Here is a 180,517-nt window from a genome sequence, read left to right as displayed (position 1 = left end):
ATCTGTTTGAACTGCTCTGTGTACTTCGTCATATCACCCCAAAAAGTTGTGTCTAACTTTTTGGGGTCACTTCACCCGTGCCCACGCGGTTACGTGCTCATCCTTGCACCGCGAGCCGAAGCGCAGCGCTCGATACATCGAGCTTGGACACACACTGTTTTGTCGCTAACGGTTTTTGCACGCAGCCCGGGCGATACTTCGCCGCTGCGGACGGAGGAGACGTGCGTACCGCGTGGGCACAGGGTGCCCACCCTACGTCAGCGTTGGTAGCCATGCCAAGTGCGGCAATATGCCGGCAATAAAAAAGCCGCGCGGCATGTGCGGCGCGGCTTTGGTCAACGGCAAAAGCGAATCAGAACTCTTCCCACTCTCCCGCACCCACCGTGGCAGGCTTGGGCTGGCGCCGCACCGCCGGGCCGACTGCCACGGCCGGCGCAGCCAGTCGCACCGGCTTGGCGCGCGCCACTGGCGCTTCCTTCGCCACCAGTACATCGCCATCGAGCTTGAACACGCCCACCACCTCGTTCAGCGCCGCGGTCTGCTCGCGCAGCGCCTGCGCGGCGGCGGCGGCTTCCTCGACCAGCGCCGCATTCTGCTGGGTCGTGGTGTCCATCTCGGTCACGGCGATGTTGATCTGCTCGATGCCCGCGCCCTGCTCCACGCTGGCGGCGCTGATCTCGGCCATGATGTCCATCACCCGCTTCACGCTGGCGACGATCTCGGTCATGGTAGTGCCGGTCTCGTTGACCAGCACGCTGCCCGCTTCCACGCGCTCGACCGAATCGCCGATCAGCGCCTTGATCTCCTTGGCGGCCGTGGCCGAACGCTGGGCCAGGTTGCGCACTTCCGAGGCGACGACGGCAAAGCCGCGCCCCTGCTCGCCCGCGCGCGCCGCTTCGACGGCGGCGTTCAGGGCCAGGATGTTGGTCTGGAAGGCGATGCCGTCGATGACGCCGATGATGTCGACGATCTGCTTCGACGATTCGCTGATCGAGGCCATGGTCGTGACCGCGCGCTCGACCACGTCGCCGCCCTTCAGCGCCACGTCGCAGGCGCTGATCGCCAATTGGCTGGCCTGGCGCGCGTTGTCGGCGTTCTGCTTCACGGTCGAGGTCAGTTCCTCCATCGAGGACGCGGTTTCTTCCAGCGCGCCGGCCTGCTGCTCGGTGCGCGAGGACAGGTCCATGTTGCCGGTGGCGATTTCATCCGAGGCCACGCTGATGGTCTCGGCGCCGCTGCGCACCTTGCTGACGATCTGCTTCAGGCTGGCGTTCATGTCCTTCAGCGCCCGCAGCAGCTGGCCGGTTTCGTCGTTCGACGTCACCTCGATCCGGGTGCGCAGGTCGCCGGCAGCCACAGTCTGCGCGACTTCCACGGCGCGGCCGAGCGGACGCACGATCGAACGCGAGACCAGGACACCCGCCACGATGGCCGCGCCGGAGCCCAGTACCATGGCGATCAGGCTCAGCAGCGTAGCGCGCTTGCTGCTCGCTTCGGCGGCGGCCACGCTCTCATGGGTCGCGGCGACGATCTGCTCGTTAAGTTCGGCCAGCAGTTCCGATGGTGCGCGGTCCTTGCCCTTCACCGCCAGGTCGCCCACGCTCGCCTCGAAACCGGCAGCCACGAACTGTTCGTAACCCCTGCGGAAATCCTGGCCCATCTGGGCGTGGGCGCGGCCGAATTGCTCGATCAGATCGCGCTGCTTGCCCGTGGGGAGATCGGCGCCCAGCTTGGCCACCTGCTGCGCCACCTGGCGCTCGCTGTCCTGGAAGGCTTGCCAGTACTTGGCGCGCTCGGCTTCGTCCTTGCCTCGCAGGAGCGTGTTCTTCCACTCCTGGATCTGGGTCTTGAAGGCCGACAGCAGCGTCTGGACCGCATCGGCCTGGCCATAGGTGGTCACGGCGTGGCCGTAGGTATCGATCGAGCGGTTCAGCGCGGACAAGCCGAACAGGCCGGCGCAGGCCACGACCAGCGCGACGGCGGCAAAGCAGAGAGGAAGTTTGCGACTCAGTTTCATGGTGGTCCTGGTTATCGTCAATACGAGAATATCCAGGCGAGTCTACGGGAGGTTATATCCGTGCGGCAACTAAAAAGCAGACGCTGGAAGGCTTATGCGTGCGGAATGTCCGCTCGCCACAACACAGTTATGTGAATGATACGAGGAAAGTTATCGAGGTTGCTATGAATGGGCGGGAACGGCCAATGAGGAATCCGCGTGGGCTCGAGAGCCCACCCTACGAAACACGTTGCGTATCCGGGTTTCGCGTGATCTTGTTGTTGGCTGTGACTGTAGGTGGGCTCTTGAGCCCACGCGGATTCAACATACCAATAACGCGACAGGCAACAGCCCCACCTGCGCCGAGGCTGGAAGTGCGGCTAGGCGCAGGCCAGCATGCTGGTCGCGCCCGTGGCAAACGACGCCCGCGCAATGCGCCCGTCAACCACCTCGTACACGCACAGCATCTCGACCGTGCCGCGCCCTTCCGGGAAGTTGCGGTACACCAGTTCCAGGTCGGTGACGAAGTTGCCGGCCACGCTGCGGGTGAGCAGCTGGGCACGCAGGTCGGGCTCGGCGAAACGGGTCTCGTAGCGCGGGCGAATCTGGTCGTGGCCTTCGGCCAGCAGTGCGCCGTGCAGGGCGAACTGCCGGGCATCCGGCGCGTAGGTCGCCATCAGGGCGTCGAGGTCCTTGGCGTTGTAGGCATCCAGCTGGGCCTGGACCACGGCGGCGGGGGAAACGGTCATGCGAGATTCCATCACAGTAAAACCAGGTTATCGCGGTGCACCAGCTCCGGGCCTTCGATGTAGCCGAGGATGGCTTCGATCTCGTGCGAGGAATGGCGCATGATGCGGCGCACTTCGCTGCTGGTATAGCTGGTGAGTCCGCGCGCGATCGGCGTGCCGTCTTCGCGCACGCAGGTGATCACCTGGCCGCGCCCGAACTCGCCGCGCACCGCGATCACGCCGATCGGCAGCAGCGATTTGCCCTCTTGCGTCAGCTTCTGCACGGCGCCGGCGTCGAGCACCACCTCGCCGGCCGTGTGCAAATGGTCGACCATCCACTGACGGCGCGCGGTCAGGCGCGTGGTCGGCGCGTTCAGTTGCGAGCCGATCGCTTCGCCGCTGGCCAGGCGCGTGAGCACATCCGGTTCGCGGCCCCAGGCGATCACCGTGTGGGCGCCGGAACGGGCGGCGCGGCGCGCGGCTAGCACCTTGGTCAGCATGCCGCCCCGGCCGATGCTGCTGCCGGCGCCGCCGGCCATCGCTTCCAGCGCCGGGTCGCCCGCTTCGGCCTGGGCGATCAGGCGCGCTGCCGGGTCCTTGCGCGGATCGGCGGAGAACAGGCCGCGCTGGTCGGTCAGGATCACCAGCGCGTCGGCCTCGATCAAATTCGCGACCAGGGCGCCCAGGGTGTCGTTGTCGCCGAACTTGATCTCGTCGGTGACCACCGTGTCGTTCTCGTTGATGATCGGGACCACGCCCAGGCGCAGCAGGGTCGTGAGGGTGGCGCGCGCGTTCAGGTAGCGCTCGCGGTCGGCCAGGTCGGCGTGGGTCAGCAGCACCTGCGCCGTCTTCACGCCGTGGGTGGCGAAGCTCGATTCGTAGATTTGCGCAAGGCCCATCTGGCCGACGGCGGCGCAGGCCTGCAGTTCGTGGATGTCGTGCGGACGGTTGGTGAAGCCAAGGCGCAGCATGCCTTCGGCGATGGCGCCGGAGCTGACCAGCACGACTTCCTTGCCGAGGCCGCGCAGCGCGGCGATCTGGGTAGCCCAGCGCGCGATGGCCTCGTGGTCGAGGCCACGGCCTTCATTGGTGACGAGCGAAGAGCCGACCTTGACGATGATGCGGGCGGCTTGGTGGAGACAGGAGAAATGCGCGGAGTTCATGGCGAGAGAGGTGTGGCGCGCGGGCGCAAGGCCAGCAGGGCCAGGCCTGCCAGCAACTCGATCCCGCTGACGATCAACAGGGACCCATGCGGCAGGCCGATCGCGCATGCCGCGACCAGGCGCCCGGCCGGCTGGGCCAGCAAGAACAATGCAACAAGATCGCCGAGGATGGGCTGGTCGCCCCGCCTTGCCGCCAGCACAGCCAGCCCCGCGATCGCGAGACGGACTCCGACATAGATGGCATAGAACTGGCTGTAGCCATTCACGCCAACGAGAAACAGGCCCATGACCGCGGCGACCCGGTCGGGGTCGAGCACGGCGATGAGCGCCGCCAGCGAACTGGCGGTGGCCACCAGCTGCAGCAGCTGGCCGCGCGCCCAGTCACGCGTGAACGTGAACGCCGGGCGCTTGGTGATGACGCGGTCCTCAGTCTTCAAGGATCTTGAAGCGAGGATCGTCAGGATCGATCGAGTTGATGCCGCGTGCTTCCTCGGTCATCTGCGTCGTTTCGTCCACGCGCACGTCGAGCGCGCGCTTTTCTTCCAGGTGCAGGTAGATCGCGTTGATCAGGTCCTGGCAGCCTTCGCGGCTCAGGGCCGAGATTTCGAAGACCGGGCCCTTCCAGGCCATCTTCTTGAGGAAGTCCTTGACCTTCTTCTTGCGCTCTTCCTCGGGGATCATGTCGAGCTTGTTCAGCACGAGCCAGCGCGGCTTGTTCAGCAGGTCTTCGTCGTACTTTTCCAGCTCCTTGATCAGGGCCTTGGCTTCTTTCACCGGATCGACGGTCGCCTCGAACGGCGCCAGGTCGACGATGTGCAGCAGCAGGCCGGTACGCGCCAGGTGGCGCAGGAACTGGTGGCCGAGGCCCGCGCCTTCGGCCGCGCCTTCGATCAGGCCCGGGATGTCCGCAATGACGAAGCTCTTCGCGTGCGAGACGCGCACCACGCCGAGGTTCGGATGCAGGGTCGTGAACGGATAGTCGGCGATCTTCGGCTTGGCGTTCGAGACGGCCGTAATAAAAGTAGACTTGCCGGCGTTCGGCATGCCCAGCAGGCCCACGTCGGCCAGCACCTTCAGTTCGAGGCGCAGCTGGCGGCGTTCGCCCGGCTTGCCGTCGGTCTTCTGGCGCGGTGCGCGATTGGTCGAGGTCTTGAAGTGGATGTTGCCCCAGCCGCCCTCGCCGCCCTTGGCCAGCATTTCGGTCTGGCCGTGCTCGGTCAGGTCGGCGATGATTTCGCCGTTGACGTTATCGATGATCAGGGTACCGACCGGCATGCGCAGGACCACGTCGTCCGCGCCCTTGCCGTAGCAGTCCGACCCGCGCCCGGCTTCGCCGTTGCGCGCGGTATGGACTTTCGAATAGCGGAAATCCACCAGGGTATTGATGTTGCGGTCAGCAACCGCCCAGATCGAGCCGCCCTTGCCGCCGTCGCCGCCGTCCGGCCCGCCAAAGGGACGGAACTTCTCGCGCAGGAACGATGCGCAGCCGTTGCCGCCGTCGCCCGCGATGACTTCAATTCTTGCTTCGTCGATAAACTTCATGATGACCGCCAAAAAACTAAAAAGGCTCTACCGTGGGCAGAGCCTTTCGATGGAAGGCTTGCGCCTTGCAAGGATGCGCCGCTCTGGGCGGCGCTATACGTCAATTAAGCAGCGACTGCTTCAGCTGCAACGACGGTCACGTACTGCTTCGAACCGACGCCTTGCTTGACGAACTTGACCGTACCGTTCACCAGGGCGAACAGGGTGTGGTCTTTGCCGAGGCCGACGTTGACGCCTGGACGAACCTGGGTGCCACGCTGACGCACGATGATGCCGCCGGCGTTGATCGCCTGGCCGCCGTACACTTTCACGCCGAGGCGTTTGCTTTCTGAGTCGCGGCCGTTACGGGTAGTGCCGCCGCCTTTTTTGTGTGCCATTTAAGTACTCCTGGATGACTGTTTAAAAATAGACCGGGGCAATTAGCCGTTGATCGAAACGACTTCGATCTCGGTGAAGTTCTGGCGGTGGCCCTGACGCTTCTGGTAGTGCTTACGACGGCGCATCTTGAAGATACGAACCTTGTCGTGGCGACCGTGGGAAACGACCTTCACCAGAACCGTCGCGCCTTCGACCAGAGGAGCACCAAACTTGATGCTTTCGCCCGCGCCAACGGCGAGGACCTGATCGATGGAGAGTTCGGAACCAATGTCTGCCGGTATCTGTTCTACTTTGAGTTTTTCGCCAGCGACAACTTTGTATTGCTTGCCACCGGTTTTTATGACCGCGTACATGATTGAAACCTCATCAAATGTTTAAAGAATTCCCGCCGGCGCCGTCGCGCTGAGCTGGTCTGAAGCCGGGGAACAGAGGATTATACATAGTTCGCCGCATTGCGTCAAAAGGCGGCATCTGCCGTCAACAGCGTGGCATCTCAGCAACGACGTGCACGAACGGCGAAAAGCAGTGGCTAATTCCTTACAGTTGGGCAAATGGCACGGCTCATGCTTGCTTGTCGTATAATCGCCGCACTTGAAGATCAACGTCTATCGCAGGTTCGCCTTGTCCGCCGCTACCCAACACGCTCAACAGAACAACATTACCCAGACGATCGCCGACGACATGGCGGCGGTGAACACGGTGATCCGCCAGCGCCTGCACTCCGACGTCCCTCTGGTGAACCAGATTTCCGAGTACATCATCAGCGCCGGCGGCAAGCGTATCCGCCCCGTCCTGGTGCTGCTGCTGGCGAACGCGCACGGTTACCGGGGCACCGCGCACCACGAACTGGCGGCGGTGGTCGAGTTCATCCACACCGCCACCCTGCTGCACGACGACGTGGTCGACGAATCCTCGATGCGCCGCGGCCGCGAAACGGCGAACGCCCTGTTCGGGAATGCGGCCTCGGTGCTGGTCGGCGACTTCCTGTACTCGCGCTCGTTCCAGATGATGGTCAGCCTGGAAAGCATGCGCGTGATGCAGATCCTGTCCGACGCCACCAACGTGATCGCCGAAGGCGAAGTGCTGCAGCTGCTGAACATGCACAATCCGGACGTGACCCACGAGAGCTACCTCACCGTGATCCGTTCGAAGACCGCCAAGCTGTTCGAGGCCGCCGCCGAGCTGGGCGCCCTGGTCGCCGGCGCGAATAACGAGCAGATCGCGGCAGCGGGTGAATACGGCCGCTCGCTGGGCACCGCGTTCCAGCTGATCGACGACGTGCTGGACTACGCCGGCGACGCCGCCGAGATCGGCAAGAACGTCGGCGACGACCTGCGCGAAGGCAAGCCTACCCTGCCACTGATCTACCTGATGGAACACGGCACGCCGCAGCAGCGCGAACTGGTGCGCACCTGCATCGAACAGGGCGACGAGCAGCATTTCGATGCGGTGCTGGCAGCGGTCACGTCGAGCGGCGCCCTGGATTACACGCGTCGTGAGGCGGAAGCGGCGGCCCACCGCGCTGCCGAGTCGATCGCCGGCTTGCCGGACAGCGTGTACAAGGACAGCCTGCTCCAGCTCTGCAGCTTCGCAGTTGACAGAAACCACTAAGAATATTTATAGTTATGCCATCCCGAGGTGCTGCTTCCCGGCACCTCAAACCAGTCGGGGTGTAGCTTAGCCCGGTAGAGCGCTACGTTCGGGACGTAGAGGCCGGAGGTTCGAATCCTCTCACCCCGACCACAGAATTCAAAAGCCAGACCAGGCGCATGCCGGTTTGGCTTTTTTCATATCGGCGGCCATGAATGCGTGACATTGCCAGGCGTACGGCATCCCTCTTCCTGTTGATCGTCGTACTGGTGCTGGCCGGCGCCATCGCCGTCACCGCCGACGGCTTGCGCGACAATGCCCGGGCCAGCGATGTCGGCGTGGTCCTTGGTTCGAAGGTCATGCCCGACGGTACGCCCTCCGACCGCTTGCGCGCACGACTCGACAAGGCGGCCGACCTCTACCGGCAGGGCATGTTCGGGCACATCATCGTCAGCGGAGGAACCGGGGTCGAGGGATTCAGCGAAGCCCGGGTCATGGCGGATTACCTGGCCGAGCGGCAGGCGATTCCGCGCACCGTCCTCCTCCTCGACGAGGGAGGCAATACGACCGAGGCGACGGCCCGCAACAGCGCCGCCATCATGCGGGCACAGGGCTTCAGGAGCGCGGTAGTCGTCACGCAGTTCTTCCACCTGACCCGCAGCCGCTATGCACTGCGGCGCGCCGGCATCGACACGGTTTATACGGCGCATGCCAATTACTTCGAGGCGCGCGATGCGTATTCGCTGGCGCGCGAGCTTGCCGCGCTGCCCGTCTACTGGTTCGAGGCTCGCTAACCAGGCCCCGCGGAATGCAAAAAAGGCAGATCGACTCGATCTGCCTTTTTCGTTTTTACATGCCTGGGTCGGCGATGGAACCTGGGTCGCCAGGATATCTTGATGCTTACGCCAGCTCGGTAACGAACTGCGACAACGGACGACGCACTTTCTTCAGGTTGACGAGCCAGTCACCCTCTTCCGCACGATAACCAATCGGCAAGAGAATCACCGAGCGCAAGCCACGTTCGCGCAGCTTCAGGATCTCGTCGACCTTGGCCGGATCGAAGCCTTCCATCGGCGTGGCATCGACCTTTTCCTCGGCGGCGGCGATCAGCGCGCTGCCCAGGCCGATGTAGGCCTGGCGTGCGGCGTGCTCGAAATTGGTCTGGGCGTCGCGCTGCGGATAGGTCGACAGCAATTGCTGGCGGTAGGCTTCCCAGCCTTCATTCTTGAAGCCGCGCTCGTCGTTTACCAGGTCGAACATGGCATTGATGCGCTCGGGCGTATAGTTATCCCATGCGGCGAATACCAGCAGGTGCGAGGCGTCGGTCACCTGCGCCTTGATCTGTTCACGCAGGCCAGGGTTGGTCACCACGAACATTTCGTACTGTTGCAAGCCACTGGAGCTGGCTGTCAGGCGCACCGCCTCGAGAATGCGGTCGATTTTCTCTTTGGCGACCTTCTTGGCAGGGTCCATTTTTTTGGTGGCGTAACGCCACTGCAAGGTTTGCAGGAGATCGGACATGCGGATTTCTTTCCATGTGAAGTGAAGAACGCGTCATGATGCCCGACTCGGCAAATTCTTGCCGAGCAGGGCCTTATTTTGCCTTCGACACTCGCGTGTTACCGCGCTGCCGGCCGGCGCAGGCCGTACCACCCGCCCACCGCCACCACCGCACCCAGCGACACGGCGAACACCGCATCCCACACGCCGTCGCCCAGCAAAGCGCTGACGAGGCCGATCACGGTCAGCACGCCGAGCAGGATCGGCGCGGTCCAGACGGGGCCGAAGACGCGCATCATACGGCTGCCTCCTCGGCACGCACTTCCGCCGGCTTGGCAGCCGCCGCCTTGCCGCGCTTGAGCCATAGGTAAAGGCCGGTGATCAGCACCACGATGGTGGCGATGTCCAGCAAGGCCCACAGCAGTTTCAGGGCCTGGCCGCCGTAGTCGCCGAAGTGCAGCGGCTGCGACACGCGCAGCGCGACCATGTACCACGGCAGGTCGACGCTGGCGACCACCTGGTCGGTCTGGGCATCGACCAGGACCGGCTTTTGCAGGCGCGAAGTCAGGGGTGTGGTGCCCTGCATGAAGACGATGTAATGGTGCGGCGTGGCGAACTTGGTGCCCGGGAAGGCGACGTAGCGCACCCGCATGCCGGGCTCGGTTTTCTCGGCGGCGGCGATCACCTGGGTCATCGATCCCAGCCTGGTCACCGGGGGCAGGCCGGCGTACGGCGCCGTCATCGCGGCCAGTTCGGTCTTTTGCCAGACCTTCAGCAGCAGGTCCGCCCAGGTATTGATGACGCCGGTCGTGCCCACTACCAGCAGCCACACCAGCGTGACGATGCCGAGCAGGTTGTGCAGGTCGAGCCAGCGCACCCGGCGGCTGCGCTCGTGCCGCACCGTGCCGAAGGCCAGCTTGCGCGTGAAGGGCGCATACAGCACCACGCCCGACACCACCGCGACGATCAGCAGCAAGCCCATGAAGCCGAGGAAGAGCTTGCCCCACAGGCCCGCGTACAAATCGACGTGCAGGTGGAACATCATCGACATGAAGGGACCGCCTTCGACCGGCGGTTCGGGCAGCAGCTGGGCCGAACGCGCATCCACCAGCAGGGGCTTGTAGTTCTTGTCGCGCGGCGTGTCGCCCAGGGTCATCGCCCACATATCGGGCTCGTCCTGGTCCTGGGACAGGTACATCATGACCTTGCCGGGATACGCGGCCATGCCGGCGGCGACCACGCGGTCGATGTCGGCGCGCGGTGTGTTGGCCGGCATCGCGGGCGCCTCGACCTCGTTGCCGAGGGCATGGATGATCTCGTGGTGGTAGATCAGCGGCAGGCCGGTGAGGCACAGCAGCAGCATGAACACCGTGCTGACGAGACTGCTCCACTTGTGGATCCAGGACCAGCGGCGCACGTTCTTCGGTGTCATGGGGAGAATGGATAGGTAGGAAAGGCCAAGATAATAATAGTTCTCATTTACCTCAGCAACCCATTCAACATATAATGCGAACCGTTCTCATTTGCAACTAGCTCGCCTATCCAATGACGCCTGTCCATTTTTCGCTGACTCCCCTCGCCCTTGCCGCCCTGTTGATGACCGCAGGCAGCGCCATGGCGCAAAGCGCCGACGCACCCGCTGACACCGAACCGATGGCCACCGTCGTGGTCACTGCATCGGCCGATGCCTCCGCCCAGGGCTTGCCGTCGGCGTATGCGGGCGGACAGGTGGCACGCGGCGGGCGCATCGGTTTGCTCGGTAACGTGGACATGATGGATACGCCGTTCAACACCACCAACTACACGCTGGGCGTGATCCAGGACCAGCAGGCGCGCAGCGTGGCCGACGTCGTGCAGAACGACCCGTCGGTGCGCGTGGCGCGCGGCTCGGGCAACTTCCAGGAGCTGTACGTGATCCGCGGCTTCGCCGTCAACTCGGACGACCTGGCCTACAACGGCCTGTTCGGCCTGCTGCCGCGCCAGTTCGTTGCGGCCGAGCTGCTGGAGCGCGTGGAAGTCTTCCGTGGCGCCAGCGCTTTTGTCAACGGCGCGGCGCCGGGCGGCGGCGGGATCGGCGGCACCATCAATTTGCTGCCGAAGCGCGCGGCCAGCCGGCCGCTGACGCAAGTCACCGTAGGCGTCGAATCGGGCGGCCAGGCCTACGTGGCGGCTGACGTGTCGCGCCGCTTCGGCGAAGAAGAACGCCTGGGCCTGCGCGTGAACGCCGCCCACCGCGAGGGCGACACCGCCGTCGACCGCGAATCGCGCAAGCTGGACGTGATCGCGGTCGGCATGGACTATCGCGGCGATGGCTACCGGCTGTCGGCCGACATCGGCTACCAGGACCACTCGCTGAACAGCCCGCGCCCGAACGTGACCTTGCTCGCCGCAGTGCCGATGATCGCGCCGCCTTCGCCGACCAGCAATTTCGCCCAGCCCTGGACGGTCTCCAGCGAACACGACACCTTCGGCACGGTGCGCGGCGAAGTCGACCTGGCGCAGGACGTCGTGGCCTGGGCCGCCTTTGGCGCGCGCAGCGGGGACGAGTACAACGAACTGGCGTCGCCTCGGGTCAGCAATGCCGACGGCACGACCAGCATGTCCCGCTTCGACAACGTTCGCCACGATAAGGTGCGCACCGGCGAAGTCGGCGTGCGCGGCATGCTGCGTACCGGCGGCGTCAAGCACACGGTCAGCGCGACCGCTTCGGCCTTCTCGCTCGATTCGCGCAACGGCTACGCCACCGGCCCGGCCCAGATCACGAATATCTACCGCCCGGTCGACTATCCGTCCGTAAAGCCGACGCCGACGGTGGGCGGCAGCATGACCGATCCCCTGCTCACCGCCACCAGCGACCTGGCCAGCTACGCAATCGCAGACACGCTGGCGATGCTGGACGACAGCGTGCTGCTGACGGTCGGCGTGCGCCACCAGCGCATCCGCTCGGGCAGCTTCAGCTACACCACCGGCGCACGCATCGGGCGCTACGACGAAACGGCGAGCACCCCAGTGGCCGGCCTGGTCTACAAGCCGGTCAAGGGCGTGTCGCTGTATGCCAATTACATCGAGGCGCTGCAGCCTGGCCCCGTTGCGGCGGGGACGGATATCGACAACGTGGGCGAGGCGTTCGCGCCTTACCGCTCCAGGCAGAAGGAAGTTGGCGTCAAATACGACGCCGGCAAGCTCGGCATGAGCGCGGCGCTGTTCACGGTCGCGCAGCCGTCGGCCTATGTCGTGAATCGCCACTTCGGCGTATTTGGCGAGCAGCGCAACCGCGGCCTGGAACTGTCGGTATTCGGCGTGCCGACGCGCGGCGTGCGCGTGCTGGGCGGCTTGACGCTGCTCGATACCGAGCAGGTCAGCACCTTGAATGGCGTCAACCAGGGCAAGGATGCGATCGGCGTGCCGAAGACCCAGCTGAACCTCGGGAGCGAATGGGATGTGCCCTATGTCGATGGCCTGACCCTGGATGCGCGTGCGGTGTACACGGCGTCCCAGTTCGCCGACGGCGCGAATACGAAAGAGGTGCCGTCGTGGTCCCGCTTCGACCTGGGCGCCAGTTACGCGATGCGCGTCATGGAGCGTGCGGTCACGCTGCGTGCGCGCGTGAACAACGTGGCGGACCGCAGCTACTGGGCGTCGGCCGGCGGCTTCCCGGGGAGCGGCTACCTGGTGGTCGGTGCGCCGCGTACCTTTACCCTGTCGGGAACCGTAAACTTCTGATCACGATCGATCAGAACGCATGGCGAATGCCGACGTTATACGCCTTGTCGCCTGTACCCGCGTTCGAGTTATTGCCGACAGTGTAGCCGGCGCCGTTCTTGTTGACGATCCTGCCGTACGAGGTATAGATACCGGTACGCTTGGACAGTGAATACAGGTAGCCCACCGCGTACTGGGCTGCATCCTGGTTGAACGCCGTCCTGTCATCCTTGCGGATATACGAGGTCATGATCGCGCCCGCCGCGCCGACGGGAATCGTGGCGCCGACCAGCATGTCCCGGCCTTTCAGGCTGGGCAGGAAGTCGCGGCCGTAGGGGCGCGGCGTCGAATTGTTCAGCGGTGCGCTGTTCGGTCCTTTGTCGTCGGAATAGGCGACGTGGATCTTCGCGACCCGGAAATCGTAGTTGGCCACGAACATGATGTTGCGTCCACTCGGATTCGTCACACTCGCCGTGTCATTGTTGCGGTTATTGTAGGTCAGGCGGGCCTGCAGCGGTCCGCCCGCGTAGTTGATGCCCAGGTTGATCTGGCGGCCCGCCTTGCTGTCGCCCTGCACTTCGCCGAGCGCATACATGACATTCGCGTTGAAGCCGTTCCAGGCCGGGCTGGTATACAAAATCGAATTATCGGCGCGCAGGTTGCCGCCCGCGACCGGGAACAGGTTCTTCGCGCTGCCCGAGTAGCCGCTGCCGAAGGGGTCGCCCACCTGTCCCAGGGCGTTATAGGTGGGCGTGTACTGGCGGCCGACGGTGATCGAACCGAGCTGCTTGCTCTCCAGGCCGACGAAGACCTGGCGGTTGAAGGCCTTGCCGGCCGCATCCTGGGCGCCAGTATCGATCAGGATCCCGGCTTCGAGCGTGAACACGGCCGACAGGCCGCCGCCCAGGTCTTCCTTGCCCTTGAAGCCCAGGCGCGAGGCGGTGCCTACGCCGCTGCTCAATTTGGTCGAACTGCCGGCGGCGCCGCCGCTTTCGCGCACGATGCCGGCATCGGTCAGGCCATACAGCGTGACGTTCGATTGCGCCAGGGCGCCGTTCGCGAGCGTGCCGAGGACCAGAGTGGAAGCGAATAGAGATGTCTTCATGGTGTCTCCTTGTTGTTATGGGAAAAGCGGCCGGCGCGACGCCTGGCGGGAGCGCGCGGCCATGCGGCGGCCCGCCCGGGGTGGGCAAGCGCCGAATGCGGTGGGATGGAAAGCCGGACTTAGCCGATTTCCATGTCGAGCAGGGCGGAACTCAGGGATTTGCCATGGGCGTCCAGGGCCAGCGAGCGGGTTACGCCGCCGCCGAGGGCGCTGTGCATGACGAAGTTCATCGCGCCCAGCTGCGGCAGCAGGAAGCGCTGCACGTCGCCGTGTACCACGCCCTTGAAGTGGGCCTGCACACGCTCGGCCGTCACCTGTTTTTCCAGCAGCGGGTAATCATCGAGGCGGTAGGCGATCAGCGACAGGTTCGAGATGTCGCCCTTGTCGCCGGCGCGGGAGTGGGCAATGTCACGTAGCTTCATGTTCAGATCTCCTCGAAATGGATCGCAGGCTGCACCTGCACCGCATCCAGCAGGGTGGAGCGGATCGCCACCACCTCGCGGCTAGCCTTCGTGACCCCGCCTCCGCCGGCCGGGCCGCAGGTGTACAGGGTCTCGACTTCGTTGCCGACCCGGACAGCCTCGCGCATGCTGTCGGCGCGGCCGGCAACCCGCAGTCGCACTTCGTACGGTTCCGCCGACTGCGCGGCCAGCCCGGCGCCATGGATGGCGTTCACGCCGATCAGTTCGGAGCGCACTTCGGTCAGCGCAGCGCCGATGATCTCCAGGCGCTCGGCGACGATCTCCTGCGCCAGCCGGGCACGCGCAAGGGCGCCGGAGCCGGCATACGAAATCTGGCCTTCGCCGACGTAACTGTCGATGTAGCCGACCGATACCTTCAGCATGCCGCTGGGCGGATGCCCGGTGGCGCCGCTGACGGCAACGCGGTCCGGGCCGACCTGGGTCATCGTGACCTGCGAAAAATCGGCCACGACGTCCGGCGTCAGGTAGGCAGCCGGGTCGTGGATCTCGTAGAGCAGCTGTTCGGTGCAGGTGGCGGTGGTAATGCTGCCGCCGGAACCGGCCACCTTGGTGATCTCGATGCTGCCGTCCTCGCCGACCACGGCGATCGGAAAGCCCAGGCGCGCCAGCCCGGCCACGTCCTTGCAGCCGGGGTCGGCGAAGTAGCCGCCCGACACCTGCCCCGCGCATTCCAGCAGGTGACCGGCCAGGGTGCCCTGCCCCAGCCGCTCCCAGTCGTCCATGGCCCAGCCAAACGTGTGGATCAGGGGTGCCAGCACCAGGGCCGGGTCGGCCACGCGGCCGGTGACGACCACGTCCGCGCCGGCGGCCAGCGCATCGACCAGCGGCTGGGCGCCAAGATAGGCATTCGCCGACAGCAGCCGGGCGCCCAGTTCAGCCACCGGTTTGCCGGTGTCGTCGCGGTAGTCGCCGGCTTGCAGCTGCGCGAGCACGTCGTCGCCGACTACGGCCGCGACCTTCAGCTTGCGCAGGCCGAGCGAGACGGCGATCTCGCGGATCTTCGCCGCCGCCGCGAGCGGATTCGAGGCGCCCATGTTGGTGACGATGCGGATGCCTTTCTCGGCGCAGGTCTTCAGCACCGCCAGCATGCGCGCTTCCAGCAGCGGATCGTAGCCGAGCGCCGGGTCCTTCATCTTCGCCTGCTGGGCCAGGGCGATGGTGCGCTCTGCCAGGCACTCGAAGATCAGGTAGTCGATCTCGCCGTGCTCGGCCAATTCGACCGCCGGCTCGATGCGGTCGCCCGAGTAGCCGGCGCCGCCGCCGATGCGCAGGGTTTTCATGCAGGTACTCCTTGAAGTCGTCACAGGGGGAACAGTCCGAACAGCACGCTCACGCAGGTCATGAAGACCGAGGCGGCGAACAGGAAAGGAATCGTGAAGCGCTGATGCTCGGCGAGGTCGATGCCGACCAGGCCAACCAGCAGGAAGGTGGCGGGCGTCAGTGGGCTGACCGGGAAGCCGGTGGTCATCTGGCCCATCAGCGCCGCCTGCCCCATCTGCACCGCCGGCACGCCGAGCGCGGTGCCGGCTTCGGCCAGCACCGGCAGCACGCCGAAGTAGAAGGAATCCGGGTCGAACAGCAGACTCAGTGGCATCGACACCAGGCCGGTGACGAAAGGCAGATGGGTCGCCAGGCCGGCCGGGATGCTGGCCGCGACCAGCTTGGCCATGGCGGCCAGCATGCCGGTGCCTTTCATGATGCCGGTAAAGGCGCCGGCCGCGAACAGGATACTGGCCATCATCAGCGCCGCCTTGGCATGGGCGTCGACGCGGGCGCGCTGCTCGGCGACGTTCGGATAGTTCAGCACCAGGGCAAGCACGGTGCCGAGCATGAAGCAGACCACCGGGTCGAGCACGTTCGAGATCATGGTGCCGAGCACCAGCAGCACCAGCAGCACGTTCGGGATGAAACGTCCCGGGCGGCGCAGTTTCAGTTCTTCTTCGCCGAGTTCGCGCACGTGGTGGGTGTCTGCACCGGCGCCGGCTGCAACGGCGTTGGCGAGGCCGAGGCGGCGCTGCTCGCGGCGGCCCAGCATCCAGGCGCAGCCGAACACGAACAGCATGCCGCAGATCTGCACCGGCACCATCGGCAGGTACAGCTCGGAGATGGGAATGTGCAGCGCCGCCGAGGCGCGCAAGGTCGGGCCGCCCCAGGGCAAGGCATTCGCCACGCCGGCCGCCATCGCGACGATGCAGGCCAGGATGCGCTTGTCCATGTTCAGCTTGATGTACAGGGGCAGCAAGGCCGGCACCGTCACCAGGAAGGTCACCGCGCCGGAACCGTCGAGATGGACGATGGCCGCCAGCATGGCGGTGCCGAGGGTGATCCGCACCGGGTTGGTGCCGACGACCTTCAGGATGCGGTTGACGATCGGGTCGAGCATGCCGGCATCGGTGAGGATGCCGAAGAAGAGGATGGCGAACAGCAGCATGCCGGCGATCGGGGCGATCGCCTTGATGCCGGTGGTAATGAAGCCGCCGATTTCGGCGCCGAATCCTGCGAGCAGCGCAGTCAGCACCGGAATCGCGATCAGGGCGACCAGTGCGGACATTTTCTTGCCGAGGATGACGACGAGCAGCGCAAAAATGGTAATGAAGCCGAGTAAGGCCAGCATAAAGTCTCCAGATGTTGTTGTATGTGCTGATCGATGCAGCACTTGCAACTATTCTGGAGCGCGAAAATTCTCTTGTAAAATGGATTCTTGCGATTGATTATGCTGTTTTCCAGATAAATCGAAACGCGCGATGCTGCCGAACATCTCCACCAAACAGCTGCAAGCCTTCCTGGCGCTGGACGAATGCCGCCATTTCACCCATGCCGCCGAACGCTGCCACCTGTCGCAATCGGCCTTCAGCGCGGTGATCCAGAAACTGGAAGCGGCGGTCGGTGCAAAGCTGGTCAAGCGCGACACGCGCAACGTGACGCTGACAACCGAAGGCGAGCTGTTCGTGGAAGTGGCGCGCGCCCTGCTCGCCGACCTGGACGCCGCCTTTACCGACATGGGCGACTTCATCGCGCGGCGCAAGGGCCGGGTCGCGCTGGCCGTGCTGCCCTCGCTGGCGGCGAATGGCCTGCCCGCCGTGATCGCGGAATACCGGGAAACCTATCCGGGCATCGTCGTGAGCCTGTTCGACGCCCTCTCGGACCAGTGCCTGCACATGCTCAGGCAGGGCAAGGTCGACCTGGCGCTGACCGCGCCGGGTGCGAACCTGTCCGAATTTCATACCAGTACCCTGTGCAGCGATCCCTTTTATCTCGTCTGCCGGCGCGACCATCCACTCGCGAAGGAGCGCAAGATCCGGGTGGCCGACCTGGCCGGCTGCGAATTGATCCACCTGGCGCCGTCGACCAGCGTGCGCCAGCACGTCGACCAGCTCACGCGCGACCTGCCGGTGCGCCATTCGGGCCTGGAAGTCGAACACCTGGCCACCGTGGCTGGCCTGATCGAACATGGCCTGGGCGTGAGCCTGGTGCCGGAACTAACGCTGTTCCAGTTCCGCAGCGCCGGCCTGGTGGCGATCCCGCTCGAGACCGACGCCGTGACGCGGCCCATCTTCATCGTGCAGCACAAGGAAAGGGCCCTGTCTATTGCCGCACAGGGCATGCTGGAACTGATCGAGGCGCGCCTCGGCGGCGCGCGCCGTCGGTAAGCTTCAAGCCTTGCGCTTGTCGTCATCCACCAGCTCGAACCACATCGCGTTCAATACCGCGAAAGCGGCCGCCAGCGGCAGGCCGAGAATCCAGGCGAAATACCACATGATCAGACTCCTTTTCTATTCCAATGATTAGTAAGCGTGGCCCTTGCCATCGCGGATGCCGTCGGCATTGACCTTGCCCCACAAGACCTTGTAGACCCAGCTGGTGTAGCCGATGATGATCGGCAGGAAGATGCAGCTGCCGATCAGCATGATGAACAGCGTCAGCTGGCTCGACGACGAATCCCACACGGTCAGGCTGGCCGCGCCCTGGATCGACGACGGCAAGATGAACGGGAACATCGAGGCGCCCACGCTGAGGATGATGCCGGCGATCGACAGGCTGCTGAATACCATGGTCAAGCCTTCCCAGCGGCGCGCCAGGCCGAGCAGCGCCAGCAGCGCGCCAACAAAACCCAGCACCGGCGCCGCCATCGTCCACGGATGGGCGGCATAGTTGGCGAACCAGGCGCCGCCCTCCCCCGCCACCGTCTTGAACAGCGGATTCGAGGCGCCGGTGGTCACGATCTCGCTGGTGATGCGGTAGCCATCGACAAAGGTCCACAGCGCCCACCCGGCCAGCGCGTACAGCACCACCACGGCCACGGCCGCACCCATGCCCCAGCTGCGGGCGCGCGATGCCACGGCGCCCTCGGTCTTCAGCGCCAGCCAGCTGGCGCCGTGCATCACCAGCATCGCCACCGACACCAGGCCGCACAGCACCGCGAACGGGTTGAGCAGGCTGAAGAAGCTGCCGTCGTAGAAGATCTGCATATCAGGCGCGAAGCGGAACGGCACGCCCTGCAGCACGTTACCGAGGGCCACGCCGAAGATCAGCGAAGGCACGAAGCCGCCCACGAACAGCAGCCAGTCCCAGGTCGCGCGCCAGCGCGCGCCTTCGCGCTTGCTGCGGTACTTGAAACCGACCGGACGCAGGATCAGTGCGAACAGCACCGCGAACATGGCCAGATAAAAGCCCGAGAACGAGACCGCGTACAGCTGCGGCCAGGCGGCGAAGATGGCGCCTCCGCCCAGCACCAGCCAGACCTGGTTGCCTTCCCAGACCGGGCCGATGGAATTGATGACGACCCGCCGTTCCAGGTCGTTCTTCGCGACGAAGGGCAGCAAGGTGCCGGTGCCGAGGTCGAAGCCGTCGGTGATGGCGAATGCCACCAGCAGCACGCCCAGCAAAATCCACCAGATGACGCGCAATACGTCGTAGTCGAGCAGTGTATGAAGAATCATGGTTGTGTACTCCGGAATGTCAGGAAGGCTTCAGGCTGGCGTTGCGTGGGGCTGCGACGCGGACTGCGCCGGCGAGCGGCATGTCCGGCGCATCGTCGGCGTCGGGGCCTTTGCGGATGGCCTTGAGCATCAGCTTCATCTCCACCACCAGCAGGATCGTGTACAACACCACGAAGCCGAGCAGCGTGCCGAGCACGGTGCCGATGCCGAGGTTCGACACCGCCACCGCCGTCGGCAGCACGCCTTCGATGGCCCAGGGCTGGCGGCCCAGTTCGGCCACGATCCAGCCGGCTTCGGCGGCGATCCAGGGCAGCGGCAGCGACCAGACGGCGAGCTTCAGCAGCCATGGGTAGGCGTCGAGCTGGCGGCGCGCCGACAGCACGAAGAACACGCCGGTAAACACGATGAAGTAGATGCCCAGGCCGACCATCACGCGGAAGGACCAGAACAGCGGCGCGACCTGCGGCACGGTGTCGCCGGCGGCCTGCGCGATCTGCGCATCGGTGGCCTGGCGCGGATCGTCGACGTAGCGCTTCAGGAGCAGCGCATAGCCCAGGTGCGGGCCGTTCGCCTCGAAGGTCGCCTGCAGTTCGGCCGGGACCGTGCCCTTGCCGCCCAGCGCGCGGATCTGCTCCAGCGCGTCATAGGCAACGATGCCCTGGCGGATGCGCAGCTCGGCCAGTTGCACCAGGTCGTGGATGCCGGGGATCTGGCCATCCAGCGAACGCGTGCCGATCAGGCCCATCACCCAGGGGATGTGGATCGAATAATGGGTCTCGCGCGCGGCCTGGTCGGGGAAGCCGAAGGCGGTAAAGGCGGCCGGCGCCGGCTCGGTGTGCCACATGGCCTCGATCGCGGCCAGCTTCATCTTCTGGTGTTCGGTCGACAGGTAGCCGCTCTCGTCGCCCAGCACCACCACCGACAGCGAGGCGGCCAGGCCGAAGGAAGCCGCCACCGTCATCGAGCGCTTGGCCAGCTCGGCATGGCGTCCCTTGAGCAGGAACCAGGCCGAGATACCGAGCACGAAGAAGGCGGCGATCACATAGCCGGCAGAAACCGTGTGCACGAACTTGGCCTGGGCCACCGGGTTGGTCAGCACGGCGTAGAAGTCGGTGACTTCCATGCGCATGGTCTGCGGGTTGAGGGCGGCGCCGACCGGGTTCTGCATCCAGCCGTTGGCGATCAGGATCCACAGCGCCGAGAAGTTGGTGCCGATGGCGGTGAGCCAGGTCACGACCAGGTGGGCGCGCTTCGACAGCCTGTCCCAGCCGAAGAAGAACAGGCCGACAAAGGTCGCTTCGAGGAAGAAGGCCATCAGGCCTTCGAGCGCCAGCGGCGCGCCGAAGACGTCGCCCACGTAGTGGCTGTAGTAGCTCCAGTTCATCCCGAACTGGAACTCCATCACCAGGCCGGTGGAGACGCCGATGGCGAAGTTAATCCCGAACAGGACGCCCCAGAACTTGGTCATCTGGCGCCAGACCGGACGGTTGGTCATCACGTAGACCGTCTCCATGATGGCGACCAGCATCGACAAGCCCAGGGTCAGGGGTACGAACAAAAAGTGGTACAGCGCCGTGAGGGCGAACTGTAACCGGGAGAGCCCGACGACATCGAGATCCATGATGAAAGCCTTTCTTTGCTTTTGTTGAGGTGGTGTGGGTTCCGTGTTGGCGCAGGCTTGCCAGGGCCGCGTCGTATCCGGGCGTGCCGCGCCGGTGCTCGGCAACGATGCGGCCCGCCCGCATCACGAGCAGGCGCTCGGCCAGCGCGGCTTCGCGGCGCAGATGGGTGGCGATCAGCAGCGTGCGGCCTGCGGCATGGCGCTCCAGGCGCGCCAGCACATCGGCGGCGGTGGCGCCGTCCAGGCCCTCGGTCGGCTCGTCGAGCAGCCAGAACCGCGCGTCACGCAATAGCAGGCGCGCCAGCGCCAGGCGCCGCGACTGGCCGCCGGACAGGCCCAGGCCGCCCTCGCCCAGCGGCGTATCGAGGCCTTGTGCCAGGCGGCGCACGTCCCCGGCCAGGCCGGCGGCATGCAGCGCGTCCCACAGCTGGGCGTCAGCGGCTTGCGGGTCGGCCAGGCGCAGGTTGTCGCGCAGGCTGTCCTTGAAAAGTTCGGTGCGCTGGGTCAGCCAGGTGCAGGGTGCCGCCGCCACGCGGCCCGATTCCGGCGCGAGTTCGCCGGCGGCCAGTGCCAGCAGGGTCGACTTGCCGGCGCCGCTGGCGCCGATCACGGCGACGCGCTCGCCGGCTGCGATATGCAGATCGATCGCATGCAGCGCGGCCTGGCGGCGGCCGGCGTGGGTGACGCTGACGTCCTTCAGGCGCAAGGCATCATCGCCCTCGATATGTTCGACAGCCGGCGCCGGCATGGCCTCGTCTTGCAGGCGCGGCGCCAGGCGGCGTGCGGCCAATGCACTGCGCGCCGCCTCGATGGCGCCGCGACGCAGCGCCGCGAAGGGTTCCAGCGCAGCCAGTGCGGTCAGCAGCGCCAGCGCGGCCAGCGGCGCATCGAGCTTGCCCTGCCCGGCGAGCACGCCGGCCGTCAGCAGCACCAGGGCCACCGTCGCGTGGCCGGCCACGGCGTGCGACCAGGCGGCGCCGGTTTCGACGCGGTGCAGCGCGTCGTCGCCGCGCGCCAGGCGGGCGTCGGCTTGCGCCAGGGCCGCGCACTGGGCCGGCAGGCGCCCGGCCAGGGCCAGGTCAGTCTGGCCGGCGGTGAGATCGATGGCGCCGGCGCGCAGGCGCTCGGTCATGTGTACACGGCGCAGCGCCAGCGGACGGGCACGGCGCGCGGTCCAGGCGGCGACGCCCCAGCCGCACGCAAGCAGCCAGGCGAAGACCGCCACACCCAGGCGCCAGTCGAGGATGGCGAGCAGCAGCCCGGCCAGCAGCGCCGCGCCGAAGGTGGCGGCGAGCGGCACCAGCAGGCGCAGGTAGACCGACTCCAGCGCGTCGATGTCGTTTGTCAGGCGGAACAGCAGGCGGCCAGGACGCAGCAGCAGCGCCCGCGCGGCCTGCGGCTCGGCCCAGCCGCGGAACAGTGTCACGCGCAGGCTGGCCAGCACGCCCAGGGTGGCGTCGTGGGTCACGAGGCGCTCGGCATAGCGGCCGAAGGTGCGGCCAAGGGCCAGCAGGCGGATGCCGGCGCTCGGCACGAAGACGTTGAAGGCCAGGGCCGCGGTGGCCGACAGGCCGGCCAGTCCAGTCGCCGTGATGAACCAGCCCGAGGTGCCCAGCAGCGCGATCCCGGCCAGCACGGTCAGTGTGGACAGGCCCGCGCCCAGCAGCAGGCGGCGTGCATCGCTGCGCAGGAAGAGGCGCAGCACGGTGTTGAAGTCGTTGTCGTGTTTCATGCTGCTTCCTTCGCAACGCCGTGCTGGCCGATTTGTACGATGCGGCCGATGCGGGCGGCCAGGGCCAGGTCATGGGTGGCGACGACCAGGGTGCGGCCGCGCGCCAGGTCGAGCAGCGCGTCGACCACACCAGCCGCCGTTTCGCGGTCGAGGTGGGCGGTGGGTTCGTCGGCCAGCAGCAGGCTGGCCTGCGGCGCGACGGCGGCGCGCGCCAGGGCCAGGCGCACCAGTTCTCCGCCGGACAGGCCGGTGCCGCCCTCGCCCAGCGCTTCATGCGGCGCGGCGTGTTCGACATCGGCCAGGCCGGCGCGGCGCACCGCCGCCGTCACCGCCAGCGGCGTCACGCCCGGACGGCCCAGTGCGACGTTGCCGCGCACGGTGCCGGCGAACACGTGGGGCTTCTGGCCGACCCAGGCCATGCGCGTACGCAGGCCGGCGGCGCTGTTGTCGTCAAGACTGGCGCCGCCGATGCGGATGCTGCCGCCCTGCGCCTGGGCCAGGCCGGCCACCAGCGACAGCAGCGTGCTCTTGCCGCTGCCGCTGGCGCCGACCAGGGCGATGTGCTCGCCGGGCGCGACGTCGAGCGTGAAGCCGTCGAACAGCGGCGCTTCGCCAGGATGGGCAAAGCGCAGGCCGGCGATGGCCAGGCCCGGCGCGGCGATGCCGCTCGCCGCTTCCTGCGTGCCGTTCAGGGCGCCCGGCAGGCTGGGCGCCGCGTCCTGCAATCTGCTCAGCGCCTCGAACGCGGCTTCCCCTGCCGCCTTGTCGTGCCAGGCCGCGGCCAGGTCGCGCAGCGGCTCGAAGAAGGCCGGCGCCAGCATCAGGATGAACATGCCCTGCTCCAGGCTCAGGCGCACGCCCCAGCTGCCGCCGTCGATCTGGCCGAGCAGATGGAAGCCGACGTACACCGCCACCAGGGCAACGGCCAGGGCCGAGAAGAGTTCCAGCGCGGTGGACGACAGGAAGGCGATGCGCAGCACGCGCATGGTGCCTTGGCGCAGGGCCTGGGCAGTGTCGTGCAGGCGGCGCGCGGTGGCGTCGACGGCGCCGAGCGCGCGCAGGGTCGACAGGCCGCGCAGGCGGTCGAGCAGGAAGCCGTTCATGCCGCCCACCAGCTGCAGCTGCGCTTCGCTGGCGGCCTTGGCGCGCCAGCCGATGACGGCCATGAAGAGGGGGATCAGCGGCGCGGCCAGCACCAGGATCAGCGCCGCCGCCCAGGAAAAATAGCCGACCACGAGTGCGATCACCGGCGGCACCAGCATCACGCGCCAGCGCGCGCCCTGGTAGCGCAGCAGCCAGGGCAGCACGGCCTCGGCCTGCTCGGCCAGGATACTGGCGGCCTGGCCCGAGGCAGGGCGGGCCCGGTCCAGCGGTGAGCGGCGCGCCAGGGCGTCGGCGGCGCCAGCGCGCAGATCGCTCAGCCAAGTACGCGCGGCGGTGAACACGCGGCGCGCGCCCCAGGCATCGAGGCTGGCGCGAGCGACGCCCAGTAGCAGGAAGCCCGGCGCCGGGACGGTTACCGCATCCAGGCCGGCGCCATCGGCGAGCCGGCCGACGGCCAGCGCCAGCAGCGCAGCCTGGGCGATCCACAGCAGCGCGGCGGCGGCCTGCGCCAGCGCGCCGCGGCGGTTGCCGGCGGGCTGGGGTCGTGTCTTGCTGGCCTGGTCCTGCGCTGCAGGGGCGTGCGCGGCCGCGCCACGGCGTCTGTTCAAGAGCATGGTTCTTCTCCGGGGGATTCTGGAATGCGGCGCCTGGGTTACCGGGCGAGCCGCTGTTTCGGGTTACCGCTTCAGGGCGGCGGTGAGCGGCCGGCGTGGATGCACCAGGCCGCGTTGGCGAACTGTCTTCCCGGATCGGAAAAGGTGTCGGGGGCAGGCAGGGAATGGCCGCGCGGGACCGCCTGGGTGGCGGTTTGGAAAACGGTACAACGGGTACGATGCGAATCCATTCTCTCAGCTCTGCGGTGTTACCGGCCGGGATACATCCCCTCTGCCGCACAAGTTTCACAACTTGTAAAAACTTCTGAATTTTCAGAAAACAGTGAAAGTATGCAGCGGAAATGTTCACTTGTCACGAAAAGGCCAGCGTCTTAGTCGGGAATTGGTGCGCCGCAGCGATGGCTGTCCGCGTCTCTCCACCCGGTGCGTGAGATAATCGAACTTTCCAAATCTTCGAAAAGTTCTCAACGTGACGCCACTAGTCCAGAGTTTTGTCAGCCACTTCGGCGAAATGGGTAGCCGCTGGGGCATCAACCGCACCGTGGGGCAAATCTACGCCCTGCTCTTCGTGACCGAACAACAGTTGCATGCGGACGACATCGGCGAAAAGCTCGGCATCTCGCGCTCGAACGTCAGCATCGGCTTGAAGGAGTTGCAATCCTGGGGCCTGGTGCGCATGAGCCGCATTCCCGGCGACCGCCGCGAATACTTCACCTCGCTCGGCGACGTCTGGGAAATCTTCCGCGTGGTGGCGGCCGAGCGGCGCCGGCGCGAGGTGGCGCCGACCCTGTCGGTGCTGCGCGAATCGCTGCTGGTCAAGGCCAAGACGCCCGAGGACATGTTTGCCCAGCAGCGCATGGGCGAAATGCATGAGCTGGTCGACCTGGCGAACAACTGGTTCGACGACCTGCAGCGCCTGTCGCCGGAATCGCTGGCGCAGTTGATGAAGATGGGCGCCAAGGTGCAGCGTTTATTGACTGTCAAGGATCGCTTGCTGGGGAACGGCAAGGCAAAGGACGACGTGTAAACGGATGAGTTGCGGCACCGCAACATTATGCGGTTTCCGTATCGCTGGTATCACGAATCGAAAGTTTATTTATGGACTCAAGGAATTTATACTGCACCGCAACATCACAGTATATTTACGGAGTTCACTATGAACGCAGCAACGATCACCCAGGCTCAAGAGCCAACCCTGCGCCACGACATCGGCGCCCTGTTCATCGCAGCACGTAACTTCTGCGAAGAGCTGTTCACCGCACACGGCGGCTGGTTCGTTCGCCGCGACGACGCACTGGCAGGCCGCCGCGAAATGCTGGCACTGGCAGCCGAGTCGGAAGTGCACTCGCCGAACCTGGCGGCGGAACTGCGCTACTTCGCCAACCGTTAATCGGTAGTTGATAGGCAGTGAAGACGAAGCGCAGCCGAGGCTGCGCTTTTTTTTGCGATTGTCGGTTCAGCACACGCCTTCGCTTTTTGGCGTCGACAGCCGCGTTCGTACGGTGGGCACTCCGTGCCCACGCGGAACGATGATCATGGTTTGCGTACTTAACAACGCGAATGCCGCACAGCGTTAGCTGATTCAAAAGCGCCACGTTAGCGTCACCATCCACGGACACGCCGCAGAGCGAATCATCGCCGCCGCAGGCTCCGGACAAGCACGTAACCGCGTGGGCACGGAGTGCCTTGCGCGGCCCGGCCCACCCTACGGGGTGATCGTCAGCAGCTTGCCAATCTCCGGCAAACAGGACCCGCAATTCCCGCCCGCCTTCAAACAGGCCGTCACCTCCGATGCCGTGCGCAGCCCCTTCTCCCGGATCGCCGCACAAATCGTATTGCGCCCCACTCCGAAGCACGAGCACACGGTCGGCCCCGCGTCGGCGCTGGCCTCTGCGGGCCGCCCCGCCAGCAGCACCGCACGCTTACCCGCACCCAGGACCTCCTGCGCAAACAAGCTGCCGAGCCACTCGCGCGGCGGCAGCGCACCCGCCTTCGCCACCAGCACGCACGCCTGCAAGCGTCCATCCACCAGATACGCCGCCCGATACACGCCCGCGCTGCGGTCCTCGTACTCGATCCAGTCCGCGTCCTCGTCCACGCCCAACAAGGCAAGCGCCCATTCCCCGCCTACCTTGCCGCGCCCGCCCGCTTCGTAACGCAAGAAGCCCTCGCCCTGCACGCGCGTCCACCAGGTCAACGCGTCGAGCTGCGGCGCGGTGCGGCTCAGCACAAACGCCTGCCACTCCACCACGAAGGGCTCGACCTTCACCGGCGTGTGCTTGAACTCCGGCTCGCCCGACACCGGATCGACCACCGGATTGACGATCGCCCCGACACGCGCATCCGAGGCTGTCGGCCCGCTCCAGTGAATCGGCACGAAAGCGCCGCCGCGCGCGATGCCGCCGCTGTGCGTCACGCGCCCTACCATCGCGCCCCAGCGGCTGCTCACGCGCGCCAGTTCGCCTTCGCGTACGCCGCACAACAAGGCATCGTGCGGATGCAGGTCGATGAACGGTTCCGGTACGTGGCTGCCCAGGCGCGGCGACTTGCCGGTGCGGGTCATCGTGTGCCATTGGTCGCGTACGCGCCCGGTGTTCAGCGCAAGTGGGTACTCACCGTCCGGTGCGTTGACCGGTGCGCGCGGCATGGTGGCGATGAAGCGCGCCTTGCGATTCGGGTGGGCGAAGATACCGTCGCCGAACAGGCGGGTGCTGCCATGACTAGCGTGCGGCGTGACCGGCCATTGGACGGGTTCGAGCGCATCGTAGGCTGCGCGGCCGATGCCCGCGAGGCCGGACAGATCGAACAGGCGCGCATTCTCCCCCCCATTGCGCCAGCCCGACAGGCGCGCATGTTCGTCGAAGATCTCGTGCGCCGACGTGTAGTCGAAACCGCTGTAGCCCATGCGCCGGGCCACCGCACACAGCGCCTGCCAATCGGCGCGCGCTTCGCCCGGCGCCGGCAGAAAAGCGCGCTGGCGCGAGATGCGGCGTTCGGAATTGGTCACCGTGCCATCCTTTTCGCCCCAGGCCAGGGCGGGCAGCAGCACGTCGGCCCGGACATTCGTGTCGGTATCGAGCACGATGTCGCTGGCGATCACCAGTTCGCATTTGTCGAGCGCGCGGCGCACCCGGTCGGCATCAGGCAGGCTGACCAGCGGATTGGTCGCCATGATCCATACGGCTTTCACCGTTCCCTCTTCTATCGCGCGGAACAGGTCGACCGCCTTCAGGCCGGGTTTGGAGGCGATGCGCGGCGCGTTCCAGAAGCTGCGGACAAGCTCGCGGTGCTGCGCGTTGTCGAGCTCCATGTGCGCCGCCAGCATGTTGGCCAGGCCACCGACTTCGCGCCCGCCCATCGCATTCGGCTGTCCGGTGAGCGAGAACGGTCCCATGCCGGGCTGGCCGATGCGGCCGGTGAGCAGGTGGCAGTTGATAATGCTGTTGACCTTGTCGGTGCCGCTCGACGATTGATTCACGCCCTGCGAATACGCGGTGACCACCTTGCGCGTGGCGGCAAAGTTTTCATAGAAAGCACGCACGGCGCGCGGGTCGAGGCGGCAGGCACGCGCTACCTCCTCGATCTCGATCCGTGCGGCAGCCAGCGCCGCATCCAGTCCTTCGGTATGCGCCGCGACGAAGGCCTGGTCGGCTACGCCCTCGCGCGCCAGGTAGGCCAGCAACCCGTTGAACAGCCACACGTCCGTGCCCGGCTTGATCGGCAGGTGCAGGTCGGCCAATTCGCAGGTCGCCGTGCGGCGCGGATCGATGACGACGATCTGCAGCGACGGTTTCGCTTCCTTGGCGCGCAGGATGCGCTGGAACAGGGTCGGGTGACACCAGGCCGCGTTCGAGCCGGCCAGCACGACCATGTCGGCCAGCTCGAAGTCCTCGTAACAGCCGGGCACGATGTCTTCGCCGAATGCGCGCTTGTGCCCTGCCACCGACGACGACATGCACAGGCGCGAATTGGTGTCGATATTCGCGCTGCCGATATAGCCCTTCATGAACTTGTTGGCAACGTAGTAATCCTCGGTGAGGATCTGGCCCGATACGTAGAAGGCCACCGCATCCGGCCCATGCTCGGCGATGATGCCCGCCAGCCCGCCGGCCACGCGGCCGATCGCCTCGTCCCAGCCGGCGCGGCGCAGTTCGCCGTTCTCGCGCAGTTGCGGATACAGCAGGCGGCCGTCCAGGCCCAGGGTCTCGCCCAGCGCCGCACCCTTTACGCACAGGCGGCCGCGGTTGGCGGCGTGGTCCGCATCGCCTGAAATGATGGGAATCGTGCCGGGTTTCACGTTTGCTTTCACGCCGCAGCCGACGCCGCAATACGGGCAGGTGGTGCGCACCGTCGATACGGGCAGGCTCATATCCATGTGTGTCCTTTCAGGCGGCCTGCGCGCACAGGGCGCGGCCGAACAGCAACTGCTCGCGGAAGGCCGAGACGTCGGCGCCGCGCTGGATCAGGTCGAAATACCAGGGACCGTCGGCCACGTCGCCGACCAGCACGGCACCAAGCAGGCGCGTACCGTCGAGCACCAGGCGTTTATACACGCCGGCACGGCGGTCGCGCAGCACCAGTTCCTCGCTGCCCTCGCGTCCTGCGATGTCGCCGGCCGAATACAAATCGATGCCCGTCACCTTCAGCTTGGTGGCGGTGGCGGCCTGCACGTAGCGGCGGTGTCCGGCGCCGGCCAGGTGGGCGGCGCAGACGCGCGCCTGTTCCCACACCGGCGCCACCAGCCCGAAGGTGGCGCGGCGGTGCTGCACGCATTCGCCGACGGCATAGATGCGCGGGTCGTAGGTCTGCAAGGTGTCGTCGACCACGATGGCGCGTTCGCAATGCAGCCCGGCCGCACGCGCCAGCGCCACGTTCGGACGCACGCCGGCCGCCATCACCACCAGGTCCGCCGGCAGCTCGGCACCATCGGCGAAGCGCACCGCTTCCACCTTGCCCTTGCCGACGAGGGCCGTGGTCTGGGCGTCGAGCAGGATGCGCAGGCCGGCGCGCTCCAGCGACTCCTTGAGCAGCTTGCCCGCCTCGCCGTCGAGCTGCTGGTTCATCAGGCTGGATGCCACGTGCACCACGGTGACGTCCATGCCGCGCCGCTGCAGGGCATGCCCGGCCTCCAGCCCGAGCAGGCCGCCGCCGATCACCACCGCCCGTCCGCCGCGCCGGGCCGCGGCGAGCATGGTGTCGACGTCGTGCAGGTCGCGAAATCCGACCACGCTATCGAGTTCCGCACCCGGCACCGGCAGCATGAAGGGCGTCGAGCCGGTGGCCAGCAGCAACCGGTCGTACGGCGCTTCCAGGCTGGAAGCGGCCACCACCACGCGGCGTTTTCGGTCGATGCGCACCACCGGGTCGCCCGCATGCAGGGTGACGCCGTGCTCGTCGTACCAGGCGCGCGGATGGATCATGATCTCGTCCACCGCCTTGTCCCCGGCCAGCAGTGGAGACAGCAGCACGCGGTTGTAGTTCCCGTGCGGTTCGGCGCCGAAGACGGTGATGTCGTACAGGTCGGGCGCGAGCTTCAGCACTTCCTCGACCGTGCGCATGCCGGCCATGCCGTTGCCGACCACGACCAGGCGCGGCTTCATGCAGCCACCCACACGGTGCCGTTCTCGACCCGTACCGGATAGCTGGCCACAGAGTGCGCCGCCGACTCGATGCATTCGCCGGTCGCCAGGTCGAAATGCTGCTTGTAGATCGGCGAGGCGACGACGATGCGTTCGCCGATGCTGCCGACCAGTCCACGCGAGAGCACGGCAGCATGCGAGTGCGGGTCGTAGTTATCGATGGCGAACAGGCGCTCGGCGCCCACGCGGAACACGGCCACCTGGCGCCCTTTCAAGAGCGCGCAGACGCCGGTGTCCGGCACGATGTCGGTGATGGCGCAGACCGCGCTCCACTCCTGTAACTGGATATCCCGGTGCATGGCGTTCTCCTCAGGCCGACGCCACGATGGGAATCGTGCGGCGGCGTTCTTCAATGGTGGCCGGGCGGATCTGGCCGCGCTCGGGCATGAAGACGACGTTCGCATCCTGCGCGTCGCTGTTCACGAAGGTACGGAAGCGCTTGCGCACCTCCGGGTCCTCGACCGCGTTTTTCCATTCGCAGGCATAGGTGTCGACCACGTGCTGCATCTCGCTTTCCAACTCAAGACCGATGCCCAGGCTGTCCTGCACCACCACCCCTTTCAGGTAATCCAGCCCGCCTTCCAGGTTCTCGCGCCAGGTGCTGGTGCGCTGCAGGCGGTCGGCGGTGCGCACATAGAACATCAGGAAGCGGTCGACCAGCTTCACCACCGCCGCTTCATCCAGCCCGCTCGCCAGCAGCTCGGCGTGGCGCGGCTTCATGCCGCCATTGCCGCACACGTACAAATTCCAGCCCTTTTCGGTGGCGATCAGGCCAACGTCCTTGCCTTGCGCCTCGGCGCATTCGCGGGTGCAGCCAGAGACGCCGAACTTCACCTTGTGCGGCGTGCGCAGGCCCTTGTAGCGGTTCTCGAGTGCGATGGCAAAGCCTGCGCTGTCGCCCACGCCGAAGCGGCACCAGGTCGAGCCGACGCAGGATTTCACCGTGCGCAGCGACTTGCCGTAGGCGTGGCCGGACTCGAAGCCGGCCGCGATCAGCTCTTCCCAGATCGGCGGCAACTGCTCGACGCGCGCGCCGAACAGGTCGACGCGCTGGCCGCCGGTGATCTTGGTGTACAGGCCGTACTTCTTGGCGATCTGGCCCACCGCGATCAGGCCGTCGGCCGTCACCTCCCCGCCCGGCATGCGCGGCACCACCGAGTAGGTGCCGTCCTTCTGGATATTCCCGAGGAAGTAGTCGTTCGAATCCTGCAAGCTGGCGTGCTCGGGCTTGAGGACGAAGTCGTTCCAGGTCGAAGCCAGGATGTTCGCCGCCACCGGCTTGCAGACTTCGCAGCCCAGGCCGTTGCCGTGGCGCTCCAGCAGTTCGCCGAAGCTGCGGATGCGGCCGACGCGCACCAGGTGGTGCAGTTCCTGGCGCGAGTAGGCGAAGTGTTCGCACAATGCCCGGCTTACCGCCACGCCCCCCTTCGCCAGCTCGGCGTTCAGCACCTGCGTCACCAGCGGCACGCAGCCGCCGCAGGCGGTACCGGCGCCGGTGCATTTCTTCAGCGCGCCGATGCTGGCGGCGCCGTTCGCCACCGCCTCGCACAGCGTGCCTTTCGAGACATCGTTGCAGGAGCAGACCTGGGCGCTGGCCGGCAAGGCATCGACACCCAGGCCGCGCACCGGCGTGCCTTCAGCCTGGGGCAGGATCAGGAACTCGGGGGCCTCGGGCAGCGGCGTCCCGTTCAGGGCCATCTGCAGCAGCGTGCCGTACTGCGCCGCGTCGCCGACCAGCACCGCGCCCAGCAGGCGCTTGCCGCAATCCGAGACGACGATCTTCTTGTACGTCTGCTTGCGCTCGTCGAGGAACTGGTAGCTGCGGCTACCATTTGCCGCGCCGTGGGCGTCACCGATGCTGGCCACGTCCACGCCCATCAGTTTCAGCTTGGTGCTGAGGTCCGCGCCGGCAAAGCCGCCCGGCGCGCCGAGCACGTGGCGGGCGGCGGTGCGCGCCATGTCGTAGCCCGGCGCCACCAGGCCGAACACCTGGCCATTCCAGGCCGCGCATTCGCCGACGGCGTAGATGTCCGGGTCCGAGCTCAGGCAGTTGGCATCGATGGCGACGCCGCCGCGCGGGCCGAGCGCCAGGCCGGCGGCGCGCGCCAGTTCGTCGCGCGGGCGGATGCCGGCCGAGAACACGATCATGTCGGTTTCCAGCGCGCTGCCGTCGGCGAATTCCATGCGATGGGTGGCCGTCTCACCATCGACGATGGCGAGCGTGTTCTTGCCGGTGTGGACGCGCACGCCCAGTTCCTCGATACGGCCGCGCAGCACGCGCGCTCCGGGATCGTCCACCTGCACCGCCATCAGGCGCGGCGCGAATTCGACCACGTGGGCTTCCAGGCCGAGGTCGCGCAAGGCCTTGGCGCATTCCAGGCCGAGCAAGCCGCCGCCGACCACGACGCCGCTGCGCGAACGCGCACCGCATTCGCGCATCGCTTCCAGGTCTTCGATGGTGCGGTAGACGAAGCAGTCCGCACGGTCGCGCCCCGGCACCGGCGGCACGAAGGGAGACGAGCCGGTGGCCAGCACCAGCTTGTCGTAGGCCAGCGTCTCGCCATCGGCCAGTGTCACGATGTGCGCCGCGCGGTCGATGCCGGCCACCCTGGCGTTCAGCTTCAGCTCCAGGTTCGGGCGCTCGAAGAAGCCGAGCGCGACCAGCGACAGGTCGTCCGCCGTTTTCCCGGCAAAGAATTCGGACAGGTGCACGCGGTCGTAGGCCGGGCGCGGCTCCTCGCCGAGCACGGTGATCTGCAGGTGAGGCGCAGCGGCAGCCAGGGATTCGACGAACTTGTGGCCCACCATGCCGTGGCCGATGACGATGATCTTCATGTTCAACTCCTCAGGCGGCGCTGGCTGCGGGGGTGGCAACGGCTGCGCTACCGAAGCGGGCGCCGATCGCACACAGGCTCGACGCCACCACCAGCACGCCGAGGATGATGAGGGTCTGGCGCAGGTCGCCCGTGCCTTTCATCAGGAAGCCTGCCAGCACCGCGCCCACGTTGCCGCCGGCGCCGACGATGCCAGCCACGCCGCCCAGCGCGGTCGGCGCCACGAAGGGCACCAGCGCATAGGTGGCGCCGCAAGCCATGTGGGTGAACAGGCCGAAGCACAGCATCGCAACCAGGGCAAAGGCGACGCCGTCGGCATTCGCGAACCACAAGAGGCCAAGCCCCTCGCCGATCATCAGCAGGAACAACACCGTCACGCGGCTGTTCAAGTCGCCGCGTGCGGCAAAGCGGTCCGACATCCAGCCGCCGAATGCGCGGGCGAACAGCGCCAGCAGGCCGAAGCTGCCGGCGGCGAGACCCGCCGCCCCCAGCGACAAGCCGAAGTGCTCGACGTAGTACACGGCGGCGATGTTGTGGATGAAGATCTCGATGCCGAAGCAGGCGCCGTAGGTGACGAACAGCAGCCAGGCGCGGTGATTGCGGCAGGCGGCGCGGAAGCTCGCCCAGCCGCCCTTGCCGCCGGATTCGAAGGTGACGCCGGCCTTGCGCAGATTGCTGAAGTTACCCGCCGGGCAGTCCTGGGTATAGCGCCAGTAGACAAAGGCCATCACCAGCATCGCCATGCCCGGCACCACCAGCGCCACGCGCCAGCCCAGGGTTTCGCTCACGCCGGCCATGACGATGGCGCCCAGCAGCAGCGGCATCAGCGCCTGCGCCGCGCCGCCGCCGGCATTGCCCCAGCCGGCCGCGGTGGCGTTGGCGGTACCGACCACTTTCGGCGCGAACATCACCGAGGTGTGGTACTGGGTGATGACGAAGCTGGCGCCGACCGCACCGATCCCGAGGCGGAACAGGAGGAAGCTTTCGTAGCTCTGGGCCAGGGCCACGCCGATCACGGGGATGGCGCCCAGCAGCAGCAGGCCGGTATAGGTTTTACGCGGACCGTAGCGGTCGCACAGCGGACCGACCACCAGCCGCACCAGGATCGTGATGGCGACGGCGGCGATGTTGATGTTGGCGATCTGCGCCATCGACAGGCCGAACTCGCCCTTGATGACCGGCATCAGCGGCGCGCAGGCGAACCAGGCGAAGAAGCAGATGAAGAAGGCCACCCAGGTCAGGTGGAAGGCGCGCATCTGCGGCGTGTGGAAAGTGAAGAGCTGGATACTGCTTGCTTTGCTGGCCATGATCGTCCCTCGTTCTTGAACTGACAAACGAAAAAAAAGCGTCCGCATCCCAGGGTCGAGACCCTGGAGTGCGGACGCCGTTGTCCGGGTGCCAGCCCATCGGTGGGCTGGCTGGAATGTGAAGGGATCGCCGTTGATCCTGTCATCAGGGTTTGCAAGAGCCGTGCCAGCGAAGTGCCGGGGCATCGGCCCGAGTGCTGCGGCCGGGTGCGCCTCATTGCAGTGCACCATGCGCGAAAATGATGCGCCGCGGCGCACCGTGCTTGCCCTGCTTACCGCAAGTCGTGGATCGCGAACGAGCGCGCGTAAGCGGCCGGATCGCTGCCGTCCCAGACCCGGCCATCGATCAGCGTGGCGCTGCGCATCGCCTCATCGGGCACGGCAACGCCCGTCAGTTGCGCCGCCTCGCGGTACAAGTCGATCTGGTTGACCCGCGCCGCCACGCCCAGGTAATCCGGATCGTCGGGCAGCAAACCCCAGCGCCGCTGCTGGGTCAGGAACCACATGCCGTCGGACAGCCAGGGGAAGGTGGCCGCGCCGTCGCCGAAGAAGCGCAGCGCAGGCCAGTCCGCACGGCGCGGCAGCAGGCAGGCCCGCAGCACGTCCACGCCCGTGTTGATATACGCGGCGCTGGCAAGCACTTCGGCCGCCGCCTCGCGGTTCACCGGCGAAGCGTCGAGCCAGCGCGCCGTGTCGAGCAGGGCCGCCACCAGCGCGCGGCAGGCGTGCGGATGCGCCGCGACGAAATCGGCGCGCGCACCCAGCGCCTTGCCCGGATGGTCGGGCCAGACCTGGCTGCTGGGCGCGACCAGCGCACCGGCGCCGCACTGCAGCGCACGCCGGCTCCAGGGCTCGCCGGCGCAGAAGCCATCCATGTGGCCGGCCTCCAGGTTGGCCGCCATCTGCCCCGGCGGCACCGTCACCAGCTGCGCATCCTTCAGCGGATCGATGCCGGCGGCGGCCAGCCAGTAGCACAGCCACATGGCGTGGTTCCCGGTCGGGAAGGTATGGGCGAAGGAATACCGGCGCGGCGCGGCGCGCATCAGCGCGGCCAGGCCGGCGCCGTCGCGCGCGCCACGCTCGGCCAGCGCGCGCGACAGCACGATGGACTGGCCGTTCTGGTTCAGGTTCATGAGCACGGCCATGTCGCGCGGCGCCGAGCCGACGCCCATCTGCAGGCCGTACAGCAGGCCGTACAACGCCTGGGCCGCATCGAGTTCGCCGGTATGCAGGCGGTCGCGCATGGCCGACCAGGAATGCTGGCGTTCGAGCGCCAGGCGGATGCCGTACTTCTCGTCGAAGCCGAGCACCGATGCCATCACCAGCGGCGCGCAATCGGCCAGCGGCATGAAGCCGACTTTCAATACCGGCTTTTCCGGCCGATCCGATCCGCCCGCATGGACGCCCTGCCCCGGCAACGCTGTCATCTGGTTCCTCTCGTATGCCGGGCCTAGCCCAGCAGGTCCTCGACGTCGAGGATGCGCTGCGCGACCTCGGCCAGTCTCAGGTTCTTGTTCATCGCCAGGCTGCGCAGGCGGCCATAGGCTTCTTCTTCCTTCAGGCGGTAGCGCGCCATCAGCACGCCCTTGGCGCGCTCGACGACCTTGCGTTCGGCCAGCTTCTGGCGCGTGTCGGCCAGCTCGCCCAGCAGCTGCTGTTCGCGCCGGAAGCGCGCCAGCGCCACGTCGAGCACGGGCCGCACGCGTTCGGCCTGCAGGCCGGCCACGATATAGGCCGACACGCCGGCCGCCATCGCCGCTTCCATCGCGGGGGCGCTGTGGTCTTCGGTGAACAGGACGATGGGACGGCGTTCGTCGCGCGTGGCGATCACGATGTGTTCGAGAACGTCGCGCGCATCGGATTCGCTGTCGACGATGATCAGGTCGGGCTGCAGCTGGGCCACGCGCTCGGGCAGGAAGATATCCGGCGGCAGAGAAGCGACGATGTCGTAGCCCGATTCCAGCAGACCGATGCGCAGCGCCGTGTTGCGCTCGACCTGGGCGGCAAGCGCGGCGTCGTCATGGCCGGATGCGTCGGCGGTGACGACGACGATGCGCAGGCTGCGGGGCGGGTGGCTGGATTTCATGCATGCATCAATGCAAGAAGCGGGCCACGCCTTATACGGTTGAGTTGCAGTCGAGATATTTCATCTGTAAATATCACCCGCGTGGCAGGTCCATAAACTATAAGACCCGCTTATCGCGGACATCATGAACATAAAGTTTATTTATGAAAGCAGTCGTTCTATACTGCAACGCAACATCGCAGTATTTACCAACCCAACGCGCTTCGAGCGCAAGAAAGGTTTGACCATGATCGCTTTCGAATACCTGCCAGTTGGCCTCGCCGTTCTCGCCGTCGTCGCACGCATCGCCATGTTCCTGCCGCGCCAATCCAAAGGCCGGAACCAGGCTGCCTGAACCGGAGTAAATAGTTCGAACATCCGCGCGAATATCGCAATACATACAGCAATACGCACAGCAATACGCGGGTAAAAATTCTTGCGGATTAATCATCCGCGAAGTGCCCCGTCGCATGGTGGCTGAGCTAGAATGCTTTCGCAATTTCTAGCCAGAAAGCTATTTCGCTAACCAACCACCCATCACGATGCGACTTCCTGTACTGACGATTCTTGCCGCGTTCACCGCGCTGCCCGCGATGGCGGCGCCAACGCCCATCACCCTCGACCAGGCCATGGCCAACCCCGACTGGATCGGTAACCCCGCCGAACAGGCCTGGTTCAGCTGGGACGGCAAGCAGGTCTTCTACAAGCAGAAGCGCACCGGCTCGCCGCTGCGCGACACCTTCGAGGCCGTCCAGGGCGGCCAGCCGCGCAAGGTACAGGACGCCGAACTGGCAAAGCTCGACAGCCCGGCCGTGGTCTACAACCGCAACCACACGCGCGCCGTCCTGGTGCGCAACGGCGACCTGTTCGAGCGTGACCTGAAGAACGGCGCCCTGGTCCAGATCAGCCGCGGCGTGAAGGCCGAAGACCCGCAGTTCTCGAGCGACGAGCGCGCCGTGCAGTTCCGCGTCGGCCACGAGTGGTTCAGCTGGGACCGCAGCAGCCGCGTGCAAGGCCCGGTCGCCCTGCCCCGTGCCGCCAAGGACCCTGCCGCGAGCGACCCGGACGCCCTGCGCGACATGCAGCTGCGCCTGATCGCCACCCTGAAGCGGGCAAAGGACGACCGCGACGCCGGCCGCGCCCGCGCCGAGGAAGAACGCCGCGCCGACCCGACCCGCGCCCCGAGTCCGATCTACCTGGGCGACAAGCTCACCATCGAAGGCAGCGCCCTGTCCCCGGACGGCCGCTGGCTGGTGGTCGTCACCGCCGCGAAAGGCGGCGACAAGGGCCGCGTCGGCAAGATGCCGCGCTACGTCACCGAATCGGGCTACGAGGAAGCCGACGACGAGCGCACCCGCGTCGGCCGCAACAACCCGGCGCCGCACGCGCTGAAACTGATCGACCTGGCGACCAACAAGGTCCAGGACATCCCGTTCGACAGCCTGCCGGGCATCGCCACCGACCCGCTGGCCAAGCTGCGCGCCGACGCCAAGCTCGACCCGCTGAAGGGCAACCGCCCGCTGCGCATCGCCGACCGCGCCGACGCCGTGCGCTGGACCGCCGACGGCAAGCAGGCCGCCGTGATGCTGCGCGCGGTCGACAACAAGGACCGCTGGATCGCCACCATCGACCTCGGCGCCGCCAAACTGAAACCTGTGCATCGCCTCAGCGACGAGGCCTGGGTCAATTACGACAACAGCGACTTCGGCTGGCTACCGGACAACCGCACCCTGTGGTACCTGTCGGAAGAAAGCGGCTACTCGCACCTGTACACCTCGACCGCCGACGGCCAGGCGCGCGCCCTTACCAAGGGCAAGTGGGAAGCCGGCGACGTGCAGTGGAACTTCGACGGCAGCACCGCCTATATGCTTTGCAACCGCAAGAACCCGGGCACCTATGAAGTCTGCGCGGTGAATGCGAAAGATGGCGCGACGCGCGAAGTGACGGGCCTGGAAGGCGTGGAACGCTTCGCCCTGTCGCCGGACAACCGCAAGCTGCTGGTGCACTACTCGTCGAGCTACATGCCGATCCAGCTGGCGACGGTGCCGGTATCGGGCGGCGCGGCAGCGAAACTGACCGACACCCGCACCGCCGAGTACAAGGCGCGCGAGTGGATCCAGCCCGAATACGTGGCCGTGCCGTCGAGCGACGGCGGCGACCCGGTGTGGTCCAAGCTGTACCGCCCGGCCAAGCTGGAAGCCGGTAAAAAATACCCGATCGTGATGTTCGTGCACGGCGCCGGCTACCTGCAGAACACCCACAAACGCTATCCGACCTACTTCCGCGAGCAGATGTTCCACAACCTGCTGGTCGAACGCGGCTACATCGTGCTCGACATGGACTACCGCGCCTCGAAGGGCTATGGCCGCAACTGGCGCACCGCGATCTACCGCCAGATGGGCCACCCGGAACTGGTGGATTACCAGGACGGCGTGAAGTACCTGGTGCAGAACCTGCAGGGCGACGCCCAGAACGTGGGCATCTACGGCGGCAGCTACGGCGGCTTCATGACCTTCATGGCCCTGATGCGCGCGCCCGAGATGTTCAAGTCCGGCGCCGCGCTGCGCCCGGTGACCGACTGGACCAGCTACAACCACGAGTACACCGCCAACATCCTGAACACGCCGGACCTCGATCCGCAGGCGTATAAAATCTCGTCGCCGATCGAGTATGCCGAGAACCTGCGCGGCAACCTCCTGATCGGCCACGGCATGGTCGACGACAACGTGTTCTACCAGGACTCGGTGCGCATGGCCCAGCGCCTGATCGAGCTGCGCAAGGATAACTGGGAACTGGCCAGCTACCCGCTGGAACGCCACGCCTACACCCAGCCGGAAAGCTGGTTCGACCAGTACCGCCGCATCCTGAAGCTGTTCGAGCGCACGCTCAAGCAGTAAGGAAACAGGAAGTAAGCGAGCGCCCTGCGGGGCGCTTTTTGTTTTACTGTTGTGCGCTCACCTTGCTACTTGATCCGATGTCCATGACGCTTCTTCATTCTCCGCTCCGTTTCGCCGTCTGCCTCGTACTCGCCAGCGGCGCCGTCCATGCCCAGGATGGCTTTGTCGGCTTGCCGACCACCGGCAAGGTGGACGACAGCCGCGTCGTGTCGGCGCGCCACGGCACGGCCGCGCCGGAGCAGGCGAAGGCAGCGCCGGGCAAGCCCGCGGCTGCGGCGGCGCCGGCACGCAAGGCGGCCATTCCCGCCGGCGGGATTACCGGCGTGGTGGTCGAGAACACGGCGGGCGAACAGACCAAAGTGCCGCTCACCTTCGGCCAGGTATTCGCACCCGGCGACCTGCCGCGCGGCGCGGGCCTGTCGGGAAAACTGGCCGACGGCAGCACCCTGCCGCTGCAGGTCGACGTCAAGGCCACCCATCCGGACGGCTCGGTGCGCCACGCGGTCATCTCCGCCCTGCTGCCGCGCCTGGCGAAGGGACAGGGCGCCGGCATCGCCCTGGTCAAGGGCGGCGCCAGGAGCGACGATGCGCGCGCCAGGCCGGACCTCGACAGCGGCGCCAGCGTCGCCATCACGATCGACGGCGAACGCTACACGGCGTCCGCCGACCGCCTGCTGAAGGAGCAAAAGCCGCAGGTCTGGCTGAACGGCCCGGTCGTCACCGAACTGCAGGTGGCCGCGCCGCTGCGCAATGCGAAAGGCGAGGAACACCCGCACCTGGCGGCGCGCTTCGCGATCCGCAGCTACGCCGGCACCGGCAAGACCCGCGTCGACGTGGTGGTGGAGAATAACTGGGCCTACGAGGCGGCGCCCCGGAATTTCACCTACGACGTCGAGCTGAAGGTGGGCGACGACACGGTCTACGCAAAGAAAAACTTCACCCACCTGCACCACGCGCGCTGGCGCACCCTGACCTGGCGCGGCGCCGCGCCCGCCGTGCACCTGCGCCACGACACGGCCTACCTGATCGCGTCACGCGCGCTGCCGAACTACGACCGGTCGGTGGTGGTGTCGGATGCGGCGCTGGCCACGCTGATGGACAAGTTCGATGGTTCCAGCGCCGAGCCGATGGGGGTAGGCGCCGCCAGTCCGGCCATGCCCAACACCGGCGGGCGCAACGACATCGGCCTGCTGCCGGGTTGGGCCGCGATGTACCTGCTCAGCATGGACCCGCGCGCGAAGCAGGTCACGCTCGGCACCGCCGACCTGGCGGGCAGCTGGTCGGTGCACTACCGCGACAAGCGCACGGCCTTGCCGGTCAGCCTGATGGACTACCCCTACATGACCATCCTCGGCAATCCGGGCGACACCCGCAATCCGAAGACCGGCAAGCAGGAAGGCTTTCCGCGCTGCGCGCCCGACGCCTGCAAGACGCCCTATAAAGTCGACAGCGCGCACCAGCCGGCGTTCGCCTACCTGCCCTACCTTGTCACCGGCGACCATTACTACCTGGAAGAGCTGCAGTTCTGGGCCATGTGGAACGTGTTCTACTCGAATCCCGGCTACCGCAAGAACATCCGCGGGCTGGTGGAACCGCACCAGGTACGCGGCCAGGCCTGGAGCCTGCGCACGCTGGCCGAAGCGGCCTACGTCACGCCGGACAGCCACCCGCTCAAGCGCGACTTCCTGGCCATCCTGAAGAGCAATCTCGATTACTACAACGCGCTCTACAGCGACAACCCCGCCGCCAACCGCCTCGGCGTGGTCGACAACAAGCCGGCCGTGGTCTACAAGGGCAAGACGGCGGTGGCGCCCTGGCAGGACGACTTCTTCACTTCGGCGGTCGGGCACGTGGCCGAGCTGGGCTTCAAGGATGCCCAGCCGCTGCTGAAGTGGAAGGCAAAGTTCCCGATCGCGCGCATGGTCGGCGCAGGCGCCTGCTGGGTCGATGGCGCCAACTACACGATCACCGTGCGCGATGCGCCCGGCGCGCCGATCTACGACAGCATCGCCCAGGCCTACCGCAGCACCATGGGCGAGCTGGCCGGGCTGCCTTGCGCCGGGCCGGAACTGGCGGCCGCCACCAAGCGCCAGGTCGGCGACATGGGCGGCTATGCGGGCACGCCGATCGGGTTCCCGTCGAACATGCAGCCGGCGCTGGCGTATGCGGCCGACGTCGGCGGCGAGGCCGGCAGGAAGGCCTGGGCGCGCTTCATGTCGCGCAGCGTCAAGCCCGACTACGGCAAGGCGCCACAGTTCGCGATCGTGCCGCGTTCGCTCGATGCCGACGATGCCCGCTGAACCGATGCCGTCAGCATAAAGGATTACAGGTTGTAAGCGCCGTTGCAAATCCGGCATGGTTGTTGCACCTTATCGGCATAATAATCCGAAGGAGGTCCGATCATGAGATGTTCCCTGCGTACGCCCGCGCTCCTGGCGCTGGGCGCTGCCGTCCTGGCCGCTTGCAGTGTCTCGACGCCCGACCGGCAGGCGGCACGGGCGCCTGCCGTCGCCGAGGCGCCCGCCCCCGCTCCGCCCCCACCTCCTTCGGCATCCACCTACGCCCCGGCGGCCCCGCGCAGCGTGACCGTCACCGGCTCGTCGATCGCGGCGCCGCAGGCCATGCTGAAGCGCGCGCCCGCGCCGGGCTACCTGATCATCGCACCGCCCCAGGCCGACAAGTTCCCGGACAAGGAAGCGAACGCCACCCAACTGGTGGCCGAGCATCCGGTGTCCACCTTCAGCGCCGATGTCGACACCGCCTCCTACGCCTTCGTCCGGCGCCAGTTGACCGGCGGGCGCCTGCCGCCGCCGGGCGCCGTGCGCGTCGAGGAAATGGTGAACTACTTCCCCTACCGCTACGCCGCGCCGACGACGCGTAACGCGCCCTTCGCCGTAACGACCGAAGTCATGCCCAGCCCCTGGCGCGCCGGCAACCAGCTGCTGCACGTAGCCGTGCGCGGCTTCGACCTGGCACAGGCCGAGCGTCCGCCGCTGAACCTGGTGCTGCTGATCGACGTCTCCGGCTCGATGGGGGGACCGGACCGCCTGCCGCTGCTGCAGCAGGGCCTGCGCCTGTTCGCGGAAAGCCTGCGCGAGAACGACCGCGTGTCCATCGTCACCTACGCCAACGGCACCGAGGTCGCGCTCGAGCCGACCCTGGGCCGCGACAAGCAGAAGATCGTCGATGCGCTCGACGGCCTGCGCGCGGCGGGCGGCACCGCCGGCGGCGACGGTTTGCAGCGCGCCTATGCGCTGGCCGAGCGCCACCGCGACCCGAAGGCGGTGAACCGCGTGATCCTGGCCACCGACGGCGACTTCAACATCGGCATCACCGACCCGAAACAGCTGGAGCGCTTCATCGCCGACAAGCGCAAGAGCGGCGTCTACCTCTCGGTGTTCGGCGTCGGCACGGGCAACCTGAACGACGCCCTGATCCAGCGCCTGACCCAGTCCGGCAACGGCAACGCCGCCTACATCGACTCGCTGCTGGAAGCGCGCAAGGCGATGCAGGAAGAACTCGGATCGACCATGTTCCCGATCGCGAACGACGTCAAGATGCAGGTTGAATTCAATCCGAAACAGGTGGCCGCCTACCGCCTGATCGGCTACGAAACCCGCATGCTGGCGCGCCAGGATTTCAAGGACGACAAGGTCGATGCGGGCGACATGGGCGCCGGGCACACCGTCACCGCCATCTACGAGATCACGCCGGCCTCCGAGGCGGGCAAGCTGGTCGATCCGCTGCGCTATGGCGACGGCAAGAAGGCGGCGCCTGCCGCCAAGGGCGATGAGCTCTGTTTCGTGAAGGTGCGCTACAAGCTGCCGGGACAGGGCGCGAGCCGCGAGACCGCGCATGCGGTGCGTGCGGCCAGCGTGCGCAAGGCTTTCGATGCGGCGTCGGAAGACGCGCGCTTTGCGGTGGCGGTGGCGGCCTTCGGCCAGCGCCTGCGTGGCGAAGCGCCGGTGGCGGACTACAGTTATGCCGATATCGCCAGCCTGGCAAACGAGGCGCGCGGCAAGGATGCGGAGGGTTACCGCGCCGAGTTCGTGCGGCTGGTGCGGATGGCGGAGTCCTTGGGCAAGACGAATCCGGTTGGTCAGCCGTAGGGTGGGTTCTTGAACCCACCACGACGGTGCATGCAGACCGTCGCCCGGTGGGTGCTCGAACCAACATGACGCTGCATGGCGGTCTATTGTCCGGTGGGTTCGAGAACCCACCCTACAAACGCGGCAACGGTGTGCTGAGCCCCGGCGTGCCTGTTATAAGATTTCGACAGACACGCCCGGTTCTTCGGGCTCCCTTATCCCACTATTCCAGGAACCCCCATGCGCCTTCTCATTGCCCTGATCCTCCCCTGGCTCACCTTCTTCACCATCGGCCGCCCGATCGCCGGCATCATCTGCCTGATCCTGCAGGTGACCCTGATCGGCTGGCTGCCGGCCGCGATCTGGGCGGTCTATGCCCTGAGCCAGTACAAGACCGACCAGAAAATCGAACGTTCGATGCGGGGACGGTAACGCGGCTCAGGCCTCCGGCTTCTTGCGCTTGCCCCTGCCTTTTCCCTGACCGCGGTCGGCCAGCAACTGGTCGACCGACATGCCGGCTTCCTGCACGATCGCCAGCACCTGCTCGCGCGCCTTGCGCAGGTCTTGCTTCTGGCGCTCCTTGAGTTCCTTCTCGACGTCGAACTGCAAGCCTTTCAGTTCGCCGAGGTTGTAGTTCGACAGATCGATCTGTGCCATCGCTTGCCCTCTGTTCGGTTGGAACCCCTAGCCTATCACGGCTCAGGGTGCATGCAGCGTCATGCAGACAGCAAATCGACCAGCGTCAGCGCCACCACCTTCGTCGCCTTGCGCAGGTCGTCCAGCGCCAGCTTTTCGTCGGCCTTTTTCGCATTCGATTCCGGCACCGTGCGCGGGCCGGCGCCGTACATCACGGCCGGGATGCCGTGCTCGCCGTACAGGCGGGCGTCGGCATACAGCGGCGTGCCCACGGCCGGAATCTCCTCGCCCAGCACCGCGCGGCCATTGCGCTGCAGGCTCGCCACCAGTTGTTCGGAGCCCGGCAGCGGACGCAAGGCATGCGACAACAGCAGGCGCCGGATCTCGACGCGGATGCCGGGCAAGCCCCGCACCGCCTCCTCGATCAGGGCGCGCACCCCGGCTTCCACGGCAACCGGGTCTTCCTCGGGAATCATGCGCCGGTCCATTTTGAGGACCACCTTGCCCGGCACGACATTCGTGTTGGTGCCGCCGTCGATGCGGCCGACCAGCATGGTAGGCGAGTCGATCCCGGCCACGCCCGACTTGATCTTCTTCAGCTCGGGCAACTGGCCATAAATCGCATTCAGGATGCGCGCGGCCGCCTGCAATGCATCATGCGCCGTCTCGGGCATGGCGCCGTGACCGGCCTTGCCGTGTACCGTGACTTCCAGCTGCAGGCAGGCGTTGTGGGCGGTGATGACCTGGTAGCTGAACCCGGCCGCGATCACCAGGTCGGGTTTTGTCAGCTTCTGCTCGAGCAGCCAGCCCGGCCCGAGCAGGCCGCCGAACTCCTCGTCGTAGGTGAAGTGCAGCTCGACCCCGCCCTTCAGGGGCAGGCCCAGCGCCTCGATCGCGCGCACGGCGAAGATGTAGGTGGCGAAGTCGCTCTTCGAGACCGCGGCGGCGCGCCCGTACAAATAGCCGTCCTCGATCTCGGCGCCGTAGGGCGGCTTGGTCCAGCCTTCGCCCGGCGGCACCACGTCGCCGTGGGCGTTCAGCGCGATGGTCGGGCCCTCGCCATACGGGCGGCGCACGATCAGGTTGGTGATGGATTCCATGCCGTAGTCGGCGACAAGCTGTGCCGGCACCGCGTGGCGCTCGGCTTCCCATCCAAAGGCGCGCACCATCTCCGCCACGGCCTCGGCATGCGGCGCGTTGTTGCCCGGCGGGGTATCGGTGGGAATGCGCACCACGCCCTGCAGGAAGGCGACCTGCTCGTCGAAGTGGGCGTCGATCCAGTCGAGCAGCCCTTGTCTCGCTTGCGTATCCATCATTGGCTTCCTGTCTTGGCGCCGGCTTCGAACCAGGCGCCGACCTGCGCCCGTTCGGCATCGGTCATGTTGGTGAGGTTCGCCAGCGGCATGGCTTTCAGCTGCACGGTCTGCTGGTAGATGCGAGCCGCGTTCTGGCTGATGAGTTCAGGCGATTCGAGCATCACGCCGGCCGGCGCGGTGGCAAAGCCGGGTTGCGTCGGTTTCGCGGCGTGGCAGCTGACGCAGCGCTGGTCGACGATGTGCTTCACCTGGGTGAACTGGGCCGCCGTATCCACGCCAGGTGCCTGCACCACCGGCGCCTTCGGCGCAATCAATACCGCCAGCACGGCCAACAGCGCGACGCCGGCTGCCGGATACTTCCACTCGATACGGCCCTTGTGGCGCAAATTGAAGAAGTGGCGGATCAGGACGCCGGCCGCCATGATCACGCCCAGCACGGCCCAGGCATGCTCGTGGCGGTAGGTCATCGCATAGTGGTTGCTGATCATGAGGAACAGCACCGGCAGCGTGAAGTAGTTGTTGTGCACCGAGCGCTGCTTGGCCTTGATGCCGTAGCTCGGGTCGGGCTTCTGGCCGGCCATCATGGCGTTCACCATCTTGCGCTGCCCGGGAATGATCACGTGGGCGACATTCGCCACCATGATGGTGCCGATCATGGCGCCGATGTGCAGGTAGGCCGCGCGTCCGCTGAGCAAATGGGTGAGCACCCAGGCGCTGCCGACCAGGAAGGCGAAGATGACGACGCCGAAGGCCAGGTCGCGCTTGCCGAGCGGCGACTTGCACAGCAAATCATAAACGAGCCAGCCGACCACCAGGCTGCCCAGGCCGATGCCCACCGCCTGCCAGCTCGAGAGGTCGGCCACACTGCGGTCGACCATCATCGCCTGCGCGTTCAGGTAGTAGACGATGAAGAGCAGCGCAAAGCCGGACAGCCAGGTGGAATAGGCTTCCCACTTGAACCAGTGGAGTTCCTTCGGCAGCGTGGCCGGCGCCACCAGGTATTTTTGCGGGTTGTAGAAGCCGCCGCCGTGCACGGCCCAGAGTTCGCCAGCCACGCCTTTTTTCGCCAGGTCGGAATCCGGCGCGGGCGGCTTGATGGTGTTGTCGAGCCAGACGAAGTAGAAAGAAGCGCCAATCCAGGCGATGCCCGTGATGATGTGCAGCCAGCGCACCAGCAAATTCAGCCATTCGAGGCCGTAGGGAGCCAGGTATCCGAATACGTCCATGCAGGGGTACCTCATCTTATTCGTGGCGATATTTCAACGAAGATACGCCGTTTTCATTTTCTACAACATGAAATATGCCGTATATTCGACATAATCGAACCAATATACGTCCAACATTCCCCATGGCCAGCCTGCCCCAGCACCTCGACCTGCACCTGATCCGCATCCTCTACCTGCTGCTGGTAGAAAAAAACGTCTCGCGCGTGGCGCTGAAACTGAACCAGCCCCAGCCCTCGATCTCGGCCTCGCTGCGCAAGCTGCGCGAGCTGACCGGCGACCCGCTGCTGGTGCGCGGCGCACGCGGCATGGTGCCGACCCAGCACGGCGAAAGCCTGCTGAAACCGGCCAAGCGCATCCTCGACGAAACCGAGAGCCTGTTCGTCAAGAAGTCGCCCTTCGTGCCCGAGGCGGCAGCGCGCACCTTCCACATCGCCGCGCCCGACTACCTCGACACCCAGTTCCTGCCGAACGTGGTCGCCTCGATCCGGCGCGGCTCGCCGAACAGCCGCGTGGCCATCCACAGCCTGGGGCCGGGCACCGACTACCTGCGCATGCTGTCCGACGGCGAGATGGACCTGGTGATCGCCAACTGGGACGAGCCGCCCGCGCACCTGCACATCTCCAAGCTGTTCGAGGACCCGATCGTCTGCACCATGCGCGCCGAAAGCCCCTACGCCAAGCGCACCGAGGCCGACGCGATGACGATCGAAGACTACCTCAGTTTGCCCCACGTGGCGCCCTCGCAGATGCTGCCGGGCTACCACGGCGTGATCGACTCCTTCCTGGCGCGCTCTGGGCTGCACCGCAAGATCGCGGTCGAGTCGCCCTACTTCGGCTTGATTCCGTACATGCTGACCCAGACCGACCTGGTGCTGACCACCGGCCGCCAGTTCATGCGCTTCTATGAAAAGTCACTGCCGCTGAAGACCTTCACCATGCCGATCAAGTTTCCGCCGATGCGCTTCTACCAGCTGTGGCACCAGCGCGTGCACCAGTCGACGGAACACAAATGGCTGCGCGATCAGGTGAGCCAGGCGGCGCGGGCGCTGGTGCAGAAGTGACTATATCGGCGCCCGTATAGGCAGGGGCGCCCTCCGGCTTTATCATCGAAGGCTCGAACCATGCGAGGCCGATCATGACTACCCTCTCCAGCCTGAACACACTTGACGCCGCCGCTTTTGGCGCGGCCCTGAACGGCATCTACGAGCATTCGCCCTGGATTGCGCAGCGGACCGCGAGCGCGCGTCCCTTTGCCTCGCTGGCGGCGCTGAAACTGGCCTTGCAGGCGGTGGTCGATACGGCTTCGGAGGACGAGCGCCTGGGCCTGCTGCGCGCCCACCCCGAGCTGGCGGGCAAGGCGGCGATTGCCGGCGAGCTGACGGCCGAGTCGACGGGCGAACAGGCGGCCTCCGGCCTGAACCTCTGCAGCGCCGAGGAATACGCCACACTGCAGCGTTTGAATGCCGCGTACAACGACAAGTTCGGCTTCCCCTTCATCCTGGCCGTCAAAGGCCCGACCGGGCGCGGGCTGACGCGCACGGCGATCATCGACACCTTTGCGCGGCGCCTGAAGCATGCGCGCAGCGACGAGCTGGCGGAAGCCCTGCGCCAAGTGCACCGCATCGCCGAGATCCGCCTGAATGCCCTGCTCGGCGTCACGCCGTCGATCGGCGCGCAGGTGATGGACTGGGCCGAGATCCTCGGCGCCTGGAGCGATACCGACGCGGGCCTGACCTGCGCCTACCTGACGCCGGCGCACCGCCGCACTGCCGACCAGATCGAAGCCTGGATGCGTGAGGCCGGCATGCAAACGCATATCGATGCGGTCGGCAACGTGGTCGGCCGCTACGCCGCGCTGGATCCAAACGCCAAGACCCTGATGACCGGCTCGCACTACGACACCGTGCGCAACGGCGGCAAGTACGACGGGCGCCTGGGCATCCTGCTGCCGATTGCCATCGTGCGCGCGCTGCAGGCGCGTGGCGAGCGTTTGCCGTATCACCTCGAGGTGGTCGGCTTTGCGGAAGAAGAAGGCGTACGCTTTCGCAGTACCTTCCTGGGCAGCAGCGCGATCACCGGGCAGTTCGACCTGGACCGGCTCGACACCCAGGACGCGGACGGCGTGAGCATGCGCCAGGCGCTGCTCGAAAGCGGCCACCATCCCGCGGCGATCCCGTCGATTGCGCGGCGGGCGGAGGACCTGCTCGGCTTCGTCGAAGTGCACATCGAACAGGGTCCGGTGCTGCTGGAGCGCGGCTTGCCGGTGGGCGTGGTGACGGCGATTGCCGGCAGCTCGCGCTACCTGGTCGAACTGGAAGGCGTCGCCAGCCATGCGGGCACCACGCCGATGGGCATGCGGCGCGATGCCGCCGCGGCCGCCGCCGAGATCGTGCTGCTGGTCGAATCGCGCTGCAGCGGCGTCGCGTCGCTGGTCGGTACCGTCGGCCAGCTCGAAGTGCCGGCCGGCTCGGTGAACGTGATCCCCGGCGCCTGCAAGCTTTCGCTCGACATCCGCGCGGCCGATGACGCCGTGCGCCTGGCGGCGGTGGACGATATCCTGGCCGGCATCAGCGCCATTTGCGCGCGGCGCGGCATCGACGAAAAGCTGTGGAAGATCGTGGAAGCGGAAGCGGCGCCCTGCTCGCCGCGCCTGATGGATGCGCTGGGGGCAGCGGTCGAGCGTGCCGGCGTGCCGCGTTTTGACTTGCTGTCGGGCGCCGGGCACGATGCGATGCAGATGGCGCAGATCACGGAGGTCGCCATGCTGTTCACGCGCTGCGGCAACGGCGGCATCAGCCACAATCCGCTGGAGACCATGACGGCCGACGACGCCGAGCTGGCGGGGCAGGTGCTGCTGGATTTCCTGCGCAGCGTGTCGACGAGCGCATGATCGCCCTGCGGCCGGCGCGCGGTGACGAGGTCGCCGCCTTGTGGGCGCTGCGTACGCGCGCGGTTGCCCATGGCTGCGCCGGGCATTATGCGCAGGATGTGCTGGATGTCTGGCTGGCGTCTCCGGCGCCGGACAGCTTGTCACATTTGATTGCAGCGGGCGGCGCCACCGTCGCGGAGGAAGCCGGGCGCATGCTTGGGTATGCCGCAGTGGACGTGGTCAGCGGCGAAGTCGATGCGGTGTTTGTCGAGCCGGGCGAACATGGGCGCGGCATCGGACGCATGCTGCTGGCGGCCGCCGAAGACATGGCGCGTGCGGCCGGCTGCAGGCGACTGTTTCTTTCGGCCTCGCTGAACGCCGTGCCCTTTTACCAGCGCGCCGGGTTCATCGCCCTGCGCGAAGCGCTGTACCCGCACCGCTCGGGCATCGGCATTCCATCCGTGTACATGGAAAAGCAGACGACCCAGGCGTAGGGTGGACGGCTACGCCGCAGACGATGCGCATCCGCGGCGGGTGCGCCGCCCACGTGTTCGACTGTCTTCCGAACAGAGGTAAATGGATAGGCTGCGCCGACGCTGGCGTGCGTTGAACGCGTGGGCGGCGCACAAGCCAGGTATGCGCATCGTCTCCGGTGGAGCCGACCACCCTACGCTCTTGCCCGGCCCGCCAGCACGAGCGCAATCCCGCCGAGGATCGCCACCGAGGCCACTCCCAGCCGCAGGCTCAATGGCTCGGCCAGGAACAGCACCGCGCCGAAGGCCGTAATCACCGGCACCGACAGCTGCACTGTCGCCGCGCGCATCGCGCTGAGTTCGCGCAGCGCCGTGTACCAGAGCGCATAGCCGACACCCGAGGTGATGGCGCCCGATGCCACCGCGAGCAGGATGCCGCCCACGTCGGCATGCGCGCCGCCGACAAAGGGCAGCCACAACACCAGCGCCATCGGTGCGGCGCGCAGGAAGTTGCCGGCCGTGGCGCCAAGCGGATCGAGCGCGCCGCGTCCACGCAGCGAATACACGCCCCAGGCCACGCCGGCCAATGCCATCAGCACCGCGCCCACAATGGGCGGTGCGCTGACGCCCGGCAGGACAAGATAGACCAGGCCCAGCGCCGCCACGGCCAGGCCGGCACAAGCCAGCGGCGCAAAGCGCTCGCCGGCGCGCAGGGCGGCGCCGAACATGGTCAGCTGGACGGCGCCGAACAAAATCAGCGCGCCGCTACCGGCCGCCAGGCTCACATAGGCGAAGGAAAAGAAGGCGACATAGGCGAACAGCATCGCCGCCGACAGCCAGTCGCCACCGGCCTCCTCGGCGCCGCCCGCACGCCAGCGCACGATCAGCGCCAGCGCAATGGCGCCGGAAACGATGCGCACCGCGCCGAAGCTGGCCGGGTCGATCCCGCCTTGCAGCAGCGCCAGCCGGCACAGCAGCGAGTTGGCGGCAAAGGCCAGCATCGCCGCCGCCGTGAACGCCAGCGTCGACAAGCGCGGGCGGCTGGTGGCGAGGTCACGCATGGCTGGCCACCAGCAGTGCCGACCAGGCCAGCAGCGCCGCACCCAGCGGCTTGCCCACGAACTTGTCGAACTGGCGCCCCCAGGGTGCGTTCTTCTCGACGGCCATCACAACTGCCAGCACCAGCATCCAGCCCAGGCTGCCGGCGCCGACGGCGAACATCAGCAGCATCAGCGCCCAGCAACAGCCGACGCAATAGGCGCCATGGTGCAGGCCGAGCAGCAAGGCCTGGCGGCCGTGGTCGCGGCCGCGCCAGTGCGTCATGATGAAGCCGAGCGGCGAACGGCAGCGGTCGAGGCAAGCGTATTTCAGGCGGCTGAACTGGAAGGCGCCGGCGCCGGCGATCACCGCGGCGCCGACGATCCAGCCGTTCCAGGCCAGCTGCGGCGATTGGTTCATCAACGCCAGCAGGCCCGTGTGCAAACCGTGGGCGAGGATGCCGAAGGCGCCCCAGGCGGCCATGTAGCCGAGGCCGAGCAGCACCAGCAGGCGGCCATGGTCGGGCCGGCTGGCGGTCAGGCGGTCGAAGGCGTCGAACAGCGGCAATGTGGTGGGCAGCATCATCGCGGCGGTCATCAGGATCCAGGCCACAGCATACAACAGCAGCGGGACCACGATGTCGCCGGCCGGCAGCGCGCGGCACAGCGCGGCGGCCGGGCCGGAGGCGGTCCAGTCGCCGTGGTCGAGATAGCGCCCCCAGGGACTGCCGGCCCAGATCCACAGGGTCAGCCAGGCCAGCGCCGCCAGCGCCAGCAGCAGCGGCGCGAATACGCGGGTATGGCGCCGCACGCGCGGCGCGTTGGCCGCTGCGCTCATGCTTCGAACACGAAGGTGCTTTGCAGCGCGTTATGGTCGCGCAGGTTCAGGTGGATGCCGAGGGTGTCGTTGCGCGATCGGTAGACCGGCGCCTTGCCCACAAAAACCGGGGCGCCGGGCACGGTCGAGAAGATGGTTTCGGTCAGCGTGGTGGTGTTGCCGCTCGGGCCGCGATAGGGTTCGAGCTCGGCATAGTAATCGCTGCCGATGGCCAGTTCTCCCCTGCCCTCGTTCACCGTGAACGTGATCGGTGCGCGTTCGATCGAGACCACTTCGCCGATCAGCTTGGACAGTTCGGCCACCGCGCCGCCGGACTTGCCGCTGTAGACCTTCAGGAGCGCGTCCATTTGTTCATCGCTGGCGCCGTCGTCGACGAAGAAGGCGACGCGCCAGTTGCCCTTCAGGATGTTGCCGGGCAGATGGGACACGGCGGCCAGCGTGTGTCCGCCGACGTCGACGCCGTCGATGGCGCCCTTGTCGATGTGCCAGGCGACGATGGTGTCGCAGGTGCCGTGGTCGGGGTCTTCGCCGATCCAGCACGGGCACAGGACCTTGCAGTTGCAGACTTCCAATAGCCTGCCTTCGAGACGATAGCTCATGATGCTTCCCCTTTGTCGTGGCTGCCGGTTGCAGGGGCGCGGACCGGCTGCATCTTTACAAAGTAGGACGGCGGGAAGTCACAGACAAGCGCGGCGTGGCGCAGTTGATATGAGCCAGATCAAAAGCACAAGCTGCAGGAGTCCCTTATAAAAAAGTGCGACATGCGCCCGTTGTTTGAAAGCGTGGACGGCAAAGCCGTCGACCCTACTCGAGGTGTGCGAGGCCGCGCCGGGCCTGCTTGCGCGCGCGCAACCAGTCGCGTCCTCCGCGCTCCAGGGCTTTGGCGATCACATTTTCCGGCAGGCTGTAGACCGTGGCCCAGGTGGCGCGGCCGTCGGCGGCGTTCGCCGGGAAGCTGTGGGTTTCGATCGGCCAGTGATACTTGCGCTTCAGGGTGCGCACGATGGCGGCCAGGGTCACGCGGCCCTGCAGCGGTTCGGAACCGGTCTGGTCCTCGTTCGACAACAGCACCGCCAGCACGGCGCCGCGTGCGGTCAGCGGACCGGGAAAGGTAGGGAGTTTGCTCGGCATGCGGCCATTCTAGCCGCGTTTGCCGGCATGCAGCGGACGCGTCCCTGCCCTCACGCCATGATCGACTGCGCGACCTTACTCCACCACTTGTGCCCGCTCCAGCATCGCATGCAGCAGCACGTTGCAGCCGGCTTCCAGGTGCGCGGGCTTGGCGTCCTCGATCTCGTTGTGGCTGATACCGTCCTTGCAGGGCACGAAGATCATGCCGCTCGGGGCCACGCGGGCGGCGTAGATGGCGTCGTGGCCGGCCCCGGAGACCACGTCCATGACCGGGTAGCCCAGCTTGTCGGTGGCGGCGCGCACGGCGTTCACGCAGTCCGGGTGGAAGGGGCAAGGCGGATAGTAGGAGACGCGCTCGACTTCGATGCCGAGGCCGGTCTCGCTTCGCGTCTTCGCGACAAAGGCGAGCATCTCCTCGTGCATGGTGTTCAGCAACTCATCGTTCACATTGCGCAGGTCGATGCTGAACTTCACCTGGCCCGGGATCACGTTGCGGCTGTTCGGGAACACCTGCACCATGCCGACCGTGCCGCGTCCGTAAGGCGGATAACGGTTCGCGATGGCGACCACCTCCTGCATGATGGTAGTTGCCACCTGCAGCGCGTCGCGGCGCAATCCCATCGGCGTGGGACCGGCGTGCGCCTCCATGCCGCTGACCGTGCAGTCGTACCAGGACAGGCCCATCACGGCCGGCACCACGCCGATGACCTTGTCGGCGTCTTCCAGCACCGGGCCCTGCTCGATGTGGGTTTCGAAATAGGCGCCGATGGGGTGCTGGCCGGGTTCTTCCGTGCCCAGGTAGCCGATGCGTTCCAGTTCCTCGCGCACGCTTTTTCCGTCGACATCCCTGGCGGCGTAGGCGGCCTCCAGGCTGAAGGCACCGCAGAAGACGCCGGAGCCCATCATCACCGGCACGAAGCGCGAGCCTTCCTCGTTGGTCCAGAAGGCGACCTCGATGGGCGCTTCGGTGACGATGCCCCGGTCATTCAGGGTGCGCACGACTTCGAGGCCAGCCAGCACGCCGTAATTGCCGTCGAACTTGCCGCCGGTGGGCTGGGTGTCGACGTGGCTGCCGGTGACGATGGGGGCGAGATCGTTGTTGCGGCCTGCGCGGCGCATGAAGACGTTGCCGATCTTGTCGACGGTGACCGACATGCCGGCGTCACGGCCCCATTGCACGACCAGGTCGCGGCCCTGGCGATCGAGGTCGGTCAGGGCCAGGCGCTTGACGCCGCCCTTCTCGGTGGCGCCGATCTTGGCGAGTTCCATCAGGGAGTGCCAGAGGCGTTGGCCGTTGATGCGCAGGGTGTCGGGCATGATTTTCTCCGGGTGGGAACGCGGCGGCTTTCGGTTACAGGGTGGCAGGCCACCGCCTGTTGAACGCGTGGACGGCAGAGCCGTCCACCCTACGGTTTTCGCATGCGCCCCGGGGTGTGCGGAACGGGGCGCCGTTTGCGGTATCGATCAGGCGAATGCGGGACGGTCGATGTGGCGGCCGGCGCCTTCTTCGGCGCGCAGGTCGCCGCGCTCGAAGACCAGCTTGCCGGCGGCGACCGTGTGCGTCGGGATGCCGCGCACGGTGCGGCCTTCGAAGACGTTGAAACCGCCTTTCGAGAACTGGGTTTGCGCGGAGATGGTGCGCGTGCCGTTCGGGTCCCAGATCACGAGATCGGCGTCGGCCCCGACCGCGATGACGCCCTTGCGCGGGTACATGTTGAAGATCTGGGCGGCGTTGGTGGACGTGACGCGCACGAATTCGGAAGGCGTCAGGCGGCCGCTGTTGACGCCGGCGTCCCAGACCACCGCCATGCGCTCCTCGACGCCGCCGCAGCCGTTCGGGATGCGCGTGAAATCGTTCGCGCCCATCGCCTTTTGCTCGGCGCAGAAGGTGCAGTGATCGGTGGCAGTGGTGTGCAGGTTGCCGCCGGTGAGGCCGTGCCAGAGCGCATCCTGGTGGTGGCGGCTGCGGAACGGCGGGCTCATGACGTGGCCGCGCGCGAAGTCCTCGTCTTCGCTCTGGTACACGCTGTCGTCGATCACCAGGTGGCCGGCCAGCGCTTCGCCATACACGCGCTGGCCTTTGGCGCGGGCGCGCACGATGGCGTCCAGCGATTCGGCGCACGACACGTGGACGATGTAGACCGGCGTGCCGAGCACGTTGGCAATCGCGATGGCGCGGTTCGCGGCTTCCGCTTCCACCTCGGGCGGGCGCGAGAGCGGATGGGCTTTCGCGCCGGTGATGCCCTTGGCCAGCAGTTCCTGCTGCAGCTGGAACACCAGCTCGCCGTTCTCGGCATGCACGGTCGGAATCGCGCCGAGCTCCAGCGCGCGGCGGAAGCTTTTCACCAGCGTCTCGTCGTCGGCCATGATCGCGTTCTTGTAGGCCATGAAGTGCTTGAAGCTGTTCACGCCGTGCTCGCGCACCAGGGCGCCCATGTCGGCGTGCACCGAATCGTCCCACCAGGTGACGGCCACGTGGAAGGTGTAGTCGGCCGCCGACTTGCGTGCCCAGCCGCGCCAGGTGCGGTAGGCTTCCAGCAGCGATTGCTGCGGGTTCGGGATGACGAAGTCCATGATGGTCGTGGTGCCGCCCGCCAGGCCGGCCGCAGTGCCGCTGAAGAAGTCGTCGGCCGTCACCGTGCCCATGAAGGGCAGCTGCATGTGCGTGTGGGTGTCGATCCCGCCCGGCATCACGTACTGGCCGCCGGCGTCGATCACCGTGGCGTTGGCGGGCGCGTCGAGGCTCTCGCCGACGGCGACGATCTTGTCGCCAAAACAAAGCACGTCGCCGCGGAAGGCGCGGTCGGCGTTCACGATGGTGCCGCCACGGATGATCGTCGTCATGGATACGTCCCTTTCAGATGGACCCTGGCCCGGGTCTCAGGTTGGAGTATGCGGCGCCGCACGCAGCGCCGGCGCCGTGCGGCCCTTCATCATCAGCCCGTAGACGACCGCCGCGATCACGACGCCCACGAACCAGGCATAGGTATAGATGGTCTTGAAGGCTTCGCCCACGTTCGGGAACGAGGCCGGCAACGCCGCGTTCAGGAAGCCCGGCAGGTTCGGCAGCACGCCCGCGGCAAAGGCCACGATCGCCGCCATGTTCCAGCCGCCCTTGTACGAATAGGCGCCGTTGTCGCGGTACAGCTGGTCGACGTCGAGCCGGGTCTGGCGGATGAAGTAGTAATCGATGATCATGATGCCGGCGATCGGCCCGAGCAGCGCCGAATAACCCGTCAACCAGATGAAGATGTAGTTCTGGGTCGTCTCCAGGATTTTCCACGGCATCATCGCCAGCGCGATGCCGGCCGTGATGTAGCCGCCGGTGCGGTAGGTGATGCGCTTCGGCGACAGCGCCGAGAAGTCGTAGGCCGGGCCGACCAGGTTGGCCGCCAGGTTGACGCTGGCGGTGTCGATCAGCAGGATCAGCAAAGCCACCAGCACGGCGATGCCGGTCATGCGGCTGGCCACGTCGACCGGGTCCCACAAGGCTTTGCCATACAGGACGATGGTGGCCGAGGTAACGGTGACGGCCAGCGCGGCGAGCAGCGCCATCGGCAGCGGCAGGCCCAAGGTCTGGCCGACCACCTGGTCTTTTTGCGTTTTCGCGAAGCGGGTGAAGTCGGGGATGTTCAGCGCCAGCGTGGCCCAGTAGCCGATCATGGCGGTCAGCGACGGCCAGAACACCTGCCAGAACAGACCCGCTTTCGGGCCGCCCTGCACGAACTGCGAAGGTTGATCGAGCAGCGGACCGAAGCCGCCGACCTTGTCGTAGACCCACCAGAGCAGCAGGAAGCAGATCGCGATCTTCAATGGCGCGGTATAGGTTTCGAGCTTGCGGATCGACTCCATGCCGTGCACGATGAAGTACATCTGGATCGCCCAGAAGCCGAGGAAGCAGGCCAGTTGGCCGGCATTGATGCCCAGGCCCGGCAAATTGTCGCCGCCGATGGGGGCGCCGAGCAGCACGCCGAGCAGCGTATAGATCATGCTGCCGCCGAACCAGGTCTGGATGCCGTACCAGCCGCAGGCGACGATGGCGCGCATCAGGGCCGGCAAGCGTGCGCCGCGGGTGCCGAAGCTGGCGCGCGCCAGCACCGCGTAGGGAATGCCGTACTTGGTGCCGGCGTGGCCGATCAGGAGCATGGGCAGCAGCACGATCACATTCGCCAGGAACACCGTCAGCACCGCCTGCCAGGCCGACATGCCGCTTTCGATCAGGCTGGCTGCCAGCATGTAGGCCGGGATGCTGATGACCATGCCGACCCAGAGGGCGGCGAAGTGGTACCAGCGCCAGGTGCGCTGGGCCGGGCTGGTGGGAGCCAGGTCGTGGTTCCAGAGTTCGTTGCTGACTGCTTGCTGTTCCGTCACAGTGGGCTTCTCCTATCGGTTGCGGTGGGTGCAAGCGAGTGTAGCGCAAATGCTCATGGCGACCTCAGGGTGCGAGCCGGCCCCGGCCCGCATCCCCGTTCATGCAGGCAGCGCGGCCAGCGCGGCGCTTCCGTCGGTGGCGGCCGTCGCCACCACAGGCGCCGCGGATGACGGCGGCAGGTTCTCGGCACGCGGATTGCGCGGGTCCTGGGTCCAGTTCATGTAGGGCTGGGTGGCTGGCTGCAGCACCATGGTGATGCAGGCCTCCACCGGACAGGTGATCTCGCACAGGTTGCAGCCCACGCACTCGGAGCGGATCACTTCATAGCGGCGCGCACCGTTCTCCGCCACCAGCTGGGCGATGGCCTGGTGCGAGGTGTCTTCGCAGGCCACGAAGCATTTGCCGCACTTGATGCACTTGTCCTGGTCGATGTCGGCAATCACCTGGTAGTTCATGTCCAGGTACTTCCAGTCCGTGGTGTTCGGCACCGCCTTGCGCGAGAACGCCGCGATGTTGGCATAGCCCTGCGTATCCATCCAGCGCGCCAGGCCGTCCTTCATCTCGTCCACGATGCGGAAGCCATGCAGCATCGCCGCCGTGCACACCTGCACGCAGCCGGCGCCAAGGGCGATGAACTCGGCGGCGTCGCGCCAGTTGCCGATGCCGCCGATGCCGGAGATCGGCAGCCTGCTGGTCGCCGGGTCGCGCGCGATCTCGGCCACCATGTTCAGGGCGATGGGCTTGACCGCCGAGCCGCAATAGCCGCCGTGGGTGCTGGCGCCGCCGACGATCGGGTAAGCGACCATGCGGTCGAGGTCGAGGTGGGTGATCGAATTGACGGTGTTGATCAGCGAGACCGCATCCGCCCCGCCAGCGAGTGCCGCGCGGGCCGGTGCCCGCACGTCGGTGATGTTCGGCGTCAGCTTGACGATCACGGGCAGGCGCGTGTGCTTCTTGCACCAGGCTGTGACCATCTGCACGTACTCGGGCACCTGGCCGACGGCCGCGCCCATGCCGCGTTCGGGCATGCCGTGCGGGCAGCCGAAGTTCAGCTCGATGCCGTCGGCGCCGGTGGCTTCCACCAGCGGCAGGATCGCGGCCCAGGGCGCTTCCTCGCAGGGCAGCATCAGCGATACGATCATGGCGCGGTCGGGCCAGGCCTTCTTCACCGCCGTGATTTCGCGCAGGTTGATCTCCAGGCTGCGGTCGGTGATCAACTCGATGTTGTTGAAGCCGATGACTTCGCGATTCTTGCCGTAGTGGGCCGAGTAGCGCGAAGACACGTTCACGGCCGGCGGGTCTTCGCCCAAGGTCTTCCAGACCACCCCGCCCCACCCCGCCTCGAAGGCGCGCACCACGTTATAGGCCTTGTCGGTCGGCGGCGCCGAGGCCAGCCAGAAGGGATTCGGCGACTTGATGCCGCAAAAGTCGATGCTCAGGTCGGCCATGCTGCCCCCGCTTGGAAGTCGTTATGAATGGCCAGCGCGGCCAGCTTGCCGTGCTGGACCGCCTGCACCGTCAGGTTCTGGCCGAGCGCCACGCAGTCGCCGCCGGCGTAGATGCCGGGCACGCCGGTGCGCAGGACGGCATCGACTTCGATGCGCTCGCCCTCGCGCCACAGGGTTTGCGCGAACTGGTCGGATGCGGGCGGCGCCTCGATGGCCTGGCCGATGGCCTTGAACACGGCGTCGGCGGCGATGTCGATGAAGGCGCCGGTGCGCGCCAGGCGGCCATCGTCGATGCGGGTTTCCTCGAAGCGCATGCCGGCCACGCGGCCGGCATCGTCCAGCAGCACTTCCAGCGGCGCAGCCCAGGTGCGGATGCGCACGCCGTTCAGCTTGGCGATCTCGATTTCGTGGCCGGTGGCGCTCATGGCCTCGAAGCCGCGGCGATAGACCAGGGTGACTTCGTCGGCGCCGAGGCGCTTGATCTGCACCGTCATGTCGATGGCCGTGTTGCCGGCGCCGACCACGATGGCGCGGCGCGGCACTGGCAGGCGAGAAAGATCGTCGGCCTGGCGCAGCGCGGCGATGTAGTCGGTGGCGGCCAGCAGGCCGGGGGCATCTTCGCCCGTCAGGCCGAGGCGGCGGCTGGCGCCCAGGCCGAGGCCGAGGAAGACGGCGTCGAAGCGGGTGTGCAGGTCGCGCAGTTGCAGGTTGTCGCCGAGGGCCTGGCCGTACTGGATGTCGATGCCGCCGACCGAGAGCAGGAAGTCGACTTCCTGCTGGGCGAATTCGCCCGGGAGCTTGTACTTGGCGATGCCGTATTCGTTCAGGCCGCCGGCCTTGGGTCTGGCTTCGAACACCACCACGTCGTGGCCGAGCATGGCCAGGCGGTGCGCGCAGGACAGGCCGGCGGGGCCGGCGCCGACCACGGCGACCGTCTTGCCGCTCGATGGTGCGCGGGTGAAGGGATGGGCAGTGAAGCCGGCATTGTCGATGGCGTGGCGCTGCAGCAGGCCGATTTTGACCGGTTCGCGCTCGGCGTAGTGGTTGCGCACGCAGGCGTCTTCGCACAGGATTTCGGTGGGACAAACGCGGGCGCAACTGCCGCCGAAGATGTTCTGCTTCAGGATGCCGACAGCGGCGCCGGTGACGTTCTGGTCGTGGATGTTGCGGATGAAGCTGGCCACGTCGATGCCGGTCGGGCAGGCCCGGGTGCAGGGGGCATCGTAGCAGTACAGGCAGCGCGCGGCCTCGATGGCAGCCTGGCGCGCGGTGAGCGGGGGCGCCAGGTCGGTGAACTGCGCCGCGAGTGCGCCGTGGGAGTCGGCTGCCGGCGGCAGGTGCTGGAGAGTCTCGATCATGTGCATCCCTTCTTGTTGTAAGGTGAAATGCTGGTGTTCGAACTGCTGGTGCTGGTGTTGCTTATGCGTTCTTTCGTAGGGTGGGTTCTCGAACCCACCGGTCGTGCTCGGGCACATCGGCCATCCGACGTGGGACCGCGTAATGAAGCGGTACATCGGTGGGTACGAGTACCCACCCTACGTTTACTTCATCTGCGGGAACGCGAATTCGGCGCCGGCACTCGCCGTGTTCGGCCAGCGCTGCATCACGGCTTTATGACGCGTGTAGAAACGCACGCCTTCCGGCCCGTAGGCGTGGTGATCGCCGAACATGCTGCGCTTCCAGCCACCGAAGCTGTTGAAGGCCATCGGCACCGGCAGAGGCACGTTCACGCCGACCATCCCCACCTGGATCTGGCGTACGAATTCGCGTGCCACGCCGCCATCGCGCGTGAACACGGCCACGCCGTTGCCGTACTCGTTGGCGTTGATCAGCTCCACCGCGCTGCCCACGTCGGGCAAGCGCACCACGCACAGCACCGGCCCGAAAATCTCTTCTTTATAAATGCTCATCGACGGCTGGACGTGGTCGAACAAGGTGCCGCCGACAAAGAAGCCGTTTTCAAAACCTTCGACCTTGTGGCCGCGGCCATCCACCACCAGCGTGGCGCCCTGCTCCACGCCTTCGCCGATCAAACGTTCGATGCGCTGGCGCGCCGCCTGCGTGACCACCGGCCCCATCTCCATGCCCGCGCTCATGCCCTCGCCGATTTTCAACGACGATGTACGCTCGGCCAGCGCCGCCACCAGCTTGTCGCCGGCGTCGCCAATCGCCACAGCCACCGAGATCGCCATGCAGCGCTCGCCGGCCGAACCGTAGGCCGCGCCGATCAAGGCATCGACCGCCATGTCCATGTCGGCGTCCGGCATGACCACCATGTGGTTCTTGGCGCCGCCCAGGGCCTGCACGCGCTTGCCGTTGGCGCTGCCTCGCGCGTAGATGTACTCGGCAATCGGCGTCGAGCCGACAAAGCTGATCGCCTGCACTTCCGGGTTGTCGAGCAGCGCATCGACCGCCGTTTTATCTCCCTGCACCACGTTGAACACGCCATCCGGCAGCCCGGCTTCCTTCAGCAGGCGCGCATGCAGCAGCGACGGCGACGGGTCGCGTTCCGATGGCTTCAGCACGAAGGTATTCCCGCAGGCGAGCGCCACCGGGAACATCCACATCGGCACCATCACCGGGAAGTTGAACGGCGTGATACCGGCCACCACGCCGAGCGGCTGGCGCATCGACCAAGCGTCGATGCCGCGTGCGATCTGGTCGGTGAATTCGCCCTTCAGCAGTTGCGGGATGCCGCAGGCGAATTCGACCACCTCGATGCCGCGTGCGACTTCGCCCTGGGCGTCGCTGAAGGTCTTGCCGTGCTCGCGCGTGATCATGGCCGCGAATTCGTCGGTATGCTGCTGGCACAGCTGCAGGTACTTGAACAGGATGCGCGAACGCGCCAGCGGCGGCGTGGCCGACCAGGCCGGGAAGGCGGCGGAGGCTGCGAACACGGCGGCATTGACTTCGTCCACGCCGCCCAGGGTCACGCGCGCGCAGGGTTCGCCCAGCGCAGGGTTGAACACGTCGGCATAGCGCTCGCCGGCGCTGTCGACTACGTGGCCGCCGATGAAGTGGCCAATAACATCAAGGTGATTCATGGTTTGTCTCTTCTAGTCCAGGTTTTTCAGTACGTTGGCCAGCTTGCCGAACAGGTCGTCGATGTGCTGTTTCTCGAGGATGAGGGGCGGCGACAGGGCAATGATATCGCCCGTGGTCCGGATCAGGATGCCGTCAGCAAAGGCCTTCTTGAGCGCCTGGAAGGCGCGCGCGCCGGGCTTGCCCGGAATCGGTTCGAGCTCGATGCCGGCAATCAGTCCGATGGTGCGCAAATCGATCACGTGCGGCAGGTCCTTCAAGGAGTGCACCGCGTCTTCCCAGTAAGGCTGGATGCCCCGTGCGTGTTCGAGGATCTGCTGTTCCTTGAAGACTTCGAGCGTGGCCAGCGACGCGGCGCAGGCCACCGGGTGGCCCGAATAGGTGTAGCCGTGGAACAGCTCGATGCCGGCCGGCGCATCCAGGAAGGCGTCGTGGATGTGTTTTTTGCTGAACACGGCGCCCATCGGGATCACACCGTTGGTCAGGCCCTTCGCGGTGGTCATCATGTCCGGCTCGACCTCGAAATAGTCGGCGGCAAACGGCGTGGTCAGGCGGCCGAAGCCGGTGATCACTTCATCGAAGATCAACAGGATGCCGTGCTTGTCGCAGATCTGGCGCAGCTTCTTCAGGTAACCCTTGGGCGGCACCAGCACGCCGGTGGAACCGGACACCGGCTCGACGATGACGGCGGCAATGGTGGAGGCGTCGTGCAGGGTGACCAGGCGTTCGAGTTCGTCGGCCAGCTCGGCGCCGAAGTCCGGCTCGCCGCGCGAAAAGGCGTTCTTGAGCAGGTTGTGCGTGTGCGGCAGGTGGTCGACGCCCGGCAGCAGCGGCCCGAAGGCCTTGCGGTTCGGACCGATGCCGCCCACCGACAGGCCGCCAAAGCCAACGCCATGGTAGCCGCGCTCGCGCCCGATCAGCCGGGTACGCCCGCCCTCGCCGCGCGCCTTGTGGTAGGCCAGCGCGATCTTCAGGGCGGTGTCGACCGCCTCGGAACCGGAGTTGGTGTAGAAGACGTGGCCGAACTTGTGGCCCGTGTAGTCCATCAGCTTCTCGGCCAGGTCGAAGGCGGCCGGGTGGCCCATCTGGAAGGTGGGCGCGAAGTCGAGTTGGCCGATCATCTCGCGCACGGCGCTGACGATCCTCGGCTGGGCATGGCCGCAGGGGACGCACCAGAGGCCGGCGGTGCCGTCGAGGATCTGGTTGCCATCGACGTCCTTGTAGTACATGCCTTCGGCCGATACCAGCAGGCGCGGGTCGGACTTGAAGTCGCGGTTGTTCGTGAATGGCATCCAGAATGCGGACATCGATTCGGGTCTGGCTTCGTTCATGCAGGCTCTCCCTTGTTTGCAGCCCTATGGCGGACCGTCAGTCAAAACAATGATGCAAAACGATGAGGCGTCATAGCAATGTGCGCGACCGCGACCGGAAAGTAAAGGCGGCGGCGCCAGACCCGGTAACGCCATGCATGCAGCGTTGCAAACATGCAAAAGAGTCAACCGATCCGTTAATATAAACGCAGCCCGTGAACTCGTCATATGAAATCGGATATATGCGAAGTCAGCAGCGGTAACTGGACAATGCTAGTGCACTTGACTATGTGTTCGTAACAGAATGCCAAGGTGTTTGATCTAGCGCAAACCATTTAGCTTCGGAGACCCCCATGCCACCCATCCTGCGTACTGCCCGCCTGGTCCTGCGCCCGTTCGAGCGCGGTGACGCCGCGGACCTGCTGCGCGTGTTCGCCGACGCCGAGGTGGTGTGCTACTGGTCGAGCGGCGCCTGGACTGACATCGCCCAGGCCGAGGCCATGATTGCGGAAGCGCAGCAAGCCTACCTGGACGGCGGCCTGTACCGCTATGCGATCGCGCTGGCCGACACCAACCGGCTGATCGGCATCTGCAACCTGCGCGGCCACTTCGAACAGAACCGGCGCTGCGAACTCGGCTACGCCCTGGGACGCGCGCACTGGGGCCAGGGCTACGCGGGCGAAGCGCTCGAAGCCCTGCTCGAACATGCCTTCCATGTGCTCGACATCAACCGCATCGAAGCCGACATCGACCCGCGCAACGCGGCCTCGGCGCGGCTGCTGGAAAAGCTTGGCTTTCGGCAGGAAGGCTATATGCCGGAACGCTGGATCGTCCATGGCGAAAAGGCGGATACGGCGTTCTATGGCCTGCTCAGGCGCTACTGGGACGAACGTGCGGCCGCCCATTCGTCGGCCCACGCTACCGGTTAAGCCATGAATTCGGCCATTCGTCGCCCAGCTATCGCGCGGACGCGGCCGTGGTTTTAGAGTGCACCCATCCGAACTTCTTTTGACAGGAGCAGTCGCATGAAAACCACCACCTTCCGCCGCTTTGCCGCCGACCTCGAAGACGCCGCCGAAGCCTGCCTGCGCACCCTGCGCGGCGGCCTGCGCACCTTCTCGGCCCTGCCCTGGCCCGCCCTGCTGCTGGCGGCCGTGCTGGTGGCCTGCGCGATCACCGTCATTCCGCTGGCCCTGATGCTGTTTGCGACCTTCCTGGCCGTGAAATATGCTGTATTGGCGATTAACGACGACAAGAAAACCCCCATCGAGGACTGAACGTGCAGGCAAGCCAGATCAACCGGGCCCTCGACTTCATGCGCGAAGCCATCAGGGAAGCGAGCAAACTGTGGTGGGAGTTCTTCGACTGGCTGGCCGTGGTCGAATGGCGCCAGCTGTATCTCACGTGGTTCCTCGCGGTCGTGTTTTTCGTCATCGTGAACACGCCCGAGCCGGCCTTCTGGTATGTCTTCATTTCCTTCGGCGTGAAGGTGCTGGCCGGCGGCAAGCGCCGCGCCGAACTGGTGGCGCGCGACGCCACCCTGAAGGCCGACGTCGCCACCCTCGAGCGGCGCCTGACCGAGGCGCAGATGGCCGCGCTCCAGGCGCAAGTGGAGCCGCACTTCCTGTTCAACACCCTGGCCCTGATCGGCCGCCTGATCGAAACCGACCCGCCGGAAGCGGCCAAGGTGCATGCGCACCTGATCGCCTACCTGCGCTCGGCGCTGCCGCAGATGCGTTCCTCGGGCGGCGCCACGCTCGGCAAGCAGCTGGAATTGTCGAAAGCCTATCTCGCCATCATGCAGGCACGCATGAAGGAGCGCCTGGCGGTGCGCTTCGAAGTGCCCGATTTCCTCGGCAGCGCGCCCTTCCCGCCGATGATGTTGCAGACCCTGATCGAGAACGCCATCAAGCATGGCCTCGAACCGAAGATCGCCGGCGGCACCATACTCGTGCGGGCACGGGTCGATGGCGCGACGCTGGTTGTGGACGTGTGCGACGACGGCGTCGGCATCGACCTGCATGCGGATGAAGGTGTGGGCCTGGCGAATATCCGCGAACGCCTGCAACTGCTGTATGGCGCCCAGGCCGAGCTGGTGATCGAGGCGCCCATCAGCGGCGGCGCCTGCGCCTCGGTGCGCATTCCCTACAAGATGATGGAGGACGCGTGATGGCTCAAGTTACCACAGCGCTGATTGCGGACGATGAGGAGCCGATGCGCGAGCAGCTGCGTGCGCGTCTGCTCGAAGTCTGGCCCGATTTGCAGATCATGGCCATGGCATCGAATGGCGTGGAAGCCGTGGAAATGGCCACGCGCTTCAAGCCGCAGATCGTGTTTCTCGATATCCGCATGCCCGGAATGGGCGGTATCGAGGCGGCGCGCCAGCTGTACGACCGCTGCCACATCGTGTTCGTCACGGCGTATGACCAATATGCGGTGGACGCGTTCGAGCAGGGGGCGATCGATTATTTGCTCAAGCCGGTGACTGCCGAGCGGCTGGTAACGACCTGCGAACGGCTGCGTCGTCGCCTGTCGCAGGCGCCGCAGGATATCGGGGCGCAGCTGGCGCAGTTGGGCAGTTTGCTGCAGCAGCAGGGGTCACAACCGAAACGGAGTTACCTGCGCTGGATTCAAGCGCAAGTGGGCAGCAATCTGCGCATGATCAGCACGCGCGAGATTCTGTTTTTCCAGTCGGACGAAAAGTACACGCGGGTGCAGACGGCGACGGCCGAGCTGTTGATCCGCAAGACGCTCAAGGAGCTGGCGGATGAACTGGATCCGGATGAGTTCTGGCGGATTCACCGTTCAACGCTGGTGCGCGTGGATGCGATTGCCGAGGTGTCGCGCGATATGCGGGGGCGGCAGATGCTGAGGGTAAGGAATTATCCGAATGAGCTGGAGGTGAGCAGGAATCATTCGCATTTGTTTCAGCAGATGTGAGCCGAAGCAAAGAAAGTTTTCTTATACCACTTGAGATCTAACGTTAGGAGTTCCCAGAACATAGTGGCAGTGTGACAATCGCTATCGAAACCGATCCGCCCGCACGGATACACTTCCGTCAAAGCTAGCTTGGAGTCGCTTTTCTCTTATAAATGCCGAGGCCGATCTGGCAACTACGGGGACGCATTACTGACAAGGTCGACATAAACCTCCTTGCCCCTCTCCCTCCTTATTCGAGCTGGATAAAAATAAAATGTTAAATACGCACGAGCTGCAAGCCCGATGCTCATCCAACTAACCGGAAGCATTGCCACAATCAAAAAACTATGTACAAATGGGAGATTCGTAACTCCTCCCACAGTATCCATCACTGGAATGAGCGCAAGTGCCAGCGCCATAAAAAGCACGAAATATCTAGCCGGCGGCATTTGCTCAAATTTACATTTTCTCTCAAGCAAAAAATCATCTACATTCCGCATATAGTATACAGCTTCAGAATCTTCAACGTAAATCATCGATCGCATTTCCACATTGTTGAAAATACGTCTGTATATTTTAGTAAATCGTCGGCACCACAATACGTGGCTTGCGATGTATATACACAGGACGAAAAGTTTTATCCAATAAGCGGCATTGCTGTACAGCATCAGCGCCAGGCATGGAACTATTGCAAGAAATGAGATACATCCAAGACATAATAGTGAAGCCCCATAATAACTTGTCTCCCAACCCCAATTCAGAATGAATGCCATCAAGGCTAATATCAAAGAGATTACAAAAATAGAAACCAAAAAAAGCACAATAAGATTTTTTGAAAACGGAACAGCTGGAGCCGCACCATAGGCCAAGGGTAGGCTGAGTAAAATTAAAAAGCTTGACGTGAATGCGCTGAAGATTGCGAACCTTGACGGCCTCAAGAAAGCGGGGTTGATTTCATCAAGATTCCTCAAAATGGCACCTCCTCAAAATCCCACAATAATTTCCCTTTTAGATAGTTCCAATGATATTCGACGCTTCGCCTCATTCGTGCAGCCAACACACCAGAGAGGCCATCTTGGTTTGATTCGCCACCTATCATTTTTCCCAATTTTTTGTCCAATACATCTACGCCATAGTTAACTGCAACGCCAACACCCACCGTAATTGCACCTATCGCGACAACAGACAAGCTTGCGCCTACGAAAAACATAATGAACATGACTATGCACGCGACTATTGCAACGACTAAAATGGCACTAAAGATCGCTTTGAACAGGCTCATTAGCAAAGCGGATGCCAAATCGTAACCATCTTTGGTAACATCCCCCTTCCACTCAGCCATTGCAGTTGCACTGCCAAAAATGAAGCTTACGAGTGCGTTACCTTTAAAAGTCCCTAAAACCCCTTTCGCCGTTGCGTTGAACAAGCTTCCACCCTTGCCCGCGCCACAAAAAATACTGGTTATGCGGTCATGACCAGAACCAAAGCCACCTGGACCAAAAACCGTATTGTATTTGCTGTAGCCAGAAAAATAATATCGGACCTGCCCTCTTACGTAATGAACCTTTGCTGTTACAAGCTTAAATCCATCTTTCGTCTTCCCATCAAGACTAGCTTTCAACCACTCCCAATTGTCTTTTGCATATGCACCAGCACCAGCTAGCTGGCCCAACAGCCAGTTGCGGGTTGCAATATTGAATGGATCGAACTCCGCAACTCCCGATTTTCCTCCTCCACTTTTAAGGGTCTCCCATATATCTTCCGGAATGCCTTTCAGATCGCCGTTTACCACACATACTATTGCACATCCGTCTTCGACTGGCGCTGAGATTGGGCGCGCAGTCTCTACAGAAGACATTGATTGCCCTGTTTTTTTCGCTTTCTCACCCGGCTTTGGCGATTGCAATTCGGACGAATTAGCAGAAGAACCCAGAGCAACGATAATCGGCACAGGTTTAATTGAAGGATCGCGTCCGTACTGCTGAGCATCTAGTTGTTGCGGTTCGAACTTCATCATGACCTGCCCCGACGACTTCAAGAGAAATTCGCCTTTGAAATCTCTTGATATCCATAAATGCAACCGCTCACCATCATTAAATAAAATTCCAGCGCCTCCTCTGCCAGCAATAAGTTTTTTCGCGTCTGCATGATAAAAGTCCGACCCGGTTGATTCGACTGTATATTTCTTACCTTTACCCAAATTCATTTCCAAGATGACGTCGCGATGTTTTCGCAAGATGACCGTAAGCTTATCGCTTGATCGCCAGCATTGAACCTGCTCACCTGGCAAATCGATACATGTTTGCTGAGACCGCGAAGGCTGTGTTGATTGCTTTCCATTCGCCATGGGTTATCTCCTAATAGCTGTTCCAATTAGAATTATTCAATAGATGGGTTGGCTATCTACGTCGTGGCTGCTTCGCCCTAAATGGTCCTAGTGGAACTTTCTTGAGGGTCGCCTTTCCACTGCTATCCAACATCGAAGTTTTTTCTGTCCCATCCGAAAATTTGAAGAAAATCGGCTCATCACTTAGAACATTCCCATCGGCGTCAATATATTCGATTTCCAAATCGCGCTTTATATTCAGCTCTCTAACTTTCATTGCTATTTGAACGCTAGACATACTGGTCGGTCCGGCCAGTTCTTTTTTACTTGCTTTGAAATCAACCTTGCCCGGCGCATGTACTTCGATATTCCCACCTTCCAGCCTGATGTACGCACCCTGCGCTGTCATCAACACATGCTTTTTTGGCGCGCTAACTACAGCCGTGCTAGCAACACTAGCGACGGTTATTGTCTTATCTGCGACAATTGAGGTTTTTCCTGATTGACTCTGATTGCTTAACTTTCCGCTAGCAGCATGTAGCTGGAGACCTGTCTCCTGGGTAGCCTTTGTTTTATTTTGAGCTTTCCCATAGCTGAATAGACTAATTCCCTCCATCACATCTGTAGACGCATTCCCTTGCGCTGCCAGGTTGATGTCTTGACCAGCACTCATGCTTGCGGTGGTACCACTAGCCAGCACCGCATGGTGCCGGGTATTCACAACGATGCCGGCAGGACTCGACAACTGTAGATAAGGCTCGCTGTATGCGGCGATGTTTCCATGTCCAACGGCGTCCTCGGCCATAGATGCAAGCACCTCCAGGCTATGGTCTATCTCTTTCAACGCCGGTAACGCCGCCGCATCCGCCGCCCCCTTCATCTTCGCGACATGCTTTTGCGCCTGCGTCGCCAGCCCCAGCTGCAACTGACCACTCGCCTCAATCTGCGTCTGCGCCTCGCGCGAATCGAGCTGATTACCACTGTCGCCATCGCGCCCATCGCAAGACAGCAGCATCCCCTGCCCCGCCCGAAGCGCAGCACTATGCTCGCTCTTCAACTCCGAACCGAACCCCACGACGTCCAGTCGCCCGTTATCGCTCTGGTGCCGCAAATGCCCCAGGTTCAGCTCCGCCGAACCGTCATGCGCCTTGCCATGCCGCTGTAATACAACCCGCGGCTGCGCCGCGCTGTCGTCGAACACCAGCTGGTTGTAGGCGCCTTTCCCGCTCTGGCTGTCCTGCATCGCCTGCGATTTGAACCCCGACAGCACCGCCGGATGCGCATGTGCGCCGCCTTCGCTCGGGAACCACGCAGGCGCATTGCCCGTCACCGCCCCCGCTCCATACGCCATGCTGTTGTGCTGCGCATCCACCTGCCCGCGCCCGTTGTACAGGCACCCGATCACCACCGGCCGGTCGATATCGCCTCCCAGGAAATCGACCAGCACTTCCTGGCCCACGCGCGGCACCATGTTGCTGCCCCAGTTCGCGCCCGCGAGCGGGGTCATCACGCGCACCCAGGTGCCGGCCATGTCGTTGCCGGGCGCACCGGTGTGACGACCGGGATACGGATGCGCCATACGGCTATGGCTGGCATCTCCGCGCTGCCAGTGAAACTGGACCTTGATGCGATGATCGCGATCGGTATGCGCCACTGCTCCAGACGGTCCTATCACGATCGCCGTCTGCTGCCCACGCACCGTCGGACGCGGATGCAGGAGCTGGCCGTGCGCATCGACGCCGCTCCTGCGGTAAGGAATACTGGCCAGCAAGGCATCGAAGCGATTCCGGTAGATAGGCCGCTCAGCGCTCCCCTCGCCGGCACCGCGCATGCCGGCCTCGGCATCGAGCGCCGCCGCAACCGCGCCAATTCCCAGCAAGCCATGCACGCTGCCGCGCACTTCGGCCGACAGATTGTTGTGCATCAGGTGCACGACACGCGTGATGGCAAAGCGGCGGTCGGCATCGGTGCGTGCTTCGTCGAAGCGGGCATGACCGTGCAGCGAAAACGTGGTGCCGGGGGCAAAGGTACGCACCGTCCCGGCGCCCACATGCACCTGGTGCGTGGCTTCCAGCGCCTCGATCTGCCTAGTGACGATACGCTGGCCATGCTCGCGGTCGGCCCAGGCATACACGCCCGGCGCGTCGCGGCTGTTCAGGCTGACGTCGCCCCCCACGCCCGCGGCCATTACCTGGCGCTGGCACACGTTGCGGTAATCCCAGCTGCCCATCTCGACGGCATCCGTGCGCAGGCGCGACTCGGTACGCCAGCGGTCGATGCTGTCGGCACGCATTACGGCGCCTGGCTTGGTGAAATCCACCGCCGACTGTACGTTCGGCTGGAAGACGCCGTTATGGTCGGCAATCACCATCGTATGGCAGCCGAGCGCCGCATTGCCACGGTCGCCCTCGTGCTCGAAAAAGTAAAACAGGCCTTCCTCGTGCATCAGGCGCTCGGCAAAGGCAAGATCGCTCTCCTGATACTGTGTCGTCAGGCTGCGTTGCGGATAGATCCTGCGGTCGGCGATCTCGTAGCGCCACGCTGGCATGAGCCTGGATCGTCCTTGGTAGCCCGCGAAGACAGCATCGAGGATGTCGAACACGGTCATGTCCTGGAAGACCCGGCTATCGCGGCCCAGCCCGAGGAAGACGCTCCAGGGTTGCAGCGTAAGGTGGTAGCGGGCCAGCCCGCCGTTGGCGCCGCTGATCTGCGCCGCCGTGATATGCCCATGGAAGGGTCGCAGCGCATCGCGGCTGCTGGCGGTCATCAGTTGCAACAAGGCGGGCTGACCGACCAGGGACTTCAGCGGCAAGTGCGCGTCCTCGCACAGGGCGTCGATCCGGAAAGTGAAGCCTTGGCTCATCCCCTCCTCGCCGCGCACGTATTCAGCCAGCAGTTGCTCACCGAGCGGCGTCGCCAGCCTGATCAAACGCGTATCCTGCGTATAGCGGCTGAGCGACGCGAGCAGACCAGAAACGGGGTGTTGCGGCATGGGCGACCTCCTTGAGATGCAGGCCGCATGCGCCGACGAGAATGTGCGGAACAGCAACCTGAACCCAGCGATTACACGCCGAGTTCAGGCGTCAACCCTTGCTCAGGATCAGATCAATTGCCACTGCAACATAGATTGCTACACCGTGCAGTGTGCTCCCGACAGCCGCTTAAGCCATTTGTGAAAGCATCTTTAAGAAAAATCCGACCGACAAAATAAAAGCGCTGCTCCGCTTTCGCGTGCAGCGCTTGTCTGGAGGAAAGCAGCATGCGCAAGGCGCACGCCGCTCACCGCGATCGAGACTTGACAACCCGACTCAGCAGCCCAGGTCCCAGCCACCGAAGGCGTTCGGCAACTGCTCGGCCGCCGTGGTTTCCAGGATGTCGCCCTTCAGGTTGGTCAACACCACAGGCAGCGCGTTGCCGCCCAGCTCGAGCACGACCTGGCGGCAGGCGCCGCATGGCGCGATCGGGCCGTCGGTCTGGCCGATCACGGCCAGGGCCGTGAAGTCGCCCGGCTTGTAGCCATGGGCGATCGCCGAGAAGAACGCGGTGCGCTCGGCGCAGTTGCACAGGCCATACGACGCGTTTTCGACGTTACAGCCGCGGAAGATGCGGCCGTCCTTGCACTCCAGGGCGGCGCCGACCTTGAAGTTCGAATACGGCGTGTAGGCCAGCTCGCGCGCGGCGCGGGCTTCTTCGATGAGTTTGTCGTACTTCATGCGTCTTGTTCTGGACGGATGGTGCGGTGGATCATCGGCTGGGCCGCCGGTTTCTCGGCGCCGATCTGGTAGGCTGCCTGCACCTGGCGCACGGCCTGCTCGGCTGCTGCCTGGGTACGCGCATGCACGGTCGCCAGCGGCTGGCCGACGTCGATCTTGTCGCCGAGTTCCACCAAGCCGGTGAGACCAACAGCGAAGTCGATCGCATCCTGCGGACGCACACGGCCGCCGCCCAGGGCGACGACTGCCAGGCCCAGGCCACGGGTGTCGACCGAGCTGGCGTAACCGGCTTCCAGGGCCGGCACCGGCACGATGACCGGTGCGGTTTCCAGGTAGGCGTCGGGCTTGTCCATCAGGTCGGCCGGGCCGCCGAGGGCGGTGACCATGCGTGCGAAGCGTTCGGCGGCTTCGCCCGAATCCAGCGCAGCCTGCAGCTTGGCGCGTGCCTCGGCGTCGTTGGCGGCCAGGCCGGAAATCACCAGCATCTCGGCGCACAGGGCCATCGTCACTTCGTGCAGGCGCGCCGGGCGCGATTTACCCGTCAGGTAGTCGATGGCGACGCGCACTTCGACGGCGTTACCGGCGGCGTGGCACAGCGACTCGTCCATGCCGGTGAGGATGGCCGAGGTGCGGGTGCCGGCGCCGTTGCCGACCTTGACGATGCTCTCGGCGAGTTCCAGCGATTTTTCCGGGGTCGGCATGAAGGCGCCGCTGCCGACTTTCACGTCCATCACCAGGGCGTCGAGGCCGGCCGACAGCTTCTTGGAGAGGATCGAGCCGGTGATCATGGCCACCGATTCCACGGTCGCCGTGGTGTCGCGGATGCTGTAGAAGCGCTTGTCGGCCGGGGCCAGCTGGGCGGTCTGGCCGATGATGGCGACGCCGACTTCCTTCACCACCTTGCGGAACAGTTCCGGGTCGGGCACGGTGCTGTAGCCGGGGATCGAATCGAATTTATCCAGGGTGCCGCCGGTGTGGCCCAGGCCGCGGCCCGAGATCATCGGTACGAAGCCGCCGCAGGCGGCGATCATCGGGCCCAGCATGAGCGAGACCACGTCGCCGACGCCGCCGGTCGAGTGCTTGTCGACCACCGGGCCTGGGAGGTTCATCGATTTCCATTCCAGGACCTGGCCGGAGTCGCGCATCGCCAGGGTAAAGGCAACGCGTTCGTCCATGCTCATGTCGTTGAAGTAGACGGCCATCGCGAGCGCCGCGATCTGGCCTTCGGTGACGCTGCCGTCAGGGATGCCGCGTACGAAAAACTGGATTTCTTCCGCGGTCAGGGTGCCGCCGTCGCGCTTCTTGCGGACGATTTCTTGGGGGAGGAACATGGGATGTTCGCCTCTCTAAATCAAATAGTTCAAATGACGCAATCATTAGGACCGCGCCGGAAAACGACGTAGGGTGGGCGCTCCGTGCCCACGCGTAAACGCTGATCATTGTTGGCCCGCTTTTCAACAAGCCAACACTGTTCATACGTCACGCGTGGGCACGGGGCGCCCACCCTACCCGTCACGCGCTAACGCAACGGTCTTTCATGCCATCTTAAACGCCGTAAGGAATCCAGACGTTCTTGACCTGGCTCGCGTGCTGCAGCACCGCGCGGCCGCAGGCCTGCTTCGCATCGAACCAGTCGCGGCCCTTGCCGCCGCCGACCCAGGTGCGCTTCAGCGTTTCGCTTGATAAGCGCTCGACTTCGGCGCAGCCTTCCGCCGAGCCGTCGTGACGCCACACCGCGTCGATGTCACCGTGCGTGGCCAGTGTACGCGCCAGTTCGTCGGCCGAACCGGTGACGATGTTCAGCGCGCCGCCCGGCAGGTCCGAGGTGTCCAGCACCTGGTACAAATCGGTCGCCGACAGTGGATGCGCTTCCGACGGCACCGCGATCACGCGGTTACCCAGGGCCAGCGCCGGCGCTACCAGCGAGATGAAGCCCAGCAGCGGGTTCTCGTTCGGGCAGACGATGCCGATCACGCCGACCGGTTCGTTCAGCGCCACGGTGATGCCGTGCATCGGCGGCTGGTGAGCCTGGCCGTCGTACTTGTCGGCCCATGCGGCCCAGTAGAACAGGCGCTCGATCGAGGCCTGCACTTCGCGTGCGGCGTCTTTCGAACCGGTCTGCGCGGCGATACGCTGGGCGAATTCGTCGGCGCGGATCGCCAGGTTCTCGGCGATGTAGTACAGCACCTGGGCGCGGTTGTGCGCGGTGGCCTTCGACCAGCCGGCCGCCTTGTGCGCCGCTTCCACTGCGTTGCGGATGTCCTTGCGGCTGCCTTCGCCGATGTCGGCCAGGAAGCTGCCATCGGCGCCGTGGATGGCGCGGCTGTAGGCGCCGTCAGGGCGGGCCTGCTTGCCGCCGATGTAGAGCTTGGCGGTGCGGTCGACGGCGAACGGGCTGTCGCCGGCTGCCGGCTTGGCGGCGGCTTTCGCGGCCACCACGGGTGCGGCCGGGCGTGCATCTTCCGACAGCGCGGTCAGGTACTCGTACATGCCCTCCTTGCCGCCTTCGCGGCCGAAGCCCGATTCCTTGTAGCCGCCGAAGCCGCAAGCGGCGTCGAACTGGTTCGCGGTGTTGATCCACACCACGCCGGCCTTGATCTGCGGCGCCACGTCCAGCGCCAGCGAGATCGATTCCGACCACACGCAGGCGGCCAGGCCGTACACGGTGTTGTTGGCCAGTTGAACGGCTTCGCCCGGGGTGCGGAAGCTCATGGCGACCAGCACCGGCCCGAAGATTTCGGTCTGGGCCACGGCGGCCGAGGTCGAGGCGCCGGTGATCAGGGTCGGCAAGTACCACGAGCCGGCTTCCGGCGCTTCGCAGGCCGGCTGCCAGATCTCGCAGCCTTCGGCGCGGGCGGCTTCCACCAGGCCGTGGATGCGCTGCTGCTGCACCGGGTCGACCAGGGCGCCGATGTCGTTCGATTTATCCAGCGGCGAGCCGACGCGCAGGTTCTGCATCCGCGCCTTGACCTTGGCGATGAAGCGGTCGTACACCGATTCCTGCACCAGCAGGCGCGAACCGGCGCAGCACACCTGCCCCTGGTTGAACCAGATCGAGTCGACCAGGCCTTCGACCGCGGCATCCAGGTCGGCGTCGTCGAACACGATGAAGGGCGATTTGCCGCCCAGTTCCAGCGACAGTTTCTTGCCGCTGCCGGCGGTGGCCTTCCTGATGATGCGGCCGACTTCGGTCGAGCCGGTAAAGGCCAGCTTGTCGATGCCAGGGTGGTTCACGATGGCTTCGCCCACGCGGCCGTCGCCGGTGACGATGTTGACCACGCCGGCCGGCACGCCAGCCTGCTGGCAGATCTCGGCGAACAGCAGGGCCGTCAGCGAGGTGAACTCGGCCGGCTTGAACACGACCGTGTTACCGGCGGCCAGGGCCGGGGCGATTTTCCATGCCAGCATCAGGACCGGGAAGTTCCACGGCACGATCTGGCCGACCACGCCCACGGCGCGGTAGTCGGCGAATTCTTCGGCCTGCAGCGCGGCCCAGCCGGCGTGGTGGTAGAAGTGGCGTGCGGCCAAAGGCAGGTCGGCATCGCGGGTCTCGCGGATGGTCTTGCCGTTGTCCAGGGTTTCGAGCACGGCGAACAGGCGCGAATGCTTTTGCAGCAGGCGCGCGATCGCGTACATGACTTTCGCGCGGCCGTGGCCGCCCATGGCCACCCAGCCCGGCTGGGCGCGGCGTGCGGCGGCAACGGCGCGCTCGACGTCGTCGTTCGTCGCTTGCGTGACCTGCGCCAGTTCCACGCCATCGGCCGGATTGGTCGAGGCAAAGGTGTCGGCAGCTTCAGTCCACTCGTTGTCGATGAAGAGGCCGAAACGGCGTCCATGCTGGTCCAGCCACGCTTGTGCTTCCTTGGTGCTTTCTGGTGCGGGGCCGTAATCCATAGTTTGCAGAATCTCTTTAATTGTTGGCATGACGTATCCGTTCGGTGTTTAAGGTTGCGCGTGGCGGTGGGCGGCCGAGTAGGCGCCGGTCACGTAATGCTCGAGCTGGCGTTCGATGTCGGTCATCAGGCTCGATGCGCCGATGCGGAACAGGTGCGGCTGCAGCCATTCGTTGCCCAGCTCTTCCTTCATCACCGTCAGGTACTGCAGCGCGGACTTGGCGGTGCTGACGCCGCCGGCCGGCTTGTAGCCGACCATGAAGCCGGTCTGCTCGTAGTATTCGCGGATCGCGCGCACCATCACCAGCGACACCGGGATGGTCGCGTTCACGCCTTCCTTGCCGGTCGAGGTCTTGATGAAATCGGCGCCGGCCATCATGCAGACCCACGACGCCTTGGCCACGTTGTCCAGCGTGACCAGGTCGCCGGTGGCGAGAATGGCTTTCACGTGCGCTTCGCCGCAAGCCTTGCGGTAGGCGAGCATTTCGTCGTACAGGGCTTGCCAGTTACCGGTCAACACGTGCTGGCGGGTGATGACGATGTCGATCTCGGTGGCGCCGGCGGCGACAGAGAGTTCGATCTCGCGCAGCTTGGTTTCCAGGCTCGAGAGACCGGCCGGGAAAGCGGTCGACACGGCGGCGATCGGCAGGCGGCCCTTCAGGATCTTGCCGGCCGGTTCGATCATCTCGTGGTAGACGCACACAGCGCCGGTGGTCAGCGATTCCAGGCCCAGGGCCTGCATCAGGTCGGCGCGCAGCGGACGCATCGCCTTCATGCACAGGCGCTCCACGCGGCCCGGCGTGTCGTCGCCGCCCAGGGTGGTCAGGTCCATGCACTCGATGGCGCGGATCAGCCAGGCGGCCTGGTATTCCTTCTTCACCGTGCGGCGGTTGGCCAGGCTGGCGGCGCGGCGGTCGGCCGCATTGCGGTTCACCTTCAGGCTGTTGACCCAGCCGAGGTCGAGGCCGACGGCGGTGTTACGTTTGAAGTCCAGGTTCTGGGTCATAGCAGTGCGGTTCCGTTGGAGAGAGGTTTGACGCCGAGGTGCTTGGCCAGCGTGGCGCCGATGTCGGAGAAGGTGTTCGCGGTCGGCAGTTCCTGCGGCTGCACGTTCGGGCCGAAGAAGATCATCGGGATGTGTTCGCGCGTGTGGTCCGAGCCCGGGGCGGTCGGGTCGCAGCCGTGGTCGGCGGTGATCACGACCAGGTCGCCATCCTTCAGCTTGGCCATGAACTCGGGCAGGCGCGCATCCAGCTCATGCAGCGCGTTCGAGTAGCCGGCGACGTCGCGGCGGTGGCCGAAGTGCATGTCGAAGTCGACGAAGTTCACGAAGCTCAGCGATTTTTCAGGGGCTTCGTCGGCCACTTCCAGCAGGCGGTCGAACAGGGCCATGTTGTCGGGGCCTTTCACTAGGCGGGTCACGCCTTGCGCCGCGAAGATGTCGCTGATCTTGCCGAGGGCGATGACTTCGCCGCCGTCGTTTTTCACGTGATCCAGCAGGGTCGGCGCGGTCGGCGGCACGGCGTAGTCGTGGCGGTTGGACGTGCGCTTGTACTTGCCGTTCTCGCCCAGGAATGGACGCGCGATCACGCGGCCGATGTTATAGGGCTTGACCAGCTCATAGGCCGCTTCGCAGACCTCGTACAAACGATCCAGGCCGAAGTGCTCTTCGTGCGCGGCGATCTGCAGCACCGAGTCGGCCGAGGTGTACAGGATCGGCTTGCCGCTGGCGACGTGCTCGTCGCCCAGTTCGTCGATGATGGTGGTGCCGGACGCATGGCAGTTACCCAGCCAGCCGGGAACCTTGGTGAGTTCCTGCAGCTTGTCGGTCAGCTCTTGCGGGAAGCTCGGCACGGTCTTCGGGAAGTAGCCCCAGTCGAACAGCACCGGCACGCCGGCGATTTCCCAGTGGCCGCTCTGCGTGTCCTTGCCGGTCGACTGCTCGCGCGCGACGCCCCAGGCGCCGGTAAAGCCGTCGCGCTGGTCGAAGCCGGCGGCCCATTCGCCACTGGCCTTGTGCGCGGCGGCGGCCAGGCCGAGGCGCTCGAGGTTCGGCAGCGACATCGGCTTGCCTTCCTTCGCGGCCCATTCCGCGATGTGGCCGAAGGTGTTGGTGCCGGCGTCGCCGTATTTGTCGGCGTCGGGCAGCGCGCCCAGGCCGAAGGAGTCAAGCAGGAGGATGAATGCGCGTGACATTGTTTCGCTCGTGTCGTTGATTAGTTGGCGGCGCGTGGGATCGAAGCCAGGCGCTCGACGAAGGAATGGATCAGGGTGACCAGGTCCTTGGCGGCGATGGCCGCGTACTTCAGGGTCTGCTCGTGCGACAGCGGGAACGGCGACAGGCCTTCGGCCAGGTTGGTGATGGCCGAGACGCCCACCACTTTCAGGCCGCAGTGGCGTGCCGAGATCACTTCCGGCACCACCGACATGCCGACCACGTCGGCGCCCAGGGTCTTGAAGGCGCGGATTTCGGCGGCGGTCTCGAAGTTCGGGCCTGGCGCAGCCAGGTACACGCCTTCGGCCAGGGTGATGTTCTTGTCAAGCGCGGTGGCTTTCACCAGTTCGCGCAGGTCGGCATCGTAGGCGTTGGCCATGCTGAAGAAACGCGGGCCGAAGCGGTCGTCGTTCGGGCCGGCCATCGGGCTGCCCGGCAGCAGGTTGATGTGGTCGGACAGGACGACGACGCTGCCCGCATCGACTTCAGGACGCAGCGAGCCGGCGGCGTTCGTCACCAGCAGCATTTCGCAGCCGAGCAGCTTGAAGGTGCGCACGGCCGAGGTCATCACGTGGGCGCCGTAGCCTTCGTAGAAGTGGCCGCGGCCCTTCATGCAAACCACCGGCACGCCCGCCAGGGTGCCCAGCACCAGCTCGCCCGCGTGGCCGTGCACGGTGCTGATCGGGAAGCCCGGCAGGTCGGCATAGCTGATCGACACGGCATCGAGCATCTGCTCGGCCAGCACGCCAAGGCCGGAGCCGAGGATCATGGCGACGCGCGGCTCGAAGCCCGGCTTGCGGGCGCGGATGACGTCGGCGGCTTCGAATGGGGTATTGCTGGACATGGTTTTCCTTCTTTGAATCTGAATGGGTAAGCGTGAAATGGCGGGAGGCTGTCGTGGGACGTGTCGTGGGGAGCGGCGCTGGAGAGGCAGCGTCCGAGGGGCACCCAAGCAAGACACTGATAAGCCAAAAATTATTCTAACTATGCATTATCCCGGATATGTATGGCAAATACCATTTTTCTTCAGCATTTATATGGCTGACAAATAAATCCACGTAAATTTATGTCCGCTGCATGTTGGCTTACAGATACAATTTAGCTAACAGGACAATATTGTGCAGGCGATGTATTGACTGCGATCAAACATTTGTCTAGTATCGACCAACATTTGTTTATAAGTGCCGACCGTGACTGAACTCTCCAAGAAAGAACAGTTGTACGAGCTGATCCGTGCCAATCCCTTCATTGCGCAACAGGATCTCGCCGCCGAACTTGGGCTTTCGCGCTCGGCCGTTGCCGGCTACATCGCCACCCTGGTGCGCGAACGCCGCCTGCTCGGCCGCGCCTACGTGCTGCCCGACCACCGCCCGATCCTGTGCGTGGGCGCCGCCAACCTCGACCGCAAGCTGCGCGCCGAAGGCACGCTGGCGATGGGGACCTCGAACCCGGCCAGCCAGGTCGAGTCCTTCGGCGGCGTGGCCCGCAACATCGCCGAGAACCTGGCGCGCATGGGCGCGGCGGTCGCCCTGATCACGGCGGTCGGCAACGATTCGTCCGGACGCGCCCTGCTCGCCCACGCCGACAGCGTCGGCATCGACACCCGCGGCGCCTTCAAGCTCGACGACGCGAGCAGCGGCACGTATACCGCAGTGCTCGACGGCGACGGCCAGATGGTGGTGGCCCTGGCCGACATGGCCCTGTACGACCGCATCACCCCGGCCTTCCTGGACACGCGCCAGCAGCAGCGCACCGGCGCCTCGCTGATCGTGGCCGACCTGAACCTGACCCACGATGCGATCGCCACCCTGCAGCGCGACGCCGCGCGCGACGGCGTCTCGCTGATCCTGGTGGCGGTGTCGGAACCGAAGATGAACCGCCTGCCCGCGTCGCTGGTGGGTGTGCGTCTGCTGATCCTGAACGAAGGCGAACTCGCCACCCGCGTCGGCCGGGCACTCGCCAGCGAAGCCGACCTGGCCTCCGCCTGCCGCGAAGTCCAGGCGCAGGGCGCCGAGGACGTCGTGGTCACCCTCGGCGCGCGCGGCGTGCTGTTCACCGTGCCGGGCGGCGGCGCCGAACGCCTCGACGCGCCGCCGGCCGAGGTGGTCGACGTCACCGGCGCCGGCGACGCCTTTGCCGCCGCCCTGGTGCTGTCGCTGCACAGCGGCGGCGCCGACCTGGCCCTGGCCTGCCGCCGCGGCCTGCAACTGTCGGCCATGACGGTCGAGTGCCGCCAGACCGTTTGCCCGCAACTCGCCCCGGACACCTTCGGGACTTTGATTCAAGAATAAGGTCTACCCATGCAATCCTTCCTGCTGTTCTCCCCCGAAGTCTCTGCCGCGCGCAATGCCGGCCTGCCGGTCGTCGCCCTCGAGTCGACCATCATCTCGCACGGCATGCCCTACCCGCAGAACGTGCAGACCGCACGCGAGGTCGAGCAGATCATCCGCGACGCCGGCGCCGTGCCGGCCACCATCGCCATCATCGACGGCAAGATCTGCGTCGGCCTGAACGACGAGCAGCTGGAACGCCTCGGCACCGCGCAGGACGCGATCAAGGTCAGCCGCCGCGACCTGGCCTACGTGCTGTCGCAGAAGCTGCTCGGCGCCACCACCGTGGCCGCGACCATGATCTGCGCCGAACTGGCCGGCATCGAAGTGTTTGTTACCGGCGGCATCGGCGGCGTGCACCGCGGCGCCGAAACCAGCTTCGACATCTCGGCCGATCTGCAGGAACTGGCGAATACGAACGTGGCCGTGGTCTGCGCCGGCGTCAAGTCCATCCTCGATATCGGGCTGACCCTGGAATACCTGGAAACCCATGGCGTGCCGGTGGTGAGCGTCGGCCAGCCCGGCTTCCCGGCCTTCTTCACGCGCGAAAGCGGCTTCAAGGCCGACTTCCAGCTCGATACGCCGGAAGCGCAGGCGTCCTTCATCCGCACCAAGTGGCAGCTCGGCCTGGATGGCGGCGTGGTCGTCAGCAACCCGGTGCCGGCGGCATCGGCCATGCCGAAGGAAGAGATCGACCGCATCACCGAACAGGCATTGAAAGAAGCCGAACAGCAAGGCGTGACCGGCAAGCTGGTGACGCCCTTCCTGCTGGCGCGCATCAAGGAACTCACCGAAGGACGCAGCCTGGCCACCAACATCGCCCTGGTCAAGCACAATGCCCTGATCGGCGCGCGCCTGGCCGTGGCCCTGAACGGAAACGCTTAATCACAAGCTTATGTCGATCGACCTGAAACAGCTGAAGTACTTCCTGGCCGTGGCCGAGGAAAAGAGTTTCAGCCGTGCCGCCGAGCGCCTGCACATTTCGCAGCCGCCGCTCTCGCAGCAGATCATGAAGCTCGAGTCCGAGCTCGGCGTGCGCCTGTTCGCGCGCACCACGCGCAGTTTCGAGCTGACGGTGGCCGGCAAGGCGCTGATGGCGGAAGCCTCCGAGCTGCTGGGCCGGATGCGCATGACGATCGACACCATCCGCCAGATCGACCGCGGCGAAGTCGGACGCCTGCGCGTGGGCATCGTCGGCTCGGCGATGTGGGGGCCGATCCCGAGCCTGCTGGAGCGCTTCCAGACCGAGTTCCCGCGCGTGACCTGGACCCTGCACGAACTGGGACCGGACGAACAGCTGGAAGCGCTGCGCTCGAAGCAGATCGACGTCGGCTTCTGGCGTGAGCCGCGCCTGGACGATGAGGAGCTGAAGGCGGCGCACCTGCGCCAGCAGCTGTGCTTCCGCGAGAACTTCTGCGTGGCCGTGCACAAGGAGCATCCGCTGGCGCGCCAGGAAGCGATCGAGCTGACGGACATCGCCCAGGAGCCGATGCTGACCCTGCACCTGAACCAGTCGGCCGAACCGCGTTATTTGATCCAGTGCTGCGTGAACGCGGGCTTCCAGCCGGCGATCTTCCAGGAAGCGGCCGAGCCGCAGACCCTGCTGGCGATGGTCGGCGCGCGCCTGGGGGTGGCCCTGATGCCGCAGACCACCAGCCGCATCGGCTGGCCGGGCGTCGCCTTCCTGCCGATCCGTACCAATCCGCCGTCGGCGAATCTCTACATCACCACCACCAGCCAGGACGATGCGCCGGTGGTGCGGGCTTTCCTGAAGATCCTGAATCCCGACGGGGAGTGATGCGGGCGGCTGGTGCGCCTGGCATAGGCTTGTTGAACGCGTGGACGGCGTTCGGGCAGCGTTGACATACCCGCCCGGGTGTAGCCGTCCACCCTACGTCATGGATACCGGCCGTATTACGTAGGGTGGACGGCTATACCCGAGGGTATGCGTTCACGCGGCCGGTGCGCCGTCCACGCGTCCAGCCCACGCCGGCAAGATCAGTGCGTCGCGCCGCCCACCGCCGCCGTATCCGCCCCACCCCGCACCGCCACCTCGACCGCCGCGCGCAAGCCCTCGACAATCTCTTCCAGCGCCATCCCCGGCGCGCCGGCAAACGCCGCCGCCTGCTCGGGCAAATACGGCACGTGGATGAAGCCGCCGCGAATGGCGGTGCCGGCGATCCGGTGCATCAGCCCATAGAACACGTGGTTGCAGACAAAGGTGCCGGCCGTCTGCGACACCGAGGCGCGCAGGCCGCGCTCGCGCATGTCGGCGACGATGGCCTTGATCGGCAGGGTCGCGAAGTAGGCCGCCGGGCCGTCTTCGGCGATGGCCGCATCCACCGGCTGCTGCCTGTCGTTGTCGACGATGGGGGCATCGTCGACATTGATCGCCACGCGCTCGACGGTGAGGTCGGCGCGGCCGCCGGCCTGGCCGACGGCAATCACCACGTCCGGCTTGATCTCGTCGATGGCGCCGGCCAGCACCCGGTTGGCGAAGCCGAACACGCAGGGCAGCTGCAGCACCTCGATCAGGAAATCGTCGCCGCTCCAGCCCTTGAGCGCACGCACCGCTTCCCAGGCCGGGTTGACGGTGGCGCCGTTGAAAGGCTCGAAACCGGTCAGCAGGACAGTTTTTTTCATAGTGGGCTAAGGCTTCATCAGGAAGTAGAGGAGGACGATGTTCGCCGCCAGCAGCGGCAGCGCGGTCGGAATCTGCGCCTTGATCACCGCGTTTTTGTCAGGCAACTCCAGGAGCGCCGCGGGGACGATATTAAAGTTCGCCGCCATCGGCGTCATTAATGTGCCGCAATACGCACTGAACATGCCGATGGCAGCCATGATGGCCGGATCGGCGCCATACACCTTCACCAGGACCGGAATGCCGATGCCGCCGGCAATCACCGGAAAGGCCGCGAAGCCATTGCCCATGATGATAGTGAACACCGCCATGGCGATGCAATACAAGGCCACGGCGGCGAAGCGCGAATCGACGTCGAACCAGCTGGTGCTGACCTGGGCCACCGCCTTGCCCACGCCGGCCTCGGTGAACAGCAGGCCGAGCACGGCCAGCATGTGCGGCAGGGTCACCGCCCAGCTCATGGCGTCGACCAGGCGCCGCGCCTCGCGTACACCCTGCACCGGCGTCGCTTTGGTCAGCCAGCAGGCGGCGCCGATGGCCAGCAGCGAACCCAGGCCCAGGCTGGCCAGGGTCAGGTGGGATTGGTCGAACAGCAGCCAGTCGCCGATGCGCACTTCCTTCAGCACGGTGGCGCCGAGCACGGTCACGACCGGAATCACCAGCGCCGGCAGGAACAGTTGATGGCCGAGGCGCGCGGCACTGGCGCGGCGGGTGGCTTCGTCCAGCGTGCCATGCTTGCCCTGGCGCACCAGGCCGCAACCGGCCAGCAACGCCATCGCGATCATGATCGCACCGGCCGCCGCCGCCGGAATGACGTCGCCGGCGAGATAAATGAAAGCGTACAGGCCCCAGAACAGCGCACTGGTGAAGCGGCGCGGATGGTCCTTGTCGAGCAGGGTCAGGAGCGCGACGGTACCGAGCAGCAGGCCGACGAGCACATATAAGAATTGCAGCGAAAAAATCACTTGCCCGCTCCTTCGCGGTGGATCGCGGCGTCCAGGCGGCGCAGGTTCCAGCTGTGGATCACGAAGGCGCAGATCGCGGTCGGGATGCCCCACAGCGCCATGTGCAGCGGATCGACCTCGATGCCCTCGGCGCGCAGGATGGTCTGCATCAGCACGATGGCGCCGAAGGCCACGAAGATGTCTTCGCCAAAGAACAGTCCGACGTTGTCGGTGGCGGCGGCCATGGCGCGGATGCGGTAGCGCAGCTTGTCGGACAGCTTGCCGTTGCGCGCCTCGGCCGCGCCTTCGGCCAGGGGCGCCACCAGCGGACGCACCATCGACGGCTGGCCGCCCAGGCTGGTGAGGCCGGCGGCGGCCGTGGTCTCGCGCAGGAACAGGTAGACGATCAGCAGGCGCCCGGCGGTGGCCGAGCGGATCTTCGCGATGCTGGCCATCGCGTGCTCCTTCAGGCCGAAGCGCTCGAGCAGGCCGACGGCGGCCAGCGGCAGCAGCAGGACCAGCGGTAAATTACGCGTCTTGACGAAGGCCGTGCCGAGCGACTCGAGCAGGTGCAGGAAGGGCATGGCGGCCGCGGCGCCGGTAACGCCGCAGGCGGCGACCACCACCAGCACGGGATTGGCACGCAACAGGAAGCCGGCGGCGATGACGGCCACGCCCAGCAGCGGCCACAGGTTGACAGCGGTTTGCAATACGGTCTCCGGCTTGAATGATTAGCCGGATGAGTTTAACCGAAGGCGGATTGCCTTAGTGAAACCGCTGAGGGGGCTTTATTCGGGACGCACCGGATTCCCGGCCAGGTCGCCCACCACCGTATTCCAGCGCCGCACGTGGAAGGCGCGCACCAGGCCGTGTGTGACATACGGGTCCCTGGCGGCGAACAGCTGCGGCACTTGCGGGCTGTGGACATCGAACAGGAGCATCGCGCGGTCGGCCGGCTCGTCGAGTGCGCCGGCCAGCACCATCTCGCCGCGTTCCTGGGCTTCCCAGGCCAGGCGCAGGTGTTCGTTGCGGAACTCGGCGCGGCGTTCGAGATAGTCGGGAGCGAGATCGTAGATGAGCAGATAATGCACGGTGTCTCCGGTGTTATTCGATAGTAAGGAGCCATAGTAACCCACATGCGGACCGCTGCGCAGTTCTGGCGTGCACCCGCGCACGCTTGATCGCGCTCATACTTGGAACGCCGTGCCTCACTAATCTCGATACGGTCACGAACGGCAAGCCGCCGACGTCCAGCCCAAGGAGATGCCATGTCCCCGACTATCTTCGCTCCACTGTTGCGCTTCCTGCGCCGATCCGGCGTGCGCATCGGGGCGCTGCTCCTGTCCACCGTCCTTGCCGCGTGCGGCGGCGGTGTCTCGCTCGGTTTCGGCTACGTCGACTACGACGACGACCATGATTATCCGCACAAGCCGGACTGGCCGGGCGGCGGCTCCGCGTCGGACCCCGGCATCTTCCTGATCGCCGGCGGATTGTGCCCCACCTGCGGCGGATCGCTCGACGGCTCCGGCTCGGCCGCCCGCTTCGATGCGCCCGAGGGCATCGTGCTCGGGCCCGACGGCAATTTGTACGTGGCCGAACGCGCGAGCGGCACCATCCGCAAGGTCTCGCAGCAGGGCGTGGCGGTCACCCTGGCCGGCAGCGCCGGTGCGCCCGGCAGCGCCGACGGCGCCGGCGGCGCGGCGCGCTTCAACGCCCCCACCCGCCTCGAAGCCGACATCGACGGCAACCTGTACGTCACCGACAGCGGCAACTCGACCATCCGCCAGGTAAGCGCGGGCGGCGCCGTCACCACGCTCGCCGGCGCCGCCGGCCAGTGCGGCAGCCAGGATGGCAGCGCCGGCAATGCGCGCTTCTGCAACCCGCAGGGCATCACGCTCGACCGCAACGGCAACCTGTACGTGGCCGACACCATGAACCACACCATCCGCCGCATCGACCGCAACAACGCCGTCACCACCGTGGCCGGCGTGGCCGGCGCCTGCGGCAGCGCCGACGGACGCGGGAACGCCGCCCGCTTCTGCGAACCGCGCGACATCGAGGTCGACGACGACGGCTACCTGTACGTGGCCGACACGGCCAACTCGACGATCCGCGAAATCTCGCCTTCCGGCGAGGTACGCACGATTGCCGGCGCGGCCGGGCAATGCGGCACCGCCGACGGCCCCGGCGCCAGCGCGCGCTTCTGCAACGCCGCCGCGCTGACGATGGACGGCGCCGGCACGCTGTTCGTGGCCGATACCGGCAACGGCAGCATCCGCCGCATCGCCACCTCGGGCACGGTCAGCACCGTGGTCGGCACGCCCGGCACGCAGAACGTGGTGCTCGGCCCCCTGCCCGGCAGCCTGAACGCGCCGCGCGGCATCACGGTGCTGGCGGCCGGGTCGCTGGCTGCGACCTCGCAGAACATGGTCTTGAAGCTGGTGCCGGCGCGCTAAGTACTCGACCGGAAATAAATGTGAGTTTTGGCAAACAGAACCGGATGCAGTGCAAGGCGGCGAGCGCGCCGCAGTGCGAGCACTGCAAGCGCGAGCCAACGCAGCAACGCGCCGGTTATGGAAGCCAAAAACACATTTATTTATGGGTGAGTACTTAGACCACAGCGATGCCGGATGCATGGCCGGCGGCGTTGCTGTTGCGCAAATCATACTGTCTCGCTAGCTCAGCCTGATGTTGCAGTGCATGGCGATGTGCCGCACAGAAGAGTTGCCAGCAGGAGCGTAGACTGTACACATGAACACATCGAAAAAAATGGCGGCAGGGATGGCGGGATTCGCCAGCGTGTTGTGGCTGGGCCTGACGGCTGCGGTAGCAGCCAACCAGCGCCGGCTGGTGTTCAACCCGACCATCATCCCCGAGGTCAATAGTCCGCGCAGCAGCGGCCATCGCACCCGCCCGATCGTCCTGCGCGCAAAAGACGGCACCCGCCTGTGCGGCTGGCTGATGACGCCGCGCGTGCCGGGTCCGCGTCCGGCAGTGCTGTATTTCGGCGGCCGCTCCGAGGAAGTGTCCTGGGTGGTGCGCGACGCCGGCAATCTGTTCCCGAACATGACCGTGCTGGCGATGAACTACCGCGGCTACGGCAATTCCCAGGGCATCCCCGACGAAACCCTGATGATCGACGACGGCTGCACCTTGTACGACTGGCTGGCGGCCCTCGGCCAGGTCGACGCGCGCCGCATCGCCGTGGTCGGGCGCAGCCTCGGTTCCGGCGTGGCCGTGCAAGTGGCCAAGGAACGCGCCGCCCACTCGGTGGTCTTGATCACGCCCTACGATTCGATCCTGGCGATCGCCAAGCGCAAGTTCCGCGCGATGCCGATCGAATACATGCTGCGCCACCGCTTCGAGTCGATCAAGTACGCGCCTTCGCTCACCGTGCCCACTTGCGTGCTGCGTGCCGAAAGCGACGACATCGTGCCCCATTCGCACACCGACCAGCTGTGCGGCAAGCTGGCGAACCTGATCGCCGACGAGATCGTCCCCGGCTCGGACCACCTGAACATCCCCTACCTGGAAGCCACCCAGGTGCGCGTCGCCAACTTCCTGACCGAGCGCTTCCGCCAGCCTTTGCCCGCCCCGCAACTTGTCGAAACTGTGGCGTGATGGAAAAAAATGCCGAATGTTGTCGGCATTTATATTTCCCTCGAATAAATTGCCAAGTAAAATCGTATTTGTCTTGCATCCACGGGCTGATGCATATTTGACAGGTTGAGCTGCGCAGGTTCCGCTACCCGGCGCCACGCAGCCCCATGGCCGGACCACCCTTCCCCCTTGCTGTTGCATTGCTGCGACATTCGCGCACGCCAGGCATGGGAGAAGGCCCCGGATACAAATCGTAACCCCATGAAACGTTCGGGGCTGACACAATCCGCACGGTAAAAAATTCGTGCGCCCAGCGTCCTGTGCCCGGCACGGAACGAAGGCGCCTTTGCCTTGCCTTTATGCCGCCCTTCCCAACGCAGCCGTTGCGCCGGGTACAATATCGAAATTCCAGGAGCTATTTCATGAAATTCAAGCAACTCAGCATGACGATTGCAGCACTGTGCATCGCCGGTTCGGCCAGCGCAGCCAATCCGAAACTGGGCATCGTCTACGATGCCGGCGGCAAGTTCGACAAGTCGTTCAACCAGTCCGCTTTCGAAGGCGCCGAGCGCTTCAAGAAAGAAACGAACATCCCCTACATCGAAGTCCAGGCCAACAGCGATACCCAGGCCGAGCAGGTGATGCGCGGCCTCGCGCGCAAGAAGCTCGACATGATCGCCGCCATCGGCTTCTCCCAGACCCAGGCCGTGGCCAAGGTCGCCAAGGAATTCCCGAAGGTCAAGTTCGTCCTGATCGACAGCGTCGCGCCGGGCGCGAACGTGAACTCGATCATGTTCAAGGAACAGGAAGGCTCCTACCTGGTCGGCGTCGCCGCCGCCATGGCCTCGAAGTCGAAGAAGATCGGCTTCGTCGGCGGCATGGACATTCCGCTGATCCGCGCCTTTGCCTGCGGCTACGCCCAGGGCGCCAAGGCCCAGCAGCCGAAGATCGACATCGTCTCGAACATGGTCGGCACCACCGCCGCGGCCTGGAATGACCCGGCCAAGGGCGGCGAACTGGCACGCCAGCAATTCGACCGCGGCGCCGACGTCGTGTTCGCCGTGGCCGGCGGCTCGGGCATGGGCGCCCTGCAGATGGCCAAGGAAAAAGGCAAGCTGGCGATCGGCGTCGACTCGAACCAGAACTACCTCCACCCGGGCAACATGCTGACCTCGATGGTCAAGCGCGTCGACGTGGCGATCTACGACTCCTTCATGCAGGTCAAGAACAACACCTGGAAAGGCGGCACCACGTATAAGGGCCTGAAAGAAGGCGGCGTCGACTGGGTGCTGGACAAGGACAACCGCAAGGTCGTCACCCCGGAAATCGAAAAACGTGTGAACGGCGTGAAAGCCGACATCATCAACGGCAAGATCAAGGTCATCGACTACCGCGCAGGCAGCAGCTGCCCGGTCTGATTTTCATCTCGTTTTGACGACAGCGCGCCGCGCCGGAGCCTCCGGCGCGGCGCGCTTTTAATGCGTTGAGCTGGCCGCCGTGCCACTCAATGCATTCATCATTTTTAAGCAAACATTTTTACGACACATCGCTATGCAGCCAGCCGTAGAATTTCGCAATATAAGCAAGGTCTTCGGGCCGGTGCAAGCGAACGCTGACGTCAGCTTCACGATCGCCAAGGGGTCCATCCATGGCGTCATCGGGGAGAACGGCGCCGGCAAATCCACCCTGATGAGCATCCTGTACGGCTATTACCATGCCGACAGCGGGCAACTCCTGATCGATGGCCAGGCACGGAACATCCGTAGCAGCCAGGAAGCCATCGATCTCGGCATCGGCATGGTCCACCAGCACTTCATGCTGGTCGAAAACATGACCGTGCTCGATAACGTGATGCTGGGTGCCGAGGGCGGCTTCATGCTGGCTGCAAAACGCAAGGAAGTCGAGAACACCCTGCGCGAGATCTGCACGCGCTACCGCCTCGACGTCGATCCGCTGGCCACCATCCACGATCTGTCGGTGGGCGCCCAGCAGCGCGTCGAGATCCTGAAGCAGATCTACCGCAGCGCCAACATCCTGATCCTGGACGAGCCGACCGCCGTGCTCACCGCCCAGGAAACCGCGTCCCTGTTCGAAATCCTGCGCCTGTTCAAGGACCAGGGCAAGACCATCATCCTGATCACCCACAAGCTGCAGGAGATCATGGACATCACCGACCAGGTGACGGTGATGCGCGCCGGCCGTGTGGCGGGCGCCGTCACGACCAGCGAGACCTCGAAGGAACAGCTGGCCAACATGATGGTCGGCCGTCCGATCGAAGGCAACCTGCCGCGCAAGCCTTTCAATCCCGGCGCGCCGGTGCTGAAGGTGAATAACCTGCAGCTGCAGGATGCGAGCAAGGTGCAACTGCTGGCCGACATCAACCTGACCGTGCGCGCCGGCGAGATCGTCGCGATTGCCGGCGTCTCGGGCAATGGCCAGAGCGAACTGATGGAAATCCTGGCCGGCATGCGCCTGCCGACGTCCGGCCAGGTCGAACTCGAAGGCAAGCAGCTTCCCTACGCCGGCCGCTCGAACGCCGATGGCCTGCCCTACACCTTCCGCCAGCTCGGCATCGGCCACGTGCCGGAAGACCGCCTGCGCGACGGCGTGATCAAGGATTACTCGGTGATGCAGAACACGGTGTTCGGCTACGAGCACCGCGTGAAGAACCGCTGGGGCCTGTTCGATTTCGACGCCATCACGAAGCGCTGCGCCCACCTGCTGCAGGCCTTCGACGTACGTCCGAACAACCCCGACCTGCGCATCGGCCTGCTCTCCGGCGGCAACCAGCAAAAGGTCGTCATCGCGCGCGAAGTCTCGGCCCAGCCGAAACTGATGCTGGTCGGCCAGCCGACCCGCGGCGTCGACATCGGCACCATCGAATCGATCCATACCCAGCTGCTGCGCCTGCGCGACGAAGGCGTGGCGATCCTGCTGGTCTCGGTGGAGCTGGAAGAAGTGCGCGCCCTGGCCGACCGCATCGTGGTCATGTCCGGCGGCCGCGTCACCGGCGAGCTGAACATTGAAGAATTCGACACCACCCGCATCGGCCTCCTGATGGGCGGGATGCACAAGTCATGAAACAGATGAAAACCACCGAACTGCCACGCTGGGCGACGGGCATCGTCCTGCCGCTCCTGAACCTGCTGTCGGCGCTGCTGGTCGCCGCGCTCGTCATCCACCTGCTGGGCGAAAGCCCGGTCGAATCGATGAAGATCCTGATCGACTCGGCCGTCGTGAATCCGGAAGGCCTGGGCTATACCCTGTTCTACGCCAGCACCTTCGTGTTCACGGGCCTGGCTGTGTCGATCGCCATGAAGGCCGGCCTGTTCAACATCGGCGCCGAAGGCCAGATGTACTTCGGCGGCCTCGGCCTGGCATTGGCCATGCTGTCGTTCGACGCGACACTCTCGCCCTGGCTGCTGATTCCGCTGGCCCTGCTGGGAAGCGCCCTGTTCGGCGCCTTGTGGGCCTTCGTGCCCGGCTACCTGCAGGCCAAGCGCGGCAGCCACGTGGTGGTCACGACCATCATGTTCAACTTCATCGCCGCCAGCCTGATGAACTTCATCATCGTGAAGTACCTGCTGCCCGAAGGCGAACAGAATCCGGCCACCCGCGTGTTCTCGGACGCCGCCGCCCTGCCGACCCTGAACGCCTGGCTGCCCTTCTTCGGCGATTCGCCGCTGAACATCGGCTTCCCGATCGCCATCGTCGCCCTGGTCATCTACGGCGTGGTGGTGTCGCGCTCGACCTGGGGCTACCAGCTGCGCGCCACCGGCCTGAACCAGCACGCCGCCCACTACGCCGGCGTGCGCATCAGCCGCATGATCATCGTCGCCATGCTGATCTCGGGCGCCCTGGCCGGCCTGGCCTCGGTGAATTCGATCTTGGGTTCGACCCACTACTTGAGCCTGAACTTCCCGCAAGGCGCCGGCTTCATCGGCATCGCGATCGCCCTGATGGGCCGCCAGCATCCGATCGGCATCTTCCTCTCCTCGGTGCTGTTCGGCGCGCTGATCCAGGGCGGTTTCGACCTGTCGCTGGAAAAACCGAACATCCCGGTCGAGACCTTTGTCTTCATCCAGGGCCTGATCATCCTGTTCTGCGGCGCGATGGAAAACCTGTATGGTCCCGCGCTCCTGAAACTGATCAACGCAACACGCAAGGGTTAAATCATGGAAGGCTTTGATATCGCCAATATCGTCGTCTCGACGATCCGCAACGCACCGGTGCTGATGTTCGCCGCGCTGGCCGGCCTGTTCGCCGAACGCAGCGGCGTCGTCGACATCGGCCTCGAGGGCAAGATCCTCGCCTCGGCCTTCGTGTCGGCCGCGGTCGGCTACACGACGCAAAATCCGTGGCTGGGCATCGCCGCCGGCATCGCCGTCTCGGTGGCGCTGGCCATGGTCCAGGCCTTTGTGTCGATCACGCAGAAGGGCAACCAGCTGGTGGCCGGCATCGCGATCAACATCGCCATGGGCGGCCTGACCTTCGTCGTCGCCCAGTACATCTTCCAGCAAGGCGGCCGCACCCCGGACCTGGGCGCGGCGCGCCTGAGCACCGTGGCGCTGCCGGGCGCCGAGGCCCTGGCCGGCGTGCCGGTGCTGGGCTGGATCTGGAACAGCCTGCTCGGCGGCCACTCGCCGCTGGTCTACCTCGCCTTCCTGCTGCTGCCGGTGGTGCACTGGGTGGTCTACCACAGCCGCTTCGGCCTGCGCCTGCGCGCCTGCGGAGAAAACCCGCACGCCGCCGATGCGGCCGGCATCTCGGTCGAGCGTACCCGCTACCTGGCCATGCTGGTGGCCGGCGTGCTGTGCTCGTTCTCGGGCGCCTACCTGTCGATCGTGCAAAGCGGCTTCTTCCTGCGTGACATGTCGGCCGGCGCCGGCTACTTGGCCCTGACGGCCCTGGTGTTCGGCAACTGGCGTCCGCTGCAGACCGTGCTCGGCTGCCTGATGTTCGCGTTCTTCCAGGCCGTGCAGATCCAGATCGAAGGCGTCGACCTGCCGGTCGTGGGCCGCATCCCGGGTTCGCTGATCCAGATGATTCCGTACGTCGTCACCGTGGTCGTGCTGGCCGGCTTGATGGCCAAGTCGGTGGCGCCGAAGGCGGTGGGCAAGCCCTTCGTCAAATCGCGCTGAGCGCGGCTTGATCGACAAGAGAAGGCGGCCGATTGGCCGCCTTTTTATTTGAGGTAGCGGGAGCAACGTAGGGTGGGCGCCCCCGTGCCCACGCGTGAACTTCGATCATTGTTGGCGTGTTTGGCCGTTATTCAAGCCAACCATGATCATGCTTCACGCGTGGGCACGGGGCGCCCACCCTACCTCTGCGCCTTGCCGGATGCATCCAGCTTGCGCAGCGCATGCGCCTTGCCCGTCATCGCCTCGTGCCAGGCCGGCAGCACGCGGAAGGTCAGCGCCAGGTCGTAGTCGCCGGGTATGCTGCCGACATCCATCGGCACGTCCCCGGCACGGTTCTGGAACCAGCGCAGCCATTCCACCGAGCCCGGCGCCGGCGAATTCATGTAGGGCGCGCCGGCCTTGGCGTCGGCATCCGCTGCCGGTGCGGCCAGCGGCATGAAGAAGGAGGCCATGCCCTGCCTGGGATTGGCCACGTTCCACTGCGACGCGCCGTGGCAGCTGAGGCAGGACGAATTCGCGGCGTTCCGGCTCAGGACCCGCCCGCCCTCCCCGGCCACCGAGATATCGTTCAAGGCATGGTCGTTCGGCCCCGACAGGCGCCCGCCCCAGCCCAGGGTCTCGGTCGCATACGGCGGCGCGTTCGGATTGACCCAGGTTTCCTGCAGCGCGGCGCCCGGATCCAGCGCGCTGTTGGCCTGCGGATCGTTGCCCCACTGCGCGCCGAGCGGCACCATCTGGTCCCACACGCCGGCGCTGCCCGGGCGCGTGTCCTTGTCGTAGACCAGGGTCGTGAACACCCAGCCGGTCTGCGGCGCCGACCGGGTGTCCTTGACCACGATGTCGACCTGCATCAGGTAGGCCTTGTCCAGTTTGGGACGGTCGTTGTGGCCGGTGGTGGCGTTCGCCGTCATCATCATCGGCCAGGCCAGCGCGCCTTCCATTGCCGGCCAGGTGGCCGGGTCGGCGGTGGTGAAGGCCAGCTTGACGGTGATCGATCCCTCGGCATACTGGGTCGCGCCGCCGTCCAGCACCGGGGCATTCGGGTTGCGGCCCCAGATCTTGCCGAGGGTCTGGGCCGCGGTGCGGTTGTAATAGGTCAGCACATAGGTGGTGAAGGGTTTCGCCAGGCCGCTTTTCGGGAACAGCGTGTTGTCGACCTTCTCGATCCCCACCAGCATGCCGTGCACCGGTTCGCGCTGGGCGCCCAGCCAGGGGTCGTTGTACCAGCCGCGCTTCGCCGCGTTCCAGTCCGGGTAGTCGGTCAGCAGCGTGGCCATGTCGCGCGCGATGGTGTCCTTCAGCGCCTGCGTGTAGGCCGGCGCGGTCGCCGTGGTGATGGCGCCGTTGCCGATGGCCGCGCGCCAGGGCATGTAAGGGGCCGGGAGGCCGGACGGGTAGTTGTAGCTGAGCTTGAACAGCGGCCCGGCATAGTCGGCCGGCGGCAGCGTGCCGTTGTGGTCGGCGTAAGGGTTGACGCTGGCAGCGATCGCGCCGAGCGCGAGCAAACTGCCGGCCAGGCAGAGGCATGCATTGCGGATGAGCATTTTCGTTTCCTTGAATGGAGGGCGAACAGCTCATCTTCCGCGCGGAGGGCGGCCACGACTTGTGGCCGGACAAGGCCTGGGCCTGATCAGTCTCTTGCCATGGACTGCGAGCGCCAGAACGTCCACGACACCCCGATGCCGCCCGACACGCCGTTGTTCTTGCGGTGCAGCGGGCTGTCGTCGTTGGCGCCGACGCCATAGTTTTCGGCGCGCACGTAGCCGAACACGCGCACATCCGGATTGATCTGGCGCGCCGCAAACGCGCCTGCGCGCACCAGGACCAGGCCGGACCTGGCGGCGTAGGCCGGACGGCTGGCGGTGGCGTACTGCGGCGCCACTTCGTAGAAGTAACGGTTGATCTTGCCGTCGCCGACGACGGCGGACAACTGGGTATCGAACATCCATTTGCCGTCGGCGCTGCGGCGCTCGTAGACCAGGCGCGGCTCGAAGGTGTAGCCCTGGTGGCGCACGCCGCTGCGCACCTCGAACACCGCGCGCAGCGGCAGCTCGGCGCGCAGGCCGCTGTGGGCGTCGAAGCGGGCCAGGCGCAGCTTCAGGCGCGGGCCGAATTCGCCCAGCGCGCCGAGGTCGGGCATGCCGACGCGGGCGGCGACATCGTCGGACTTGGCCGGCAGCGAGGCCGCCAGGCCGACGTCGAGCTCCGCCACCTCGCTGCGGAACAGGCGCGCGCCAATGCCGGACTGGTCGGCACGGAAGATCTTGCCGCGGTAGATGAGGGTCGGGATCGCCAGCACCCGCGTTTCGCGGTCGTCCGCGCCGGGATAGGCCGGCGTGCTGATGGCGCCCAGGCCCAGGCCGAGTTCCCACAGCGGGCGACCGGGCGGTTCGCTCGGCGACACCGCCGAATCGATGATCTGGGCCGAGGCGGTCAGGGAGCAGGCAAGGCCGGCGAAGGCGAGCAGGAGCTTGTTCATGTGGGGAGCGAAAAGGCGCGGCGCGCGGAGTTGCAATATTAGCAGGGCCGCGCCATTAACACGTACGGTGGGCACGCCGTGCCCACGCTGTTACGGGCGTATGCTGCGGACACGTACGGGGAGGTGTCGCCCGCACAGCATGCGATGGACGGCCTGGTGGCTTCGCTCGTCGTTTCGAGCGATATGTCACCGCAGCAGGTGCATGGACAAGCACGTCACCGCGTGGGCACGGGGTGCCCACCGTACGCGTTCACCGTTCCGGATATAACAGCGTTAGCGACTGCGCAAATAAAAAAGCCGCAGCTTGCGGCTGCGGCCCTTCTCAATACATCAACGCCGCAGCAATCAGCCGTAGATCGCCTTCAACACCTCGGCCAGCTTGTAGCCGCCCTTGATCAGCTGTTCCTTGGCCACCTGCGAGCTCGGCACCGGATAATTGTCCGGCACTTCCAGCGTGAACGTGTAATACACGTCGCCCTTCTTGCTCGTCTGCGGCACCAGCTTGCCCGGCACGACGTCGCCATATGCCGCTTTCGACGCGACCAGGCTGTCGTCCGCCCACTGGTAAGGCCAGGTGGCGAGCTCGCCGGTATTCGCCTTGATGACCGGATTGCCGGCGATCGCCGCGTCGGCGAACTGGTCCGGGGTCCTGGTGCGGATGCGGCGGAAGGCGTAGTCCACCGTGGTGCTGTCCCAGTACGAGTGGAAGGGTTTCGTGAGCGCCTTCGGCACGCCTTCCTTGATGGGTTTCGGATCGCCCGGCGGGATCACTGCATTGCTCAGCTGGGTCAAGCGTTCGTCGTCCAGCAGCAAATTGTTGCCGCCGCGCGAATCGAAGATCGCCGCTTCGTCGACTTCCGCATGGGTCTTCGGCACCACGAACTTGCCGTCCTTGCTCACGAAAGCCGCGCCCACGTGCAGCGGCTGGTGGATGTCGCCGACCATGTGGGTCAGCAGGATCAGGGCCTGGCGCTTGGTGAAATTGTGCGGATTCAGGGCCGGATCGGTCTTGCCCTGCAGGACGGCAATCGCCTGTTTCAGCGTCTGCACGATGTCGTGCTCGCTCGTGCCCACGCCATGGTCGTGGTAGTGCTCGAGCTGGAACGGCACGTCGGTGTAGTGGTACTCGCTGTGCTTCGGATTGGCATTCGTGTAGGCGACCATTTCCGGCGACTGCGGGCCGCAATAAGTGCCTTTCACGCAGTCCGGCCAGTTGGCGATCGATTGCAGGGTCTCGCCCGGCTGCAGGAGCGCGGCGATCTGCTTCTCGGCGTTCGTGCCCTTCAGCAGGCGGTCGGCGATGGCGCCCACTGCGCGGTGGCCGTCGCCGCCCCAGGCGGCCGCGTCAAACGAAACGAAGGCGCTTGCCAGCGCCAGTACACAAGCTAGTTTTTTCATGATGTCCTTCGGATGAAGCGTTTGGTTATTGCTGCAGCCCGAGCAGGAGCGACATGACGGCCATGATGGCAGCCGCCAGCGCGCCCAGCATCAGGAGGCGGCGGCCCGGGCTCAGGGAAGATTTCAGCAGCAGGCGCTTGACGACGGTAATGCCGATCACGGCCAGCGCCACGGCCAAGATGACAACGGTTTGTTGGTCCATGTTCAGTTCGCCTTTCAGTTCGCCTCTCAGTTCGCCTTCATGATGCGCGCGCTCGGCGCCATGCCCGCCGCCGGCGCGCCGGCGCCCGGGTTCCTGGCGATGAACTCGCTCAGCGCATCGAGGTCGACCAGCTGGGTATCCACGCGGTTGGTACCCTTGGCGAACTCCGGAATATTGTCGCCGCCTTCGGCCAGGAAGTTGTTCGCGACCACGCGGTAGGACTTGCCGTCCTCGACCGGCGCGCCGTTCAGCTTCAGGCTGCCCGGCACCACGCGGCTGCCGATCGGACGCTTGTCATCCCAGGTATAGGTAAAGCCTTGCGAGACTTGCAAGATAGTGGCGCCGGATGCGCTCGGGCGGTCCCACTGCTGCTCGAGCAGGCGGCGCAACTGGGCGCCGCTCAGGTCCATCACCACCAGGGTGTTACCGAAAGGCAGGACGGCCTGGGCATTACCGAAGGTGGCCACCTGCCCGTCCGCCGTTTCCAGGTCCTTGCGGATGCCGCCGCTGTTCATGAAGCCGATCTGCACGCCCTGGTTGCGGGTGGCGGCGACGATGGCGTCGGCCACCAGGTTGCCCAGCGGTGCTTCGCCGGCATCGTTGGCCTTGCGCGCCACGACCGCGGTGCCGAGCTTGCCCAGCGGACGCGCCAGCGCGGCGCGGCTGCGTTCCTTCACGTTGGCCAGGTAGGCGCTGACCTGCGGGTCGGCGCTGAACTTGCTCGGGTCCATGACCACATTGCGCACGGCGATGTCGGCAACGACGCCGCTTTGCGGATCGACCTTCAGGGCGATGCGCGACAGCAGGTGGCCTGCAGCATCGGCTTGCGTCACGACACGGCCGTCGACCTGGCACAGGTAACCCTGGTGCGAGTGGCCGGTGATCACCAGGCGGATTGCCGGATCGAGCGCCTTGACGATGTCGACCACGCCGCCGGTGAGGCCCTTGCAGTTCGGCTGCTCGGGCGACTCGTCGGTGCTGCCGCCCTCGTGGACCAGGGCCAGGAACACCTGGGCGCCCTCGGCGCGCATCTGCGGCAGGGCGCGGTTGATGGCTTCGGCTTCGCCGATGAAGTCGAGGCCGGCAATGGCCGAGCTCATCGCGACCGAGGCGGTGCCCTGCAGCACCACGCCGACGATGCCGACCTTCATGCCCTTGACGGTCTCGATGCGGTAGGCCGGCAGGAAGGGCTTGCCGGTGGCCTTGTCCAGCACGTTGGCGGCGAGATAAGGGAAGCGCGCGCCCTTGAAGTCGGGGGCGAGCTTGCAGGCCTTGTTCGGGCGCGGCGAATCGCAGCCGCCGTGCTGCTGGCGCAGCAGTTCCTTGCGGCCCTGGTCGAACTCGTGGTTGCCGACCGAGCTCATGCGCAACCCGAGCATGTTCATGGCCTCGATGCTCGGCTCGTCGGCCCACATCGACGACAGCGCCGGGCTGGCGCCGATCAGGTCGCCGGCGCCGATGAACAGCAGGTCCTTGTCTTCCTTCCGCCAGGCCGCCAGCGCGCCGCTCAGGGCTTCGATGCCGCCGGCACGCAGGGTTTGGCTGTTGCCGGCAGCGCTGGTATAGGTGTACTTGCTCGGTTCGAGATTGCCGTGGAAATCGTTGATGGCGACGAGATTCAGGGTGATCGGTTCGCGTGGTGCGGTTGCGCAGCCCGCAGCCGCGAGTGCCAGTACCAGGGTGGAGAGAACGGCGCGGGCGCGCGGGGAAGCGATCATGGAATACCTTTGAACGAAGAAAACGGGCGCCCTCGCAGGGCGACCCGGATTATTGCACGTGGGGAGGCGCGAGGCCATCCTTACAGCTCGCATTCGGCTTGCCTCTACCCATTCACGTAAACGAAAAAACGGCCGGTGTTGCCACCGGCCGTTCCGATCCATCAGACCGAATTCAGGAACTTAGAATTCGTACTTGACGGTCGCCTGGATTGCCCACTGCGATTCGTTCTTCGACTGCTTGACGGTCAGGTCGTCGGCCTTCTGGCGGACGAAGTAGACGTAGCGGCCTTGAGCATCCATGCCAGCGTAGTCCACGAAGCCGCGGGTGGTGCCGCCGCTCGACGAGAACGATGGTTCCTGGGTGTGGCCCCACTTCTTGTTCAGCAGGTTGCCGACGTTGAAGAAGTCCAGGGTGAACACGGCCTTGTTGCGAGCGAAGAAGCCCGGGATTTCCTGGCTCACACGCATGTCGACGACGTTGGTCCAGTCCGAGAAGCTCTTGTTGCGGCCGACGACACCACCGGCTGCGTCACGCAGTGCCTTGTTGCCGTTGACGATGCTCCAGAAGCGCTCTTCGTTGGTGTGGCTGGTTGCGGTGTCGCCCAGGAAGACCACTTCACCCGAACCGAAGGCTTTCGGGATGTACATCAGGTCGTTGCCTGCGATACCGTCGCCGTTCAGGTCGTTCTTGTAGGTCCAGCTGTAAGGCTTGCCCGAACGTGCTTCGTAGAACACACCGAGGCGGGTGTTGTACGAACCGAAGAACTTCTTCTGGAAGTTGGCCAGGGCGTTCAGGCGGTGCTTCGCCATGGTGTTCGAGTTCGACGCGACTTCTTCGTTCGGGTTGAACACCGAACGTGCCTGCCAGTTCGAGTTGGCCACCGACGACGACAGCGGCGAGACTTCGGTCGCGTTCGTGTGGGTGTAGGCCAGCGACCAGCCGAAGCCCTTGGTCAGCGGCTTCGACAGCGACACGGTGATCAGCTTGCCGTCGCCTTCGCTGGTGTTCTTCGCCACCAGGACGTTGTTGTACGAGCGGTTACGCAGGTACTTGGCCTGGGTGCAGCCGCTGGTGGTGTTCAGCGACGTACCTGCGGCATTGGCTGCGTAGCAGGTGGTCGTCATGGCTGCCGGGTTCCAGAACAGCTGGCGGCCATCGGTGCCGGCGGTGGCGGTCGATGCGCCCAGGTTCAGGTGCTCGTAGTAGATCGAGTCCTTGTTGTTGGTGTACAGGAACTCAGCACCAAAGACCATGCCGTACCATGGCAGTTCGGTGTCGAACGCCAGGTTGGCTTTCCAGATCGACGGCTGGCGCAGGCCCGGGTCGAGGATGTCGACGTTCGAGAGCGGCGTGCTGCCTGCGATAGCGACTGGCTGGTTGTCCGGATCCGGGCTGAAGAAGTTCGTGGCCGGGCAACGGGTCGCGTTCGTCGCGCAGGTGATCGTGCGGGTGGCGATACCTGGGTTCGAGAACGGATTCGACATCCACACCGACGCTGCGGCACCCTGGAACAGGCCGGCGCCGCCGCGGATCTGGGTCGGACGGGCGGTGTCGAACTTGTAGTTGAAGCCGACGCGCGGCTGCCACAGTTTCTTGCCATCCGGGGTGACAGTGTTGTCGTAGCCGAAGCCGCCGCTCTGGCCGCGGCCGGTGGCGTAGTTGCCGGCGATGACAGGACGTGCCACATCGGTGTTGGCCAGCGGCTTGCTGCCGACGCCGGTTTCGTCCACGCGCACGCCGTAGGTCACGGTCAGGTTCTTGCTGGCGGTCCAGGTGTCTTGCAGGAACAGGCCGGTGTTCTTCATCGTGAACGACGAGATACCGTCGCTCAGCGACTTGCCCTCTGCGGGAACCTGCACGGTGTACGAGGTCGGGTTACCGTTACGGAAGTTCTGCAGCACGGCTGCTTCGATCTGCGCGGCGGTGCCGTTGCGGCAGATGTTGGCGTTCAGGGTGTCGTCGCAACCGAAGGTGTAGCTGCCGAACACGTTCTGCAGGTAGGCGTTGTAGATCTTGTTGGTGCTGTAGTCGAAGCCGCCCTTGATCTCGTGGTCACCCACGATCCAGTTGGCCGCGCCGTAGTAGTCCATGGTCTTGGTGCCGAGGACGTTCAGCTGGCGTGCATACTCGGTACCGAAGTTCAGGTAACGGGTGCTGGTCGAGGTGCCGGCAGGGACGCCTGCAGGCAGGGCGCCGCTGAAGGCCAGGCCGATCGACGGCAGGCGCGAGCTGTTCTTCGGAACCGAATCATAGTCGCGCAGCGAGGCGCGGAATTCGGTCGAGAAGGTCGGGGTCCAGTCCGAGAAGACCTGGGCCACGGCGGTTTCGATGCTCTTCTCGTTGCTGTAGAACATCGAGTCGAGGGTCACGCCGGTCGACGAGAACGACGGGAAGACCGGTTCCGACTGGGTGGTTTTGCCGTAGCGGAAGTTCGCGCGGTGGTTGTCGCTGATGTTCCAGTCGACTTTCAGCAGCTTCTCTTCCGAGCTCAGCTGCGAACCGGCAGGCACGTTCAGGCCGCCGATTTCGATGCCGTACACGTCGCGTGCGATCTGCTGGGCAGCCGCCACCGCACCGGCGGTGATTGGCACGGTGGTGCCGGCGGTGCTGCCGATGATGCCGAAGTCCGGGCTGGCGCGGCTGCTTTCCGATTTCTCGGTCAGGGCGTAGATGAAGAGCTTGTCTTCGATCAGGGCGCCACTGGCCCACAGGCCCTTGGTGGTTTCCTTGAACTTCGGTGCGTCGCTGTAGGTGTCGGTGACGTTGTTGTAGCGCTCGCCGACGAAGCGGTCGTTACGCCACACGTAGTAGGCGCCGCCCTTCCAGGTGTTGGTGCCCGACTTGGTGACGGCGTTGATGTTGGCGCCGGTATAGCCTTTCTGGGTCACGTCGTAGTTGGCGACGTTGACTTGCACCGACTGGATGGCTTCGATCGAGATCGCCTGACGCGCGGTCGGGCTGCCGTTCGATTCCAGGCCGAAGGTGTCGTTGATGGCGACGCCGTCGACGGTGATGGTGTTGTAGCGCGAGTTCTGGCCGGCGACGGAGATTTCGCCGCGTTCCTTGTCGTTCTGCGAGACGCGCGGGTCGGCACGGGCGTAGTCCTGCAGGTTACGCTGGATCGAACCCTGGGTTGCCAGTTCGGTGGCGCCAATGCTGGTGCCGGCGCCCATGGTGGTGCGGTTGAAGCGTTCCGAGCGGTTAGCCGTACCGGTCACGGTCACGGTCTGCATCGCCTGGCCCAGGGTTGCATCGATCGACGCGGTCTCGGCCAGCTGGACGAAGACGTTCTCGCGCTTTTCGGTGATGCCGTCCTTGGTGATAATGATCGTGTACGGACCGCCCACGCGCAGGCCGCGTGCGACGTATCGGCCTTCAGCGTCGGTGGAGACGTTGCTGACAGAATTCGACTCGGTGTGAAGGATCGACACCTGTGCGCCAGCCACTGGACGGCCATCCGCACCAGCGACACGGCCGCCGATGGCCGAGGTGGTGTTCTGTGCGAAGGTCGGTGCAGCCGACAACGCAATCGACAAAGCCAGCGCCAGCTTGGTGAGCCGGATCTGTTTCTGAGTGATCATTATTAAAACCCCAAAATAGACTTAAATTTTATTTGGACATCCGGGGATGTCCCTCTTTACAAGTACTGCAACCCTGGTTGCTGCGAACGCAGCGGCACTGCCAGCCCTTGGACCGGGCGATTGTAGACAGGAAAGATGTCATCCCTGTTACACGTCGCCCTTGAAAAAACTTCAAGCATATTTACCAACATCAACAAATATGCATGAGCCCTACCGGCCAGACAAATACGTTTTTATTTAGCCATTTATAGGCTGGTCGTCTGAATCGCCCAAAAAACGTGCATCTGATGCACCGCAGCGAGGTTTTCCGCGCAAAATCACAAGGCGCGATTATACGGAAGGCATTCTTTGCTGAAATATTTAGATAAGCTTTTTCAGAAAACGCATGGATGAGTACGTAAATCTGTGGCGACGAGGCCACAAATGTTAATTCAAGACTAACTTTTGTTCGCCCTGCGGCGGTGCATGCCATGGTGCACTTGCAAAAACGGCAGCCTTGCGCTGCCGTTATCGAACTTGCTTATTTGCGGTTTATTTGATGTGGCTGCGTCGCGCAGGCACAACGGTTTTCGCCAGTCCCGCCATCCCGGCTTCGAAGGTCGCGAAACGTTCGTCGAGCTGGCGCGTCAGGCGGGTCTTCTCCGCCGGGCTCAGGAAGGCGTAGCGGATGCTGTTGTACGAGGCCTTTTTCATTTCCGCATAGTCCGGCTTGTAGCGGCTGGCAAACAGCACATATTCGTTGCTGAGCGTGTGGCGGGTGACGCCGGCGTCGTCGGTCGAGATCACGTACGGCACGCCGTATTTGCGATACAACGTGATCGGGTGGTTCTCGCCTTCCAGGCCATTGATGAAGGCGTTCGAGGTCAGGTTGATCTCGACCGGCACGTCGTCCTTGCGCATCTTTTCCATGACCTTCAGCGCATTCGTCTCGTGGGCCAGGTCGATGCCATGGCCGATGCGGTCGGCATTCGCCACCACCAGCGCCTCGTCGATGTGGAACTTCAGGCCTTCCGGCGGCACGTCGCCCATCGCCAGCTCGCCGGCGTGCATGGCCACCTTCACGTTCGGGTAGACCGACTTCAGGAAGCGGAACATCTTCATGTGCAGGGTGTAGTCGCGCATCGAGACGGCCGTGCTTTCCTGGCCGACGATGTTCACGCCGACGATCTTGCCGTTCAGGGAGGCAGCCTTGAAGGCGCCGACCATCGAGGAAAACACCTGCGACGGGTTCAGCAGGCGCAATACATAGGTCTGGTAGCGCATGGTGAAGCGCTCGTCGTCGATGCCTTGCGCCGCTTCGTCGATCTTGGCGACGAACTCGCCCAGGGTCTGGTTGAAGGCGGGGTCGCGCGCCAGGGTGTCCATCCAGGCGTTGAGTTCGACCTTCAGGGCCGCGTCGTCGTTCACCAGCTGCCAGGCGCGCGCGTCGAATGCGGGGTTGGCGACGGCCGGGGCCATCTTGAACATGGTTTCGATGTAGCTGACGTTCTCGGCGATCGCGCGCTTTTTCAGTTCCTGCAGGCCTTCGGCGAAGTTCGCGTTCGAGACCGGTCCGAAGTAGCCGAAGGTCTGGAAGAACAGGCGGTCCGGCGGCGGCTGGATCGCGCCGTGGTTGGCGAAGTCCTTGTTCGACCAGCGCTGCACCAGCTCGCGCCAGGTGTGGTCGTCGGCATAGACTTCGGCGCTGGACAGGCAGTTGCGTTCCTTGGCCGGCTTCGCGCGCTCGGCGGCAATGACGTCCTTGTTGGTCTCGATGCGGTAGGTCTGCTTGTTGACGCAGACGCCCTGCTTGTCGAGGAAGTCGACGTACTGCTCGGCGTAGATGGCGCCCGAGTAGTGGTGGTGCAGGTCGCCGCCCTTCGGCATCTGGGTGAAGAACATGGTCAGCTCGGCCAGCTTCGGTTCGCTGCCGGCGATCAGGGCGGCGTAATGACGGGCGGTGGCGGCTTCGTTGGCCTGGCGCGTTGCGGTCGAGGGCTCCTTCGCGGCCACCGGGGCGGCTGCAAAGGCCAGCGCGATCAGGACGCTGCTCAGTTTCTTCTGCATCGGATTCTTTCGTAACGGTTGGTTGGTGCGGACCGCGAAACTCTAACCGCTTTCGTGCAGGGTTGGCAATGGATGGGGTTGCGTGGGGGTTGGTGCCGGGGGGCGCGCAAGCGTTATCGGGGCTGTTGCCTGTGCTGTTAGCGGTATGTTGAATCCGCGTGGGCACGGCGTGCCCACCGTACGGGAGAGGTTCCGGGCCGAAGATTGCGAGGGTTAAGCTCCGGGGTTGGTTTTTCGAGGCACGAAGTGCCGAACCCGCGCCATATCCCGTACGGTGGGCACCCCGTGCCCACGCGGATTGGAGGGGCCGATACCGTCACAGGCAACAGCCCCACTACCCTCGATTCACCGCTGGTGAACCCGCTCCCCCATCGCATACGTCGCGAAAACGGTCCGGTCATCCCCCAACAAGGCCAGCGCAAACAACTGCTCCTCCAGCGTATCGCAATGCGCACTCCGCCTTGCCATCAACGGCGTAGCCTGCGGATCGAGCACCACGAAATCGGCTTCGGCGCCGGCAGCAAAACTGCCGATCGTCCCTTCCAGGTCCATCGCCCGCGCCGCGCCCAGCGTGGCGAGATAGAACATGCGCAGCGCCGGCAAATAACTCCCCTTCAGCCGCGCCACCTTGTACGCCTCGTTCATGGTCTGCAGGATCGAGAACGAGGTCCCCGCCCCCACGTCGGTCCCGAGCGACAGCAGCGCCCTGGCCCCATCCGCCTTCTCGAAATCGAACAAGCCGCTGCCCAGGAACAGGTTCGAGGTCGGGCATACCGCCGCCGCCGAGCCGGTGGCCGCCATGCGCGCGAAGTCCTCGTCGTCGAGCCAGATGCAGTGCCCGAACAGCGCGCGCGGACGCATCAGCCCGAAGTCCTCGTACACGCCCAGGTAGCTGCGCGAGTCCGGATACAGCTCCTTCACCCAGCTGCACTCGTCCTTGTTCTCCGACACGTGGGTCTGGATGAAGGTGTCCGGATAGCTGGCCGCCAGTTCGCCCGTCAAACGCAGCTGCGCTTCGCTCGACGTGGGCGCAAAGCGCGGCGTGATCGCGTACAGGGAACGGCCGCGCTTGTGCCACTTGTTGATCAGCGCTTCGCTGTCGCCGATCTGGCCTTCAGCGTCGCGCAGGAAGTCCGGGCAATTCCGGTCCATCAGTACCTTGCCGGCCACCATGCGCAGCTTGCGCGCTTCGCTCGCCTCGAAAAAGGCGTCGACCGAACCCGGATGCACGGTGCAGTAGACCACGGCCGTGGTGGTGCCGCAGCGCCCCAGTTCGTCGAGGAAGAACTCGGCGGTGGCGCGTGCATGCGCCGGGTCTTCGAAGCTGCGCTCGGTCGGGAAGGTGTAGGTCTCCAGCCAGGGCAGCAGGCCCTCGCTGGGCGAGGCGATCATGTCGGTCTGCGGATAGTGCAGGTGGGTGTCGATGAAGCCGGGCGTGATGATCTTGCCGCGGTAGTCGATTGGTTCCAGGCCGGGCGGCAGCGTTGCGACGAGCTGCGCGTAGTCGCCGGCCGCCTTGACGCGGCCGTCCTCGATGACGAGCAGGCCGTCGGTGTGCCAGGAATAGGCCTGTTCGGCAAATGCCGGGTCGGCGTGAAAATGCAGCAAGCTGGCACGGTAGGCTTGCATGCTGGTGTATGCAGTGGACATCAGTTGGATTCCGGAGAAGCTTCAAGAAGGCTGGGGGCGGCGGCATCGGCGGCCTCCCACACGCTCAGCAGCTGGGCGGCAACGCCGACGGCAATCACGGCCGGCGCCTTGCCGGCAATGCCGGGCAGGCCGATCGGGCAGACCATGGCGGCGATGCGTTCGTCCGCGATGCCGCGCTCGCGCAGGCGGTGCTCGAACTGGCGGCGCTTGGTATCGGAGCCGATCAGGCCGAACCAATCCTGGTCAGCGCGCGACAGTATCGCAATCGACAGGCGCAGGTCAAGTGCATGACTGTGTGTCATCACCAGGAAGGTGGTGCCGGGGGCAGCCTGGGCGACCAGGGCTTCCGGCGTGTCGGTCGCCTCGACGGTGACGTTCGCCGGGATCGCGGCCGGGAACATGTCGTCGCGTTCGTCGACCCAGGTGACGCGGCAAGGCAGTTCGGCCAGCGCACGCACGATGGCCGCGCCGACGTGGCCGGCGCCGAACAGCATCAGGTGGGCGCGCGGGGCGAAGATGGCGTCGGCCAGCCAGCGGCGGCCGGTGGCGTCGGTGAAGACGTGGGTGCCGCGGGTGCGGTCGAAGTCGGGTGCGACATCGCCGGCCAAAAGCCGGCCCGCACCGTCGAACAGGGCGGTAGGGTGGACCGGGCCACGAGAGGCGGCTCTGCCGTCCACGCGTTCAGCCGGCGGCAACGAGTTCGCAGCAGTGCCAGCGTTCGTTGAACGCGTGGACGGGGAACCCGCCTTTCGTGGCCCGGTCCACCCTACGAGCCGCCAGGTATCTTCATTACGTCGCTTGTCCAGCAGCGCCATCTGCTCGGGCTCCACGACCTCGAACACCAGGTGCGCAATCCCGCCGCAGCACTGCCCCAGGCTCGGACCGAGCGCGAAACGCTCCAGCTTGGTGGTAACACCTTGCGCCCCGCCCTCTTCCAGCATGGTGCGCGCCATGTCGATCGCGCGGTGTTCGAGATGCCCGCCGCCGATGGTCCCCGCCAGCCCGTCGCGGGTAACGACCATCTTCGCGCCCGGCTCCCTCGGCACCGAGCCTTCGACAATGGCGACCGTGACCAGCACGGCCGGCGCGCGTAGCGCGGCTCCCAGCCAGTCTTCCATCACGCGCCCGGACAGGCGGCAGCTTCCACCGCGGCGATGGCGTCGAGGATCGCTTCGCTCGTGGCCGGCGCATTCAGCGGCGGATTCACCTTGTGCCCGCCCACGCTGGAAATCGCGTCGCGCAGCGCAAAGAACACCGAGAACGGCAGCAGCAGCGGCGGCTCGCCGACCGCCTTCGAGCGGTGGATCGAGTCCTCGACGTTGCGGTTCTCGAACAGGCGCACGCGGAAGTCGCGCGGGCAATCCGAGACGCCCGGAATCTTGTAGGTCGACGGCGCATGGGTCATCAGCTTGCCGCCGGCGTTCCACCAGAGTTCCTCGGTGGTGAGCCAGCCCATGCCCTGGATGAAGGCGCCTTCGACCTGGCCGATGTCGATGGCGGGATTGAGCGAATTGCCGGCGTCGTACAGGGCATCGGCGCGCAGCAGCTTCCATTCGCCGGTGAGCGTGTCGACCACGACTTCGGCCACCGCCGCGCCATAGGCGAAGTAGGAAAACGGCCGGCCGCTCATGGTCTTCGCATCCCAGCTCAAACCCGGCGTGGCATAGAAGCCGTCGGACCAGAGCTGCACGCGTGCCAGATAGGCCTTTTGCACCAGGTGCTGGAAGGGGATTTCCATGGCGCCGGCGAACACGGTATCGGCCGCGAAGCGCACCTCGTCCGGCGTGCATGCGTAGGTGGCGGCGGCAAACGCGGCCAGGCGCTCCCTGATCTGGCGCGCCGCATCCTGGGCCGCCTTGCCGTTCAGGTCGGCGCCGGTGGATGCTGCCGTGGCCGAGGTGTTCGCCACCTTGCTGGTGTTGGTGGCGGTGGCGCGCACGCGCTCCACGTCCACGCCCAGTTCGTGCGCGACCACCTGCATCACCTTGGTGTTGATGCCCTGCCCCATCTCGGTGCCGCCATGGTTCACCATGATCGAGCCGTCGACGTACACGTGCACCAGCGCGCCGGCCTGGTTCAAATGGGTGACGTTGAAGGCGATCCCGAATTTGACCGGCGTGAGCGCCAGGCCCTTCTTCAGCACAGGACTGGTACGGTTGAATTCGGCAATCGCCTCGCGCCGCGCCCGGTATTCGCTCGAGGTCTCGAGTTCGGCCACCAGTTCGTGGATGACGTTGTCGACCACGGCCTGGCCGTAGGGCGTGACGTTACGGTCCGTCTTGCCGTAGAAGTTCAGCTTGCGGATGTCGAGCGCGTCGACGCCCAGGTTGCGCGCGATCTCGTCGATCACGTATTCCATGGCGATCGCGCCCTGCGGACCGCCGAAGCCGCGGAAGGCGGTGTTCGACTGGGTATTCGTCTTGCCGCAGGCGGCGCGGATGTCCACATCCGACAAGTAGTAGGCGTTGTCGTAGTGGCAGACCGCGCGCGTGGCGACCGGGCCGGACAAGTCGGCCGAGTAGCCGGCGCGCGAGACCATGTCGATCTTCGCGGCCAGGATGCGGCCGGCGTCGTCGTAGCCGACTTCGTATTCATAGTAGAAGCAGTGGCGCTTGCCGGTGACCAGCATGTCGTCGTCGCGGTCGGCGCGCAACTTGACCGGGCGCTTCAGCTTTGCCGCCGCGATCGAGGCCGCCGCCGCCCACAATGCGGACTGCGATTCCTTGCCGCCGAAGCCGCCGCCCATGCGCCGGCACTCGACCACGACGTGGTGCGAATGCAGGCCGAGCGCATGCGCCACCACGTGCTGCATCTCGCTCGGGTGCTGGGTCGAGCACTGCACCAGCATGCCGCGGTCTTCGCCGGGGATCGCATAGGCGATCTGGCCTTCGAGATAAAACTGTTCCTGGCCGCCGACGAACAGCTGGCCCTTCACCTTGCGCGGGGCATTCGCAAACGCGGTCTCGGCATCGCCGCGTGCCAGGCGCATCGGCGGCACCACATAGGACTGGGCAGCGTGGGCTTCCTGCGGCGTGAGGATGGCCGGCAGCTCCTCGTACTCGATCCTGGCCAGGCGCGCGGCGCGGCGCGCGTTGTCGTGGGTGTCGGCAACGACGATGAAGACCGGCTGGCCGACGTACTCCACCTTGCCGTCGGCGAGGATGGGATCGTCGTGGATGATGGGGCCGCAGTCGTTGGTGCCTGGGATGTCCTGTACGGTGAGTACCGCCACCACGCCGCGCGACGCACGCACCGGCGCGAGGTCGATGGAGACGATGTTCGCGTGCGACTTGCTTGATAAGCCGAGCGCCGCGTGCAGCGTGCCCGCGACTTCCGCGATGTCGTCGGTGTAGGTGGCCTGGCCGAGTACGTGCAGCGTCGCGGATTCGTGCGGCCGCGAACGGCCGACCGCGCTCCACGCCGCCGCCTTGATGAGTGGTGCGCCTGCGTCGTTCATGGTGATCTCCTTCGAATTACGCCAGGGCTGAGAATGCGTTGACGGCGAATGCGTTGACGGCATCCTGTGGCAACGGGTTGTCGAGACGGGTCTCCAGCCAGAAGCGGCGCAGCAGGTTCTGCGCCGTCTTCATGCGGTAGCCGCTGGACGCGCGCATGTCCGACAGCGGCTGGTAGTCCCCGCCCAGCGCGGCCATGGCTTCCGTCAAGGCGGCTTCATCCCAGGCACGGCCGTTCAGTACCGCTTCGGCCGCGGCGGCGCGTTTCGGGGTGGCGGCCATGCCGCCGAAGGCGATGCGCGCTTCCTTGACGGTCTCGCCATCGAAGGTGAGCGCGAACGCCGCGCAGACGGCCGAGATATCCTGGTCGAAGCGCTTGGCCAGTTTGTAGGTGCGGAAGCGTAGGTCGGCACGCGGCAGCGGCACGCGCAGGCCGGCGACGAATTCGTCGGCGCGCATGTCCTTCTGCTGGTAGCCGAGGTAGAAGTCTTCCAGCGCCAGCTCGCGCTCGCCGCCGGGGCCGCGCAGCACCAGGCGCGCGCCGAGGGCGATCAGCCAGGGCATGGAGTCGCCGATCGGCGAACCGTTGGCGACGTTTCCACCCAGGGTGCCGGCATTCCGGATCGGCAGCGACGCGAAGCGCTGCCAGAGTTCGTTGAGTTCCTCGGGATAGTGGCGGCAGATCGCGGCGTAGGCGTCCTGCAGGGTCACGCCGGCGCCGATGACCAGCATGCCATCCTGCTCGGCCACGCTCTTCAGCGCATTCACATGGCCGAGATAGATGATGTCGTTCAGCTCGCGCATCTGCTTGGTGACCCACAGCCCGACGTCGGTCGAGCCGGCCAGGATCAGCGCCTGCGGATGGGCGGCGCGCAGGGCGACGAGTTCGTCCAGGGTGCGCGGCGCGTGGAAGCTGCGGCCCTCATACACGTAAGTCGTGCCGCCGGAACGCTGCAAGCCGCGCAAGGCCTCGGCCACGGCTGCGCGGTCGAACTCGGCGCGCGGCAGTTCGCCCATGCGCACGGCGGCGTCGATGATCGGACGGTAGCCGGTGCAGCGGCACAAGTTGCCGGACAGGGCGTCGTCGATCTGGCAGCGCGTGGGCGCCTCGCCTCGGGTCTGCCCTTCCTGCTTCAGGTACATGCCCCACAGCGACATCGCGAAGCCCGGCGTGCAGAAGCCGCATTGCGAACCATGGCATTCGACCAGGGCCTGCTGGACCGGGTGCAGGCGGCCGTCGGGCAGCTGCAGGTCCTCGACCGTGAACAAGGCCTTGCCGTCGAGCGTGGGCGTGAACTGGATGCAGGAGTTCACCGCCTTCAGCGCCAGCTCGCCGTTTTCCAGCGAACCGACCACCACCGTGCAGGCGCCGCAGTCGCCTTCGGCGCAGCCTTCCTTGGTGCCGGTGCAGCGCAAGTCCTCCCGCAGGTGCTGCAGGATGGTTTGCGTCGGCGCCACGCCGGTCACTTCGTGGACGGCGTTGCGGAAATAAAAGCGGATCGGTTCGGCCATACTTGTCTCGGATTTAACCCAGCGTGAAGGTTACCGCATCCAGCCGCGCACCAACCATGTTTAATAAGTGATATCCAATATCATCACTTTGATATAACTGAGGGGGCGTAGGGATGGGTCGTCCGCCAATGCTTGGCGATGTCGATGCGGCGCGCGATCCATACGTGTTTGTGCTGCAATACATAGTCGAGGAAGCGGGCCAGCGCCGCCGCCCGCGCCGGCCGCCCGACCAGCCGGCAATGCAGTCCGATCGACAGCATTTTAGGCGCGTTCAGGCCATTCGGGTCGCCTTCCGCATACAGGACGTCGAAGGCATCCTTCAGGTAGTCGAAGAACTGGGTGCCGGAATTGAAACCCTGCATGGCGGCGAAGCGCATGTCGTTGGTGTCGAGCGTATAGGGCACGACCAGGTGGGCGCGTTCGTGCGGCGCGCCGTCGGCGCCTGTTACGCTGACGGTTTGCCAGAACGGCAAGTCGTCGCCGTAATGGTCGGCATCGTAGGCAAAGCCGCCATGCTCGACCACCAGCCGGCGCGTGTTCGGCGAATCGCGCCCGGTGTACCAGCCCTGGGGCGCCTCGCCGGTGAGCGCGCGCATGATCTCGACCGCTTCGCGCATGTGGGCGCGTTCAGTGGCTTCGTCGACGTTCTGGTAGGAGATCCAGCGCAGGCCGTGGCAGGCGATCTCGTGGCCCAGCTCGCGGAAAGCGGCCACCGCATCCGGGTTGCGCTGCAGCGCCATCGCCACGCCGAACACGGTGAGCGGCAGCCGGCGCTCCTCGAACATGCGCAGCAGGCGCCACAGGCCGGCGCGCGAGCCGTATTCGTAGAGCGACTCCATGCTCATGTGGCGCATCGGGAACGCCTGGGCGCCGATGATCTCGGACAGGAAGGTCTCGGAGGCCGGGTCGCCGTGCAGCACATTGTTCTCGGCGCCCTCCTCGTAGTTCAGCACGAATTGCAGGGCGACCCGGGCCGCGCCAGGCCAGTGCGGATGGGGCGGGTTGCGGCCGTAGCCGACCAGGTCGCGCGGGTAGCTGGTGTCCATGGACCCTCTTGATGGGATGACAGGTATATGGCCGATCTTATATTGACGAAAGTGTAAAGGTATATGATCCGGACGATAGCCACCTTCACCATTGCCGTATAGGAGAAACATGGGCAAGCTCAGTACCCACGTACTCGACACCGCGCACGGCCGCCCGGCCGCCGGCGTCGCCATCGAACTGTATGCCGTCCAGGATGGCGAGCGCACCTTGGTCAAGCGCGAAGCCAGCAACCGCGACGGCCGCTGCGACGCCCCGCTGCTCGAAGGCGCGGCCCTGCAGGCCGGGCAATACGAGCTGGTGTTCGCCGCCGGCGATTACTTCGCCGCGCAGGGCGTCGACTTGCCGCAACCGCGCTTCCTCGACCGCGTGACGATCGCCTTCGGGGTAGCCGACGCCAGCCAGAATTACCACGTGCCGCTGGTGGTCACGCCCTGGTCGTACTCGACGTACCGCGGCAGCTGAGGGGGTAGCTGCGGAGGCTGCCGAGGCGGCGTGATCCGGGCGCTGCGCAGGCGCCGGACTTGCTATCCTGTTTCGCACACGACAGGAGGCGCCCATGTCCTTGCACATCGTCCACTTCATCGGCCCGATCAACCACGGTTCCGCTTGCGCAGTGCGCAACCTGTGCCTGCAGGCGCTGCAAAGCGGGGCCAGCGAAATCGAGCTGCACATGTCGACCGAAGGCGGGAACATGACGGCCGGTTTCGCGCTTTACTTCTTCCTGAAATCCCTGCCCATTCCCCTGCACACCCACAACATCGGCAGCGTCGAATCGGTGGGCGTGGTGATCTTCCTGGCCGGGCAAAAGCGCTACGCCTGCCCGGGCGCACGCTTCCTGATCCACCCGCTGCACTGGGGTTTCGGCAACCTGGTCGCGGCCGACCATGCGCGCGTGTCGGAGTGGCGCGAGTGCCTGGATTTCGATGCCGAGCGCTATGCGGCGATTGTCGACGAGGCCACGCGCGGCGCACCGGAAGCGGGCGACATCCGCCCTCACCTGTTCGGCAATGCGCGCATCTACACGGCCGATCAGGCGGTGCGCGCCGGATTGGTCCACGAAGCCGTGCAAGCCAGCCTGCCCGCCATGGGCGCCACCACCCACTGGTGGAATTAACGTCCGCATTAACGATTTATACTGTTTCTTAAGAGCAACTTAACAGAAGTTCATTTATTCAGCTCATCTGTTTCACCAAAACAACGCATTGACATTGCGCAATGTCTCCTTTTTGGTGCAGCGCTTCCTTTTCCTTGTCTTTACTTTTGCTCCGTGGATAGAATCGTTTCGTTCTATTCATGCTAGCTGCATGCGGACAAAACAATAATTAGAAGTAAATCTTATAAACGGAAGTCCTGTAACAGGTTAACTTATGAACAAGCACCTTATCGCCGCCGTGCTGGCCCTGCCGCTGGCACTCTCGTCAGCCTTTGCGCAAGAAGCGGAAGGCCCTACCGTCAAGATCCGTGGCTTCGGCACCGGCGCCCTGACCTGGACCGACACCAACGACGCCGAATTCGCCCGCCCGAACCAGGCTGCCGGCGCGAAGAAATCGCCGCGCACCGGCGTCGACTCGAACCTCGGCCTGCAGGCCGACATCGGCATCAACAGCTGGCTGTCGTTCACCGGCCAGGGCCTGGTGCGCCATGACGCCGACGACAACTACGGCGCCGAACTGGCCTGGGCCTTCGCCAAGGCCAAGATCAACGACCAGTTCAGCGTGCGCGTCGGCCGCATCGGCCTGCCTGCCTTCATGATCTCGGACTACCGCAACGTCGGCTACGCCAACACCTTCCTGCGTCCGCCGGTCGAGATGTACTCGCAGGTGCCGTTCAACAGCGTCGACGGTATCGACGCGACCTACCAGCACAGCTTCGGCGACACCACCGTCACCGGCCAGCTGGCCTATGGCCGCACCTCGGCCGACGTTGCCGTTGGCCTGCGCGCCAAGGGCAAGGACATCACCGCCCTGAACCTGGTGGCCGAACACGGCCCGTTCACCGCCCGCATCGGCCGCGTGGACGCCAAGATCACCATCACCGGTTCGAGCAGCCTGAACGCCCTGATCGGCGGCCTGCGCATGGCCGGCGCCGGCTACAACCTGCCGCAGCTGACCACCATGGGCAACGAGCTCGACGCCACCGACAAGAAGGCCTCGTTCACCTCGGTGGGCCTGGGCATGGACTGGAACAACATCGTTGCCCAATCCGAGTTCGCCAAGCGCAAGACCGACTCCTACGTCAACGACACCACCTCGTGGTACCTGATGGGCGGCTACCGCATCGGCAAGGTCCTGCCTTACGTCATCCACGGCAAGCTCTCGATCGACGGCCACCCGGCCAACGTGATCCCGGCCGGCGTGCCGGCACTGGCCGCGCTGCGCGCCGGCGCCAGCGGCCTGCCTTACTACGGCATCGGCCAGGGCGAGCAAAGCACCACCTCGGTCGGCGTGCGCTGGGACTTCCACAGCTCGATGGCCCTGAAGGCACAGATCGACCGCGTCCAGCCGAAGATCGGCAACGGCCTGCTGATCAACGCCAAGCCTGGCTTCCACGACGACGTCACCGTCGGCGCCGTGGCCCTCGACTTCGTCTTCTAAGGAGCCCGCCATGAACAAACTGATGTCCGCACTCCTCGTGGCTGCCGCTGTCTCGGCCACCGCCCCGGCGTTCGCCGAAGTGGTCGTGGTGGTCAATGCCAAGGCCGCCGAATCGTCGATGACGAAGGACCAGGTCGCCCAGTTCTTCCTCGGTAAATCGAGCGCCATGACCCCGGTCGACCAGTCCGAGGATTCGCCGCTGCGCGCCGAGTTCTACAAGAAGGTGACCGACAAGGACGCCTCGCAGGCCAAGGCCCTGTGGTCGAAGCTGGTCTTCACCGGCAAGGCCACGATGCCGAAGGAAGTCGGCAACAGCGCCGCCGTCAGGGCCGCCGTTGCCGCCAACCCGAAGGCGATCGGCTACATGGACAAGGCCTCGGTCGACGCCAGCGTGAAGGTCGTCTACACGGCGCCGTAACGACTAAAAAACCGCATTACAACCTGTTTTCCGATTCCCCCGCCCCGCCGGCCCTGCCTGCGGGGCGGTTTCATGGATAGCGAGAGAGACAAGAACATGAGCATCAAGCGCAGGATTTGGGCACTTCCGGTCATTTCGACCCTGATCTTCGGCCTCGGTATTGGCGTCAGCGCGATGATCGCGACCGACGCCCTGAAGTCGATCAATTCCACCGAGCGCGTGGACTACCCGGTGCTGGACGCGTCCAAGGCACTGACGCTTGAAATCGGCGATGTCACCGACGCCCTGCGCGACGCCGTCACCGAAGGCGACAAGGCGCGCATCGACGAAGTCGGCAAGCAGGCCGACAAGGTGCGCGCGCACCTGCAGCAGTTCGGCCAGATCGACGGCCAGGCCGCCAACGGCGCGCGCCTGCTGAAGGAATTCAACGACTACTATGCGCCGGCCCTGTCGGCCGCGCGCATCATGCTCGAGATGGAACAGGGCGACCCGCAGGCCGTGGTCGGCAAGATGCAAAGCTCGCTGGCGGCCCTGAACGCGGACCTGGACAAGACCCAGGCCCAGGCCAAGGAACAGTTCAAGGCCGGCATCGCGCACAGCGAAGGCAATGTGCGCCGCGTGCTGTGGACCATGATCCTGACCGCCCTGATCGTGATCGCCAGCCTGGCGGCGGTGTCGTGGTTCGTGGTGCGCGCCATCTGGCAGCAGCTCGGCGGCGAGCCGGAATATGCGCGCGAGATCGCCCGCGCCGTCGCGGCCGGCGACCTGGCGATGGACATCCGCACCGATGCGAAAGACGGCACCAGCCTGCTGGTGGCGCTGAAGGAGATGCGCCTGCGGCTGGCCACGATGGTGGCCGAGATCAAGGGTTCGGCCGAGACCATCGCGGTGGCCAGCGCGGAGATCGCCAGCGGCAATGCCGACCTGGCCGGCCGCACCGAATCGCAGGCCGCCAGCCTGGAACGCACCGCGCGCGCCATGGACGAACTGACCGGCGCCGTGCGCCAGAACGCGGCCAACGCCAACGAGGCGAATGCACTGGTGGTGAACGCCACCGACATCGCCACGCGCGGCGGCGAAGTGGTGGGCGGCGTGGTCGCCACCATGGGCGACATCAATACCTCGGCCAAGAAGATCGTCGAGATCATCTCGGTCATCGACGGCATCGCCTTCCAGACCAACATCCTGGCGCTGAACGCGGCGGTCGAGGCGGCGCGCGCCGGCGAACAGGGCCGCGGCTTCGCGGTCGTGGCGGGCGAAGTGCGCAACCTGGCCCAGCGTTCGGCCGCGGCGGCCAAGGAGATCAAGGAGCTGATCGGCGACTCGGTCTCGAAGGTGAATGCCGGCAGTGCGCTGGTCGACCAGGCCGGCGTGACCATGGGCCAGATCGTGGAATCGGTGAAGAAGGTGCACGACATCATGGCCGAGATCACCATGGCCGGCCAGCGCCAGAGCGAAGGCATCGAGGACATCGGCCGCGCCATCGACAGCATGGACGAGATGACCCAGCAGAACTCGGCCCTGGTCGAGGAAGCGTCGGCGGCGGCGGAATCGCTGACCGAGCAGACCGGGCAGCTGACCGGTGCGCTGTCGGTGTTCAAGCTGGCCGAGCAGGGTTCCGGCCCGGTGCTGGGCAAGCGCGCGGCGCCGCTGGCCTTGCGTTGATTGGTTTGCTCTCTATATAGATAGACAGGCGCCTGCGGGCGCCTGTTTTTATTTGCGCTGGCCTCGAGGCCGTAGGGTGGACGGCTAGACCCGTGCATGGACATTCCCGCGGCTCGAACGCCGTCCACGCGTCGATCGGCAGCGGCTCTGCTTGCGTGCCGGATGATCTTGCCGCCAACGGTAGCAACGTAGGGTGGGCGCCCCTGTGCCCACGCGTGACGTTCGAGTTGGGTTAAAGCAGCAAGGGGCCAACAATGCTCACAGTCCACGCGTGGGCACGGGGCGCCCACCCTACGTTACCGCCGCAGGCCCATCCATGCGTCACGTCAATCGATACGCCGGATACAATGCCTGAACAGTCTGGTCAAATCGTCCACAAGCGTTATCCGGGCACCAACACCGCCCCGCGCGTGCCAATCTGTCTACGTGGCGCGCACGCATCTGTCCCTATGGGATTCGCTTTACAAATTTGATGCCCATAGGCATCATCCGAAGAGTTCTCCCGCGCGGTTCAGGCCCCCGTGCGGCTCCCTTGTCCTTCCTCTAACAGCACAGCGCATATGGCAGCAGTCCTCCCGAACCCGACTTCAGGCATACCGATGTCGGGTTTGGCGCGCGCCCTGGTCCAGGCTGGCCGCCTGACGACCGTGCAGGCCGATGCGCTGCAAAAGAAGGCCGCCAGCGAACGCACCAACTTCATCGATGCGCTGGTGGTCGGCGGCGCCATCGATGCGCAATCGCTGGCCCTGTTCTGCGCCGAAACCTTCGGCTATCCGCTGCTCGATCTGTCGAGCTTCAACCTGGACTCCCTGCCCGAGGGCGCCATCGACGCCAAGCTGATGGCGGCCCAGCGCGTGGTGGCCCTGGCCAAGCGCGGTAACCGGCTGTCGGTGGCGATTTCCGACCCCACCAATTCGCAGGCCCTGGACCAGATCAAGTTCCAGAGCGAGGCGGCGGTGGAGCCGGTGATCGTGGCCCACGACGCCCTCCTGAACCTGCTGGCCACCCTGGCCAAGGGCGCCGAGCAAAGCCTGGCCGACCTGGCCGGCGAAGAAGGCGAGATCGAATTCGCCGAGGAAGAAGCGGCCGCCGCGGCGCAGCCGGAAGCGCCGAACGAAGTCGAGGACGCGCCGATCGTGCGCTTCCTGAACAAGATCCTGATGGACGCCGTGAACCTGGGCGCCTCGGACATCCACTTCGAGCCCTACGAAAAATACTACCGGATCCGCATGCGCGTGGACGGCGTGCTGCGCGACCACGCGATGCCGCCGCTGTCCATCCGCGACAAGCTGGTCTCGCGCATCAAGGTGCTGGCCAAGCTGGATATCTCGGAAAAGCGCGTGCCGCAGGACGGCCGGATGCGCCTGATCCTCTCGCCCACGCGCACCATCGACTTCCGCGTCAGCACCCTGCCCACGCTGTTCGGCGAAAAGACCGTCATGCGTATCCTGGACGCGACCCAGGCGCAGATGGGCATCGACGCCCTCGGCTACGACGCCGACCAGAAGGCCCTGCTGCTGGACGCGATCTCGCGCCCCTACGGCATGGTGCTGGTCACCGGCCCCACCGGCTCGGGTAAAACCGTGTCGCTGTACAGCTGCCTGAACGTGCTGAACAAACCAGGCATCAACATCTCGACCGCGGAAGACCCGGCCGAGATCAACCTGCCCGGCGTGAACCAGGTGAACGTCAACGACAAGGCGGGCCTGACCTTCCCGGTGGCGCTGAAGTCCTTCCTGCGCCAGGATCCCGACATCATCATGGTCGGCGAGATCCGCGACTTGGAAACCGCCGACATCGCGATCAAGGCCGCGCAGACCGGCCACATGGTGTTCTCGACCCTGCACACCAACGACGCGCCGTCGACCCTGACGCGCTTGATGAACATGGGCGTGGCGCCCTTCAACATCGCCTCGTCGGTGATCCTGATCACCGCGCAGCGCCTGGCGCGCCGCCTGTGCAGCTGCAAGCAGCCGCTCGAGATGAGCCGCGACGCCCTGCTCGGCGCCGGCTACCGCGAGGGCGACCTGGAGGACGACTGGAAGCCCTATGGCCCGGTGGGCTGCGAGCGCTGCCTCGGTTCGGGCTACAAGGGACGCGTCGGCATCTACCAGATCATGCCGATTTCGCCGGCCATCGAGGCCCTGATCCTCGCGCACGGCAACTCGATGCAGATCGCCGCCCAGGCCGAGAAGGACGGCGTGAATTCGCTGCGCCGCTCGGGCCTGATGAAAGTGAAGCAGGGGCTGACCAGCCTCGAAGAAGTGCTCGGCTGTACCAACGAATAAGCGAATTAGGATAAACATGGCTACCTCCCTCCCTACCCGCAGCCGCGGCGGCGCACAGGTCAAGGAATCGGTCTACGCCTGGGAAGGCAAGGACAAGACCGGCAAGACCGTGCGCGGCGAACTGCGCGCCGGCGGCGAAGCCATCGTCAACGTGACGCTGCGCCGCCAGGGCATCATGGTCACCAAGGTCAAGAAGAAGATCTACCGCTCCGGCCGCAAGATCACCGACAAGGACCTGACCATGTTCACGCGCCAGCTGGCCACCATGATGAAGGCCGGCGTGCCGCTGCTGCAGTCCTTCGACATCGTCGGCAAGGGCCATGCGAATCCGTCAATGTCCAAACTCATCCTCGACCTGCGCGGCGACATCGAGACCGGCACCAGCCTGAATAACGCCTTCCGCAAGTACCCGCGCTACTTCGACCCGCTGTTCTGCAACCTGGTCGGCGCCGGCGAACAGGCCGGTATTTTGGAAGAGCTCCTGCACCGCCTCGCCGTCTATAAAGAGAAGACGCTGGCGATCAAGGCCAAGATCAAGTCCGCGCTGACCTACCCGATCGCGATCCTGGCGATCGCCTTCATCGTCACCGCGATCATCATGATCTGGGTGGTCCCGGCCTTCAAGTCCGTGTTCTCCAGCTTCGGCGCCGACCTGCCGACGCCGACCCTGGTCGTGATGGCGATCTCGGAATTCTTCGTGCAGTGGTGGTGGGCGATCTTCGGCACCATCTTCGGGTCGATCTATTTCTTCTTCCAGTCCTGGCGCCGCTCGCTCAAGATGCAGCAGGCCATGGACCGCATCCTGCTGCGCCTGCCGATCTTCGGCAGCGTGATCCGCAAGGCGACCATCGCGCGCTGGACCCGCACCCTGTCGACCATGTTCGCGGCCGGCGTGCCGCTGGTCGAGGCGCTCGACTCGGTCGGCGGCGCCTCCGGCAACAACGTCTACCTGGAAGCGACCAAGCGCATCCAGACCGAAGTGAGCACCGGCACCAGCCTGACGGTGGCGATGCAGAACGCGAACGTGTTCCCGAGCCTGGTGACGCAGATGGTTGCCATCGGCGAGGAATCCGGGGCGCTCGATTCGATGCTCGGCAAGGTGGCCGACTTCTTCGAGGAAGAAGTCGACGAGGCCGTCGGCGCGCTGTCGTCGCTGATGGAACCGCTGATCATGGTGGTCCTGGGCGTGCTGATCGGTGGCCTGGTGGTGGCGATGTATCTGCCGATCTTCAAGCTGGGGTCGGTGGTGTAAGGAGGCTGCTGCGGCCCCTAGCCCAGCACATCGCCCCAGATCTGCCGCGCCCAGGCATCGGCATCCCTGCCCTCCTGCACGGACGGATGGTCCGACAGGATGCCGCTGCCCTCGGCCCGCATGCCTTTACTGGCCGGGTCGTAGCGGTACAAGGTCGAGATGTGCATCGCCTGCCTGTCGTCGACGTAGCTGTAGCAGGTATTCGCAAAGGCCGGCGCCGGATCAAGCGCCTGCCCCAGCATCAAATCCACGATGGCGCGCGCGCAGACCTTGGCCTGGGCATTGGCCATGTGCGCGGACTTGGGCAGGCCGGCGTCGATGGCGTCGCCGATGACATGCACACGCGGCAAGACCTTCGATGCATACGTCAGGAAGTCGACCTCGCACCAGCGCCGCTCCACGTTGGCGAGGCCGCACCCCTGCGCGATCCGGCCCGCGCGCTGGGACGGGATGAAGTTCAGCACATCCGATTTCACCGTATCGAAGGCGGTCCTGACGGTCTTCGTCGCCACGTCGACTTCCCTCGGCTCGCTGCCCGGCAGGTAGTCGATCATGCCCGGATACAGGTCGCGCCAGGCCTGTTCGAACATCGCGCGTTTCGAGGTGATGACGGGGTTCGCATCGAGCACCACGACCTTGGACCGGGGCTTGTGCGTTTTCAGGTAGAAGGCCACCTGGCACGCGCGCTCGTAGGGTGCCGGAGGACAGCGATAAGGCTGGGACGGCACGACGATGGTGAAGACCCCGCCGTCGCGCATCGCCACCAGCTGCCGCTGCAGATTGCGCGTTTGCGGACCGGCCTTCCATGCATGCGGAATGCGCTCCTGCGCCTTTTCCAGCAGGGGAAAATCGTCGTAGATGAAGTCGATGCCGGGTGCGACGACCAGCCTGTCGTACGACAGCCTTTGCCCTGCCACCACGATCTGCGACCGGTCCGCATCGATCGCCGTCACGCTGCCCCGCATGAAGCGGACGCCATGCTTCTGCCGCAGCGCATCGTAGCCGAACGTGAGCTGCGCCAGCGTCCTTTGTCCACCCAGGACGCGGTTGCTCACCGGGCAGGAAATGAAGTTGGCGGCCTGGTCGACGAGAATGACCTCGATGCGCCCGGCGCCCAGCAGCCGCAGATACCTGGCCGCAGTGGCGCCGCCATAGCCGGCGCCGACGACCACGGCACGCCCCAGGCGCGCTTGGCCCTTGTGCCGGGCGCGAGCGGACGCCGCCGCCAGCGACGGCCAGGCCGATCCGGCCAGCGCCAAGCCGAGGACATCGCGCCTGCGCATCGGCTTACTCCCACTCCAGGCGTGGGTAAAGCAGGTTGACGTTGCGCCGGTTGACGATGTCGAAAAGTTGCCAGCGCCCGCGTTCGGAGGCAGCCGCCGTGGCCATCGTGGCCGGCATGTCGGCGCCCTGCCGGATGCCCGTACGTACGTCGTGCAGCAGGGTTGTGAGGTAGTGGCGCTGCCTGGCCAGCGCCGCCTTCCTGTCGCGCGTCACGGGGCCGTGTCCCGGGATGGTGATCCCGGCTGGCACCTTGTCCAGTGCATCCATGGCGGCGAGCCAGCCCTGGAGGTCGCCATCGATGGCCGGCGTGCGCTCGATGAACAGCAGGTCTCCCGTCCACAGCGTGCCGCTCGCGGTGTCGAACACGGTCAGGTCGTTGTCGGTGTGCGCGTTCGGCCAGGCCTTCAGTTCCAGCTTGCGCCCGCCAAGGTCGAGGGTCAGCCGGTCCTGCACGGTCTCGCCCGGCGCCACCAGCCTGCTCGCGGCGGCGGCGCCCAGTTGCTGCTTCAGGTTGCGCTCATAGGCATCGCCGCGCAAGGCGAGGAAGCGCGGCAGCGTGGCATGGCCGATGAACCGCGGCCTTTCTTCTCCCGCGGCGGAATCGGCCTCGATGAAGGCGGCGTTGCCGAACACGTGATCCGGATGCCCATGCGTGTTGATGACGTAGCGGATCGGCAGCCGGGTAACGGCGCGCAGCGCTATCTTCAGCGCCATGCCGACGGCATACGAGCCGCCCGTATCGATGACCGCGACCGCGTCGCTGCCGACCACGAAACCGATATTCGCGATATCGCCGTCGTAGCCCTCCTCGAAATCCTTGTGCTGCCCGATGTGCACATACACGCCCGGCGCGACCTGGTCGACGCGCAGCGCTGACGTGGCAGACTGCGTGGCAAGCGGCGCGGCAAGCGGCGCAGCAAGCGGCTCAGCAAACGGTGCGGCGGCAAGCTGCGCCGCGACCAGCAGCCAGGCCACATGGATCAGGCGCCGCATCTAGCCGCCCACGTCGATCGACTGGCGGAAGCTGGCGCCCTGGCTGTCGCGGATCAGGACTTGCAGGGTGCCGGCCCGGCTGGGGACGAAGCCGAACTGAATCGAGGGATTTTCGCTGATGCCGATCGACGTATCGGCCGTCATCACCGGCTTGCCGTCGTAGGTGATGTCGATCTTGTCGATGAAGAAAGCGGGACGGAAGCCATGCGTGGCGAGGTCGCGCTGCAAACCGGTGTACATCGGGTGCCGGATCAGGAGCCGGGCCTTGTTGAGCTCGCCGCGCCTGAATGGCCCGTCGAGCGCGATCTTCATTTTTCCCGCTTCCGCCAGCGCCTGCGCATTGTCGCCCGGCGTCGTGCCGCCGCAACCGCCGGATGCTTTCACGGTAACGGTATTCACATACAGGCGGCCGTCGTTCGACTCGGCAACGACATGCACCGGCGAATCGGATTCGAAGCGGATCCTGGTGGCCACTTCCGCCTTGCCGCTGTCCGGACGAAAACGGAATACCGCCGTCAGGGGCACGGGATTGGCGTCGACGAACAGGGTGACCGACTTGATGTACTGCTTCGCGGTCATCGGATGGTCGATGCTGAACGCGAAAGGCACCTGGTCGCCGCTGGCTGCGCGCGCGGGCGCCGTCAGGTGGATGAAGGACGCCTGCTCGAGTTGTTTGCCGGGGAAGTAAGCGCGCTGTAACGCCGCCCAGGGCGCATCGGACGCCTCGACGGCCTCGGCGCTTGCTGCTGGCAGACAAGTCGACCAGCCAAGTGCTGTCAGGCCGGAGAAAACATACAGGCAGGCGCTACGCTGTAGACGAGTATTCATCAAGTCAGCCTTTATCCATGACGGATGCACGATGTCATTGCCGAAGCAGACTGCGCGCGGCCTTGCCGCGAGGATGACTATAGCGCGATTTTCCGCCGCCGGGTAGGCGCGGTGGTCCAGGATCGCGCATGCCCGCGGGCCGGCCATGCGCAATTGCCGTTCACAGCTTCGCAATGGCAATGGTGCTCATGCACGCGGCGCCTGCGTTTTGACCCGGGGTCTTGCGCCACGCTGGCGGACCCGCATGAAAAGAGTCCGGCAAAACACCTCCGGACTCTTGCAGAACGATCCAGTCAGGGATCAGCCTGGCCTGCAAATCGCACCATGCTTACTTTTTCTTGCCAGCCCGGCGCGAACGGGCGAAGCCCAGCGCACCAATGCCCAGCAGCGCGAGGGACGCCGGTTCCGGTACTTCGCCGCCGACGACCGTGCTACCGAAGGTGAAGTCATCGAATACCGAACTGTTGACGTCTCCCGCAAACTGCACGGAACGTGCAACGCCGGAGAAAGCGAGCGACAGATTCGCAAATGGGCAGTAATTCGCGTTGCCGTAGGATGTGCAAATCCCCGATGCACCATTCGTGGTGCCGGGCAAAACCGCCGAAGCCAGCAGTTCTCCCGTACCGTCCAGGCCACTAAAGATGTTGACAACCTGGTTGCTGGCGAAAGGATTCGAGTAAGCGAACGCAAAGCCCGTATCGAAGCCGGCAGCGACATTCATGATCGGATTCAGCGTTGGAAAATACAGGGCGCCGAACTCGGATCCTGCAACACCACTGCCCCCCTTCGACGTGTTCGAACAAGTCACTCCCGATGTATTCAAACAAAGTACCGTCGCGCCTTCCGAAAAGGAGACACCGAAATTGGTGCCGCTAGCGCCGTTGCTCGCCGTTCCGCCGTTGTAAAAATCCTCGATCAATACAGTACCGTTATGCGGATAATCTACAACGCCCTCGAAGTTCAGGGTAATGGGGGCAGCACTTGCAGCGTTTGCAGCCATAGCAAACGTCAACGCAATCATGAGCCGAAGCGATTTCATTTAGCACCTCAATCAGTGGGTTTATAGTAGTGGTGCCGCGACACATGCGGCGGTCCGCATCTGCCCAGCGGTGCACACCTAGCAGCTTCCATGCCACTTGATTAAGTACATTAAAAACAGGGAGTTAATTTTCCTGTATTTACAGGTTGTAAAATTCTCCGACGCTAACAATCCGTCCTGCGTTTATCCGGCTACTGTCTGCATGAAACGCCCGAGCCGGCGGATCGCCTCGGCCAGCTGCTCGCTACTCGCCGCATACGACAGCCGCACATACCGGTCCGCGCCGCAATGCCCGAAATCCTTGCCCGGCGTGAGCGCCACCTGCACCTCGTCCAGCACGCGCTCGCAGAATTCCCAGGCCGTCAAGCCGGTCCCGCTCACGTCGAAGTAGACGTAGAAGGCCCCGTCCGGCGGCACCGGCACCGGCAGCCCGATGCCCGCCAGGCCTGCCAGCACCAGCGCCCGGCGCCGTGCGAATTCCTGGCGCCGTTCTTCGCACACGGCCAGCGATTCCGGCGTGAAGCAGGCCAGCGCCGCCTGTTGCGACAGGCTGGAGGCGCAGATGTAGTAGTTCTGGGCCAGGCGCTCCATGGTCGGCACCAGCGCTTCCGGCACCACGGCCCAGCCCAGGCGCCAGCCGGTCATGCCGAAGTACTTCGAGAAGCTGTTGATGACGATGGCGTCGTCGTCGACCGACAGCACGGTCTGCGGCGCGCGGCCCTCGGCGTCGCGGTCGCCCAGGTTCAAATAGATCTCGTCGACGATGCGCCAGGCGCCGCGCTCGCGCGCCCAGTCGCAGATCGCGCGCAGTTCGGCCAGCGGGACCGAGGTGCCGGTCGGGTTCGATGGCGTGGCGATCATCAGGCCTTGCGTCTTGTCGCTCCAATTGGCGCGCACGCTGGCGGCGTCGAGCTGGAAACGCGAGGCGGCATCGGTGGCCACCAGTTTCACCTGGGCGCCGAAGCTGCTCAGGAACTGGCGGTTGCAAGGGTAAGAGGGGTCGCCGACCAGCACTTCGTCGCCGCTGTCGACCAGGGCGGCGGTCACCAGCAGCAGCGCGGCCGAGGCGCCGGCGGTAACGATGATGCGGTTCGGGGAAATCGTCACGCCATGCTCGCGCAGATAGAAACCGGCGATCGCCGCGCGCAGGGCCGGCGTGCCGAGGGCGCCGGTATAAGGCAGCGGGCCGTCGACGGCGCTGCGCGCGGCCTCGAGCACGGCAGGAGGCGGGCCGAAGTCGGGTTCGCCCAGGCTGAGCTTGATGACGGGGTGGCCTTGCGCTTCCAGGGCGGCGGCGCGCTTGCCGAACTCCATGGCGAAGAAGGGATCGATGGACTGGGCGCGTTGGGATATTTTCATGAAGGTTTTCCGGTGAGACTGAGCGTGGAAGATTCTAACTGCCGCAACCCGCCACCGGAAAGCAGGCTGCCGAATAAAGCGGGCCGCGAGCGGGCGCGGCCCGGCTGCTGCCTCATGCTTCCTCGGTCGACAGCTCCTCGTTGCGCTCCATCTCGACGATTGCCACGCCGCCACCGAGCGAGGCGCCGGTACGCGGCCAGCGCGCCTTGAGGAAACGGTCCTTGCCGACCCAGGCCTGCGACACGCTGTCGCTCTGGTTGCCGCCGAGGATGAGGTAGGCATCGCTCGATTCGCCGCTGTAAAAGCCGACATGGCCTTTCCAGCCCTCCTTCTTCTCGCGCCAGAACACCATGACGGCGCCGTAGCGCGGCGGCGTCGGGTCGCCGAACTTCAGCCATTCGCGGGCACCGAGCGGGTTGTTGGGCGGGATTTCCTCCGGCATGGTCGAGCCGATGCAATGCCCGACGAACAGGCCGCACCAGGCGATGTTATCGTCCGGATAGTGCAGCTCGAGGTTCCGGGCCCAGTCCAGAATGTCCTGGTTATTGAGCGAGCCCCGCCCTTCCCTCGTGCCGAGCAGGGCCTGCGCCTGCGTCATCCAGGGCAGCAGCGGCGCGTTCATGCGCGGCACGTCGCCGCGGAACAGGCGCGACATCGTCCGCGGCCCGACGATGCCGTCGACCACCAGCCCTTCGCTTTCCTGGAACGCGCGCACCGCCTCGATGGTGCGCCTGCCCCAGACACCGTCTACCACGCCCGGAAAGAACCCGGCGTTCACCAGCGCCTGCTGGATCCTGGCCACGTCTGCGTTGTTCATGCTTGCCCCCATTCCCTTTCGACAGCCTGATTGCTCGCCCATGTTCCCCGCAGCGCGAGGAACGCTCTTCCTTGCTCCGCCTTTCCTTGTTCACCATATGCGGCTCGACTGTGCTGGATCAGCACGGCCTGAGCCGGGAGATGCTTCATCAACCCGGCTCGTCAATACTACGCGCTGTTATGCAGGGCGGATAAGAATCGCGTGTCCAGGCATTGTCCAGTTGTCAAATCGCCACCAAAGACGGTGCCGTCGTTCGACGCGGCGCCGGCGCCCGACGATGTGGCGCCAAGACGCATTTCAAGAAACCCCGAAAACACCTAAAATAGATTGATCTGAGGAACCACCTCGCCTAACGTCATCGGAAGCCCGCCTTTTGGAAACTCTTCTCTTCGCCGCCCCCGCCTCGCTTGGCCCCACCCTCGTCGCCGGCCTGTTCGGCCTGTTGATCGGCAGTTTCCTGAACGTGGTCATCCACCGCATCCCGAAGATGATGCAGCGCGAGTCCGACAACTATGTGGCAAACGAACTCGGCAAGGAGCTGCCGCACACCGACCGCTACAACCTGATGGTGCCGCGCTCCTGCTGCCCGCACTGCGGCCACCAGATCACGGCGCTCGAGAACATCCCCGTGGTCAGCTGGCTGGCCCTCGGCGGCAAATGCCGCAAGTGCAAGGCGCCGATCTCGCCGCGCTATCCGGTGGTCGAGCTGATTACCGGTTTGCTGTCGGCCTTCCTGGTCTGGACCTTCGGCTCCGGCGTCGCCGGCCTGGGCACGCTGCTGTTCGTGTACCTGCTGATCGCGATGACGTATATCGACTACGACACCAAGCTGCTGCCCGACGACCTGACCCTGCCCCTGCTCTGGGCCGGTCTGCTCATCAACATCAACGGCACCTTCGTGCCGCTGCAGGACGCCGTGATCGGCGCGGCGGCCGGCTACCTGGTGCTGTGGGGCGTGTACTGGCTGTTCAAGCTGGTTACCGGCAAGGAAGGCATGGGCTACGGCGACTTCAAGCTGCTCGCCGCGCTGGGCGCCTGGATGGGCTGGACCATGCTGCCGGCCATCATCCTGCTGTCCTCGGTGGTCGGCGCGGTGGTCGGCATCAGCCTGATCGTGTTCGCCAAGCGCGGGCGCGACAACCCGATTCCCTTCGGCCCCTACCTGGCGGCGGCCGGCCTGATCGCCCTGGTCTGGGGCCGGGAGCTCACGGCCGGCTTCCAGGGTATCGTCGCCGGATGAGCATGGACACGGCCCCCGCACCGGCCTTTTCGGTCGGCCTGACCGGCGGCATCGGCTGCGGCAAGACCACAGTGGCCGACATGTTCGGCGCGCTCGGCGCCTCGCTGGTCGATACCGACGCCATCGCCCACGCCCTCACTGCCCCGCATGGCGCGGCGATGCCGGCCATCCTCGGCGCATTCGGCGCCGATTTCGCCAGCGCCGATGGCGCCATGGACCGTGCGAAGATGCGCGCGCTGGTGTTTTCCGATCCCGGCGCCCGCGCGCGCCTGGAAGCCATCCTGCACCCGCGCATCCGCGAGGCGACGGCGGCCGCGGCGGCGATCGCCACCGGCCCGTACACGATCTTCGTCGTGCCGCTGCTGATCGAGTCCGGGACCTGGGCCGGCCGCGTGACGCGCGTGCTGGCCATCGACTGCCCGGAAGAGATGCAGGTGGCGCGCGTCATGGCCCGCAACGGCATGGCGGAGGAACAGGTGCGCGCCATCATGGCGACCCAGGTCACGCGCGCCCAGCGCCTGGCGGCGGCCGACGACGTGGTCGTCAACGACGCCGGCCTGGCCGCCTTGCGACCACAAGTCGAACGCCTGCACGCGTTTTATCTCGCCGAATCGCGCCGAATCGCGCCGGATCGGGGCGTGAAGTAGCCTTGATACAAGCCTTGATACAAGGCTTCTACAATCGAAGGTTTGTAATTTTGCGTCGCATGGTTCAGAATCACGAAGTTGCTTGCCAGCCCACATTCAGAGGAATGTCACTTTGATCGTCTACGAATATCCTTTCAACGAGCGGATTCGCACGTTGTTGCGGCTGGAAGACCTGTACGAGAAGTTCAAGTTCTTTGTGCACCAGGAACACCCGATGCAGCACCACGTCGCGCTGGCGACGATCTTCGACATGCTGGAAGTGGCCGGCCGCGCCGACCTGAAGTCCGACCTGCTGCAGGAACTCGAGCGCCAGAAGCAGAGCCTGCTGGCCTACCGCAGCAATCCGAACGTGGCCCCGGAAGCGCTGGACGCCGTGCTCGCCGAACTCGACCAGGTCAGCAGCGCCCTCGGCGCCGCCCAGGGCAAGACCGGCCAGAACGTGCGCGACAATGAGTGGCTGATGAGCATCCGCGGCCGCACCATCATTCCCGGCGGCGCCTGCGAATTCGACCTGCCTTCCTACTATGCCTGGCAACAGCGTCCGGCCGAGCAGCGCCACGCCGACATCATGGGCTGGTTCGGTCCGCTCGAGCCGCTGTGCGACGCCCTCGCCCTGGTGCTGCGCCTGCTGCGCGACTCGGGCGGCCCGGCCAGGATGGTGGCCAGCGGCGGCAGCTACCAGCAGATGTTGCAGGGGAAGGTGTACCATATGCTGCGCCTGGGACTGGACGAATCGCTCGGTGCGATTCCCGAAATCTCGGCCAACAAGTACATGCTGTGGGTACGCTTCACCACCCAGGACGGCGATCTGAAGCCGAAATCGCTGGAAGAAGACGTGCCTTTCGAACTGACCCTCTGTAATTTTTAAGTATTCGCGTGCCATGACCGTTGTAGCCTGCCCTACCTGCGCCAAGAAAGTCGAGTGGACCGAGGCGAACAAATACCGCCCGTTCTGCTCGGAGCGCTGCAAACAGATCGACCTGGGCGCCTGGGCCGAAGAGAAGTACACCATCCCCGCAGCCGCGCCGAACGAGTCGCTCGACGACCCGCTGGCCGACGACAAACACTGATCTTGAAGCGGCCATCCGGATTCCTCGTCCGTTTGGCCCTGGCCGCGATTCGCGGCTACCAGCGTCACCTCTCCCCCCATAAAGGCTTTTCCTGCGCCTACCGCGTTGCGACCGGGCGCGCCAGTTGTTCGCGCCATGGCTACCGCGTGATCGAACGCTTCGGGCTGTGGTCCGGACTGGCGCTGTTGCGGCGCCGCTTGCGGCTGTGCGGCGCGACCTATCGCAGCCGCGTCGCCGTGCGCAACCCGGTGCTGCATCACCAGCGCGGCGACTGCGTGCCTTGCGATTGCGATGCCGGTTGTTTGCCGGATTTGCCCTGCAGCGGCAAGAGCGCGGCGCGCGGCGGCGGCGACTGCATCGCCGAGTGCGGCTGCGACGTGCTGGGACATTACCTGGAAGAGAAGGCCGAGCGCGCGAAGGCGCGCTGGCGGCGCTGGCGCGAGCGGCGCCGCGCGGGGAGGCGGGAACCGCCACGCCGATAGCGGCCTGCGGCCGTGATTGATGGCTTGCGGCGTTAAAGATGGCCTGCGGCGGCGTCGATGGCTTGCGCTGTTATCGATGGCCTGCGGCCTCGACCGTACGGTGTGCACGCCGTGCCCACGCGGTGACGTGTTCGTCCGTTAGTCAGCGGCAGGGAGATGTCGCCCGCAAGCGCATGAAAATGGACGTGGCCAGGTTTTAAGCCTGCGAGCGATACCTTGCCGCAGCGGGTGCATGGATAAGCACGTAACCGCGTGGGCACGGCGTGCCCACCGTACGGGTCAGGCGCCGCAGGACGTGCCCACGGCATCCATCAATCAAGCCGTGACGACAATCCCACCCGGCATCTGCACCGGCTTGTTGCCGCTGCCATAGCGGTCCATGAACAGGCCTTCCAGCCCGATCTCCGGCTGGCGGCCCGAGACCATGTCGGCCAGCACGCGGCCCGAGCCGCAGGCCATGGTCCAGCCCAGGGTGCCGTGGCCGGTGTTCAGGAACAGGTTGCGGTACGGCGTCGGGCCGACCACCGGGGTGCCGTCCGGCGTCATCGGACGCAAGCCGCACCAGAACTCGGCCTTCGACACGTCGCCGCCCTGCGGGAACAGATCGGTCACCGAGTGCTCCAGCGTGTCGCGCCTGGCCTGGTGCAGGGTCAGGTCGAAGCCGGACAGTTCGGCCGTGCCGCCGACGCGGATGCGGTTGCCGAGACGCGTGATCGCCACCTTGAAGGTCTCGTCCATCACCGTCGATTCCGGCGCACCCGACGCATCGGTGATCGGCACGGTGATCGAGTAGCCCTTGACCGGGTACACGGGGATCTTGATGCCAACTTGTTTCAACACGAACGGCGAGTAGCTGCCCAGCGCCAGCACGAAGGAATCGGCCTTCAGCTCGCCCTGCGAGGTGACCACGCCGGTGACCTTGTCGCCTTCCACGGACAGGCGCTTGATCTCGACGCCATGGCGGAAGGTCACGCCCAGCGCCTTGGCCATCTCGGCCAGTTTCTGGGTGAACTTGAAGCAATCGCCGGTTTCGTCGTTCGGCAGCAGCAGGCCGCCGACGAACTTGCCGCGCACCTTGCTCAGCGCCGGCTCGTAGGTTTCGCAGCCGGCCGGGTCCAGCACCTTGTACGGCACGCCATATTGTTCGAGCACGGCGATGTCGGTGGCAGCGCCCTCTAACTGCTTTTGCGTGCGGAACAGCTGCAGGGTGCCCTGGCTGCGCTCGTCGTAGGCGATGCCGGTGTCGCGGCGCAATTGGACCAGCACGTCGCGGCTGTACTCGGCCAGGCGCACCATGCGGCCCTTGTTGATCTGGTAGCGCTTGTGGTTGCAGTTGGCCAGCATAGCCAGGATCCAGCGCCACTGGTTCGGGTCCATCTTCGGGCGGATCACCAGCGGGCTGTGCTGCATCATCAGCCATTTCACGGCTTTCGCCGGCACGCCCGGGCCGGCCCAGGGCGAGGCGTAGCCGGGCGAGATTTCGCCGGCGTTGCCATAGCTGGTTTCCATGCCGGCGCCCGGCTGGCGGTCGATGACGGTGACGTCGTGCCCTGCCTGGGCCAGGTAATATGCCGTGGTGGTGCCGATGACACCACTACCCAAGACGATGATTTTCACAGGAGTCCTTGAACAGAGGTTGACTGCTTTTACCTTGCGTAGCGCAGCTGATCGAGCCACTCGAGCAAGGGGATGGTTGCGGGCAGCAGCGGGGTAAGGCCGACTGCCCCTTGCCACGCAAAGGCCTGGCCTTCCAGGCTCTGCGGTTCGCCGCGCCAGTCGCGGCTGATATAAAAATGGAGCCGCACATGGGCGTGCTCGTAGACGTGTTCGACGCAGCACCACTCCTCTGCCGCGATGATCTCGACGCCGAGTTCCTCGACGAATTCGCGCTGCAGGGCGGCGAAGATGGCTTCGCCCAGCTCGACTTTACCGCCCGGGAATTCCCAGTAGCCGGCATACGGCTTGCCCGCCGGGCGCTGGCCGAGCAGCACGTCGCCGTTCGGGCGCATCACGATCCCGACCGCCACGTCGATCGGCCTGGTTGCGGCTTGCTGCATGAGAGAGTCCGGTTGGAAAACCCGGTATTGTACGCCAGGCGCGGGCGTAGAAAATCATGGGTGTTGCGTTCCCGTCGATAGAAAATTGCGTGGGGGGATAACCCGGGTGTATGGGTTCGTAGGGTGGGCACCTGTGCCCACGCGGTATGGCACGGGTCCGTTGTCGAAACGATTATTCGATATGCAAACGTTGAACCGCGTGGACACAGGTGTCCACCCTACAAAGCCGGTCAATGTTCCGTATCAAATCCGGCATCGGTGGGTAATTTTCCGGCGTAGTCTTTCGCAAACTGCCACGCCACCCGCCCCGAGCGCGAGCCGCGCCCCAGCGCCCATTGCAGCGCCAGCGGCCGCGCCGCCTCGATCTGCTCCGGCGTGCAGCCGAAGCTGGCCAGCCAGTGCGCCACGATGCCGAGGTAATCGTCCTGGCGGAAGGGATAGAACGACAGCCACAAGCCGAAGCGCTCGGACAGCGAAATCTTCTCCTCGACCGTCTCGCCCGGGTGCAGGTCGCCATCCTCCCCATGCTTGTAGCCCGCGTTATCCGACATCTTCTCCGGCATCAGGTGGCGCCGGTTCGAGGTCGCATAGATCAGCACATTGTCCGACTGCGCCGAGATGCTGCCGTCCAGCGCCACCTTCAGCGCCTTGTAGCCGGCCTCGCCTTCCTCGAACGACAAATCGTCGCAGAAGATGACGAAGCGCTCCGGCCGCGCCGCCACCAGATCGACGATGTCGGGCAAGTCGGCCAGATCCGCCTTGTCGACCTCGATCAGGCGCAGGCCCTGGTCGGCGAAATCGTTGAGGCAGGCCTTGATGAGCGAGGACTTGCCGGTCCCGCGCGCGCCCGTCAGCAGCACGTTGTTGGCCGGACGGCGCTCGACGAACTGGCGCGTGTTCTGCTCCAGCTGGCGCTTTTGCGCGTCCACGTGCTGCAGATCGGCGAAGCGGATGGTCGAGGCGTGCGCCACCGGCTGCAGCCAGCTCCCATTACCGCCCGCGCGCCGGCGCCAGCGGAAGGCAAAGCTGCGCTTCCAGTCCGGCTCGCGCGGCACGGGCGGCGGCAGCACCGCCTCCAGCCGCGCCATCAGCGCTTCGGCGCGGTGCAGGAATTGTTCCAGCGGCGTCATGCGATCAGGCCCGCTTAGGAGCGGTAGTCGGCGTTGATGCTGACGTAGTCGTGCGACAGGTCGCAGGTCCAGACCGTGGCCGTGGCGTCGCCGCGCGCGATCTTCACGCGCACAGTGATTTCGGCCTGCTTCATCACGCGCTGGCCATCGGCTTCCTGGTAATCCGGATTGCGTCCGCCGGCCTTGGCGACCCAGACGTCGTCCAGGTACAGGTCCAGCTTGGTGACGTCGAGGTCGTCGACGCCGGCATAGCCGACGGCGGCCAGGATGCGGCCCAGGTTCGGGTCCGACGCGAAGAAGGCGGTCTTCACCAGCGGCGAGTGGGCGATCGCGTAGGCGATCTTGCGGCACTCTTCCAGGTCGCGGCCCTCTTCCACCGTGATGGTGATGAACTTGGTTGCGCCTTCGCCGTCGCGGATGATCTGCTGCGCGAGATTGCGTGAGATGTCGGTGACCGCGTCGCGCAGGGCTTCGTATTCAGGACCGCTGGCCGCGTTCACTTCCAGGCCGCCGGCGCCGGTGGCGACCAGGATGAAGGAATCGTTGGTCGAGGTGTCGCCATCGATGGTGATCGAGTTGAAGGAGCGGTCGGCCGCGTACTTCACCAGTTCGTCGAGCACCGGCTGCGCCACTTTCGCATCAAAGGCGAGGTAGCCGAGCATGGTCGCCATGTTCGGCTTGATCATGCCGGCGCCCTTGCTGATGCCGGTCATGGTCACTTCATGGCCGCCGATGCTGACCGTACGCGACGCCGCCTTCGGCTGGGTGTCGGTGGTCATGATCGCTTCGGCGGCGTTGAACCAGTTATCGGCCTTCAGGTTGCTCACGGCAGCCGGCAGGCTGGCGACGATCTTCTGGATAGGCAGCTGTTCGAGAATGACGCCGGTCGAGAACGGCAACACCTGCCCCGCTTCGCAGCCGAGCAGCTTGGCCACTTCGGCGCAGGTGGCCTGGGCGTTGGCCAGGCCGGTGTCGCCGGTGCCGGCGTTCGCGTTACCGGTATTCACCACCAGCGCGCGGATCGGCGCGCCGCCGTTCGTCACGGCCGCCAGGTTGGCCTTGCTCACCTGGACCGGCGCGGCGCAGAAGCGGTTCTTGGTGAACACGCCGGCGACGGTGGCGCCATCGGCCAGCTTCATGACCAGCAGGTCCTTGCGGTTGGGCTTCTTGATGCCGGCTTCGGCAAAACCGATCTCGATACCGGCAACCGGCTTCAGGTCGGCGGCGACGGGCAGGGGGGAATTCACGGCCATGGTGGTCTCTATGGAAAGATTTCGAATCCAATATTGTACTGCGCACGCGCGCAAGCCGGCGCAGTGCGCGTCCATGCCCTCACCCTGGTGCGCGAGCCGGGCAGTACGCAGCCGCGGCATGCCGATGCGCAGCCGGTGAATGGCCAGTGAATGGCCGCTGTGCCCAGGTCAGCGCAGCACCAGTTCGACGCGGCGGTTGCGCGCGCGGCCGGTGCCGCCGGCCTTCGCCTCGTGTAGAGGGATATCCGGGCCTGGCCCGGATGGATCGGGTGCTCAGCCCTTGCAGTCGCCGATGCGGGTCAGGCGCATCACCGATTTCTGTTCCCTGACGGCGCCCGCAGGCATCGGCTCGGGCGGCGGCGCATTTTTCATCTGCTCCTTGAACTCCTTCATCTCGGCGAAGTGACGTTTGGCTTCGGCCTTTTCCTCGGCGGTGCCATGCTTGAGCATGTGTTCCATCGGCATTTGCAAAGGATCGACGAACTCGCCGTTCCCCGCGTCGCCATTCCCGGTCTTGACCTGCTGCACGGTGGTTTGCCAGGTCTTGGCATCGATCTGGCGCATGTTGATCTTCATGCTGCCCCAGGGGCAGGTATGGACCGCATTCATTTCGCCGTTCGTCACCACGCCCTTGGTGGCGGTGCAGCCGTCGACCATCAGCTTCTTCGGAATGCCGCCGGGCTTGACCGGCTCGATGCAGGTCTGGTTCGGGCCGGCGCCGGCGGTGGCATAGCTGCCGCGGCTGCCGTCGGTGCGCTGGAACTGCGTCTCCACGCCGCCGCTCGTGCCATCGTAGCGCTTGCGCTGTTTCGATGTGCCGGCCGCGCCATGGGAGGCGTGGTCGGCGACGATGTCGATCTGGTAGAGGCCTGGCGGCGGCAGATAACGGGTGTCTGGTGCGGCGCCGGCTGCTGCGGCGATGGCCAGCGCGATGGCGCCGGCAAGGATCGAACGGTGCTTCATTACTTCTCCTGACAACAAAAAACTTAACGCGTGCTGCGTGTACGCTGCAGCTCGGCGGTGAGCGACTCCATGTTCTGCTGGTGCGTGTGCAGCACGTCCTTCAACTGCTTCAATGCGGCGCCAACCTGGGGCTGGCCGCGCGCGGCTTGTTCGGCCTTGACGAAGGCCTTGCTGGCGGCCTCGAACTTGGCGGTCTCGTGGCCCAGTTCCTCGCGCAGGATGGCTTCGCGGTCGCGGTCGCGCGCCGACTGCTCGGCGGCGCTGACCTGCAGGCGCGGGTCGGCCGCGGCGGCTTCGGCCACGGCGGCGGGTTTCTTTGCCGCGGCGCGCGGTGCGTCGATGCCCTCCTGGCGCGGCGCATTGCGGTTCTGGATGAATTCGACGCCCTGGGCATCCGTGTAGCGCTGGGCTGGCGCCTGCTGGGCAAGTGCGTCTCCGGCGCCGCAGGCAAAGGCGATTGCGAGGGCGAAGGCAAGTATGGTCTTGTTCATAGGTTGGCTTCGTAGAACGGGGTTTGCATCCGCACAAAGGCTTCGCTGCGGATCTCGATGCGGTTCTCGCTGGGTTTCAGCGGATTGATGCAGTTCGGACGGGTCATGGCGCCATTCGTGCCGAAAGGATCGGACATGCCGTTCGCCGCCAGCGAGGAATCGTTGGCGGTGAACGCATTTACCGTGGCATAGATGACGCGGTCGACCACGGGCACGAACAGGCGATAACAGTAGGTCACGCGCACATGGAGCAGGTTCGCGTCCTGGACCGAAATCCTCGATGCGCCGCCGGGGGCCGTGCTGCGGTAGTTGAGCGTGTCGTTGGGCAGCTCGCGTCCGGCGCCGGCGTCGAGGCGCGCGCGCGCGAAATCGGTGAAGGCCGCGCGGGTTGGATTCAGCACCTCGATCTTCGCCAGGCCCAGGGCCTTGGCGGTTTCCGTGGTCTTCACCTTCAGCAGCGCAACGCCGTAGGCATCCATCGAAGGCGCCTTGGCGAACATCGGCACCAGCCCGGAGGCCAGCGCATCGCGCATCTCGCTTTCCTTGCCATTGTGCAGCGCGCCAGCGCGCGCCGCCAGCATGGTGGCGTGGTTCAGCGTGGCGCGCGCCTGGTAAATCAGCGCAAACTGGATGATCCCGAACAGCAGCAGGATCAGGACCGGCAGCGCGACCAGGAACTCGGTACTGGACTGCCCGGTCAATGCTTGGCGCCCTTTCATTGGCGCCTCCCGTCGGGCAGCGCCAGCACGCAGCCGGGTGCGATGCCGCTGGCGGCGGCGCTGCCGGCGGCCAGTTCCAGCACCGTACGCGCGCGCCAGTGGCCATCCATGCGACGCGGCGCCAGCGCCGGGCTCACTTTCAGCACGCGGTTGCGGCGGTCGAGGTAGACCACGTCGATCGGATAGCCCATGCCGAAAGTATGGATCATGCCGCAATGCGGCAGCAGCATGCCCTGGCGCGGACCCAGGGCAGCGCGCCCGAGCAGGCCGCGCATGCGCTCCAGGGTCGAGGTGGCCATCATCAGTTCCAGCTGCGCATTGCCCGCGCCCGGCAGGTCCAGGGTGAGGTAGCGCATCAGAAGGCTCCCGATTCCATGAACTTCACGGCGATCGGGAACATCAGCACCACGAAAGTCACGGGAAAGATAAAGGCGACCAGCGGGAAGATCAGCTTCACCGGCGCCTCCATCGCCAGCTTCTCGGCGAGCTGGAAGCGCTCGGTGCGGCGCTGCTCGGCCTGGGCGCGGAAGGTGGGACCGAGGCTGGCGCCCATGCGCTCGGCCTGGATCACGGCATTGATGAAGCTGGTCACTTGCGGCACCTTCACCCGTTCGTCCATGCGGCGCAGCGCCTCCGAGCGCGTCAGGCCGGAACGCAGGTCGCGCAGGACAAAGGCGAACTCGTTCTTCAGGGGACCGTCCGGACCCTTGGCCACCGACTGGCTGATGGCGCCGGCCATGTTCAGGCCCGCCTCGACGCCCATGGTCAGGAAGTCGAGATAGGCCGGCAGGGCCTTGACCACCAGTTTCTGGCGCTTCTTCAGCGAATCCTTGAGCCAGACGCGCGGGTAGACGAAGCCGAACAGGGCTGCAGCGGCAATGTAGAAGCCATTGTCGTGGATTCCGGCCAGCGGCAGGAGCAACGCTGCCAGAACCGCGAAGCCGGTCATCGACACCAGGCCCAGGGCCACGAACTGGCTCGGGCTCATCAGGTACAGCAGGCCCGACAGGCGCAGCTTGTCGGCGGTGTCGCGCATCAGGCGCGCCGGCAGGCGCTGGCAAATGTGATAGTCGACCATGCGCAGCAGGGGCCACAGCATGCGCAGGCCACGCGGCAGCGGGTCGAGGTATTCGCGGTCTTCCTCGGGCACCTCGTCGGTCAGGCGCACCGCGCTGTAGATGACGCTGCCGGCGAACGCCACGAAGGCCATGCCGATCAGGATCGCAATCAGGATTTGCTGCATGCTTCCTCACACATCGATATTGGTGATCTTGCTAATGAAGTGGTAACCGATCGCCACCGCCAGCAGGATGAAAGCGCAGGTGCACCAGCCATACCATTCGGTGAACAGCGGGCGCATCGCTTCCGGCTCCATGATGCGCAGGATCAGCACCAGGAACAGCGGCAACGCCGACATCACCATGCCCTGCATCTTGCCCTGGGCGGTCAGGCTGCGGATCTTGCCTTCCATTTGCAGGCGCGCGCGGATGGTGCCGGCGATCGATTCGAGCGTTTCGGCCAGGTTGGCGCCGACCTCGCGCGCCAGCGCCATGCCCGAGGTGACCATCAGCAGGTCGGGCAGCGGCACACGCTTTTCCAGGTTCTGCAGCGCCACGCCGAAATCGGTGCCGAGGCGCAGTTCGCGCAGCAGCAGTTCGAATTCCTGCGACACCGGCGGCTTTCCCTCGGCTGCCACGCTCTCGAGCGCGATCATCATGCTGGCGCCGGCGCGCAGCGCTCCGGTTACCATCAGCAGCGCGTCCGGCAGCTGTTCCTCGAACTGGCGCAGGCGCCGGCGCGCGATGTAGCGCACCACGTAGCGCGGGGCGACGAAGGCCAGGCCCACGCACAGCGCCACGAGAATCAGGTTTCCGGTCAGGAGCCAGGCGATCACCGGCAGCGAGATCAGGACGGCCAGGTTGATCGTCATGATCCGGTTCGACTCGGTGAAGATGAACATGCCCTCCAGCTCGGAGGCCGCACTCTTCGCGTCATTCTTCTGGCGCCGCGCCATCCAGCGGCTGCCGAAGTGCAGCGCCATCCAGATCAGGCCGAAACCGCAGACGAAGAAGATGCCCAGCAGGACCAGCGTATCGTTCATGCGCTCACCTTGCGCATGCCGCTGTGCACCGCCATCGACGGCTCCTTGGCGAAGATCGACATGTCGACCTCGATTCCGCGCCGCACCAGGTCCTGGTAGAACTCGGGCACGTGGCCGGTCGGGACGCAGCGCCCGCGCACCTTGCCCTCGGGCGTAAAGCCTTCCTGCTCGAAGCGGAAGATGTCCTGCATGCTGACCACGCTGTTCTCGATCCCGGTGACCTCGGTAATGTGGGTCACGCGCCGCGTGCCGCAGGAAAAGCGGGTCTGCTGCACGATCAGGTTCACGGCCGAGCAGATCTGCTCGCGGATCGCCTGCATCGGGATGTCCAAGCCGCTCATCAGCGTCATCACCTCGAGGCGAGAGAGGCAGTCGCGCGGGTTGTTGGCGTGGGCGGTGGTCAGCGAGCCGTCGTGACCCGTGTTCATGGCCTGCAGCATGTCGAGCGCCTCGCCGCCACGGCACTCGCCGACCACGATGCGGTCGGGCCGCATCCGCAGGCAGTTTTTCACCAGGTCGCGGATCGTCACCGCGCCGCGGCCCTCGATGTTGGCCGGGCGCGCTTCCAGCGACACCAGGTTCGGCTGCGACAGCTGCAGCTCGGCGGCATCCTCGACGGTGACGATGCGCTCGTCGTCGGGAATGAAGCTCGACAGCACGTTCAGGAGCGTGGTCTTGCCCGAGCCGGTGCCGCCGGAAATGACGATGTTGGCGCGGCGCTCGACCGCCACCTGCAGGAAGTCGGTCATCTCGCGGCTGATCGCGCCGAAGCCGATCAGGTCCTCCACCGTCAGCTTGCGCTTCGCGAATTTACGGATCGTGACGCTCGGGCCCTTGATCGCCAGCGGCGGAATGATCGCGTTCACGCGCGAACCGTCCTTGAGGCGGGCGTCGACCATCGGCGAGCTTTCGTCGATACGGCGGCCAAGCGGCGAGACGATGCGCTCGATCGCCGCCAGCACCGAGGCGTCGTTCGAGAACGAGACGCTGGAACGCTGCAGCTGGCCGTCGCGCTCGATGAAGATGTCGTTATGGCGGTTGACCATGATCTCGGTGACCGATTCGTCGGCCAGCAGTTCTTCCAGCGGACCCAGGCCCACGACCTCGTTCAGCACCGTCGAGCACAGCGTATCGCGCACCGGCCGCATGGCCGCGAACATCGGATCGGTATCGATCAGTTCCTCGATGATCTTCTGCACCGCCACACGCAATTCGGCGTCGCCCATGCGCGAGACGTTCACGCGGCGCAGGTCCATCGCCGCGATCAGCTTCTTGTGCAACGCTGCGCGGGCGGCGATGCCCTCGGGCGTCTCGAGCGGCGACAGCTCGGCATCGGGGCGCGGCGCGGCGTGGCCGCCGGCGCGCTCGGGCCCGGGCTCCTTGCGCAGGGATTGCACGGGAGGCGGCGCCACCACGCGCAGCTGCTCGGCCAGGTGCAGGCGCAGCGTGTAGTCGCTGACCTCGACCACGTCGTTGCTGGCCAGCGGACCGTATTCGTTGACCGCGTTGCCGTTCACGCGGATCGGTGAAATGCCGCCGCCATCGCTGACGAACAGGCCGCCGTCGCGCACCTCGAGCTGCACCTGGCGCCGGCCGACACGCCAGCCCGACAGCGGAAGCAGGCTGTCGTCGTCCTTGCCGAGGAAGCAGGACAAGCCCTCGGATGTTGCTTCGCCAAGCAGCGCATCGCGCTTGAATAATTGAACATGGATCATCGCTGTTCTCCGAACGGCTGCGCCGCCTTGTTGACCTTCTCTTCGAACTCACGCTTGCCCTGTTCGCCGCGCGCGCGGAGTGCTGCGGCCATGCCGTCGCCGGCGTTCACGATTTCGCTCTCGACGAAGACCACCAGTTCGGTCTTGCGGTTGCGGAAGTCGTCGGACCGGAACAGGCGTCCGAACAGGGGGATCTTGCTCAGGGCCGGCACGCGGTCGATCGTGTTCGCCAGTTCGGCATTGACCAGGCCCGACAGGGCCACGACTTCGCCCGGCTTGACGCTGATCTGGCTGCTGGTATTGCGGGTGATGAAGCCGGGGATGCCCGCCACCGACACCGAGGGGTCGATCTGCGACAGCTCGGTCGACAGGGTGGCGCTGATGATGTCGTTGGCGTCGATGTGCGGCTCGACCGAGAACTGCATGCCGTAGGGCTTGAACTCGACGGTGGTGCTGCCGAAGGCGCCGGCCAGCGGAATCGGCACCTCGCCGCCGACCAGCAGTTTCGCCTTGCCGCCGCTGCGCGCGGTCAGCTCGGGCGTGGCCAGCACGCGCGCGTCGCCGTCGGCGATCGCCAGGCGCAGGCGCGAACCGATGGTCGAGGCCAGCCCGAAGAACAGGCCCTTGGTGGTGCCGTTACGGGTCGTAAACGGGGGGCTCGGGTCGAGCAGGTTGTCGTTACCGGTCCCGGGCGGGATATTCCTGAAGACGCCGGTGTTCGTGGTCACCCCGCGCAGGCCGATGGTCGGACCGTTCGCTTCGTTGTCCCAGTCGACGCCGATGCTCTCGAGCAGCGAGCGGTTGATTTCCACGAAGTGCAGGCGGAACAGCACCGAGCGCGTATAGGCCAGGCCCTGGTCTTCCTTGATGTTATTGACCACCCCGGGCGTGTCGCCGAGCGCCGCGGCCAGCTTGTCGAGCACCAGCTTGTGGGCGACGCCGGAGAGGACCAGTTCCGGACCGACCTGGGTGACGGTGATGCCCTTCTCGCTGCCGACCAGGGCGTCGATCTTGGCGCGCACCGCCGCCAGTTCGCGCGGCACCACCTGCACCTTGTAGGTCTGCACTTCCCTGCCGGTCCAGACCAGCAGCGAGGTGTCGCCGACCTGTTCGCCGATCAGCAGCAGGTTCTGGTCGACGGTGGTGGCGCTGATCACGGTGCCGCTGCCGAGTGCGACGCGGCGCACCTTGGCAGGCATCGGCAGCAGCTTGACTTCGCCGAGCGACATGATGAGGGACTGAGGCGGGGTGTAGCTGATGGCCACCGGCGCCGGCGCCGCGGCGCGGACGGCGCTGCGGCGCACGGCACGGCGCGGCGCGGCGGCAGGCGCCGCCGCCGGGCGCGCGCAGGCGACGGCGGGCGGCGCCGGCGGGCAGTTCGGGGTGCCGGCCGCCGCGGACACGGAGCCGGAAGCGGTGGTGGGCGGAACGTCGGCGGCAATGGCAGGCGAAAGGACAATGGCGCTCAGCAGCGCCAGGAAGAAGTGGATACGGTGCATATGGTCTTTTTCTTGGTGTTGGTTTTTTATTGTTGCCTGCGTTCAGAAATGATCTGGTCTGCGCGGGTGACGGGAGCGTTGATGGTGACCGAGGTACGGTCGGCGGCCGGGGCTGGGGCTGGGGCCGGCGCGGATGCGGGCCGGCTGGCCTGCATGGCTTGCGCGAACTGGGCCTGGACGCGCTGCAGCGCACGCGATTCCTGGGACGGCGGCACCGCCATTTCGGACACGATCTTGTCGCCCTTGCCGCCGACGATGAATTCGATGCCGGCGTCGCGCGGACGTGCGCCCGCGCCCGCGCCCAGCAGGTCGGCGCCGCGCAGCGTGGCCTGGGCGATCCGGTCGCGGTCGTGGCCGCCGCGCAGGACCACGCGGTAGCTGCCGAGCTTCTGGCCCATCATCAGGCGCGCGGCCTGCTGCGGGGTCACCAGCAGCGTCACGGTATCGTAGCCGCGCTCGCGCCCTTCGATTTCACCCGGACGCACCATCTTGTCCTGCGATGGGCCGTCGCTGCGCGTGGCGTCGAAGAATTCGGTGCCCGTGGCCAGCACCACCATGTCCTGCATGAACAGGCTGACCTGTTCGCGCGCCTTGTCGCCGATGTCCTGGGTGCCGCCGCCCTTGGCTTCGTTCTTGGTGAGCAGGTAGAGGTCGATGCGGTGGTTCGGGCGCAGGGTCTGGGCGATCGAATTGACGTTGTCGATCTCGATGGTCAACGCACGCTGGCCGGCCGGAAGGACGGCGGCGACGTCGCGGATCTCCGGCGCCTGCACGTCGGTCACGCGCAGCGGGCGCCCGCGCAGCACCGGGCGCGCCAGCTTCATGCCCTGCATCGACTCGAAGTCGGCGGCCAGCACGGTGTCGGGATAGACCAGGTCTTCCTCGACCGGGCGCGCGACGAAGTTGTCGAGATTCAGGACGGTGCCGATCGGCGCGTCGTTCACCGGCACCGCGACCTGCACGCGTTTCACGGTGGCGGTCTGGCCGCTGGCGGCGAGTTCGGCTTTCATGGCGGCCTCGCGGCCTTGCAGGTACTGGAGCGCCACCCATGCGACGCCCCCGGCGAGCACGGCTGCGATGACTACCAGGACCAGCGGATTCTTGAGCCGGGACGCGACCCGGTTGACGTTGGGGGGATTCGGCATGAGGCTCCTTGACGTGACGTTACGGTGTGACTGAAATCGCGTACGAATACGCGGCAAAATAATCCTTGATCGCCTGGATCACCTCCTGCACCGGCGACGGTCCGAGCGCGCTCATCACGAGCACGACGACGCAGAGCGCGAGTACCAGCAGGTATTCGCTCGATGCCTGTCCTTGCATGTGCTTCATAGCGCCTCCGCCTGGTTGACGACGATGTGGGTCTGCATGTCGCGCCACAGCACGACCTCGATGCGCTCGCGGCCGCGCTGGGCGCTCACGATGACCGGCTTCGCGCGCGAGGTGCCGCCTTCGCGCCCGGCCGAATCGGCGCGCACGCTGTCCCAGCGGTCGGCGCGCAGGCGGTACATGTAGAACTCGCGCAGCTTGTCGACCGGCTGCTGCGAAACCAGGGCGGCGATCGTGCCGCGCCGGCCGTCGTCTTCCTTGCTGCTGACCGAGGACAGCAGCTGGGCGCCGGGCGGCGCCAACGGCGCATCGACCTTGCCGCGCGCCAGCGGATTGACGGCGAGGTAGCCCTTGGCGCTGCCCTTCTCGCCCAGCTGCAGCGTGGTCAGGCAACGCTCGCTGAGGGCGGAGACGATACTCCAGCCGGCCGCGCCGCTGCGCTTCACGTCGAAGCCTTCGGCGCGCCAGGCGCGCTCGACACGGTCGAGCACCGCCGCCGACTGCTCGGCGCCTTCGACCAGCAGGATCGACAGGCGCATGCCGTCGACGCGCAGGTTGTCGCCGACCACGGCCGGCTTGAGTCCGGCGGGAACCTGCTGCGGGCAGGCGCCGGCGAACAGCGGGACGGCGGCCGACAGCGCCAGCACGGCGCGGGCGAGGAATGGCATCGTGTTCATCGCAGGCGGTCCTCCGGCACGACGTCGGGCACGATCTTGCCGAATTCCGGCTTGGCCATGTTGCGGTCCCAGGCGGTCAGGCCGACGTCGACCACGGCGCCGACGGCCCGACCCAGTCCCTGGGCGGTTGGAACCGCCTGCGCAACCATGTCGTGGGTGCCGCGCGATCCGTTCGCGCCCCAGGTATTCGAGACGATGGCGCCGGTGGCCTTGAAGTCGAGTCCGCGCCACTCGTCGACCCATACCGAACTGCGCGGCCAGAGCCGCTGGTAGGACTGGCTGTCGCGCGCGATCTCGCGCAGCGACACGGTCGCCGTCGAGAAGGTATCGCTCGGCAGCGGCGGCACCAGGCTGCCGGTGACGCCGGACGGCAGCGGAAGTGAAGTGATCAGGCCCAAAGCCCTGCCGGCCACGTCGCGGTTCGGCCGGCCGACGGCGATCCCGGTGCCGGCCTGGTCGTAGCGGCGCAGGTAGCGCACACCCGCGTTGTCGCGCCATAGCGGGTCGATGCCGTTGACCAAGGAATTCGCGTTCTTGTCGCTATTCGCGATCACGCTGGTATTGCGCGAACGGTCGTTGAAGAGGCGCGCCGTCAGTTCGGCATGGATCTGCGCCGCGCTTTTCCGGTTGGGCGCATTGATGTCGTCGAAGCGGCCGCCGTTCTCGTACCACACGGTGCGCTCCCACGCGGCGTAGCGCGCGCCCATGTTGGTGGTGTGCTGGACATCGATGAACTTGCCCATCGCGACGACTGCAAGAAACAGCGGCACCAGGAAGAACAGGCCCGTCACCACCATTTCGACCAGGGCCTGGCCGCCCTGGCGGGCCGGAAGAGATGTCGACATTTTCATCATTGCGCTCCAAACGAGGCCACGCGCTCGGCATCGGTGCGGTCGCGCAGGCGCGCCTGCCAGTAGGGGTTGAACAGATTGGCCATTTCGGTCTTGCGGTCGCCACGCCGCCACCCGGCACGGGTGAATGCGCTCGAGTCCTGGTTCGGCCGGTAGAAGAAGGCATGGGCCGAAGACAGGGTGCGCATGGTGCCGCCCTTCATCTGCGGGTCGACCCGGATGTTGGTGGCGTCGCGCAGGAAGGTCGAGGAGGTTCGCACGGTGCCCTGGGCGCGCTGGACTTCGATCGTCAGCGGCACCTGGCCGCCGTTCAGTTCCGGCGACTGGTTCATCGGCGTGGTGAAGCTGGCCACGTCGCGGTAGGTGTCCTGCAAGCCGCCGTTGGGATCGAGCGTGGTGCCCGGCCCGCGCCGGAAGCGCACCATCGCCGGGGTGCGCACGTCATTGAGCGCATTGCCGTAGTTGCGGGTCTCCGGGTGATTGCCGCGGAAGCCGGTGCGGTCGCCATACGCGCCGCCGCGGCCGGCCACCGCGCCGCCCGAGCCGCCCGAGCGGTGGCTGGTGCTCGGGTCGCTCAGGTCGATGTAGATGGGAACCGGCACGTCGAGGATGATGTACAGGCAGACGTAGTAGCCGTCGCCTTCGCTGGCGTCGAGCGACAGCCAGCGTTTCTTGTCGGTGCTCAGGATGGTGCCGCCGCGGTGGTCGAAATCGTAGCTGGTCCAGATCGGCCGGCCTCCCGGGCAATAGCGCGACTTGGGCGGCGCATCCCAGCCCGGCAAGGGAGTGGACTTGCGGTTGCGGATGAATTTGTCGGTCGATATCCCGACGTTACGCTGTTCGCTCACGACGACGTTGGCGAAGCGGTCGGAGGCGGCCGAGGCGCCGGTCGCGGCGTGGCCCTTGGTGTAGTCGTTCTCGAAGGCCCGGATTTGTTTGGCCGTGGTCGCGACCTGGAACGCGCCCGTGCTCACGGATGCCTGCGGATCGTTCTTCTTCACGACTTCGTCCATGACGAACATCACGCTGGCGGCGGTTGCTTCATGGTGCGCCAGCTGCGCCCCTTCGAACGCGCGGATCAACAGGTCGAGCGACCTGACGGCGCCGCCGGCCATCGCGCTGTAGGCGGTGTTGACCGCGCCGATCGGGACCAGCTTGGCCGCCGTCCATTCGGGAGCGAAAGTGGGAATGTTCGCCTGGCTCGATTGTGTCCTGTTGTTCATGCGGCTGCGGGTACTGGCCGCGTCTTCCAGGTAGGATTTCATGCTGACGAGCTGCGCGACGGCGACCTGGTTGGCCACCATCGCGCGGTTCGCGTAAGCGGAAAAATTGTGGTCCCGCGCCAGCAACACAGCACCGCTGTAGGCGCCGGCGTCGGCTGCGTTCTGCAGCTGGGTCTTGGTGTTGGCGAGCAAGCCGCTGTTGAACAGCAGCAGGCTCGCCAGTGCGGCGGCGCCCGCCAGGAGCAGGCTCAGTACCAGCGCCTGCCCCTTGCTGCCCGCTTTCTTCATGCCAAGTCGTACCCGAACCACGTGCCGCTCCACCAGTTACTTCTGGTTGTTCTTGACGTTGTAGTCGCCCATGCCTTTTTTGGTATCGGCGCGGCCAGCCGAATCATCCGAAGCGGCGCCCGCTGCCGTGATCTGGCCATTCGAATCGTTACCCGAGATTTCCTTGGCCAGGCCTGCGGTCTGGTTACGGACGGTCTGGCCGAAGGTACTGTAGACGCCGATGGCGGCCACGGCGATCAGTGCAACGATGATGACGTATTCCATCATCCCTTGGCCCAGCTGTTTGGTTTTCAGTTTGAATTGCATGATTTTCTCCTGTGAATAAAGATGGCTACTGCATTAACCGGGAGGCGGACCGGACGGCCAGCCCGCCGCTGTTAATTCTTTTGGTCATTGGCGTAGTTGTATCGACCCATGCCTTGCTTGGCCGGATCGTTTGCGCGGCCGGCCGCCGCGTTCGCGGCCTCGTCCGCCTTGGCGGTCGAGGCTTGCGTACCCGATACTTCCTGGGCCATGCCTGCGGTCTGGACACGTACCGTCCGGCCGAATGCCGAGTAGACGCCAATGGCTGCTACAGCAATCAGGGCAACGATGATCACGTACTCCATCATTCCCTGGCCGCGTTGTTGTGGAATGAATGTCATTTCACGCTCGCTTGAACATTTCGAAAGATTTGCGACTGCAAACCGGCTCAACACGGAGAGAATCTTAGCGAGGAAGTGCGCGTGAGAATTTCACATTCACAATTAATTCTCGTTTGATTTTTTTTATTGTTTCGCTGGAACTGATTAATGTTACTTTTATAAATTTAAGTTTTTTCTGAAGAAACTAGGATTCTTCCTATGAGATACGGATAAATACCGAAGAGTTCATGCTCGAATCGTATCGAAAAAGGAAATTTAGTTTTTTTTAAGAAATATGATGCATCGCAAAAAATCTGTCGCGAGACAATGCATTTCGTACTTTTTTTCCAACATTGTGACTTTTTCTGATCCCATTCAATCGTGCGCACCTACCCAAATTGCATCTGACAATAATCAGTGTCAGGCTGAAAGTGACAAAGAGTGAGAATCTTGTGTGTGTTTTTTCTCGCTTCGGAGCGTTAGAGTTGAAACGCGGAATCATTGGAAACAAAAAAAAGCCGCGCATAGCGCGGCCTTCTTTGCCTGTTCGACGCGCTGGTCAGCGCACAACCATCTCTACCCGCCGGTTTTTGGCGCGTCCTTCTTCGCTCGCATTCGACGAAACCGGGGCAAAACTGGCTACCCCGCGAGCATTCAGGCGGTTCGCCGCAACACCGTAGTTCTTGCCGAGCGCATCGACTACCGCCTGCGCCCGTTTCTGCGACAGCGCCAGGTTGGCCTCGATCTCGCCCTGGTTATCGGTGTGGCCGACAATAAGCACCTTCATTGCCGGCTGGGCCTTCAGGGCGTCCGCCATGCTCTGCAATTGCGCTGCCGATTCTTCCTTCAGCACGGCTTTGTTGGTATCGAAATGCACGCCATACAGGGCGATCTTGCCGTCGCGCTGCAAGCCGGCGCCAATGGCCTTGGCGTCGACCGTGACCTTGCCCATTTCCGCCTGGGCCGGTTCGACCACCTGGATGAACTGGCGCGTCCGTCCTGCGGTCTCGCCATCGCTCCTGGGTCCGGCCAGCGCCACCTGGACATACGTGAAGCCAGAACCAGTCTGCTTACGCGCGCTAATGTAATGGAAATCGCGCTGGTCGCCATTATTAAAGATATTTACCATTGCACTATTTCCCACCCATTTCGCTTCGCGCGGGAAGTCTTCGATCATCTTCTGGATGCGTAGCTTTTCGCATTCGGCGGTCTCGCAGCTGAACAGCGTCTCGAATCCAGCCGTATGCAAGGCCTGCTGGTAATTGCGGAAGACCGCCAGCGCGCTCACTTCCTTCGGCCCCCAGTACAGGCGATTGCTGATCCGGCCTTCGACCGGGCGCAATACCGGCCCGCTCCTGGCGCGCTCGACCAGGCGCGCCGTTCCCAGCGGATTGCTGCCGTAGTCGTAGAGGATGCCGCCTTCGTAGCGCGAAATCAGGGGATGGTCCTTGCCTCCCGGGCGCTCGGTGAGGAGGGACGCGGCCGATGCGCCGGCGGCGCAGAGGGACAGCGTGACGGCGGCAAGGAATCGGGTACCGGTGGTGAAAACAGCATTCATCGTGATTAACCTGGCGATCAGGCAGCAGTGGAGAATGCGCTTATTCTAGAGCTTCCGGTGCGCACGATTCGACAATTGGACGAAATCACCCCGATGGCATACCTGGCCTGCCGACGAAAAACGCGCATAAAAAAACGGCCGGATCGCTCCGGCCGTTTTCCATTGTCGCTTCAGCAAACCGGCTTACGCCAGCTTCCCATGGCACTGCTTGAACTTCTTGCCGCTGCCGCAAGGGCAAGGGTCGTTGCGGCCGACCTTCACGCCCATGTAGGTGCTGTGGTCTTCGGCAGCGACCGGCGCTTCCGAGGCGGCCACCGGATTCGGCGCCAGCAGTTCTTCCGGCGCGGCCGACGGGTTGAAGTCGGCATGCTGGAAGTTGATGTTTTCCAGGTGCGCCTGCTGGGCCGCCATGGCCGCTTCCGCCGCCTCGACTTCCTCGCGGGTCTGGATGCGCACGGTCATCACAGTGCGGATGACTTCGTTCTTGATCTGGTCCAGCATGCTGCCGAACAGTTCGAAGGCTTCGCGCTTGTATTCCTGCTTCGGGTTCTTCTGCGCATAGCCGCGCAGGTGGATGCCCTGGCGCAGGTGGTCCAGCGCGGCCAGGTGCTCGCGCCAGTGGGTGTCGACGCTTTGCAGCATGACGTTGCGCTCGAAGCCGCCGAAGGATTCCTTGCCCACCACGCCGACCTTGCTGTTGTAGGACTCGTCGGCCGCCGCCAGCACCTTTTCCAGGATGTCGTCGTCGTTCAGGTTCGGCTCGTCGGTCAGCATCTGCTGCAGCGGCACGTTCAGGCTCCACTCGGCTGCCAGCACGCTTTCCAGCGACTTGATGTCCCACTGTTCCTCGACCGATTCGGCCGGCACGTGGGCGCGTACGACGTCGGTGAAGACGCCGGTGCGCAGCGAGGCGATCAGTTCCGAGATGTCGGCCGCTTCCAGCAGTTCGTTACGCTGGGTGTAGATCACCTTGCGCTGGTCGTTGGCGACGTCGTCGTACTCCAGCAGCTGCTTGCGGATGTCGAAGTTGCGGGCCTCGACCTTGCGCTGGGCGGTCTCGATGGAACGGGTGACGATGCCCGCTTCGATCGGCTCGCCTTCCGGCATTTTGAGGCGTTCCATGATGGCGCGCACGCGGTCGCCGGCGAAGATGCGCAGCAGGGTGTCGTCCAGGCACAGATAGAAGCGCGAGGAACCCGGGTCGCCCTGGCGGCCCGAACGGCCGCGCAGCTGGTTGTCGACGCGGCGCGATTCGTGGCGCTCGGTGCCGATGATGTGCAGGCCGCCGGCGTTCACCACGTGGTCGTGCAGCGATTGCCATTCGTCGCGCAGTTTTTGCGCCTGGGCGGCCTTGTCGGCCTCGCTCAGGGCGGCATCAGCCTCGATGATCTGAATCTGCTTCTCGACGTTGCCGCCGAGGACGATGTCGGTACCGCGGCCGGCCATGTTGGTAGCGATGGTGATCATCTTCGGACGGCCGGCCTGGGCGATGATTTCCGCTTCCCGGGCGTGCTGCTTGGCGTTCAGGACGTTGTGCGGCAGCTTGGCGCCGTTGAGGATGCCCGACAGCAGCTCGGAGTTCTCGATCGAGGTCGTGCCGACCAGGACCGGCTGGCCGCGCTCGTAGCAGTCCTGGATGTCCATCAGCATCGCGTTGTACTTTTCCTGGGCCGATTTGTAGACCTGATCCTGGCGGTCCTTGCGCTGGGATGGGCGGTTCGGCGGAATGACGACGGTTTCGAGGCCGTAGATTTCCTGGAATTCGTAGGCTTCCGTGTCGGCGGTACCGGTCATGCCGGACAGCTTGGTGTACATGCGGAAGTAGTTCTGGAAGGTGATCGAGGCCAGGGTCTGGTTCTCGTTCTGGATGCGCACGCCTTCCTTGGCTTCGACGGCCTGGTGCAGGCCGTCGGACCAGCGGCGGCCCGTCATCAGGCGGCCGGTGAATTCGTCGACGATGGTGACTTCGCCGTTCTGCACCACGTAGTGCTGGTCCTTGTGGTACAGGACGTGGGCGCGCAGCGCCGCGTACAGGTGGTGGATCAGGGTGATGTTGGCGGCGTCGTACAGCGAGGCGCCTTCCGGCAGCAGGCCCATGGCGGTGAGGATGCCTTCCGCCTTCTCGTGGCCGGCTTCGGTCAGCAGCACGGTGTGCGCTTTCTCGTCCTTGGTGTAGTCGCCCGGGACGTCGATCTTGCCCTTGCCGTCAGGGGTTTCCTCGCCGATCTGCAGGGTCAGCTGGGGCGGCACTTCGTTGATGCGGTGGTACAGGTCGGTGTGGTTCTCGGCCTGGCCGGAGATGATCAGCGGGGTCCGCGCTTCGTCGATCAGGATCGAGTCGACCTCGTCGACCACGGCGAAGTTCAGGCTGCGCTGCACGCGTTCGCGCGCGTCGTAGACCATGTTGTCGCGCAGGTAGTCGAAACCGAATTCGTTATTCGTGCCGTAGGTGATGTCCGAGCCATAGGCTTCCTGCTTGGCGTCGTGCGGCATCTGCGACAGGTTGACGCCGGTGGTCAGGCCGAGCCAGCTGTACAGGCGGCCCATCGATTCGGCATCGCGCTGGGCCAGGTAATCGTTGACGGTAATGACGTGCACGCCCTTGCCCGACAGGCCGTTCAGGTAGACCGGCAGGGTTGCCATCAGGGTCTTGCCTTCACCGGTGCCCATCTCGGCAATCTTGCCCTGGTGGATGACCATGCCGCCGATCAGCTGCACGTCGAAGTGACGCATCTTCAGCACGCGCTTCGCGGCTTCGCGGCAGACGGCAAATGCTTCGGGGAGGATGTCGTCGAGCGTGGCGCCGCCGGCGAGTCGGGATTTGAATTCCGGGGTCTTTGCCTGAAGCTCGGCGTCCGACAGCTTTTCCATCTGCGGCTCGAGCGCGTTGATCTGACGCACGGTTTTTTGATACTGCTTGATCAGCCGCTGGTTGCGGCTGCCGAAAATCTGGGTCAGGAATGACATGCTAAGTTTCTTATAAAGACGCCGCGAAAAGAGCCAGGGATGATATCAAAAAGATACCCATCGAAGACCGCCCAAGGCAAAAAGCGACTGATTTTATCATGCGATGCGGCCACACTTGGGGCTTATAGGCCAGATAACAAGTGTCGTGCCATAAAGAATGTTATCAAATTGCATCGCTGTACACGTGTCCTGCTGGCATTACCCATGCCGGGCGTGCGCTGCGCCATGCGCTGTGGTATGTTGTGGGCTGATCGATTCCTCCATGTCCCACCAGCCTGATGCATATCTACGGCACCCGCAACAAGCCCACTTCGTTCGAAGCGACCGACTTCCTGCGTTCCAACGAGCGCATGGCGCGGCTGTTGCCGGCCGCCATGCGCATGGCCGACCTGCAGCGCGACGTCGGCATGACCCTGCCCGCGCTGGCGGGCAATTGCGACGTGCTGTCGTTCCAGGAGGGGGTGCTGACCCTGGCCGTGCCGAGCTCGGCGGTGGCGGCGCGGCTGAAGCAGGGATTGCCGAAGCTGCAGTCCAGCCTGCTGGCACGCGGCTGGCAAGTCAATTCGCTGCGCCTGAAGGTACAGGTGATGCGCGCGATGCCCGAGCAGGTGCAGATGCGCACGCTGGAGCTGCCGGAAAAGGCGGTCGCGGCGTTCGAAGAGCTGGGGGAGACGTTGCCGGATACGCCGCAGAACGCGGCGCTGGTGGCGGCGGTGAAGCGGCTGGCGGAGAAGCGGCGCAAGGGCTAGTTTTGTAGGGTGGACGGCTTTGCCGTCCACGCGTTCAAACCCAATCAATACAAATCCAACGTTGCGACGGGCCGCCGTCCGTTGAACGCGTGGACGGGGAACCCGTCCACCCTACGATCAGGTCAGCGCCCACTCCTCGCGCATCTGGCGCACATACGACGGCGGTGCGCTGTCGACCGCGTCGAAGCTCACGATCTCATACGCATCCGGCCGCGCCAGCAGCGCGCGCAGCAGCTCGTTGTTCAGCGCGTGGCCCGACTTGTGCGCCTCGTAGGCGGCCAGCAGCGGGTGCCCGACCAGGTACAGGTCGCCGATCGCATCCAGGATTTTATGGCGCACGAATTCGTCGTCGTAGCGCAGGCCGTCGGCGTTCAGGATGCGGTACTCGTCCATGACGATCGCGTTTTCCAGCGAGCCGCCACGGGCCAGGCCCATGCCGCGCAGGCTTTCCACGTCCTGCATGAAGCCGAAGGTACGGGCGCGCGCCACGTCGTGCACGTAGGACACCTGGGCGAAATCGACCGAGGCGTTCTGCATGGTGCCGTCCACCGCCGGGTGGTTGAACTCGATGAAGAAGTCGAGCTTGTAGCCGTCGTGGGGTTTCAGGCGCGCCCACTTCTCGTTGTTGCCCGAACCCTGGCGCACTTCGACTTCCTTCAGCACGCGGATGAATTTCTTCGGCGCCGGCTGGTCTTCCACGCCGGCCTGCTGCAGCAGGAATACGAAGGAGGACGCCGAGCCGTCCATGATCGGAATCTCTTCGGCCGTGACCTCGATGTAGAGGTTGTCGATGCCGAGGCCGGCACAGGCCGACATCAGGTGTTCGACGGTGGACACGCGCGCCGAGTCCTTGATCAGCACCGAGGCCATGCGCGTGTCGCCGACCACGTCGGCGCTGGACGGGAATTCGACCACCGGGTCGAGGTCGACGCGGCGGAACACAATGCCTGTATCCGGCGCGGCCGGACGCAGCGTCAGCTCGACCTTGCGGCCGGAATGCAGCCCGACACCTGTCGTGCGCACCAGTTGTTTGATGGTTCGTTGTTTGAGCATGGGTCGATTATATCTGCGCTTTTCAAACCCTGCCGGAGCCGGCTATTGCAACATAGAAACATGAATAACAGACTGATGCACGCGTGCCACACTCGTTACGGATGCTCGGATTCGGCGTGGTTCTTCTCGTGCCGGATCAGGTACAGCCCGCTGCCGATGATGATGGCGGCGCCGATCAGCGTGTAGCTGTCGGGCAGGGTCTGCCACAGCATCCAGTCGATCGCCACGCCCCAGGCCAGCGCCGAATACTCGAACGGCGCCACCACCGAGCCTTCGCCATGGCTGAAGGCTTCCGTGATCGCCAGCTGGCCGAAGAAGCCGCTCACCGCCAGCCCGCACAGCAGCAGGATGTGGCCGGGGTCGATGCTCACCCACTCCGGCGCGGCCAATGCGGTGGCGCCGATCGACATCAAGAGCATCAGCCAGAACATCATCTGGCGCGTGCTGTCGGTACGCGCCAGGATGCGCGCGGCGATCGCCGAAATCGCGTAGCACACGGCCGAACCGAGGATCGCCAGGCCGCCCAGCGTCAGGAAGCCGCCGCCTTCCGGGCGCAGCACGACCAGCACCCCGGCCAGTCCGACGACGATGGCGATCCAGCGCGCCAGGTTGACCTGCTCCTTCAGGAAGAACACCGCCATTGCCGTGATCAGGGCCGGTGCGATGAAGAAGATCGAATACGCCTCGGCCAGGCTGAGACGCTTCAGGCCATAGGCGAACAGCGCCAGCATGCCGATCCCGAGCACCCCGCGCAGGACGTGCAGCGAAAAGCGTGCGCGCATCATGGTGGCGAAGCCGCCGCGCCAGGCGACGTACAGCACCACCAGCGGCAGCGAGGACAGCGAACGCAGGGCCGCCACCTGCATCGCCGGATAATGGGCGGCGAGCAGCTTCATCGCCGTGTCCATCAGCGAGAACATGAAGACGGCGATCAGCATCGCGTAGATGCTGCGCAGGTTGCCGGAGACTTGACTCATAACGGTACTCAAACAAAAAACGGCGCCGCAGCGCCGTCGGATACGGAAGGCAGTGGATCAGCCCAGCTGGGCCAGCAGCGCTTCGGCCTTCGAGACCTCGAAGCCGCCCTGCTCCACGTTCAGCTGCTTGACGACGCCGTCGACCACCAGCATCGAGTAGCGCTGCGAGCGCGTGCCCATGCCGTGCTTCGAGAAGTCGGCGTCCAGGCCGAGTGCCTTGGTGAATTCGGCGTTACCGTCGGCCATCATGCGCACGGTGCCGGTGGCCTTTTGTTCGCGGCCCCAGGCGCCCATGACAAAGGCGTCGTTCACCGAGATGCACCAGATTTCGTCGACGCCCTTGGCCTTGAAGGCCTCGGCGTTCTCGACAAAGCCAGGCACGTGCTTGGCCGAACAGGTTGGCGTGTATGCGCCCGGCAGGCCGAAGATGGCAATCGTCTTGCCCTTGACGAGATCGGCCACCTGGAAGGTGTTCGGGCCCAGGGTGCAGCCTGCGGTTTCGGTCTCGACGAATTCGGCCAGGCTGCCTTCTGGGAGGCGGTCGCCAATCTGGATGGTCATGGTGTGGTCTTTCGGTGTGGTTGTCAGAATCCCGGCAGTATGCACTATCCCCGCCTTTCCTGCACTGTCCCGCCGGCCGCTTCCCGCGCTGCCGACGCGGTTGCGCATGCCAGATCGCCCTCGCTATCTGTCACAGAAACGCCATGCGACACGTCTTGTAAAAAGCGACGGGCAAGTCTCGCCAGCCGCACGGCCAATCACTTCACGAAGGAAATACGAACCATGAATCGCGCAAACTGGTTTCAAGTCTCGCAGGAAGGCGCCAAGGCGCTGGGAGTGCTCCATCATTACTCGACGACAGGCACGGGTCTGGAACCCGGCCTCGTTCACCTGGTCTTTCTCAGGGTCTCTCAATTAAATGGTTGCGCACACTGTATTGATGTCCATACCCGCGATCTCATCGGACACGGCATGTCCGTCGACAAGATTGTATTGGTGCCGGTATGGGACGAGGTCGCCTATTTATTTTCAGACCGGGAACGTGCGGCCCTCGCATGGACGGAAGAGGTAACGCGCGTGAGCGAAACCCATGCGTCGGACGAGGCATACTCGGCGGCCTTGACCGCGTTTGGAGAAAAGGCCCTGGTGGAACTGACGATTGTGATCGCCGCCATGAACGCGATCAATCGCATGGGAATCAGTTTCCGATTGAAACCACGTGCCAGGGCTTAGAACGATGTGTGGACAAGTACTTACATCGCCGCGAACAGCGGCACGTAGGCGCGGCTCACCGGCAGCTCGGTCGCGAAGCCGCGCATGCGCAGGAACAGGCGGCTGGCCTCGTCGCGCCGGGTGCCGGCCAGGTGGGCCAGGTTGATGACCGTGGCGCGGTGTACCTGCCAGAACTCGTCGGGATCGAGGCGCGCCGTCAGTTCGGCGATGGGCGTGCGGATCAGGTATTCGTCGCCCGCGGTGCGCACCACGGTGTACTTGTCGTCGGCCTGGAAGAACAGGACGTCGCCCACCGCGATGTTGTGGACCATGCCGCCCTTCCCCGCCCTCAGATAACGCAGCCGTTCGCCGGCGGGCTGTCCAAGCAGGCGGCGCAGGGCCTGCGCCAGGGCCGCGTCGTCCTGCGGCGGCGTGTCCAAGGCCGCGCGCACGCGTTCGACCGTGCGCTGCAGGCGCTCGGCGCGCAGGGGCTTCAGCAGGTAGTCGAGCGCCGCGTGCTCGAAGGCCTGCACCGCGTATTCGTCGTAGGCGGTCACGAAAACGGCGCGCGTACGGCCCTCGATGCCTTGCGCGACTTCCAGTCCGCTCATGCCCGGCATCCGGATGTCGAGAAAGGCGAGCTCGGGTTCGTGTTCGGCGATAAGGGCGGCGGCGTCGATGCCGTTGTTGGCCACGGCCACGATCGCGAGTTCGGGCCAGAGCTTTTCCAGCTGCGCCTTCAGGTGCTGGGCGAGATGCGGTTCGTCGTCGGCAATCAGGGCACGGTGTGCGGAAGAGATCATGGCTTGGGCTTGTAAGGGAGTTCGATGGTGGCGTCGGTGCCGGCGCCGTGCATCAGGCGCAGGCTGGCGCGCTCTCCGTAGCGGTGCCGCAGGCGGGCGCGGATGTTGTCCAACGCGGAACCGGCGCCCTTCGCGGCCGGCGGGGCTTCGGCCCCCATGCCATCGTCGCGTACCTGCACGCACAGGCGTCCGTTCTCGACCGCGGCCACGATGCGCACTTCCCCGCCCGCCACCTTCGGCTCCAGGCCGTGGCGGATCGCGTTCTCGACCAGCGGCTGCAGCAGCAGTGGCGGCAGCAGCGCGGCGCGTGCATCCGGCCCGGCCTCGACCGAGAAGCGCAGGCGCTCTCCCATGCGGATCTGCAGCAGGCGCAGGTAGTTGGCCGCCATCTCGAGTTCGGCCCCAAGCGTGGTCTCGTCCACACGCAGCTGGCCCATGCCGGCGCGCAGATGGTCGGAGAAGGCTTCCAGCATGGCGCGGGCGCGCGGCGGGTCGGCGTCCAGCAGGCTTTCGATGTTGGCCAGGGTATTGAACAGGAAGTGCGGTTCGATCTGCGCCTGCAGCAGGCGCAATTGCGCTTCGGCTGCCTGGGCCTGCATCTTCTGGCGCTGCAAACGGCCACGCCAGAACAGCGCGGCGACGATCGCCAGGAAAGGCAGGAACTGCAGCACGCGCAGCTGGCGCCGCAGCGCCGAAGAGGCGAACAACTCGCTGCCGGGATAGGCCAGGGCCAGCAGCGCGCTGCCGAGCAGGTTTCCGAGCATCAGGCCGGCCAGCAGGATCAGGCTGACCAGCGCCGCCGCGCGCCAGTCGCGCACCGGTGACAAGCGCGCCAGCATCGGTTCCGGCAGCAGCGCTTCAAGCAGGCGCGCCACGGCCAGCATGCTCCAGGCGATCGCCAGGAACAGCAGCAGCATGCCGAGCAGGAGGCGCCGCAGGAAGCTGGCATCGGGCACGGTCACGGTCACCACGCCGGCCATGCCGAGCAGGCACAGGGCGGCCCAGGCCAGCACTGCCAGTCCCGCGGCGATGAGGATGTCCGCCCACAGGCCGGCGGCGCGGCGCTTGCGCAGCGACCAGAATGCACGCCAGGCCTGCGCGAATAGAGAAGACGTTGCGGAACGAATGAGCATCTTTCTAGTCTACAACAGAGGTATCCCTCCGCCGCTGGCCATGCGACGGATCGACAGGCGGGCCGACAGACGGCAAGCTGTCACAAACAGGCGGTGCCGGCCGTCTTGCATGGATCGCCAACCGAATCGAGAATGCCCCTATGACCCTGCCCTCCTCTCTTGCGCCGACCGACAGCTTCGCAACTGTGCGCCCGCGCCTGTTCGCCATTGCCTACCGCATGCTCGGCACGCGCGCCGACGCCGAGGACGTGGTGCAGGACGCCTGGCTGCGCTGGAACGGCAGCGAGCGCGCAAGCGTCGCCACACCCGAAGCCTGGCTGGTGACCGTCACCACGCGCCTGGCCATCGACCGCCTGCGCAGCCGCAAGCTGGAACGCGAAGCCTACGTCGGCTGGTGGCTGCCCGAGCCGCTCATCGAGGACGCGCACACGCCGGAAGCGGCGGCCGAACTGGCCAGCGACGTGTCGGTGGCCTTCCTGTGGGTGCTGGAACGGCTGGCGCCCGAGGAGCGCGCCGCTTTTCTCCTGCGCCAGGTGTTCGACCAGGATTACCCGGACATCGCCGCCATGCTCGGCAAGTCGGAAGCGGCCTGCCGCCAGCTGGTGCACCGCGCCCAGGCCCGCGTGAAGCAGGAACAGCCGCGCTTCGACGTGCCGCAGGCGGCCCACCGCGAACTGCTGGCGCGCTTCATGCAGGCCGCCGGCGCGGGCGACCGTACGGCGATGAAGGCGCTGATGGCGGACGACGTGCAGCTGGTGTCGGATGGCGGCGGCAAGGTGAAATCCTTCCTGCGCGTGCTCGAAGGCGCCGGGCGCGTGGCCGGGGTCTACTGGTCGGTCGAGCACGCGTTTCCGGGGCGGGTGGCCTACCGCCAGGCGCTGGTGAATGGCGAGCCGGGGCTGCTGCGCTACGTCGATGGCCGGATCGAGTCGGCCCAGTCCTTCATTGTCGACGCCGGGCGCATCGTGGCGGCGTTTGTGATCCGCAATCCCGACAAGCTGGCGGGGGCGCCGCAAACGATCTAGCGTGCGGCTGTCACAAACGCGGGCGCCGGATCGTCTGGATGGCATGGAGTGCGCACGGTGCGCCTCCCTTTCCTGAAAGGACACATACCATGTCTCACGCTGCACGCATCGATTTCTACAAGCTGGCCCACCCGAACCTGCAGGCGATGATCGCGCTGTCGGCCAGCGTGAAAAAGAGTTCGCTCGGCCCGCGCCTGGTGGAACTGGTCAACTTGCGGGTCTCGCAGATCAACGGCTGCGGGGTCTGCATCGATATGCACTGGCGCGACCTCGTCAAGCAGGAAGCCGACCCGCGCCATTTGAACGCGATCGCCGGCTGGCGCGAGGCGCCCTTCTTCAGCGCGCGCGAGCGGGCGGCGCTACGCTGGGCTGAGGCGGTGAATGCGATTCCGCATTCACCGCCGACGGACGAGGATTTCGCGGAGCTGCGTGCGCAGTTCAGCGATAACGAGATCGCGGAACTGGGGTATGCGATCGCGGTGATCCGGGGTTGGAACATGCTGAACGTGAGTTTGCAGAACCCGATTCCCGAGGTGCCGGCGCCGGGGTTCTAGTGAACGCTGCGCATTGTTGGCTCCGATATCGTGCCGGGAACTACTACGCAAACTATCACCGCGTGGGCACAGGGGCGCCCACCCTACGCATCACACGTCGCGGGCCAATAAAAAACGGGACCGGAGCGCAAGCTCCGGTCCCGTTTTTGGATACGACCCTAATCGTTTAGACGATCAGTCGGCTTGCTTGCGCAGGAAAGCCGGAATGTCGTAGGTCTCGACACCGTTGCGCTGCATCGCCTGCACCTGTTCCGATGCCTGCTCGCGGCGCCACACGGCCGGCTGCTTGCCGCCGACATCGCCGCCGCCGACGCCCGTCTGGCCCATGGTCAGGCCGCCCGGCAGGCCGGCGGTCGCGCCCATCATCGGGGCGTTGTAGGTGCCGGTGCGCAGGACTTGCTGCGGCTGGACCAGCTGCATCTTCTGCGCCTTGCCCAGGCCGGTGGCGACCACGGTCACGCGGATCTCGTCGCCCATCGCGTCGTCGTAGGCGATGCCTTGCGCGATCGATGCGTCAGGGGCGGCAAAGGCGCGCACGGCGGCCATGACTTCCTTGATCTCCTTGCCCTTCAGGCCACGCGACGCGGTCACGTTGACCAGCACGCCCTTGGCGCCCGACAGGTCGATACCGTCCAGCAGCGGCGAAGCGACAGCCTGTTCGGCGGCGATGCGCGCACGGTCCACGCCCGAAGCGGTGGCGGTGCCCATCATGGCCTTGCCCTGCTCGCTCATGATGGTCTTCACGTCGTTGAAGTCGACGTTGATGTGGCCCGGCACGTTGATGATCTCGGCGATACCGGCGACGGCGTTGTTCAGCACGTCGTCGGCATGCTTCATCCACTCCAGCATGGATTCGTCTTCGTAGATGTCTTCCAGCTTTTCGTTGAGGATGATGATCAGCGAGTCGACGTGCTTCGACAGTTCTTCGAGGCCGGCTTCGGCCACGTCCATGCACTTCTTGCCTTCGTACGAGAACGGCTTGGAGACCACGGCCACCGTCAGGGCGCCCATGGTTTTCGCGACTTCGGCCACGATCGGGGCGGCGCCGGTGCCGGTGCCGCCGCCCATGCCGGCGGCGATGAAGACCATGTGCGCGCCGCGCAGCGAATCCTCGATGCGCGAGCGGGTTTGCTCGGCCAGCTGGCGGCCGATTTCCGGACGCATGCCGGCGCCCAGGCCGGACTCGCCGATCTGGATGATGTTGTTCGCGCTCGATGCCGCAAGTGCCTGGGCATCGGTATTCGCGGCGATGAACTCGACGCCCGAGACGCCTTTGTTGATCATGTGCTGCACGGCGTTGCCGCCTGCACCACCCACGCCGACGACCTTGATCACCGTTCCCAGTGCTGCGTTATCGACCATATCGAACTCCATGATGTGACTCCTCATCTTCAAATTGCAGCACCCAAGCGCCAAACCTCACAAGGTTATCAGGACTGGCCCTTGGTTACTGCTAGGTATTGTAAAAATATGTGTGTTTGTATCGAATCAAAGACGCTTATTGCCGACGTCGGTTGCTGCTTAGAAATTCATTTAGAAATTACCCAAGAACCATTCCTTCATGCGTTGCCAAACCGCCTTTACCGAACCATCCTGGCGCGTCACGATATGGCCTCGCAGGTACTGCTTTTTCGCTTCCAATAACAATCCCAAAACAGTCGCGTAGCGCGGGCTGCGCACCACGTCGGCCAGCTGGCCGCGGTAGTCCGGCGTGCCGAGGCGGGTCGGCTTGAGGAACATGTCCTCGGCCATCTCGATCATCCCCGGCATCATCGCGGTGCCGCCGGTGAGCACGATGCCCGACGACAGCACGCCCTCGTAGCCGGACTCGCGCACCACCTGGTGCACCATCGCGAACAGTTCTTCCACGCGCGGCTCGATCACGGCGGCCAGCGCCTGGCGCGAGAGCGCGCGCGGGCCGCGGTCGCCCAGGCCCGGCACTTCCAGGGTCTCGCCCGGATCGGCCAGCACCTGCTTGGCGACGCCGTAGCGCAGCTTGATTTCTTCCGCCTCGCCGGTCGGCGTGCGCAGCGCCATCGCGATGTCGCTGGTGATCTGGTCGCCGGCGATCGGGATCACGGCGGTGTGGCGGATCGCGCCGTCGCTGAAGACCGCGATGTCGGTGGTGCCGCCGCCGATGTCGATCAGGACCACGCCGAGCTCCTTCTCGTCGACCGTGAGCACGGCGTCGGCCGAGGCCATCGGCTGCAGGATCAGGTCCGACACTTCCAGGCCGCAGCGGCGCACGCACTTGACGATGTTCTGCACCGCCGACACCGCGCCGGTGACGATGTGCACGCGCACTTCGAGGCGGATGCCGCTCATGCCGATCGGCTCGCGCACGTCTTCCTGGTTGTCGACGATGAACTCCTGCGGCACCGTGTGCAGCAACTGCTGGTCGGTCGGGATGTTCACGGCTTTCGCCGTCTCGATCACGCGCGCGACGTCGGTCGCCGTGACTTCCTTCTCCTTGATCGCCACCATGCCGCTCGAGTTGAACGAGCGGATATGGCTGCCCGCGATGCCTGCATACACATTGCGGATCTTGCAGTCGGCCATCAGCTCGGCTTCCTCGAGCGCGCGCTGGATCGATTCGACGGTGGCCTCGATGTTCACCACGACGCCCTTCTTCAATCCCTTCGACTCGTGCTGACCGAGGCCGATGACCTCGTGGCGTCCGTCGGACATCACCTCGGCCACGACGGCCACCACCTTCGAGGTGCCGATGTCGAGGCCGACGATCAGGTTTTTCGCGTCTTTTGTCATTGCTCGCCTGCTTTAGATATGCTTGGTTGTTTTGTTGGTTGTTTTTTTCTTGACCGTCGGCTTCACCGGCTTTGTCGCATCCGCAGGCACGGTGAGTGCCGCCGACGACAAGGCCAGGCCGTTCGGGTAACGCATGTCGATGGTGTCGATGCGGCCTTCCTGCAGCCGGGCGACCAGCTGTGGGTAGACGCCGACCAGGCGCGCCACGCGCCCCTTGACGGTATTCCTGTCCTGCTCGCGGCCAAGCTCCACGCTCATGCCGTTGTCCAGCTTCACGGTCCAGGCGTAGCGCGAGGACAGCGCCAGTTCCTGCGGCACCAGCTTCACCGGCGCGAACCAGGCGCGCAGTTCGGCGAAGCGTGCCAGCACTTCCTTCTCGCTGCCGGCCGGACCCGTGAACGCCGGCAGCTCGTGGTCGTCGTCGGCCTCGGCCAGGTTGGCGGTGAAGACATCCCCTTTCACCGACAACAGGCGGCCTTCGCCCCAGGTGCCGAGCGCCTCGTGTTCCTCGACCTCGACGATCAGCTGGTTCGGCCACTCGCGCCGCACCGTGGCGCGCCGCACCCAGGGCACGGCCTCGAAAGTCGTGCGCACCTGGTCCAGGTCCGTGGTGAAGAAATTCCCGCGGATCTTGCCCAGCACGCTGTTCCGTACCGTGAGTTCGTTCACGTGGCGCAGGCCGATGCCGTACAGGCTCTCGACCTTCACCGCGCGCAGCGTGAACATCGGCCGCTGCGACAGCCACCACACGCCGGACGCCAGGCCGGCGAGCAGCGTCGCCGCCAGCAGCGTGCTGGCGGTGGCGTTCAGGGCGCGTACGTCATGCCACATTTGTCAGCCTTGTGCCTTCACCATCTTGCAGCGCGCCGAACGCAGGATCTCGACGCACAGCGCTTCATAGTCGATGCCCACCGCGCGCGCCGCCATCGGCACCAGCGAGTGCCCGGTCATGCCCGGCGAGGTGTTCACCTCCAGCAGGAACGGACGCATGTCGCGCTCGCGCACCAGCACGTCGACCCGGCCCCAGCCTTCGCAGCCGAGGGCACGATAGGCGTTGACGGCATGCTTCTGGATTTCTTCAGTCAGTTCTGCCGGCAAATCGGCCGGGCAGTGGTACTGGGTGTCGTCCGTGAAGTACTTGTTCTGGTAATCGTAGTTGCCGGCCGGGGCCACGATCTCGACGATCGGCAGCGCGCGCGCATCCTTGCCCGCGCCGAGCACGGCGACCGTGAACTCGCGGCCGGTGACGAATTCCTCGGCCAGGATCACCTCGTCGAAGCCGGCGGCCAGCGCCACGGCGGCCTCGAATTCCTCGGCTTTTTCCACCTTGGTGATGCCGATGGTCGAGCCTTCCAGCGGCGGCTTGACGATCAAGGGCAGGCCCAGTCCGGCCACGACGGCGTCGAGGTCGTCGCCCGGCTTCACACTCGCATAACGCGGGGTCGGGATGCCTTTCGAGAGCCAGATGATCTTGGTGGTGATCTTGTCCATGCCGACCGCAGAGGCCATCACGCCGCTGCCGGTGTAGGGAATGCCGAGCTGCTCGAGGGCGCCCTGCAGGCTGCCGTCTTCGCCGTAGCGGCCGTGCAGCGCGATGAAAACACAGTCGAATTGCTCTGCCGCGAGTTCGGCCAGCGAGCGCTCGGCCGGGTCGAAGGCGTGGGCGTCGATGCCGCGGCTCTTGAGTGCCTGCAGCACGCCGGTGCCGGACATGATCGATACCTCGCGCTCGGCCGAGCGGCCGCCGAGCAGGACGCCGACCTTGCCGAAATTCGTGACGATGTCAGTAGCGGATGAAGTGCTCACGAAGCCACCTTTGAAGAAGAAGTTAACAAGTGCGGAATACCGCTGATCGAGCCCGCGCCCATGGTCAGCACGACGTCGCCGTCACGTGCCACCTGGCGGATCGCGTCGGGCATCTCGGCGATCGTTTCCACGAAAATCGGTTCGGTCTTGCCGCCGGCGCGCAGTGCACGGGCCAGGGCGCGGCCATCGGCGGCCACGATCGGTGCCTCGCCGGCCGGATACACTTCGGCCAGCAGCAGCACGTCGGGGGTCGCCAGCACCTTCACGAAGTCCTCGAACAAATCGCGCGTGCGGCTGTAGCGGTGCGGCTGGAAAGCCAGCACCAGGCGCCGGCCCGGGTAGGCGGCGCGTGCGGCGGCCAGGGTCACTTCGGTCTCCACCGGATGGTGGCCGAAGTCGTCGACCAGGGTAAAGCTGCCGCCGCCTTCCAGCGCGACCTCGCCATAACGGGTGAAGCGGCGGCCGACGCCACGGAATTCCAGCAGGCCCTGGGCGGTGGCGGCATCGTCGATGCCGATCTCGCGTGCGATGGCGATTGCCGAGCAGGCATTCAGCACGTTGTGCATGCCCGGCTGGTTCAGCACGAATTTGGTGTCCGGGTAGCCTTCCTGGCGCACCGTGAAGTGCATGTGCACGCCGTCGGCGTAGGCATCCAGGGCGCGCACTTGCGCGTCTTCAGCGAAACCGTAGGTGGTCACCGGTTTCGTTACCTGCGGCAGGATGGCGCGCACGTGGCGGTCGTCGATGCACAGCATGGCGCGGCCGTAGAACGGCAGGCGGTGGGTGAAATTGACGAACGCTGCCTTCAGTTTCTCGAAGTCGTGCTCGTAGGTTTCCATGTGGTCGGCGTCGATGTTGGTGATCACCTCGATCATCGGCGACAGGTTCAGGAAGGAGGCGTCCGACTCGTCGGCCTCGGCCACGATGAAGTCGCCGGTGCCGAGCTTGGCATTCGCGCCGGCTGCGGTCAGGCGCCCGCCGATCACAAAAGTAGGGTCCAGGCCGCCCTGGGCCAGCACGGATGCGACCAGGCTGGTGGTGGTGGTCTTGCCGTGGGTGCCGGCAATCGCGATGCCGCGCTTCAGGCGCATCAGTTCGCCGAGCATGATCGCGCGCGGCACCACCGGAATCTGGGCGGCGCGCGCGGCCATCACTTCCGGGTTGGCTTCGTTAACGGCGGTCGAGGTCACGACCGCATCGGCGCCCAGCATGTTCTCGGCGGCGTGGCCGAGGTAGACGCGTGCGCCCAGGTCCTTCAGGCGCTGGGCGGCCGGGTTGCTCGACAAATCGGAACCCGACACCTTGTAGCCGAGGTTGAGCAGCACCTCGGCGATGCCGCTCATGCCGCTGCCGCCGATGCCTACGAAGTGGATGTGCTTGATCTTGTGCTTCATTCTTATTTCTTGTTATTGGCGAGTTGTTCGAGTACGGCTGCGATGGCTTCGTTGGCGTCGCGCTTGCCGACCAGTTGCGCCGCCTCGGCCATGGCCAGGCATTGCGCGCGCGTGGTGTTCATCAGGAGCTGGGCCACGCGTTCGGCCGAGAGCTCCCCCTGCGGCAGGTGGATCGCCGCCTGTTGCTTGTCCATCCACACCGCGTTGTCGCGCTGGTGGCTGGTAGTCGATGCCACGAAGGGCACCAGCACGCTGGCCACGCCCGCCGCCGTCAATTCCGACACGGTGATCGCGCCGGCGCGGCAGATCACCAGGTCCGCTTCGGCATAGGCGGCCGCCATGTCGTCGATGAAGTCGACCACGTTGGCCTGCACTTGCGCCGCCGCATAGGCCGCGCGCAAGGCGTCGATGTTCTTCTTGCCCGACTGGTGGGTCACGATCGGACGCACATTCGCGTCGATGCGCGCCAGCGCGGCCGGCACGCTGTCGTTCAGCACCTTCGCGCCCAGGCTGCCGCCCACCACCAGCACGCGCAACGGGCCGGTGCGGCCGGCGAAACGTGCGGCGGGCGCCGGCAAATCCAGGATGGCCTGGCGCACCGGGTTGCCGGTGACGACCGCCTTGCCGGCGGCGTTGCCGAAGTCGGCCGGGAAGCCGAACAGCACGCGGCTCGCCAGCGGCGTCAACGTCTTGTTCGACAACAGCAGCGCGGCGTCGGCGTTCACCAGCGCCAGCGGAATGCCGCGCGTGCGCGCCATCATCCCGCCCGGTACCGTCACATAGCCGCCCATGCCCAGCACCACGTCGGGCTTGCGCTGACCCAGCACGCGCAGGCAGGTGGCGAAGCTGGCCGCCATCTTGAAGGCGCCCTTCACGGTGTGGCCCAGGCCCTTGCCGCGCAGGCCGGCGAAATCGATGCTGTCCATGGCGATGCCCTGCTTCGGCACGAATTCGTTTTCCATGCCGTGGGCCGTTCCCAGCCAGGTGACGCTCCAGCCCCGCGCGCGCATGGTCTGGGCGATCGCCACGCCGGGGAAGATGTGGCCGCCGGTGCCGGCGGCCATGATCATCAGCTTCTTGGTCATATGCGTCCTCCGCGCATCAGGACGCGATTCTCGTAGTCGATGCGCAGCAGGATGGCCAGGCCGACGCAGTTGATCATGATGCCGGTGCCGCCATAGCTCATCAATGGAAGTGTCAGGCCTTTCGTCGGCAGCAGGCCCAGGTTGACGCCCATGTTGATGAAGGTCTGCACGCCCAGCCAGATGCCGATGCCTTTCGCGGCAAGACCCGCGAAGAACTGGTCGAGTGCGATGGCCTGGCGGCCGATGTCGAAGGCGCGCTTGACCAGGAAGTAGAACAGCGCCAGCACCACCAGCACGCCGGCCAGGCCCAATTCCTCGCCGATCACGGCCATGATGAAGTCGGTATGCGCTTCCGGCAGGTAGTGCAGCTTCTCGACGCTGTTGCCCAGGCCCACACCGGCCAGTTCGCCGCGCCCGAAGGCGATCAGCGAGTGGGTCAGCTGGTAAGCCTTGTCGAGGGCATTGTCTTCCTGCCAGGGGTCGAGGTAGGCGAACATGCGCGCGCGGCGGAACGGCGACAGCGCGATGATCGACGAGAACACCACCACCAGGATGGCGCCGATGCCGCCGAACCAGATCATGTTGAAGCCGCCCAGGAACAGGATGCCCATGGCGATGCAGACGATCACGCCGAAGGCGCCCAGGTCGGGTTCGAGCAGCAGCAGCATGCCGACCACGCCAACGGCAAAGGCCATCGGCATGAAGCCCTTGGTCAGCTTGTGCATGAACTGCTGCTTGCGCACCGTGAAGTCGGCGGCGTACAGCACCACGACGATCTTCATGATCTCGGACGGCTGCACCTGGAATACCTTCAGCGACAGCCAGCGCCGCGCACCGTTCACGGACACGCCGACGCCGGGGACCAGCACCAGCATCAGCATGAAGAGCGTGACCACGAACATCAGCGGCGCCAGCTTCTGCCATACCGCCACCGGGATGCGGAAGGCGAAGTAAGCCGCCACCACCGACACCGAGATGAAGATCGCCTGGCGCATCAGGAAGTATTCGTGCTTGCCCTGCAGGTAAGAGAACTTGGGCGAGTCCGGCAGCGCGATCGAGGCCGAATACACCATCACCATCCCGAACAGCATCAGGATCAGCACCACCCAGACCAGCGGCTGGTCGTAGTTCATCATTTTCGACGGGCGTGCGCGTTCGGCGATGGCCGCCTCGCTGCTCGAACCCGAGAATTTGAAGGGGATCTGGAAAGCCATCAGAGCTCGACTCCCCGGTCCAGCGCGATGTCACGCACGGTGTCGACGAACACCTGGGCGCGATGCGCGTAATTGGTGAACATGTCGAGGCTGGCGCAAGCCGGCGACAGCAGCACGCAGTCGCCCGCGCGCGCCAGGCCCGCCGCGCGGCGCGTCGCCTGCGGCAACTCGTTCATGTCGAAGCACGGCACGCCGGACGGCTCGATGGCGGCTTTCACCGCCGCGGCATCCTTGCCGATCAGGAGCACGGCGCGCACGTAGCGGGACACCGGCTCGGCCAGCGGCGTAAAGTCCTGGCCCTTGCCGTCGCCGCCGGCGATCAGCACGATCTGCTGGTCCTGGCCGGCAAAGGCCTTGCCGAGGCCCTGCAATGCGGCGACGGTGGCGCCGACGTTCGTGCCCTTGCTGTCGTCGTAGAAGTCGACGCCCTCGATGTGCGCGACCAGTTCCACGCGGTGCGGCTCGCCCGCGTACTCGCGCAGGCCGTGCAGCAGCGGCGCCAGCGGCAGGCCGGCGGCGCGGCACAGGGCCAGCGCGGCCAGCGCGTTCGAGGCGTTGTGCAGGCCGCGGATCTTCAGGGCGTCGGCCGGCATCAGGCGATTCACGGTGATCTCGACCGGTTCGGCGACTTCGCCCTTCTTTAATTTCTTCTCGCTGGCCTCGCCGGCGACGGCCGTGGCCAGCCACAGCACGCCGCGCTCGTTGACCAGGCCCATGGCGTTCGGCGCATCCGGCTCACCGGTGCCAAACGTGACTTGCGCAGCACCCGGTGCGCCCATGCCCATCACGGTCGCATCGTCGCGGTTCAGTACGCGGATGGTGTCCGCACCGAAGATGCGCGCCTTGTCGGCAGCATACGCCGCCATGTCGCCATGCCAGTCGAGGTGGTCCTGGGTGATGTTCAGGACCGTCGCCGCATCAGCGTTCAGGCTGAAGGTGGTGTGCAGCTGGAAGCTGGACAGTTCCAGCACCCAGGCCTGCGGCAGCTTGTTTTCAAGCAGCGCCTCGCGCAGCACGTCCAGCGCCGCCGGGCTGATGTTGCCGGCCACGCGGGTAGCGAAACCGGCGCGGCGGCACAGCAAACCGGTCAGGCTGGTGACGGTGGTCTTGCCGTTGGTGCCGGTGATCGCGATGACCTTCGGGCTGTAGCCTGCGCTCTCCTTCAGCGATGCCAGCGCCTGGGCGAAGAGTTCGATCTCGCCCCACAGCGGAATGTCCTGCGCTTGCGCGGCCGGCCCGATGGCGGCCAGTTCGCGGTTCGGCGCCAGGCCGGGGCTGATGGCGACAAAGCTCACGCCGTCGAGCAGGTCGGCGGCAAACTCGCCGGCCACGAACTCGGCCTCGGGCACGGCTTCGCGCAATGCAGGCAGGCGTGCCGGCTCGGCGCGCGTGTCGGCCACGCGCACGCGCGCACCGCAGCGCGCCAGCCATTGCGCCATCGCGAGCCCGGATTCGCCGAGCCCCAGTACCAGTGCGAGTTTGCCGTTGTAGTTCATGGATCAGCGCAGCTTGAGAGTAGAGAGACCGATGAGGACCAGGATCATCGTCACGATCCAGAAGCGGACCACGACCTTGGTCTCCTTCCAGCCTTTTTGTTCGAAATGGTGGTGCAGCGGCGCCATCAGGAACACGCGGCGGCCGGCGCCATAGCGCTTCTTGGTGAACTTGAACCAGCTCACCTGGATGATCACCGACAGGGTCTCGGCCACGAACACGCCGCCCATGATGAACAGCACGATCTCCTGGCGCACGATGACGGCGATGGTGCCGAGCGCGCCGCCCAGCGCCAGCGCGCCGACGTCGCCCATGAACATCTGCGCCGGGTGCGCGTTATACCAAAGGAAGGCCAGGCCCGCGCCCGCCAGCGCGCCGCAGAAAATCAAGAGTTCGCCGGCGCCGGCGATGTGCGGGATGAACAGGTATTTCGAGTAGGTGACGTTGCCGGTCAGGTAGGCGATCAGGCCCAGCGCGCCGCCCACCATCACGGTTGGCATGATGGCCAGGCCATCGAGGCCGTCGGTGAAGTTCACCGCGTTCGAGGTGCCGACGATGACGCAATAGGTCAGCGCGATGAAGCCCCAGACACCCAGCGGATAGCTGATGGTCTTGAAGAAGGGGACGATCAGGTCGGCCTTTGGCGGCAGGTCCATCGAGAAGCCCGACTGCACCCAGGCCCAGAACAGCTGGCCGACTTCCCACGGGTTGCTGGCCGAGACCGAGAACGCCAGGTAGAGCGAGGCCGCGATGCCGATCAGCGACATCCAGAAGTATTTTTCGCCGGAGCGCATGCCTTCCGGGTCCTGGTACACCACCTTGCGGTAGTCGTCGACCCAGCCGACGGCGCCGAAGCCGAGCGTCACTACCAGCACCGGCCAGATCAGGCGGTTCGACAGGTCGCACCACAGCAGGGTCGAGATGGCGATCGAAATCAGGATCAGCACGCCGCCCATGGTCGGGGTGCCGTGTTTTTTCAGGTGGGTCTGCGGACCCTGGGTGCGCACGGCCTGGCCGACCTTCAGTTCGGTCAGCTTGCGGATCACGGCCGGGCCGGTGAACAGGCCGAGCGCGATCGCGGTGATCGCGGCCGACACCGCACGGAAGGTGATGAAGTTAAAGATGCGCATCGGACCGATATAGTCCTGCAGGTATTGTGCAAGCCAGAGAAGCATGGTGTTAGTGGGCGTCCTTGCCAGTGTTTGTTGAACCAATCAGGTGATTGACCACGCGTTCCATCTTCATGAAGCGCGAGCCCTTCACCAACACAGTTGCATCAGAATTGCCGCCCAGTTGCTGTTCCAGTGCTGCCAATAATGCGTCGAACTGCTCGAAATACGCGGCGCCCGTCGCCGCCAGGTGGCGCGACAGATCGCCCGTTGCCAGCACGTGCTCGATGCCGCGTGCCTGCGCATATGCGCCAATCTCTTCGGTGAATTCCTTGCCCTGGGCGCCGACTTCGCCCATGTCGCCGATCACCAGGAAACGCGGCGCCGGATAGGCGGCCAGCACGTCGATCGCGGCGCGCATCGAATCCGGATTCGCGTTGTAGGTGTCGTCGATGACCAGCGCGCCGTTTGCGGCCTGCTTGCGCTGCAGGCGTCCGCCGACCGGCGCAAAGCTTTCCAGGCCGCGCACGATGACCTCGCCCTCGATGCCGGCAGCCAGCGCGCAGGCAAACGCGGCGAGCGCGTTGCGCACATTGTGTTCGCCCGCGGCCGCCAGTGTCACCGCGAATGCGCCGTCCGGGGTCGTCACTTTCAAATTGTTACCGAAGCCGCTGGCGGTGTAGGTGGCGCGCACGTCGCAGCGCTCATCCAGGCCGAAGCTCAGGCTGCGGCAGTGCGCGGCCAGTCCCTGCCACACCGGCGTGTAGAGATCGTCGCCCGGATACACGGCGACGCCGTCGCTCGGCAACGCCGCGAACACCGAACCGTTTTCCAGCGCCACCGCTTCCACCGTGTGCATGAATTCCTGGTGCTCGCGCTGGGCGTTGTTGACCAGGGCGACGGTCGGTTGGGCGATGGCGGCCAGGCGCGCGATCTCGCCCGGGTGGTTCATGCCGAGTTCCACCACGGCCGCGCGGTGCGCCGCGTCCAGGCGCATCAGGGTCAGCGGCACGCCGATCTCGTTGTTCAGGTTACCCTGCGTGGCCAGGCGCGCGTTCTCGCCGAACGCCGCAGCCAGGATAGCCGCAATCATTTCCTTGACCGTGGTCTTGCCGTTGCTGCCGGTGACGCCGATCAGCGGGATCGCATGCTCGCGGCGCCAGCTGTTGGCGATCTGGCCCAGGGCCGTCAGGGTGTTCGTCACCACGATGGCCGGCAGGGTCCAGCCGTCCGGCAGGCGCTCGACGACGACGCCGGCCACGCCGCGCGATGCGACGCCGTCCAGGAAATCGTGGGCGTCGAAGGTTTCGCCGCGCAATGCGACGAACAGCGCGCCGGCGGGAGCCGTACGGCTGTCGGTCGAGACGACATCGAACACGGCATCCGTGGTGAGCTGGGCGCCGGGCATCGATGCGATCAGTTGGGCGAGCGAACCGCGCATGCTTAGTGAGTCCTCATCATGGTGAGCCGCGCGGTCAGGGCCAGCGCGGCGTGGTCTGCGTCGGAGAACGGCAGCTTCTTGCCCTTGATCTCCTGGTAGGGTTCGTGGCCCTTCCCGGCCAGCAGGATCACGTCCTGCTTGTTCGCGTGCTTGACCGCGTACAGGATCGCGGCGGCGCGGTCTTCGATGGCCTGGTATTGCGCGCCGGGCTGCATGCCTGCCACGATCTGGGCGATGATGGCGGCGGGATCCTCGCTGCGCGGATTGTCGCTGGTGACGATGACCCCATCGGCCATCTGCGCAATCGCCCCCATCTGCGGACGCTTGCCCGGATCGCGGTCGCCGCCGCAGCCGAACACGCACCACAGCGCGCCGCCACGTTCGCCCGCCACCTGGCGCAGCGCGCCCAGGGTCTTCTCCAGCGCGTCCGGCGTGTGCGCGTAATCGATCACGACCAGCGGCGCATCCTGGCCGCCGACCTGCTGCATGCGGCCCGGCGCCGGGCGCAGCGACTCGATGGCCTCGACCGCGCGTTTCAGTTCCACGCCCTTCGCCAGCAGCGCGCCCAGCACGGCCAGCGCATTGCTGATGTTGAAGTGGCCGACCAGCTGGGTCCTCACGGGCAGGCTCGCGCCCTGCGCTTCGAGCTGGAATTCGGCGCCGGCCGGACGCGCGCGCTTGTTGGTCGCGCGCAGGATGCGCACGCCATCGATGGCCGGCTGTTCGGCTTCATCCTTGAGCGTGTAGCCGGTGACGGCCAGGCCGGGATTGGTGGCGCGCAGCTTGGCGACCAGGCGCTGGCCGGCCGGGTCGTCCAGGTTCACCACCGCATTCTGCAGCTCGGGCCAGGCGAACAGCTTGGCCTTGGCCGCCTCGTAGGTTTCCATGTCGCCGTGGTAGTCGAGGTGGTCGCGCGTCAGGTTGGTGAAGATCGCGACGTCGAAGTGCATGCCGGCGGTGCGGCCCTGCTCCAGGCCGATCGACGAGACTTCGATCGCCAGCGAACGGGCGCCCGCTTCGCGCACCTTGGCCAGGCGGCTGGCGAGCAGCACGGCGTCGGGCGTGGTGTAGCCGGTGACCTGGAACTCCGGTTCGGCCGCGCCCTTGTACATGGCCACGCCGAGCGTGCCGATGACGGCGGCGGTGTCGCCCAGCTTGGCGAATGCCTGGCCGAGCCAGACCGCGCACGAGGTCTTGCCGTTGGTGCCGGTGACGCCGACGGTGAACATGTCGATGTCGGGCCGGCCGAAGACGGCGTGGGCGATGATGCCGGCCTGCGGCTTCAGGTCGGGCACGGCCAGGTGCGGCACGTTCAGGGCGTCGTTCCAGGAATAGCCGTTCGGGTCGTAGACCACGGCGGCGGCGCCGGTCTCGATGGCGGCGCGGATATAGTCGCGGCCGTCGCCGGCATCGCCCGGATAGGCGAAGAAGACGTCGCCCGGCACCACCTGGCGCGAGTCGGAAACGAGTTTGCCGCCCGGTGCGGCGGCAACGATCCACTGGCAGATTTCGCGATGGGTGATCACATGCTCTCCTCTTCCGGCTCGTCCGGGATGATGATGTCGGTTACCGACGAGTCGGGCGGCACGTTGGCCGCGCGCAGCGCGTTGGCGGCCAGGTCGGCGGCGGTTGGAGCGGCGACGCTGCCGCCGGTGCGCAGTGCGCCGCGCGGGTTATCGACCATGACCGCGATGATGAAGCGCGGCTTCGACATCGGCGCGATGCCGACGAAGTAGCCGATGTTGTCGGTGCGCGAATAGTGGCCGTTGACGATCTTCTCGGCGGTACCGGTCTTGCCGCCCACGCGGTAGCCCGGCACCTGCGCCTTCGAGGCCGTGCCTTCCGGGCTGACGACGGATTCGAGCATGGTGCGCACCTGGGCCGCGGTCTGCGGCGAGATGACTTGCTGGCCGACCGGCTTTTCGTTCACCTTCACGAAGGACAGCGGGATGATGTCGCCGTTGCGCGCGAAGATCATGTACGAGCGCGCCATCTGCAGCAGCGACACCGACAGGCCGTGGCCGAAGGCCATGTTCGCGTATTCGATCGGGCGCCACGATTTCCATGGACGCACGCGGCCGGCGGTGGGGCCGGGAAAGCCGAAGCGCGGCGCCTGGCCGTAACCGAGCTTGGTGTACATCTCCCACATTTCCTGCGGCGGGATCAGCTGCGAGATCTTCACCACGCCGATGTTCGAGGACTTCTGGATGATGCCGCCCACGGTGCGCACGCCGTAGTTGTGGGTGTCGCGGATGGTCTTGCCCGTCACGACCATGCGCCCAGGAGAAGTATCGAACACGGTGTTCGGGGTGATGCGCTTGGTTTCCAGGCCGAGGGCCACGGTCACCGGCTTGATCGTCGAGCCGGGCTCGAAGGTGTCGGTGATGACGCGGTTGCGCAGCTGGGCGCCGGTCAGGTGGCGGCGGTCGTTCGGGTTGTAGCTCGGGTAGTTGGCCATGGCCAGCACTTCGCCGGTCTGGACATCCAGCACCACGGCTCCGCCGGCCTGGGCGTTGAATTTCTCGACCGCGTTCTTCACGCTGTTGAAGGCGATGTACTGGAGTTTGCTGTCGACCGACAGCACCAGGTCCTTGCCGTCGTGCGGCTCGCGCGAGAGGCCCAGGTCTTCGACGATGCGGCCCAGGCGGTCCTTGATCACGCGGCGGCTGCCGGTGGTGCCGACCAGCGACTTCTGCTGCGCCAGCTCCATGCCTTCCTGGCCCACGTCTTCGACGTTGGTGAAGCCGACCACGTGGGTCATGACTTCGCCCTGCGGGTAGTAGCGCTTGTATTCCTTGCGGGTGTCGATGCCGCTGATCTTGAGCTTCTCGATCTGGGCGACCACGTCCATCTCGACCTGGCGCTTCAGGTAGACGAAGGTGCGGTCGGAATCGAGCTTCTTGCGCAGTTCCGCTTCCGGCATGTCGAGCAGGCGCGCGAGTGCGCTGATCTTTTCCGGCGGCGACTGCAGCACGTCTTCGGGGATCGCCCAGACGGCGCGCACCGGCAGCGACGAGGCCAGCACTTCGCCGTTGCGGTCCATGATCTTGCCGCGCGTGGCCGGCAGTTCCAGGGTGCGTTCGTAGCGGCTCTTGCCCTGCTTTTGCAGGAACTGGGTCGACATGCCCTGCAGCCAGAGCGCGCGGATGCCGAGCGCGGCAAAGGCGGCGAACAGCACGAACAGCATCACGCGCGAGCGCCAGTCCGGCAGGCGCACGGCCAGCACCGGGCTCTTCGAGAAGGCCATGCCTTTCGAGGCGGCCACGCGGCCGGTGGTGAAGGGCTTGTCGCGCTTCATTGCGCGCCCTCCGTCAGGTACTGGGTGCGGGCCGGGGTCAGCGGAGCCATATTCAATTCAGTGCGCGCGATCTGTTCGATGCGCTCGTTCTTGCCAAGGGTGGACTGGTCGAGCTGGAGCTGCGACCAGTCGATGTCGAGCTGGCGCGACTGCTGCTGCAGGCGTTCGAGCTCGATGAACAGGTGGCGCGCCTCGTAGCGCGCGTTAACGAGGGTCAGGCCGCAGGCGATCAAGCCGCTGGCCAGCACGACGTTGAGCTTGTTGCTCATCGGGCCTTACCCTTCGCTGCATCTTCCAGACGCTCGGCCACGCGCAGCACCGCCGAACGGGCGCGCGGATTGGCGTCGACTTCGGCGTCGCTCGGCTTGATCTTGGCGATCAGCTTCATCTGCGGCTGCGGCAAATCGACGGCGCGGATCGGCAGGCGGCGGTCGGGCTGGGCCACCTTGGCCTTACTGGCCAGGAACTGCTTGACGATGCGGTCTTCCAGCGAATGGAAGCTGATCACCGACATGCGCGCACCCGGCGCCAGCAGATCGTAGGCGGCGCTCAGTCCGGCTTCGAGGTCCTCAAGCTCTTTATTGATGAAAATCCGGATAGCCTGAAAGCTGCGGGTTGCCGGATCCTTGCCTTTTTCCCGAGTCTTGACCGCGTCTGCCACGATTGCGGCAAGCTGGCGTGTGCCTGAAATTGGCTCGACTGCCCGGCGAGCAACAATCGCCTTTGCAATCTGAAAAGCAAACCGTTCTTCCCCATAATCGCGTATGACCTTTTCCAAATGTTGTTCGGTGGCGCTGGCGATCCACTCGGCGGCGGAGATGCCGCGCGTGGTGTCCATGCGCATGTCGAGGGGACCGTCGTTGCGGAAGCTGAAGCCGCGGCCGGCGTCGTCGACCTGGGGCGACGAGATGCCGAGGTCGAGCAGGATGCCGTCGACCTGTTCGATGCCGCGCGCGCGCAGGGCCTCGCCCATGGTGGCGAAACTGTCGTGGACGATGCCGAAGCGCGGATCGGCGACCTGTTCGGCGGTGGCGATCGCCATCGGGTCCTTGTCGAAAGCGACCAGGCGGCCGTTCGGCCCCAGGCGCGACAGCAGCAGGCGGCTGTGGCCGCCGCGGCCGAAGGTGCCGTCTATATAGATACCATTCTTGCGCTCGCCTTCTTGGAGGTTGAGCGCATCGACTGCTTCGTCAAGCAGCACCGTGCGATGCTGCAGTACCGGCACCGTATCGGGTGTAATCATCGGTGCCTCAGAAAGAGAAATTGGAAAGGACATCCGGCATGCCGCCGGCAACCGCCTCGGCCTCGTCTGCGGCCAGCTTGGCGGCGTCCCAGATTTCGAAGTGGGTGCCCATGCCGAGCATCATCACTTCCTTTTCCAGCCCGACGGCGCCGCGCAGTTCGGGGGAAATCAGGATGCGGCCGGCGCTATCGACCTCGACATCGCAGGCGTTACCGAGGAAAATGCGCTGCCACGCGCGCGCCGACATCGGCCAGGCGGCGATCTGGTCGCGGTGGGTTTCCCAGACGGGACGGGGGAACAGCAGCAGGCAGCCATGCGGGTGGCGGGTAAGGGTCAGGCGGCCTTCGCACTGAAGCGCAAGGGCGTCACGGTGCTTTGCCGGTATTGACATCCGGCCTTTCGCATCGAGATTGATCGCTGACGCGCCTTGAAACACGTAGGTACCTAGTTTTGGAGAGTTATCAGTTTAGTTGTTTTGCGCGCCGGGAGACCTGAATTTCTCCCACAAAACTGCACTTTTTCACACCGTTTCCCACTTTAGAGGAAGCGTTGTTGCTGGTCAAGCGAATTCCGTCCGGAAACTTTCCGATTTTGCCAATGAAACCAAGGACTTAGCGCGCTTCCCTGAAGTGATCTCCAGACAAAATGTCCCGATAAATGAAGCACTTAGCTAAAACAGTGAAAGTGCTACCTCATCTAGACAAGCTGTCTTTACGTTTGATCTGGCGCAAAAATTGGTCTGGATTTAGCCGGTCATCGACAACACCGAGGGGCGCACGCGACAGTGGCGACAAAATTGCGTAACAGGCGTGCGCCGGGTTAGGATTTGTGCATAAAAGGAGCCGCCGTGAGCATCGCCCTTGCCCGAACCCGCCCCGTCTATGACCTGATCGACGTCCATGACGCCCTCGAGCGCAGCCGCGGCCGTTCGCCGGAACTCGACGCCTTCTACGAGCGCATGCTGGCAAGCGGCCCCGAGCGCTTCGTGACCACGCCCTCTTCCCTCGACGCCCTCGACCCGCTGCGCGACGAGTGCCCGAATTTCCTGGAAGTGCTGGACGACCTGGCGCGCTACCTGCGCCTGGCCCACGCCGGCAACCGCGGCTTCAACCTGATGCCGATTTTGCTGCTCGGCGGGCCGGGCGTCGGCAAGACCCACTTCGCGCGCAGGCTGGCGCGGGCCATGGGCACCGAGTTCGAACTGATCGGCATGAACGCGCTGTCGGCCGGCTTCGTCATCACCGGCAGCTCGGCCAGCTGGCGCGGGGCGAAATGCGGCAAGGTGGCCGAACGCCTGGTGCGCGGCCAGTTTGCCAATCCGGTGGTGGTGCTCGACGAAGTGGAAAAGGCGAGCGGCTCGTCGCAGTCCGATCCGCTGGCGGCGCTGTATCAACTACTGGAACCCGAAACGGCCCAGGCCTTCCGCGACGAATACATCGACGTCGAGATCGACGCCAGCCAGATCTGCTGGGTGCTGACGGCCAATTCCACCGAGGGCATTCCGGCGCCGCTGCTGAACCGGATGGCGGTGTACGAGGTACCGGCGCCGACGCGCGAGCAGGCCGCCGGGATTGCGCGGCGCATGCTGGCGGCGCTGGTCGTGGAGCTGAACCTGTCGGGTTTCGACGAGGGACTGAGCGAGGCCGTGCTCGACAAACTGGCGCCGGTGGCGCCGCGCGAACTTCGCAAGACCTTGCTCGATTGCCTGGGCTATGCGGTGGCCGAGGGGCGCAGCCACGTCAGTGTCGAGGATGTGCGCTTGCGGCCAGCGCCGGGCAAGGGGCGGATCGGGTTCTAGGCGCGCCAGTCGTTCTGATCGCGCAGCCTGGCGGCGAGCAGCCACTTCGCTTCGTTCGGAAACAGGATCCAGATGCGCTGCCAGGCATTGCGCGCCGCGCCGCCCAATGCGTTGACGAATTCGCTGGGCGACATTTTGCGGCCTTCAAACACGATATCGTCGCCATCGACCGCCGCGCGATAACTCTTGCCGCGGTAACGTGTGCGTAACAGCGTACCCGAGGGCAGGAACAGGTTTTTCCACTGGTAGCCGCTGATGGCACGCCGCCCGGCGTACAGGGCGGGCTGCTGCGCCTGCAAGGCCAGCCAATGCGCAATTGCCGTTTCTGCGAGCACTGCCAGGTCGCGCCGGTCACCGCCGCGTTCGCGGTAAGCGCACAAATCGTTGAATACGTGAACGGATACAGGAATATCGATGGCATGCTGCCGCATGGGGTTCTTCATAAAACGCTCCTCACATATTGTTTACGGGTAAACCGCGCTGGATTACACAAAAACGCACTATTCATGCAGATGAGAAAGCTAAAAAGAGCTAATTAGGGCAAGGCCTCGGCAACCCAAAATCGAGAGTCATCTAAAACCAGCTATTTATTTGACCTCATCAAAACAAATAGTTCGAAATGGTGCGATCTCATCTGCGCTGGGGTAAACCCGCGGGGGTTTGGCCGGCACACGGAAAACGCCCCCCATGGGGGAAAGACGCCCCGTTTCGTGCCGGGGCATTAGAATGGAAGCAACCGTGCCAATCAGAGAGCATTCATGACCGACTACGCCTTCACGCCGCCCGCCCCTCCCTCGCTCGCCATCTTCGGCAGCAGCGCCCGCTTCCCGATCCGCCGCGTGTTCTGCGTCGGCCGCAACTACGCCGCCCACGCACGCGAGATGGGCAGCGATCCGAACCGCGAGCCGCCCTTCTTCTTCACCAAGCCGGCCGATGCCGTGGTGCCGGCCGAGGGCGCGCTGCCCTATCCACCAGCCACGGGAGACCTGCACCACGAGATCGAATTGGTGGTGGCCCTGCGCAGCGGCGGCGCCGACATTCCGGCGGACGAAGCCTTGTCGAAAATCTGGGGCTACGGCGTGGGCCTGGACCTGACCCGGCGCGACCTGCAATCGGCGGCCAAGGAAAACGGCCGCCCCTGGGACATGGCGAAAGGCTTCGACGCCTCCGCGCCCTGCTCGCCGCTGCGCCCGGTAAGCAGCTTCGGCCATCCGTCGGAAGACGCCTGCATCCGCATTTCGGTGAACGGCACAGTGCGCCAGGAAGGCACGCTGGACGAGATGATCTGGCCGATCGCCGACATCATCGCCCACCTGTCGCGCCTGGTGACGCTGGCGCCGGGCGATTTGATTTTCACGGGTACACCATCGGGCGTGGGTGCGCTGGTGCCGGGCGACCGCGTGCACGGCGAGATCGCCGGCGTCGACGAATTCGACCTGGAAGTCGTGGAGAAATAAGCGTAGGGTGGTCGGCTCCACCCTGCACGACGCACTTACGCGACGTGTGCGCCGCCCACGCGTTCAACGCACGGCGGCACTGGCGCGTCGTTTCAGGATGTCGTTGAACGCGTGGACGGCGGAGCCGTCCACCCTACTTCCCGCCGCGCAGGGCGGCCAGGAACGCTTCCGGCTGCTCCACGCTCACCAGCAGCGACGGCCCGACCTTGGCCGGCAAATACACCACCCGGCTGCGGTCGGTCATCACGGCAAACACCAGGCCATCGCCGGCGCCCTTGAAACGGCCTGCCGTATAGCCCGGCATGTGGATGCCGTTGCGGCGCGCGCCGAGATGCGCCTCCGGGATGGCGCCGTAGCTGCCGACGCGCGCCGCGTCCAGGTTGAAATCCGTCAGCGGCCGGTCGTGCTCGTAGAAATGGGCGGCGCGCAGCAGGATCTTGCCGCCCTCGACGCGCAGCGCGTTGTCATGCACCGAGTAGGCCAGCGTCATCGTGAACGGCAAGATCAGCAGCGCCGACAGCGCCACGTTCTTCATGCTGACCGCCAGGCCGTCGCGGCGGATCACCAGCAAGGGCGCCGCGCAGGCCAGCAAGGTAATCGCCGCCATGGTCCAGAATACGCCATTGCCCACCGGGGCGATTGCAAACTGCATCCTTCACTCCATCGTATCAATGTTCGGCCCAGGCCTTGGCGTGGTGCACCGCCCGCGCCCAGCGCGCCATCAATTCCTGGCGCCGCTCGGCGGGCATGGCCGGCTCGAAGCGGCGCGCGGCACGCCACAGCGATTCGATCTCCTCGCGCGAACTCCAGAAGCCTTGCGCCAGGCCGGCCAGATAAGCCGCGCCGAGCGCCGTGGTTTCAGTGACCGCGGGGCGCACCACCGGCACGCCGAGCAGGTCGGCCTGGAACTGCATCAGCAAGTCGTTGCGGGCGGCGCCGCCGTCGGCGCGCACCTCGGTCACCGGGCAGGCGGCATCCTTCTGCATCGCATCGAGCAATTCCGCGCTCTGGTAGGCGATCGCCTCCACCGCGGCGCGCGCGATGTGGGCGGCGGTGGTCCCGCGCGTCATGCCGACGATGGCGCCGCGCGCGTACGGGTCCCAGTGCGGCGCGCCGAGGCCGACGAAAGCCGGCACCAGCATCACGCCGCCGCTGTCGGTGACCGACATCGCCAGCGGCTCGACATCCTTCGATTCCTTGATGATGCCGAGGCCATCGCGCAGCCATTGCACGGTGGCGCCGCCCATGAAGACGCTGCCCTCCAGCAGGTAGTCGGTGCGGCCGTCGACCTTCCAGCCGATCGTCGCCAGCAAGCGATTGCGCGATACCGGCGCCATGTAGCCGGCGTGCATCAGCATGAAGCAGCCGGTGCCATAGGTATTCTTGACCATGCCCTTGGCGTAGCAGGCCTGGCCGAAGGTGGCGGCCTGCTGGTCGCCGGCGATGCCGGACACGGGAATCGCACGCCCGAACCATTCTTCCTTCGCCCGCCCGACTTCGCCGGCGCTGCGCACGACTTCCGGCAGCAGCGCTTCCGGGATGTTGAACAGCGCCAGCAGCGCCGGGTCCCAGCGCATCGTGTGGATGTTGTAGAGCATGGTGCGCGAAGCGTTGCTCACATCCGTGACGTGGCGCCCGCAGAGTTGATAAGCAAGCCAGCTGTCGACGGTGCCGAAGCACAGTTCGCCGCGCTCGGCGCGTTCGCGCGCGCCGGGCACATGGTCGAGCAGCCAGGCTAGCTTGGTCGCGGAAAAATAGGCGTCGAGTTCGAGGCCGGTGCTGCGCTGGATCAGGCGCGCGTGGCCTTCGGCGCGCAGGCGGTCGCAAGCGCCGGCGGTACGGCGGTCTTGCCAGACGATGGCACGGGCGATCGGTTCGCCGGTGGCGCGGTCCCAGACCACGGTGCTTTCGCGCTGGTTGGCGATGCCGATGGCGGCGACCTGCGCAGCG

General features: G+C 65.4%; 159 protein-coding genes, 1 tRNA gene and 1 pseudogene. 46 read left to right on the top strand and 115 right to left on the bottom strand.

From position 1 onward, the window contains the following. Positions 1-352: 352 nt before the first annotated feature. The 7 genes from QPK31_RS20935 to rplU form a co-directional block, all read right to left on the bottom strand. Positions 353-2,017: a methyl-accepting chemotaxis protein gene (locus QPK31_RS20935; RefSeq protein ID WP_290424817.1), complete on the bottom strand. Its 1,665-nt coding sequence runs from the start codon at positions 2,015-2,017 to the stop codon at positions 353-355. A 359-nt stretch (positions 2,018-2,376) separates the two neighbouring features. Then, positions 2,377-2,745 (bottom strand): nuclear transport factor 2 family protein, encoded by a 369-nt coding sequence (locus QPK31_RS20930; RefSeq protein WP_290424816.1) that lies wholly within the window; start codon positions 2,743-2,745, stop codon positions 2,377-2,379. A gap of 11 nt (positions 2,746-2,756) precedes the next feature. After that, the gene (gene proB, locus QPK31_RS20925; protein WP_290424815.1) at positions 2,757-3,887 is read right to left on the bottom strand and encodes a glutamate 5-kinase; all 1,131 of its coding nucleotides are present in this window, start codon (positions 3,885-3,887) and stop codon (positions 2,757-2,759) included. Next, on the bottom strand, positions 3,884-4,324 hold the full coding sequence (locus tag QPK31_RS20920) for a hypothetical protein (protein ID WP_290424814.1): 441 nt from the start codon (positions 4,322-4,324) through the stop codon (positions 3,884-3,886). The genes proB and QPK31_RS20920 overlap by 4 nt, the downstream gene beginning before the upstream one ends. After that, on the bottom strand, positions 4,314-5,429 hold the full coding sequence (gene obgE, locus QPK31_RS20915) for a GTPase ObgE (protein ID WP_290424813.1): 1,116 nt from the start codon (positions 5,427-5,429) through the stop codon (positions 4,314-4,316). The genes QPK31_RS20920 and obgE overlap by 11 nt, the downstream gene beginning before the upstream one ends. 104 nt (positions 5,430-5,533) lie before the next feature. Beyond that, positions 5,534-5,806: a 50S ribosomal protein L27 gene (rpmA, locus tag QPK31_RS20910; RefSeq protein ID WP_290424812.1), complete on the bottom strand. Its 273-nt coding sequence runs from the start codon at positions 5,804-5,806 to the stop codon at positions 5,534-5,536. A gap of 42 nt (positions 5,807-5,848) precedes the next feature. Next, entirely contained in the window at positions 5,849-6,160 is a 312-nt protein-coding gene (rplU, locus tag QPK31_RS20905) for a 50S ribosomal protein L21 (RefSeq protein WP_136220275.1), read from the bottom strand. A 268-nt stretch (positions 6,161-6,428) separates the two neighbouring features. Between rplU and ispB the strand changes: the two genes are divergently transcribed. The 3 genes from ispB (at position 6,429) to QPK31_RS20890 (ending at position 8,191) form a co-directional block, all read left to right on the top strand. After that, entirely contained in the window at positions 6,429-7,418 is a 990-nt protein-coding gene (gene ispB, locus QPK31_RS20900; RefSeq protein ID WP_308634118.1) for an octaprenyl diphosphate synthase, read from the top strand. A gap of 55 nt (positions 7,419-7,473) precedes the next feature. Then, a tRNA-Pro gene (locus tag QPK31_RS20895) sits at positions 7,474-7,550 on the top strand. A 62-nt stretch (positions 7,551-7,612) separates the two neighbouring features. Next, the gene (locus tag QPK31_RS20890; RefSeq protein WP_290424811.1) at positions 7,613-8,191 is read left to right on the top strand and encodes a YdcF family protein; all 579 of its coding nucleotides are present in this window, start codon (positions 7,613-7,615) and stop codon (positions 8,189-8,191) included. A 106-nt stretch (positions 8,192-8,297) separates the two neighbouring features. On the opposite strand, the gene QPK31_RS20885 is transcribed toward QPK31_RS20890, so the two are convergent. From QPK31_RS20885 to QPK31_RS20875, 3 genes are all read right to left on the bottom strand, one after another. Next, the gene (locus QPK31_RS20885) at positions 8,298-8,918 is read right to left on the bottom strand and encodes an NAD(P)H-dependent oxidoreductase (protein ID WP_290424810.1); all 621 of its coding nucleotides are present in this window, start codon (positions 8,916-8,918) and stop codon (positions 8,298-8,300) included. 98 nt (positions 8,919-9,016) lie between these two features. Then, entirely contained in the window at positions 9,017-9,196 is a 180-nt protein-coding gene (locus QPK31_RS20880; RefSeq protein WP_290424809.1) for a hypothetical protein, read from the bottom strand. Then, entirely contained in the window at positions 9,193-10,329 is a 1,137-nt protein-coding gene (locus tag QPK31_RS20875; protein WP_290424808.1) for a PepSY domain-containing protein, read from the bottom strand. The genes QPK31_RS20880 and QPK31_RS20875 overlap by 4 nt, the downstream gene beginning before the upstream one ends. 113 nt (positions 10,330-10,442) lie before the next feature. On the opposite strand from QPK31_RS20875, the gene QPK31_RS20870 reads away from it, so the two are divergent. Continuing rightward, positions 10,443-12,620, top strand: a complete 2,178-nt coding sequence (locus QPK31_RS20870; RefSeq protein WP_290424807.1) for a TonB-dependent siderophore receptor — start codon at positions 10,443-10,445, stop codon at positions 12,618-12,620. Positions 12,621-12,630: 10 nt separating this feature from the next. On the opposite strand, the gene QPK31_RS20865 is transcribed toward QPK31_RS20870, so the two are convergent. The 4 genes from QPK31_RS20865 to QPK31_RS20850 all read right to left on the bottom strand — a co-directional run bounded on the left by QPK31_RS20865 (position 12,631) and on the right by QPK31_RS20850 (position 16,800). After that, positions 12,631-13,704, bottom strand: a complete 1,074-nt coding sequence (locus QPK31_RS20865) for a porin (RefSeq protein WP_290424806.1) — start codon at positions 13,702-13,704, stop codon at positions 12,631-12,633. Between the two features lie 119 nt (positions 13,705-13,823). Beyond that, a complete protein-coding gene (locus QPK31_RS20860) occupies positions 13,824-14,126 on the bottom strand; it encodes a hypothetical protein (protein WP_290424805.1) in 303 nt (100 codons plus the stop codon). 2 nt (positions 14,127-14,128) lie between these two features. Then, a complete protein-coding gene (locus QPK31_RS20855) occupies positions 14,129-15,466 on the bottom strand; it encodes an acyclic terpene utilization AtuA family protein (protein WP_290424804.1) in 1,338 nt (445 codons plus the stop codon). Between the two features lie 20 nt (positions 15,467-15,486). After that, positions 15,487-16,800 (bottom strand): CitMHS family transporter, encoded by a 1,314-nt coding sequence (locus tag QPK31_RS20850; RefSeq protein WP_290424803.1) that lies wholly within the window; start codon positions 16,798-16,800, stop codon positions 15,487-15,489. A 130-nt stretch (positions 16,801-16,930) separates the two neighbouring features. Here QPK31_RS20850 and QPK31_RS20845 point away from each other — a divergent pair, with 130 nt between their 5' ends. Beyond that, complete coding sequence (locus QPK31_RS20845; protein ID WP_290424802.1) at positions 16,931-17,836, top strand: LysR family transcriptional regulator; 906 nt, start codon at positions 16,931-16,933, stop codon at positions 17,834-17,836. Between the two features lie 3 nt (positions 17,837-17,839). Here QPK31_RS20845 and cydX read toward each other — a convergent pair whose 3' ends face one another. From cydX to cydD, 5 genes and pseudogenes are all read right to left on the bottom strand, one after another. Then, complete coding sequence (gene cydX, locus QPK31_RS20840; protein ID WP_229437880.1) at positions 17,840-17,944, bottom strand: cytochrome bd-I oxidase subunit CydX; 105 nt, start codon at positions 17,942-17,944, stop codon at positions 17,840-17,842. Positions 17,945-17,971: 27 nt separating this feature from the next. After that, positions 17,972-19,126, bottom strand: a complete 1,155-nt coding sequence (gene cydB / locus QPK31_RS20835; RefSeq protein ID WP_290424801.1) for a cytochrome d ubiquinol oxidase subunit II — start codon at positions 19,124-19,126, stop codon at positions 17,972-17,974. Between the two features lie 19 nt (positions 19,127-19,145). Then, positions 19,146-20,747 (bottom strand): cytochrome ubiquinol oxidase subunit I, encoded by a 1,602-nt coding sequence (locus QPK31_RS20830; protein WP_290424800.1) that lies wholly within the window; start codon positions 20,745-20,747, stop codon positions 19,146-19,148. Positions 20,748-20,796: 49 nt separating this feature from the next. After that, a pseudogene (gene cydC, locus QPK31_RS20825) lies at positions 20,797-22,479 on the bottom strand (thiol reductant ABC exporter subunit CydC); the annotation flags it as partial. Further along, positions 22,476-24,197, bottom strand: a complete 1,722-nt coding sequence (gene cydD, locus QPK31_RS20820; protein ID WP_290424799.1) for a thiol reductant ABC exporter subunit CydD — start codon at positions 24,195-24,197, stop codon at positions 22,476-22,478. The gene cydD and the pseudogene cydC, both read right to left, overlap by 4 nt. A 511-nt stretch (positions 24,198-24,708) precedes the next feature. On the opposite strand from cydD, the gene QPK31_RS20815 reads away from it, so the two are divergent. Further along, positions 24,709-25,224: a GbsR/MarR family transcriptional regulator gene (locus QPK31_RS20815; protein WP_290424821.1), complete on the top strand. Its 516-nt coding sequence runs from the start codon at positions 24,709-24,711 to the stop codon at positions 25,222-25,224. Positions 25,225-25,353: 129 nt separating this feature from the next. Further along, positions 25,354-25,587: a hypothetical protein gene (locus QPK31_RS20810; RefSeq protein WP_290424798.1), complete on the top strand. Its 234-nt coding sequence runs from the start codon at positions 25,354-25,356 to the stop codon at positions 25,585-25,587. Between the two features lie 315 nt (positions 25,588-25,902). Here QPK31_RS20810 and QPK31_RS20805 read toward each other — a convergent pair whose 3' ends face one another. The 7 genes from QPK31_RS20805 to QPK31_RS20775 all read right to left on the bottom strand — a co-directional run bounded on the left by QPK31_RS20805 (position 25,903) and on the right by QPK31_RS20775 (position 36,063). Next, complete coding sequence (locus tag QPK31_RS20805; protein WP_290424797.1) at positions 25,903-28,572, bottom strand: nitrate reductase; 2,670 nt, start codon at positions 28,570-28,572, stop codon at positions 25,903-25,905. A gap of 10 nt (positions 28,573-28,582) precedes the next feature. After that, entirely contained in the window at positions 28,583-29,797 is a 1,215-nt protein-coding gene (locus QPK31_RS20800) for an NAD(P)/FAD-dependent oxidoreductase (RefSeq protein WP_290424796.1), read from the bottom strand. Beyond that, complete coding sequence (nirD, locus tag QPK31_RS20795) at positions 29,794-30,135, bottom strand: nitrite reductase small subunit NirD (RefSeq protein ID WP_290424795.1); 342 nt, start codon at positions 30,133-30,135, stop codon at positions 29,794-29,796. Before nirD ends, QPK31_RS20800 begins: the two co-directional genes overlap by 4 nt. A 10-nt stretch (positions 30,136-30,145) precedes the next feature. Next, positions 30,146-32,671 (bottom strand): nitrite reductase large subunit NirB, encoded by a 2,526-nt coding sequence (nirB, locus tag QPK31_RS20790; RefSeq protein ID WP_290424794.1) that lies wholly within the window; start codon positions 32,669-32,671, stop codon positions 30,146-30,148. A gap of 10 nt (positions 32,672-32,681) precedes the next feature. Further along, on the bottom strand, positions 32,682-33,977 hold the full coding sequence (locus QPK31_RS20785) for an MFS transporter (RefSeq protein ID WP_290424793.1): 1,296 nt from the start codon (positions 33,975-33,977) through the stop codon (positions 32,682-32,684). 272 nt (positions 33,978-34,249) lie between these two features. Beyond that, complete coding sequence (locus QPK31_RS20780) at positions 34,250-35,404, bottom strand: CmpA/NrtA family ABC transporter substrate-binding protein (RefSeq protein ID WP_290424792.1); 1,155 nt, start codon at positions 35,402-35,404, stop codon at positions 34,250-34,252. 23 nt (positions 35,405-35,427) lie between these two features. Then, positions 35,428-36,063 (bottom strand): ANTAR domain-containing response regulator, encoded by a 636-nt coding sequence (locus QPK31_RS20775; RefSeq protein WP_290424791.1) that lies wholly within the window; start codon positions 36,061-36,063, stop codon positions 35,428-35,430. Between the two features lie 124 nt (positions 36,064-36,187). On the opposite strand from QPK31_RS20775, the gene QPK31_RS20770 reads away from it, so the two are divergent. The 5 genes from QPK31_RS20770 to QPK31_RS20750 all read left to right on the top strand — a co-directional run bounded on the left by QPK31_RS20770 (position 36,188) and on the right by QPK31_RS20750 (position 43,459). Then, positions 36,188-36,397: a hypothetical protein gene (locus QPK31_RS20770; protein ID WP_290424790.1), complete on the top strand. Its 210-nt coding sequence runs from the start codon at positions 36,188-36,190 to the stop codon at positions 36,395-36,397. A gap of 187 nt (positions 36,398-36,584) precedes the next feature. Beyond that, a complete protein-coding gene (locus QPK31_RS20765; RefSeq protein WP_290424789.1) occupies positions 36,585-38,939 on the top strand; it encodes a S9 family peptidase in 2,355 nt (784 codons plus the stop codon). A gap of 83 nt (positions 38,940-39,022) precedes the next feature. Beyond that, entirely contained in the window at positions 39,023-41,239 is a 2,217-nt protein-coding gene (locus QPK31_RS20760; RefSeq protein WP_290424788.1) for a hypothetical protein, read from the top strand. A 102-nt stretch (positions 41,240-41,341) separates the two neighbouring features. Then, a complete protein-coding gene (locus QPK31_RS20755) occupies positions 41,342-43,048 on the top strand; it encodes a VWA domain-containing protein (protein WP_290424787.1) in 1,707 nt (568 codons plus the stop codon). Between the two features lie 219 nt (positions 43,049-43,267). Further along, complete coding sequence (locus QPK31_RS20750) at positions 43,268-43,459, top strand: YqaE/Pmp3 family membrane protein (RefSeq protein WP_229437895.1); 192 nt, start codon at positions 43,268-43,270, stop codon at positions 43,457-43,459. Positions 43,460-43,465: 6 nt separating this feature from the next. Here QPK31_RS20750 and QPK31_RS20745 read toward each other — a convergent pair whose 3' ends face one another. From QPK31_RS20745 to QPK31_RS20735, 3 genes are read right to left on the bottom strand one after another with little or no spacing between them, the layout of a single operon-like run. Further along, positions 43,466-43,684, bottom strand: coding sequence for a hypothetical protein (locus tag QPK31_RS20745; RefSeq protein WP_290424786.1), 219 nt, complete (start codon positions 43,682-43,684; stop codon positions 43,466-43,468). A 59-nt stretch (positions 43,685-43,743) separates the two neighbouring features. Continuing rightward, a complete protein-coding gene (locus tag QPK31_RS20740) occupies positions 43,744-44,976 on the bottom strand; it encodes a M20/M25/M40 family metallo-hydrolase (RefSeq protein ID WP_374045830.1) in 1,233 nt (410 codons plus the stop codon). Further along, on the bottom strand, positions 44,976-46,205 hold the full coding sequence (locus QPK31_RS20735) for a urate hydroxylase PuuD (protein WP_290424784.1): 1,230 nt from the start codon (positions 46,203-46,205) through the stop codon (positions 44,976-44,978). Before QPK31_RS20735 ends, QPK31_RS20740 begins: the two co-directional genes overlap by 1 nt. 122 nt (positions 46,206-46,327) lie before the next feature. Here QPK31_RS20735 and QPK31_RS20730 point away from each other — a divergent pair, with 122 nt between their 5' ends. The 3 genes from QPK31_RS20730 (at position 46,328) to QPK31_RS20720 (ending at position 49,568) form a co-directional block, all read left to right on the top strand. Next, the gene (locus tag QPK31_RS20730) at positions 46,328-47,266 is read left to right on the top strand and encodes a LysR substrate-binding domain-containing protein (protein ID WP_290424783.1); all 939 of its coding nucleotides are present in this window, start codon (positions 46,328-46,330) and stop codon (positions 47,264-47,266) included. A 74-nt stretch (positions 47,267-47,340) separates the two neighbouring features. Further along, entirely contained in the window at positions 47,341-49,095 is a 1,755-nt protein-coding gene (locus QPK31_RS20725; protein WP_290424782.1) for an allantoate amidohydrolase, read from the top strand. After that, positions 49,092-49,568: a GNAT family N-acetyltransferase gene (locus tag QPK31_RS20720; RefSeq protein WP_290424781.1), complete on the top strand. Its 477-nt coding sequence runs from the start codon at positions 49,092-49,094 to the stop codon at positions 49,566-49,568. The genes QPK31_RS20725 and QPK31_RS20720 overlap by 4 nt, the downstream gene beginning before the upstream one ends. 173 nt (positions 49,569-49,741) lie before the next feature. On the opposite strand, the gene QPK31_RS20715 is transcribed toward QPK31_RS20720, so the two are convergent. The 11 genes from QPK31_RS20715 to QPK31_RS20665 form a co-directional block, all read right to left on the bottom strand. Then, positions 49,742-50,608 carry a DMT family transporter gene (locus tag QPK31_RS20715; protein WP_290424780.1) on the bottom strand — a complete coding sequence of 289 codons (867 nt, stop codon included), beginning with the start codon at positions 50,606-50,608 and terminating at the stop codon, positions 49,742-49,744. Continuing rightward, on the bottom strand, positions 50,601-51,422 hold the full coding sequence (locus QPK31_RS20710; RefSeq protein WP_290424779.1) for a DUF2182 domain-containing protein: 822 nt from the start codon (positions 51,420-51,422) through the stop codon (positions 50,601-50,603). The genes QPK31_RS20715 and QPK31_RS20710 overlap by 8 nt, the downstream gene beginning before the upstream one ends. After that, entirely contained in the window at positions 51,419-52,021 is a 603-nt protein-coding gene (locus tag QPK31_RS20705) for a DUF1326 domain-containing protein (protein WP_290424778.1), read from the bottom strand. Before QPK31_RS20705 ends, QPK31_RS20710 begins: the two co-directional genes overlap by 4 nt. Positions 52,022-52,226: 205 nt before the next feature. Further along, on the bottom strand, positions 52,227-52,553 hold the full coding sequence (locus QPK31_RS20700) for a hypothetical protein (RefSeq protein ID WP_290424777.1): 327 nt from the start codon (positions 52,551-52,553) through the stop codon (positions 52,227-52,229). A gap of 75 nt (positions 52,554-52,628) precedes the next feature. Further along, positions 52,629-53,870: a Zn-dependent hydrolase gene (locus QPK31_RS20695; RefSeq protein ID WP_290424776.1), complete on the bottom strand. Its 1,242-nt coding sequence runs from the start codon at positions 53,868-53,870 to the stop codon at positions 52,629-52,631. Positions 53,871-54,017: 147 nt separating this feature from the next. Next, on the bottom strand, positions 54,018-55,397 hold the full coding sequence (gene hydA / locus QPK31_RS20690; RefSeq protein ID WP_290424775.1) for a dihydropyrimidinase: 1,380 nt from the start codon (positions 55,395-55,397) through the stop codon (positions 54,018-54,020). A gap of 36 nt (positions 55,398-55,433) precedes the next feature. After that, positions 55,434-56,924: an NCS1 family nucleobase:cation symporter-1 gene (locus tag QPK31_RS20685; protein ID WP_290424774.1), complete on the bottom strand. Its 1,491-nt coding sequence runs from the start codon at positions 56,922-56,924 to the stop codon at positions 55,434-55,436. Positions 56,925-57,023: 99 nt separating this feature from the next. Beyond that, the gene (gene preA / locus QPK31_RS20680) at positions 57,024-58,373 is read right to left on the bottom strand and encodes an NAD-dependent dihydropyrimidine dehydrogenase subunit PreA (RefSeq protein WP_290424773.1); all 1,350 of its coding nucleotides are present in this window, start codon (positions 58,371-58,373) and stop codon (positions 57,024-57,026) included. Then, the gene (locus QPK31_RS20675; protein ID WP_290424772.1) at positions 58,361-59,731 is read right to left on the bottom strand and encodes an NAD(P)-dependent oxidoreductase; all 1,371 of its coding nucleotides are present in this window, start codon (positions 59,729-59,731) and stop codon (positions 58,361-58,363) included. The genes preA and QPK31_RS20675 overlap by 13 nt, the downstream gene beginning before the upstream one ends. Before the next feature lie 183 nt (positions 59,732-59,914). Then, complete coding sequence (locus QPK31_RS20670) at positions 59,915-61,417, bottom strand: CoA-acylating methylmalonate-semialdehyde dehydrogenase (protein ID WP_290424771.1); 1,503 nt, start codon at positions 61,415-61,417, stop codon at positions 59,915-59,917. Positions 61,418-61,429: 12 nt separating this feature from the next. Continuing rightward, positions 61,430-62,746 (bottom strand): aspartate aminotransferase family protein, encoded by a 1,317-nt coding sequence (locus QPK31_RS20665; RefSeq protein ID WP_290424770.1) that lies wholly within the window; start codon positions 62,744-62,746, stop codon positions 61,430-61,432. A 332-nt stretch (positions 62,747-63,078) separates the two neighbouring features. On the opposite strand from QPK31_RS20665, the gene QPK31_RS20660 reads away from it, so the two are divergent. The 4 genes from QPK31_RS20660 (at position 63,079) to QPK31_RS20645 (ending at position 65,665) form a co-directional block, all read left to right on the top strand. Continuing rightward, the gene (locus QPK31_RS20660) at positions 63,079-63,654 is read left to right on the top strand and encodes a GNAT family N-acetyltransferase (RefSeq protein WP_290424769.1); all 576 of its coding nucleotides are present in this window, start codon (positions 63,079-63,081) and stop codon (positions 63,652-63,654) included. 96 nt (positions 63,655-63,750) lie between these two features. Further along, positions 63,751-64,002 (top strand): hypothetical protein, encoded by a 252-nt coding sequence (locus QPK31_RS20655; RefSeq protein ID WP_290424768.1) that lies wholly within the window; start codon positions 63,751-63,753, stop codon positions 64,000-64,002. A 2-nt stretch (positions 64,003-64,004) separates the two neighbouring features. Then, positions 64,005-64,895 carry a sensor histidine kinase gene (locus tag QPK31_RS20650; RefSeq protein WP_290424767.1) on the top strand — a complete coding sequence of 297 codons (891 nt, stop codon included), beginning with the start codon at positions 64,005-64,007 and terminating at the stop codon, positions 64,893-64,895. Further along, on the top strand, positions 64,895-65,665 hold the full coding sequence (locus QPK31_RS20645; RefSeq protein ID WP_290424766.1) for a LytTR family DNA-binding domain-containing protein: 771 nt from the start codon (positions 64,895-64,897) through the stop codon (positions 65,663-65,665). Before QPK31_RS20650 ends, QPK31_RS20645 begins: the two co-directional genes overlap by 1 nt. Before the next feature lie 173 nt (positions 65,666-65,838). Here the strand turns inward: QPK31_RS20645 and QPK31_RS20640 are convergent, their stop codons facing one another. The 9 genes from QPK31_RS20640 to xapA form a co-directional block, all read right to left on the bottom strand. Next, a complete protein-coding gene (locus tag QPK31_RS20640) occupies positions 65,839-66,615 on the bottom strand; it encodes a hypothetical protein (RefSeq protein WP_290424765.1) in 777 nt (258 codons plus the stop codon). Beyond that, the gene (locus QPK31_RS20635) at positions 66,612-67,991 is read right to left on the bottom strand and encodes a hypothetical protein (protein ID WP_290424764.1); all 1,380 of its coding nucleotides are present in this window, start codon (positions 67,989-67,991) and stop codon (positions 66,612-66,614) included. Before QPK31_RS20635 ends, QPK31_RS20640 begins: the two co-directional genes overlap by 4 nt. Positions 67,992-68,043: 52 nt before the next feature. Then, on the bottom strand, positions 68,044-70,962 hold the full coding sequence (locus QPK31_RS20630) for a type VI secretion system Vgr family protein (protein ID WP_290424763.1): 2,919 nt from the start codon (positions 70,960-70,962) through the stop codon (positions 68,044-68,046). A 316-nt stretch (positions 70,963-71,278) separates the two neighbouring features. Next, entirely contained in the window at positions 71,279-71,683 is a 405-nt protein-coding gene (locus tag QPK31_RS20625; protein ID WP_290424762.1) for a cytidine deaminase, read from the bottom strand. After that, positions 71,680-73,014 (bottom strand): thymidine phosphorylase, encoded by a 1,335-nt coding sequence (deoA, locus tag QPK31_RS20620; protein WP_290424761.1) that lies wholly within the window; start codon positions 73,012-73,014, stop codon positions 71,680-71,682. Before deoA ends, QPK31_RS20625 begins: the two co-directional genes overlap by 4 nt. A gap of 214 nt (positions 73,015-73,228) precedes the next feature. Then, on the bottom strand, positions 73,229-75,607 hold the full coding sequence (locus tag QPK31_RS20615) for an aldehyde dehydrogenase family protein (RefSeq protein ID WP_374045829.1): 2,379 nt from the start codon (positions 75,605-75,607) through the stop codon (positions 73,229-73,231). Between the two features lie 18 nt (positions 75,608-75,625). Continuing rightward, positions 75,626-76,582, bottom strand: coding sequence for a deoxyribose-phosphate aldolase (deoC, locus tag QPK31_RS20610; RefSeq protein ID WP_290424759.1), 957 nt, complete (start codon positions 76,580-76,582; stop codon positions 75,626-75,628). Beyond that, complete coding sequence (locus tag QPK31_RS20605; protein ID WP_290424758.1) at positions 76,579-77,772, bottom strand: phosphopentomutase; 1,194 nt, start codon at positions 77,770-77,772, stop codon at positions 76,579-76,581. Before QPK31_RS20605 ends, deoC begins: the two co-directional genes overlap by 4 nt. A gap of 20 nt (positions 77,773-77,792) precedes the next feature. Further along, a complete protein-coding gene (gene xapA, locus QPK31_RS20600) occupies positions 77,793-78,635 on the bottom strand; it encodes a xanthosine phosphorylase (protein WP_290424757.1) in 843 nt (280 codons plus the stop codon). Positions 78,636-78,981: 346 nt separating this feature from the next. Here xapA and QPK31_RS20595 point away from each other — a divergent pair, with 346 nt between their 5' ends. From QPK31_RS20595 to QPK31_RS20585, 3 genes are read left to right on the top strand one after another with little or no spacing between them, the layout of a single operon-like run. Continuing rightward, positions 78,982-80,082 carry a carbohydrate kinase gene (locus QPK31_RS20595; protein WP_290424756.1) on the top strand — a complete coding sequence of 367 codons (1,101 nt, stop codon included), beginning with the start codon at positions 78,982-78,984 and terminating at the stop codon, positions 80,080-80,082. 9 nt (positions 80,083-80,091) lie between these two features. Beyond that, on the top strand, positions 80,092-81,006 hold the full coding sequence (locus QPK31_RS20590; RefSeq protein WP_290424755.1) for a pseudouridine-5'-phosphate glycosidase: 915 nt from the start codon (positions 80,092-80,094) through the stop codon (positions 81,004-81,006). 10 nt (positions 81,007-81,016) lie between these two features. Next, positions 81,017-81,919, top strand: coding sequence for a LysR family transcriptional regulator (locus QPK31_RS20585; protein WP_290424754.1), 903 nt, complete (start codon positions 81,017-81,019; stop codon positions 81,917-81,919). A 200-nt stretch (positions 81,920-82,119) separates the two neighbouring features. Here QPK31_RS20585 and pcp read toward each other — a convergent pair whose 3' ends face one another. The 4 genes from pcp to QPK31_RS20565 form a co-directional block, all read right to left on the bottom strand. After that, positions 82,120-82,764 carry a pyroglutamyl-peptidase I gene (gene pcp, locus QPK31_RS20580; protein WP_290424753.1) on the bottom strand — a complete coding sequence of 215 codons (645 nt, stop codon included), beginning with the start codon at positions 82,762-82,764 and terminating at the stop codon, positions 82,120-82,122. A gap of 6 nt (positions 82,765-82,770) precedes the next feature. Then, on the bottom strand, positions 82,771-83,727 hold the full coding sequence (locus QPK31_RS20575; protein WP_290424752.1) for a DUF979 domain-containing protein: 957 nt from the start codon (positions 83,725-83,727) through the stop codon (positions 82,771-82,773). Beyond that, the gene (locus QPK31_RS20570) at positions 83,724-84,416 is read right to left on the bottom strand and encodes a DUF969 domain-containing protein (RefSeq protein ID WP_290424751.1); all 693 of its coding nucleotides are present in this window, start codon (positions 84,414-84,416) and stop codon (positions 83,724-83,726) included. The genes QPK31_RS20575 and QPK31_RS20570 overlap by 4 nt, the downstream gene beginning before the upstream one ends. Before the next feature lie 78 nt (positions 84,417-84,494). Next, positions 84,495-84,797, bottom strand: a complete 303-nt coding sequence (locus QPK31_RS20565; protein ID WP_290424750.1) for a YciI-like protein — start codon at positions 84,795-84,797, stop codon at positions 84,495-84,497. A 177-nt stretch (positions 84,798-84,974) separates the two neighbouring features. Here QPK31_RS20565 and QPK31_RS20560 point away from each other — a divergent pair, with 177 nt between their 5' ends. The 6 genes from QPK31_RS20560 (at position 84,975) to QPK31_RS20535 (ending at position 92,447) form a co-directional block, all read left to right on the top strand. Continuing rightward, complete coding sequence (locus tag QPK31_RS20560; RefSeq protein ID WP_290424749.1) at positions 84,975-86,162, top strand: SMP-30/gluconolactonase/LRE family protein; 1,188 nt, start codon at positions 84,975-84,977, stop codon at positions 86,160-86,162. 295 nt (positions 86,163-86,457) lie between these two features. Next, a complete protein-coding gene (locus QPK31_RS20555; RefSeq protein WP_290424748.1) occupies positions 86,458-87,327 on the top strand; it encodes an alpha/beta hydrolase in 870 nt (289 codons plus the stop codon). A 401-nt stretch (positions 87,328-87,728) separates the two neighbouring features. Further along, the gene (locus QPK31_RS20550; protein WP_290424747.1) at positions 87,729-88,724 is read left to right on the top strand and encodes a BMP family protein; all 996 of its coding nucleotides are present in this window, start codon (positions 87,729-87,731) and stop codon (positions 88,722-88,724) included. A gap of 133 nt (positions 88,725-88,857) precedes the next feature. After that, the gene (locus tag QPK31_RS20545; RefSeq protein WP_308634090.1) at positions 88,858-90,387 is read left to right on the top strand and encodes an ABC transporter ATP-binding protein; all 1,530 of its coding nucleotides are present in this window, start codon (positions 88,858-88,860) and stop codon (positions 90,385-90,387) included. 5 nt (positions 90,388-90,392) lie between these two features. Next, positions 90,393-91,478 (top strand): ABC transporter permease, encoded by a 1,086-nt coding sequence (locus tag QPK31_RS20540; protein ID WP_290424820.1) that lies wholly within the window; start codon positions 90,393-90,395, stop codon positions 91,476-91,478. A 3-nt stretch (positions 91,479-91,481) separates the two neighbouring features. Continuing rightward, the gene (locus QPK31_RS20535; protein ID WP_290424745.1) at positions 91,482-92,447 is read left to right on the top strand and encodes an ABC transporter permease; all 966 of its coding nucleotides are present in this window, start codon (positions 91,482-91,484) and stop codon (positions 92,445-92,447) included. 179 nt (positions 92,448-92,626) lie between these two features. On the opposite strand, the gene QPK31_RS20530 is transcribed toward QPK31_RS20535, so the two are convergent. From QPK31_RS20530 to puuE, 12 genes are all read right to left on the bottom strand, one after another. After that, positions 92,627-93,991, bottom strand: coding sequence for a hypothetical protein (locus QPK31_RS20530; RefSeq protein ID WP_290424744.1), 1,365 nt, complete (start codon positions 93,989-93,991; stop codon positions 92,627-92,629). Positions 93,992-94,077: 86 nt separating this feature from the next. Beyond that, positions 94,078-94,926 (bottom strand): MipA/OmpV family protein, encoded by an 849-nt coding sequence (locus QPK31_RS20525; protein WP_290424743.1) that lies wholly within the window; start codon positions 94,924-94,926, stop codon positions 94,078-94,080. A gap of 345 nt (positions 94,927-95,271) precedes the next feature. Continuing rightward, a complete protein-coding gene (locus QPK31_RS20520) occupies positions 95,272-96,324 on the bottom strand; it encodes a S1/P1 nuclease (RefSeq protein WP_290424742.1) in 1,053 nt (350 codons plus the stop codon). A 25-nt stretch (positions 96,325-96,349) separates the two neighbouring features. Next, positions 96,350-96,526 carry a hypothetical protein gene (locus QPK31_RS20515; protein ID WP_290424741.1) on the bottom strand — a complete coding sequence of 59 codons (177 nt, stop codon included), beginning with the start codon at positions 96,524-96,526 and terminating at the stop codon, positions 96,350-96,352. 26 nt (positions 96,527-96,552) lie between these two features. Continuing rightward, positions 96,553-98,244 carry a bifunctional UDP-sugar hydrolase/5'-nucleotidase gene (locus tag QPK31_RS20510; protein ID WP_290424740.1) on the bottom strand — a complete coding sequence of 564 codons (1,692 nt, stop codon included), beginning with the start codon at positions 98,242-98,244 and terminating at the stop codon, positions 96,553-96,555. Between the two features lie 180 nt (positions 98,245-98,424). Further along, a complete protein-coding gene (locus QPK31_RS20505) occupies positions 98,425-101,826 on the bottom strand; it encodes a TonB-dependent receptor (RefSeq protein ID WP_290424739.1) in 3,402 nt (1,133 codons plus the stop codon). Positions 101,827-102,357: 531 nt separating this feature from the next. Then, entirely contained in the window at positions 102,358-103,872 is a 1,515-nt protein-coding gene (locus QPK31_RS20500) for an adenosine deaminase (RefSeq protein ID WP_290424738.1), read from the bottom strand. A 345-nt stretch (positions 103,873-104,217) separates the two neighbouring features. After that, on the bottom strand, positions 104,218-105,522 hold the full coding sequence (guaD, locus tag QPK31_RS20495) for a guanine deaminase (protein ID WP_290424737.1): 1,305 nt from the start codon (positions 105,520-105,522) through the stop codon (positions 104,218-104,220). Continuing rightward, positions 105,522-106,640, bottom strand: coding sequence for a xanthine dehydrogenase accessory protein XdhC (xdhC, locus tag QPK31_RS20490; protein ID WP_290424736.1), 1,119 nt, complete (start codon positions 106,638-106,640; stop codon positions 105,522-105,524). Before xdhC ends, guaD begins: the two co-directional genes overlap by 1 nt. Beyond that, positions 106,640-108,979 carry a xanthine dehydrogenase molybdopterin binding subunit gene (gene xdhB / locus QPK31_RS20485; RefSeq protein ID WP_290424735.1) on the bottom strand — a complete coding sequence of 780 codons (2,340 nt, stop codon included), beginning with the start codon at positions 108,977-108,979 and terminating at the stop codon, positions 106,640-106,642. Before xdhB ends, xdhC begins: the two co-directional genes overlap by 1 nt. 16 nt (positions 108,980-108,995) lie before the next feature. Continuing rightward, positions 108,996-110,489 (bottom strand): xanthine dehydrogenase small subunit, encoded by a 1,494-nt coding sequence (xdhA, locus tag QPK31_RS20480; RefSeq protein ID WP_290424734.1) that lies wholly within the window; start codon positions 110,487-110,489, stop codon positions 108,996-108,998. Between the two features lie 83 nt (positions 110,490-110,572). After that, positions 110,573-111,535 carry an allantoinase PuuE gene (gene puuE / locus QPK31_RS20475; RefSeq protein ID WP_290424733.1) on the bottom strand — a complete coding sequence of 321 codons (963 nt, stop codon included), beginning with the start codon at positions 111,533-111,535 and terminating at the stop codon, positions 110,573-110,575. Positions 111,536-111,644: 109 nt separating this feature from the next. Between puuE and uraH the strand changes: the two genes are divergently transcribed. The 7 genes from uraH (at position 111,645) to QPK31_RS20440 (ending at position 119,753) form a co-directional block, all read left to right on the top strand. Continuing rightward, on the top strand, positions 111,645-111,998 hold the full coding sequence (uraH, locus tag QPK31_RS20470) for a hydroxyisourate hydrolase (RefSeq protein ID WP_290424732.1): 354 nt from the start codon (positions 111,645-111,647) through the stop codon (positions 111,996-111,998). A gap of 94 nt (positions 111,999-112,092) precedes the next feature. Continuing rightward, positions 112,093-112,650 carry a ClpP family protease gene (locus QPK31_RS20465; protein WP_290424731.1) on the top strand — a complete coding sequence of 186 codons (558 nt, stop codon included), beginning with the start codon at positions 112,093-112,095 and terminating at the stop codon, positions 112,648-112,650. A 253-nt stretch (positions 112,651-112,903) separates the two neighbouring features. Continuing rightward, positions 112,904-114,130, top strand: a complete 1,227-nt coding sequence (locus tag QPK31_RS20460) for a hypothetical protein (RefSeq protein WP_290424730.1) — start codon at positions 112,904-112,906, stop codon at positions 114,128-114,130. A 10-nt stretch (positions 114,131-114,140) separates the two neighbouring features. Beyond that, complete coding sequence (locus QPK31_RS20455) at positions 114,141-114,548, top strand: hypothetical protein (RefSeq protein ID WP_290424729.1); 408 nt, start codon at positions 114,141-114,143, stop codon at positions 114,546-114,548. Between the two features lie 72 nt (positions 114,549-114,620). Further along, positions 114,621-116,213, top strand: a complete 1,593-nt coding sequence (locus QPK31_RS20450; protein WP_308634085.1) for a methyl-accepting chemotaxis protein — start codon at positions 114,621-114,623, stop codon at positions 116,211-116,213. 560 nt (positions 116,214-116,773) lie between these two features. Continuing rightward, positions 116,774-118,501 carry a type IV-A pilus assembly ATPase PilB gene (gene pilB, locus QPK31_RS20445; RefSeq protein ID WP_290424728.1) on the top strand — a complete coding sequence of 576 codons (1,728 nt, stop codon included), beginning with the start codon at positions 116,774-116,776 and terminating at the stop codon, positions 118,499-118,501. A gap of 16 nt (positions 118,502-118,517) precedes the next feature. Further along, a complete protein-coding gene (locus QPK31_RS20440; protein WP_290424727.1) occupies positions 118,518-119,753 on the top strand; it encodes a type II secretion system F family protein in 1,236 nt (411 codons plus the stop codon). 17 nt (positions 119,754-119,770) lie between these two features. Here QPK31_RS20440 and QPK31_RS20435 read toward each other — a convergent pair whose 3' ends face one another. The 6 genes from QPK31_RS20435 to QPK31_RS20410 form a co-directional block, all read right to left on the bottom strand. Continuing rightward, positions 119,771-121,036 (bottom strand): NAD(P)/FAD-dependent oxidoreductase, encoded by a 1,266-nt coding sequence (locus tag QPK31_RS20435; RefSeq protein ID WP_290424726.1) that lies wholly within the window; start codon positions 121,034-121,036, stop codon positions 119,771-119,773. Positions 121,037-121,040: 4 nt separating this feature from the next. After that, positions 121,041-122,030 (bottom strand): quinoprotein relay system zinc metallohydrolase 2, encoded by a 990-nt coding sequence (locus tag QPK31_RS20430; protein WP_290424725.1) that lies wholly within the window; start codon positions 122,028-122,030, stop codon positions 121,041-121,043. Continuing rightward, a complete protein-coding gene (locus QPK31_RS20425) occupies positions 122,031-122,858 on the bottom strand; it encodes a quinoprotein dehydrogenase-associated SoxYZ-like carrier (RefSeq protein ID WP_290424724.1) in 828 nt (275 codons plus the stop codon). Positions 122,859-123,186: 328 nt separating this feature from the next. Then, a complete protein-coding gene (locus tag QPK31_RS20420) occupies positions 123,187-123,897 on the bottom strand; it encodes a PEP-CTERM sorting domain-containing protein (protein WP_290424723.1) in 711 nt (236 codons plus the stop codon). Between the two features lie 183 nt (positions 123,898-124,080). Then, positions 124,081-125,256: a pyridoxal phosphate-dependent aminotransferase gene (locus QPK31_RS20415; RefSeq protein ID WP_290424722.1), complete on the bottom strand. Its 1,176-nt coding sequence runs from the start codon at positions 125,254-125,256 to the stop codon at positions 124,081-124,083. Between the two features lie 112 nt (positions 125,257-125,368). Further along, the gene (locus QPK31_RS20410; protein ID WP_290424721.1) at positions 125,369-126,073 is read right to left on the bottom strand and encodes a TIGR02594 family protein; all 705 of its coding nucleotides are present in this window, start codon (positions 126,071-126,073) and stop codon (positions 125,369-125,371) included. A 373-nt stretch (positions 126,074-126,446) separates the two neighbouring features. On the opposite strand from QPK31_RS20410, the gene QPK31_RS20405 reads away from it, so the two are divergent. From QPK31_RS20405 to yidD, 5 genes are all read left to right on the top strand, one after another. Further along, positions 126,447-127,313: an A24 family peptidase gene (locus QPK31_RS20405; protein ID WP_290424720.1), complete on the top strand. Its 867-nt coding sequence runs from the start codon at positions 126,447-126,449 to the stop codon at positions 127,311-127,313. Positions 127,314-127,315: 2 nt separating this feature from the next. Further along, positions 127,316-127,960: a dephospho-CoA kinase gene (gene coaE, locus QPK31_RS20400; protein WP_290424719.1), complete on the top strand. Its 645-nt coding sequence runs from the start codon at positions 127,316-127,318 to the stop codon at positions 127,958-127,960. A 112-nt stretch (positions 127,961-128,072) separates the two neighbouring features. Further along, a complete protein-coding gene (zapD, locus tag QPK31_RS20395) occupies positions 128,073-128,828 on the top strand; it encodes a cell division protein ZapD (protein ID WP_290424718.1) in 756 nt (251 codons plus the stop codon). Between the two features lie 13 nt (positions 128,829-128,841). After that, a complete protein-coding gene (yacG, locus tag QPK31_RS20390; protein WP_290424717.1) occupies positions 128,842-129,030 on the top strand; it encodes a DNA gyrase inhibitor YacG in 189 nt (62 codons plus the stop codon). Positions 129,031-129,032: 2 nt separating this feature from the next. After that, the gene (gene yidD / locus QPK31_RS20385; RefSeq protein WP_290424716.1) at positions 129,033-129,512 is read left to right on the top strand and encodes a membrane protein insertion efficiency factor YidD; all 480 of its coding nucleotides are present in this window, start codon (positions 129,033-129,035) and stop codon (positions 129,510-129,512) included. 315 nt (positions 129,513-129,827) lie between these two features. Here yidD and QPK31_RS20380 read toward each other — a convergent pair whose 3' ends face one another. The 21 genes from QPK31_RS20380 to secA form a co-directional block, all read right to left on the bottom strand. Further along, entirely contained in the window at positions 129,828-131,129 is a 1,302-nt protein-coding gene (locus QPK31_RS20380) for a D-amino acid dehydrogenase (protein WP_290424715.1), read from the bottom strand. A 29-nt stretch (positions 131,130-131,158) separates the two neighbouring features. Next, positions 131,159-131,569 carry an NUDIX domain-containing protein gene (locus tag QPK31_RS20375; protein WP_290424714.1) on the bottom strand — a complete coding sequence of 137 codons (411 nt, stop codon included), beginning with the start codon at positions 131,567-131,569 and terminating at the stop codon, positions 131,159-131,161. A 230-nt stretch (positions 131,570-131,799) separates the two neighbouring features. Next, entirely contained in the window at positions 131,800-132,699 is a 900-nt protein-coding gene (locus tag QPK31_RS20370) for an ATP-binding protein (RefSeq protein ID WP_290424713.1), read from the bottom strand. Positions 132,700-132,713: 14 nt separating this feature from the next. After that, positions 132,714-133,952 (bottom strand): bifunctional glutamate N-acetyltransferase/amino-acid acetyltransferase ArgJ, encoded by a 1,239-nt coding sequence (gene argJ, locus QPK31_RS20365; RefSeq protein WP_290424712.1) that lies wholly within the window; start codon positions 133,950-133,952, stop codon positions 132,714-132,716. A 273-nt stretch (positions 133,953-134,225) separates the two neighbouring features. Next, entirely contained in the window at positions 134,226-134,915 is a 690-nt protein-coding gene (locus tag QPK31_RS20360; protein WP_290424711.1) for a hypothetical protein, read from the bottom strand. Between the two features lie 23 nt (positions 134,916-134,938). Continuing rightward, positions 134,939-135,406 carry a hypothetical protein gene (locus QPK31_RS20355; RefSeq protein ID WP_290424710.1) on the bottom strand — a complete coding sequence of 156 codons (468 nt, stop codon included), beginning with the start codon at positions 135,404-135,406 and terminating at the stop codon, positions 134,939-134,941. Next, the gene (locus QPK31_RS20350) at positions 135,403-136,125 is read right to left on the bottom strand and encodes a TadE family protein (protein ID WP_290424709.1); all 723 of its coding nucleotides are present in this window, start codon (positions 136,123-136,125) and stop codon (positions 135,403-135,405) included. Before QPK31_RS20350 ends, QPK31_RS20355 begins: the two co-directional genes overlap by 4 nt. Next, positions 136,122-136,481, bottom strand: coding sequence for a DUF192 domain-containing protein (locus tag QPK31_RS20345; RefSeq protein ID WP_290424708.1), 360 nt, complete (start codon positions 136,479-136,481; stop codon positions 136,122-136,124). The genes QPK31_RS20350 and QPK31_RS20345 overlap by 4 nt, the downstream gene beginning before the upstream one ends. Further along, a complete protein-coding gene (locus QPK31_RS20340; RefSeq protein ID WP_290424707.1) occupies positions 136,481-137,368 on the bottom strand; it encodes a type II secretion system F family protein in 888 nt (295 codons plus the stop codon). The genes QPK31_RS20345 and QPK31_RS20340 overlap by 1 nt, the downstream gene beginning before the upstream one ends. 6 nt (positions 137,369-137,374) lie before the next feature. Continuing rightward, a complete protein-coding gene (locus tag QPK31_RS20335) occupies positions 137,375-138,226 on the bottom strand; it encodes a type II secretion system F family protein (protein WP_290424706.1) in 852 nt (283 codons plus the stop codon). Continuing rightward, complete coding sequence (locus QPK31_RS20330; protein ID WP_290424705.1) at positions 138,223-139,941, bottom strand: ATPase, T2SS/T4P/T4SS family; 1,719 nt, start codon at positions 139,939-139,941, stop codon at positions 138,223-138,225. The genes QPK31_RS20335 and QPK31_RS20330 overlap by 4 nt, the downstream gene beginning before the upstream one ends. Then, complete coding sequence (locus QPK31_RS20325) at positions 139,938-141,440, bottom strand: type II and III secretion system protein family protein (RefSeq protein WP_290424704.1); 1,503 nt, start codon at positions 141,438-141,440, stop codon at positions 139,938-139,940. Before QPK31_RS20325 ends, QPK31_RS20330 begins: the two co-directional genes overlap by 4 nt. A 26-nt stretch (positions 141,441-141,466) precedes the next feature. Beyond that, positions 141,467-142,585, bottom strand: coding sequence for a Flp pilus assembly protein CpaB (cpaB, locus tag QPK31_RS20320; RefSeq protein ID WP_290424703.1), 1,119 nt, complete (start codon positions 142,583-142,585; stop codon positions 141,467-141,469). A gap of 19 nt (positions 142,586-142,604) precedes the next feature. Further along, positions 142,605-142,772 (bottom strand): hypothetical protein, encoded by a 168-nt coding sequence (locus QPK31_RS20315; RefSeq protein WP_290424702.1) that lies wholly within the window; start codon positions 142,770-142,772, stop codon positions 142,605-142,607. After that, complete coding sequence (locus tag QPK31_RS20310) at positions 142,769-143,446, bottom strand: hypothetical protein (protein ID WP_290424701.1); 678 nt, start codon at positions 143,444-143,446, stop codon at positions 142,769-142,771. The genes QPK31_RS20315 and QPK31_RS20310 overlap by 4 nt, the downstream gene beginning before the upstream one ends. Next, positions 143,443-144,291, bottom strand: a complete 849-nt coding sequence (locus tag QPK31_RS20305; protein WP_290424700.1) for a TadE family protein — start codon at positions 144,289-144,291, stop codon at positions 143,443-143,445. The genes QPK31_RS20310 and QPK31_RS20305 overlap by 4 nt, the downstream gene beginning before the upstream one ends. 5 nt (positions 144,292-144,296) lie before the next feature. Next, positions 144,297-145,808, bottom strand: a complete 1,512-nt coding sequence (locus tag QPK31_RS20300) for a hypothetical protein (RefSeq protein ID WP_290424699.1) — start codon at positions 145,806-145,808, stop codon at positions 144,297-144,299. A 36-nt stretch (positions 145,809-145,844) separates the two neighbouring features. Continuing rightward, positions 145,845-146,114 carry a Flp family type IVb pilin gene (locus QPK31_RS20295; protein WP_290424698.1) on the bottom strand — a complete coding sequence of 90 codons (270 nt, stop codon included), beginning with the start codon at positions 146,112-146,114 and terminating at the stop codon, positions 145,845-145,847. A 71-nt stretch (positions 146,115-146,185) separates the two neighbouring features. Beyond that, positions 146,186-146,452, bottom strand: a complete 267-nt coding sequence (locus QPK31_RS20290; protein WP_290424697.1) for a Flp family type IVb pilin — start codon at positions 146,450-146,452, stop codon at positions 146,186-146,188. A 538-nt stretch (positions 146,453-146,990) separates the two neighbouring features. Beyond that, the gene (locus QPK31_RS20285; RefSeq protein WP_290424696.1) at positions 146,991-147,989 is read right to left on the bottom strand and encodes an OmpA family protein; all 999 of its coding nucleotides are present in this window, start codon (positions 147,987-147,989) and stop codon (positions 146,991-146,993) included. Between the two features lie 183 nt (positions 147,990-148,172). Further along, positions 148,173-150,956 (bottom strand): preprotein translocase subunit SecA, encoded by a 2,784-nt coding sequence (gene secA, locus QPK31_RS20280; RefSeq protein ID WP_290424695.1) that lies wholly within the window; start codon positions 150,954-150,956, stop codon positions 148,173-148,175. A 278-nt stretch (positions 150,957-151,234) separates the two neighbouring features. On the opposite strand from secA, the gene QPK31_RS20275 reads away from it, so the two are divergent. Further along, positions 151,235-151,705, top strand: coding sequence for a DciA family protein (locus QPK31_RS20275; RefSeq protein WP_290424694.1), 471 nt, complete (start codon positions 151,235-151,237; stop codon positions 151,703-151,705). Positions 151,706-151,822: 117 nt separating this feature from the next. Here the strand turns inward: QPK31_RS20275 and lpxC are convergent, their stop codons facing one another. The 3 genes from lpxC to QPK31_RS20260 all read right to left on the bottom strand — a co-directional run bounded on the left by lpxC (position 151,823) and on the right by QPK31_RS20260 (position 154,296). Further along, positions 151,823-152,758 (bottom strand): UDP-3-O-acyl-N-acetylglucosamine deacetylase, encoded by a 936-nt coding sequence (lpxC, locus tag QPK31_RS20270; RefSeq protein WP_290424693.1) that lies wholly within the window; start codon positions 152,756-152,758, stop codon positions 151,823-151,825. Positions 152,759-152,853: 95 nt separating this feature from the next. Continuing rightward, positions 152,854-153,735: a DMT family transporter gene (locus QPK31_RS20265; protein ID WP_290424692.1), complete on the bottom strand. Its 882-nt coding sequence runs from the start codon at positions 153,733-153,735 to the stop codon at positions 152,854-152,856. Between the two features lie 57 nt (positions 153,736-153,792). Further along, positions 153,793-154,296 carry a peroxiredoxin gene (locus QPK31_RS20260; RefSeq protein ID WP_290424691.1) on the bottom strand — a complete coding sequence of 168 codons (504 nt, stop codon included), beginning with the start codon at positions 154,294-154,296 and terminating at the stop codon, positions 153,793-153,795. A gap of 222 nt (positions 154,297-154,518) precedes the next feature. On the opposite strand from QPK31_RS20260, the gene QPK31_RS20255 reads away from it, so the two are divergent. Beyond that, positions 154,519-154,968, top strand: coding sequence for a carboxymuconolactone decarboxylase family protein (locus QPK31_RS20255; RefSeq protein ID WP_290424690.1), 450 nt, complete (start codon positions 154,519-154,521; stop codon positions 154,966-154,968). Positions 154,969-154,988: 20 nt separating this feature from the next. Here the strand turns inward: QPK31_RS20255 and QPK31_RS20250 are convergent, their stop codons facing one another. Beyond that, positions 154,989-155,750, bottom strand: coding sequence for a LytTR family DNA-binding domain-containing protein (locus tag QPK31_RS20250; protein WP_290424689.1), 762 nt, complete (start codon positions 155,748-155,750; stop codon positions 154,989-154,991). Beyond that, a complete protein-coding gene (locus QPK31_RS20245) occupies positions 155,747-156,883 on the bottom strand; it encodes a sensor histidine kinase (protein ID WP_290424688.1) in 1,137 nt (378 codons plus the stop codon). The genes QPK31_RS20250 and QPK31_RS20245 overlap by 4 nt, the downstream gene beginning before the upstream one ends. 140 nt (positions 156,884-157,023) lie before the next feature. Between QPK31_RS20245 and QPK31_RS20240 the strand changes: the two genes are divergently transcribed. Together QPK31_RS20240 and QPK31_RS20235 are read left to right on the top strand one after the other, a co-directional pair. After that, positions 157,024-157,908: an RNA polymerase sigma-70 factor gene (locus QPK31_RS20240; protein ID WP_290424687.1), complete on the top strand. Its 885-nt coding sequence runs from the start codon at positions 157,024-157,026 to the stop codon at positions 157,906-157,908. A gap of 89 nt (positions 157,909-157,997) precedes the next feature. Continuing rightward, the gene (locus tag QPK31_RS20235) at positions 157,998-158,462 is read left to right on the top strand and encodes a carboxymuconolactone decarboxylase family protein (RefSeq protein WP_290424686.1); all 465 of its coding nucleotides are present in this window, start codon (positions 157,998-158,000) and stop codon (positions 158,460-158,462) included. A 174-nt stretch (positions 158,463-158,636) separates the two neighbouring features. Here QPK31_RS20235 and ftsZ read toward each other — a convergent pair whose 3' ends face one another. The 15 genes from ftsZ to mraZ form a co-directional block, all read right to left on the bottom strand. Continuing rightward, positions 158,637-159,836 (bottom strand): cell division protein FtsZ, encoded by a 1,200-nt coding sequence (ftsZ, locus tag QPK31_RS20230; RefSeq protein WP_290424685.1) that lies wholly within the window; start codon positions 159,834-159,836, stop codon positions 158,637-158,639. A 159-nt stretch (positions 159,837-159,995) separates the two neighbouring features. Further along, positions 159,996-161,228, bottom strand: a complete 1,233-nt coding sequence (ftsA, locus tag QPK31_RS20225; protein ID WP_290424684.1) for a cell division protein FtsA — start codon at positions 161,226-161,228, stop codon at positions 159,996-159,998. A gap of 12 nt (positions 161,229-161,240) precedes the next feature. Continuing rightward, on the bottom strand, positions 161,241-162,059 hold the full coding sequence (locus QPK31_RS20220) for a cell division protein FtsQ/DivIB (RefSeq protein WP_290424683.1): 819 nt from the start codon (positions 162,057-162,059) through the stop codon (positions 161,241-161,243). Between the two features lie 3 nt (positions 162,060-162,062). Beyond that, entirely contained in the window at positions 162,063-163,034 is a 972-nt protein-coding gene (locus tag QPK31_RS20215) for a D-alanine--D-alanine ligase (RefSeq protein WP_290424682.1), read from the bottom strand. After that, positions 163,031-164,428, bottom strand: a complete 1,398-nt coding sequence (gene murC, locus QPK31_RS20210; RefSeq protein ID WP_290424681.1) for a UDP-N-acetylmuramate--L-alanine ligase — start codon at positions 164,426-164,428, stop codon at positions 163,031-163,033. The genes QPK31_RS20215 and murC overlap by 4 nt, the downstream gene beginning before the upstream one ends. Positions 164,429-164,430: 2 nt before the next feature. Next, positions 164,431-165,513 carry an undecaprenyldiphospho-muramoylpentapeptide beta-N-acetylglucosaminyltransferase gene (murG, locus tag QPK31_RS20205; protein WP_290424680.1) on the bottom strand — a complete coding sequence of 361 codons (1,083 nt, stop codon included), beginning with the start codon at positions 165,511-165,513 and terminating at the stop codon, positions 164,431-164,433. After that, a complete protein-coding gene (gene ftsW, locus QPK31_RS20200; protein ID WP_290424679.1) occupies positions 165,510-166,727 on the bottom strand; it encodes a putative lipid II flippase FtsW in 1,218 nt (405 codons plus the stop codon). The genes murG and ftsW overlap by 4 nt, the downstream gene beginning before the upstream one ends. Beyond that, positions 166,727-168,223 (bottom strand): UDP-N-acetylmuramoyl-L-alanine--D-glutamate ligase, encoded by a 1,497-nt coding sequence (murD, locus tag QPK31_RS20195; protein ID WP_290424678.1) that lies wholly within the window; start codon positions 168,221-168,223, stop codon positions 166,727-166,729. The genes ftsW and murD overlap by 1 nt, the downstream gene beginning before the upstream one ends. A 3-nt stretch (positions 168,224-168,226) precedes the next feature. After that, positions 168,227-169,396: a phospho-N-acetylmuramoyl-pentapeptide-transferase gene (mraY, locus tag QPK31_RS20190; RefSeq protein ID WP_290424677.1), complete on the bottom strand. Its 1,170-nt coding sequence runs from the start codon at positions 169,394-169,396 to the stop codon at positions 168,227-168,229. A 4-nt stretch (positions 169,397-169,400) separates the two neighbouring features. Continuing rightward, positions 169,401-170,771 (bottom strand): UDP-N-acetylmuramoyl-tripeptide--D-alanyl-D-alanine ligase, encoded by a 1,371-nt coding sequence (gene murF, locus QPK31_RS20185; RefSeq protein WP_290424676.1) that lies wholly within the window; start codon positions 170,769-170,771, stop codon positions 169,401-169,403. A 2-nt stretch (positions 170,772-170,773) separates the two neighbouring features. Beyond that, a complete protein-coding gene (locus tag QPK31_RS20180; RefSeq protein WP_290424818.1) occupies positions 170,774-172,294 on the bottom strand; it encodes a UDP-N-acetylmuramoyl-L-alanyl-D-glutamate--2,6-diaminopimelate ligase in 1,521 nt (506 codons plus the stop codon). After that, positions 172,294-174,069: a penicillin-binding protein 2 gene (locus QPK31_RS20175; protein ID WP_290424675.1), complete on the bottom strand. Its 1,776-nt coding sequence runs from the start codon at positions 174,067-174,069 to the stop codon at positions 172,294-172,296. Before QPK31_RS20175 ends, QPK31_RS20180 begins: the two co-directional genes overlap by 1 nt. Further along, positions 174,066-174,338, bottom strand: coding sequence for a cell division protein FtsL (ftsL, locus tag QPK31_RS20170; RefSeq protein ID WP_290424674.1), 273 nt, complete (start codon positions 174,336-174,338; stop codon positions 174,066-174,068). Before ftsL ends, QPK31_RS20175 begins: the two co-directional genes overlap by 4 nt. Next, complete coding sequence (gene rsmH / locus QPK31_RS20165; RefSeq protein WP_290424673.1) at positions 174,335-175,312, bottom strand: 16S rRNA (cytosine(1402)-N(4))-methyltransferase RsmH; 978 nt, start codon at positions 175,310-175,312, stop codon at positions 174,335-174,337. The genes ftsL and rsmH overlap by 4 nt, the downstream gene beginning before the upstream one ends. Positions 175,313-175,319: 7 nt before the next feature. Continuing rightward, complete coding sequence (gene mraZ, locus QPK31_RS20160; RefSeq protein WP_229438001.1) at positions 175,320-175,748, bottom strand: division/cell wall cluster transcriptional repressor MraZ; 429 nt, start codon at positions 175,746-175,748, stop codon at positions 175,320-175,322. Positions 175,749-176,159: 411 nt separating this feature from the next. Between mraZ and QPK31_RS20155 the strand changes: the two genes are divergently transcribed. Then, entirely contained in the window at positions 176,160-177,110 is a 951-nt protein-coding gene (locus QPK31_RS20155) for an AAA family ATPase (protein WP_290424672.1), read from the top strand. Here QPK31_RS20155 and QPK31_RS20150 read toward each other — a convergent pair. Beyond that, a complete protein-coding gene (locus QPK31_RS20150; protein ID WP_290424671.1) occupies positions 177,107-177,553 on the bottom strand; it encodes a hypothetical protein in 447 nt (148 codons plus the stop codon). The two genes, QPK31_RS20155 and QPK31_RS20150, sit on opposite strands and share 4 nt — an antisense overlap. Positions 177,554-177,868: 315 nt before the next feature. Here QPK31_RS20150 and QPK31_RS20145 point away from each other — a divergent pair, with 315 nt between their 5' ends. Continuing rightward, entirely contained in the window at positions 177,869-178,567 is a 699-nt protein-coding gene (locus QPK31_RS20145; protein WP_290424670.1) for a fumarylacetoacetate hydrolase family protein, read from the top strand. A 133-nt stretch (positions 178,568-178,700) separates the two neighbouring features. Here QPK31_RS20145 and QPK31_RS20140 read toward each other — a convergent pair whose 3' ends face one another. Next, a complete protein-coding gene (locus QPK31_RS20140; RefSeq protein ID WP_290424669.1) occupies positions 178,701-179,219 on the bottom strand; it encodes a hypothetical protein in 519 nt (172 codons plus the stop codon). A gap of 16 nt (positions 179,220-179,235) precedes the next feature. Next, positions 179,236-180,517 (bottom strand): glycerol kinase GlpK (gene glpK / locus QPK31_RS20135; RefSeq protein WP_290424668.1); only part of this gene is annotated, 1,282 nt, incomplete at its 5' end.

Source organism: Massilia sp. YIM B02769 (genome assembly GCF_030411995.1).
Taxonomy (GTDB): Bacteria; Pseudomonadota; Gammaproteobacteria; order Burkholderiales; family Burkholderiaceae_D; genus Telluria.
The sequence above is the reverse complement of the archived record's forward strand: the minus strand, read 5'-3'. Positions and strand labels throughout refer to the sequence as shown.

What these genes read in the sequence shown, in the direction of transcription:
- QPK31_RS20350 (WP_290424709.1), bottom strand. Translation starts at nt 136,125, where the DNA reads ATGAAAGGGCGCCAAGCATTGACCGGGCAGTCCAGTACCGAGTTCCTG.
- pcp (WP_290424753.1), bottom strand. Translation starts at nt 82,764, where the DNA reads ATGAAAAAAACTGTCCTGCTGACCGGTTTCGAGCCTTTCAACGGCGCC.
- QPK31_RS20860 (WP_290424805.1), bottom strand. Translation starts at nt 14,126, where the DNA reads ATGAAGCTACGTGACATTGCCCACTCCCGCGCCGGCGACAAGGGCGAC.
- QPK31_RS20715 (WP_290424780.1), bottom strand. Translation starts at nt 50,608, where the DNA reads ATGCGTGACCTCGCCACCAGCCGCCCGCGCTTGTCGACGCTGGCGTTC.
- QPK31_RS20605 (WP_290424758.1), bottom strand. Translation starts at nt 77,772, where the DNA reads ATGTCACGCGCATTCATCCTCCTGCTTGACTCCTTCGGCCTGGGCGCG.
- ftsL (WP_290424674.1), bottom strand. Translation starts at nt 174,338, where the DNA reads ATGAGCAACAAGCTCAACGTCGTGCTGGCCAGCGGCTTGATCGCCTGC.
- QPK31_RS20245 (WP_290424688.1), bottom strand. Translation starts at nt 156,883, where the DNA reads ATGCTCATTCGTTCCGCAACGTCTTCTCTATTCGCGCAGGCCTGGCGT.
- QPK31_RS20305 (WP_290424700.1), bottom strand. Translation starts at nt 144,291, where the DNA reads ATGTCGACATCTCTTCCGGCCCGCCAGGGCGGCCAGGCCCTGGTCGAA.
- QPK31_RS20655 (WP_290424768.1), top strand. Translation starts at nt 63,751, where the DNA reads ATGAAAACCACCACCTTCCGCCGCTTTGCCGCCGACCTCGAAGACGCC.
- QPK31_RS20235 (WP_290424686.1), top strand. Translation starts at nt 157,998, where the DNA reads ATGTCTCACGCTGCACGCATCGATTTCTACAAGCTGGCCCACCCGAAC.
- QPK31_RS20670 (WP_290424771.1), bottom strand. Translation starts at nt 61,417, where the DNA reads ATGAATCACCTTGATGTTATTGGCCACTTCATCGGCGGCCACGTAGTC.
- QPK31_RS20630 (WP_290424763.1), bottom strand. Translation starts at nt 70,962, where the DNA reads ATGCCGCAACACCCCGTTTCTGGTCTGCTCGCGTCGCTCAGCCGCTAT.
- coaE (WP_290424719.1), top strand. Translation starts at nt 127,316, where the DNA reads ATGGACACGGCCCCCGCACCGGCCTTTTCGGTCGGCCTGACCGGCGGC.
- QPK31_RS20140 (WP_290424669.1), bottom strand. Translation starts at nt 179,219, where the DNA reads ATGCAGTTTGCAATCGCCCCGGTGGGCAATGGCGTATTCTGGACCATG.
- QPK31_RS20325 (WP_290424704.1), bottom strand. Translation starts at nt 141,440, where the DNA reads ATGCACCGTATCCACTTCTTCCTGGCGCTGCTGAGCGCCATTGTCCTT.
- QPK31_RS20440 (WP_290424727.1), top strand. Translation starts at nt 118,518, where the DNA reads ATGGCTACCTCCCTCCCTACCCGCAGCCGCGGCGGCGCACAGGTCAAG.
- cpaB (WP_290424703.1), bottom strand. Translation starts at nt 142,585, where the DNA reads ATGCCGAATCCCCCCAACGTCAACCGGGTCGCGTCCCGGCTCAAGAAT.
- rplU (WP_136220275.1), bottom strand. Translation starts at nt 6,160, where the DNA reads ATGTACGCGGTCATAAAAACCGGTGGCAAGCAATACAAAGTTGTCGCT.
- xdhB (WP_290424735.1), bottom strand. Translation starts at nt 108,979, where the DNA reads ATGAACGACGCAGGCGCACCACTCATCAAGGCGGCGGCGTGGAGCGCG.
- QPK31_RS20785 (WP_290424793.1), bottom strand. Translation starts at nt 33,977, where the DNA reads ATGGCCAGCAAAGCAAGCAGTATCCAGCTCTTCACTTTCCACACGCCG.
- puuE (WP_290424733.1), bottom strand. Translation starts at nt 111,535, where the DNA reads ATGGACACCAGCTACCCGCGCGACCTGGTCGGCTACGGCCGCAACCCG.
- murF (WP_290424676.1), bottom strand. Translation starts at nt 170,771, where the DNA reads ATGCGCGGTTCGCTCGCCCAACTGATCGCATCGATGCCCGGCGCCCAG.
- QPK31_RS20930 (WP_290424816.1), bottom strand. Translation starts at nt 2,745, where the DNA reads ATGACCGTTTCCCCCGCCGCCGTGGTCCAGGCCCAGCTGGATGCCTAC.
- QPK31_RS20515 (WP_290424741.1), bottom strand. Translation starts at nt 96,526, where the DNA reads ATGGACCAACAAACCGTTGTCATCTTGGCCGTGGCGCTGGCCGTGATC.
- QPK31_RS20460 (WP_290424730.1), top strand. Translation starts at nt 112,904, where the DNA reads ATGAACAAGCACCTTATCGCCGCCGTGCTGGCCCTGCCGCTGGCACTC.
- QPK31_RS20345 (WP_290424708.1), bottom strand. Translation starts at nt 136,481, where the DNA reads ATGCGCTACCTCACCCTGGACCTGCCGGGCGCGGGCAATGCGCAGCTG.
- QPK31_RS20415 (WP_290424722.1), bottom strand. Translation starts at nt 125,256, where the DNA reads ATGAAAATATCCCAACGCGCCCAGTCCATCGATCCCTTCTTCGCCATG.
- QPK31_RS20770 (WP_290424790.1), top strand. Translation starts at nt 36,188, where the DNA reads ATGAACATAAAGTTTATTTATGAAAGCAGTCGTTCTATACTGCAACGC.
- QPK31_RS20935 (WP_290424817.1), bottom strand. Translation starts at nt 2,017, where the DNA reads ATGAAACTGAGTCGCAAACTTCCTCTCTGCTTTGCCGCCGTCGCGCTG.
- cydX (WP_229437880.1), bottom strand. Translation starts at nt 17,944, where the DNA reads ATGTGGTATTTCGCCTGGATTCTCGGCCTGCCGCTGGCGGCCGCTTTC.
- QPK31_RS20520 (WP_290424742.1), bottom strand. Translation starts at nt 96,324, where the DNA reads ATGAAAAAACTAGCTTGTGTACTGGCGCTGGCAAGCGCCTTCGTTTCG.
- QPK31_RS20560 (WP_290424749.1), top strand. Translation starts at nt 84,975, where the DNA reads ATGTCCCCGACTATCTTCGCTCCACTGTTGCGCTTCCTGCGCCGATCC.
- mraY (WP_290424677.1), bottom strand. Translation starts at nt 169,396, where the DNA reads ATGCTTCTCTGGCTTGCACAATACCTGCAGGACTATATCGGTCCGATG.
- QPK31_RS20175 (WP_290424675.1), bottom strand. Translation starts at nt 174,069, where the DNA reads ATGAAGCGCGACAAGCCCTTCACCACCGGCCGCGTGGCCGCCTCGAAA.
- QPK31_RS20755 (WP_290424787.1), top strand. Translation starts at nt 41,342, where the DNA reads ATGAGATGTTCCCTGCGTACGCCCGCGCTCCTGGCGCTGGGCGCTGCC.
- QPK31_RS20340 (WP_290424707.1), bottom strand. Translation starts at nt 137,368, where the DNA reads ATGCAGCAAATCCTGATTGCGATCCTGATCGGCATGGCCTTCGTGGCG.
- xdhA (WP_290424734.1), bottom strand. Translation starts at nt 110,489, where the DNA reads ATGGCCGAACCGATCCGCTTTTATTTCCGCAACGCCGTCCACGAAGTG.
- nirB (WP_290424794.1), bottom strand. Translation starts at nt 32,671, where the DNA reads ATGAAGATCATCGTCATCGGCCACGGCATGGTGGGCCACAAGTTCGTC.
- QPK31_RS20545 (WP_308634090.1), top strand. Translation starts at nt 88,858, where the DNA reads ATGCAGCCAGCCGTAGAATTTCGCAATATAAGCAAGGTCTTCGGGCCG.
- QPK31_RS20145 (WP_290424670.1), top strand. Translation starts at nt 177,869, where the DNA reads ATGACCGACTACGCCTTCACGCCGCCCGCCCCTCCCTCGCTCGCCATC.
- QPK31_RS20760 (WP_290424788.1), top strand. Translation starts at nt 39,023, where the DNA reads ATGACGCTTCTTCATTCTCCGCTCCGTTTCGCCGTCTGCCTCGTACTC.
- QPK31_RS20675 (WP_290424772.1), bottom strand. Translation starts at nt 59,731, where the DNA reads ATGATCGAGACTCTCCAGCACCTGCCGCCGGCAGCCGACTCCCACGGC.
- QPK31_RS20615 (WP_374045829.1), bottom strand. Translation starts at nt 75,607, where the DNA reads ATGCCAACAATTAAAGAGATTCTGCAAACTATGGATTACGGCCCCGCA.
- QPK31_RS20260 (WP_290424691.1), bottom strand. Translation starts at nt 154,296, where the DNA reads ATGACCATCCAGATTGGCGACCGCCTCCCAGAAGGCAGCCTGGCCGAA.
- QPK31_RS20455 (WP_290424729.1), top strand. Translation starts at nt 114,141, where the DNA reads ATGAACAAACTGATGTCCGCACTCCTCGTGGCTGCCGCTGTCTCGGCC.
- QPK31_RS20430 (WP_290424725.1), bottom strand. Translation starts at nt 122,030, where the DNA reads ATGCGGCGCCTGATCCATGTGGCCTGGCTGCTGGTCGCGGCGCAGCTT.
- QPK31_RS20355 (WP_290424710.1), bottom strand. Translation starts at nt 135,406, where the DNA reads ATGAACAAGACCATACTTGCCTTCGCCCTCGCAATCGCCTTTGCCTGC.
- murD (WP_290424678.1), bottom strand. Translation starts at nt 168,223, where the DNA reads ATGAACTACAACGGCAAACTCGCACTGGTACTGGGGCTCGGCGAATCC.
- obgE (WP_290424813.1), bottom strand. Translation starts at nt 5,429, where the DNA reads ATGAAGTTTATCGACGAAGCAAGAATTGAAGTCATCGCGGGCGACGGC.
- QPK31_RS20285 (WP_290424696.1), bottom strand. Translation starts at nt 147,989, where the DNA reads ATGAATGCTGTTTTCACCACCGGTACCCGATTCCTTGCCGCCGTCACG.
- QPK31_RS20625 (WP_290424762.1), bottom strand. Translation starts at nt 71,683, where the DNA reads ATGAAGTACGACAAACTCATCGAAGAAGCCCGCGCCGCGCGCGAGCTG.
- QPK31_RS20735 (WP_290424784.1), bottom strand. Translation starts at nt 46,205, where the DNA reads ATGGACGTATTCGGATACCTGGCTCCCTACGGCCTCGAATGGCTGAAT.
- QPK31_RS20880 (WP_290424809.1), bottom strand. Translation starts at nt 9,196, where the DNA reads ATGATGCGCGTCTTCGGCCCCGTCTGGACCGCGCCGATCCTGCTCGGC.
- QPK31_RS20450 (WP_308634085.1), top strand. Translation starts at nt 114,621, where the DNA reads ATGGATAGCGAGAGAGACAAGAACATGAGCATCAAGCGCAGGATTTGG.
- QPK31_RS20665 (WP_290424770.1), bottom strand. Translation starts at nt 62,746, where the DNA reads ATGAACGAAGCCAGACCCGAATCGATGTCCGCATTCTGGATGCCATTC.
- QPK31_RS20855 (WP_290424804.1), bottom strand. Translation starts at nt 15,466, where the DNA reads ATGAAAACCCTGCGCATCGGCGGCGGCGCCGGCTACTCGGGCGACCGC.
- QPK31_RS20590 (WP_290424755.1), top strand. Translation starts at nt 80,092, where the DNA reads ATGCAATCCTTCCTGCTGTTCTCCCCCGAAGTCTCTGCCGCGCGCAAT.
- QPK31_RS20265 (WP_290424692.1), bottom strand. Translation starts at nt 153,735, where the DNA reads ATGAGTCAAGTCTCCGGCAACCTGCGCAGCATCTACGCGATGCTGATC.
- QPK31_RS20550 (WP_290424747.1), top strand. Translation starts at nt 87,729, where the DNA reads ATGAAATTCAAGCAACTCAGCATGACGATTGCAGCACTGTGCATCGCC.
- QPK31_RS20830 (WP_290424800.1), bottom strand. Translation starts at nt 20,747, where the DNA reads ATGGATCTCGATGTCGTCGGGCTCTCCCGGTTACAGTTCGCCCTCACG.
- QPK31_RS20810 (WP_290424798.1), top strand. Translation starts at nt 25,354, where the DNA reads ATGAACGCAGCAACGATCACCCAGGCTCAAGAGCCAACCCTGCGCCAC.
- QPK31_RS20150 (WP_290424671.1), bottom strand. Translation starts at nt 177,553, where the DNA reads ATGAAGAACCCCATGCGGCAGCATGCCATCGATATTCCTGTATCCGTT.
- QPK31_RS20885 (WP_290424810.1), bottom strand. Translation starts at nt 8,918, where the DNA reads ATGTCCGATCTCCTGCAAACCTTGCAGTGGCGTTACGCCACCAAAAAA.
- QPK31_RS20585 (WP_290424754.1), top strand. Translation starts at nt 81,017, where the DNA reads ATGTCGATCGACCTGAAACAGCTGAAGTACTTCCTGGCCGTGGCCGAG.
- QPK31_RS20865 (WP_290424806.1), bottom strand. Translation starts at nt 13,704, where the DNA reads ATGAAGACATCTCTATTCGCTTCCACTCTGGTCCTCGGCACGCTCGCG.
- uraH (WP_290424732.1), top strand. Translation starts at nt 111,645, where the DNA reads ATGGGCAAGCTCAGTACCCACGTACTCGACACCGCGCACGGCCGCCCG.
- QPK31_RS20890 (WP_290424811.1), top strand. Translation starts at nt 7,613, where the DNA reads ATGCGTGACATTGCCAGGCGTACGGCATCCCTCTTCCTGTTGATCGTC.
- QPK31_RS20420 (WP_290424723.1), bottom strand. Translation starts at nt 123,897, where the DNA reads ATGAAATCGCTTCGGCTCATGATTGCGTTGACGTTTGCTATGGCTGCA.
- QPK31_RS20410 (WP_290424721.1), bottom strand. Translation starts at nt 126,073, where the DNA reads ATGAACAACGCAGACGTGGCCAGGATCCAGCAGGCGCTGGTGAACGCC.
- preA (WP_290424773.1), bottom strand. Translation starts at nt 58,373, where the DNA reads ATGGCCGACCTGAGCATCGACTTTTGCGGCATCAAGTCGCCGAATCCC.
- QPK31_RS20635 (WP_290424764.1), bottom strand. Translation starts at nt 67,991, where the DNA reads ATGGCGAATGGAAAGCAATCAACACAGCCTTCGCGGTCTCAGCAAACA.
- ftsW (WP_290424679.1), bottom strand. Translation starts at nt 166,727, where the DNA reads ATGGCTTTCCAGATCCCCTTCAAATTCTCGGGTTCGAGCAGCGAGGCG.
- QPK31_RS20330 (WP_290424705.1), bottom strand. Translation starts at nt 139,941, where the DNA reads ATGATCCATGTTCAATTATTCAAGCGCGATGCGCTGCTTGGCGAAGCA.
- QPK31_RS20660 (WP_290424769.1), top strand. Translation starts at nt 63,079, where the DNA reads ATGCCACCCATCCTGCGTACTGCCCGCCTGGTCCTGCGCCCGTTCGAG.
- pilB (WP_290424728.1), top strand. Translation starts at nt 116,774, where the DNA reads ATGGCAGCAGTCCTCCCGAACCCGACTTCAGGCATACCGATGTCGGGT.
- QPK31_RS20695 (WP_290424776.1), bottom strand. Translation starts at nt 53,870, where the DNA reads ATGCCCGACACCCTGCGCATCAACGGCCAACGCCTCTGGCACTCCCTG.
- QPK31_RS20435 (WP_290424726.1), bottom strand. Translation starts at nt 121,036, where the DNA reads ATGCGCAGGCGCGATGTCCTCGGCTTGGCGCTGGCCGGATCGGCCTGG.
- QPK31_RS20505 (WP_290424739.1), bottom strand. Translation starts at nt 101,826, where the DNA reads ATGATCACTCAGAAACAGATCCGGCTCACCAAGCTGGCGCTGGCTTTG.
- argJ (WP_290424712.1), bottom strand. Translation starts at nt 133,952, where the DNA reads ATGGCCGTGAATTCCCCCCTGCCCGTCGCCGCCGACCTGAAGCCGGTT.
- QPK31_RS20845 (WP_290424802.1), top strand. Translation starts at nt 16,931, where the DNA reads ATGCTGCCGAACATCTCCACCAAACAGCTGCAAGCCTTCCTGGCGCTG.
- yacG (WP_290424717.1), top strand. Translation starts at nt 128,842, where the DNA reads ATGACCGTTGTAGCCTGCCCTACCTGCGCCAAGAAAGTCGAGTGGACC.
- QPK31_RS20815 (WP_290424821.1), top strand. Translation starts at nt 24,709, where the DNA reads ATGGGTAGCCGCTGGGGCATCAACCGCACCGTGGGGCAAATCTACGCC.
- QPK31_RS20500 (WP_290424738.1), bottom strand. Translation starts at nt 103,872, where the DNA reads ATGCAGAAGAAACTGAGCAGCGTCCTGATCGCGCTGGCCTTTGCAGCC.
- murC (WP_290424681.1), bottom strand. Translation starts at nt 164,428, where the DNA reads ATGAAGCACAAGATCAAGCACATCCACTTCGTAGGCATCGGCGGCAGC.
- QPK31_RS20525 (WP_290424743.1), bottom strand. Translation starts at nt 94,926, where the DNA reads ATGAACAAGCTCCTGCTCGCCTTCGCCGGCCTTGCCTGCTCCCTGACC.
- xapA (WP_290424757.1), bottom strand. Translation starts at nt 78,635, where the DNA reads ATGTCCAGCAATACCCCATTCGAAGCCGCCGACGTCATCCGCGCCCGC.
- QPK31_RS20510 (WP_290424740.1), bottom strand. Translation starts at nt 98,244, where the DNA reads ATGATCGCTTCCCCGCGCGCCCGCGCCGTTCTCTCCACCCTGGTACTG.
- QPK31_RS20250 (WP_290424689.1), bottom strand. Translation starts at nt 155,750, where the DNA reads ATGATCTCTTCCGCACACCGTGCCCTGATTGCCGACGACGAACCGCAT.
- QPK31_RS20425 (WP_290424724.1), bottom strand. Translation starts at nt 122,858, where the DNA reads ATGAATACTCGTCTACAGCGTAGCGCCTGCCTGTATGTTTTCTCCGGC.
- QPK31_RS20720 (WP_290424781.1), top strand. Translation starts at nt 49,092, where the DNA reads ATGATCGCCCTGCGGCCGGCGCGCGGTGACGAGGTCGCCGCCTTGTGG.
- QPK31_RS20700 (WP_290424777.1), bottom strand. Translation starts at nt 52,553, where the DNA reads ATGCCGAGCAAACTCCCTACCTTTCCCGGTCCGCTGACCGCACGCGGC.
- QPK31_RS20465 (WP_290424731.1), top strand. Translation starts at nt 112,093, where the DNA reads ATGTCCTTGCACATCGTCCACTTCATCGGCCCGATCAACCACGGTTCC.
- QPK31_RS20360 (WP_290424711.1), bottom strand. Translation starts at nt 134,915, where the DNA reads ATGAAGCACCGTTCGATCCTTGCCGGCGCCATCGCGCTGGCCATCGCC.
- QPK31_RS20780 (WP_290424792.1), bottom strand. Translation starts at nt 35,404, where the DNA reads ATGACAGCGTTGCCGGGGCAGGGCGTCCATGCGGGCGGATCGGATCGG.
- QPK31_RS20315 (WP_290424702.1), bottom strand. Translation starts at nt 142,772, where the DNA reads ATGAAGCACATGCAAGGACAGGCATCGAGCGAATACCTGCTGGTACTC.
- QPK31_RS20540 (WP_290424820.1), top strand. Translation starts at nt 90,393, where the DNA reads ATGAAAACCACCGAACTGCCACGCTGGGCGACGGGCATCGTCCTGCCG.
- xdhC (WP_290424736.1), bottom strand. Translation starts at nt 106,640, where the DNA reads ATGGAAGACTGGCTGGGAGCCGCGCTACGCGCGCCGGCCGTGCTGGTC.
- QPK31_RS20745 (WP_290424786.1), bottom strand. Translation starts at nt 43,684, where the DNA reads ATGGCACAGATCGATCTGTCGAACTACAACCTCGGCGAACTGAAAGGC.
- QPK31_RS20740 (WP_374045830.1), bottom strand. Translation starts at nt 44,976, where the DNA reads ATGGATACGCAAGCGAGACAAGGGCTGCTCGACTGGATCGACGCCCAC.
- murG (WP_290424680.1), bottom strand. Translation starts at nt 165,513, where the DNA reads ATGACCAAGAAGCTGATGATCATGGCCGCCGGCACCGGCGGCCACATC.
- QPK31_RS20870 (WP_290424807.1), top strand. Translation starts at nt 10,443, where the DNA reads ATGACGCCTGTCCATTTTTCGCTGACTCCCCTCGCCCTTGCCGCCCTG.
- QPK31_RS20645 (WP_290424766.1), top strand. Translation starts at nt 64,895, where the DNA reads ATGGCTCAAGTTACCACAGCGCTGATTGCGGACGATGAGGAGCCGATG.
- QPK31_RS20290 (WP_290424697.1), bottom strand. Translation starts at nt 146,452, where the DNA reads ATGACATTCATTCCACAACAACGCGGCCAGGGAATGATGGAGTACGTG.
- QPK31_RS20275 (WP_290424694.1), top strand. Translation starts at nt 151,235, where the DNA reads ATGCATATCTACGGCACCCGCAACAAGCCCACTTCGTTCGAAGCGACC.
- QPK31_RS20710 (WP_290424779.1), bottom strand. Translation starts at nt 51,422, where the DNA reads ATGAGCGCAGCGGCCAACGCGCCGCGCGTGCGGCGCCATACCCGCGTA.
- QPK31_RS20310 (WP_290424701.1), bottom strand. Translation starts at nt 143,446, where the DNA reads ATGAACACGATGCCATTCCTCGCCCGCGCCGTGCTGGCGCTGTCGGCC.
- QPK31_RS20240 (WP_290424687.1), top strand. Translation starts at nt 157,024, where the DNA reads ATGACCCTGCCCTCCTCTCTTGCGCCGACCGACAGCTTCGCAACTGTG.
- QPK31_RS20535 (WP_290424745.1), top strand. Translation starts at nt 91,482, where the DNA reads ATGGAAGGCTTTGATATCGCCAATATCGTCGTCTCGACGATCCGCAAC.
- ftsA (WP_290424684.1), bottom strand. Translation starts at nt 161,228, where the DNA reads ATGACAAAAGACGCGAAAAACCTGATCGTCGGCCTCGACATCGGCACC.
- cydD (WP_290424799.1), bottom strand. Translation starts at nt 24,197, where the DNA reads ATGCTCTTGAACAGACGCCGTGGCGCGGCCGCGCACGCCCCTGCAGCG.
- QPK31_RS20800 (WP_290424796.1), bottom strand. Translation starts at nt 29,797, where the DNA reads ATGAAGCCGCGCCTGGTCGTGGTCGGCAACGGCATGGCCGGCATGCGC.
- QPK31_RS20775 (WP_290424791.1), bottom strand. Translation starts at nt 36,063, where the DNA reads ATGAAATCCAGCCACCCGCCCCGCAGCCTGCGCATCGTCGTCGTCACC.
- ftsZ (WP_290424685.1), bottom strand. Translation starts at nt 159,836, where the DNA reads ATGGAGTTCGATATGGTCGATAACGCAGCACTGGGAACGGTGATCAAG.
- proB (WP_290424815.1), bottom strand. Translation starts at nt 3,887, where the DNA reads ATGAACTCCGCGCATTTCTCCTGTCTCCACCAAGCCGCCCGCATCATC.
- deoC (WP_290424759.1), bottom strand. Translation starts at nt 76,582, where the DNA reads ATGACCCAGAACCTGGACTTCAAACGTAACACCGCCGTCGGCCTCGAC.
- QPK31_RS20875 (WP_290424808.1), bottom strand. Translation starts at nt 10,329, where the DNA reads ATGACACCGAAGAACGTGCGCCGCTGGTCCTGGATCCACAAGTGGAGC.
- rsmH (WP_290424673.1), bottom strand. Translation starts at nt 175,312, where the DNA reads ATGATTACACCCGATACGGTGCCGGTACTGCAGCATCGCACGGTGCTG.
- QPK31_RS20300 (WP_290424699.1), bottom strand. Translation starts at nt 145,808, where the DNA reads ATGAAGAAAGCGGGCAGCAAGGGGCAGGCGCTGGTACTGAGCCTGCTC.
- rpmA (WP_290424812.1), bottom strand. Translation starts at nt 5,806, where the DNA reads ATGGCACACAAAAAAGGCGGCGGCACTACCCGTAACGGCCGCGACTCA.
- QPK31_RS20220 (WP_290424683.1), bottom strand. Translation starts at nt 162,059, where the DNA reads ATGTGGCATGACGTACGCGCCCTGAACGCCACCGCCAGCACGCTGCTG.
- QPK31_RS20805 (WP_290424797.1), bottom strand. Translation starts at nt 28,572, where the DNA reads ATGGATATGAGCCTGCCCGTATCGACGGTGCGCACCACCTGCCCGTAT.
- QPK31_RS20295 (WP_290424698.1), bottom strand. Translation starts at nt 146,114, where the DNA reads ATGCAATTCAAACTGAAAACCAAACAGCTGGGCCAAGGGATGATGGAA.
- guaD (WP_290424737.1), bottom strand. Translation starts at nt 105,522, where the DNA reads ATGTCCACTGCATACACCAGCATGCAAGCCTACCGTGCCAGCTTGCTG.
- nirD (WP_290424795.1), bottom strand. Translation starts at nt 30,135, where the DNA reads ATGCACCGGGATATCCAGTTACAGGAGTGGAGCGCGGTCTGCGCCATC.
- lpxC (WP_290424693.1), bottom strand. Translation starts at nt 152,758, where the DNA reads ATGCTCAAACAACGAACCATCAAACAACTGGTGCGCACGACAGGTGTC.
- QPK31_RS20725 (WP_290424782.1), top strand. Translation starts at nt 47,341, where the DNA reads ATGACTACCCTCTCCAGCCTGAACACACTTGACGCCGCCGCTTTTGGC.
- QPK31_RS20255 (WP_290424690.1), top strand. Translation starts at nt 154,519, where the DNA reads ATGAATCGCGCAAACTGGTTTCAAGTCTCGCAGGAAGGCGCCAAGGCG.
- QPK31_RS20530 (WP_290424744.1), bottom strand. Translation starts at nt 93,991, where the DNA reads ATGCTCATCCGCAATGCATGCCTCTGCCTGGCCGGCAGTTTGCTCGCG.
- QPK31_RS20750 (WP_229437895.1), top strand. Translation starts at nt 43,268, where the DNA reads ATGCGCCTTCTCATTGCCCTGATCCTCCCCTGGCTCACCTTCTTCACC.
- QPK31_RS20705 (WP_290424778.1), bottom strand. Translation starts at nt 52,021, where the DNA reads ATGAGCTATCGTCTCGAAGGCAGGCTATTGGAAGTCTGCAACTGCAAG.
- QPK31_RS20370 (WP_290424713.1), bottom strand. Translation starts at nt 132,699, where the DNA reads ATGACGCCGCTGGAACAATTCCTGCACCGCGCCGAAGCGCTGATGGCG.
- hydA (WP_290424775.1), bottom strand. Translation starts at nt 55,397, where the DNA reads ATGACGACGATCATCCGTGGCGGCACCATCGTGAACGCCGACCGCGCC.
- QPK31_RS20375 (WP_290424714.1), bottom strand. Translation starts at nt 131,569, where the DNA reads ATGCAGCAAGCCGCAACCAGGCCGATCGACGTGGCGGTCGGGATCGTG.
- QPK31_RS20765 (WP_290424789.1), top strand. Translation starts at nt 36,585, where the DNA reads ATGCGACTTCCTGTACTGACGATTCTTGCCGCGTTCACCGCGCTGCCC.
- QPK31_RS20555 (WP_290424748.1), top strand. Translation starts at nt 86,458, where the DNA reads ATGAACACATCGAAAAAAATGGCGGCAGGGATGGCGGGATTCGCCAGC.
- QPK31_RS20335 (WP_290424706.1), bottom strand. Translation starts at nt 138,226, where the DNA reads ATGAACGATACGCTGGTCCTGCTGGGCATCTTCTTCGTCTGCGGTTTC.
- deoA (WP_290424761.1), bottom strand. Translation starts at nt 73,014, where the DNA reads ATGTTCCTCCCCCAAGAAATCGTCCGCAAGAAGCGCGACGGCGGCACC.
- cydB (WP_290424801.1), bottom strand. Translation starts at nt 19,126, where the DNA reads ATGATTCTTCATACACTGCTCGACTACGACGTATTGCGCGTCATCTGG.
- QPK31_RS20730 (WP_290424783.1), top strand. Translation starts at nt 46,328, where the DNA reads ATGGCCAGCCTGCCCCAGCACCTCGACCTGCACCTGATCCGCATCCTC.
- secA (WP_290424695.1), bottom strand. Translation starts at nt 150,956, where the DNA reads ATGTCATTCCTGACCCAGATTTTCGGCAGCCGCAACCAGCGGCTGATC.
- QPK31_RS20850 (WP_290424803.1), bottom strand. Translation starts at nt 16,800, where the DNA reads ATGCTGGCCTTACTCGGCTTCATTACCATTTTTGCGCTGCTCGTCGTC.